Source organism: Streptacidiphilus albus JL83 (assembly GCF_000744705.1).
Taxonomy (GTDB): Bacteria; Actinomycetota; Actinomycetes; order Streptomycetales; family Streptomycetaceae; genus Streptacidiphilus; species Streptacidiphilus albus.
Genome location: NZ_JQML01000001.1, coordinates 5,374,922 through 5,603,793 on the forward strand (window position 1 = coordinate 5,374,922; position 228,872 = coordinate 5,603,793).

Sequence of the window (228,872 nt, forward strand, 5' to 3'; positions counted from 1 at the left end):
GCCGCCGTGGCTGACGAAGAACGGGGTGGCACCGCTCGCGCCGCTGACGTGGTGCATGGGGGCCTGCACCAGCGGGGCGGCGACGGCGGCGGGCACGGCAGTGCCCGCAGCCATGGGGATGGCGGTGATCGCCGTGATGGCGGCGAGCCGGAGGGAACGGCGGAACGGGGACATGAGTCTCCTCTTGGGCCAGTCCGTGGGTGTCCGGGGGCGCGGGCAGGCGGCCTCGCCGACCTCGTGAGCCGGTTCGCCGCAGTGCCAGCGGTCGAGCAGGTAGCGCTACCTGACACGGGAAGATATGAGGTGGACATGGCAAGCAACAAGAGGGTGGCGGGAACACGTCAGGGAGTTGACTGTGATTCATCCGTCGGCTGCTGTGCGATTGAATTCAAGCCTCCGCGCCCACCTGCTAATTCCCGCGCGGCCAGGGCCCGTTCACCACTGGCGCGCTGCTGTGCGGCGGTCCCGCCGGGGCGCAGCCCCGCCACCCCGGGTGGGGGTGGTTGACTCAGGGGAAGACGACGGTCTTGGCGTGGAGGGTGTCGAAGTACTCGCGAACCTCGGTGATCAGGCCGTCCCGGACGGTGAAGATCGCCAGGCAGTGCTGGTCGTACTGGCCGCCGGCGCGGGCGACGGCCCGGGTGTTCCACTCGGCGAGCACCCGGTCGCCCTCCGAGAGCAGCCCGTCGAAGCTGAACTCCAGTGTCTCCGGGTGCAAGTGGGAGATCATCCGGGGGATGAACACCTCCAGGATCTCGTCCGCCCCGGTCCAGGTCCCGGAGATCGGCAGCTCGCCGACCATCTTCCAGGTCACGTCGGGGGCGAAGAAGGGACGCAGGGCGCCGAGGTCGCCGGAGGTCAGCGTCCGCATGTAGGCGAGGACGACCGCGCGGCTGGCGTCGGTGAGTTCGGCGGTGGCGGCGTTGGCGGTGGCGGTGGCGGTGGCGTTCACGGTGCATCTCCCTGGTGTGACCGGCGGGTTGTTCCCGACAGCTGAAGCCTAGGAAGCCGGACCGGGTCGTGGGAAAGTCCGGCTGTTCATCGCTTCAGAGCGGATCGGCATCGGCACAGCTCAGCGCGGTCGTATGCTGGCCGGCATGGCAGAACTCAGGCGGCTCCGGTACTTCCTGGCCGTGGCCGAGGAACTGAACTTCACCCGCGCCGCCGAGCGGCTGCACATCGCCCAGCCCGCACTGAGCCGTCAGGTCAAGGAACTGGAGCGGGAGCTGGGGGTCAAGCTGCTCGACCGCACCACCCACGCGGTCGGGCTGACCGAGGCCGGGCTGGTGCTGCAGCAGCGCGGGACGGCGCTCTGCGCCGAGGAGGACCGGATGCTGCGCGAGGTGCGCGGCTTCGCCCAGGGCGCGCAGGGGACGCTGACCCTCGGCTTCAGCGCCAGCATCGGCTACGAGACCGCGCCCGCCCTGCTGGCGGCCCTGGTCGAGCGGCACCCCGGGATCGCGGTCGGCACCCGGCTGCTGCCGACCGCCGAGATCCTGGCCGGCGTCGCCGACGGGACCCTCGACGCGGGCCTGGTCCGGTGTCCGCCGCCCACCCCGGCCCTGGAACAGACCCTGGTGCGGTTGGAGGCGCAGGGGGTGCTGATGGCCAAGGACCACGCGCTGGCCGGCGCCGCCTCGGTGGAGGTGACCGCACTGGCCGGGCAGACCGTGCTGATCCACCCGCGCGAGCAGAACCCCGGCCACTACGACGCGGTCACCGCAGTCCTGGCCGGGGCCGGGGTCGAACCCCGGCTGCTGCTGCGGCAGATCTCCTTCGACGCCGCGAACACCCCCGTCTCCGACGGCTCGGCGGTCTCCGTCGTCGGCGAGTCGGCGGCCGTGAGCCTGCCCGGCGGACTGGTCTGGCGTCCGCTCTCACCGGCCGCGACCGTCGAGATCCACCTGCTGACCAGGGGCGGCCCGCGCCGGAACGCCGTCGGCCAGCTGCTGCGCACCGCCACCGACACCGCCCGCGCGGCCGGCTGGCTGACCGCGGGCTGAGCGACAGCCGGCCGGCCGCGATGGCCGTGGCCGGCGGCCGTCCCGGCATCCGGGACGGCCGGTGACGCCCCGGGCGCGGGCTCGCTAGGGTCGCGGCATGGACTACACCACGCCCCGGTGGGCGAGTTCGGCCCTGCTGGTGATCGACGTCCAGCAGGACTTCCTGGACGAAGGACCGGTGCCGATCCCCGGCACCACCGCCGTGCTGCCCCGACTCGCGGAGCTGGTCGCGGCCTATCGGGCGGCGGGACGGCCGATCGTCCACATCGTCCGGCTCTATGTGCCGGGCGGCAGCGACGCCGACCCGCCGCGCCGGGCCTCGGTCGAGGCCGGAGCGCGGATCGTCGCCCCGGGCACCCCCGGCAGCCGACTGGCGCCCGCCGTCCTCGGCGACCGCGACGCCGAGCTGGACGCGGAGGCCCTGCTGGCCGGAGATCCGCAGCGGCTCGGCGAGGCGGAGGTGGTGCTCTACAAGCCGCGCTGGGGTGCCTTCCACCGCACCGGACTGGAGCAGCTGCTGCGCGAGCAGGGCGTCGACACGGTGGTGGTGGCCGGCTGCAACCTGCCCAACTGCCCCCGGGCGACCCTGTTCGAGGCCAGCTCCCGCGACTTCCGCACGGTGCTGGTCACCGACGCGGTGTCGATGACCACCCCGGAGCGCCTCGCCGACCTGGCCGGAATCGGCGTCCACCTGGCCACCACGGCCGAGGTCGTCGACGCCGGACGGCGGGGCTGAGTTGCCGGCGCGGAGCCACCCGCTCGACCGCGCCTCGCACACGCTGCACACTGCGCCTCGCACACACTGCGCCTCGCACACACACTGCGCCTCGCACACGCTGCGCCTGATCGACGAAGTCGACCCGGCCGTCCGGGCGTTCGTCGCTGGGCCGGGGCCGACGAACCAACTGCTCGGCCGGGGAGCCGAACTGGCCGTGGCGTTGGATGCGATTGCGCCCAACGGGTGCTGACGGATCGATTCGGCATCCACGTTCGAGTGACTGCACGCATCCGCGAGCGGGAGCGGGGGAACCAGGACGAGACGTCGCTGTCCCCCCTCTCCGTACAAGGAACTCCCGCATGCGTCTCCGCAACTCCGTCGCCGCCGCCGTCGGCGCGCTCGTACTCGTCCTGGCCCTGCCGACCTCCGCCCAGGCGGCCGACGGCCGGTTCACCTACATCTCGCACGACGGGGGCTGGTCGCAGGGGCGTTACCTCTCCGACCCGCCGAGCGGAGTGTGCATCACCCTCCCCGGGGCCGAGGACCCGGTGGGCCGGCCGGCCGACAGCCCGCGCAACGACACGGACGCCTGGGCCAGGGTCTTCACCGGGACCGGCTGCGACGGGGACTACTTCGACCTCCGGCCCTCCGGCGGCCGCGCCTCCGACCGGCTGAAGCTGCGCTCGGTCGTCTTCTCCTGGCCTGACCTGGACTGACCTGGACTCACCTGACCTGACCTGATCCGATCTGCCGTCCGGGCGAGCGCTGCCGACCGTTGTCCCATCGGCAGCGCTCAACCGTGTCCGGCTGCGTCACAGCCAGCCGCGTCGGGCCGCCTGGATGCCGGCCTGGAACCGGGTCTGCGCGTCGAGCACGGTCAGGATGTGCCCCACCCGTCGGGTGACCGTCCGCTGGGTGATCCCCAGCGCCCGGACGATCGACGAGTCCTTCATCCCGCTGGCCAGCATCGCCAGCAGCTCGCGGTCGCGCTGGTCCAGCAGTTCGCCGGAGGCGACGGTCGCGCCCAGCGGGGTCGCCCGTTCCCACAACAGGTCGAAGCAGGTGGCCAGCGCGGTCAGCAGCGGCGAGGCGCGGACGAAGATGGCGGCGGTCGGCGGGTTGGGCCCCGGATCCATCGGGATCATCGCGCTGTGCCGGTCCGCGATCAGCATCTTCAGCTTGACCGAGGGCAGGGTCCTGGCCTCCTCGCCGGCGGCGATGCAGGCCATGGTGAAGGCCATCCGCTGCTTGTCGTCCAGTCCGGAGGAGTCGTAGATGACCCGGCAGGAGACACCCCGGCGCAGCAGTTGGAACTCGATCGGGTTGGCGATCGGGCTGTCGAAGTAGGGCGGGCAGTCCACCACCCGCATCTCCCGCTGCGCGCCCAGTTGCATCTGCTCCACCCGGTGCCGCATCTGCGCCTGGCCCTCGACCAGTTCCACCAGGTCGCCGCTGTCGCCGGGGCGCGCGCCCGGCAGCGCCGCGGCCAGAGCGGTGACCCGGGTCCGCAGTTGTTCCAGCTGTTGGCGACGGGCCTCGGCGAGGGCCTCGACCGCTACCTGCGGCGGGGCCGCGGTGTAGCGGGCCGGGGAGCCGGCCAGCCGGGTGACCAGCCCGGATTCCACCAGCCGCCGCAGGCAGGGACGCATCCGCGCCGGTGTCATACCGACCGATTCGGCGAGCTGGGCCGTGGTGCAGCGCGGGGTGGACAGGACATGCACGTACAGGGTGCTCTCGGCGGCGCCGAGACCAACGGGCTCCAGCAGGATGTCCGGCATGCCGTCCACTTTAGTGAGTGTGCGCAACACCGCCGGGGCGTTGGCGAGTTGTAGCCAATGTCCACCTTTCGGCATTGTGGCCCTTCAACACCGCCCCTACCTTCCTGACCACTGTCCGTCAATTCGGCGGCCGGGGGCCTGTGCGGAGGCGATCCCGGATTCTGCAGCCGTCCTGCACAGTTGAGGAGTCCCACCGTGCGCTCAGCCCGAATACTGCCTGTGGTCGCGATGACCCTGGGCCTCATGGGGGCCGCGATCGGCACCGCCCAGGCCGCCCCGGCCGCGGCCGCCGAGCATGTGGTCAGCCATCCGCGTACCGACGCGGTCACCGTGCCGGCCCAGATCGTCTCGCACTTCTCCCACCTGCTCAACGCCCGGCGCCAGGCCCTCGCCGCCACCCAGACCAGCACCAACTGGTCCGGCTACGCGGCCACCGGCAGTACGTACACCACGGTGACCTCCAGCTGGACCGAGCCCTCGGTCTCCTGCACCGCGGACGGCATCGTCGCCTTCTGGATAGGACTGGACGGCTGGGGCAGCACCAGCGTCGAGCAGGACGGCACCGGCGTCGACTGTTCCAGCGGCTCGCCGCAGGCCTTCGCCTGGTGGGAGACCTACCCGGCCAACTCGATCCAGGAGTACAACAAGCCGGTGGCCGCGGGCGACCGGCTGACCTCGACCGTGACCTCCGAGAGCGGCGGCCGGTACGACATGGTGCTGACCGACTCCACCGAGGGTTGGACCGAGAACAACGTGGTGGCCGGACCCTCGGGTGCCGCCAACGCCAGCGCCGAGGTCATCGCCGAGGCGGTCAGCTCCAACAGCGGCGTCACCCCGCTGCCGAACTTCGGCACCGTGCAGTTCACCGGGTCCACCATCGACAGCGGTTCGCTGCAGGCATCCGGGGCCCAGCCGATCGACATGACTGGCAGCGGCGGCGCCGTCATCGCCTCGACCAGTACGGCCGACAGCTCCGGGGACTTCAACGTCAGCTACGGCAGCGGTACCTCCAGCGGCAACACCGTCACCGTCAACTCGCCCGGGAGCCAGTCCTCGGCCCTCGGCGCCCAGGCCGACCTCCAGGTCAGCGGCACGGACTCGGGCGGCGCGGCGCTCACCTACAGCGCCACCGGGCTGCCGCCGAAGACGAGCATCAGCTCCTCCGGACTGATCACCGGGACGCTCAACACTGCCGGCAGCTACAACGTCACGGTGACCGCCACCGACTCCACCGGCGCGACCGGCAGTGCCTCGTTCACCTGGACCGTGGGCGGCAGCACCCCGCCGCCGCCCGGTTGCGGCGGACTCTCCGCCTGGAGCGCCACCAGCTCCTACGTGCCCGGCGACCAGGTCTCCTACAACGGCGACAAGTGGAACTCGACCTGGTACTCGACCGGCGCGGTGCCCGGCGCGGCCGGCTCCTGGGCCGTCTGGCAGGAGGTCGGCGCCTGCTGACCGGCTGATCCGAACCCACCCGCCCGCGCCGGCTCAGCCCCCGGCGCGGGCCCTCACGTGGTCGGCCGTGCCTCGGGCCGTGCCTCCAACCGTCCATCCGGCTGCTGTCCATCCGGCTGCCCCTCGGGCCGCGCCGGGCGGGGCGGGAGCAGCGCGGTCGACGGCAGCCCGAGCGCGGCGAGCACGGCCAGGACGAGCAGCGCACGGCCCATGGCCGGGGCGCCGGGCGACGCGGCGTGGGCGGAGGCGGCGACGGCGATGCCAAGGGTGGGACCGATGTTCATCGCGGTCTGCTTCAACCCGCCGACCACCCCGGCGTATCCGGCCGGGGCGTCACCGATGACGGTCCCGGTGGCGGTGACCATCACGAACGCGAATCCCGCGCCGAGCGCGGCGAAACTCGCCCCGGCCGCCGCCAACGTGTCGGCCGGACCCAGCCGCGACATCCCGGCTATGCCGAGGACGACGAGGACCGAGCCGACGACCGCGTTCCGGCGCGGTCCGTACCGGCTCAGCGCGGCACCGGCGACCGGTGCGCCGAGGACCATGAACACGGTCAGCGGCAGCACCCGCAGGCCGCAGTCGAGCGGGTCGAGGCGCAGCACGTTCTGGAGGTAGAACGTGGCCGTGAACAGTGCGCCGTACATGCCGGCGCCGGTGAACAGCAGGATCGCCATCGACGCGGTCACCGGTGCGGAGCGGGTCACGGCACGGGGCACGATCGGGTCGGCGGCACGGCGCTCGTGCCGAACGAGTACGGCGGTCAGGCCCGTGGTGGCGAACAGTCCGAGCAGCGTCCGCGGGTCGGCCCAGCCGTGGGCGGGTATCCCGGCCAGGGTGTCGACCAGCACCGCGAGCGCGGCGGCGAGCAGGGCCGCGCCGCCGAGGTCGAGCCGTCGGCCGCCGGTGCCGTCGGTGCTGCCCCCGCGCTCCGCCTCCGGCGGTCGGACCGCGAGGGTGAGTGCGGCGATCAGCACGGCGACCGGCGTGTTGAGCCAGAACACCGAGCGCCAGCCCAGGTGTGCCACCAGCACGCCGCCGAGCAGCGGGCCGACCCCGGCCGCCACCCCGATCGCACTGGTGCGCACGGCGACCACCCGGCCGAGCCGGTCCGCCGGGGCGGCCAGCCGCAGCAGGGCGAGGGTGGCCGGCTGGAGCAGCGCGCCGAACCCGCCCTGGACGGCGCGCAGACCGATGGCCCAGCCGACCGACGGGGCGAGCGCGATGCCGGCCGAAGCGGCCCCGAAGCCGAGGACGCCGACGAACAGCAGCCGCTGGTGCCCGTAACGGTCCCCGAGACGGCCGGAGACGACCAGCAGCGCCGCCACCGCGACCAGGTAGCCGGTGCTGGTCCACTGGACCTGGGCCACGCCGGCGCCGAGGTCCCGCCCCAGGCTGGGCTGCGCCACCAGCAGCACGGTGCCGTCCATGGCGACCAGCATCGCGCCGACCACGCTGACCACCAGCGCGAGCCGGCGGCGCACGGACGCGGTCACCCGGGCACCGGCCCCAGGTGGGCCTCCAGCACCGCCGCCAGCAGCCGATCGAGCGACTCCTCGCCGTCGACGCCGCCGCCGACGTCGACGCTGCCCCCGGCCGTCGCGCCCGTGATCAGCTGCAGGCTGCCCCACGCCCAGAGTTGGGCCAGTCCGTGCAGGTTCGCCCAGAGGGCGGCGGCGGTCACCGCAGCCGACGCCGGGTCGTCCTGCCCGGTCCGGCAACGGGCGACGAGCGCGACCACGCCTTCGAACAGCGGGACCGACGACTCCCGCAACTGCCGTTCGCCCGAGGCGTGCCGGTCGCTGTCGAGCAGATCGTGACGGAACATCAGCTCGAACATTCCACGGCACTCCAGCGCGTACCCGAGGTACGCCCGGGCGACGGCCCGCACCTGGGCCCGGGGTGACGCCGTACCGGCGATCGCCTGCTGGAAGCGGGCCCCGAGGTCCGCGAAGCCCCGCTGGGCGATGGCCGAAAGCAGGGCGTGGTGCGTCGGGAAGTACCGGCGCGGCGCCCCGTGCGAGACCCCCGCCCGGCGGGCGATCTCCCGCAGCCCCACCGAGGCAGAACCCTCGGCCAGCACCAGTTCCACCCCGGCATCGATCAGCCGCTCCCGGAGCGAACCCACGTCGTTCATGGACGCTGTAGTCATAGACACTGTCTACCAGTCTCGGTAGACAGTGTCTACGGCTGCTCGGCCTGCGGGCCGAAGGTCGTGGACCTGGCCGGCGGTCGACCGAGAGCGTCCGCCACGTCGCACAGGGCGCCGACCACCGCGCTGACGACGGGCTCCGGCCCGGCCGCCCCGGTCCGTTGGAACACCGACACCGCCCGGTGGCCGACCCCGGGCAGCGCCGCGACGGCGACCCGCCCCGGCGGGACGTCGGCAAGTGCCAGCCACGGGACGACGGCCGCGCCGAGCCCTGCCTCGACCAGGGCGAGCACGGCCGGGAACTCCATGCAGACGTGGTCGCGGCGAAGGGTCAGCGCGTGCTCGGCGGCGAGCCGGTCCAACGCCTGCCCGCAGGCCGACCCCGGCGGCGCGGCGATCCACGGCAGCTGCGCCAGGTCGGCCATGTTCCGCACCCGGGCGACCCAGCCCGGCGGCACCACGATGCGGTACTCGTCCTCCAGGACGGTCCGCACCGCGATCCCCGCGGTCCGGGTGCCCTCGGCGCCCGGAGCCACCCAGGCCGCCGTCATCGCCGCGTCCTGCTCGGTGATGACGGCGTCGACCGCTCCGGTCCGCAGCTCGCGAAGCGCCGCCGGGCCCTCGGTGTCGACCACCCGCAGCGCTATGTCCGGGTGGTCGGTGGCGAGTCGGGCGATGGCGGGGACCACCAGGTGCCGCACGGCGGTCGGGAACGCGGCGACCACGACCCGGCCCGCGGTGCGTCCGGCGAGCGCGGCCAGTTCCCGGCGCGCCTCGGCGAGCTCGCCCTCGATCCGCTCCGCGCGGTGCGCGAGCAGCCGTCCCGCCGCGGTGAGTTCGACGCGGCGATGGGTCCGGTCGAGGAGCCGGACCCCGGTCTCGCGTTCCAGCTGGGCGATCTGCTGCGAGACCGCCGAAGGGGTGAGGTGGAGCAACTTCGCCGCCTCCATCACGCCGCCGCGCACGGCCACCGCGTGCAGCACCCGCAGCCTGCGCGGGTCGATGTCCATCCGTGAGGCCTCCGATTCACCCGGACTGTCGCGTTGCTTAAGAAACAATCGATTGAACTTCAGTCTGCCTTCATCAATGGTGGACGCATGACATCCCGCAGCAACTCGTCCTCCGGACCGGTCCCCGACGCCCGGGTGCAGTTCGACGCGCAGGTCACCTTCCGCAACGGCGGCGGACTCCAGGTGCAGGGCTTCCGCCTGGACCTGGACCCGGCCCCGGGCTCGACCCCGGGCTCGACCCCGGACCCGGGCCACCAGGAGGTCGACGAGGCGGCCCTGGCCGCCCGCTTCGTGAGCGAGTTGGGCCTGCTGATGGTGGACACGGTGGCCTTGGACCGGGTCACCGTGATCAACGAACAGCACAAGGGCAGCGGCAGGGGGCGGCGGGCGCGCGGCTCGGCGGAGGGCGGCGTTCCCACCGCTCGGCGGCTGGTCGAGCTGAGCCACCGGATCCACGACGGCATGGTCACCTACCCGGGCCTGCCCGGCCCCCGGCTGAGCGACCACCTCTCCCGCGAGGCCTCGCACGGCCACTACGCGGAGGGCACCGAGTTCCAGATCGGCCACATCAGCATGGTCGCCAACACCGGCACCTACCTGGACACCCCGTTCCACCGCTTCGAGGACGGGGCCGACCTCTCCGGCATCGGGCTGGAGCGCCTGGCCGACCTGGACGGCGTCGTGGTCCGGGTCGGCCGCACGGGCGTGGACCCCGCCGATCCCGCTCGCGCGATCGGACCGCTGGTGCTCGCCCCCTACCAGGTCACCGGCCGCGCCGTGCTGGTCCACACCGGCTGGGACCGGCACTGGGGCACGGAGCAGTACGGCAGCGGACACCCGTACCTGACCCGGGCGGCGGCCGAATGGCTGGTGGCCCAGCGGCCGGCGCTGGTCGGCATCGACTCCCTCAACATCGACGACACCGCCGACGGCACGCGCCCCGCGCACACCCTCCTGCTGGAGGCCGGCATCCCCGTCGTCGAGCACCTGCGCGGCCTGGAGCAGCTCCCGGCCGAGGGCTTCCGCTTCCACGCCGCGCCTCCGCGCATCGCCGGCCTGGGCACCTTCCCGGTCCGCGCCTTCGCGGTGACCGACGCTGCGTCCGCGCCCGTGCCCGCGCCCGCGCCCGCGCCCGCGTCCGAGCCCGAGCCCGGTACGGACGACGTCCGATGAGCCTGGCGGTCGCCCTGGCCGGCTGGGCTGCGGCGGGCGCACTGCTCGCGGCCTACGCGCTGGTCTCGATCGGCCGCCTGTCCGGCGCCGGACGCCCGTTCCAGGCGCTCAACCTGCTCGGGGCGGCGGGCCTGATGCTCAACTCCGCCGAGCACCGGGCCTGGCCGTCAGTGGCGCTCAACGGGATCTGGATCCTCATCGGCCTGGCCACCCTGACCGGCCTGGCGTCCGCCCGACGCAGGAACACCACCGCGATGGCGTCGCTGCGGGGGGAAGGGCAGGGGGACGGTTCGGCGCGCCTGCGGAGCTAGGGCGCGCAGCAGGCGAGCAGCGGTGCAGAGACGGGCAGGCCCGGGCGTCCGCCCCGGCTGTCGCGGGCGGCGGCTGGCCAGGGAGCTCTCCAGCACTGCCATGTCCCTGGACCACCACGTCCGCGACAAGGACGAGTTGCTGCTGCTGCTGCTGGAGGAGCACGCCCGGCGCACTCCCCGCCCCGAACTGCCCGTGGCACCCTCCAGCAGGCAGGCGTCCGACGACGCAGCCGCGCCGCCCGGAGCGGTCGGTCACCCGGACGGCGCGTCACATCACAGCAGGGCAGGGCATATCCGTACCGCCCGTGTCCTTCGCCCCCGGCGGCCGGCCCTAGTCGCGGCGCGGCTCGCGGCGCGGCTCGCGAGGCAGGAGCAGGACCGCGAACACGGCCAGCAGCATGATGCCGGCATTGGAGAGGAACGCGACCTGGTAGCCGTGGACCGCGGCGGCGACCGGGTCGGCGGTCCGGTCCGAGCGCGCGGCGAAGTCGGCGATCGAGGTGAGCGCGGCGAGGCCGAGCGCACCGCCGATCTGACGTGAGGTGGTCATCAGTCCCGAGGCCACCCCGGCGTTCTTCGGGTCCACCCCGGCGGTCGCGGCGACGGTCACCGCCAGCAGCATGGAGCTGATGCCGAGGCCGGTGACCAGGGTCGGGCCGAGGACGTGCGGCAGGTAGGCGGAGTGCGTCGGTACGTAGGACATCCAGACCAGGCCGCCCGCCGCGATCAGGCCGCCGCCGGCGAGCAGTGGGTGCGGGCCGAGCCGGGAGAGCAGCGGGCGCGACAGCAGGGTCCCGACCACCAGCACGATCGTCATCGGCACCAGCGCCAGGCCGGACCGCAGCGCGCTGTAGCCGATGCACTGCTGCAGGTAGAGCGTGATCATCACGAGCGCGGCGGTCATGGTCGCGCCGAGGCAGAAGGTGATCGCGTTGCCGACGCCCAGCCGCCGGGAGCGGAAGAAGGACGGCGGCACCAGGGGACTGGCGCTGCCGGTCTCGACCAGGGCGAACAGGGCGAGCAGCACCGGAGCCGCGACGAGCGGTCCGAGCACCTGCGCCGAGCTCCAGCCGTCGATCGGCGCGCGGGTGAAGCCGAAGGTCAGGATGGCGGCGCCGAGTGTGGCCAGCAGGGCGCCGGGCAGGTCCAGCCGGCGTCCCCGCTCGGCATGCCGGGCGGTTCCGGGCAGGACCGGGCCGGAGGCGGCGAACAGCGCCGCGCCGATCGGCACGTTCACGAACAGCACCCAGCGCCAGTCGAGTTCGGCGGTGAGGACCCCGCCCAGGACGACGCCGACCGCGGCGGCCGCCCCGCCGGCCAGGCTCCACAACGCCAGGGCCTTGGTCCGCCGACCGCCCTCGGCGTGGGTGGTGGAGATCAGGCTGAGGCTGGACGGGGCCAGGGCGGCGGCGCCCACGCCCTGGACCGCGCGGGCGGCGATCAGCAGCGCCCCGCCGGAGGCCAGGCCCCCGGCCAGGCTGGCCAGGGTGAAGACGACCAGGCCGATGCGGAAGATCCGGCGGTGCCCGACCAGGTCGCCGACCCGGGCGGCGAACAGCAGCAGTCCGCCGAGTACGACCAGGTAGCTGTCGACCACCCACTGCTGCTGCTCGGCGGAGAGCCTCAGGCTCTCGCGCATGGCCGGAAGGGCCACGGTCACGATGGTCGAATCGAGAACGATCATGAACTGGGCCATGCAGGAGATGGCGACGATCGCGCCGAGGCGCAGCGCCCGGGCGGGCGGGGGAGCGGGATCGGGGGCGGTGACGGTGGTGCCGGGGACATCCCGGTTCTTGCGCATGGTGGCCCTCCCCAAAACGTGAACGACGTTCACAAGTGAACGGCGTTCACGTTAATGTTAGGATGGGGGCCTGTCAACCGAACTGGGCGGGCGAGAAGGAGCGGGTGCCGGATGGTGTTGCGGCGGGCTGACGTCCTGGCGGGCGCGTTGGATCTGCTGGATGCGGAAGGGCTGGACGGGCTGACCATGCGCAAGCTCGGCGCGGCCCTGAATGTCCAGGGCGGAGCGCTCTACCGGCACTTCCCGAGCAAGGAGGCGCTGCTCGACGCCATGGCCGAGCAGCTGGTGGCGGGCGTCGGCGCGCCGCTGTCGCCGGATCTGTCGTGGTCCGAACAGTGCCGTGAACTGGCCGAGCGGATGCGCGCCGCCCTGTTGAGCCGCCGCGACGGCGCGCGCGTGGTGGCCGGGACCTATGTGTCCGCCCCGAACTCGATGACCGCGGGCGCGCGGGCGATCGAGGCCCTCTGTGCCGTGGGCTTCCCGCCGGACCAGGCCGGCTGGATCACCTTCGCCTGCTTCTACTACGTGCTCGGCCACACCATCGAGGAACAGGGCCAGGCCCGGCTCGACCCGGAAGACGACTGGCCCACCCGCCTGGCCGGCGCCGAACCCACGCTGGCAGAGCCGGTGGCCTCGGCGATGCGCGCCCTCGTGACGGCGGACCCGGCCGAGCGGTTCCGCTTCGGTCTGAACATCTTCCTCGCGGGCGTGGTCCAGCAGTTGGCGGAGCTCGAAGCCTGCCGGACGGCGCAGGCGTAGCGCCGACCCGACCCGCCGGTGCGGCGGCCCGGCGGTGCCTTGACGCTCGGCGCAGAGAGTCATGCACTGGAAGGAGCACGAGAAAGAAAGGCGGGCACCTGATGAGCACCATGCAGAGAACGCCGATGTTCGACGTCGAAGCGTTGCGTCGCGGAATCGAGGAGCGCGACGCTTCCACCATGCGCGGCCTGTACACGGACAACGCACAGCTGACCGTCGTGGACCAACGCGACCAGCCGAGCCACCCGCACGAGATCGCCGGAACCACCGCGATCGGCGAGTTCCTCGACGAGCTGTGCGGCCGGGACATGGAGCACCACCTGGAGCAGGTCGTCGTCTCCGCCGACGGCAGCCATGCGGCGTACCTGGAGCGATGCCGCTACCCGGACGGCACGAGGGTGCTGTCCACCTCGATGCTGGACCTGCGTGACGGACGGATCACCGCGCAGACCAGCCTGCAGGCATGGGACGAGGAACCCGGTGCCGGGGAGGCGGCGGCAGCGCCGGCGGCCAGTACGGTCGAGCACCTGGACTTCGGCCGACCGGACGAGGTCCGTACCTTCCCGCACGGCCGGGCGGAGATCCTGAACCTGGGCGGCGGGGCGGTCGGCCGCCTGGTGCTCGAACCGGGCTGGCGCTGGTCCCAGGACGTGAAGCCGCTGGCGGGCACCGAGTGGTGCGAGGCGCCGCACTTCCAGTACCACGTGTCCGGAAGAATCCGCGTCCACATGGCCGACGGGACCGAGTTCGACGTGCAGCCCGGCGATGTGACCGTGCTGCCCTCGGGCCACGACGCCTGGGTGATCGGCGACGAGCAGGCCGTGGCCGTGGACTGGCAGGGTGCGGTCCACTACGGCGAGAAGGCCTGAGCGGCCCTTGGACGACGGGCAGTTGATCTTCACCTCGACACCGGGGGCGAGAGTTCCCGTGCGTTCGGCGCCGACAGATCAGCGGCATCGTCGAGATCTTCAGCGGTGTCGGCCACGTCGTGGGGGGCCGAGTTCAGCGTCTCCCGAACCTGACCGACGCCTACGGCGGGAGCCGACGACCAGGCCGTGTGGACAACTCCTTGAGAACTCCTCTGCGGTAGGGCGCGCAGAGATCCTCCCACTGCCTGGCCGGCTTCCCCCCATCGGGCGACCACGGGCGACGACGCCTGCGAGGGGACAGCAGGGTCAGGCCCGGGCGAAGGCCGGCGGATGTACTGCAAGGGCCGCCACCCGGGTCACGGGTGGCGGCCCTTGCTGGACGTACCGACGGCTGGTCAGTTCAGGCTGAGGAAAGCCGAATCGTCGCGCGGGTCGGTGTCGTACGGAGGACGCCGGTTGCCGATGCCCTCGCCCCACTGGATCTTGACGGATCCCTTGGCTCCGGCAATCACCGTGTTGACCCGGACGGTCAGGGTGAAGGTGTTGACCTCGCCCTTGACGAAGTAGGCGCCGGCCGAGCAGAGGTACGGACCGTGGGCGGTCACGGTCGGGTCGAAGCTACGGGACGGCTGGCAGTTGGCAGAGGAGCCGATGATGGTGGTGCCGGGTGGCGGTGTAACCAGGACGCCGGGGCTGCCCTCGCCGCCACTGTGGTCGTAGAGCGTCGCCGGGCCGTGGTCCACCAGGGAGAAGGTGAACTTGACCGTCTGCCCCTTCGCGGCCTTGGCCGTCCCCCCGGTCACGCCGAAGTCGTCCGTGTTGCGGGCCGAGATTGAGGCGACCTGGTAGTTGGCGCTGTCACCGTCGGCGGCCAGCAGCATGGCCGTGCCGGCCGGTGCGGTGGAAGGAACGCCTGCGGCCAGCACCTTGAGGCCGAGCTTGGCCCCGGTGCCCTGCTTCCAGGTGTGGCCGGGCAGGAGCCAGTAGTTGTCAGCGGTGTAGCCGAGCGGCTCCACCATGCTGTCGAGGTAGGTGTACAACGCCGTCTGGTCGACGTGCAGCCCGACCGGGACCGCCAGTTCGGCCGTCTCGCCCACCTTCACCCAGCTGCTGATGGAGCAGATGGCGAGGTCGGTCAGATGCGGATACGCAGTGCCGGTGCCGTAGCGGCAGTTGGAGTAGTGCGTCGTGAAGTCCAGTCCGGCCGAGGGCATCAGGACGACCTGGACTCCGGCCGAGGGCCGAGTGCCGGCGTTGGTGAACTTGATCGGCTCGGACAGGTTGGATCCGATGGCGACGTTGGTGTGGTTCACCATCGCGCCGAGGTCGAACTCCGGTCCACCGACGGTCACCGTCCCGCTTGAGCCGACGATGCGCACGCCGGCCGTGGCCCGGCCGCTGATCGTGTAGCTGCCGCTGGCGCCCTGCGGCGCGCCCTTGAGCGCGCTGAGGGTGATCTCACCCGAGGTGCCTATGCCGCCGCCGATCTGGGTCGGCTGGACTCCCTGGTCGCAGGTGGCGATCAGGCCCTTTGTGACGCAGCCGTCGCCGAAGGTCACATTGGCGACCTTCGCCAGCCCTCGCGCGTCGATGGTCAGCGTGACGTCGGTGTCGTTCGGCAGCTTGGTGACATTGGAGTTGAGCGTGATGTTGGGCTGCGCCGTCAGCGCCGCACCCTTGGCCGGTGCCGGGGTCAGCGCGGTCGGGGTGGGCGCCTGGACGGTGAGCACGGGCTGAACGGGGGCCGCTGTGGCGGTGCCGATCCCGGTCAGCATGGCCGCGGTGCTGGTGATCGCGGCGACGGCGACGCCGAGCGTCCGCCGTGCTGGGTTATGTCCCACTGAATGTCCTTCGGTCACAGGGATAGCACCGTGAACTCTAAGGACGTGTGCTGACATCCCCGTCATCATTTGGCCGGGACCTATCGGACAGACACCACCAGGGCCTTGCAAACGGCACGCTGCTCTCAGTCGACTCTTAACTTCAAGGGGACTTGGGCGGACGGCCGCGCCGCACGCGCTAGCCTCCCGGCTGAGGTGTCAACGCCTGGTGGAGGGCCGAGCTCGGCCCGAAGATGATCGCGGACATCATCATCGGCACATAGCTCTCGATCGGCACCTTGTCGGCGACGCCGAGGACGGAGACGCCCCAGCCCCATTGGAAGACCGCCACCACCACGCCGTAGGAGGCGCCGATCGAGAGCAGGTTGAGCACGGCCGCCTTGACCGCGACGAGCATGCCGCGGAACACCGTGAGGATGATCAGGAAGGCCAGCCCGACCACCACCGCGATGATCAGCGGCAGCCGGGCACGGATGATGTCGGTGAAGTCGAACTGGGCGGCGGTGACGCCGGTCAGGTAGGACCGACTCGGCGCGACGGGCCATGAACCAGGAGCACGTAGAGAGAAGAAGCGCAGAGCCGCCTAGGTAGCAAACTCGCGGGTCAGGGCCACATCAGGCAGTAGAGCTGGTGGCCGGCGTCGTGCAGCCGGTTGGCGAAGTCCTGCCACTCGTGCAGCTATTCGCGCGGGGAATGCGCTGATCTGCGACGATGCCGTGAACCCGCCGCCGGCCAGCGAGAATCGCCTTTCATGGCTTTCGCTGATCGGCGGCACTTTTCACGCCCAAGTGCCCTGAAAGTGCCCTGTGCGGTCAGGCGTTTCGCCGACGTGGCCGCCTAGGCTGACGCCATCCCAGCTACCGTATTACGGCGTGATACGATTTGCCCATGGCGAAGACGAGGATCTCCATCAGCCTGGATCCCGATCAGGCCGAACGCATCAGGCTGGCCGCGGAGGAAGGTGGTCAGGACGTATCCGCCTTCGTGGTTGCCGCCGCACTCACTGAAGCCGTCCGCCGGGAGCGCATCGCCGCGTCCTTCGCGGATATCGACGCAGCCATTGCTGCCGCTGAGGCCGAGGCGGAGTCCTTGGACTGGCCGCCTGCGAGCGATGCACCCGCAGACGAGGAGTCCGTTCGGATCAGGGAGCAGGTTGCGGCAGCCCGAACTCGGGCGGCAGCTATCCGTGCCCGTCGGAACGCGGCATGAATTGGGGCTGCCCGACGCGTCCTGACGCTGATTCGCTCGGTGACGTGGTGTACGACGCGGGGATGCTCATCGCGCTCGCCGACCCGCGTGATCGGCGAGCGCGAGTGCTTCACGCGGAGTACTGCCTGACTGGGCGTCCGGTCGTTCCTGCCCCGGTGGTCGCTCAGGCGTGGCGGGGAGGGGCTCGCACCGCCTACCTGGCGCGGGCCCTCAAGGACTGTGCGGTGGTGTGCTGCTACACCGAGGCGGAGTGGCGCAGGGTGGGCGAACTGATCGGCCGGGCGGATCTGAACCCGAAGAAGAAGCCGGATCCTGTGGACGGCTTGGTCGCCCTCACGGCCGTGGAGATCGATGCGACGATCGTCGCGACGTCGGACGGGGACGACATCCAGGCGTATCTGGACCAGATCCACGGCAGCCAGGCAATCACGGTTCTCGGCGTCTGACCCGGTCGCGTCTTCATGGGCCGAACCGGAAGTGATATGAAGTTCCGGCAGAGTGCCCTCAAGGTGCCCTGGGGAGATCTGGCAGGATCCTGGCCGGCTCCGGATCTCACTCACCCAGGACGGCTAACCCGCAGCTCAGGGCCACATCAGGCAGTACAGCTGGTGCCCCGCGTCGTGGAGCCGGTTGGCGAAGTCCTGCCACTCGTGCAGCAAATGATCACCCCAGGTCGCTGACCTGGGGTGATCCGCTCAAACGCCCGCTGACCTGGGATTTCAGTGTTCAGCACCTTGCACCGTTCATGGTCGTTTTCCGCCCCTATGTGCACGCGATGTGCACGCGCTAATTCGCCGCGACGAGGTGCTCCGCAGTAGATCGAACCCTGATCGCGCGAGAGCGATACCGTGGAGCGAGTCGAGACTGCCTGGGACAAAGGAGGTGACCCTATGAGCATCACAGCTGATCATCGCCCGCAGATGAGCGTCGAGGAGTTCGAGGAGATCGCGGCCCATACGCCCGAGACCGTCACCTTGGAGTTCATCAACGGGAAGATCGGAGTAAAGGCAGTGCCTGACGGTGACCACGGGGCGATCATCATGTGGCTGCTGCGGCGGTGCATGCAGAGCCGTCCAGAGCTGGACCTGCACATCGAGCAGGGCCTGCGTGTGGATGCCTACCGGTCCGGCCACGCCCGCCCGGACGGTGTCCTGGCTCCGATCGCCCACTTCGCCGGGCAGGGCGAATGGGCTGACCCGCAGGGTGCGCTGATGGCGGTCGAGGTCACGTCCTACGATCCCGACACGGACCGACGTGACCGAGTCGAGAAGCCGGCGGCCTATGCCGAGGCAGGCATCCCGGTGTACCTGCTGATCGACCGGGACAGCTGCGAGACGGTGGTGCACACCGAGCCCGAGGGTGGGAAATACCGCAGCATCCGATCCGATGCGTTCGGGGCGAACGTCGTGATCCCCGGCCTGGGGATCACTCTGGAGACCGAGATCCTCAAGCAGTACGTTCGCTGACCTCCGCCCGGCTCAGAGCCACGAGGCAGGAGAGCTGGCGGTCGGGGTCGTGGAGGCGGGTGGCGAAGTCCTGCCATTCGTCGAGCTATTCGCGCGGTCGCGGCGCTGACTGCGACGATGTGGCGAAAGTGCCCTGCCGGGAACGTGCGGGATGGTCGTCAGACGGCGACGAGGCGGACGTCCTGTGCGTTCAGCGCTGCCAGGTAGGCGCTGATGTCGTCTGGGTCGCTGGTGAAGACGACTGCGCTGCCGTGGCGGACTGCTGTGATGGCGACCAGGGCGTCCACCACGTCAGGCCGCTTCCTCGGCGGCAGATCCGCAGCGCCCAGGGCTCCGCCGATTCGGTGCCACTCGGCCAGGTCCAGGGCCGTGCTGCAGTGCAGGCATACGGGTTGTCCGGCGGCCGTCGGGCGCAGTGCACCGGGTGAGCTGCGCGCGTGCGGGATGGTGCAGTCCCGTAGGGCGGTTGCCAGTGCGTGGACGGTACTTGGGGCGGGACGCCAGACCTGCCCCAGGACTGGCCCCGGCACGATGGCGCGGTGCAGGGTCGCCTTCAGTCCTTCGTGCAGGCGGACAGCCTTGGCCTTGCGATCGGCGAGCGCGATCAGCATTCCGGTGTCGTAGATCGGGACGCGGGCGTTCACGCCGCGTGGTCAGGGCGCTGCTGCCGCCCTTGCGATCGTGCGGGTCGGTCGGAGCCGTAGACGAGTTCCATGGCCTCGTCGACCTCGCGTCGCTCTTGCTCGGTGAGGTCGTCCTCAGCAACGTCGGGCAGGGCCGGCAGTTCTGATGCTTCGGCTTCTGCTGCGGCGATGACCGCGTCGATGGAGGCAAACTGTGCCTCCAGCTCATCGGTCTCGGCCATCTGCCGGGTCGCAGCGTTGACGAGGTAGGCCGAGACGTCCATCCCGGCACGGTCGGCGTGCGCTCTGATCCGCTCGGCATGCTCTGCATCGAGGCTGATGCTGATCCTGGTCTTCGCCATAGCTTCAGTGTATGACGCGTATTACGGTAGGCCAAGCCGCTACTGCCCAGGCGCCGGGCAGTAGGGGTCGTGGTTGCCGAAGCTCTGGCGGCGTGCCCTCAAAGTGCCTTGGGGGACATCTGACAGGCCCCTTCGCCGACTCCGAATATGGCCCGAAGAGGCGGTAAACCCGCAGGTCACGGCCACATCAGGCAGTACAGCTGGTGCCCCGCGTCGTGCAGGCGGTTGGCGAAGTCCTGCCACTCGTGGAGCTATTCGCGCGGCCATGGCGCTGACCTGCGAAAACGTGCCAAAAGTGCCTCTGAGCTGCGAAAACTACCTTTCGTGGTTTTCGCTGTTCGGAGGCACTTTTCAGCGCCATGTGCCCTGAAAGTGCCCTCGTGGCGCCCTGCTGGCGGCTCAGCCCGCCGGTCCCTCCGGGGCTGCGGCGAGCCTCACTCGATGGCGGGGCAAGTCGACCTCCGCGACCCGGACCGTGATCAGTTCGCCCTCTGTGACGAGCTGCTCCGGGGAGTCGACAGGCCCGTCCGCCAGTTCCGAGACGTGGAGGAACCCCTCAACGCCGGGAGCGAGGTGCACGAAGACCCCGAAGGGGATGATCTTCGTGATTGGACCTCTGATGACCTTGCCGGCCTGCTTGGCGAAGCGAACGAGCGGATTCTCCTCCAGAGCCTTCAGCGAGATCGCAACCTGGCCCGAGCGCGTCTCGGAAATGAGCACCTCTGCGGTGATCCGCTGCCCGACCTGCACGACCTCGGAGGGATGGCTGATTCGCACCCACGACAGCTCCGGCACACGGATGAACCCGGTGCAGGTGCCCTCCGGCTCGCCGTCCAGGTGGACGAACACGCCGAAGTTATGAACCGCTGACACCGTCCCGGTCACGACCTGCCCGCGCTGGTTCGCCATGAGAAAGGCCCGGAGGGCCGGGTTCTCACAGGCCTTGGCAGAGAAGAGCAGCCGCCCGCTGCCCAAGCGTCCGATCTCCTCGGCTTCGATCTCCTGGCCCACGCTGAGGATCTCCGAGGATGCGGCGCGTCGCATGGACACCTCGTCCCCCGGGATCCGCCCGGTCCGGGCGTCCGGTTCGGTGGCGTCCACGACGCTCACAAGCACATCCGATCCGTCGAAGCCGATCACCCTCACCTTCCTCACCGGACCAGGGCCGAGCCGGTTGGCCAAGGAACGGAGGCGGGGATCGGAGGCGGAATCGGACATGAGCAGGAGCCTAACGAGACCGCACCATCCCGGTGAAGCCTTCAACGCAACCGCCACCAACCTGGCATGATCCGGGCTCGGGACGAGTGTGGGAGCAAGCATGGACGAACGGCTGGACCCGGTGCAGATCATCGCCCGACCGATCCGAGGGATGGAGCAGGATCGAGCCCAGGTCTTCGGCCTATGGATGCACTGCGCGCGCAAGGCAGGCTGGCAGGTCGAGCCGGTCGATGCACCCGTCGATTCGGCTAGCGGCGAGTGCGGCGTCGTCGATGTCGAGGGTCTCCGCTATCTGATTCGCGTGGGGCTGCGCGGTCGTGGCCGGGCGGTCACGGCTCCTGATGCCCATGTGGGCGCGTTCGTTGCGAACGCCGTCCTGGAGGGTCGTGGGCTTGTCTCGTACCCGGTCTTCTCCCTGACCGTCTGGGCTGAGCCCGTCCTGGGCTCGGACGAAAGGTGAATCGGTGAGTTCGCGCTCGACGCGGTTCGACTCGGTCGCCGTCGACTCGGTCGCCGTCGACTCGATTGTCGGTGGCTGTGAGTAGGGTCCACCCGAAAGCGTTGCTCTCGTCGTGGGAGGGATATTGGGCGCCAAGACTGGTCTGCTCGTGTACGCCGACGGGGACGTGCCTGTCCGACTGAAGGGGGTTGGCACCGCTGACCTGGAGCAGACGAGCGCCATGATGCTCCGCCTCTACCCCGGCTGGACCGTCGAACCGGCTGCTGCGGCCTCGAATCTGTGGGAGGGGGTCTACCCGCCGGACGGTCGAGCGTATGCAGCGAGCTGGCCGGGCGTGGAACTGCTCTGCGATCGACGGGTTATGGTCGATCGTCCGTCTCAACTCCCGGATGAGCTGGTCGCTGCGAGCGCGGGCCGACGGATGGTTATGCACGCCATGCACAGCGTGGTCGACTGGCTGGCGTTCGGCGTATGGGAGGACGGACGCCTCATTCGCTCGCTGAGCCTGTCCCCTGACAGTGGGATCGTCGAGGACATCGGCGAGCCGCTGCCCTTCGAAGCGCCCTTCTGGGCCGGGGAACGCCCAGCGGACGTTGTTTCCTGGCCCGACGCGGAAGAAGACGAGGAGCCCTACCCCCTGCCCTTCCATCCCCTGGCGATGGGGGAGGACGCGCTGCGCGCACTGTGCGGGTTCATCCTGGAGGGCCGCCCGGAGCCCGACGACGTGGACGCGGACGCCATCGGCCTCCATGGCTTCGTTGTACGGGACCCCGGGGCCCCGGATCCCGCCGTGAAGGAGGCTGCACTCAGAGCTGCGGTGGCGGCCATGGGACCGCCGCGCACCTACAGGTTCGGCCCCGATGGCAAGCTGATCAACGACGATGCCTCGTAGTGAAGGGATCTGGCTGTTCTGGTGAGAACAGGCGTGGGCGTGTCCTGAACCGGACTGTGACGATGGGGAGTTCAGGTGATCCGGGTGCAGCCCAGTCAGCAGATGCGCGATCTCGGCTGGTCCAGTACGGTGCCGAGATCCTGGACCGGCCCGCCCGACCGTTGAACCTTCCTGCTGAGCGGGCGGAGGCTGAAGCAGCGTCGATCGTCCGTTCACTTCGCTCGACCCGATTCGGGCCAGGGGCAGTTGGTGCCGGCGGCCCGCGGGCTGGCGGAGAGAGCCGACCACTTCCGACTAGAGGCTGACAGCTGAACCAAAATCGCAAGTTTGATGTAGATAACTGAACCACTGGGTGTATGGTGCTGGGGTTGGCGAAAGCTCTCACTCCAGGAGTGCTGCGTGAGTGATTCCATCCCTGCCTGGGCGCAGGACGACTTCGGCGAGCACGCGGCTGAGGTGCGCAATGCGGTGCTGTCGGCGCTGCGGACCACCGGTAAGACGATGCTGGAAGTGAAGGCGGTCGCCAACTCGCGGCGGAACTTCGCACCGGCTGGGGCTCGGATGACGAATCAGTTCGAGCGGCTCACGCAGCATCTAGAGGCGCTGGATCTCCCAGAAACCGAACTCGTCAAGACCGGCACGTGGTACGAGCTGGCGCTGGTAATGAATCGGCTGTTTTACCCGGTCTGGATCGAAGGGGTGGACCGGGAGCCGGGCGACCAGTGGCCGAAGAAGTCGTTGTCTGGCGTGGTGAGGGAGCTGTTCGCCGTTACAGACTCTGGCCGGCCGCGCTGGGTCGAGGACCCGCTCCTAGGACTGGACGTTCCAGAGCTCGTTGTGCGTCGTTCCCTGGCTGAGTTGGCTGGCCGCGATCCTCGACCCCGTCTCGTGCTCGTCATGTACGAGACCGACCACGGCGGCCTCCATCGAGCCTGGTGGGGGCAGGCGGAACTGGTGGATGAGAGCGGTGCCCTGCGATGGCTCGCCGAGCCTGAGCTGCTGTCTTCGGATGGCACGGCTACGCTGGCCTCCGTTCCCCAGCAGCGAGACGAAGATCGTTTCGATGCCGGAGCGCCGCCCGAGGTACCGATGGCCGAGCGAAGCGCTCACGAGCGTGGTCTGGACATCACCCCTCAGACCGAGAAGCCCGAGCCAACGGAAGACGACGCGACCGCAAGTGAAGAGGACTGAGCAGCCCACCATCCCCAACCTTGGCCTCGTCAACGACGTATCGCCGAGGGCAGTCTGGGATGCCTTCCATCCGCCCAGGCTCACTCAGGCACGCCATCTGGCGGGCATGACCAAGAAGGAAGTCGCTACTCGTATCGGTGTCTCTCCGGCAGCTGTGGGTCAGTATGAGACGGGAAGCAGCAAGCCCCGTCCGGAGCTGTTGCCCCGCCTTGCCGACGTGTTGGAAGTTCCGGTTGAGTTCTTCTTGGCTGGGCGTCCGATGGGCAAGCTCGACACCTCAATGGCGCACTTTCGGGCCCTTCGTTCGACGAGCAGTGCACAGCGGGACCGTGCTCTTGGCTTCGCCGCGCAGGTCTGGGAACTGACCCACGCTCTGGAAAAGCGCATTCAGCTACCGTGGGTCGACCTCCCAGGATTTGCTGGTGGCGAGGTCCATCCTGGAGTGGACCTGCCAGCGGAACCGGTTGCGGCTGCACGTGAACTGCGCCGACGCTGGAGCCTTGGGAAGGGGCCCGTCCGTCACCTTGTGCGTCAGATGGAGGCTCACGGAATCGTTTTGGTCGCGCCGTCGGACGCGGATCCGAGCGCTGCCAAGGTAGATGCCTTCGCCAGCGCCGGACTGCCCCGACCTCTCGTGATCCTGACAGCTAATCGTGCGGACGATGTGTACCGTCATCGCTTCAGCGCCGCGCACGAGCTCGGTCACTTGGTGCTGCACTCGGCCTCAACCGGAGATGCTGCCCAGGAGCATGAAGCAAACGCGTTTGCTGCGGCCTTCCTCACGCCCGCGGAGTACATCAAACCGCTCCTTCCGAGTCGGATGAATCTCGCGCACCTTGCCGACTTGTCTCGCGCATGGGGTGTCTCGGTCAAATCCCTCATCTACCGTTGCCGCGAGCTCGGCTTGACGTCGGAGGCCAGCGCGAGCCGGGCTTACCAACGGCTCGCGGCTCTTTCCAGGCAGCCAGGCTTCGCTCCTGAGCCTGTCGCTGGTTTTCCGGGGGAGCAGCCTGTGATGCTCAGCCAAGCGTTCGAGCTTGCTCGTCGAGAATCGGGCCTTACCGTCCAGGAGCTAGCCAGGGAACTGGCGTGGAAGCCTGAGAGGGTGCGTGTTCTTCTCGGAGTGGCTGACACACGTCCCGTTCTGCGTCTCGTGTGAAAGTCTCCCCATTCGTATGGATGCGGATGAGAAATGGGTGGGTCGCGCAATTTACGCGTAGTGCTGGTTCCCGCAGTGATTTGAATCCATCACGTCGAGGGGGCGCGTGATCGGGTTCTCCTTGACCGAATGGTCATCGAATGTGTCTTCGGTCCCCAGTTCTAGATGGCCTGTTCATCGGGAAGCGAAGTCAGGTACATGGGATCGATCTCATGACTACCTTGGATCATGTGAAGGTCGGTGAACTGAGTCGCAGTTCCTCCTGCCACGATCGATACAATGTTGGGCCAGATGCAGTTGCTCATGTAGTTAGACAGTGCCAGGAATTCTTCGCCGCCAGGGGTATCGCGGCCCAGGATTCGTGGGCGTAGGATGGATCCCTTGTGGTACTCGCCATTGCGGTACTTGTCGTCGTGTCTACGCACGACGCTCTCGTACGGCGCAAGGAATCGCCACTTAGGTTGTTCTGCGACCCATGTGAAGAACTTCGCCTTGTAGGAACGCTTGCCGGACGGCTCCAGGTCGGTGCCCGTCTCCAGGAAGTAAACTGCTCGCATCAGCTTCTCCCAGGCGATCCGTGAGCGCCCGATAAGCGACTGGTCGACTGCCATCAGCTTCAGCGTTTGTCGGGGAGAAGCCGAATGCAGCGAGGAGTGGTGCTGAGGAGCGTAGTAGTGTTCGTTGGCGATACCGAGGTCAAACTTGATATAGTGCAGTTGTAGGCGCACCTCGGTGAAGCGGTTGGCCAGCACCTCCAGTCTGTCTGACGGGTACAAGCCAGAACCTATGTAGGCGTCAACAAACTCAACCGCGCCAAAGCCTTCGCTGCGTTGCAGCGTCGCGTAGACCAATTCTGCGGCCTCTCCGTAGTTCGCGCTGTACTCCTTCGCTGCAGCGTCAAAGAAGTCATCTATTTGCGCGGCCAGTGCACGGGCGGCATCCAAGTCTTCATCCATGCTCGCAAATACTAGCGGCACAGCAGCGCATGGGCAGCCCGGTTCGGATATTCGCGGCGGCCTGCTGAGCTGGTCGCAGAAGCGGACTGTCGTCCGGCAGGCATTGCCTATGCATTGCGACTGAGTAAGCTACACCGTGCCTACATACAACGCTTAGGCTTACGACCATGGCTGACTACCTAGCAGTTCTCACGACGACTGACTCCGCTGACTCGGCTGCCGCACTTGCTCGTTCGGCGGTGACCGCCCGGCTGGCTGCGTGCGCCCAGGTCGACGGGCCGATCACTTCGACGTACTGGTGGCAGGGCGAGGTGGAGACCGCGCAGGAGTGGCGGGTGCTCTACAAGACCACAGCTGAGCGGTACCCGGCGTTGGAGGCCCACATCAAGGCCGAGCACTCCTACGACACCCCGGAGGTGATCGTCGGCGAGATCCCGACCGGCAGCCGCGAGTACCTCGCCTGGATAACCGAGGAGACCCAGCAGTCCTGAGCGGATGGACGCGGCCCGCGGTGCCGTCCGGGCAGCTGAGGCCCTGGCTCGGACGACCTCAACGGAGCACCGTCTGTAGCTCGTCGGCGAGGTTGCGGGCCTCGCTGCTGTCGTTGGCGGCCAGGAGTTGGTGCAGAGCGGTGAGGCGGTCGCGGCTGAGCTGGACTTCGCCGCGTTGGGCCTCGGTAGCTGCCCGGCGGGCGACTTCCGCGCCCTGGTCGATACGGCCGGCGCGGACGTACGCGGTGGCCACGTCCGCGAGGGCGACGGCGTTGGCCTTGTCCTGGCCGGTCAGGTGGCCGATGGTGCGCTCGGCGGCGTCCTGCACGTCGACGTGTCCGATACGGCCGTAGGCGTTGGCCTCCATGGAGGCGAGCCGGGCCGGGCCGAGGAACCGCACCCACGGCTGGGCCTGGTCCGGATCGGCGTAGTCGTAGGCGGTGACCGCTCGATCGAGCGAGCGTACAGTGCTGGACCGGTCTCCGACCGCCGCGGCCTCCTCCGCTTCGCGGGCGGCGGCCCATGCGCGAGCTGCCGCGTACGCGGGGCCCTTTACGTGGGTCTGGGCGGTGGACAGCAGGCTGCGGGCCTTGGCTGAGTCGCCCCGGTGGGCGGCGGCATACGAGGCGTAGATCAGGGCGAGGGCAGTCAGTGGCGGGTGGTTGGCTTCCGCTCCGGCGTCGGCCGCGACGCGGTAGTAGCGGGAGGCTCCGGCCTCGTCGCGCATGTCCCAGGTCATCCATCCGGCCAGTGCGGCGGTCTCCCCGGCCGCGACCAGCAGGGCCTGGCGATGCTTCCCCGCCTGGGGCAGGACGCTGATGATCGTGTCGAGATGTGCGTAGACCCTTGGTCGCATCAAGCGTGCGGGGATGCCGTGTTCGGCGAGGTAGAGCTGTTCGGTGGTGCGGGTCAGGGATCGGGCGGTGCGAGTGTCCACGGGAGCACCGGCGATGGCGGCGGCGAGGCGACCCCAGGGCTCGGTCACGGCGCCGGCCGCTATGGCGGTCGCGCCCAGGAAGGTCCGTCGGTACACGGTCTCGAACTCCTCATCCACGGGGGTAGCTGCCAGGCGGCGCTTCTGCCGGGCAGCGACGACCGCCCGCCGCAGATGCTCCTGCGGTACCCCGAACGACCGAGCGGTGTGGCTCTGCCAGAACGGGGACAGCAGTCGTTCCTCGCGCTCCCAGCGGGAAACCGTGTGACGATCCACGGGTAACCCGGACTTCTCGGACAGGTCGGCGGCCTGTTCCGACTGGGAGCGTCCGGACTCCTCGCGCAGAGCACGCAGCAGCGGTCCGATCGTCTCAATGCCCATGATGCGCGCCCCCATGGCCCGATGCGGAAGTGGATCAGATTTCTGGACCACAGAAGTGGCCCACAGTCAGGAACGGCCCCCTACGGGGTTCCTCCTGAGTTTGTACACCCGCAGTTGACTGAGCATCAGCCCGTTCGCGGTTCATCGCTCGCAATCTGCCAGGAGTCGATCGCATGTCCTACCCCGTACTTCCCCCAGGAGCTGGGTCCGCACCCGCCGATACAGCGGCAGTCACGGACTCGCGCCCGGCCGGAACCCAGGGACAGGACGTGACGAAGGCACCGACCGGGCCGCAGATCGGCGACCTCGTCAAGGACAACGACGGCCACGAGTTGGTCGTCACGGACGTCCACAGCGGCCAGCTGATCGTACGACCGCTCCACAGCAACCGCGAGCTGCCGGCCGACTCTCCGGAAGCCCTGACGGTTGTGGCCAGACGGGGTCAGTGGGGCGGTCGACCAGGCGAGGAGTGGGCCCGGTGAGCGGGCGTCACGCCGGACCCGACCCGGTGACGATCGCGTTAGGCACCGTCTGGGCCGGTGCCAGCGCCGTGCTTCTGACCCTCCTCGCGATCCTGGCCCACGAGCCGTGCTCATGCTCTCCCGGGGCATCCGCATCCGCTCCGGTGTCGGCACCGGACCTGTCACCGCCGGGCACCTGAGACCCGGCCCTGCCCGCGCACCCCTGAGCCGTGCGGGCGGGGTCGGCACCAACCTCCGTCCGGTGATCCGGGCGGACGGCGGCGGTCTTGCTGGGGCAGGGCCGCCGCACCATCCCCAACCAGTAGGAGGATCCGAAATGGCACCAACTGCACTGAGCATCCTGGACCGCGCCCCCGTGGTGGACAGCGACCCGCTCGACCTGGACGTGTCCGTGATCACCGAGGTCGGCGCGGACCGGATCCCGGTGGCCTGCGGCACCTCTGACGGGTGCGACCCGTCCTGTGCCAGCTCCTGCACCAGCGCCGTCTGACCTGCTGTCCAGCCCGCTCGACGTGGGGCCGGGATCTCCCTCGGCCCCACCCCACCCCTCTCAGGTACGGCGGAGGAACCGATGAGCGTCCCCGGCAAGCCGCTCTACCAGCACACCGGTACCGCACTGCTGCGGGCAGCCACGGTGCCGCTGACCCGTGGCACCGACTGGTGGCCGGACCCGGCCGACACTGCGGACTGCCGCCGCTGGCTTGGGCAGGTCTGGTCCCGGCCGGAAGTTGCCGACGCGATCCGTGATGCCAGCCCCGGACTGGCCGGGCGGGTCGACGCGATCCGCGCCGACCGCCCGGTCACGGACAAGCAGATCCTGCGCGCGACCGAGTCCACCGCCCGCTACCTGCTGCGGTCCACCGGCCGCCCAACGCCGTTCGGCCTGTTCGCAGGAGTGGCCCAAGCGAGGCTGGGGCCGACCGCCACAGTACGGTTCGGCACCGGCCATCGGCCGGTCGCCCGGGTCGATACCGAGTGGCTGGCCAGCGTTGTCGATCGTCTGGAAGCCGTCCCCGAACTGCTCGAGCGCTTGGACTTGGTGTTCAACAACCTCGCCGCTCAGCGTGGTGGCCGACTCCAGGTACCCCATGGCGGACCGAACCGCGTCAGCGTCCGCTACACCAGCGCGATCCGAGTGCTGCGGGACGCCGCCGCCAGTGCGGCCCCGTTCGCGGATCTGGCGGACAAGCTCACCGAGACCGTGCCCGGCGCCGACCGGTCCCGCGTCACCGCGGTGCTCGCCGAGCTTGTCCGGCAGGGCTTCCTGATCACCTGCCTGCGGGCCCCGCTCACGGTCACCGACCCCCTGTGCCACCTGCTCGACCGGCTTCGCGAGGCCGGAGCGGACACCGTGCCGGCCGTGGTGCCGGTCCTGCGGGAACTTGAGGCCGTCCGCGACGACCTCGCCCAGCACAACAGCCAGGGCGGTCCAGTTCAGGGGCGCGCGGAGATCGTCGGACGCCTGCGAGACCTGTCCTCGGCCGGACGCACCGCGCTGGCAGTGGATCTGCTGCTGGACTGCGATGTCCAGGTGCCCCGCGAGGTGGCCCGTGAGCTGGAGCGGGCCGCCGACGTCCTGCTGAGACTGACCCGCCAGCCGACCGGCGAGGCGGTGTGGCGCGAGTACCGTGCCGCGTTCTGGGAGCACTACGGCATCGGCACCCTGGTCCCCCTGACCGAGTTCCTGGACCCGGCCGCCGGACTCGGCTTCCCCGCGCAGTACCCCGGCAGCACAATGACCCCGCCGGTGGCCGCACCCACGGCACGCGATCAACGGCTGCTGGCCCTGGCCTGGCAGGCGATGGCCGACGGCAGCGGCGAGATCCTGCTGACCGACCGGATCATCGACGAGTTGACCGACGGCGCACGTCTCGACGAGCACCGCATCCCGCCGCACGTGGAGATCGCGGCCCGGATCCAAGCCGGAAGCACGACCGCGTTGGAGCGTGGGGACTTCACCGTGACCGTCACCCCGGCTCGCGCCGCTGGAACCCTCACCTCACGGTTCACCCCCGTCGCCACCGGCACCGGCCTGGCCGACATCTACCGGGGCCTGCCTGCCTCGACAGCCGGGGCCCTTGTCGCCCAGTTGTCGTTCCCGCCGCTCTACCCGCACACCGAGAACATCTGTCGCATCCCCGCCTATCTGCCCCACGTCATCGCCCTGGGCGAGCACCGCCACCCGAACGATGCGGCCACTGTCATCCCGCTGGATGACCTCGCGCTCACTGCTACCCGCGACCGCCTGCACCTGGTCAGCATTTCGCGCCGCCGGGTGGTCGAGCCGCAGGTGTTCCATGCCATGGCGTTGGAGAAGCAACCGCCCCCCTTGGCCAGGTTCCTGGCTCACCTCCCGCGCGCCTTCGCCGCCATCTGGACTGGCTTCGACTGGGGCCCGCACGCCGTCCACCTGCCCCGCCTGCCTCGGGTCCGCTACCGCCGCACCATCATCTCCCCGGCCCGCTGGACCCTTGCCGTCGGTGCCCTGACCGGTACCGGCATCATGGACCTGGAGCAGTGGCGCAAGCGCTGGGGCTGCCCGCGTACAGTCGAACTTCGAGACCAGGAGCGGACGTTACGGCTGACCCTGACCGAGCCGGTCCACGTGGCGATACTGCACACGCACCTCAAGCGTTACGGGACCGCCGTCTTGACCGAGGCCATCGGCGCCGACGAGCTGGGCTGGTTGGAGGGGCACGTCCACGAAGTCGCCGTTCCTCTGGTCGCCGCCCGTCCCCCTGCCCCCTCGCCGCTGGCCGGATCGCTGCCGACGACCACGAACAGCAGCCGCGGCCCCCTGCCCGGCTCACCGGCGAGCCGGTGGCTGAACGCGAAGCTTCGCACCCACCCCGAGCGCTACGACGAGATCCTGACCGAGCACCTGCCCCGGCTCCTGGCCAGCCTGCTTGGCGACCCTCAATTCTGGTTCGTCCGCTACCGCAGTCCGCACGAGAGTGACCATCTGCGGATGCGCTTCCGCACCCAGAGCCCGGACCAGTTCGGGCAGTTCGCCGATGTGATCGGCCGGTGGGCGGAAGGACTGAGGCACGACGGCCTCGCCTCCGGGCTGGCCTTCGACGTCTACGCGCCCGAGACCGGCCGCTACGGGTACGGTGCGGCCATGGAAGCGGCCGAGGCGGTGTTCTGCGCCGACTCGCAGGCGGTCACTGCCTCGCTCCGGCTCCTGCCGGCCCCTGCCGTCGACCCGAGGTCGCTGGTCGTCGCGGGCATGGTCGACATCGCCCGCGGCTTCCTCGGATCAGACGACGCCATGACGTGGCTGGCATCCCGGCCCGCGCCCACTGCCCCCGCTGCCGATCGGGTTATGGCCAACCGCTCGGTCCAGTTGGCTCTGCACGGCTCGGGCCCGTGGCCAGGCGAGATCGAGCGGGTCCGGCAGTCTCGCGCCGCCGCCCTCGCGGCCTACCGAGACCGGCTCCCCGTTGACGCCGATACGGACAGCGTCCTGGAATCCCTGCTGCACATGCACCACAACCGGGTCATCGGCCTGGACCGGGCAGGGGAAGCCGTCTGCCGCCGCTTGGCGCGGCAGGCAGCGCTGACCTGGCAGGCAACGAGAGGCGGCAGCCGGTGACCGCGACCGATCCGCCCGGCCCGGGGCAAAGTCTGGCGACCGGCGCCGCCGGGATCGCTCTGCTGGACGTCCAGCGCGGCGACTGGACTGCGCTGCGGAACCGGGCTGCCGAGATGACCCGAGAACCCTTGATCGCCGACCCGGAGGTCTGCGGCCTGTTCTACGGAGCCCCGGCCGTTGCCTTCACCCTCCACACCGCCCAGCAGCCGGCCTACACAGCCGTGCTGAACACCCTCGACGGGCACTTGGACGCCCTGACCCGGCGGCGTCTGGACAGAGCCCACCGGCGCATCGAGGACGGGGCTTTACCCCAACTACGGGAGTTCGACCTGATCAGCGGACTGACCGGCATCGGGACCTACCTCCTGAACCGACACGGCGGCGGTGATCTGCTGCGGGGCGTCCTGGCCTATCTGGTACGACTCACCGAGCCGTTGAAGGCCGGGACAGAGATGCTCCCCGGATGGTGGTCCGGTGACTCGCCCGCAGGCCAGCCGTCCGCGCAGTGGCCCGGCGGCCACGGGAACCTCGGCCTGGCCCACGGCATCTGCGGTCCTCTCGCACTGATGTCCGCCGCGATCAGGCGCGGTATCGAGGTGCCCGGCCAGCGCGAGGCCATCGACCGGATCTGTTCCCACCTGGACCGGTGGCGTACGGGTACCGGGACGCGGGCTTGGCGGCCGGGGACGGTCTCCCGGTCCGAGTGGCTCTCGCGCACGTCGAGGCAGCGCGGACCGGGACGCCCGAGCTGGTGCTACGGCACTCCGGGCCTTGCCCGCACCCAGCAGTTGGCCGCCCTCGCCCTCAGCGACCCACAGCGCCAGCAGCAAGCTGAGCAGGCGTTGGTCGGATGTGTCGCAGACGAGACCCAGCTCTCCCGGCTGGTCGACGCCTCGCTGTGTCATGGCTGGGCCGGGCTCATGCACACGACCCGGCGAATATCCGCCGACAGCGGCAGCGACGCCCTGACTGTCCTTCTACCTGGCCTGCGCGCGCGCCTGGACCAGCACCTGCACCAGCAAGGCCTACCGACCCGGCCCGGCCTCCTGGAAGGTCGGGCCGGCGTGCAGCTCGTCCAGTGCACCGGAGCCACGGACATGCCGCTGGAAAACCGATGGGACGCCTGCCTGCTTCTGAACGGCTGACATCAGCCGTGCCGACCCACCCGTACTGACCAGGGTCTGCCACTCACTCCCCGTCAGACCCCAACGGAAGGACCCTGCATGAACGCCATCACCAGCCCCGGCAGCGCAGAAGCGCTCCGCAATCACCTGGTCGACCAGCTCAAGGAGGCAGGTGGCGTCACCTCCCACGCCGTCGAAGACGCCATGCGGACCGTCCCGCGTGACCGCTTCCTGCCCGACGCCACTCTGGAGAAGGCCTACGCCAACGAGGCCGTCACGATCAAGCCCAACCCCGACGGCCCGCTTGCACTCAGCTGTGCCTCCAAGCCCACCATCGTGGCCATGATGCTCGACCAACTGGAGGTGAAGCCCGGCGACCGCATCCTGGAGATCGGTGCCGGCACTGGCTACAACGCCGCCCTCCTGGCCTACCTCACCGGACCTGACGGGGAGGTCACCACCGTCGACATCGATGCCGACGTCACCGCCCACGCCCGCAAGGCCCTGGACTCGACCGCCAACCAAGGTGTCCACGTCGTCACCCGCGACGGTGCGCTGGGCGACAGCGACCACGCCCCCTACGACAAGGCGATCGTCGCCGTCGGCGCGTGGGACATCCCCGCCGCATGGTGGGACCAGTTGCCCTCCGGAAGCCGCCTGGTGGTCCCGCTGAGGTGGCGTGGCACCACGTACAGCATCGCCTTCACCCGTGAGGCTGACCGCATGGTGTCCAGCGACGTCAAGCTGTGCGGCTTCGTCCCCATGCTCGGTCAGGACGGCGAACGCGAGGGCACCATCACCGGCGACGCCACCGTGAACCTGTACTGGGACATCGACCAGCCCATCGACCCCACTGCCCTGCACGGAGTCCTCGACCAGCCCAGGACCGAGGCCTGGTCCGGTACGACCGTCGGCGGCTACGAGTCCTTCGATGGAGTCTGGCTCCGGCTGAGTGCCACCGAACCGGGCACCTGCCGCATCGAAGCCAAGGCTGCGGCCGTCGAGTCCGGGCTCTGCAAGCCTGCCATCCCCTCCCGCAGCCCTGCCCTGGCCCAGGGCGAGTCCCTGGCCTACTTCGTCACCCGCCGCACGCAGACCGAAGAAGACACCCCGGCGCGGTCCGAACTCGGTGCGATCGGCCACGGCCCCGCCGGAGCCGAGCTTGCTGAACGCCTGTGCGCCCAGATCCGCGCCTGGGGCCAAGCTCGGACCGCCCGACCGGTCGTCACCGTCTATCCGGCCGGGACGCCGAACGATCAGGTGACGGACGGCTTCGTGATCAACAAGCAGGACAGTCGCCTGGTGATCTCCCTGGTCTGAGGACCAGCCGAATCAGCATGGGAGGGGCCGCAGACGGAGTCTGCGGCCCCTCCTGCGTCGTCTTCCAGGGCTCTACCACTCCAGATCCATCCCGGCAGCCGCCTCGGGCCCAGGTGTCCGTGGCGGATGGTCTCACCGGAGACGGTGCTGGGATTGGTGATCAGGCTGCGTAACGGGCGGTGTGGGCCGGTGGGTTGGCTGTGGCCGGGTGGGCGGTACCGCTATGGCGGGGGAGCGGAGGCGGGCTGCCTCTGCGCGGGGGTTGGGTGCCGGGTTGCGGGCGGTGTGTTGGATTCGGGAGAGGAGGACGCGGGCGGGTTGGCGGGCGGTGTCGAGTTCGCGGCGGGCGGCGGCTTCGTTGAGGAGGTGGCGGGGTTGGTGGCCTGCGGCTTCGGCGAGGACGGTGGCCAGGGCGGGCCAGTCGGGGTCGGCCAGGATGCGGGTGGCGTGCTCGGGGATGCCGTTCCTGACGTCGGCGGCGAGGGGCATGGCGGCGGCTTGGTCGTAGGCGATCTGGAGATGCTGGACGGCTTGGGGGCGGCGGCGGTCTGTTGGGCGTGGCCTCGGGCCTCGTGCCAGCGTCCGGCCAGGACGGCGGCCCACAGGAGGGCCGCGAGCAGGGTGGCGGCGGCGCTGCCGTCCTTGCCGTTGCCCGCGTGGATGAGGTCGCGGGCAGCGGCGCGCAGGTCGGCGGCGGCAGCGTGTTCGGCGCGGGTCTGGGAGCGCTGGGCGCAGGCGAACATCTTTGTCGCGGCTCGTAGTTCGGTCCGTAGTTCTTCGGGGGCGGCCTGGGCGGTGGCTTCGATGAGTTCGCCCAGGGCGGCGATCTGAGCCTGGGCCCGACTGCCGTACCCGGTGGTGCCGCTGCTGGCGGCGGGGTCATCGAGGTCTTCGGTGAGGGTGTCCAAGACTTGGATGGCCCGCTGCCACGGGCTGCTGGGGCGGTTGCGTCGGGCGGTGGGGCCTTCTGCGGGTGTCGTGGTGACCAGGCGGGCTTGGAGCCGGGGCAGCGAGAGGTCGGGGGCGATCTTCCCGCCGGGGTGGAAGACCTGTCGGCTGTCCTTGTTCAGGTCGCCGGGGCGGCCGGCGGAGTATCCGAGAAGATCGATTTCCGGGGCGGCTGGCTGAACGTCAATCAGCAGATACGTTTCGCCGGCAACACCATGGTCTTCGCGCCACCCAAGGGGAACAAGGTCCGCTCGGTGCCGCTGTCACCGCGAACGGCGGTGGCCCTCAAGACCCACATGAAGTCCTTTCCGTCGACCGAGGTGACCCTGCCGTGGGAGACCGAGGACGGAAAGCCCCGGACCCTGCGGTTGCTGTTCACGGACGCGAAGGGCAAGGCGTACAACCGCAGCGTCTTCAACCAGGGCGACTGGAAGCGAGCCCTGGTCCACGCGGGCGTGATCCCGCCGCGCACGTCCGGGTCGCAGTACTTCGAGGCGGCCCCGGACGACGGCATGCACGCGCTCCGCCACACCTACGCCTCCGCTCAGCTCGAAGGCGGCACGAACATCAAGGCACTGTCGGTGTTCCTGGGGCACTCCGAGCCCGGCTTCACTCTGCGCACGTACACCCACCTGATGCCCGGCAGCGAGGGCCGCAGCCGCTCCGCGACGGATGGCTTCCTGCTCGGCCAGGGCCACCCCGAGCAGGGCGCGTCCGGTGTGCCCTCTCCAGCCGTGTGCCCTGAGAAGCCGTTGTCTTACCGAACTTGATCCGCGTGTTTCCGCAGCTCAGGCATGATGTTGGTTTCGGCGAGGCAGGCTCGGACTGTCGGGTTGTCTCGTAGGTGGAGGTGCCGGGATGGCGTCGGTCGTGGGTCTGCTGGAGGAACGGGAGTTGGCGGCGCGGGAGCGCGTGGAGGGGCTGCGGGAGGAGGCGGACCGGGTCCTGGCCGAGCTCGCGGACGCGGAGACGGACTGGCAGGAGTGGCTGATCGCTCGGCAGCGGGTCGGCGAGGTCTTGTCCGTGCCGCAGCGCGAGGAGGCCGCGGTGGCCGATCCGCGACCGGTTGAGGAGCCTTCCCTGTCACCGCCGGAGCTCGTCCCGGACGCGTCCGCCGGGCTGCCGAAGGCACGGGCCGCGCGTTCTGGCTCGATCGTCCCGGTGTGGCGGCCCGCGCTGGCCGCGGACGTTCTGGCCGTGGACTACCAGCGCATCCTGTCCGCGCTGGCCGAGCGCCGCGCGGGCGGCGGCGCGGGGATGACGTGCCAGGAGATCGCCGCCGCGCTCGGGCTGGCACCGGTCCCGGCCAGCGTCGAGGGGGTGCGCTCGAAGATGAAGCGGCTGGCGGACCGGGGCTGGGCCGGCGAGCCGTCGCCGGGCCGGTTCACCCTCGCCGCCTCGCCAGCCGCCGTGTCATGAGCCGGGTCATCGACCACAGCACCATTGCCTCGTGGACCTCGGGCAGGGTCTCGTAGTCGCGCACCAGGCGACGCGAGCGCATCAGCCAGCTCAGGGTTCGCTCCACTACCCAGCGTCTCGGAAGAACCACGAAGCCCTTCGTGTCATCGGACCGTTTGATGATCTGCAGGGTGAGCTGCAGCTTCTCCTTCGCCCAGTCGACCAGGCGGCCCGTGTAGCCGCCATCGGCCCAGACCAGCACGATGCGGTGGAAGCGGGTCCGTACCCGTTCCAGCAGTGGCATTGCGGCATCGCGGTCGGTCACGTTCGCCGCGGTGACCATCACGGCCAGCAGCAGGCCCAGGCAGTCCACCACGATGTGCCGCTTGCGGCCGTTGATCTTCTTGCCCGCGTCGTAGCCGCGGCTTGCGGCCGGGACGGTGGCGTCGCCCTTGACCGACTGCGAGTCGATGATCGCGGCGGTCGGCTGCGGGTCGCGTCCGGCGTCCTCGCGGACCCAGCCGCGTAGCCGGTTATGCAGTTCGCTCAGCAGGCCCTTGATCCGCCAGCGCTTCGCGAAGGCGTAGACGCGGTCCCAGAGGGGGAAGTCCGCGGGCATCGCCCGCCAGGTGATGCCGCCCGCGACCAGGTAGCGCACGGCGTCGATCATCCAATGCCACGAAGTTAAGGCTTCGGTGGTGGCGTCAAGGTGTCAGGAAGGGTGATCTTGTACGTGTTCGGCGCGGTGCGGATGAGCCGGCCGTTGCGGGCCCAGTAGCAGAGTTGTGCGGTGAAGCCCTTGAGTCGGTGTCCTGTGGTCGCGAGGCCGAGGCGCTGTGCGATGTCGCGGGTGTGCATGGCTTGGTTGGCGTTCGCGGCCAGGATTTGGCAGACCTGGCCCCAGCGTCCGGAGAGGGTCGGGCTCAAGTCCTGCGCGCTTGGCAGGGTGGGTGGGTGCACGGTGATCTCGATAGCAGTGATCCGGGTGCTGTCGCGTGGGCGTCCGTCGCGGTTCCAGACGGCGTATCGGGAGGTTCCGCACTTGACGATGCGGGCGGACAGCCGCATCCGGCGTTTGGGAAGCAGTGCGCGCAGGACATGAGCGCCGATGTATCCGACCAGGTCGGGGCGGCTGCCGGGGCCTGCGGCCGCGGTCGTCCCGACGAGGCTGACGATCGTGTCGCGGGCGGCCTCCAGGGCGACGGTGAAGCCGGCCCGGTCGGGATCGCAGCCGGGCATCGTCTCCACTGCGGTCACCATCACCGAGCGCAGGGCCTGATAGAGGGTGAGTAGTCCCCACATCTCCTGGCTGAGGCCCACCGGGTCCTTCGACCGCAGAACCCGGCCCTTGAGCAGGGTATGACGTAGCGCCAGGTAGGTGATCTCGATCTCCCAGCGTTCGTGGTAGAGACGCACCAGGTGGTCGGCTGGATCGGTGCGGTGGTCTTTGAGCGTGGTCAGCAGGCGGTAGGTCCCGCCGAAGTCGCCGCTGTCGGCAGTCCGGGATCGGATCTCGGCTTCGATCACCCGCAGCCTGAGACCACCGATCCGGGTGAGATAGGAACCGTCGGGCAGCAGCGCCAGTACCGGTGGTCGCCGGGTGCTGGTCGCGCGAATCAGGAACTCCGCTCCCTGAGCCGTGATATCAGCGAGCAGTTCGTTGCTGTCGAAGGCGCGGTCCGCGAGCAAGAGCATGTCCGTGGTCAGGTGGCCGACGAGGTCGTGGGCGTAGTCGGTCTCGCCTTTCGAGGCGGAGCCGAAGACGGCGGCGATCAGGCCTCGAGTGCCGGTTTCGCACAGGGTCATGAGCATCAGCCGGGGGTAGCCCGCTGGGCCGTGGCGGCGCTGGGTGCGGCCGAGCCAGGACCGGTTGCGCTCGTGGTCGGGGACGTTCAGGCTTCCGCATCCGTCGAAGGCGACCGTGCGCCATCGGCGGTATCGCACTCCAGGCGTGGACGGCTGGGCCAGCGGGCCGGCCAGGACGTCGAACAGCCGCTTGAGCGGAGCCACGCCGACCCGCCGGCGCAGATCACGAAGCGCCTTCTCAGAGGGATGCGGCGTCCGGGCGTCCAGTCCGGACGTGAGTTTGCCCCACACCAGTCCGGTGCCCAGATGCTCGAACAGCCCAAGCGCGAGCACCAGGTACACCCCGACACGAGACGGGAGGCTCCGCAGCCGATGCTCGCGAGCCCCCGTCTCGTCCAGTACCGCGTCCACCAACTCGGGTGGGATGACCTGCGTCAACTCACCGATATGACCAGGCGCGAACACGTCGGTCCCGCCCGTGACAGACTTGGCCACTGGGCCTCTGCTCTCTTTGGAAGATCTTGGTCGATCCCCTGGATAGCAGAGGCTCCTCCCATGTCTCGTCCCCCCTTGACGCCACCACCGAAGCCTTAACTTCGTGGCATTGGTCGATCATCTGCCGGTGGCAGTAGCCCTCCGGCTGTCCGCCCCGGCCCTCCAGCCATGGCGGCACCGGCATGGCGTCGCGCACCACCGCCCACTCCGCGTCGGTCATGTCGGAGGGATACCTCGGCCTCCTGTGCGGATGATCCCCGGCGTTCCCGAACCGGTGCGCGAGGCAATCACACGTTGGAGCAGCCGAGTTGGACTTCGCCAGCGTGGAATCGGCAGACTGCAGCACAGGGCCTCCTGTGTGCTCGAAGGGCGTCAACAACCCTGAGCTGCGCAGGAGGCCCTGTCTTTATGCACACCACGGCAAAGGATCAGCCGACCGAGTGCAGCCACTCGAACCCATGCTCACCATGATCGATAGAGCAACGGCTTCTAAGCTCTCGATCATGTGGAGACAGGCAGCGCTGGAGATCTTTCCTGAGGCAGGGCTTCGAGAGCCGGTTCGGGCATCCGAACTCGCCGAAGCCGAGAGGCGACTGCGACGAACTCTGCCAACGGAGCTCAAGCAGTTGCTTCTGGAGAGCAACGGGGTGATCGGCCAGACCAGCGTGGACACGGTCTGGCCCGTCGACCAGATCGTCGAGCGGAACCTTCTCTTTTGGTCCGACGAGTCCTTCGCTCAGCTGTATATGTCGTTCGATGCTCTTCTGTTCTTCGGGGACAACGGAGGCGGTGATCAGTTCGCCTTCGTGCAGAAGCCCCACCGGCCAGACGTCTTCGTCTGGGAGCACGAAAGCGACAGCCGCAGGTGGGTGGCCAACAACCTTCGGGACTATCTCGGCCGCTCGCTGCGCGTCGGCGGAGACGACTGGTATCAGCTGTAAACCCTCGCTGAGCTGCATGGATGGGTCAACTTTCTGATATCGGATGACGCTGGGAGGGTGGGTCGCCGAGCAGGGGCATGCCGAGGTCGACCAGGCCGGGCCGCCCGTCGGGCCTGGCTCGTTTGAGGCTGCTGAGTTTGGCGAGCGCAGCGTCCATGCTCACTTGGAGGCCCTCGACTTCGCCGAGCCAGCCGTTGCTGCGGGCTTCGAAGATCCGGTCGCGCAGGTTCTGGATGATCTCGATGAGTCGGGGCCGCTGGCGCGGGTCCAGTTGCAGGACGGGGCAGCGGATGCAGGCTTATCCGGACTACGGGCTGGCCGCGTAGGTCGGTCTCCGAAGTTCGACCTGCAGTCGAACGAGATTGCTACTGTCTGGTCGTGACCTTGACTGACCTTCGAAGTGGCTTTCGTGACGATGATCAGCGGCGACGCGTCCAGGATGTCATCCATGATCGCCTTGCAGACGACCGCGAACCGCAGGAGTGTCGCTACCTCATGCGGTTCTGGTGGCAGCTAGTCATGTCGTATACAGAAGTGTCGATGGACGACCTCGTCCTGAACGTCGGCGAGTCGAAGCTGGACGTCATCGAGAAGCTGATCGGGGCCATCAGGTCATCCCACGACGCGATCGATGCATGGATTGAGGCGACGCAGCAGGCCTTCCCCATGATTCAAGACCGCGGCTGGACGGCCTTGGGGAACGACGGATAGCCAGTTTGGCTAGCTCGTAGGAGTCGTTCGCGGCTGTGACTGGGCAATGACGGGGATCCCGAAGTCGGTGACGCTGCCGCCTGTACGTTGCAGGCTGTGGTCAAGAGTGTCAATCCCCTGGTTTTTCTGAATATAGACAGACGTGTGCATTCACTTTCCCTGACGCGCCGAGCGCACAGTCGCACGGCCGCCGACCCGAAAAGCTGCTGGTCATCAAGCTGCAGATGGGGTTCACTACCGCGAGCCCAATCGCACTGGTCCCGTTGGAACGGCGGAGGTTGCATGACGCTTCGTGTCAGATTTGTGTCTTCTGTCACAGGTTGGCGGTCTTGACGGATCATCCGTTTCAGATGGAGTCTTTGGTCTCGAGTGAACAACTCGTACGCATGAGAACAGTGGTACAGATCATTCCATTTTCTGGTCGGTGATCCGTGGGGGGACCATGTTTGCTATCGCGTTCGACTCGACCTGTCCGGCTTGCTCCCAGGTGGGAAAGGCTGTCACAAGCCTCGGAGTCCCCGGCCTGACGGTCATGGCGTTGAACGACCATCGGCTGACGACCTGGTCGGGGTCGTCGGGTCGTACAACAGACGCTGCTCCCGCCTTGGTCGAGATCCACGACGGCGCGGTGGTGCAGGTCTGGCAGGGCTGGTCCATGCGTGTCCGTCTGGCCCGCGTGCTGGGACCGCGCCGCGCCCGCGCCGTCCTCGTATTGCTCGCCAGCGAGGCCCGGGCACGGGTCGCCCGTCGCGCCGAGGCGAAAGGCCGGCCCATGGGCCGACGAACCCTTCTGGGAGGCGCTGCAGCAATTGGCGCCGGTACCGCCCTCGCCACCGCGGCGCCTACCGCGTTCGCCGCCGAGCGCCCGGCCGGCGGACTGGTTCCCGCTACCCCGGGCATCCGCGGTCAGGCCCTGGCCACCACAGTTGCCGAAGAGGCGGTGACAAAGTGGGGTGCCGTGGGAACGGCCCACGTCTTCACCACGCGGGACGCCGCCGGGGACGACTTCATCCTGCTCTTCCACCAGGGAACGGGAGCGATGACGGTCTACCAGCAGACGGCCTCCGGTCCGGAGGGAGCGGTGACCGTGACCGTCGACGTGCAGAAACAGGCACTTCTCTACCATCTGCCGACCGGGGAGGAGCTCGCCGAGCTCACAGTCGCCGACGGCAGGGTCGTGGTGAAGCCGGCGTCAGCCAGCGACTTCGCCTACTGCTTCGCGGCCTGCCTGGGCGGCAACGTCGACGAGGGCTGCGTCGTCAACTGCGCCACCTGCGCGTTGGGAGGGCTCTCGTCCTTGGTCGACTGCGGGCTCTGCGCCTACTGCGCCGGCCCCAAAGCGGTCGGCTGCGCAAGGAAATGCATCTAGCGTTGTGTGAGCAGGACAGCTCCCAGGAGGTCGGCCATGGTTGGGCAGGATTCGGAACGCGGTCAGCGGGTCGTGCTGATCCACGACTTCCTGGGCGAGGCCGCCTGGGGCGGCCTCGCCGACGAGGTGAGCGCCTTCGCCGAGGTCACCGTCTTGGAGGTGCCGCCGGTCCGCTCGCTCAACGCGAACGCGTGGGCGCGGGCGGCGCACCGGCGACTGGAAGAGTTCCTCGCGACAACCGAAGTTCCGGTCGACCTGGTCGTCGGCACGGGGAATGCGGCGGGATCAGCAGCAGAAGCGGCAGCAGCGGGGCAGGCCCGCCACGCCCTGCTCGTCAACCCGGACCTCAGCCAACTGGTCGCCCGGGACCCGCAGGTGCGGCTGCCGGCGATTCCGGACAGCATCGCCGACATGCTCGAGGAGTTGGCCCCGTACATCACCGCGCTGGTCGAGCAGGGCACCTTGCCGCGGGAAGGGATCGAGATCATGGCCAGGCACGCCTTGGGCGACATGGACACGATCCCCGCAGAACTGCGCGCCACCCTGCGGGAACTGGCCGTGGACAAGTTCTCCGCCTGCTTCCCCAGCAACCCGGCCGGCTGGACCGCCCAACCGGACCCGCGAGGCCCCAACGACTGGCTGCACCACTTCGCAGCCTCCCCGCAACGCTGCACCCTGTGGACGGTCCCCAAACTGGGCCTCGGAGAGGAAACAGTCAAAGCACTCCACCGTGCCGTCCCCGACGCCGACGCCCACGTGATCGCGATGACAACAGACACACCCTGGCTCGAAGCCCCACGGGCGTTCGCCGAAGGAATCCGCCAACTCATCACCGCACGCGCGTAGGACCATCGTGGCAGGGCGGCCCGGGAACCGCAGACGCCGGGTGCACGGCTTTGTCCGCGCCCTGCGCCCGGCCGGTTGATCCGCCCCGGGTTTGATGGAGACATCGAAGGGTCAGGATGTCGGACAGCCATCCGGCGGACCGGCCGATCAGGCCCTGGAACGTGTCGGAGTCGGTGACGGTGCTGGTTGCCACCGGGGAGCTCCCTCGGTGGGGTCGCTGCGGGACAGCGGCCGGTTGGCGGGTGTCGGTTCGGTCAGCTGCTGGTGAGCCGGCGTCGGGCGTCGGCCAGGATCGTGGCGTGGTCGAACGCGAGGTCCTCGCCGGGGGAGTCGATCGGCGCCCAGCGCACGGCCGCGGCATCGTCCCCGGCGATGGCGGTGGTGCCGGCGGGCACCACCGCCAGGTAGGCCGCGCTGATGTACCGGCCCCGGGGGTCGCAGTCGGGGTCGTCGTAGATGCCCAGCAGGGTCAGTGCCCCGGGGTCGACTCGGACGCCGGTCTCTTCGAAGAGCTCGCGGGAGGCGGCGCCGCGGGAGGTTTCCCCCACGTCAACGTGGCCGCCCGGGGAAGCGAGCGGGTTCGCCGATTTCTGGGCGGGGAGTCGCAGGAACTCACGCGTCAGTGGTCCGTCGACGGCTTTCAGTATGCCGGGTTCGCGGTCAACCGGGACTGGAGGGCGACGGTTGAAGGGGAGTCACATTCGGCTTCACCAAAGCGCGGTGACGGGTGCGCCCCACGGGCTGCCGGGGTCGAGGTGGCGAAGCAGGCTGAATCGTGGGCGCGGCTAGGGTTGCGGACATGGCTGTCATGGATGTCCGCAACGATTCCAAGGGTTGGCTCGTCATGTGGCTTGAGCCGCTGGGTGAGGATCGATGGCTCAGGCCGGACGAGACGTTCCGGGTTCGATCCGACTACAACGGCGATGAGCTGGCCTTCTCCATAACCTTCTGGGTGGATGACAACGACCGGTCGGCGGGGATCGAGAACGTCGCCGTCTGGATCGAGAACGGTGACTGCTACGCGGAAGTCGTCGACCGGGCGGGCAACCTCATCGAGTGCGGCCACCAGAGACCTGCGGAAGTCGACAGGCGATGGCAGGCCGCGCTCGAAGAGGCGCAAAAGCGCGCGGCAGAGCGGAGAGCGGGTGGAGAGACGGTCGGATGACTGGGCGGTGTCCTGGCGATCAAGAGCGCTGGGGCCAGGTGCAGCCGGGCGTGGCGACGAACACGATCGCTGCCGCTACCGCTCGAACGGCGCTTTAACGCGCCGGCCCGATCCCCTCCGGCAGGACGGCGACCACGAAGGCGACGGCCTCCTCCGGCGTCTCGAAGCGCGCGAGCAACTCGCTCCGGTTCCGTACCCCGTAGCATCCCTCGTCGTGCGGCCAGATCATGTACCCGACCCGTGTCGTGTTGTATCGCGCCGTGGTACTGGTGGAGAACCAGAGGTTGTGGTGGCTGGTCACCGGCATCAGTTGGCGGAGCACTGGCTGGGCGTACGCGGCCGCCAACAGCGCATGCACGCGCTGGAACCGGTTCATCGGCGGCATGTGGATGCGGTCGAGCTTGAGGCACCACGCCAGCTCGACAGCACCGAGCGGCTCCCGCTCGTGCGCGAGGGCCCAAGGGCGGAACTCGATGCACTGGGCCTGCTCCTTGGTCTCCTTGAGCCCCGCTCCGCCGGTCCAGGCCACAGCCGCCCTGACCACCTCAGCTGGATCGGCGGTCCACCCGCAGGCCAGGCGCTGGCTGCTGCTCTGGAGGTACACCCAGAAGGTCCGACAATGCTCGCCGGCCGGATGCACCCTCACCCTGGACCCCGACAACAGCTTCCTGCAACTACAGGTCACCGAACCGGGCGACGCGGAACAGGCCGCCGACGAGCTGCACGAACTCGTTCAGACCTACGGCCTGCCGTTCGCCCGGCAACACGCGAGCACAGACACCCTGCTGACCACCCTTCGGGCAGGCGGCAACGTGCCCAACCCCGACCGGAGCAGGTTTCTCATCCCCGCCCTGCACTTCCTGCGCGGGGACACGAACGAGACCCGCTCAGACCTCGCACAAGGACTCGCTCACTACGGGCAGAACACGAGCATGGCGGTCGTCGCCGAGTACCACCGATTCGCAAACGCCCTGACCACACGCCTGCCGACGTGAACCAGCGGCGGCACAACCAACCTGCCCGATGCCCCTAGCCATGATCACGAAGTGCTGCTGGAGTACTAGGCGGCTAACCTGCAGGTCAGGGCCACATCAGGCAGTAGAGCTGGTGGCCCGCGTCATGCAGTCGGTTGGCGAAGTCCTGCCACTCGTGCAGCATTTGGTAGATCACGAAGGCATCGCGCGGGCCGCGGCGGTCGGGGACGGTGGACCAGATGAAGGCCGCGGTGCCGAGTTCGGCCTCATCGGCCTTGCGGAGGGGTTCGACGACCGAGTGGGGGAGTTGGACGACGGCGTAGTCCGGGTGGAGGACGACCAGTTCCAGCGGTGGGACGGAGGAGAGCGGGATTCCCTCGATGCCGGTGAGCACCATCGCGCTCATCGTCTCGGGCTTGATCTTGGTGGACAGGCTGCCGCTGATCGACTCCTCCGAGCCGTCCTGGCCGAAGAGCTCACCGAGGCGGCCGAGGGTGCCCAGGTCGCCCGCGTCGAGGCCGAGGCCGTCCCGGCCGAGTGCGGTGGGTACGCGGGCGGCGGTCGCGCGGTCGGGTGCTCCGAAGTACTTGTACGTCACCCCCACGCCGCCACCACCCCTGGTTCCACTGTTGCCCTCGCCGCTGCCGCTGCCACCGCTGCCGGCCCTGTTGCCACCGCCGGCTCTGCGCGCAGCCCGCGACGAACCGTCGGACTCATCGCGCATATCTGACACCGCTGACCATCCTTACTGGCAGTCACCCGTTTGCCAACAGTCTGCGGGCAGGCGGCTGCGCACTGCGGCCCGATCATCGTCCCAGATGATCGGCCGGGACATGCCGAGTGACAGGCAGCTAATTTTGAATGACGCGGATTTGAGACTATGGCGGGGTGACCTACCCGTACGAAGCACCCGAGTCCCAGAAGCTTTTCGAGCGCGCCTCCGCCGTGACCCCCGGCGGCGTGAACTCACCGGTCCGTGCCTTCCGCGCGGTCGGCGGAACGCCGCGGTTCATGGTGTCCGGCCAGGGCCCCTACCTCACGGACGTGGACGGTCGTGAGTATGTCGACCTGGTCTGTTCCTGGGGACCGATGATCCTCGGCCATGCCCACCCCGACGTCATCGAGGCCGTCCAGGCCGCCGTGGTGCGCGGCACCTCCTTCGGTACGCCCGGTCAGGGCGAGGTCGAACTGGCCGAGGAAATTGTGAGCAGAGTCACTCCGGTTGAGCAGGTCCGGCTGGTGTCCTCGGGCACCGAGGCGACGATGTCGGCCATCCGCCTGGCGCGGGGCTTCACCGGACGAGCCAAGATCGTGAAGTTCGCGGGCTGCTACCACGGACACGTCGACGCGCTGCTCGCCGCCGCCGGCTCCGGCCTCGCGACCTTCGCGCTTCCGGACACCCCCGGCGTGACCGGGGCGACCGCCGCCGACACCATCGTCCTCCCCTACAACGACCTGGAAGCGGTCCGCGCCGCCTTCGCCGCCCACCCGGGCGAGATCGCCTGCGTGATCACCGAGGCCTCCCCGGGCAACATGGGCGTCGTCCCGCCGCTGCCCGGCTTCAACGGCGGCCTGGCCCAACTGTGCCGGGACAACGGCGCGCTGTTCATCTCGGACGAGGTCATGACCGGCTTCCGGGTCTCCAAGGCCGGCTGGTACGGCCTGGAGGCCGCGCACGAGGGCTGGGCCCCCGACCTGCTGACCTTCGGCAAGGTCATGGGCGGCGGCTTCCCCGCCGCCGCCTTCGGCGGGCGCGCCGATGTCATGGGCCACCTCGCCCCGGCCGGTCCGGTCTACCAGGCCGGCACGCTCTCGGGTAACCCGATCGCGACCGCGGCCGGCCTCGCCCAGCTGCGCGGCTGCACCGACGAGGTGTACGCGACGGTCGACCGGGTCGCCGCCGAGGTCTCCGGCCTGGTCGACGCCGCGCTCACCAAGGAGGGCGTGGCGCACCGGGTGCAGACCGCCGGGAACATGTTCTCGGTCTTCTTCACCGACGAGGCCGTGACCAACTACGACGAGGCGCGGGCCCAGCAGTCCTTCCGCTTCACGGCGTTCTTCCACGCCATGCTTGAGCGCGGGGTCTACCTGCCGCCGTCCGCCTTCGAGTCCTGGTTCGTCTCGGCCTCGCACGACGCGCGGGCGATCGAGCGGATCGCGGAGGCGCTGCCGGCCGCCGCGCGGGCCGCCGCCGAGGCGAGCGCCTGAGCGTCGAGCGGCTGAGCAGGTGCTCAGGCACGTGCCTGGGCATGAGCGTGCCTGGGCATGTGCGTGCCTGGGCATGTGCGTGCCCGAGCACGATGCGTGCCTGAGCGCGTGCGTGCCTCGGCACGTGAGCGTCCGACGGTGTCGCCCGGCCCCCGGTTCGGGGGCTGGGCGATACTTGCTGGCGTCGCCGCCTCCCCGCGCGCGGCAGCCGTCTCCCCCGTGCAGTCCGAAGGAGCAGTCCAGGTGAGCAGCCGAACCGACTCAGCGAGCGACGTCACCGTCGTCCACCTCATGCGGCACGGCGAGGTGCACAACCCGGAGGGTGTGCTCTACGGGCGGCTGCCCGACTTCCACCTGTCCGAGCTGGGCAAGGAGATGGCCGAGCGGGTGGCGGACCATCTGAGCGGGCGTGACATCACCCATGTCGTGGCGTCACCGCTGGAGCGCGCCCAGGAGACGGCCGCGCCGATCTCCGCCTCGCACGGGCTGTCCACGGCGGTGGACGAGCGGCTGATCGAGGCCGAGAACATCTTCCAGGGCAAGACCTTCGGCGTCGGCGACGGCTCGCTGCGCAACCCGGCGTACTGGAAGTACCTGACCAACCCGTTCCGCCCGTCCTGGGGGGAGCCGTACATCGAGCAGGCCGTCCGGATGATGGGCGCGCTCAATGCGGCGCGGGACGCGGCGCGCGGGCACGAGGCCGTCTGCGTCAGCCACCAGCTGCCGGTCTGGGTGGCCCGGTCCTTCGTCGAGCGCCGCCGGCTCTGGCACGACCCGCGCAAGCGGCAGTGCTCCCTGGCCAGCCTGACCACTTTCACGTACCACGGGGACAAGATCGTATCGATCGGCTACAGCGAACCCGCGCGTGATCTGCTGCCCGCCCACCTGACCGGCAAGGGCCGGAAGGGCGACGCCCCGGTCGCCAAGAGCTTCGGCGCCTGACGGTCTGTTCGAATCCGTGTCGTGGCAGGTCAGCGTGGTTGCCGCGACACGGCGGCGGGGCCGGTGAAACCCCTCAAAACACCCATGCGAAACTCTTCACATGCGCCCCCGCCTGACCTCCCGCCCGGCAGAGCAGCTTGCCGAGCACCCGGTAGAACCCCCGGCCGAGCACTCGGCCCCCCGTCGCGCCGCCCGGCCGGGCGCACGTTCAGTGATCGCCGCCGTTGCCGTCGCGTCGGCGCTGGTGCTCTCCGGCTGCTCCTCGTCGGGCGGCGGCTCCAGCGACGGTGCCAACACCTCGTTCGTCCAGGGCACGGGAGAGATCTCCACTGCGGCGGTCGGCCACCGGGGCGATCCGATCGACCTGACCGGCAACGACCTCGACGGGAAGTCGCTCAGCCTCTCCTCGTACCGGGGCAAGGTCGTGGTCATCAACGTCTGGGGCTCCTGGTGCGCGCCCTGCCAGGCCGAGGCCGCGGACTTCGAGACGGTCTACAAGCAGTACCAGGGCAAGGGGGTGCAGTTCATCGGCATCGACACCCGTGACCTGCAGACCGCCGCCGCGCAGGCCTTCGTCACCAGCCACGGACTGACCTACCCGAGCCTGTACGACCCGGACGGCGAGCTGCTGCTCAAGTTCCCGGTCGGCAGCCTCAACCCGCAGGCCATCCCGTCCACGCTGGTGCTCGACCGCTCCGGCCGGATCGCGGTACGGGCCCTGGAGCCGCTGCTCGCGGACCAGCTCTCCAAGATCATCGCGCCGGTGCTCGCGGAGAAGTCGTGACCCCAGGCGCTGCCCCCGGCCTCGGCACCAGCACCCTGCTCGCTCTGAACGACAGCGGGACCGTGCTGCACGGTGCGCTGATACTGGCGGTCCCGGTGGCCCTGCTCGGCGGCCTGGCCTCTTTCTTCTCCCCCTGCGTCCTGCCGCTGGTACCCGGTTACCTCACCTATGTCACCGGCTTCTCCGCGGTGGACCTCGCCGACGCCGAGGGGCGGCGGCGCGGACGACTGCTCCTCGGCTCCCTGCTCTTCGTGCTCGGCTTCACCGCCGTCTTCGTCTCCGGCGGCGCCCTGTTCGGCTACTTCGGCAGCACCCTGCAGCAGCACCAGCGGGTGATCTCGGAGGTGTCCGGGGTGCTCACCATCGCCATGGGCCTGGCCTTCATGGGCTTCATGCCCGGCTTCACCCAGCGGGAGCTGCGCAGCCACCGCCGGCCCGTGGTCGGCCTGCTGGGCGCCCCGCTGCTCGGCGTGGTCTTCGGCATCGGCTGGACGCCGTGCATCGGACCGACGCTGGCCGCGGTCCAGTTCCTGGCCTGGAACCAGGCCAGCGCCGGCCGCGGCGCCTTCCTCACCGCGATGTACTGCCTGGGCCTGGGCGTGCCGTTCGTCATCGCCGCGCTGGCCTTCCGCCGCGCCCTCGGCGCCTTCGGCTGGGTCAAGCGGCACTACCAGCTGGTGACCCGGATCGGCGGCGGGATGCTGGTCCTGGTCGGCCTCTTGCTTCTTACGGGGTGGTGGGGCGAGCTGGTGTACCAGCTGAAGCTCTGGTTCCCCAACACCACGTTGGGAATCTGATTCATGAGTGACACGCCTGTGAGCGACGACCGCGAGGAGACCGCCGTGGCGGCCGCGCCGGACAGTGCCGACAGCGCGGAGCAGCACGAGCTCGCCGCCGCCGAGCGGCTGACCAGTGCCCCGCGCGAGGAGTCCGCCGACGGCGACGGCGCCGAGGTCGCCGGCATCGGCCTGGTCGGCTGGCTGCGCTGGGGCTGGCGGCAGCTGACCTCCATGCGCACCGCGCTGATGCTGCTGTTCCTGCTGTCGCTGGCGGCGGTGCCCGGCTCGCTGGTGCCGCAGACCTCGGCCAGCCAGCTCAACGTGGACAACTTCCACGCCAACCACAAGGTGCTGGCGCCGATCTTCGACAAGCTGCAGATGTTCGACGTCTACGGCTCGTTCTGGTTCTCCGCGATCTACCTGCTGCTCTTCATCTCGCTGGTGGGCTGCATCGTCCCGCGCACCTGGCAGTTCGTCGGCGTGCTGCGGGCGCAGCCGCCGACGGCGCCCCGGCACCTGGTCCGGCTCCCGGTCTACGCGACCTGGCGCACCAGCGCCGACGCCGACCGCGTCCTGGACGCCGCCGACGGCCTGCTGCGCAAGCGCCGCTTCCGCTCCTCCCGCTCCGGCGGCGGGAACTCGGTGGCCTCGGAGAAGGGCTACCTGCGCGAGGTCGGCAACCTGCTCTTCCACGTCTCGCTGATCGCGATGCTGATGGCCTTCGCCGCGACCAAGCTGTTCGGCGGCATGGGCACGGTCGTGGTGGTCGAGGGCTACGGCTTCTCCAACAACGTCACCCAGTACGACGACTTCATGCCGAGCGCCTTCTACACGGCGAACAGCCTGGACCCGTTCGGCTTCACCCTGGACAACTTCGACGCCACCTACCAGACCAGCGGCGACCAGAAGGGCACGGCGCGCACCTACGCCGCGCACATCTCCTACTGGACCGGCAGCAACGCGAACCGCAAGACCAACGGCACCATCGAGGTCAACCACCCGCTGAAGATCGGTGGCAGCAACGTCTACCTGACCGCGCACGGCTACGCACCGGTCATCCAGGTGACCAACGCCAAGGGCCAGGTCATCTTCAACGGTCCGACGCCCTGCCTGCCGCAGGACGCGAACATCACCTCGCTCTGCGCGATCAAGGTGACCGACGGCTACGCCGACAAGACCGGCAAGGCCACCCAGCTCGGGTTCTCCGGGATCTTCGCGCCCACCGCCGTGATCGACCCGGTCAACGGCCCCCACTCGTCCTTCCCGGCGATGGAGGACCCGGGCCTGTTCATCACCGGCTACGTGGGCGACCTCGGCATCAACTCCGGCATCCCGCAGAGCGTCTACTCGCTCGACCTGAGCCACATGACGCAGCTGAAGGTGGACGGTCAGCTCTGGAAGGCGTCGCTGCACCCGAGCCAGGGCATCAAGCTGCCCGACGGCGGCACGGTCACCTTCGCCGGGGTCAAGCAGTGGGCCAACTTCACCATCTCGCACAACCCCGGCACCGAGGCCGCGCTGGTCAGCTCGGTGCTCGCGATCCTCGGCCTGATCGGCTCGCTGTTCATCCAGCGCCGCCGGATCTGGGTCCGCGCGGTCACCAACCCGGACGGCACCACCACGATCGAGCTGGCCGGCCTCGCCCGCAGCGAGTCCGCCCGGGTCGCGGAGGAGCTGGCGGAGATCGCCCTGCTCCTCCAGGAAGCCGCACCGGCCGACGTGGCCGCCGACGACTCCGACGGTTCCGACGATGAAGTCGCCGCCGACGACCAGGAAGCCGACACGGCCGACGAAGACGACGCACGCACCGACGCCCCCCTCGCCGATCTCACCTCCAGCAAGGACTGACCGAGCGTGAACCTCGCAGCAGCGGCGATCAACACCAACCTCGCCCACATCTCCAACGTCCTGATCTACTCCTCGATGGCGGTCTACCTCCTCGCCTTCCTGGCCTTCACCGCCGAGTGGACCTTCGGCGGTCGCAGCCGGATCGGTCGGCAGGCCAACGAGCTGACGGCCACCCCCGGCGTCACCATGGCCGACTCGGTGGCCTCCGCGGTCGCCTCGGCCGAGCTGGTCACCACGACCGCCGCGCCCACGGTGGCGGTCACCGTGACCGGTGCGGGCGGCCGGACGTCGACGCTGACCCGGACCGTGGCGGCCAAGGCCGGCAATGTCGACATCGTCACCCGCAGCGACGCCGCTCCGCCGGTCGACGGCGTGGGCGCGGCCGGCGGCGACGACAAGGCCGACCGGATCGGCCGCATCGCCGTCGCGATGACCACCCTCGGCGGGCTGCTCCAGCTCGGCGGCGTGATCGCCCGCGGCGTCTCCGCGGGGCGGCCCCCGTGGGGCAACCTCTACGAGTTCACCTGCGCGCTGACCCTGGTCGCGGTGATCGTCTTCCTCGGTCTGCTGTTCTCCGGCAAGGACGTCCGCTGGCTCGGCCTGCTGCTCACCTTCGGCGTGCTGCTCGGCCTCGGCCTCGCGGTCACCGTCCTCTACACGGCCTCCGAACAGCTGGTTCCGGCGCTGCACTCGTACTGGCTGTGGATCCACGTCTCGGGCGCGATGATCTGCGGCGGCGCGCTCTACGCGGGCGCGATCGTCACGATCATGTACCTCTGCAAGGACTACTACGAGGCCGCCGTCCGCGAGGGCCGCGCCAAGGACGGCCGCTGGTCGGACATCTGCGCACGGATGCCCTCCGCGGCCAGCCTGGACAAGCTGTCCTACCGGATCAACGCGCTGACCTTCCCGCTGTGGACCTTCACCATCATCGCGGGCGCGATCTGGGCCGAGGCCGCGTGGGGCCACTACTGGCAGTGGGACCCCACCGAGACCTGGGCCTTCATCACCTGGGTCGGCTACGCCTGCTACCTCCACGCCCGCGCCACGGCTGGCTGGAAGGGCCGCAAGGCCGCCTGGCTGGTGCTGATCGCCTTCTCCTGCTTCCTGTTCAACTCGTACGGCGTCAGCATCTTCATCAACGGCGTCCACTCGTACGCGGGGCTGTAGCCGGGAGGGTGCGGCGGCCGGGGGTCCGGGGGGCGCCCCCCGGGGGGTTGGAGCATCAACGGCGTCCACTCGTACGCGGGGCTCTAGCCGGCGCCAGGGGCGCGCGGAAGCTCCGGGGGAGCGCGCGGATCAGGGGTCACTCCACCATTGGAGTGACCCCTGACGCATTGGGCCGTTGGAGAAGGTGTCCATCCGTCGTATCGCATGCCTATCGTGGGTGGTATGGCGGAGCGAACCGAGAACGACCGTGGAGAGGGGGACGCCATGGCGATTGCCGCGACCGAGCGCCCTGACAGCTCTCAGAGTCTTGCCGAGGATCGGGACGAGGTACTGTCCGCTTTCCTGGAGCTCGATGTGCCTGAGGGCTATCGCGCCGAACTGATCGAGGGTGAGATCGTCGTGACCCCGCCGCCCGATGGTAGCCACGAGGGATATGTCGGCAAAGTGGTGCGACAGCTGATCCGTGGAACTGCTGCCGAGATCTACACGGCTGGAAACAAAGGCCTGGTGACTCCACTTGGTCACTTCATCCCAGACTGCTCCGTTGGCATGGTCGGTGTCTTCGAGGCCATGGGCCCCTGGGCCCGGCCCGATGGCGTGCTGATGGTGGTCGAGGTGACCTCCAGCCGCCCGGAGAAGGACCGGGACGCCAAGCGTCGCGGCTACGCCGCCGCCGGCATCCCGCTCTACCTGCTGGTGGACCGCTCCCAGGGCACGGTCACCCTCTTCGCGGACCCCCGGAAGCCGGAGGAGCAGGACTACCTCACCGTCACCCGCGTTCCCTTCGGAAAGCCGCTCGACCTGCCGGAGCCCTTCGCCTTCGCGCTGGACACCGCCGTCTTCGACTGACCCGGACGGCCGCGTGGCGTCGGCTGTCAGTGCGGGCAGGGAGAATGTGCCCCGTACTACCTCGCCGCCCTCATCGGTGAGGTGACCGACTTGCGGGGAGACGACGGCCATGGATGCTCGGAACGTGGGCGACGCGGCGGGTGCCGCCGGAGCGACGGACCCGTTCGGAACGGCTGGTCTGCGACAGCGGGTCCTGGCGGCCTGGGCCGCCTCGCCGACCCGCTTCCGCGAGGACGCCAACGCCGAGGAGGAGCTCGCCCTCGGCGGCTACCGCGACCGGCTGGTGGTCGAGCTGGCGCAGAACGCCGCCGACGCCGCCGCCCGCGCGGGCGTCCCCGGGCGACTGCGGCTGACCCTGCGCGAGGGCGTGCTCTGCGCCGCCAACACCGGCTCGCCGCTGGACGCCGAAGGCGTCGAGTCGCTGTCCACGCTGCGCGCCTCCTCCAAGCGGGAGGAGGCCGGCGAGGGCGCGGTCGGCCGCTTCGGCGTCGGTTTCGCCGCCGTCCTGGCCGTCTCGGACGAGCCCGCCGTGATCGGCCTGCCCGGCGGCGTCCGCTGGTCGTTGGCCGAGGCCCGCGCCCTGGCCGCCGAACAGCCCGCGCTGGCGGAGGAACTGCGCCGCCGGGACGGCCATGTGCCGCTGCTCCGGCTGCCGCTGCCCGCCGAGGGCGCACCCCCGGCGGGCTACGACACCGTCGTCGTCCTGCCGCTGCGGGACGCCGCCGCCGAGGACCTGGCCCGTCGGCTGCTGGACGAGATCGACGACGCGCTGCTGCTCACCCTGCCCGGCCTGACCGAGGTCGTGGTCGAGCAGCAGAACGGCGCGCTGAGCCGCACCCTGACGCGCCGTGAGGAGGAGCCGGCGCACGACCTGGCCGGGCCCGCCACCGTGGTCGTCGCCGACGAGTCCGGCGAGCGCCGCTGGCAGGTCGCCTCGGCCGGCGGCGAGCTCGCCGCCGAGCTGCTGCGGGACCGCACGGTCGAGGAGCGGCACCGTCCGCACTGGTCGGTGACCTGGGCGGTGAACGAGTCCGGCGCCGCCGAGGCCTCCGGCGCGACCGCCGTCGTCCATGCGCCGACCCCCACCGACGAGCCGCTGGGCGTCCCCGCGCTGCTGGTCGCCTCCTTCCCGCTGGACTCGACGCGCCGTCACATCGCGCCGGGGCCGCTGACCGACTTCCTGGTCGAGCAGGCCGCCGACGTCTACGCCGCACTGCTGCGGCAGCGCGGCGGCGACCTCGCCAACCTGCGGCTGGTCCCCGGTCCGCTGGGCCGGGGCGAGCTGGACGGACAGCTGCGGCGGGCGATCCTGCAGCGGCTGCCCGACGTCCCGTTCCTGCCCGCCGCCGAGGGCGGGGCCGCGCTGCGCCCGCGCGACGCGGTGCTGCTGGAGGAGGCCGACCCGTCGATCGTCCGCGCCGTCGGCGAGGTGCTGCCCGGTCTGCTGCCGGCCGGTCTGGACCGCCGGACGGAGCTGCGCACCCTCGGCGTCCGTCGGCTGGCACTGGCCGAGACCGTCGACCAGCTCGCCAACCTCGACCGCGAGCCCGCCTGGTGGCGCGGCCTGTACCAGGCCCTGCTCGGCGCGGACCGGGACGCCCTGGGCGCCCTGCCGGTCCCGCTCGCCGACGGCCGCAAGGTCACCGGCCCGCGCCGGGTCCTGGTCCCCGGCGAGGCCTCCGGCGACGCCGCCGTGTCCGCAGAGGACTTGGCCCTGCTGGGCCTGCGGCTGGTCCACCCCGAGGCCGCCCACCCGCTGCTGGAGAAGCTCGGCGCGGGCGTCGCCACCCCGGCCGGCGTCCTGGAGACGCCGGAGCTGCGCGCCGCCGTGCTCCGCAGCGTCGACCTGGACGACCAGGACGAGGCCGAGGAGATCGCCGAGGCGGTGCTGCGCATCGTCCGGGCGGCCGGGGTCACGGCCGGACCCGGCGCGGGGGAGTACCCGTGGCTGGCCTGGCTCGCGCTGCCCGACGAGGAGGGCGAACTCGTCGCCGCCGGCGAGCTGGTGCTGCCCGGCAGCCCGCTGGCCGCCGTGGTCGACGAGGACGACGCCGTCTTCCTGGACGAGGACTGGGCCGAACGCTGGGGCCCGGAGGTGCTCCGCGCCGTCGGCGTCGGCAACAGCCTGGGACTGGTGCGGGCCGAGGAGGTCGTGCTCGACCCGGACGACCTGGAGCGGCTCGACCCCACCGCCGCACCCGACCGCGCCGCCGGCGGCGAGCCGCGCGGCCTGCTGGACGAGGCCCCGGAGGGCTTCGCTGACTGGGCCGAGGAGATCGCCGACCGGCTCAAGTCCGAGGCCGACGACCGCGAGGACGCCGGCGGCCACCGGGACGACCACCCCGACGTCCCGCCGGTCGCCGCCGAGCTGCTGGCCGTCCGCGACCTGGACCTGGTCGACGACGATGCCTGGGCCCGGGCGCTGGCCCTGCTGGCGGTGCCGCCGCTGCGCGAGGCCGTGGTCAACCCGGTCCGGCTGCTGCTGCCGGACGGCAGCTCAACCGAGGTCCCCTCCTACACCGCCTGGTGGCTGCGCGACCACCCGGTGCTGGACGGCCGCCGTCCGGCCGGGCTGCGTGCGGCCGGCGCCGACCCGCTGCTGCGCGGCCTGTACCCGGAGGCCCGGACCGGCTTGGACGAGGTCTTCCTGCACGCCCTCGGCGTCCGCACCACCCTGGCGGCGCTGCTCGCCGAGAGCGACGGACCGGACGAGCTGCTCTACCGGATGGGCGACCCGGACTGCGAGCTGTCGCACCGTCAGCTGCACGGCATCTACACCGCGCTGGCCGGAGTGGCGCTGGAGCGCGTCGCCCTGCCGGAGGAGGTCCGCGCGCTGCCCCCGATGGACCCGGAGACCCGCCGCCGTCCGGCGCACACCGTGGTCGTCGACGTCGCGGACGCGGTCGTCGCCGACGCGCCCGACCTGGTGCAGCTGCTGGACGACTACGCGCTGATCACGGTCGCCCCGGCGCTGGCCGCCGCCCTCGCCGAGCGGCTGCACGTCTCGCTCGCCAGCGAGGTGGCCGGCGGACGGGTGCTGAGCGAGGGCGCCGTCCACCGGGTCCCCGAGGCGGTGCGCGAACTGCTGCCCGGCTGCCCCGAGGTCTACGAGGAGCACGAGGAGCTGCTGGTCGTCGGACCGGACGGCGAGGAGGCCGCCGTGGACTGGCGCTGGGACGCGGACAGCCCCGCGCCCGAACCCGAACCCGAGGAGGGCGAGCCCGCCGAGCCGGACGAGTTCGCCCCGGTCGTCCCCCACGGCGCGCTCCACGCGGCCACGCCGGAGGGGCTGGCGGCCGGGCTGGCCTGGGCGGCCGGCCAGTGGCACCGCCGTTTCGAGGTCCTGGCGTTCCTCTCCGACCCCGAGCGCGCCTATGAACTGAGCGCGGCCCGCGACTTCGAGGGCTGACGGGGCGTCGGCGCCGCTACCGGGGGCCGCCGGGCTCGGTGGCCCCCTCGGCGTCGACCTCCACCTCGTCCCCGGCCTCGTCCCCGGCCTCGTCCCCGGCCTCGTCCCCGGTCCGGGTCGCCGCCGGGGTCCGGACCGGGGCGCGGCCCGCGTCTCGCCTCGCGCCCCGCGCGGCGACTCCGTCCGTCTCCTCCGCCGCCTCCGGGTGCCGGCGGAGGTACCGCCAGACCAGCTCCAGCAGCAGGCCGCCGACCACGGCGACGCCGACCGCCGTCCACGGGTCGCGCCAGCCCTGGAGGCTGAGCTGGAAGAAGGACTTCAGCCACGGCACGATCAGCACCAGGGCGAAGCCGCCCGCCATCGTCAGCACCAGCAGCACCCGCCACCAGTTGTAGGGGCGGGCGATGATCGCCAGCGCCCAGAGCGCGACGATGAACAGGGTCAGCGTGGTCACGCTGGTGTCGGGGACCTGGGCGGTCGCATGGTCCGCGCGGGCCAGCAGGTAGGTGGTGAACGCGGCGGTCCCCGCGATCACGCCGCCCGGGACGGCGAACCGCAGCACCCGTCGGACGAAGCCCGGCCTGGCCCGCTCGTTGTTGGGGGCGAGCGCGAGGAAGAACCCGGGGACGCCGATGGTGAGCGTGCTGAGCACGGTCGAGTGGCGCGGCAGGAACGGGTAGGGCACCTGACAGATGATCACCAGCAGCGCGATCAGCACGGAGTAGACGGTCTTCAGCAGGAACAGGTTGGCGACCCGCTCGATGTTGCCGATCACCCGTCGGCCTTCGGCGACGACCAGCGGCAGCGTCGCGAAGCTGTTGTCCAGCAGCACGATCTGCGCGACCGCCCGGGTGGCCTCGCTGCCCGCGCCCATGGCGACGCCGATGTCGGCGTCCTTCAGCGCGAGGACGTCGTTGACGCCGTCGCCGGTCATCGCGACATGGTGGCCCCGGGACTGGAGGCCCTGGACCAGGTCCCGCTTCTGTTGGGGCGTCACCCGGCCGAAGACCGAGTGCTGTTCGACCACCTCGGCGATGGCCTCGGAGCCGGTGGGCAGGGTCCGGGCGTCGATCGGGTCCTCGGCCCCGGGCAGCCCGAGCGAGCCGGCCACGGCGCCGACCGAGAGGGCGTTGTCCCCGGAGATGACCTTGGCGGCGACGCCCTGCCGCTCGAAGTAGCGCAGCGTCTGCCCTGCGTCGGGGCGCAGCCGCTGCTTCAGCACCAGCAGCGCGACCGGCTCCAGTCCGTCGGCCGGGTCCTCGGCGTCGAGCGGGGTGTCGGTCCGTCCGAGCAGCAGGACCCGCAGCCCCTGGGCGCCGAGCCGGTCGACGGTGACCAGGTCCGGATGGCCCTGGGGCAGCAGCACGTCGGGGGCGCCGAGCAGCCAGGTGCCGGGTCTGCCGTCCGGTTCCTGGACGGAGGCCCCGGACCACTTGCGGGCGGAGGAGAAGGGGGCGACCTGGAGCAGCCGCCAGCCCTGGCCCTCGTCCGGCACCGGGTAGGCGTCGATGATCGCCTGGAGGCTGGCGTTCGGCCGGGGGTCGGCGGTGCCGAGCAGGCCGAGCACCGCCTCGGCCCGCGCGGCGCCGGGGGCGGGAGAAGGGCTCGCCAGCGGGCGGAGCTCGGCGACGTCCATGCCGCCCTCGGTGAGGGTTCCGGTCTTGTCGAGGCAGACGGTGTCCACCCGGGCCAGGCCCTCGATCGCCGGCAGTTCCTGGACCAGGCACTGGTGCCGGCCGAGCCGGATCACGCCGACGGCGAAGGCCACGGAGGTGAGCAGCACCAGGCCCTCGGGAATCATTGGGACGATGCCCGCGACCATTCGCCGGATGGCCTCGCGGAGGTTGTGGCTCTCCACGTACAGCTGGCTCAGGATCAGCCCGATCGCGGTCGGGATCAGCAGCCAGGTGACGTAGCGCAGGATCGTGTCGATGCCGGTCCGGAGCTCCGACTTGACCAGGGTGAACCGGCTGGCCTCCTCGGCCAGCTGGGCGGCGTAGGCCTCGCGGCCGACCCGGGTGGTGGTGAACGCGCCCGAGCCGGCCACCACGAAGCTGCCGGACATCACCGGGTCGCCGGGGTGCTTGTGGACGGGGTCGGCCTCGCCGGTGAGCAGCGACTCGTCGATCTCCAGGCTGTCGGCCTCGGAGACCTGCCCGTCGACGGTGACCTTGTCGCCGGCCCCCAGCTCGACCAGGTCGCCGAGGACGATCTCGGCGTTGGTCAGCTCGGCGCTGCGCCCGTCGCGCCGGACCCTGGGGTGGGCCTCGCCGATGACGGCGAGGCTGTCGAGGGTGTGCTTGGCCCGTAGCTCCTGGATGATCCCGATGCCGGTGTTGGCGACGATGATGAAGCCGAACAGGCCGTCCTGGGGCGGTCCGACCACCATGATCACGGCGAACAGGGTGCCGATGATCGCGTTGAACCGGGTGAAGACGTTGGCCCGGACGATCTCGGCGGTGGACCGACTGGACCTGACCGGCACGTCGTTGACCTCGCCGCGCGCGACCCGCTCGGCGACCTCGGCGGTGCTGAGCCCCGGCAGCGGTGCAGTCATGCTGTTGACCCTAGGCGGGACCGGACGAGGTCGCCCCCGGGACTGGTCCGACCGGACGGGCCGGTGCGCTCGGGCCGCCGGGATCTACTCGGGTCGCCGGGATCCGCTGAGGGCCGCCGGGATCCGCTCAGGCCGAGGGGCCCTCGGCCCCGGTCGTCCCGGGCGCGCCCGCCCCCGCCGCCTCGGCGGCGCGCGAACGGGCGATGGCGTCCCGGCGGGCGCGGCAGTACCAGATGCCGACCAGGCCGAGGCCGAAGCCGGCCAGGCAGCACCACAGCCAGTCGGTCCTGCCGGTGCGCGACAGCCATCCGTGGAAGGGCAGCAGGGCGATGAAGGCGACCAGCCACAGCACGGTTCCGCCGGTGACGATGCCGACGTCGTTGGCCTCCATCGGAGGCGCGGAGGGGAGCTTGGTCGTCTTCACGGGGACCAGCGTACGGGGGCGGTGTGCCCGGAGGGGAGCCCGGCGCGGAGCGGGTCGACTCACCCGTTTGGAGGAACTCACAGTCTACGCGCGGAGATGGCCCATATCCTTTAGTCGATTCATACTGGCGGTTCCGGATCGAACGGCGCGTCGACTTGACCCTCCTTGCACAGAAGAGGCAAGGCAGTCAGGCAGGAAAGTGGACGGCGCCGTTCGCCGCATCCGCGGGAACCCCCACCGCTGAGGCATCAAATCTAAGGATCAGTGCACCATGTCTTCCGTGGCCGCCGCCAAGGCCGAGTCGCCCGACTCCGGGCCGACCCCGCCGCGCAATGCCGTCGACCGCTTCTTCAAGATCTCCGAGCGCGGCTCCTCCGTCGTCCGGGAGATCCGCGGCGGCGCCGCCACCTTCTTCACGATGGCCTACATCATCGTGCTGAACCCGATCATCCTGTCCTCCGGCGTGGACAAGTACGGCCACCACCTGAACAGCGGACAGCTGGTCACCGCCACGGTGATCACCGCCGCGTTCACCACCCTGCTGATGGGGGTCATCGGCAACGTCCCGCTGGCCCTCGCGGCCGGTCTGGGCACCAACAGCATCGTGGCGCTGCAGCTGGCGCCCAAGATGAGCTGGCCGGACGCGATGGGCATGGTGGTCCTGGCGGGCTTCGCGATCATGCTGCTGGTCGCCACCGGCCTGCGCGAACGGGTGATGAACGCGGTCCCGCTCGGCCTGCGCAAGGCCATCGCCATCGGCATCGGCCTCTTCATCGCCCTGATCGGCTTCGTCGACGGCGGCTTCGTCACCCGTATCCCGGACGCCGCGCAGACCACCGTCCCGCTCCAGCTCGGGGGCAACGGCCACCTGGACGGCTGGCCGGTGCTGGTGTTCATCGTCTGTGCGCTGCTGACCCTGATCCTGCTGGTGCGCAAGGTCCCCGGCGCGATCCTGATCAGCATCATCGCCACCACCATCCTGGCCGTGATCCTGGACAAGGCCGCGACCATTCCGGCCGGCGAGTGGGGCCTGACCGTCCCGGTCTTCCCGCACAGCATCGTGTCCACCCCGGACTTCGGCCTGATCGGCAAGGTCAGCCTGTTCGGCGGCTTCCACCAGGTCGGCCTGCTGACCGGCATCCTCTTCGTCTTCACCGTGCTGCTGTCCTGCTTCTTCGACGCGATGGGCACGATCCTCGGCGTCAGCGACGAGGCGCACCTGCTGGACAAGGAAGGCAACCTGCCGGGCATGAGCAAGGTGCTCATGGTCGACGGTTTCGCCACCGCGCTGGGCGGCGCCACCTCCAGCTCCGCCAACACCTGCTTCGTCGAGTCCACCTCGGGGGTCGGCGAGGGCGCCCGCACCGGTCTGGCCTCGGTCGTCACCGGCCTGTTCTTCGTGGTCGCGCTGTTCCTGACGCCGCTGGCGACCATGGTCCCGACCCAGGCGGCCACGCCGGCCCTGGTCGTGGTCGGCTTCCTGATCCTCTCCAGCGGGATCCGCGAGATCGACTGGTCGGACTTCACCATCGCCATCCCGGCCTTCCTGACCATGGTGATCATGCCGTTCACCTACAGCATCACCAACGGCATCGGCATTGGGTTCCTGGTCTTCTGCGTGCTGAAGATCGCCACCGGCCGGTTCCGCGAGGTTCCGATCGCGCTGTACGTCGTCGCCGCGATCTTCGCCTTCTACTACCTGATGCCCGCCTTCGGCCTGGTCCACTGAGCCCGGTCCACTGAGCCCGGTCCGCCGAGCCGCTGACGCGCAGCGCCGAAGCCGCCCCCGCCGATCCCGGCGCGGGCGGCTTCGTGCTGTCCGGGACGGTCGCAGTGTGACGCAGGCGACGTTTCTGGTCGGGTGGTGCAGCGGTGCAGAGACATCATTAGCCAGGGTAATGAGATAGACTAACGACTATGCCAGACCTCTCCCCGGGCGACGCAGCAGCCATCAGCACCCTGCGTTTTGCCGTGATGCGGCTCTCCCGTCGGCTGCGCAACCAGCGCGTCGAGGAGTCGCTGACCCCTACCGAGATGCAGGTCCTGGCGACGCTCGCCCGCTGCGGGCAGGCCACGCCGGGGGAGCTCGCGCGCAAGGAGCACGTCCAGCCGCCGTCGATGACCAGGATCATCGCGATGCTGGAGGAGAAGGGCCTGGTCCGGCGCGAGCCGCACCCGGACGACCGCCGGCAGGTGGTCGTCAGCAGTACCGAACAGGCCGAGAGCATTCTCGACCAGAGCCGTGCCAAGCGGGACGCCTGGCTCGCGGAACGGGCCTCCAGCCTCACTCCGGAGGAGTGGGCGATCCTGCGCGCCGCAGCCCCCGTCCTGGAACGGCTCGCACAACTCTGATCCACCGCTATGTACCAGGGGAACAAGCTATTGCCTGCAAAGACCGGAGCCACCACACAGCACGCACGACCCACTGACACCACCTGCCCTGGCAGCCCCGTCGGTCCCGCGACCGAGACCGACACCGCTTCCGCGCCGCTCGCCTCACCCCTCGTCGTCCCCGTCGACGACGACCCCGACGAACGCCCCGCGCCGTCCGTGGCCACCACGGCACCGGCGCACCGATCCGCCGCCGGCCCCGAGGGCAGGCGCGGCGGCAAGCGCGGCGGGATGTTCTCCGCCCTGCGGACGCGCAACTACCGCTACTTCTTCATCGGCCAGGTCGTCTCCAACTCCGGCACCTGGATCCAGCGGGTGGCGCAGGACTGGCTGGTCCTCAGCCTCACCGGCAGCGCCTTCGCGGTCGGCGTCACCACCGCCATGCAGTTCCTCCCGATGCTGCTCTTCGGGCTCTTCGGCGGAGTCCTCTCGGACCGCTTCCCCAAGCGGAAGCTGCTGATCTTCACCCAGGGCGCGATGGGCCTGCTGGCCCTCGGCCTCGCGGTGCTGACGCTCACCCATGTGATCCAGGTCTGGCACATCTACCTGTTCGCCTTCCTGCTGGGCATGATCACCGTCGTCGACAACCCCACCCGGCAGACCTTCGTGGTGGAGATGGTCGGCAAGAAGGACCTCGGCAACGCGGTCAGTCTGAACGCCGCCAACTTCCAGACCGCGCGGCTGATCGGCCCCGCCATCGCGGGTGGGCTGATGGCCTGGGTCGGCACCGGCTGGGCCTTCGCGGTCAACGCGATCTCCTTCGGGGCGGTGATCCTCGGGCTGCTCGCGATGCGTCGCTCCGAGCTGAACCCGACGCCGGTCCAGCCGCGCGAGAAGGGGCAGCTCCGCGCGGGGCTGCGGTACGTCGGCGGACGTCCCGACCTGATCTGGCCGATCGTCCTGGTCGGCTTCATCGGCACCTTCGGGTTCAACTTCGCGATCATCCTCTCGGCCTTCGCCTACTCGGTCTTCCACGTCGGCCCCGGGCTCTACGGCCTGCTCAACACGGCGATGGCGGTCGGCTCGCTGGCCGGCGCGCTGATCGCGGCCCGGCGCAGCAGGCCGCGGCTCCGGCTGTTGGTCGGCGCGGCGCTGGCCTTCGGCGTACTGGAGTCACTGGCCGGCTTCTCGCCGTCCTACTGGGTGTTCGCCGCGCTGCTGACCCTGGTGGGGATGTTCGGCCTGACGCTGAACACCGCCGCCAACTCGCTGATCCAGCTGCGTACCGACCCGGCCATGCGGGGACGGGTGATGAGCCTCTACATGATGGTCTTCGCCGGCGGGACGCCGCTGGGCGCGCCGCTGGTCGGCTGGCTCACCGAGCAGTACGGACCCAGGCTGGGGCTGGTGGTCTGCGGGCTGGTCTCGGCCGTCGCGGCCGGAGTCATCGGCCTGGTCCTGGCCCGGATCGGAAATCTGCGGCTCAGCGTGGACCTGCACCGGGGGCCGGAGCACCAGTTGCTCGCCTTCGTGCCGCGCCAGGCGCGGTCGCAGGAGCCGGTCGGAGCGCCGGTCGCGGCGCAGATGTCGGTCTCGGCCTGACGCCCTCGTCGGCGTGACGGCTCACGGGGCGGGGGTCCACGGACCCCCGCCCCTCCGTCGTACCCGATCCGGCCGTGTTGGTGCGGGCGTGCGGAACCGGGTGTCCGGCGGCGGCGGGCGTCCGGGAGAATGCCCCGGTGAGACTCTTCGCCGCAGTTCTGCCGCCCCAGTCCGCCGTCCAGGAACTGGCCGACGCGGTCCGCCCGTTGCACGCGCTGCCGCAGGCCGCGCCGCTGCGCTGGACCGCGCTGCCGACCTGGCACCTGACGCTCGCCTTCCTCGGCCAGGTCGAGGCCGAGGCCCTGCCCGAGCTGTCGGCCGGGCTGGACGCCGCCGTGGCCGAGCACTCCGCCTTCGAGCTGCGGCTGGCCGGCGCGGGCCGCTTCGGCGACCGGGCGCTCTGGGCCGGGGTCGACGGCGACACCCGCGCGCTGGGACGGCTGGCCGAGTCGGTCTCCGCCGCCGTCCGCCGGGTCGGCATCGACCTGGACGACCGCCCGTTCCAGGGGCACCTCACCCTCGCCCGCAGCAGCACGCCGCGTTCGGCCGAGTCGGCCCGCCGGCGTCCGGGCGGACCCGATCTGGCACCGCTCGCCGACGCGCTGGCCGGGTTCCGGGGCGAGCCGTGGCAGGTCGCGACCGTGCAGCTGATGCGCAGCCACCTCGGCGCCGGACCCTCGCACCACGAGCGGATCGACGGATGGCAGCTCGCCCGGGCGAGGGCGTAGCGGCAGCACCGGGGACCGGGCCGGTTCAGCGGTCGAGGGTGCCGAATCCGCCCCGGTAGAAGAGCAGCGGCCCGCTGTCGTCCCGGCCCGGCGCCAGTCCGCAGACCCGGCCGACGACGATCAGGTGGTCGCCGCCGGTGTGGACGGCGTGGATGGCGCAGTCGATCCAGGCCAGCGCCCCGGCCAGGCGCGGGGCGCCGGTGCCGGGGGCGGGGGACCAGTCGAGGCCGGCGAACTTGTCCGCGCCGGTGGAACCGCTGACCGCGAAGGCCCGGCAGAGCTCGCCCTGGTCGGCGGCGAGGACGCTGACGCTGAATGATCCGGCCCGGGCGATCTGCGGCCAGGAGGCCGAGGTCCGGGCCACGTTGAAGCTGATCAGCGGCGGGTCGAGGGAGAGCGAGGAGAAGGACTGGCAGGCGAAGCCGACCGGTCCGCCCTCCTCGGTGAGCGCGCCGACCACGGTGACCCCGGTGCAGAAGTGCCCCAGGACGCTGCGGAAGGCGCGGCTGTCGGTCACCGTGCCCGGCGCCCGTTCGTCGGGCCGGACCGAGCGCAGCGCGGCGCGCGGTCCGGGCGGTTCCTCGTCCCGGTACGGCTCCCCGGCTGCCGCCGGGCCGACCGCCCCGGTCGAGCGCAGGTAGCGGACGGCTGCCACCGCCATGCCTTCGTGGCCCATGGGTCGCCTCACAGCCTTCTCGCCGGATCCTGGACTCCAGTAAAGCTGACGGATCGTCAGATTGGAAGTGGGTGGGATTGTCCCTTGACGTGGGCGAACACCCCTTGCGTAGGGTGTGCGCACCGACCGGGGAGGGAACGTCCATGAAGGCGCAGGTCAGACGCTGGCTGGCGGCGGCGGGGATGGTCGCCGCGGCCCTGCTGCTGTTCAACTCGGCCAGCGTGATCATGTTTTGGGGCTCGGGTGGGCTGCTGACCGGCGGTGGCGGCGGCTTCGACTCACCGGCGCTCTCGCAGACGCTGTCCCTGCTCGGTACGGTCGGCATCGACTTCGGCGCCTGCCTGGCGATCCTGGCACTGTCGGTCCTGGTCAGCCGCCGGCTCCTGGGCGGACGCCGACCGGTCCTGGTGGGTGCACTGCTGACCTGCGCGGTCGGCGTGCTGCTGGAGTGGTTCACCTACAACGGCCCCGGCATGGGCATGTTGAGCCTCGTCTTCGGTATCGACCAGGTCCTCTACGCCATAGGCGTGCCGGTGATCGCCGGGGCCTGGATGCTCCGGCCGCGCCACTCGGTGGTGGCGCAGCAGCCGGTGGCGGACGGGTTCACCGGGCTCTGGGAGTCCCCCTCCGGCGTGCTGGAGCTGCACCAGGAGGGCCTGTTCACCCTGGTGCGCGCCGGCGGTGGGTCGGTCGACGGCGACTGGACGGTGCGGACCGAGCCGCGCTCCGGGCTGACCGAGCTCTCACTGTCGATCGGGGCCCCCACCGTGCTCGGCCCCGGCCGCCAGGTGACCGACCTGCTGCTGGACAGCGCCGAGGACGGCGCGATGCTGCTGGTCACCGGCGACGACGTGGTCTACAGCCGCAGGTCGGAGGAGCTGGCGGTGGAGTCGGCGGCCGGTTTCGTCGGCCGGCTGGAGGTCCTGGAGCACTGACGCGAACCGGTGCTGCGCCGCTAGCGCCCGGTGAACCCCGGGGGCCGGCGTTCGACGAAGGCCCGCACGCCCTCCCAGGCGTCCACCGTGGCCATGTTGATCTCCTGGGCGGTCGCCTCGGCCGCGAAGGCGGTGCTCCGGTCCGACTCCAGCGCGGCGTTGACCAGTTGCTTGGTCAGCGCCAGGGCGCGGGTCGGGCCCCCGGCCAGCCGCAGGGCCAGCTCCCTGGCGGTCTTCTCCAGCTCGGCCGCCGGGACCACCCGGTTGACCAGGCCCATCCGCTCCGCCGCCGCGGCCGGCACGCTGTCGCCGAGGAGCAGCAGCTCCTTGGCCCGCTGCGGGCCGACCAGCCGGGGCAGCAGGTAGGCCGCGCCGCCGTCGGGGACCAGGCCGCGCCGGACGAAGGCGGCGACGAAGGTGGCGGTGTCGGCCGCCAGCACCAGGTCGCAGGCGAGGGCCAGTGACAGCCCCACCCCCGCCGCCGTGCCGTTGACCGCCGCCAGCACCGGCTTCTCGCAGTCCAGCACCGCCGCGACCATCCGCTGGACGCCGCGCTTCAGCACCCGGGCGACGTCGCCGGCCACCCGCTCCCCGGCGGCCGCCGATCCGCGCAGGTCGGCGCCGGAGCAGAAGCCCCGTCCGGCACCGGTGAGCACCACCGCGCGGACGTCCGGGTCGGCCGAGGCCCGGTCCAGCAGGACGATCAGCTCCTCGCGCATGTCCGCGGTGACGGCGTTCAGCGTCTCCGGCCGGTTCAGGGTGATCCAGCAGACGCCGTCCTCGACCCGGTGCAGCAGCGGCTCGTTCACCGGCACACCGCCAGGGCGTCCAGGGCGACCACGCCCTTGCCGCGCTCCAGCACCATCAGCGGGTTGATGTCCAGCTCGGCCAGGTCCTCGCCGAGCTCCAGCGCCATCCGCTGGACCCGCATCACCACGTCCACCAGCGCGTCCACGTCCAGTGGCGGCCCGCCGCGCACGCCGTCCAGCAGTGGTCGGCCGCGCAGCTCGGCCAGCATGGCCCGGACGTCCGCGCAGCCGAAGGGCGGGACCCGGACCGCCGTGTCGTTGAGGACCTCGACGAACACCCCGCCGAGCCCGACGGTGACGGTCGGGCCGAAGGTGTCGTCCTGGCCGATGCCGAGCACCATCTCCACCCCGGCCTCGACCATCTGGCAGACCAGCACCCCGTCCATCCGCGCTATCCCGGCCGCGCGGGCGTTGTCCGTCAGCTCCCGGAAGGCGTCCCTGACCTGGCTGGCGGAGGTCAGCCCGACCTTCACCAGGCCGAGTTCGGTCTTGTGGGCGACCTCGGGGGCCGAGCCCTTCAGCACCACCGGGTAGCCGACCACGCTCGCCGCCCGGACCGCGCCGGCCGCGCTGGTCACCAGCTGTTCGCGCGGGACCCGGATGCCGTAGGCGCGCAGCAGCTGCTTGGCGCCGACCTCGCTGAGCTGCTGGCCCGGCCGCAGCACCCGCTGGGCCTTGGCCTTGCCGGCGCAGGCGGTGCGCGGCGCCTCGTCGAAGGGGCTGCGGTAGCCGGCGGTGAACCGGTGGTGGCCCAGGTAGGCGGCGACGGCGCGGACGCAGTTGCCGAAGGTGCGGAAGACCGCGATCCGGGAGGAGCCCAGCAGGGTCTCCCGGTAGGCGGCCTCGGTGCCGACCGGCGAGCCCCAGATCACGCAGACCAGCTTGTCGGTGCTCTCGGCCACCGCGACCAGGTCGGCCGCCAGCCGGTCGCTCATCGGTGGGAAGGGCCCGGTGATGGGGCAGATCAGCACGCCCACGGCGGGGTCGGCCAGGATCGCGTCCAGGATCTTCCGGCCGCGCCAGTCGCCCACCGGGTGGCCGCCGTTGTCGATCGGGTTGGCCACGCTCAGGTACTCCGGGATCCACTGGTGCAGTTCGTCCTGCTTGGCCCGGTCCAGCCGGGGGAGGGCCAGCCCGGCGGCGGAGGCCAGGTCGGCGAGGTGCGCCCCGGTACCGCCGGAGATCGAGTAGACCGCCACGCCCTCCGCCAGCGGCGGCCTGGCCCGGGCCAGCAGCGCCGCGGTGTCCTGGAGTTCGTCCAGTCCGTCGACCCGGATCACGCCGAACTGGCGGAAGGCGGCGTCCACCACGTCGTCCGCGCCGGTGAGCTTGCCGGTGTGGGAGGCGGCCATCCGGGCGCCCTCGCTGGTGCGGCCGACCTTGACCGCCACCACCGGCACCCCCCGGCGGGCGGCGTGGTCGGCGGCGAGCAGGAAGTTCCGCCCGTCCTTGAGCCCCTCGATATAGGCGGCGATCGCGCCGACCTCCGGCTGGTCGGCGAACCACCGGACGAAGTCGGCGACTTCGAGGTCGGCCTCGTTGCCGGTGGGGGCCCAGTGGCTGAGCCGGACGCCCAGCTCCTGGAGGGCGAAGAGCGGTCGGCCCTGGTGGCCGCTCTGGGTGATCAGCGCGATGGCGGGGCCGGTCAGGTCCTCGCGGAAGCGCTCGAAGGCATTGAGGTTGGTGTTCGGGCCGAGCAGCCGCAGCCCGGTCGGGGCCTCGGCGATCAGCCGCCCCAGCTCCCGCTGGGCCTCCGCGCCGGCCTCCCCGGTCTCGGCGAAGCCGGAGGCGAAGGCCACCGCGAACCGGACCTTGGCCTCCACCAGCTGCGGGACCACGGCGGCCGGGTCGGCCAGCAGCACCACTGCCAGGTCGATCGGCTCGCCCCCGGGCACCGGGACCGCGGCGAGGTCCGGGTAACAGGGGAGGCCGTCGACCTCGCTCCGGCCGGGGTTGACCGGGAACATCCGCGCGCCGACCCGCTCGGACCAGGCCCGGAGCTGGCGGGTGATGCCGGTGTTGGGCCGGTCGGGGGTGTCCGAGGCGCCGATGACCGCGACCGTCGCCGGCCGGAAGAAGGACTCCAGATCGACCGGGCGGGGGTGCAGTGGCCGCCCGCTGACATCGTTGTCGTCCTCCGCGTCCAGCATGGCGCAGCCTCCACTCCCACGTTATCTGACGTACCATCAGGTTACTTGCGAGGAGCTTCACTTGGAAAGAGGTCGGCGGGGCCGTGGTGGACCTCTTGCGCACGCCGTTCCGGTGCGGTCAACTGACGGGGCGTCAGGTCAGCTCCGGCCGGACGGGAGAGGGGAGGGCTCGGATGCAGGCCGTGCACAGCTACGGGCTCAGCGCCGCCCACTGGCTCGCGCTGCTCCGGATCGGCCTTGGCCTGTGGTGGCTGGAGAGCTGGCGGCACAAGGACAAGCGCGGCTGGCTGCAGCGCGGCACCGGCATCGACTGGGCCAAGGGCGTCGCCGCCAAGCACCGCTGGCCGCTGGTGCGCACCTCCTTCGACCGGGTGGTCGCCCCGCGGCCCCGGCCGATGGCGTACGTGGTGGTCTTCGCGGAGCTCGCCCTGGGCCTCGGACTGACCGTCGGGCTGCTGACCCCGGTCGCGTTGGTGGCCGGCCTGCTGCTGAACCTCCTCTACTTCGTCCTGATGATCCACGACTGGGCCGAGCAGGGACAGAACCTGATGATGGCTCTGGTCTCGCTGGTCGCCCTGCTGGCGATGAGCTGGCAGACCTGGTCGCTGGACGCCGCCTTCCACCTCTTCGGCGCCTGACGGGAGACCCGCATGCCCCCCGATCCGAACCGCCCCGCCGCACCGGCGCCGGCCGCCGTCGCCGCCGACCGTCCGGTGCCCGACGCCTTCACCCGCACCTACTGGGAGGCCGTCGCCGAGGGGCGGCTGCTGCTGCGCCGCTGTGCCGACTGCGGTGAGCCGCACCACTATCCGCGCGAGTTCTGCCCGCACTGCTGGAGCGAGGCGGTCGAGTGGGAGCAGGCCTCGGGCCGGGCCACCCTCTACGCCTGGTCCGAGGTGCGGCTGAACGACCTGGCGCCGTTCCGGGACCGGCTGCCCTACGTCGTCGCCGTGGTGGAGCTGGAGGAGGGGCCGCGGATGATGACGACGGTCGTCGACTGCCCGGTGGAGCAGCTGCGGATCGGCATGGCATTGCTTGTGAGCTTCCCCACACTTTCGAAGGACGTCCGGACGGACCTCCTTGACCCGGTCGCGCCGGTGTTCCGTCGGCCTGACCGCTGCTGATGGCCCGCCGGCCGGGAGGCCGGCCGGGCGCGGGCGTCCGGAACGCGTGACGCTTCGCCCGGGAACCACAGCGGACGTTCCTGGGCGAGGGCGGTTCCTGGGGGTAGCGTGACACGTGGTGACGGCCGTACCGAGGGGAACGGCCCGGGACGAGGCGGGAGGACCGCAGACCACGAATCCCGCCCGCGCCCGGCGGGCCCGTCCAGTCACGCGCCACCCCATTGCGAGGACCCGTACATGTCGAGCCACTCCCGTTCTGCCAGCTCCCGCCGTTCCGGACGGGAGCAGCAGCGGCAGCCCGACGCTGCCGCCGGGGGCTACGGCGCCCCCGCCGCCGAGAACGGCGAGGGGTACGGCGACGGATACGGAGCGGGCTACACCGACACGTACGGTGACCGCCGGCGACCGGCCGCGACGGCCACCGCGGTGCCGGGCCCCAGCCGCAGCCAGGCCCGGGCCGCCGCCCGTGCCCGCAGCCGCCGCAGGCGCCGGGTCCGCAACGGCTTCCTCGGCGTCGGCTCCGTCGCGGCGCTGACCGTGATGGCCGTGGCCGGTCTGCTGCCTGCGCACAGCGCCACCACCAGGCCGAGCGTCGACGCGGCCACCGTCCCCAGCACCCCGGTGAAGGCGGCCCCGACCGTCCGGGCGGCCGCGCCGGTCGCGGAGATCGAGCAGCTCCCCGGCCTCGGCCCCGCCTTCCTGGCCAAGGTCCCGGCCAATGCCGACCAGGTGCTGCTGGTGACCGGCAAGGCGAAGAACGCCAACACCGACACCGTCGTCCTCTACACCCGGGCCGCCGCGGGCGCCCCCTGGGTCGCGGGGGCCACCTGGGCCGCCCACAACGCCCTCGACGGGTGGACCACCGACCACCACGCGGGCGACCTGCACAGCCCGATCGGGGTCTTCAGCCTCACCGACGCGGGCGGCCTCAACAGCAACCCGGGCACCAGGCTCCCCTACGACCACTCCCAGGAGTTCAAGGCGCCGGGCACCGGCTTCGAGGGCGAGTCGCTGGCGGACGCGTTCAACTACGTGGTGGCGATCAACTACAACCACGTACCCGGGACTTCGCCGCTCTCGCCGCAGCGCCCGATGGGCGCCGGCAAGGGCGGCGGCATCTGGGTCCACGTCGACCACGGGGGCCCGACGCACGGCTGCATAAGCCTTCCGCAGGCGGACATGGTGACCCTGCTGAAGTCGCTCGATCCGACAAAGCACCCGGTCATCGTCATGGGCGACGCCGCGTCGCTCGCCGCCTGACCCCTGCCCGACCTGCTGCCCGGCCCGCGTCGAGGTGAGAATCTGCTGAGGGGAGGCCCGGCGCGCCGGGTAAGGCCCATGTCCGGACCGGCGGTTGTCCGGCCCCTACAGCAACACTCCCCGGAAACTGTCCCTGGTGGTGCCCCTGGACCGGCCGGTAACCGGCTTGAGTGGAGACATGACTGGTTCCCGCATCGTCGCGCTCGGCCACTACCAGCCGCCCAAGGTGCTCACCAACCACGACCTGGCGCAGCTGGTCGAGACCGACGACGAGTGGATCCGCAGCCGGGTCGGCATCCGTACCCGGCACATCGCCGAGGGCGAGAGCGTCGCCGACCTGGCCTTCCGCGCGGCCGAGAAGGCCGTCGCGGCCAGTGGCTTCGACGCGTCCTCGATCGACCTGGTCGTCGTCGCCACCTGCACCGCGATCGACCGGAGCCCCAACACCGCCGCGCAGGTCGCCGCGCGGCTCGGCATCGCCGCCCCGGCCGCCTACGACATCAACACCGTCTGCTCGGGCTTCTCCTACGCCCTGGCCACCGCCGACCACGCGATCCGCGCCGGTGCGGCGACCCGGGCCCTGGTCATCGGCGCGGAGAAGATGACCGACGTCCTGGACTGGACCGACCGCACCACCTGCGTGATCTTCGGCGACGGCGCCGGCGCGGCCGTGATCGAAGGGGTCGGCGAGGGCGAGGAGCCCGGTATCTACCCGGTGGTCTGGGGCTCGGATCCGTCCAAGGGCGACGCCGTCCGGATCGACGGCTGGGACCCGACCATCAGCCAGGCGGGCCAGACCGTCTTCCGCTGGGCCACCACCCAGATCGCCCCACTCGCGCTGCGGGCCTGCGAGAAGGCCGGGATCCAGCCCTCCGAGCTCGGCGGCTTCGTCCCGCACCAGGCCAATCTGCGCATCATCGACGCCATCGCGGCCAAGATCGGCGCCCCGAACGCGGTCGTCGCCCGCGACGTCGTGGACTCGGGCAACACCTCGGCCGCGTCCATCCCGCTGGCGCTCTCCAAGCTGGTGGAACGCGGTGAGCTGCGCTCCGGCGCGGCGGTACTGCTGCTCGGCTTCGGCGGCGGCCTCGCCTACGCCGGCCAGGTCGTCCGCTGCCCGTAGTCCGCTGCCCGTAGTCCGTAGCCCGTAGCCCGTAGCCGGTAGCCGGTAGTCCGTAGCCGGTAGGGTCAGCGCGGGGAGCGGGACAGGATCATCGTGCCGGACGAGCAGAACCAGCCGCCGACACCGCTGACCAGGGCGAGTTCCGGCAGGCTCGGAGCCGCGCTGCGGCGCGCGTCGCGACGGCGGACCTGGCGGGCCGGGGCGGAGCCGGCGTAGTCGCCCCGGAGCTGGCGGACCGCCTCGGTGATCAGGAAGAGTCCGCGCATCCCCGGATGGCAGGCGGAGAGGCCGCCGCCGTCGGTGTTCACCGGCAGTGCGCCGTCGCGCAGCAGTCGCCCGTACTTGGCGTCGACGAACGGCCCGCCCTCGCCCTTGGCGCAGAAGCCCAGGTCCTCCAGCAGGACCAGCGGCATGTAGCTGAAGGCGTCGTAGACCTGCGCCAGGTCGATGTCGGAGGGGGAGACGCCGGCCCGCCGGAAGGCCAGTCGGCCGGAGACCGCGGCGGGGGAGACGGTGAAGTCCTCCCACTCGGACATCAGGCTGTGGCTGAGGTACTCGCCGGTGCCGAGGACCCAGACCGGGTCGTGCCGGATGTCCGGGACGTAGTCCTCGGCGGCGAGCAGCACCGCGCAGCCGCCGTCGGAGCGGATGCAGCAGTGCAGCTTGGTGAAGGGCGAGGCGAGCACCGGTCCGCCGAGGACGTCGTCGACGGTGATCGGGTCCCGGTACATGGCCTCCGGGTTGGCGGCGGCGTTGGCCCGGGCCTGGACCGCGACGCCGGCCAGCTGCTCCGGCGTGGTGCCGTACTCGTGCATGTGGCGGCGGGCGGCCATGGCGTACTTGGCGATCAGGGTGGCCCCGTACGGGGCCTCGAACTGCTGCGGGCCGGTGGCGCCGAGGGCTATCCCGGCGCTGCGGCGGCCGGCCTTGAGGTCGGCGCGGGCGGTCGAGCCGTAGACCAGCAGCACGGCCTCGGCATGGCCGGCCGCGATCGCGTCGACGGCGTGGGCGGCCATCACCTCCCAGGTGGAGCCGCCGACCGAGGTCGAGTCGGCCCACCTGGGCCGCAGCCCCAGGTACTCGGCGACCTCGACCGGGGCCAGCAGGCCGAGTCCGGCCGAGGCGACGCCGTCCACGACCGAGCGCGGCAGTCCGGAGTCGGCGAGGGCGCGCCGGGCCGCCTGGGCGTGCAGCTGGAACGCGGTCAGGTCGTCGACGCGTCCGCAGTCGGAATGGGCGACGCCGACCACCGCCACCCGGCGGCGGCGCGCGGAGTCCTGCGGGACCGGTGCGTGGAGAGTCGGTGCGGGCACGGGGCTGCTCCCTCGGGACGGCGCGGGCGGCTCGGGTCGGCTGCGTCGGCGGCTGCGGCACAACAAATCTGACGGTACATCAGATTTGCCGGGCTGTGCCCCTGTGCCCGCGGCACTCCTGCTTCTAGGATGACGGTCCGTCAGGCCGTGTGCGACAGAGGACGACTGGAGGCGCTATGGATCCCGCGCTCACCCCGGAACAGGAGGCCGTCCGCCGCACTCTGCGCGAGGCGCTGGCCAAGGGCTGCGCCCCGGATGAGGTCCGGGCCGCTGCCGCGGGCGCGGCCGGGTACGACGCCGAGCTGTGGCACCGGCTCGCCGAGCAGCCGGGGCTGCCCGGCATCGCCCTGCCCGCCGAGTACGGCGGCGCCGGCCTCGGCCCGATCGAGCTCGCCCTGGCCTGCGCCGAGGCCGGCCGGGTGCTGCTGCCCTCGCCGCTGCTCGCCTCCTCGGTGCTGGCCGCCGAGGCGGTGCTGGCCCTGGGTAACCCGGCACAGCGCGAGGAACTGCTGCCCGCCCTCGCCGCCGGCCGCCGGACCGCCGCCCTGGTCCTGCCCGCGCCCTTCCCCGACGGACGCCCGGCCGGCGGCGGCCGGGCCGGCGGGATGCAGGCCGTGCCGAAGGCGGACGGCTGGCTGCTCTACGGCGGGGCCGAGCCGGTCCTGGACGGGGCCCGCGCCGACCTGTTGCTGGTCGCCGCCCACACCGGTGGCTTCCCGCGCAGCCGGACGGTGCTGTTCGCGGTCGACGGGGACGCGCCCGGGGTCACCCGCAGCCGCCGCGCCTCGCTCGACGAGACCCGGTCCCTGGCCCGGGTGGAACTGCGCGACGCGACCGGCGTCCCGCTGGGCGACCCCGCCCGCGACGCCGGTCCGGCGCTGGCCCGCACCGGGACGGCGGCGGCCCTCGCCGTCGCCGCCGAGGCGCTGGGCGCCGCCGAGCAGTGCCTGGCCAGGACGGTCGAGTACGTCCAGGTGCGGGAGCAGTTCGGTCGGCCGGTCGGTTCCTTCCAGGCCGTCAAGCACCTGCTGGCGGACGTCCACGTCGGCGTGGAGGCGGCCCGCTCGGCCGTGTACTACGCGGCCTGGGCGCTCGATGGCGTGGGCTTCGCCGCCGACGGGGCCGCCGCCGAGGTGCTGCTGGCCCTCGCCCAGGCGATGGAGAGCCTCCACTCGGCCGCCGCCGTGGCGATCCAGCTGCACGGCGGGATCGCCATCACCTGGGAGCACGACGCCCACCTCTACTACAAGCGAGGCGTCGCCGACGAGCTGCTCTTCGGCGCCCCGTACCTGCTGCGCGCCCGCGCGGCGGAGCACGCCGGGCTGTTCCCCCCGACCGCACGCCCGGCGTGAGGACCCCCGACCCCCTGGCCCCTGTCCGAACCCCTCGACCCGCCCGGAGCACCGACATGGAGACCGCCGCACCGCCCCCGTCCGGCCCCGAATCCGCTCCCGAACCCGCTCCTGGATCCGCTTCCGCCGCCCCGCCCGCCGCCCGCCCGCCGCCCCGCCCGCCGCCCCGCCCGCCGCCCCGCCCGCCGCCCCGCCCGCCGCTCCGCGTCGGCCGCGTTCGCGGCAGGAGGCCATGGTCCAGAAGCTCTCGTCCACGGCGACCTTCGCCCGGATCGCCCCGCGCCTGCTGCCCAGGGTCGACCGATTAGTCCATCGGCTGACCGGTGGCAAGGTGATGATCAGCCAATACATGCTGCCGTCGCTGTTCCTGACGACGACCGGACGCCGCAGCGGGGAGCCCCGGGTGACCCCGCTGGCCTGCCTGCCCGAGCCGGGCGGCGGCTTCCTGGTCATCGGCAGCAACTTCGGCCAGGTCAGCCATCCCGCCTGGACCGCCAATCTGCTGGCGGAGCCACGGGCCTCGGTCGAGCACCGGGGGCGGACGACAGCGGTCACGGCCCGGCTGCTGGAGGACCCGGTGGGTCCGGGCACCGGGGACGGGGCCGCCGACGGGAGCGCTGCCGGCGGTGGCGAGCGCGCGCAGGCGTGGGCGGCGCTGCTGCGGATGTGGCCGCCGTACGCCGCCTACCAGGCCCGGGTCGACCGCCGACTGCGGATCTTCCGCCTGGTGCCGACCGTGGAGGCGGCACCGGAGGAGGCGGCTGGCCCGGCGACCGCAGCGGGGACGTAGCGGGGGCTCGGCGGCGACTTGGCGGAGGGGGCGGGCGCAGCCGTCGGACGGCGCTCGGGTGGCCGAACGCGCCTGGCGCGCTGCTCCGAACGGGTGAGCTGGGCGCGGGCCGCCGAGGTGGCCGGGGCCGGCCGGGGTCGGCCGCAGCGGCCGCGGACATGGGAAGGGCGGCCCTCCCGGTAGGGAGAGCCGCCCTTGGCGGACGTGGGTGCGACAGTCGAACCGGCGTACCTCCCCCGAGGCGCAGCCGGTTCCTCGGCCCGGTCGGACAGGCGACCGGGGTCGCGGCCCAGGACGGTACCGCGGAGGACTGCTACTTCGGCGGCTTCTTGCCGGTCATGCCCAGGTAGACCAGGAGCGCCAGGCTCGGCTTGAGCTCCTTCGCCTTGACGCCCCAGGAGTCGAAGCCCTTCTGGTGCTCGGCGACGGCGGCCAGCATGGCCACCAGCGAACCGGCCACGGCCGCGGCGTTCACCGAGGCGTCAGCCTTGTTCGCGGCCTGGAGGGCCTTGAGGGAGTCGGTGAGTGAGTTGGTCACCGCATTGAGGATTTTCATGCGGATCTTGAAGAACCGCTTGTCTCCTTCTGCCGAGCCCAACGTCACCACGCGCAGGATGGCCTCGTTGTCGCGCCAGAACGTGAGGAAGCCGTCAACCAGCTCCTCTGCCGTCTGGTAGCCGGTCTTTCCGGCCCACGACTTGTCGGCGACCAGGTCCTTGAGACCGGCGCCTTCCCTGGCCATACTGTCCGCGATTTCGAGGACAGCGCCCTCGACGTCGGGGAAGTACTGGTAGAACGTTGCGGGGGAGGTACCCGCCATCCGGGCTACGTCGATGACCTTGACGTCCCGGTAGGGCGATGTGCTGAGCATCTCGCTAAGGCATTCGAGCAGCTTCTGCCGCGTCGCCTGCCCGCGTCGCCCGGCGACACGCCCGTCGACGGTGCGAACTTGTCCTGTCATGCCGTCAGTTTACCGTGGCAAGATCCGCGCGCTATCCGGCAGTGTGCCGAATAGTCCGTCAGGCTGACGGGGCGCCGGACGCCAGGCCTGCGGAACGGTCCGGCGCGGGGCCCTCAGGGGCATCGGATCCGAGCCATTCCGCCCGCGTCAGCGGCAGTCCGCTGCGCCCCCGCTGGGTCGGCCTGACCGCCAGCACCTGGTTCACGCCGATGCGGTTCTCCTCGAAGGCGAGGGCCGAGGCGGCCATGTAGAGGCGCCAGACCCGGGCCCGGCCGGGGGAGCTCAGGGTGACCGCCCGGTCCCACTCCGCCTGCAGGTTGGCGACCCAGGCCCGCAGCGTCAGGGCGTAGTGCTCACGCAGCGATTCGACGTCCCGGATCTCGAACCCGGACTGCTCCAGCAGGCCCACGGTCACGCTGACCGGCGCCAGATCACCGTCCGGGAAAACGTACGAGGTGATGAAGGGACTGGTCCGGTAGGGCTCGCCGGGAAGGTTGGGACGACGGGCGATCTGATGGTTCAGCAGCCGTCCGCCCGGGGCGAGCAGCCCGTGGAGGAGGGTGGCGTAGGTCCGGAACTGCTCGGAGCCGACGTGCTCGGCCATCCCGACGCTGGAGATCGCGTCGTACGGGCCGTCAGCGACGTCGCGGTAGTCCTGCAGTCGGATCGTCAGCTTCTCCGAGAGCCCGGCTTCGGCGATCCGCTCCCGGGCGCCGCGCGCCTGCTCCTCGGAGAGGGTGACCCCGGTCCCGGTGACCCCGTAGTGCTGCGCGGCGTGCAGCAGCAGCTGGCCCCAGCCGCAGCCCACGTCCAGCAGCCGCATCCCCGGCCGCAGGCCGAGCTTGCGGCAGATCAGGTCGATCTTGGCGGTCTGGGCCTGCTCCAGGGTGGCCGCGCCCGGTGTCCAGTAGGCGCAGGAGTAGACCATGGAGGGACCGAGGACCAGCCGGTAGAAGTCGTTGCCGACGTCGTAGTGGTGGCTGATGGCCCGGCGGTCCCGGCTCCGCGAGTGCCGGCTGCCCGAGAGCCGCTGGACCTCCTCCGGCGGCAGCGGCGGACGCGGGCCGAGCACGCCCAGGCCCAGGGCGGCGGCCAGCAGCCGTCGGCCCTGCGGGCCGAGCAGCTCCCGCGTGCTCGGGCGCAGCGACGGAGCCTGCGTTCGCTCGACCAGCCGGGCCAGGGTCTCCAGCAGGTCGTAGAGGTCGCTCTCGGGGTCCAGGTCGAGGTCGCCGGAGACGTAGGCGCGGGCCAGACCCAGCTCGTCCGGCCGCCACAGCAGGTGCCGCAGCGCCCGCCGGTTGCGCAGGACCAGCACCGGGGCGCCGGCCGGTCCCGACTCGGACCCGTCCCAGGCCCGGATCCGCAGCGGCAGCTCGGCGCCGACCAGCTCAGCGAGGACCGGGGACAGCCGCTCCGCCACGCCGACCATGTGCCGCCTCCGCTCCGCTCGCCACCGACAGTGCTCCGACCGTGCTGCTCAGTAGTGCTGGGACAGGCCGGAACCGTTGAGACATGCCAGAGCGTCAATCTAACGCTCCGGCACCGATTCGTGGATCAACGGCGCGGGATGGCCAAAACTCGGTCCCCCGCATGGCCTACTGGTGGACGGGCCTGTGCCGGGACACTTCGGTGGAACGATTCCGGAGGGCTGGTTGGCCCCGGCGAGGGTCGGCATTGGACAATCGACTCCGGAAGCGGCACGACGGGGAGCACTCACACGGGGAGGTGGCTGAGCACGTGGACCAGCTGACGGCACACGATCCAAGGCGGATCGGGCCTTTCGAGGTGCTCGGACGCCTTGGCGCGGGCGGTATGGGACTGGTCTACCTCGGCCGCTCCTCCTCCGGCCGCAGGGTCGCGATCAAGACCGTCCGCGGCGAACTGGCGGAGGACCAGCTCTTCCGGGTCCGTTTCGCCCGTGAGATCTCCGCCGCCCGCACCGTCAGCGGCTTCTACACCGCTGCCGTCGTGGACGCCGACGCCGACGCCCCCGTGCCCTGGCTCGCCACCGCCTACATCCCGGCGCCCTCGCTGGAGGACCTGGTCGCCGAGTGCGGCCCGCTGCCGCCCGGGGCCTCGCGCTGGCTGATCGCCGGCATCGCCGAGGCCCTCCAGTCGATCCACGCCGCCGGGCTGGTCCACCGCGACCTCAAGCCCTCCAATGTGCTGGTCACCGAGGACGGGCCGCGGGTGATCGACTTCGGTATCGCCGCCGGGGTCTCCCACACCCGGCTGACCATGACCAACGTCGCCGTCGGCACCCCCGCCTACATGTCGCCCGAGCAGGCCAGGGACAGCCGCAGCGTGACCGGGGCCAGCGACGTCTTCTCGCTCGGCTCGCTGCTGGTCTTCGCGGCGACCGGGCATGCGCCGTACCACGGGGTGAACCCGGTGGAGACGGTGTTCATGCTGCTCCGCGAGGCCCCCGACCTGTCCGGGCTGCCGCCGGAGCTGGCCCCGCTGGTCAAGGCGTGCATGCGACCCGCCGCGGAGCGGCGGCCGACCCCGGCCCAGATCCAGGAGGAGCTGGCGCCGCACCTGTACGCCAGCGGTGCGGGCGAGGACGACGACTCACGGGACTGGCTGCCACCGGTGGCCCTCGACCTGATCGACCGTCGGCGCGGCCGCCGCGGCGGATCCGTGTCGGCCGGTTCCGTGCAGGCCGGGGCCGTACCGGCCGGTGCGCCGGGGCCGCAGGCCGGTCCCGGGGTTCCGGCACTGCCGCAGGCCGCCCCGCAGCCGGTCCAGCCGCCGCTGCAGGGAGTCCAGCAGCAGGGCGCCCAGCAGGGCATCCCGCACCAGCACGGCGCGCCCCAGGTCTCGGGGACGGTCCCCACCCATGTCGCGGCCTCCGCCCCCTCGGGGCTGGATCCCCGCACCGGCGTCGGCCCGCTCCCCGCGCCGGCCGGACCGGTGGCGCCGCTGGTGGAGCGCGCCGTCGGCGGACGCCGGCACGCGGCCGGGCCGCAGCCGGAGCCGCCGCTGCCGACCGCGCCCACCCCGGTGGTCCAGCTGGTCGGCAACGCGGTCCCGATCGGCCCCGGGGTCCGGGCCGCCGACACGGTGGCCCCGACCCACGGCGCGGAGCAGGTGCCGCCGCCCGGCACGGACTGGGTGCGCCGCACCCCTCAGGCGCCGCAGCCCGCCGCCGCCACCTCCGCCCGCTGGCGTCCCTGGCGGTTCCGGATGTCCAACGACGTCTGGGGCACCCCGCAGGTCAGCGATGGCGTGCTGTTCATCACCAGCTTCGAGGTGCACGCGCTCGACATCGCCACCGGCCGCCGCCGCTTCAAGACCCGGGACGTCGCCTGGGCGGTCTCGGTCGCCGACGGCCGGGTCCACGCCGCCGACGGACCGCACCTGTTCACACTGAACTCGGCCGACGGCGCCGAGCGCTGGCGGACCACCCTGGACGGCTGGACCTACTCGCTGGACACCGGCGGCGGCGCGGTCGTGGCCGGCACCAGGGGCGGCGGGGTGCAGGTGCACTCCGCCATCGACGGCAGTGAGATGTGGCAGGTCAAGGACGCCCAGCAGGAGTACGAGAACCAGTTGGCCGGGCCGTGCGTGCTGGGCGACTCGGTCTACTACTACGGCGGCGGCCGGCTGCGGGCGCTCGACCTGACGACGGGTCTGCCGCGCTGGTCCTTCCCGGTCGGCGAGGACGTGCCCTCGCACCCGGTGCTGCGGCAGGGCGTGCTGCACCTCACCTCGGGCACCCGGGTGCTGGCGCTGGACGAGGCCAGCGGCGAGCAGCGCTGGCGCTACGACGCGCCGGTGGTGCTGTTCACCCCGCCGACCCCGGACGACCGGGGGACGCTCTTCGTCGCGGACTACGTGGGTACGGTCCTGGCGCTGGACGCAGCGAGCGGCGCGCTGCGCTGGCAGGCCCGCACCGGCGGCCGCCAGGGCGCGGACCCGGTGCTGGCGGTCGACGGGTCGGTGCTGGTGGGCAGCGGCGACACGGTCTACGCCTTCGACGCGGCCAACGGCGACGAGCGCTGGCGGTACACCGCCAGGGGCGAGCTGACCGGCGCCCCGGCGGCGGCCGACGGCCTGGTGCACCTGGGCAGCCGGGACCACTCGCTGCACACCCTGGACCTGGCCACCGGGCGGCTGCGCTGGAAGCTGGACACCGGCGGCGAGATCACCGGCTCGCCGGTGGCCTTCGAGGGCCGGGTCTTCGCCTGCAGCAAGGACCGCTGCGTCTACGCGCTGGACGCGGCCCGGGGCACGGCGACCTCCCGCGACTGACTCGTCCTCCCGCGCGGTTGGCCCGTCCTCCCGCCGCTGACTCGTTCCTCCCGCGGCTGACTCGTTCCTCCTGCGGCTGCGCGGGCCCGGGCGGGTCAGTCCGCGGGGTGGCGCAGCTGCCAGCCGGCCCAGGCGGAGGCGACCATGTCGTCGAGGCCGTAGCGCGCGGACCAGCCCAGCTCCTCGGCGATCAGCTCGGCGGAGGCGACGACCCGGGCCGGGTCGCCGGGACGCCGGGCGACCACCTCGCCGGTGGCGTCCAGGCCGGTGACGCGGCCGATGGCGTCCAGCATCTCGCGCACCGAGACGCCCTCGCCGCTGCCGATGTTGAGGACCAGTTCGGTCCGGTCGGGCCGGTCCCGCAGCCGGTGGACGGCGGCGACATGGGCGGTGGCGACGTCCGAGACATGGATGTAGTCGCGGACGCAGGTGCCGTCGGGGGTCGGGTAGTCCGCGCCGAAGACCAGCGGGGGCAGGCCGGCGCTGAGGCGCTCGAAGACCATCGGCACCAGGTTGAACGCCCCGGGGTCGGCCAGCTCGGGGCCGGCCGCGCCGGCCACGTTGAAGTAGCGCAGGGCGACGGTGCCCATGCCGTGGGCCCGTCCGGCGGCCCGGACCAGCCACTCGCCGACCAGCTTGGTCTCCCCGTAGGGGCTCATCGGGGCGCAGGGGGTGGACTCGGTGACGGTCAGGACGTCCGGCATCCCGTAGACGGCGGCCGAGGAGGAGAACAGGAAGCGGCGGATCCCGGCCGCCGCCGAGGCCTCCAGCACGACGCGCAGGCCCTCGACGTTCTCGTGGTAGTACCGGAGCGGCTCCGCGACGGACTCGGCCACCTGCTTCTTGGCGGCGATGTGCAGCACGCCCTCGATCCGGTGCTCCGCGAGGACCCGGTCCAGCAGGGCGCGGTCCAGCGTGGAGCCGGTGACCAGCGGTACACCGGCGGGCAGCCGGCCCGGGTCGCCGGTGCTGAGGTCGTCGAGGACGACCACCTCGGTGCCGTCCTCGACCAGGGCGCGGACGACATGGGCGCCGATGAAGCCTGCTCCGCCTGTGATCAGCCAGCTCATGCCCAGCATGCTAGCGCCGGGCCGGGCCGGGCCGGTGCGGGCCGGTGCGGTCCGGGCCCGACGGTGAGGTCCGGGCCGGGACCGTCGTCAGCCGCCGACCAGCGCCCAGCGGGGGAGGACCACGCCGGGGATCAGGCTCTGGAACACGACCTGGACCGGTGCCCCGATCCGTAGCCGCTGGACCGGCACGGCGTCGCGGGGGGCGTCCGGGCGCCGACTGGTCGGGGTGAGCGAGCCGACCAGCCGGATGGCCGGGACGTCGTCCAGCTCGACGACGGCGACCGGGTAGGGGGCGTGCTCGGCGTAGGCGGGAAGCAGTGGCGGATGGGCGATGACGAAGGACCAGATGTGTCCGCGCCCCGATGTCGGCTGCCAGCGGCTCTCGAAGCTGTGGCAGCCCGGGCAGCAGGGGCGCGGCGGGAAGCGGGGCTGACCGCAGGCCGTACAGGCCTGGACGCGGAGCTCGCCCTGGCGGGCGTACTCCCAGAAGGGCGCGCCGTCGTCGTCCGGCCAGGGCAGCAGCAGTCCGTCGGCCAGTCCGCCGGCGGCGCGGACGGCATCGGTGACACTTTCCGTCATCTGTCATCTCCCAGCTGTCTCGTTCATCGGGCGGCGCCGAGGTGGTGCCGAGCGGGCGGTGCCGCGCGGGTGGTGCTCGGCGGGCAGCGCTCAGCGGCGCAGCAGCAGGGCCGAGGTGGGGACGCCCTCCCCGGCCGTGACCAGGCAGGTGGCGGCGTCGACGACCTGTGCGGTGGAGCTGCCGCGCAACTGCTTCACGCCCTCGTTGATCAGGTTGAAGCCGTGGACGTAGCCCTCGGACAGCCCGCCGCCGCCGGTGTTGATCGGCAGCCGCCCGCCCAGTTCCAGCGCCCCGCCCTCGGTGAACGCCGCGCCCTCGCCGCGTCCGCAGAAGCCGTAGCCCTCCAGCGAGAGTGGGATCAGTGGGGTGAAGGCGTCGTAGATCTGGGCGACGTCCACGTCCTCCGGGCCGAGGTCGGCGTTCTTCCAGAGGTGCCGGCCGGCGGTCCAGGCGGGGCCGGTCAGCGGGTCGTCGTTCCAGTAGTTGACCATCCCGTGGTGCTGGGCCGGCAGCCCCTGCGCCGCCGCGTGGACGTAGACCGGCGCCCGGCGGCAGTCCCGGGCGCGCTCGGCGCTGACCACCACGCAGGCCAGTGCGCCGTCGGTCTCGAGGCAGTTGTCGTAGAGGCAGAGCGGTTCGGAGATCCAGCGCGCGTCCATGTACATCTCCCGGGTCAGCGGGCGCTCGTACATGACCGCCGCCGGATTCTGGTTGGCCCGGTTGCGGCAGGCCAGGGCCACATTGAAGAGGTGGTCCCGGGTCGCGCCGTACTCGTGCATGTAGCGGCGGGCGAGCATGGCGATCTCGTCGGCCGGGCGGAGCAGGCCGAAGGGCCTGGTCCACTGCGCTGGGGTGGGCAGTTGGACGCCGGTGCTGGTCCAGGGGCGGACGCCGGAGCCGCGCTTGCGCGAGCGCCAGGCGACGCCGACGGTGGCCTGGCCGGTGGCGACGGCCATGGCGAGGTGGGCGACGGTGGCGCAGGAGCCGCCGCCGCCGAAGCCGGTGCGGCTGAAGAAGGTGATGTCGCCGGCGCCGATGGACTTGGCGAGTTCGACCTCGTCGGTCTCCTCCATGGTGAAGGATGCGAGGCCGTCGACCTCGCCGGGATCGATCCCGGCATCGTCGAGGGCGGCCAGGACCGCCCGGCAGGCCAGGGTCTTCTCCGATTCGTCGAGGTGCTTGGCGAACCGGGTCTGGCCGATGCCGACGATGGCGGTGCGGTCCTTGAGGGGGTCCGTGAAGGAGTCCTTGAGCATCGCGCTCCCCGAAGCCGTAAAGGATCTGACGTAGCGTCAGAATAGGTGGCGGACCCCTTGGCCGGTAGGCCGCCGCCGATCTAATCTGACGAAGCATCAGCATTGCTGGCAGTGCTCGGCCGAGTGGAGGACGCGTGCGCGGAGACCTGGAATGGGGCACCGTCCCCCGGCTGGTGCAGGCTGCCGCCGAGCAGCACGGCGACCGCGAGGCCGTCGTCGGTCCACGCACCCGGATCAGCTACCGCGACCTCGGAGCCAGGGTCCGCCGCGCAGCCGCCGCGATGATGGCCGCCGGGATCCGTCCCGGCGAGCGGGTCGCCCTCTGGGCCCCCAACACCCCGGACTTCGTCGTGGCCGCCCTCGGCGCGGTCAGCGCCGGCGCCGTCCTGGTGCCGCTCGGCACCCGGCTGCGCGGGGGCGAGGTGGTCGACCTGCTGCGCCGTACCCGGGCCTCGGCGCTGTTCGTCACCGACACCTTCCTGGGCACCAGCTACGTCGCCGCCCTCCGCGCCGCCGCCGCTGCCGCCGAGCCCGCCGCTGCCGCCGAGCCCGCCCGCCGTCCCGGCGCGGATCGTCCCGGCGCGGATCGCCCAGCTGCGGACAGCCCACTGCCCGGGCTGCCGGACCTGCGGCTGGCCGTCGTGCTCGGCGACCGGCCGGAGAACCGCGAGGGATTCCAGCACTGGCGCGGCTTCCTGGCCGCCGGCGCCGACGTGCCCGAGCGGGCCGTCCGCAGCCGGATCGAGGCCGTCGACCCCGACGACCCCGCCGACCTGATGTTCACCTCCGGCACCACCGGCCTGCCCAGAGCCGCCGTCACCACCCACGCCCAGACCCTCCGCTCCTTCTCCACCTGGGCCGATCTCGCCGGACTGGTCCCGGGCGACCGCTACCTGGTGGTCAATCCGTTCACCCACACCTTCGGCTACAAGGCCGGCATCCTCGCCTGCCTGATGCGCGGCGCGACCATCCTGCCGCAGCCGCTGTTCGACCCCGAGGCCGTGCTCGCCAAGATCTCCGGCGAGCGGATCACCGTGCTGCCCGGCGCGCCCACCGTCTACCAGACCCTGCTCGACCACCCCGGACGGGCCGGTCACGACCTCGGTTCGCTGCGGCTCGCCGTCACCGGCGCCGCCGTGGTACCGCTCGAACTCGTCACCCGGATCCGCGAGGAGCTCGGCTTCAGCACCGTGCTCACCGCCTACGGGCTGACCGAGTCCTGCGGCCTGGTCACCATGTGCCGGGCCGGCGACGACCCGGGACTGATCGCCGCGACCTCCGGCCGGGCCGTCCCCGGCGTCTCGGTCCGGGTCGCCGACCAGGACGGCAAGGCGCAGAGCCCCGGCACGCCGGGCGAGGTCCAGGTGCGCGGCTACACCGTGATGCGCGAGTACTTCGAGGACCCGGACGCGACCGCCGCCGCCTTCACCGACGACGGCTGGCTGCGCACCGGCGACATCGGCGTGCTCGACGACGCGGGAAATCTCCGGGTCACCGACCGGCTGGGCGACATGTTCACCGTCGGCGGCTTCAACGCCTACCCCGCCGAGATCGAGCGGGTGCTCAGTCGGCATCCGCTGGTCGCGGACTGCGCCGTGGTCGGCGTTCCGGACCCGCGGCTCGGCGAGGTCGGCAAGGCGTTCGTGGTGCCGAGCGGTACCCCGGGTCCGGACGCGGCCGAGGAGATCATCTCCTGGGCGCGGCGCGAAATGGCCAACTACAAGGTGCCCCGCCAGGTCGCCTTCCGGACCGAACTTCCCCGGAACGCCTCCGGCAAGGTGCTCAAGGGGCAGCTCCGCCGGGAGCCCTGACCCCGCGCGGACCGACTCTCACGTCTGCCCTATCCACGCCACAGCCTCAGCACAGGACGGTGCCGAAGCCTGTCCGGCATGAGCAATTCGACAGCGCTGGCGGGACAACCCGCCCCCCGGACCCAGGCGGACGCGCAGGCCGAAACGCAGGCCCGGGCAGAACAGCAGCCGCAGCCGCTGCCGCAGCCGGGCGCCCGTGCCCGCCTCGTGGAGATCGTCGTCCCCGTCTACAACGAGGAGCACATCCTCGCCCTGAGCGTCAGACGGCTGCACGCCTACCTGGCCGAGAGCTTTCCGTTCCGGTTCCGGATCACCATCGCCGACAACGCCAGCACCGACGCGACCTGGCAGGTCGCCCGTGCGCTGGAGGCGGAGCTGCCCGAGGTCCGCGCGGTCCACCTCGACCAGAAGGGCCGCGGCCGGGCCCTGCGGCAGGTCTGGGGAGCCAGCGACGCCGATGTCGTGAGCTACATGGACGTCGACCTCTCCACCGGCCTCGAAGCCTTCCTGCCGCTGGTGGCCCCGCTGCTCTCCGGCCACAGCGACCTGGCCATCGGCAGCCGGCTGCACCGGGGTTCGGCCGTGGTGCGGGGGCCGAAACGCGAGTTCATCTCCCGGACCTACAACCTGATGCTGCGCACCACCATGGCGGCCCGGTTCTCCGACGCCCAGTGCGGGTTCAAGGCCGGGCGCACCGAGGTCGTCCAGGCCCTGCTGGGCTCGGTCGAGGACCAGACCTGGTTCTTCGACACCGAACTGCTGCTGCTCGCGGAGCGCAGCGGACTGCGGATCCACGAGGTGCCGGTCGACTGGGTCGACGACCCGGACAGCCGGGTCGACATCGTCCGCACGGTCAAGGACGACCTCAAGGGCATGTGGCGGGTGGCCCGCCGGACGGTCTCCGGCGCGACCCGGCTGCCCTTGCCGCCCCGCGTCCAGCAGACCGAACTGCCGTCCGGGATGCGCCGCCAGCTGTCCAGCTTCGCCGTCATCGGCGTCGCCAGCACCCTCGCCTACCTGGCCCTCTACCTGATCCTTCGGCAGCTCGCGCCGGCCGTCCTGGCCAATGCGGCCGCCCTGTTCGTTACCGCGGTCGCCAACACGGCCGCCAACCGCCGCTTCACCTTCGGCGTCACCGGCTCGCGGGACGCGCTCAAGCACCAGGTCGAGGGCGGGATCGCCTTCGTCATCGGGCTGGTCCTGAGCACCGTGACGCTCGCGGTCACCGACGCGGTCGCCCCGCACGCCTCGCACCTCGCCGAGCTCGGCGCGCTGGTCGGCGCCAATGCGCTGTCCACCGTCGTCCGCTTCCTGCTGATGCGGGTCTGGGTCTTCAACCCCGGGCGCCAGGCCCGACGCAATGCGCCGCAACCGCCCACCACCGGTCAGGGCACCACCGACCTTGCCACCCCCCAGGAGCTGAGCCACCGATGACCGCACCGACCGAGGCCCCGACGACGTCCGCGGAAGCGGAGACCGGCCCGGGCAGACGCAGGCCGACCCGGCGCGGCCGGTCGCGGCGCAGCCTGCCGCAGCGCATCCTGCTCGGCCACGAGAACGCCCCCCGCTGGGCCCGCCCCGCCCTGTGGGGCGTGCTGCTGCTGGCGACCGCCGTCTACTGCTACGGCCTCGGCCGGAACGGCGACGCCAACTCGTACTACGCGGCAGCCGTCCTCAGCGGCACCAAGAGCTGGTCGGCGGCGTTCTTCGGCTCGCTGGACACCGGCAACTTCATCACCGTCGACAAACCGCCGTTCGCGCTCTGGCTGATGGAGCTCTCCTGCCGGATCCTCGGCTTCGGCAGCTGGCAGATGCTGCTGCCGATCGCACTGTCCGGGGTCGCCGCCGTCGGCGTGCTCTACAGCGCGGTGCGGCGCAGCTTCGGCTACGCGGCGGCCACCGTGGCCGCACTGGTGCTGGCGATCACGCCGATCACCGTGGCGATCAACCGCGACAACAACCCCGACCCGGTGCTGGTCCTGCTCACCGTCGCCGCCGCCTGGTTCTGCCTGGAGGCGATCCGCAGCGGTCGCACCATGCCGCTGGTGTGGACGGCGGTCCTGGTCGGCTTCGCCTTCAACACCAAGATGCTGGCCGCCTACATGGTGCTGCCGGCCTTCTTCGTGGCCTACCTCTTCGCCGCGCGCGGCGCGCTCCGGTCCCGGATCCGCACCCTGCTGATCGCGGGGGTGGCCCTGGTGGTCTCCAGCGGCTGGTGGATGGTGACCGTGGACTCGATCCCCGCCGCCGACCGCCCCTTCGTCGGCAGCAGCACCAAGGACACCGTCTGGGACCTGGTCACCGGCTACAACGGCCTGGCCCGGATCACCGGCGGCAGCGGCGGTGCCGGCGGGGGCGGCGGTGGAGGCGGCGCCAACTTCGGTGGCACCGCGGGCGCCGGACGGCTTTTCAACGACATTCTCGGCGGCCAGATCTCCTGGTTGATCCCCTTCGCCGCGATCGCCTGCGTCGGCGCAGTGGTGCTGCGCGGACGCCGTCGGCGCACCGACGTCCAGCGGGCCGGGCTGGTCCTGTGGGGACTGTGGCTGCTGACGCACTACGTGACCTTCAGCTTCGCCGACGGGACCTTCCACCCGTACTACACGACCATGCTCGCCCCCTCGATCGCGGCGCTCACCGGTGCGGGCGGAGTGGCCCTGTTCCGGGCGTTCCGCAGCAGGTCGGTGGCGTGGGCCTGGGTACTGCCGCTGGCCGTCGCGGTCACCGCGCTGTGGGCGGTGGTGCTGCTGCGCCGCGACAGCGGCTTCGACGGCTGGCTCTGGCCGGTGATCGCGGTGCTCGCGGTGGCGGCCGTCGCCGTGCTGCTGGTCGCCCGAGTCGGCACGCCGTCGGCCGGGCGGGGCTCGCTCAACCGGGCCCGACTGCTGACGGTCGGCGCGGTCGCGGCCCTGGTCGCGCTGCTCGCCGGTCCCGCCGCCTATGCGGCGGACACCGTGACCGCGGGCAGCATCCAGGGTGTCAACCCGACCGGCGGTCCCGCCACGAGCGGCGGGATGGGCGGCATGGGCGGAGGCTTCCCGGGCGGCGGGGACTTCGCCGGCGGCCGGACCGGCGGCTTCGGCGGTGAACGCCCCTCCGGCGCCGGTGGCGGGTTCCCCGGCGGTGCCGGTGCCGAGCAGGGCGGTGGCACCTCGGCCCAGGGCGGCCCTTCCGGGGAGAGCGGTGAGATGCCCGGTGGCGGCGGGATGCCCGGGGGCACCGGTACGGCGGGCAATGCCGGTACGGCGGGCGGCACCGGTACGGCGGGCGGTGCTGCCGGTAGTGAGCTGCCCGGTCGGAGCTCCGGCGGCATGACCGGTGCACCGACCATGGGTGGGAGCGGCGGCGGTGGCGGTGCGCCCGGCGGCATGGGCGGTGTCTCCACGGCGCTGCTCAGCTACCTGGAGGCCCACCAGGGCAGCGCCACCTGGCTGGTGGCGACGGCCAGCGCCCAGTCCGCAGCGGAGATCATCCTCCAGAGCGGCGGCAAGGCGGCCATCGGCATGGGCGGCTTCACCGGCGACGACCCGGCGATGACGCTCGCCAAGCTGAAGGGCTACGTCGCCTCCGGCAAGCTGCACTACGTCCTGCTGGACGGCACCGGCACCGGCACCGGCGCGGCCGGCGGCGGTGCGCCGGGCGGGATGGGCGGCGGCCAGGCGAACGCCGCAGCCACTTCGTACGTGACGTCGACCTGCACCGTGGTCAAGGCCTCGGAGTACGGCGGCACCAGCACCAGCACCAGCACCGCTGCGGGCTCCGCTGCGAAGGCGACCACCGGTGCGACCGGCGGGAGCTCGGAGACGCTGTACTACTGTGAGTGATGGAGCGGCCACCACTGGTGGCCGCCGGGCCCGCCGTCCCCGAACTTCGGGGGCGGCGGGCCTCCTGGCGCGCGGGGAACCATCGCCAGGCGCAGACTCGTCATTGTCATTGGACGCATCGATCGATCGTCCCCGGTGCTCCGAGTCGCCCTTCGTGCCTCTCCGTGCATGCTCGGGTGGCCTTGGGTCACCGACCCCGGGGAAATCCGCCAGGATACTGCAACTGGCGAGAAAAAACGCCACCTTGGGAATGATGTCCGGATTCTGGTCGTTGCATCGTTACGAAAGGCAAGCCACGAAAGGGCCAGCCAGGCCCGTTCCGTCTTCGTGAAGGAGCCACGCATGGCCACCCGTGCCGTCGTCCGCGACAAGGCCGACCGGACCCGCAACGCGCGTCCGACCAGCGGCGAGGCCGACCGCGACCTCGTCGGCATGTACCTCGACGAGATCGCCAGGACCCCGCTGCTCGATGCCGCCCAGGAAGTCGAACTCTCGACCCGTATCGAGGCGGGTGTGTTCGCCGAGCACCTGCTGGAGAACGGCGAGACCGTAGGCGACGCGAGCGAGGAGGAGCTGAAAGCCGTCGTCGCGGACGGCCGTCACGCGAAGGACGTCTTCATCCGCTCCAACCTCCGACTCGTGGTTGCCGTGGCCCGACGCTACCCCCGGAGCGGTCTTCCCCTGCTCGACCTGATCCAGGAGGGCAACGCCGGCCTGGTCCGCGCTGTCGAGAAGTTCGACTTCGGCAAGGGCTTCAAGTTCTCCACCTACGCGACCTGGTGGATTCGGCAGGCGATCACCCGCTCCATCGCCGACCAGTCCCGCACGATCCGGCTCCCCGTCCACCTGGTCGAGGAACTCGGCCGGATCCGCCGGGTCCAGCGCGAGAAGTCCAAGGAACTCGGCCGGGATGCCGAGCACGAGGAGATCGCCGCCGAACTGGACACCACGGTCGCGCGGATCAAGGACGTCCTGGACTGGGCCCGGGACCCGGTCAGCCTCAACATGACCGTCGACGACTCCGGGGAGACCCAGTTCGGCGACCTGGTCGAGGACACCAGTGCCACCTCGCCCGAGGACGCGGTGATGGTCATGCTGCGCCGTGAGGAACTGGAGGGCCTGATAGGGCGGTTGGACGGCCGGACGGCCTCGATCATCCGGTCCCGCTACGGCATGGAGGACGGCCGCGAGCGGACTCTGACCGAGGTGGGCAAGCAGCACGGGCTCACCCGCGAGCGGATCCGGCAGATCGAGAAGCACGCGCTGGCCGAACTGCGCAAGATCGCCGATCACTCGGGATTCGAGGCGGCGTGAGCAGCCCGGAGGAGCCGGCGCCCGACACCGGGAGGACGGCGGGTATTCCCGCCTCCTACCCTGGTGCCATGGCAGACGACACGACGAACAACCGCCCGGCGCTGGTCTTCGATGACCCGCTGACCCGGCCCAGCCAGGACGACACCGACTCCGGCTGGGGCGGCGGCGAGGGCGAGTCGGGCCGCGACGAGGCGTGGTACCGCCGCGAGACCCCGCCGCACCACGGCGGTTGAGAGCAGCGCAGCAGTCGATAGCAGGGCAGGGGAGTAGCAGGGCAGTGCAGCGGTCGGGCACTGCCGAGGGGCGGGACGAAAGGGCCGGGGCCGGTGCCCCGGCCCTTCGCCGTGCCGGCCGGACCCGTGCGGACGGCCCGCCGCTGCAGCGGCGGCCTCAGCGCTGGTGCACCAGCAGGTCCCGGATCTCGCCGAGCAGTTGGACCTCGGTGATCTCGGCGGTGGCCACCGCGTCCTCCTGGGCCTTCTTCTTGGCCAGGTAGGTGGCCATGACCTTGTTGGCGGGCAGGACGATGCAGAAGTAGACCACCGCGGCGGTGATCACGAACTGCAGCACCGCGGCGAGCACGGATCCCCACAGGATGTAGATGCCGTGGGGATGGGCGCCGGTGGTGACGCAGGGCCCCTTGAGGCAGGACTGGTAGCTGTTCAGGGAGGAGGTGCCGAAGGCACCGACGATCGGATTGATCACTCCGTTGACGATGGAGTTGATGACGCTGGTGAACGCCGCACCGATGACGACCGCGACGGCCAGGTCGATGACGTTGCCACGCAGGAGGAATGCCTTGAAACCCTTCACGGAACTGCTGACTTCCTTTTGCTGCCGGGGGACGGTCGGATGGGGCCCTGGGCCTGGGAACCTACGGCAGCGCGGGGCAGCCGACCGCGCTCCGTAGCTCCCCCTCCGACCCGTCCCCGACCACCCCGGCGCCCGCCGTCCTCCCCGCCCGCCTGCGCCTTCGCGCGCCCGGCCCGGACGGCGCACCTGCCGGAGCGGACCCGGGACGGCGTTGCGTTTTCACTCGAACGAAGGACCCCGGTCATCAGGGCTGTGCACCGCCAGGGGGGCTCGCGCGGCGGCGTGGACGCCGCCGGTGGCGGTCAGCGGACCGCGCAGCGAACCGGCGGCGAGGGTCGTCGCCGCGACCATCAGCCCGGCCGCGATCGGACCCGGCCTTCGCCGGACCGGCGCGGGCAGTCGGTGCCGGCCGCCACCGGCGCGGATCGGCGGGAAGAGGGCAACGGTGCGCGTGGGCGGAACGGCTGGTCCGCCGCCGACCAGCGGCGTGGCCGGCGGGGCCGGGCGTGGCGCGGGCACCGGGGTCGGCTCGTCCTCGACCCAGTGGTCGCTCCAGGAGTCCGTCCACCGTTCCTCCCGCTCCTGCTGCTGGTCGGGCGGCGCCGCCGCGGTGGGCTCGTCGGCGGCCCAGTCATTGGTCCAGCCGTCGGTCCAGGCCGGAGCAGCCCCGTAGGACGGCCCGACGGGCTCCGCTGCGAGCGGCTCGGCTGCGTACGGCTCCGCCGCGAGCGGCTCCGGGGAGCCTGCGCCGGCTGTGAGCGCCCCTGCCGGGGCGGTCCCGGCCGCCGGGGCTTCCGCGTCCTGTTCCCACTCCGTGGCGGGCAGGGGGCCGGACAGCGGGTCGGAGAGGGCGTCCCGGGCCGGTCCGGGGGTCAGGGTGTGGACGCGGTGCCGCTGGAACGTGCGCGGGGAGGTGTCGATGGTCAGGGTCATGGGGAACCACCGCCTTTGCGAGGCTGTCCGGAGCTGGGTACCCCTCAACCTTGTCGCTCAGCGGTGGCCCAGGGCGGCGCGAAGACCTCTCCTGTGGATAAACCGGGGGGTGTGGATAACTCCGTCACCCGATCGAGCAGCGCGCTCGGCCCCGCACCGCCCGCCCGCCCTGCCCGCCCTCTCCCGCCCTCTCCCGCGCCCGCCCCGGCCCCGCTCACGGCCCGGCCCCGCTCACGGCCCGGCCCCGCTCACAGCCCGGCCCCGCTCACAGCCCCAGCCCGGTCTCCTGCCCGTCCAGGGCCTGCGCGCACACGCACGTGCGGTCCTCGGTCGCGGGCAGCCCGCCGACCGCCTGCAGCAGCACGCCGCGCAGCCGGTCGATGTTCTGCGCGAACACCTCCAGCACCTCCGCGTGGGTCACCCCCTGGCCGCTCTCGGCGCCCGCGTCCAGGTCGGTGACCAGGGCGATCGAGGTGTAGCAGAGGCTCAGTTCGCGGGCCAGGACCGCCTCCGGATGGCCGGTCATCCCCACCACCGACCAGCCCTGGTCGGCGTACCAGCGTGATTCGGCCCGGGTGGAGAAGCGTGGGCCCTCGATCACCACCAGCGTCCCGCCGTCGACCGGCTCCCAGTCCTGGTCCGCTGCGGCCCGCAGCACCGCCGTCCGGCCGCGCGGGCAGTACGGGTCGGCGGCGGAGACGTGCAGCACCGCCGGGGTGCGGCCGTCGAGGCGCTGCTCGCCGTCGTAGTAGGTCTGCACCCGGCCGGTCGTCCGGTCCACGAACTGGTCGGGCACCAGCAGCGTCCCGGGGCCGTAGGCGGCCCGCAGGCCGCCGGTGGCGCAGGGGGCCAGTACCTGGCGGACGCCCAGCGAGCGCAGCGCCCACAGGTTGGCGCGGTAGTTGATCCGGTGCGGCGGAACCCCGTGGCCGCGGCCGTGCCGCGGCAGGAAGGCGACCCTGCGTCCGCCGGTCTCGCCGACGAAGAGAGAGTCGCTGGGGCGTCCGTAGGGAGTGTCGACGATCACCTCGGTGAGGTCGTCGACCAGTGCGTACAGTCCGGTGCCGCCGATGACGCCGACCTCGGCGCCGGCGGTGCTGCTCGGGTTCGCCATGCGCAGCAGCATAGGCGGGCCCGGGCATGCCGAAGCCCCGCGGTCCCCTACCGGGAAGAGACAGCGCAGGGCTCGGCCGGAAGACTCCGGGTCAGGCAGCCGGGGAGGAGCTGCCCCCCGAGGACGAACCGCCCGAGGAGGACGTCGAGGCGGACGACGACGTCGAGGAGGCGCCCGAGGTGGTCGAGGGCGTGCTCGACGAGCTGGACGACGACGAGGAGTCGCCGGAGGACGACGTCGACTTCGACGCCCCCACCGTGCTGCTCGACGAGGAGCGGCTGTCGGTGCGGTAGAAGCCGCTGCCCTTGAAGACCACGCCCACGGCGGAGTAGATCTTCCGCAGTCGGCCGCTGCAGTCGGGGCAGACGGTCAGGGCGTCGTCCGTGAACTTCTGGACTGCCTCAAGACCGTTGCCGCACTCGGTGCACTGGTACTGGTACGTCGGCACTTGTATTCCTCCTGGCACTCTCGCCTGATGAGTGCTAACGACGGTCAATGATGCGGTATTCCCCGGAGATAGTCCACTGTGACCGGTGTGAGCTGCGGCTCCGTATACTCCGGGCGGTCGGCGGCAGCCGTCCGGAGGGCCGGGCGGTGACCTCGGGCGAGGTAGGAGACGGCTCCGAGAAGGGGCAGAAGCCGGGTACCAGTCCGCAGCGGTTCCGCTTCAGGTGTTAGCGTCGGCCCCGCCGCGTTAGCGTCGGCCCCGCCGCACTGCAGGGCGGCGGACGAGCCCCTGCCTCACAAGGACCCTGATGCCCCGCACCAAGAAGTTCCGCCGGTTCCGACTGCTGGTGATCCTGCTGGTGGTACTGCTGGTGGCGGGAGCCGCAGGCGGAGGCTGGTACGGCCTGCGCGAGGTCCGCGCCTCCTATCCGCAGACGACCGGCACGATCGAACTCCAGGGCCTGTCCGGCCCGGTGACGGTGCTCCGGGACGCCAACGGCATCCCGCAGATCTATGCCTCCTCCTCGGCCGACCTCTTCATGGCGCAGGGCTACGTCCAGGCCCAGGACCGGTTCTGGCAGATGGACGTCGACCGGCACATCACCTCGGGGACGCTGGCGTCGATGTTCGGCGCGGGCAAGAACAACGCCAACGTCCAGTCCGACGCCTTCATCCAGACCATGAACTGGCAGGGGGTGGCGCAGCAGGAGTACGACACCACCGTCGACGCCGCCACCAAGCAGTACCTCCAGGCGTACGCCGACGGGGTCAACGCCTGGCTGAAGCAGCACCCGGGCGGGGCGGGGGCCTCCGTCGAGTACGCGATGCTGGGGCTCTCCCACGGCGGCTACCGGCCGGCGCCGTGGACCCCGGTCGACTCGCTGTCCTGGCTGAAGGCGATGGCCTGGGACCTGAGCGGCAACATGCAGCAGGAGATCGACCGCTCGCTGCTGGCGCAGAACCTGAGCAGCACTCAGATCTCCCAGCTGTACCCGGAGTATCCCTACGGCACCAGTGCGACGATCGCGAACACCGGCACGGTCACCGACCCCGGGACCAAGAACGCGACCTATGTCCCCGGCAGCGGGGACGGCTCCTCGGGAACGACCCCCACCACCGCGACGACCACCTCGGACCGGTCCAAGGGCAAGGGCGCCGGTGGGAAGACGTCGAAGACCAGCGGCGCCGGCACGGCGGCCGAGGGCGGCACCGCCGTCCAGGGCCTCACCGGCGCGGCGACCCAGCTCGCGGCGAACATCGACAGCGTCCCGGCGCTGCTCGGCCTGCCGGGGCAGGGCATCGGCTCCAACTCCTGGGTGGTCTCCGGCAAGTACACGACCACGGGGCTGCCGCTGCTGGCCGACGACCCGCACCTCAGCCCGGGGGTGCCTTCGGTCTGGGAGCAGATGGGCCTGCACTGCAACACGGTCGGCCCGGCCTGCCCCTTCGACGTCACCGGGTTCACCTTCCCGGGGATGCCGGGCGTGGTGATCGGCCACAACGCGACGATCAGCTGGGGCTTCACCAACATGGGGGCCGACGTCCAGGACCTCTACCTGGAGCAGGTGACCGGCCCGAACACCTACGACGTCAACGGCAGCAACGTCGACTTCACGACCCGGCAGGTGACCATCAAGGTCGCCGGCGGCCCGAGCCAGACGATCACGGTACGCAGCACCCAGGACGGGATGCCGATCATCTCCGACCACGACACCACCGAGCAGGCGGTGGGTCAGAACGCCCCGGTGGCGGGCAACGCCCCGCCACGGGGCAGCGGCTACGCCATCGCCCTGAAGTGGACCGCGCTGCAGCCGGGCACGACCATGGACGCGGTGTTCGGGCTGGACAAGGCCACCGACTTCGCCCAGTTCCGGACCGCCGCCCAGGACTTCCAGGTCCCGGCGCAGAACATGATCTACGCCGACACCTCCGGCAACATCGGCTACCAGGCGCCCGGCCTGATCCCGATCCGGGCAGCCGGTGACGACGGCACCTACCCCTCGCCCGGCTGGGACCCCTCCTACGCCTGGAAGGGCTACATCCCGAGCGCCGCGCTGCCCTGGGAGGAGAACCCCAAGGAGGGCTACATCGTCGCGGCCAACCAGGCCGTGGTGAACGACAGCTACCCCTACGAGATCACCCAGGACTGGGACTACGGCATCCGGTCCGCGCAGATCACCAGCCTGATCAAGAGCCAGCTCGCGGCCGGCAGCAAGATCTCGCCGGACTCCATGCAGTCCATGCAGACCGACGACACCAGCGTGATGGCGAAGACCCTGGTGCCCTACCTGCTCAAGGTGCAGCTGGCCGGCGGCTCCTACTACACCGACGCCCAGCAGCTGCTCCAGGGCTGGAACTACGACCAGGACGCCGGCTCCGCCGCCGCCGCGTACTACAACGCGGTCTGGAGCAACCTGCTGCACCTGGTCTTCGACGAGCAGTTCCCGGCCTCGGTCCGGGCGACCACCGACTGCATCATGGTCAACCAGAGCAGCACCCTGCCTTCGGACAGCCTCAACGGCGCCCCCGACATGCAGCGGGTCTGCGGCACCCGGACGCCCGACCAGGCGATGCCGGACGGCGGCGACCAGTGGATGACCGTGGTGGCCGGGCTGCTCACCCAGCCGAACAGCCCCTGGTGGAGCTACACCTACGACAACGGGGTCCAGGTGAAGGGGATGGACAACGTCCTCGCGGAGGCCATGAAGGACGCCCGGCAGCAGCTCACCTCGCTGATGGGCAAGGACATGTCGACCTGGAGCTGGGGCCGGATCCACACGATGAACCTGGACGAGCAGAGCCTCGGCACGGACGACTCCTCGTTCTTCTCCGGCCTGGAGCACAGCCTGCTCGACCGCGGCCCCTACCAGCTGGACGGCGGTTCGTCGGCGGTGGACGCCACCGGTTGGAACGCCGCGGCGGGCTACCAGGTCGACTGGGCGCCGTCGATGCGGATGGTCGTCGACCTGAGCAACCTGGACGCCTCCCGCTGGATCACCATCGGCGGGGCCTCGGGCCACGCCGACGACCCGAACTACAACGACCAGACCGCGCTCTGGGCCGAGGGCAAGCTGCTGACCTGGGCCTACAGCAAGTCGGCGGTCCAGGCCGCGGCCAAGGGCACGCTGACGCTGAACCCGGCCGGCTCCTAGCCGCCGCGGTCCGCTCCGGTCCGGGGCCCCGGCGCCCCGGACCGGAGCGGTCGGTCAGGCCCCGGTCCGGAACCGGTGCAGCCCGGAGGGCGTCACTGCGGCGTCCACCGCACGGTCGTGCGGCTCGGCGGGGACGTCCGCCAGCAGCTCCGTGTCGTAGAGCAGCGTCGCCAGCCGGGCCGTCGACCCGGCGCGGTCCAGCCGGGCCAGCACCCGGTCGTAGCTGCCGCCGCCCCGGCCCAGCCGGATCCCCCGCCGGTCCACCGCCAGCCCCGGCAGCAGCACCAGCCCGGCCGTGCCGACCGCCTCCGGGCCCAGCCGCGGACCGCCGGGCTCCAACAGTCCGCGCCCGGCCCTGAGCAGGCTGTCCGCACCCTCGTAGACGCCCCAGTCGAGATCGTTGTCGGGCAGCAGCACCGGCAGCAGCACCCGCACGCCCCGCGCGCGGAGCGTGTCCAGCAGCGTGCGGGTGCCCGGCTCCGCGCCCACCGACACGTATCCGGCCACCACCGGTGCCGGCCCGGTCCCCGGCGCCACCGGGGGCAGCAGCTCCAGGGCGTGCCCGGCCAGCGCCAGCGCGGCCTGCTGCCGCTGCCCGGGTGACAGTGCGGCGCGTGCCGCGAGCAGCCGTGACCGCAGGGCGGTCTTGTCGTTCACCATCGGATGGGCGGCCTTTCGTGCCGGTGGACCGTCGGCCGTCCGCAGGGAGGGCGGACCGGGCGACCGGTGGTGGTCAGGGGAGAAGCAGACATGATGACCCAGCTCTACGACATCCTCGCTGCCCTCTGCCTGCCGGCGCTGCTGGCCGCCGCGCTGCTGCTGCGCGCACTGGGACGCGGGCGCCGCCGTGCCGCCGAGACGGAGACCCGGCTCCGGCAGGAGGTGGACCGGCTGCGGGCGGCCCGGTCCGAGCTTGAACGGACCTCCTGGACCGACCCGCTCACCGGCGTGTGGAACTACCGCTACCTGCAGACCGCCCTGGACCGCGAGGTCGCCCGCTGCGCCCGGCACCCGCACCGGCCCGGGGCCGGCACCGGCGCGGGCGGGCGCTTCGCGCTGCTGCTGCTGGAGGTCGACGGCTTCGACGCCATCCGCCGCGAGCACGGCCGACGGCGCGGCGGCGCGGCGCTGCGGGACCTGGCCCAGCGCCTGGCACTGGAGTTCCGGGAGGCGGACGTCTTCGGCCGCTACGGCGGCGAGGAGTTCCTGGTGCTGCTGCCGGACACGGACCGGGACGGCGCCGAGCACGCGGCCGAGCGGCTGCGCTGGACGGTCCGCCGGCACCCGCTGCCGCTGCCGGCCGGACCGGTCGCCGCGGGCAACGGCCTGACGGCCCACGTCGGCATCGCCTCGCTGCCGCAGGACGGCGTCCATGCCGCGCTGCTGCTGCGCGCTGCCGACCGCTCCCTCGCCGAGGCCAAGGAGCAGCGGGCCGGGGAGCGGGGAATGGAAACGGCGTACACGGATAATAGCGACAGAACGGTAGGGGCTGCCGCATATGTGGATCACAGCTCCCTGAGGACGGGCCATGAGCATCCGCAGAACTTTCGGGGCACGGTCTGACCTCGCCTTTGTGGCAAGTACAGTCGTCACCATGACGAATGCACGTTCGCGCCAGATCACCAAGGCCGTGATCCCTGCCGCCGGGCTCGGAACCCGCTTCCTTCCTGCGACCAAGGCAACTCCGAAGGAAATGCTTCCGGTTGTGGACAAGCCGGCGATTCAGTATGTCGTCGAGGAGGCCGCCTCGGCCGGTCTGACCGACGTGCTCATGATCACCGGTCGCAATAAGCGTCCGCTGGAGGACCACTTCGACCGCGCCTACGAGTTGGAGGAGCTGCTCATCCGCAAGGGTGACCAGGCCAAGCTCGACCGGGTGCGCGAGTCCAGCGACCTGGCCACCATGCACTACGTCCGCCAGGGCGACCCCAAGGGCCTGGGCCACGCCGTGCTCTGCGCCGAGCCGCACGTCGCCGACCAGCCCTTCGCCGTCCTGCTCGGCGACGACCTGATCGACCCGCGCGACCCGCTGCTGGCCAAGATGATCGAGGTCCAGCAGGAGCTCGGCGGCAGCGTCGTGGCGCTGATCGAGGTGGACCCCTCGCAGGCGCACCTGTACGGCTGCGCGGCCGTCAAGCCCGCCGAGTGGCACGGCACCCTCGGGGGCGACGACGAGATCGTCCGGATCACCGACCTGGTGGAGAAGCCGGCCCCGGGCGAGGCCCCCAGCAGCTACGCGGTCATCGGCCGCTACGTGCTGGACCCCTCGGTGTTCGAGGTGCTCCACGAGACCGAGCCCGGACTGCACGGCGAGATCCAGCTCACCGACGCCCTGCGGGTGCTCGCCCAGCGGACCCCGGGACGCGGCGGACCGGTCCACGGCGTGCTCTTCAAGGGCCGCCGCTACGACACGGGTGACCGGGGCGACTACCTGCGCGCGATTGTCCGGCTGGCGTGCGAGCGTGGGGATCTCGGCCCGGAGTTCCGGTCCTGGCTGAAGGAGTTCGTCGGCAGCGGCGAGATCGACGGCGACCAGGCCCTGGTGGCCGCGGTCGACGCCGTCTAGGGACGACACCGTCTAGGACGACACCGCACGGGTGCGCAGGCACCGGGCCGACCAGGGCAGGACGGGCGACATGGAGGGGGACGCAGTGGCCGACCAGGAACACACGGGCCAGGGACACGCCGGTCAGGGGCACGCCGGTCGGGGCGGAGCGCCCGGGGCCGACCCCTGCTCCACCGACCGGGGACCGGAGCGCAGTTGGTCCGTGGAGGAGCACCTGGAGTCGATCCTCGGCGCGGTCGGGCCGCTGCCCCCGCTGGAGCTGCAACTCCTGGAGGCCCAGGGCTGCCTGACGGTCGAGTCGATCGACTCGCCGGGGGCTCACCCGGCGTTCGACAACAGCGCGATGGACGGCTACGCGGTGCGGGTCGCCGACCTGGTCGGCGCCACCGAGGAGTACCCCTCGGTGCTCACCGTGGTCGGTGACATCGCGGCCGGCGCCTCGACGCTGCCCGTCGTCGGCCCCGGTCAGTGCGCGCGGATCATGACCGGCGCGCCGCTGCCCCCCGGCGCGGAGGCCGTGGTCCCGGTCGAGTGGACCGACGGCGGCAGCGGCGGCCGCGAGGCCGCAGTGACCATGGCCCCCAGCAGCAGCTCCCCCGAGGGCGCCTCGGGCGAGGTGCGGGTGTTCCAACCGGCCGAGGCCGGTGAGTTCGTCCGCCGGATGGGCGACGACATCGAGGCGGGGCAGAACGTGCTGCCGGCCGGGAGCCGGCTCGGCCCGGCGCAGATCGGTCTGCTCGCGGCCATCGGCCTGGAGAGCGTGGCGGTCCGGCCCCGGCCGCGGGTGGTGGTGCTGTCGACCGGCAGCGAGCTGGTCCAGCCGGGTGCGAAGCCGGGTCCCGGGCAGATCTCCGACTCCAACAGCTTCGCGCTGACCGCTGCCGCGCGGGAGGCCGGGGCCATCGCCTACCGGGTCGGCGGCGTGCCCGACGACGCCGAGCGGCTGCGCGAGGTGATCGAGGACCAGCTGATCCGCGCCGACATCATCGTCACCAGCGGCGGCGTCAGCGTCGGCGCCTACGACGTGGTCAAGGAGGCGCTGGCCCCGCAGGACGGTTCGGCGCCGCTGGGGGAGATCTCCTTCCGCAAGCTGCGGATGCAGCCGGGCAAGCCGCAGGGGTTCGGGCTGCTCGACGGGCGGGTGCCGCTGTTCGCGCTGCCCGGCAACCCGGTCAGCGCCTACCTGTCCTTCGAGTTGTTCGTCCGCCCCGCCATCCGTTCGATGATGGGCGTGGAACCGGTCCACCGGACGGTGGTGCGGGCCAGGTTGACCCAGGCGCTGACCTCCCCGGCCGGACGCCGGCAGTTCGCCCGCGCCCGCTACCTGGCAGGTCATACCGGTGAGGCCGGCAGCGTCAGCCCGGTCGGCGGCGCCGGATCGCACCTGGTCGGACCGCTCGCCCAGGCCAACGCGCTGGTCGTGGTGCCCGAGGACGACACCGCCCTGCCGGAGGGCACGCTGGTCGACGTCATGCTGCTGGACCGGCTCCCGGAGGACGGGACGATCTGACGCGCCGCCCGGGCAGCGATAACCTGTGCCCGCACCGGCACCGGCCACAGGAGACGACACGTTGAGTACCGCAGAGGGTGACCGGCTCACCCACGTCGACGCGACGGGGGCGGCCAGGATGGTCGACGTCTCCGAGAAGGCGACCACCGTCCGCACGGCCCGGGCCAGCGGACGGGTCCTGGTCTCAGCGCGCGTGGTGGAACTGCTGCGGGGGGAGGGCGTGCCCAAGGGCGACGCCCTCTCGGTCGCCCGCATCGCCGGGATCATGGGCGCCAAGCGGACGCCCGACCTGATCCCGCTCTGTCACCCGATCGGCATCTCCGGGGTGACCGTCGACCTGGTGGTCGGCGACGAGGCGGTGGAGATCAGCGCGACCGTCCGCACCGCCGACCGCACCGGGGTCGAGATGGAGGCGCTGACCGCCGTCGCCGTGGCCGGGCTCACCGTCATCGACATGGTCAAGGCGGTCGACAAGGGCGCGCGGATCGACGCCGTCCAGGTCGAGTCCAAGACCGGTGGCAAGAGCGGCGACTGGCTGCGCGGGGACCAGGCGTGACCGCCGCCGGGCAGCGCCGGGGGTTCGTGCTCACCGTCTCCAACCGCGCCTCCGCCGGGGTCTACGCCGACCGCGGCGGACCACTGCTGGCCGAGGGCCTGCGGGCGCTGGGCTTCGACGTCGACGGACCGGTGGTCGTCCCGGACGGGGAACCGGTCGCGGAGGCGCTGCACGCCGCCGTCGCCGAGGGCTACGACGTGGTGCTGACCACCGGGGGGACCGGGCTCACCCCGATGGACCTCACGCCGGAGATGACCGCCCGGGTGATCGACCGGCCGGCGCCCGGCATCGCCGAGGCGATCCGGGCCGAGGGCCGGGCGGGCGGGGTGCCCACCGCCGCGCTCTCCCGAGGGCTGTCCGGCCTGGCCGGGCGCACCCTGATCGTCAATCTGCCCGGCTCCACCGGTGGCGTCAGGGACGGCCTGGCCGTGCTCGCCCCGTTGCTGGGCCACGCCGTCGACCAGGTCCACGGTGGCGACCACGCTCGCCCCGGGCCGGGTGCCGAACCGTCAGGAGGAGCGCACTGAACGCCTTCTGGCCGGTCGCGCTGAGTGAGGGGCAGGTCGGCCTCCGTCCGATCAGGGTCCGCGACCGGGGCGAGTGGCAGCAGGTCAGCGCCCGCAACCGGGACTGGTTGCGGCGCTGGGAGGCCACCGTGCCCCCGGCCGCGCCGGGCCGTCCGTCCGGTCCGCGTCCGACCTACCGGCAGATGGTCCGCTTCCTGCGGTCGGAGGCGCGCGGCGGACGGATGCTGCCCTTCGTCGTCACCTACAACGGCCAACTGGTGGGCCAGCTCACCGTCGGCGGCATCACCTGGGGGTCGATGTGCTCGGCCAACATCGGCTACTGGGTGGACGAAGCGGTGGCCGGGCGCGGCATCATCCCGACCGCGATGGCGCTGGCGGTCGACCACTGCTTCCGTGAACTGGGGCTGCACCGGATCGAGGTGTGCATCCGTCCGGAGAACGGTCCGAGCCGCCGGGTCGTCGAGAAGCTCGGCTTCCGCGAGGAGGGCCTGCGTCCCCGGTACCTCCACATCGACGGGGGCTGGCGGGACCATCTGGTCTATGCGCTGACGGTGGACGAGGTGCCGGAGGGAATGCTGGGCCGCTGGCGCGGCATCAGGCAGCATCTGGGGCAGTGAATTCACAAAGTTGTTCGAATAGGTCGGGAAGCTGTCGTTCAAAGCGACAAAAATAGGGTGAGATGAGCATGATCGTGCGACACACCGGCCGGAATTGCCGCGAGGCGTTCCCTGACGCCCGTACGGTGTGAAGCGTGAGCAGTAGTGGCCTCATCTACGCGGTCATCGTGGGGGCCTGGGCTGCCTACCTGGTGCCGATGTGGCTCCGCAGGCAGGACGAGCTCAACGAGGCCCGCCCCACGGAGCGATTCAGCACGGCCATCCGGCTGTTGTCCGGGAGGGCCGCGCTGGAGCGGCGTGCCTCGCGCAGCCTGGAGGGCGAGCAGCCGTCCGAGGCCGGGCCGGCGCCGGAGCCGGGGTCCGATTCGGGGTCCGATTCGGGGCCGGACTTCGCCCCCTGGGCCGGTACCGGTCCTGGAACCGAGCCCGAGGCCGGGCTCGAACCCGAACCCGCGCCTGCTCCCGCACCGGTTCCGTTCGCGGTTCCGGGCCACCCGGTCGGCCCGGTCGGCCCCTCGGCGGACTCCCGGCGACGCGCGGCCCTGCTGGCGCGCCGCCGACGCATGGTCATCCTGCTGTTCGCGGTCTTCACGCTGGGCATGATCGCCGCCGCCGTCGGCGGGGTCTCGCTGCTCTGGCTCCCGGCCGTCCCGGCCGTCCTCTTCTCGCTCTACATCTCCCATCTGCGCCGCCAGGAGCGCCGCCGGTTCGAGGTGAAGCTCGACCGCCGCCGCGCCGCCGAGGCCGCCCAGCGGGTCCGCGAGCGGGAGCGGCAGCGCCGTCAGGCCGCCGTCGACCAGGAGACGCAGCCGGTCGCGCCCCGCCCTGCCGACCTGGCCTACCCGGCGGCCCGTACCGCGGCCGGGGCCGGGGCGCTGATCGAGGCGGCGGACACCGAGGAGTGGTCGGAGAGCCCGCACGGCCGCTCGCCCGAACCCGGTGCCGGCTCCTGGGACCCGGTCCCGGTTCCGCTGCCGACCTATGTCACCGCCCCGGTGGCCCCGCGCCGCACCAGCGGCCTGGACCTGGGCGGCTCCGACACCTGGAGCGCCGGCCGGGCCGTGGTCCCGCCGCCGCACGCTGCTCCGCGACCCCCGTCCACCCAGCTCTTCGACCAGTACGCCGAGGACGGGGACCGCCCGCGCGCGGTGAACGAGTAGCAGGCCCTGGACCTGCGGAGAATGCGTGCACGACCACCCCCGCGAACCTGATAGAGTTTCTTCTCGTTGGGGCTGTGGCGCAGTCCGGTAGCGCACCTCGTTCGCATCGAGGGGGTCAGGGGTTCGAATCCCCTCAGCTCCACCAACGAAGACCCTGTCTGACCAGCGGAAACGCCGGTCAGACAGGGTCTTTTCGTGCTTCAAGTGGGCACGGAGTGGGCATCGCTCCCCCTTTACGGTCTTAGACATGGCGTACATCGAAGACCGAGAGCACAAAGACGGGACCTGGTCCTACGTCGTCCGCTGGCGTGCCGGGGGTGCCCGGGCCGGCAAGCGAGCGTCGGGGGCGGACACCTCTCCCCGCCCCCGGCTACCCTCCGAGGAGACCCCCGTGCCCCTGCGGACTGGAGTCACGGACGAAGCCATCCCGGTAGTGCTTGAAGGGCTTGCTCACGTGACGGGTTGAGCCCGCTGTACTTCCAGCCCGACGACGCCGTGGTCCGCCAGGTACACGAGGGGCTCCAGGTTCTCGCGGCAGTACGCAAGGGGGAAGTCGGACCGGTTCGCGCCCGTGGCGCCGGCCCGCAGGGCCTTTCCGCCAATGCCCTGTCGATCATCAACGACCTCGTGGCAGAGAAGCAGCGAGACCCAAGCAGCGAGGAGTGGGCTGGGGACAGGGCGGGACATCCCTGATGCCCCTTCGACACCACCCCAGCCAGGCCTTCTTCGCGCCAATGGCGATGGCGTCCCCTGCTCTGGTGTAGTTGATCACGGCTAGGGAGTGCGCGAGGGGCGTGAGAGTGTGGCTTACGCCCCCGGTCACCGCACGGGCGTGGCGCCCGACTGTCAGGCCGAGGCGTCATCGCGGGGAGCGCACCGTACGGACCTTCGTCGCAACGTGCCCTTGCGGGCCGCGAATCGATCCGGGAAGCCATCAAGACCCCGATGACGATGCCAAGGCCGCAACAAGCGCACGATGCCTGTCGGTACCGTGCCATCCATGTCTCTAATCCTCAGCTATTCGACAGTCCGTGTCCGAGGAGTCATCGCACAGGCGAAGTTCTGGGCCGCCATCACCGGCGGTCATGTGATGGCGGCGCACGGGGGTGGCTCGGTCGTTCTCCCTGTCGGTGATGTGGAGATCCATCTCCTGGAGGATGCCAGTGCGCGTCCGGAGGACACGGGTCTGGTCTTCTCCCACGGGAGTGATTCGCTGCCGGCCGAGATCAGTCGGCTGACGGGTCTGGGCGCGCGGGTCGTCAAGAAGGTCAACCGGGGTTGGGGGATCGGCGAGGTGGTCCTTGCCGACCCTGAGGGGAACAGCTTCATCGTCAGTTCCTCAGATGCCGAGGTCCGTGCCTTCGAGGAGAGCGACGAGGCCGCCCCGCTCGACCCGTTCTGGGCCGATGCGGAGCAGCCGGAGTTGACCAGTGGCACTGGCACTACGGTCGCCGCGGAGGGCTAGTCGCACCAGGCGGTGTCTGCGCTAGTGCCGGCGGACATCCATACATACGCGCCGAACGGGCCCGGCTTGTAGACCTCGATCGTGGCGGTCAAGTGGCACTCGGTGCGGGCGACCGGGGTGAAGTGCGACTTCCCCCAAGAGGAACTCCTTGCGCAGTTCGGGCGCATTCTCTGACGATCCTGGAGACCAGCGGCCCAGCCGTCTCTGGATTTCTCCGTGTCGCCCACACGCTGACCCACGAGAGAGGTCGGGGACGACGAGGGATGACGTTGGGTGAGCTGACTGTCGCGGTTGACACCTCTGCGTTGCGTCCGCGTGGCTCGCGGAGGGTGACGGTTCCGTCGACGAGCAAGTCGGACGCAGCAGCGGAAAGCGACCAGAGCGCCTTCGCTGTCAGGAGTCCATGCCCGCAGAAACATCACTTCTCGTGCAACCAGGTGAACTCGGGGCGCCCCACGCCGGATATCCGGTGCAGATACGTTTCATCTTTTTGCCCTGAACTAAGGTGATTTCGCATCGAACGTTCAAGCCCGTGCGAGAAGGGAACAGAGTGAACAGTCTCAAGCCTTTGGGCGTGGTCCTGGGGGCTGCGCTGCTAGCTGTCGGCATGAGTGGTGGCCAGGCCTCGGCGGCCTTCGCTGTGGGCCGGGCGAACACGGCGGCCAGAGTGGCGACAGCCAAGTACACGGTCATCGACAACTACACCGGCCACCCCCGCAGCGGTACTGTCAAGGGGATTCCCCCGAACGGCCCCCTGCCGATGCCGGAGTCCTCCCTCAGCTGCGCGGACAAGTACCTGAAGGATGCACTGTTCACGATTTCGTGTACCGGCAAAAGCCGCTTCTACGTCGTGGTCGACTGTGACAACGGCTATCGGTACCCTTTGGAGCTGCGCGGCAGCCTCCGCGTCCGACTGACCTGCCCCACCGGCAGCCGTGCGCTGAGCGGTGGCGCGTACGGGAGCTGATGCCACAACGGCTGGGGCGTTCACCGGAAGCGTGTGCCGGGGGCGCCGAAGATGACCAGGCGTCGGTGGAGCTCACACATCGGGAGCCGGGGCGAGACCGGATCTTCGGGAGCCCACCGCAGTTGCGGGAGCGCTTCTATAGCGTCTTCGTCGCAGTAGCTGCAGAGGCCCAGTTCAGAACTGTCGGGGCGGTCATACTCCGAGGATCGCAGCCCCAGAGGCCTGGTGACAGCCTTTTGCTGGCTGACAGCTGAGGACCGCCGGAACCGGTCCCCGGCACCCACACGAGCGCCCCACAATCACCTGCCGCAAGAGCCGCTACGGTGGCTCCAGAAGGTGTGCCCACGTGTGGGCACACCTTCTCGGACGGAGTCGGATCGAGCGGGATCTGACACGATGGAATGAGGGTCGTTTGTCCGGTTTTTTAGGCAAGCCTGCAGCTCAGAACGGTAACGGTTGTGGGATCGAATCCCCTCAGCTCCACCCAACAACCGATCCCGGTCCAGGCCGGGAACGGTTGCCGAGATCCCGCCCGATCCAAGTGATCGGGCGGGGTCTCGTGGTTTCGGGGGGCGTCAGCAGTCCGTCACCACCAGTACAACGGGTAGGTCTGCTTGGCGAGGCGGTTCCCGGCGATGCCCACCAGGACGAGGGTCACTGTCGCGAGGGCCAGCAGCGCGAGGAACTTCCCGGTGGCTGGGTTGGTGAGCACGACGATGACGGCGGTGCCGGCGGCGGGCGAATGGCTGACGCGCAGCAGCAACATGGCCCCCAGGGCGAGTCCGCCTGCCACCGCAGCGGTCCACGGACCCTGTCCGCCCAGGTGGAGCGTCAGGAAGCCGGTGGCGGCCGCCACCAGTTGACCGCCGATCACATTGCGCGGCTGGCCGAGCGGGGTGGCGCTCGCGCCGGAGATCAGCGCCATGCTTGCGGCCAGGGAGGGGATCAGCACGGTCTCGTGCATCCAGGAGCCCAGGGCGACCAGGAGCACCAGCCCGAGCACACTGGTCGTCGTGGTGATCAGCAGCGGGCGCGGGGGGACGCGGGCCGGGGCCTTGCTGGCCAGCCGCTCCCGACGCAGCTGGGGGGCGGCCCGTTCGAGGGTGGTCGCTGTCGTCCGGGTCATGGGCAGGCCTTCCGATATCGCCGGCAGTGGGGGTATGCGCCCTTCAACTGCTGGGATGTGTGTTCGGTCATGGGCATGCACCTGAAGGAGCGACAGGACGGCGGGCTCAGCTCCGCCGCACGGTGAGGGCGTCGACCAGGGCGCCGTCCTCGGTGAGCGAGCGGACCTCCATCCGGGCCGCTCGGCCGGGCGCCGCCGGGGTGACCTCGACCGCCAGCAGGCAGTAGCCGGTGTACCGGACCCGGGACCAGGCGGTTTCGACGGTCTCCTCCTGGCCGTCCGGTCGGCAGATCACCATCGGCAGCGGCTCGTCGTTCGGGCTCTCGTGGCCGAGGTGGGAGTCGGTCGCGGCGAAGGCGTAGATCTCGTCGCCGCCCCCGCCCGCGACGATGTAGGTGGTGCCGTCGCGCACGGGATCGACGGTGTCCCCGGACGGGGCCGGGCGGGTGGCCAGGCCCGCGCGGATCGGGTCGGTGCGCTCGTAGACGTGGTTGTGCCCGCTGAGGACCAGGTCCACCTGGTACCGGTCGAACAGCGGGGCCCAGTGCTCCTGGGCGCCGAGCTCGGCCCCGTTGCCGGGGCAGGTGGAGTAGGTGCACTGGTGGAGGTAGACGACGACGAAGTCGATGGTCGGGTCCGCCCGGAAGCCGGACAGGCGGCGTTCGAGCCAGCGGTGCTGCCGGCCCTCGGTGTGGTCGAGGTTGGCCGGGGTGTTGTAGCAGACGTCGTTGCCGTCGAGGCAGATCAGGCCGACGTTCTGGTAGCGCCAGGAGTAGATGCCGGTCGACCCGGGCCAGGCGTTGTCCGGCATGGTGAAGCGGGCGCGGACACCCCCGTAGCCGTGCTCCCCGTGCCAGGGCTCCAGCTCGTGGTTGCCGACCGCGGGCATCCACGGGATCCGGGCGGCGATCGACTCGTTCTGGACGAAGAAGATGTCCCAGATGCGGGGGTCGTAGGCGTCGCTGGTCTCCCCGCTGCCGATGCTGTTGGCGTACGACAGGTCGCCCAGATGGAGGTGGAAGGCCGGGTCGAGCGCTGCGGCCAGGTTGGCCGTGGCCACGGCGTTGTGGCCGATGCCCTGGTCGCCGAAGGCGGTGAAGGAGAAGGCGCCGCCGCGCTCCGGGACCGGGGCCGTCCGGAAGGAGGCGAACTCGCCGGGCAGTCGCCCCGCCCCGGCCGGGTCGTGGCCCCGGTGGCCGACCACGTAGTAGTAGGTGGTGTCCGGCAGGAGCTGGTCCAGCACGGTGTGGAGGTAGTACTGCGTGGTGGTCCTCGGGCTGACCGGATCGTCGTCCGCACCCGGTTGCCGCCAGGCCGAACGGCTGACCAGCGGGCGCATCTCGGCAGGGATGCGGGCACCGAACTCGCCCGGCCGGGTGCCGATGCGGACGAAGGGGTCGGCCACCGCGTCCGGGACCTGCCAGGAGACCACCACCTGGCGCGAGGGGTCCGCGCCGTAGCCGAGGTGGCGGCCGAAGGGGCGGAGCAGCGACCTGGCCGGGACGCCGGCCTGGCGGGGGAGGCCGAGGGGACCGACGGGCAGGGTGAGGAGCGGTACGTACGACGGCGGTTCGGACATGCGGTGTAGTTAATTAGCCTTACCAGTCCCTGGTCAAGGGAGCCGGCTCCTGGTCAAGGGAGCTTGAGCAGGGCCTCCAAGCCCTCCCGGGTGACGACGCCGAGCGCGGTGCCGTCGTCGTCGACCACCGGCCAGACCTCGATCCCGCGTGCGCGCATCTCCTCGGCCGCTTCGGCGGCGGACAGGTCCGGTCGGGCGAACGGCCCCCGGGTGTAGGCGATGTCCCGGATCCGGACGTCCTGGCTGAACCAGGCCGGTGAGCGGTACTGCTCCAACTGGGCCAGGGTCACCACGCCCGCGCACAGCCCCTCGTCCGAACGGACGAGCAGCAGGTCGACATGGGCGCCGATGATGACGTCGAGCGCCCGGTCGACCGCGGTGTGGTCGCTGACCTGCAGTTCCGGCAGGGTCATGGCGTCGGCCGCGGTGGGCGGCCGGGCAGGCTGCGCGGGCTCGGCGGGTTCGCCGGTGGTGGCAGCGGTCATGGCGACCTCCCTGGTCGGGTCCGGTGGCGAGGGGCGCTGGGGCCGAGCGCTCCTCGACGGTCTGCTGGGCACCGGGTACGGCTCCATTCTCGGACCGTTCCGGCCACTCCGCCACGGCCGCGCCCCGCCCCGCCCTGTCCCCCGCCCCGCGCCGTCCCCTGCCTGACCCGCCCCGGGGGCGGGTCAGGCAGTACGGAGGTAGGGGGTGGTGGTGCCGAGGGCGGTGAAGCCCAGCCGCTGCAGGATCGGGCGGCTCTGGTCGGAGGCGTCCACCTGGAGGTACCGGTAGCCCCGGGCGGCGGCGATCCGGGCACGATGGGCGATCAGCGCGCGGTAGATGCCGCGCCCGCGCCACTCCGGCACGGTCCCTCCGCCCCAGAGGCCGGCGAAGTCGGTGCCCGGGACGAACTCCAGCCGCGCGGAACTGACCGGCCGGTCGCCGGCCATGGCGACGACCGCGACCACGCTGTCCGGGTCCGCCGCGAGCTGGGAGAGCATCCGTTCGCTGATTCGTGCGCCGTCGCTGCCGAAGGCCTGCCGGTGGACGTCGGCCATCAGCTCCGCCCCCTCCCGGTCGGCGGCATCCGACACCGGGCGCAGGGTGACCCCCTCGGGGAGGTCGCCGGCCTGGGCCGGCCCCTCGACCGGGGCGACCATCAGCGTCTCCGGATCACCGGCCGCGAACCCGGCCGCGAGCAGGCGGTCCGGGAGGTCCGCCGGTTGGTCGTGGGAGTAGAGCTTCCACTCGCAGTCGACCCCGAGCGCGGCGAAGTGTTGGGCCTGGGCGGTGATCGCCGCGTCGGCGGCGGCGCCCGCGAGCGCCTGGTCCCACCAGAGGATGCCGTTCCAGGCGTTGACCGGACCCACCTGGCGCACGACCCCGCCGCTGTGCTCGATGCGGGTCCCGGGGCCGTCCGGCCGGGCGTTCTGTCGGATCTGCTGGTCGAAGAGGGCGCGTACCGCTGTGGAGTCCATAGGGCCGAATCAAACCCCGCCCGGTGTGACCAGGCAATTCGATTTCCGTCCGCCGGATCGCCCGCCGGTTCGCCCCCTGGTGCGCGTCGGCGGGCCGGACGGGGGAGATGACGTCCGGCCCGCCGACGAAGGGGCGAAGGGATCAGCTCGCCAGCATCCGGTGCAGGGTGACGGTCGGAGCCTGGGCGGTCAGGGCGTTCACGCCGGGACCCTTGGGGGCGGTCGCGGCGGCCGCCTGCAGGATCGACTGGACCTGGGCGGCGAGCGCGTCCGCCTGCTGCTGGATGGTGGAAACCGGTGCGGCGGACCTGCCCAGCGCGTCCAGCGAGCGGTGGATGGCGGCCAGTCGGCTCTGCGCGGAGGCGCTGAGGGTGAACGGCTCCGGGGTGGAGACGATGAACTGCCAGGCCCCGGCCAGGGTCTGGCAGCCGGCGCAGTCGTGGTTGGCCGCGTGGCTGACATTCTGCGCGTTGAGGTGGATGTTGGTCCCGGCCATGGTGATGATCTGGAAGGACAGGGCGATCGACCGGCAGGGCGAGGCCGCGGTGCAGTCGTAGGAGTTGGCCCGGGCCGAGTTGCTGGCCGCCGCGGCGTACAGGGCGCCGTCCTGGTGCACCGTGAAGGTGTCCAGGAACTGGGTCGGGCGGCCCGGGTTGGCGAGGGTGCTGATGCTGTTGTCGGCCACGGCGACGCCGTGACTGACGTTGTTGGTGGTGACCGCTTCGGCGGTGGCTGCGGTGGCGACCACGGTGAGACCGGCGGTGGCGAGGATGCCCAGGCGGACGGCCCGGCGTCCGGGGCTGTTGTGCGCCTTCGCTCTGCGGTGCTGGTTGATGAGGTTCACGGTGCTGCTCCCCTGGAAGTGACGGCTGGAGGACATGGGTGACGCGGGTACCGCTGGGTGGAACGGCCGGTCGCCGTCGGCTACTTGGCCGATGCCGCGGTGACCGGCGTGGTGACGGGCGAGCCCTGGTTCGACGGTGCGGTCGACACCGGGGGAGACGAGGTGGGGCCCGAGGGGGACCCGCCGGCGGAACTGGAGGGCTTGGCGGTCGTCGAGGCCGTGGGCGAGGCGCTTCCGGTGGCGGTGGCGGTGGACGTGGCGCTCGGCGACGGGGTGCGCGTCGGCGCGGTGGGCGGGCTGCTCGACCGGGCCGACGGGATGACCCCGGGGAACGCCGGAGCCACGGCGGTCGGGACCGCCGGCGACGGCAGCTGCTGCGGGATGCTGGCTGGCTGGCTGGCCGAGGGCGTCGGCGCGGTCGGGTGCGAGACCGGGGCGGTCGACGGCTCGGTGGTCGGCACACCGGGCTGCAGCACCGGGACGATCGGCGGCTGGGTCGGCAGCGGCTTGGGGGTGATGCCGCCGACCCAGGCGCTGCCCAGGGCGGTGACCGCGCCGATGGCCAGCACGCAGAAGGAGAGCCGCAGCCGCGGACTGCCACTGGTGCTGCGCAGGGCGGCGCGCAGCAGCCGTCCGCCGAGCCGGATCGAGAGGTAGGCCATTCCGGCGAGCGGGCAGATCAGCATGAGGCTGCCGAGTACGCCCACCAGTCCGTCGGCCAGGTGGCCGGCGGCGAAGGCCGAGGCCGTGCCGGAGAGCTGGTCGCTCAGCGAGCGGATGCCGGTGGCCAGGATCCGCGGCAGGTTCCACAGGGCGTAGCCGAGATCGCCCAGCAGCAACGGAACCATCGTCAGCACCCAGACCGTGACGATGATCCGGGCCGAGCGCTTGAGGTCGGCCACCTCGGGCCGGACCGGGCGCCCCGGAATCGCGCTGAGCACGATCGGCTTGATCTTGCCGAAGAGGTCGGGGACGCCGGCGAGGTCGCCGAGGATGTAGTAGCCGTCCAGCCGGACGGCGGGCATCAGCTGCTCCAGGACCTCGAAGTGGCCCAGGTAGACGGCGCTGAGGAAGAACTGCTGACCGGTCAGGAAGTAGCAGGCGCCCATCCCGAGCATGAAGACGACATTGAAGTAGACCCCGCCCAGGTCCGTCCGGATCCGCCCGGCGCGTCCGATCCGGTAGACGTCGGTGACGTCGGTGTACATCGACGGCCAGATCAGGAAGAGCCCGCAGCCGATGCAGCCCGGTTTCGCCCCGCCGTAGCGGCAGGCCGAGGCGTGTCCGAACTCGTGGAAGACCACCGAGGCGACGGTCAGCGCGAAGACGGCCAGCAGCAGGACCGGCTGGTTTAGGACCTCCAGCACCGGGGTCATCGCCCCGTAGAAGCCGAACAGCCAGACGTCCATGGCGATCATGGCGCCCAGCACCAGGATGACCATCAGCGGCCGGTGCAGCCAGGCGAGCGCGCGACCGATGCTGTTGACCTGTCTCTGGTCGAACATCACCTTGTGGCCCTTGAGGGCGAGCAGCAGGTCGGAGCGCGGGGCCTCGACGGCCTCGTCGCCGACCTGGTCGTAGGGGACGGTGACGCCGAGCGGGGTGAGCTTCTGCTCGACCAGGTAGGCGACGTTCTCCTCACTGACCTCGCGTCCGAAGAGGCCGCTGACGCGGTGGGAGATCGCCTCGGTGTCGCTCCTGCCGTCGATGGCGCCCGCGACCAGGTGGAGCAGCCGGGAGAGTTGCACCACCTGGCCGTCCCCCCGCCGGGCGATGTACTTGGGCTCGGTGAACCCCGAGCCCTGGTACTCGCCGTGCAGCTGCAGGCCCGCGCTCAACCGGGGCACCGGGAAGACCGGGGCCGGCGCCGGATCGGGCGCGGTCGCGTGCTGCGTGCGTTGGAGGTGCGACGGGTCCTCTTCGGGACCCGGTCCTTGAGGGCCGATCAGGCCCTGGGTCCCGTGCGGGTCGTACTCGGTGAACTGGGTGTACTGCTGGTAGGAGGTGGCGAAGCCCCCCGGCCCGGGAACGAGCGCCCCCGGGTCCACGCTCACGGTCATCTGTGCTGCCCTTCCCCCCGTTGACACGGCCCCCCTGTTCCCCTGCCACCGAATTCCCCTCCCAGGAGCGGGCCGCCCCCTCCCCAGGCACGGCCCGCTCCTCTGCTGCGAGGGTGTGCGCGGTGCTACTGGGAGATGCTGATGGCCTGGTCCGCCTCGGACTGGGCGGTGGCGCCGACGGAGGCGACGTTGGTGGCGGTCGAGGTGTTGTGGGCCGAGACGTTGGCGACGTGCTTGGTCACGTTGACGGTCTTGGTGAAGCTGAACTTCAGCTTGCTCAGCGCCTCGCGGCCGGGGAGCAGCTCGGCGGACTCGGCGTCGAGCTCGTGGATGTCCATGCTCATGGCAGTGCCTTTCGGTGGTGTGCGGAACAGCGGGTTGTGAGTAGCGCTGCGGTGGTGCGGTGGTGCGGTGGTGCGGTGGTGCGGTACTGCGGCCGACTACTGGTGGATGCTGATGGCCTGGTCCGCCTCGGACTGGGCGGTGGCGCCGATGGAGGCGACGTTGGTGGCGGTCGAGGTGTTGTGGGCCGAGACGTTGGCGACGTGCTTGGTCACGTTGACGGTCTTGGTGAAGCTGAACTTCAGCTTGCTCAGCGCCTCGCGGCCGGGGAGCAGCTCGGCGGACTCGGCGTCGAGCTCGTGCATCTGCAGCATGATCGGTTCCCCCTCGGGGATGGCTCTCGACGGCTCGGACGGTGAAGGGATCCCCCCCGGTCGTCCAATCCGGTCGGACGTTCTGTCCGACGAGATTGGACAGTAGTCGCCCTCCTCGACCGCCCGCAAGCGGTTTGCCGACGACGTTCTGTCACGAGATGGCAACGGAGAGGAATCAGCAGGTGGGACCGGATGCGGCGGTGTCGAAAGCGGTGATCGCCGTAGAATCGAGACTTCGGAGCCCGCCGCCAGGGCGGTGACAGGAGGCGTCAGCCAGGTGTCCAACGCGCTGCAGCAACTGATGAGAGAGCGGTTGGATCGGCAGAGCTGGTCCTACGGCGACGTCGCCCGCCGCGGCGGCATCCCGCGGTCGACCGTGCACCACCTCGCCACCAGCGAACGGCTGGTCAGAATGCCCCAGCCGGGGACGCTGGAGGGGCTGGCCCGAGGGCTGGAGCTCCCGTTGGACGCCATCCGCCGGGCCGCCGCCGAGGCCTGCGGAATCCACCTCTACGCCTCGGGCCCGACCGTGGCCGAGGGCGGGCCGACCGCCGACCCCGAGGTGGACGTGCTCATCGCGAGCCTGCAGAAGCTCTCGATCGACGACCGCCGCCATGTGGCCGCGCTGGTCGAGTCCCTGCTGGACCGCGGCGGCTCGGACGCTCGTCCGAAAGCGTCCGAATAGGAGGCCCGCTCTGGCCGTTCGGGTTCCCGTTCCGTCCCGGAACGACCGGAACGAGCGAATTTACGCGCACGTCCCAACTGCCTCGGAACCGGACGGCTAGCGTCGTCCTCCTCAAGTGCATGGGGGCGGGTGAGCCGCACGACGCCCCGGAGGACCAGGGGGTCACGTGCTGGTCGTACAGGGAAGCCCCACCACCGCAGTCGTCCGGGGCAGCAGCGGCGAGTCCGTCGTCCTGCTGTCCGGGGAGCTCCCCGCGGAGCTGACCGACGCCAACCTCGCCGAGGTCCTCCATCTGGCCGCGGCGGTGCTGGACGGCGAGGAGATGCTGCTCTTCCGCCGCTGCCTGGCCGCGCTCCGCCGGGGCGACCTGGACGGGACCCGCCGGATCGAGATCGACGGAGCCGTCCTCACCGTCCACACCGGCTGAGGTCTGCCGTCAGCTGAGGTCCGCCGTCGGCCGAGGCACCCCCGCCGACCGGGGCGGAGTTCGAGCACAACACTTGTTCGGATCAGCAACAATGAGGGAGCGCTCTTACCGCACTCTCATTCACTCCGGAGAGAATCAGCAACGTGACGTCGACAGTACTGCTGGCCGAGGACGACCGGGCCATTCGTGATTCCCTGGTACGCCTGCTCACCCTGGAGGGCTACCAGGTGACCGCCGTCGCCGACGGCATCCAGGCGCTGGCGGTGATCCACCGGGAACGTCCTGACGCCATCGTGCTGGACGTGATGATGCCGGGCATCGACGGTCTCGCGGTGTGCAGCGTGCTGCGCGCCGAGAACGACCGCACCCCCATCCTGATGCTCACGGCGCGCGTCGAGACCTCCGACCGGGTCGCCGGGCTGGACGCCGGGGCCGACGACTACATGGTGAAGCCCTTCGAGACGGACGAGCTGCTGGCGCGGCTGCGCGCGCTGCTGCGGCGGGCGACGCCGGTGCCGGTGCCGGCCGACCCGCCGTCGACCCAGTCCGGTGACCCCGCCGACGGCGTCATCGAGGTGGGCGACCTGCGCATCGATCCGACCGCGCGCCGGGTGTGGCGGCAGAACACCGAGATCGCGCTGTCCCGGACCGAGTACGACCTGCTGGAACTGCTCGCCCGGAACGCCGGCATCGTGCTGGACCACAGCACCGTGTACGACCGCATCTGGGGCTACGACTTCGGCCCCGGGTCGAAAAACCTCGCTGTCTACATCGGCTACCTGCGTCGTAAGCTGGAACTTCCCGATGCGCCGGCCCTGATTCACACGGTCCGAGGCGTCGGCTACTCCCTGCGCGAGCCGTAGCAGCCGTGGGGGGCCGATGACAGCAGAGGCTGTGGCCCGTGCAGTGGTCCAGGCCTCGTGACCTTGAGTGGTGGGCCTGAGTGGTGACCGTGAGCTGTGCCGTGAGCGGTGGCCGGTGAATCGTTCCCGCCTGCTCACCCGCGTGTCCGACCGACTCCCGCTGGGGCTGCGGCTGCGGCTGCCCCGGCTCCTCCGCAGGCGTCCGACGGGGGGCTCCGGGTACGCTTCTCGGTGGCCTTCGCCGGAGTGGCCGCACTGGTGGCGATCCTGGTCGGCGGCCTGGGCTACGACGCCGCCGCCAGTCTGATCCGCCGCGACCGGGCGGCGGACTTCTCCCAGTCGCTGACCGCGCTCCGGTCCGCGGTCAAGCAGTCGCCGCTGGACCCCAAGAACTTCCTGCCGTCGAAGCAGAACACCGAGAACCAGATGGAGGACGAGTTCACTCAGTCCGGGGACATCGGCATCCAGATCCTCGGTCCGGGCGGCGACGTGCTCCAGGCGGGCAGTCCCGACCGGCTGCATGTCAGCACCGAGGACAAGGTGCTCACCCGGGAGCACGAGGCGGGGGCCATCCACGACGTCACCGAGCAGGCCGGCCAGGGCCACTACCGGGTGGTCACCGTCTCCCTCGGCGGCGGACGCGGCGCGGTGCAGCTGAGCCAGCTGCTGTCCACCACCGACCAGCTGCTGGGCAGCCTGCTGGTGCGGATCGAGCTGGTCGCCGCCGGTGTGGTGCTGGCGGCCGGCGCCTCCGGCTGGTGGCTGGCCGGACGGATCACCCAGCGGCTGGTGAGCCTCACCGGCGCGGCCGAGCATGTGGCTTCCACCGGTCAGCTGGACGTCGACGTGCCCCGCAGCGGGGTGGACGAGATCGGCCGCCTCGGGCGCGCCTTCGACGACATGCTGGGCCGGCTCGCCCGCTCCAAGGACGACCAGCGGCGCCTGGTCCAGGACGCCGGGCACGAGCTGCGCACCCCGCTGACCTCGCTGCGGACCAACATCGCCGCGCTGCCCAAGCTCGACCTGCTGCCCGAGGAGTCCAGGTACGCGCTGCTCGACGACCTGCAGACGGAGACCCGTGAGCTGACGGTGCTGGTCAACGAGCTGGTCGAGCTGGCGGCCGACCGCCGCGAGGCCGAGGAGCCGACCGAGGTCGACCTGGGCGCCCTGGCCGAGCGGGTCGCCGACCTGGCCCGCCGCCGCAGCGGCCGGGAGATCGTGGTGGCGGCCCGGCCGGCCTTCGTCAGCGGACGCCCGCAGGCGCTGCAGCGCGCGCTGACCAACCTGGTCGAGAACGCCGCCAAGTTCGCGACCGGGGACAGCCAGATCCTGGTCCGGGTCGAGTCCGGCCGGGTCGCCGTGCTGGACCGGGGGCCGGGGATCGACGAGGGCGACCTCGACCGGGTCTTCAACCGCTTCTACCGGGCCACCAGGGCCCGCAGTCTGCCCGGCTCCGGGCTCGGCCTGTCCATCGTCCGGGAGGTTGCCGAGAGCCACGGCGGCCGGGTGTTCGCCCGCAACCGCCCCGGCGGCGGGGCGGAGATCGGCTTCACCCTGCCCACGCTGCCGATGCTCCCGCTCCCGGCCGAGGCGGGCGAGTACGAGACGGGCAGCGGGCTTTCGGGGAAGCTTCCGACGACACGCCGCCCGACAAATCGGACAAGAACCTGATATCTGGCTAAATTGCCCAGTACGGCCTGGCGAGCGATCGGCAGCAGCTGCTCCGCACGACGCAGATCTGCCGGTCGTTCGGCGGGCCGTATGCGCGCCCGCCGCCGGGCCCCAGGGAAGGAACGCCCCCTTTGGCCGCTGTGACCGCCCCCGCCCCCGGACCGGCGAGCCCGCAGCGTGTCCCCACCCGGCGCACCACCGAGCTCGGCCTGGTCCTGCTCGCCGTCCTGATCGCGGCCTTCGGCTACGCGGACGTGGGCTGTGCCATCGACGGCCGGGTGCCCGCCGACACAGCCCGGTACGGGATCGGTCTGGGCGTGCTGGCGCTGCTCGCCCACGCTGCGGTGCGTTGGCGGGCCCGCTACGCCGACCCGCTGCTGCTGCCGCTGGCGGTGCTGCTGAACGGGCTCGGACTGGTGGTGATCTACCGGCTCGACCGGGCGACCGCGACCGCCTCCGCCCCCTCGCAGCTGGTCTGGTCGGCGATCGGGGTGGTGCTGTTCATCGGGGTGGTGCTGTTCCTCCGGGACTACCGGGTGCTCCAGCGCTACGCCTATGTCTTCGCCTTCTGCGCCATCGTCCTCATGGTCATCCCGGCCTTCCTGCCCGCCGTCTACGGCGCCAAGATCTGGATCAAGGTCGGGCCGCTCTCCTTCCAGCCAGGCGAGGTCGCCAAGATCGCACTGGCCGTCTTCTTCGCCGCCTACCTGGCCGCCAACCGCGACGCGCTGGCGCTGACCGGCCGCCGGATCTGGGTGGTCGAACTGCCGCGCGGCCGCGACCTCGGGCCGATCCTGGTGATCTGGCTGCTCAGCTCGGGGGTGCTGTTCCTGGAGCAGGACCTCGGCACCTGCCTGATCTTCTTCGGCATGTTCGTGATGATGCTCTACGTCGCCACCGGGCGGACCGGCTGGATCGCGGTCGGCCTGGTCCTGGTCGGCCTGGCGGTCGCGGTCGTCGGCCTGTTCGAGCCGCATGTGCACAGCCGCTTCGTGGACTGGCTGCACCCGCTGGCCTCGATCGAGGCGGGACAGGGGGCCGGTCAGCTGGCCCAGTCGCTGTTCGCCTTCGCGGCCGGCGGGCTGCTCGGCACCGGCCTCGGCCAGGGCCACTCCTACCTGATCGGCTTCGCGGTGAAGTCCGACTGGATCCTCGCCACCTTCGGGGAGGAGCTGGGCCTGGTCGGACTGGCGGCCCTGCTGCTGGTCTACGCGGTCCTGGTGGTGCGCGGCTACCGCAGCGGCATCATGCTGCAGGACCCCTTCGGGCGACTGCTGTCGATCGGACTCGCCTCGCTGCTGGCACTCCAGGTGTTCGTGGTCGCCGCAGGCGTCACCGACCTCATCCCGCTGACCGGGATGACCATGCCCTTCCTGGCCCAGGGCGGGTCCTCGCTGGTGACCAACTGGATCCTGGTCGCCCTGCTGATCCGCACCAGCCATGCCGCCCGACGGCCGGCTCTGCCGCCGGTCCCGCCCCCGCCGCCGGCCCCGCCGATCCGACCGGCCCGGCCGTCGCAGCCTCCAGAGCCCGAGCAATCCCACCAGGAACCTCAGAAATCGCAGCAATCACAAGAACCCCATTCGTCATCCGAGCCCCGGACATCCCCGGAGGACGACGGCGGCGAGCAGACCCAGGCGGTGCCGAAGGTATGAGTCCGTTCGGTCGTGGCAGCCGCAGGGAGAGCCGGGACGCCTCCGTCGCAGGCGCGGTGCGCCTCTCGCTGAGCCGTACCGCACGCCGGGCCGGGCTGTTCTGCCTGCTGCTGATTCTGCTGCTGCTGATCAACTGCAGCCGGGTCCAGGTCGTCCGGTCGAAGGGCTACGACGACAACCCCGCCAACCAGCGCGCGACCCTGGCCCGCTACGCCCAGCCGCGCGGGGACATCCTGGTCGGCGGCCGGGCGGTGACCGGCTCCAGGGCCACCGGCGGGACCTTCGACTACGTCCGCACCTACACCGCAGGGCCGCTCTACGCGCCGGTCACCGGCTTCTCCTCGCAGACCTACGGCAACACCCTGCTGGAGGGCGTCGAGGACGGCGTCCTCTCCGGCACGGACAGCCGACTCGCGGGCTTTGCGCTGCTCAACGCCATCACCCGGGACCCGGTGCCCGGCGGCAAGGTGCTGACCACCATCAACGCCAAGGCGCAGCAGGCCGCCTTCGCCGGCCTCGGCGGCAAGCGCGGCGCGGTCGCGGCGATCGAACCGGCGACCGGCCGGATCCTCGCGCTCGCCAGCACCCCCTCGTTCGACCCCGGCAGCATCGCCGGCACCGGTTCGGCGACGGTCGCCGCCTGGAGTGCGCTGAACGCCCGGGCGACCCAGCCGATGCTCAACCGGGCGCTGCGGCAGACCTATCCGCCGGGCTCCACCTTCAAGATCGTCACAGCCTCGGCGGCGCTCACCGACGGCGTCGTCGACGGCATCGACACCCCGACCGACAGCCCCGACCCGTACACCCCCTCCGACACCACCACCCCGATCACCAACGAGAGCGCCGCCGACGCCTGCCAGAACGCCACCCTGAGGTACGCCATGCAGGTCTCCTGCAACACCGTCTTCGCCAAGCTCGGCGACGATGTCGGCGAGGCCGGAATGGTGCGGATGGCACAGGCCTTCGGCTTCAACCAGAGCGCGCAGACCATTCCGGTCGGGGTGGTGCCGAGCGTCTTCGACACCTCGATGACCGGCCAGGCGTTCCTGGCGCTCTCCTCGATCGGCCAGTACAACACCGCGGCCACGCCGTTGCAGATGGCCGAGGTCGGTGCGGCGGTGGCGGACAACGGCACGCTGATGCAGCCGCAGCTGGTCGCCTCGGTGACCCGCTCGGACGGCAGGCAGGTGCAGGGGTTCACCCCGAGGACCTTCGGGCAGCCGATCAGCCCGACCGTCGCCGCCGAGCTCCAGCAGATGATGGTGAACGTGGTGACCAACGGCACCGGCACCAACGCGGCCATCCCCGGCGCGGTGGTCGGCGGCAAGACCGGCACCGCCCAGAACGGCGTCAACAACAGCGGAACGCCCTACGCCTGGTTCGTCGCCTACGCCAAACCCAGTCCCACGGCCGCCTCGCCGGTCGCGGTCGCGGTGGTGATCGAGGACAGCAACGCCACCCGCGCCGACGTCAGCGGCGGCGGCCTGGCCGCGCCCGTCGCCCGCGCCGTGATGCAGGCGGTCCTCAACGGCTGAACCGACCCGAACGCACCCGCCGACCGGAGGTGTACGCGGGGCCGACCATCGGCGAAGGTAGTGCCATGCCGAAGATCGCAGTCGTGGGCAGCCTCAACCTGGACCTGGTGGTACCGGTCCCGCACCACCCCCGGCCGGGGGAGACCGTGCTGGGCGGTGCCCTGGCCGAGCACCCGGGCGGCAAGGGCGCCAACCAGGCGGTCGCGGCGGCGCGGCTCGGAGCCCAGGTCGCGATGGTGGGGATGGTCGGTGCGGACGCGGTCGGCGGGCGGCTGCGGGCAGCGCTGGCCGCGGAGCGGGTCGATGTGGAGCGGGTGCTGGTGGCCGAGGGATCGGCCAGCGGACAGGCGCTGGTGGCGGTGAACACCGCCTCCGGCGAGAACTCGATCATCGTCAGCCCCGGCGCCAACGGCGCGCTCACGCCCGAGCACTGCGCGGCGGCGGGGGCGCTGCTCCGCGACGCCCAGGTCACCCTGCTCCAGCAGGAGGTCCCGGCCGCGACCGTGGAGGCGGCGGCCCGGCTGGCCGGCGGCCTGGTGCTGCTCAACCCCGCGCCCGCGCGGGAGCTGCCGCGCGGACTGCTGGAGATGGTCGACGTACTGGTGCCCAACCGCAGGGAACTGGCCGCCCTGGTCGGGAGCCCGCTGCCGGACCTGCACGCCGTCGCCGACGCGGCCCGCACCCTCGGCGGACCGGCGGCCGTGGTGGTCACCCTGGGCGCGGACGGCGCACTGCTGTGCGCCGAGGGCGCCGTGCACGTCGTCCCGCCGCTGCCGGTCGAGGCGGTGGACACCACCGCCGCCGGCGACGCCTTCTGCGGCGCGCTGGCCTGCGCACTGGCCGAGGGCCGAGCGCTGCACGAGGCGGTCCGGCTGGCCAACGCGGCGGCCGCGCTGGCGACCACCCGGGCCGGGGCCCAGCCGTCGCTGCCGACCCGGGACGAGGTCGAGGCGCTGCTGGGGCACCCGTTCTGACGGCCCTGCGTCCGGCCCGACCGATCCGTCCGGTGTCGGGCCGCTGACGCGTCGTAACGCCGGACGGTCGGGCGGACTAAGCTCGATCCGTCATGGACGGAGCCCTCCGGCGCGCGGTCGAGCGTGCCCTCGCCCGCACGGGCGACATCGCGAAACTGATCCGCAAGGCCGGGTGGGCCGCCCCCGACCAGCGGGTCTTCCTGCTCCCCTCGCTGTCCTCGCCCCGGTTGCGCTACGGCCTGGCGGTGCTCTGCGCCGGCTGCGTGGTCCTGCTCACCGAATCGGCCGACAACCAGCTCAACGAACTCGTCCCCGGCAGCCTCGCCTGGGCCCTCGCCGGACTCCAGGTGCTGCCGCTGCTGCTGGCCGCGACCCGGCCGCTGGCCGCCTGGCGGATCTGCGCCATCGGACTCACCCTCACCACCTTCGCCGAGGTCGGCCACGCCCCGACGCCGTTCTGGCCCTGGCCGGTCAGCGGCTGCATCGCCTATGTGGTCCTGCTCTTCGTCACCGCGCAGGTCTACGGCCGGGACGTGGCCGTCGGCGTGGACCTGCTCACGGCGGCGGCGGTGCTGCTCCCGGCCGTGCTGCTGGTCGGACTGCCGCCGGTGGTGCTGGCCGTCGCCGCCGTCGTCGCCACGCTGGTCCTGGTGCTCGGCGAGTCCATCCACTCCCGGCGCGAGGCCGAGCGGCACCTGGTCCGGGCCGAGGAGCAGCGCCGGGCCGGGCTGGCCCGGCAGGCCGTGCTGGAGGAGCGCTCGCGGATCGCCCGGGAGCTGCACGACGTCGTCGCGCACCATATGTCGATGATCGCCATCCAGGCCGAGGCCGCGCCGTACAAGGAGCCCGGCCTGCCCGAGCAGACGCTGCGGACCTTCGGCGCGATCCGGGAGGCGTCCACCACCGCGCTGACCGAGATGCGCCGCGTCATCGGGCTGCTGCGGGAGGACGACGAGAACGCCGAGCGCGCCCCGCAGCCGGGCATCGACCGGATCCCGGAGATGGTCCGCGCCGCCCGGCAGGCGGGGATGCAGGTCGACCTCACGCTCACGGCCGGGCCGGAGCGCCCGCCGGCCGTCGTCGACGTGTCGGTGTACCGGATCGTCCAGGAGGCGCTCAGCAACGCCGGGCGCCATGCGCCCGGAGCGCGGGTGGAGATCGAGATCCTGCGCACCCAGGACACGGTCCGGGTCCATGTCGCCGACGACGGCCGCACCAGCGGCGAGCCCGCCCCCGGCGGCCACGGCGGCCACGGCCTGACCGGGATGCGCGAGCGGGCCGCGATGCTCGGCGGCACGCTGCGGGCGCACCCGCGCGAGCACGGGGGCTTCGAGGTGAGCGCCGAACTGCCGCTGGACGGCGTACCCGAGCAACGCCGGGGAGACCACTTCCGGGCTGACGGCGAAGAGAACTGACGGGGGCACAGAAGACCATGGCTGACACCATCCGGGTCCTGCTGGTGGACGACCAGGAGATGGTCCGGGACGGGTTGGGCGCGCTGCTGTCCTCCGCTCCCGACATCGAGCTCGTCGGCGAGGCCGGTGACGGGCTGCTGGCCGTCCAGCTCGCGGCGGAGCTGCGTCCCGACGTCGTGGTGATGGACATCCGGATGCCCGGCATGGACGGGCTCACCGCCACCGCCCGGATCCTCGGCGAGCGCGGCAGCGGTGGCGGCAGTGGCAGTGGCAGTGGCGGCGGGCGCGCGGACGGCCGCAGCCCCGGGCCGCGCGTCCTCATCCTCACCACCTTCGACCTGGACGAGTACGTCTACGAGGCGCTGGCGCGCGGGGCCAGCGGCTTCCTGCTCAAGGACGCGCCGGCCCGGGACCTGATCAACGCGGTCCGGGTGATCGCCTCCGGCGAGGCCCTGCTCGCCCCCTCGGTCACCCGCCGGCTGATCGACGACGTCGCCCGCCGCCGCCGCTCCGGCAACCTCCGCCCGGAGGCCGCCGCGACGCTCACCGCCCGCGAGCTCGACGTGCTCCGGCAGGTCGCCCGGGGGCTGTCCAACGGCGAGATCGCCGAGGAGCTGTTCCTCTCCGAGCAGACGATCAAGACCCATGTCGGCCGGATACTGGCCAAACTGGAACTGCGGGACCGGACCCAGGCCGTGGTCTTCGCCTATGAGAACGGTCTGGTCGGCGGACTGGGCGAGACGGTCTGAGCCGGCGCCCCGCCGGCGGCCCCGAGCGGGGGGCGAGGCGGGGCCGTTCGGGGCCTTTGCGGGACCAGTCGGGTGCCATCCTGCAGGGGGATGTCCGCCCCACCCTCCAGCGTGACGACGAAATCGACAAGGCCTTCCTAAGGTTGGCATGGTGACGACGAATCATGCCCAGGAACCGGCCCGGCTGAGCTCCGCCATCACCGCCGCCGCCCGCCGCCTCGTCCCACGCCCCGACGATCCACGCCCCGACGGCCCTCGCCCCGAGGCCCCGCGCTGCGACGGCCGGGACCCCGGTCCACGCCGACTGCCGTGGGTCCTCGGCTGCCTGGCCTCGGCGGTCTGGGGCGGGATCTTCCCGCTGCTGTCCGACCTGGTCCCGCAGCGCCACTGGGGGTTCATCGCCACCGGCGGATACCTGCTGGCCGCCGGGATCGCCGCGTTCGCCCCGCGCCGCCGTGCCCCCGCCCTCGCCGTGGCCGTCGCCCTGGCCGGCGCGGTGGTGCTGCCGCTGGCGATCATGATGGCCAACGGTCAGGCCCAGTCCGAGGTCTACGTCGTCCAGAACTCGGCCACCCAGCTGCTGCACACCGGGAGCCCCTACCTGCCGACCGCGCACCGGGTGATCCAGTACAACCCGTACCTTCCGGCGATGGCGCTGTTCGGGCTGCCCCGCGCGCTGCTCGGGACCCAGGGCGCGCTGCCGCAGATCCTCGGCGACGCCCGGCTCTGGTTCCTGCTCGCCTTCCTCGGCTGCCTGGCCGCGACCTGGCGGCTGCTGCGGACCTCGGGACCCGCGCGCGGGTGGCTCGCGCTGGCCGCGGTCACCGCCTCGCCGTTGGTGGCGCTCCCGGCCTCGGTCAGCGGAGTGGACCTGCCGCTGATCGGCTGCTGCCTGCTCGGCCTGGCCTGCGCCGGACAGGGGCGGCTGTACCGGGCCGCCCTCTTCATCGCCCTGGCCTGCGCGCTGAAGTGGACCGCCTGGCCCGCCGTACCGGTCGCGCTGCTGCTGGTCCACCAGCGGTACGGACGCCGCCCGGCGCTGCGCTGCCTCGCGCTGACGCTGGCCGCCTCGGCGCTGCTGATCGTCCCGTGCGTGCTGGCCACCCCGGCGGCGGTGCTGGAGCAGGTGGTCCGCTTCCCGCTCGGGCTCTCCAGGCTGCGCACCCCGGCGAACAGCCCGCTCCCCGGCCACCTACTCGCCGAACTGGGCCCGGACGGCCGGGTCGCCTCGCTGGTGCTGCTGGGCGCGGGCGGTGCGGCCGTCGCGCTGTGGCTGCTGCTCCGCCCGCCGCTCACGGTCACCCAGGCGGCGGACCGGCTGGCCACCGGGGTCGCCGTCGCCTTCCTGCTGGCCCCGGCCGGCCGCTTCGGCTACCTGGAGCTCCCGATCCTGCTGGCGCTCTGGCCCCGGCTGGCCCTCGGCCGCGGCACCCCCGCAGCGGCCGAACCGGCCCCGGCCCCGCAGCCGGAGCGCCGGGCCGCGCCCGCGCCAGTGACGGCGGAGGCCCGGTTCGTGGCTGCCGAGACGCTGATGCGGCCGCTGTTCCAGCGGGCGGCAGCGGCAGCGGGGGCGGTGGCGGCGGACGCCGCGGTGGAGGCGGCGGTGGAGGCCGCAGTGGCGGAGGCGGCCGTGGAGGCGGCGGTGGACGCCGCCCTCGCCGCCGACCCGGCCCGGACCGGCTGAGCCGACCCGGCGCACCCGCCGCCCCGGGAATACTTTCCTGGGAAGGTAAGTTGCAGCAGGCAGCACCCGCCGATCCGTGAGCCCTCCGAGGAGCCCGTGATGTCCGTCCGCCGCCTCAACCACGCCGTCCTCTACATCCGCGACGTCGCCCGATCCGTCGAGTTCTACACCGACGTCCTCGGCTTCGAGATCGCCGCCGAGCGCGCCGGCCGGGCCGCCTTCCTGCGCGCCGCCGGCACGCTCAACGACCACGACCTGGGCCTGTTCGCGATCGGCGACCAGGCCGCCGGACCGGTCCCCGGGGAGGTCGGGCTCTACCACCTCGCCTGGGAGGCCGGGACGCTCGGCGAGCTGGCCGAGATAGGGGAGAAGCTCCGCCGGCGCGGCTCGCTGGTCGGCGCCAGCGACCACGGCGTCAGCAAGTCCTTCTACGCCAAGGACCCCGACGGCATCGAGTTCGAGGTGATGTGGCGGGTCCCGCGCGCGGAGTGGCCGACCGACGGCGGCGGGGTCGAGCGGCTCGACCTCGACGCCGCGCTCGCCCGCTGGGGCGCCGACCTGGCCACTGGGGCCGCGGCCGGCTCCGCCACCTGAGCGGAGCCGGGGCGCCCGGCTAGTGGTCGGCCTGCAGCAGCTGCTCGACCACGTAGCCGGCGGTGCCTGCTCCGCTGGAGCCGCCCTGCACCATCGACGCGACCGCGATCCGGTCGTCGAAGGCGGTGAACCAGCCGTTGGTGCTGTTGCTGTTGCCCACCTGCGCGGTGCCGGTCTTGCCGCCGGCGCCCGGGATGCCGCTGAGGCGCGGCGAGGCCGTGCCGATGCCGCTGGTCGCGTCGAAGTACATCATGTCCCGCAGCTCCTGGGCGGTCTGCCGGTTCATCGGGGTGGCGGCCCCGGGGGTGGAGAGCCCGGGCAGGATCACCGGCTGGTGGAACGCGCCCTCCTTGACGGTGGCCGCGACCGAGGCCATGTCCAACGGGCTCATCGTCACCTGGCCCTGGCCGATCAGGTCGGCCGCGTTGTTCGAGCCGGTCGGGTCGGTCGGGACCTCTGCGGAGCTGGTCGGGATGGAGCCGCCGATGTTCCACGATCCCAGCCCGAAGACCTGGGTGGCCTCGGTGCTCAGGTCGGTGGCGTCGGTACCGTGGTGCACCAGGTCGTTGTAGCCGTCGGTGATGAAGGCGGTATTGCAGGACTCGGCGAAGGACCATTCGACGGTGGCCTTCAGGTTCTGCGGCACATCGCTCTCATTGGTGAACGTCTGCTCGTTCGCCACCTGGGACAGCGGGCACGGGGCCGGGCTCTGCGGGTTCAGGCCGGCCATGTCGAACAGCGCCGCCGAGGTGATGATCTTCATCGTCGAGCCGGGCGGGCTGGCGTAGTTGAGCGCCATGTCGCCGTTGGAGCCGGTGTTGGCATTGGCCACCGCCAGGATGTGTCCGGTCGCCGGGTCCAGTACCACCACCGAGGTCGGCAGGCCGTGCAGCACCGGGTTCAGCACCGCCTGCTCGGCCACCGCCTGCAGCCGGGCATCGATCGTGGTCTTCACCGTCATGCCCGGGGGCGCGGTGAACGTCTTGGCGATGCTCTGCGGGCTGCCGTCGACGCTCAGCACCTCCACCCCGCTGCCGCCGGAAGCGCCGCTGCTCCCGGAGGCGGAGCCGCCCGTGCCGAGGACGCTGATGATGCCCGCCAGCGAGGGGTACTTCGCCGCCGTCAGCGGGCTGCCGTCGGCGGCCAGCACGGTCGCGGTCGAGCCCGCGCCGGAGCCGGTCACCGTGACCGGACCGGCCGCCAGGGTCTCACCGGCGGTCAGGCCGGAGTAGAGCACCGAGTTGGACCAGTCGATCGAGGCCAGCCCGCCATTGTTCTGGATCACGTTCAGCGAGCCCGGGTAGGTCCAGGTCCCGCCCGCGACCTTGGCGGTGACCGTGAAGTCCACCACTGTCGCGCCCGGGTCGGAGGTCGAGGGCCCGGCGGCGGTGATCCGGCTGAAGGAGACCGACGAGAGCTTCAGCCCGGACCGGTAGCCGGTCAGGTCGGACTGGGCGGTGGTGGGCGCGTTGGTGGAGTTCGACGCCACCGCGTAGTCGGCGGGGCCGGCCTGCCAGTTGCCCAGGAACGCCTGCGCGACCTTGACCGCCTGGGCCGCCGCCGGGGGCGCGGTGGCCTGCGCCTGGGCAGCCGGCCCGGCGCCGCCGCCCCCGCTGCCGCCGCCCGAGGTGCTGGTCAGCCCGTGGATGATGTTGTAGGCGCCCAGGCCACCCAGGCCGAGCAGGCCCAAACAGCACGTTCCTATGACTCCCGCTTTGGCCCCGCGATTCATGTGCTCCCCCTGTGTAGGACCTTGTCAGCCGATGGTAAGTGTGCATCCCGTGATTTCGGGCGCGGGTCCCGGGACTGGTGCGGAGATTGTGACCAGCAATCCGGATCCATCGGGCAAGTCGGATGCCGTGCCGAAAGCCGGTCGACTCCGGCAGGCGCCCCGATCGGCCCCGCCGCCATGACGAATCCCCACAGCGCCGACCGGCTGGAGCTGAGCCGGGCCCTGTGGGACGGGCGGGCGGCCGTGCACGCCCGGAGCGCGTGCTGCGCCGTGCCCGGCTTCGTCGCGGGGCCACCGCCATCGGGCTGGACTTCTCGGCCACGGCGGCGGCCACGGCCACGGCGGCGGCCGCCGCGCGCGAGCCGGCGCGCCCGGTCGGGGTCGGGGACGCGCGCCTCTTCACCGCCGACGTCGTCGCCGCGGCGCCGGTCGCGCCCCGCTCCGGGCCGGTCGGAGCGGTGCACCGGCTCCCGCAGGGGCAGCCGCGCGTCCCGATGATCTACTCGGTCCGCGCCGCCAGGCCTGCCCCCGCAGGCTGGGAGCCGTGCCTCAGATCCAGGTGTTCCACCACATCCGGGCCTGCCACTGGGCGTAGGAAGTGATCTCGGCGGTGTAGATCGGCAGGAAGTAGGCGAAGCAGGCCATGATCGAGACGACCAGCGTCCCGGCGGCGACCCCGCCCCACAGCCTTCGTTCCCGCGAGGCCGTCGCCCGGCCCAGCATTCCGCCGATCATCAGGGCGAGGGCCAGGCAGAGGAAGGGCTCGAAGTCGATGGAGTAGAAGATGAAGATGGTCCGCTGCTGCCACTGGAACCAGGGCAGGTAGCCGGCCGCGATGCCGCAGACGATCGCCGCCGCGCGCCAGTCCCGCAGCATGATCCAGCGGTAGAGGGCGTAGACGATCGCGAAGCAGGCCGCCCACCAGAGCAGCGGGGTTCCTATCGCCAGCACCTCGCTGGAGCACTGGGCCGCGCCGCCGCACTGCGAGGGCTTGAGGTTGTTCGGGTAGTAGAAGGACACCGGCCGCCCGTTGACCAGCCAGCTCCACGGGTTGGACATGTAGGTGTGCGGGGTGGTCAGCGTGGTGTTGAAGTTCCAGATCTCCGAGTGGTAGTGCCACAGGCTGCGCAGCCGTGCGGGCACCCAGCTCATGTCCACCTGCGGCAGCGGGATCGGGCCCCAGTTGGCGGCGGAGAGCCCGGCGCGGTGCTCGGCCCAGTGCCGGTCGTAGCCGCCGCTGGTGAACAGCCAGCCGGACCAGGACGCCAGGTAGGTGAAGAAGCCGACGACCACGGTGGACAGGAACGCGAACGGCACGTCGTGCTTCAGCGCGGTCCAGTACGGGTGGCGGGCGCCGGCCGTCTTGCGCGCGGCGGCGTCCCAGAGCACCGACATGATCGCGAAGGCGGCGAGGAAGTCGAGCCCGTTCCACTTGGTCGCGCAGCACAGCCCCAGGCACACCCCGGCCAGCAGCCGGAACGGGCGCCAGCCCAGCCGCGCCGCGGTCGCCAGTTCGTTGTCGGGCGCGGCGTTCGGGTGGTCGACGGTCGCGCCGACGGCGTCGGCGAGCCTGGCCCGGCTGCGGTCCCGGTCGATCAGCAGCAGACCGAAGGCGCTGAGCGCCCAGAACATCACCATCTGGTCGAGCAGGCCGGTGCGGCTCATCACCAGGTGCATGCCGTCGACGGCCATCATCAGACCGGCGACGCAGCCGAGCAGCGTCGAGCGGAACAGTCGGCGGCCGATCCGGGCGAGCATCAGCACGGCGAGGGTGCCGAGGACGGCCACGCTGAAGCGCCAGCCGAAAGGCGTCAGCCCGAAGATCATCTCGCCGATGCCGATCACCCACTTGCCGGCCGGCGGGTGCGCGATGAACTCGGGGCCGGTCGGTTTGGGGATGACCTGGTGGCTCTGCAGGATCAACTGGTTGGCGTTGTCCGGCCAGTTCACCTCGTAGCCGTAGTGCCACAGGGCCCAGGAGTCCTTGGCGTAGTACGTCTCGTCGAAGATGATGTCGTGCGGCGTGCTGAGGTGGGTGAAGATCAGGATGCCGCTGAAGAGCATCAGCGCCAGCGGGCCCAGCCAGCCGGACCAGCGGCACAGCCAGGTCCACAGCCGCTCCGGGAACCGCAGTCCCAGCCACTCCAGGATCGGCGAGGCGGCCCCCTTGGAGATGCCCCGGCCGTCCGGCATCGGTGGCACCAGGCGGTGGCGCAGGGGGGTACGGCTCCGTGCCTCGTAGCCCAGTCTGCCCAGCCGCCGCTGCCATGCGCTCAGCGGCCAGGCCGCGCGGGGGCTTGCCCCCGCCGGACCGTCCGGGGAGCCGCCCGCCGGGCCGTCCTCCGACGGAATTCCGGTCAGCGTCGACCCGCCGTGCAACTCGTCGTCGTTGGGCGCAGTCCCTGTCGCCTCGTTACCGCTCACGCGTGCATCGTAGGGGTGAACCCTGTATGCGGTACCAGTACCTCGCCAGACTGGGAGGATAAGCAGGTGACAGGTCTACTCATTCTTGCAGGAACCCCCATCGGCGACGTCGGGGACGCACCCCCGCGACTCGCCGCCGAACTCGCCGCCGCCGACGTCGTGGCGGCCGAGGACACCCGGCGGATGTGGCGCCTGGCCAATGCCCTGGGCGTCGCCCCGGGCGGGCGGGTCGTCTCCTACTTCGAGGGCAACGAGGTCGGCCGGACACCCGAGCTGGTCGAGGCGTTGCTGGGCGGGGCCCGGGTACTGCTGGTGACCGACGCCGGGATGCCGTCCGTCTCCGACCCCGGCTACCGGCTGGTCGCGGCGGCGGTGGAGCGCGGCATCCGGATCACCGCGGTGCCCGGCCCCTCGGCCGTGCTGACCGCGCTGGCGCTGTCCGGGCTGCCGGTGGACCGGTTCTGCTTCGAGGGCTTCCTGCCGCGCAAGGGCGGCGAGCGCTCCTCGCGGCTGCGCGAGCTGGCGGCCGAGCCGCGGACCATGGTCTTCTTCGAGTCCCCGCACCGGATCGAGGACTCACTGGCTGCCATGGCCGAGGCCTTCGGCGCGGCCCGGCCCGCAGCGGTCTGCCGGGAGCTGACCAAGACCTACGAGGAGGTCAAGCGCGGTCCGCTGGCCGAGCTGGCGGCCTGGGCGGCGGACGGCGTGCGCGGTGAGATCACCGTCGTCGTCCAGGGCGCGCCGCCGGCCGATCCGGGCGCACTGGACCCGGCCGAGCTGGCCCGCCGGGTCGCGGTGCGCGAGGACGCGGGGGAGCGGCGCAAGGAGGCCATCGCCGCCGTGGCGGCCGACACCGGCGTGCCCAAGCGCGAGGTGTTCGACGCCGTGGTGGCCGCCAAGAACGAGGCGAAGGCCGGGGCGGGCGCCGCGAAGGTGGTCGAGTAGCCGGCCCCCGCGGCGCCCCCGCGCCGCGCCGCGCGCCGACGGGCGCACGCGCGGCGCACGTCACTGAGAAATGCATAAAAAGCTTCCCAAGAAATACCCTCGCCCGGGTAGCGCGATTACCATGAAAGGCACAACTCTCGTCCAAGAATGCTCCGGGACCGAATCCGGAAGCGTTGGAGGGGGGATGCTCGGGGGTGAGCGAGAAATTCCCGCTCGGGTACCACGGGAGACCGGCATGAGCGAATACCTCGGTGACCCAGACCTCACGAGCACGACCGCGACGGCGGTCACGACCCCGGACACGAAGCGGGTCGCCAACTCGACCGTCACCGCGACCGTCCACGAGGCCTATGCCTTCGCCTGCCTCAACTGCGGCTTCGGTTGGGAACAGGCGTACGAGATCGAGCACCGCACCGACCACCAGGGCCAGCCCCTGGTGACGTACCGGGCGAACGGGGTCCCCGTTCCCTCGCCGCTGAGCAGGCCGAGCTGCCCCGGGTGCGGCGGTGCGCATGTGCGCATCCTGCGCGCCGGCCGGGTGTCCGAGGCCGCCGCCTACTGGCACGCCCCGTACCCCGCTCGACCGACGAAGGCCGCCGAGACCGCTCGACCCGCCGAGACCCCCGCCGCCCCGGCCCCGCCTCCGCCGCCGAGGCCCCCGCCGCGACCGCCGACGATGCCGGGACCAGCACGGAGACCGTCGCCGTACAGGCGGCGGCCGACCAGGCCGCGGCCGCGCAGGCCCACCCCCGGGCCAGGGGCCGCAGGCGGATCCATCTCCCGTTCCACTTCCTGCACCGTCGCCGGCACACCACGCCCGAGCCCTGAGCCTCCGGGCCCCGCACCCCGCCCGCCCGGTCCGAAACGGATTCGAGGCAGGCGGGGTGCGGCGGCTAGGATTCGGCACCATGGCGGCCAATTCAGACAGCACCGGGGCGAATGCACGTAGCAGCTACTACGTCACGACGCCGATCTACTACGTGAATGATCGTCCCCACCTCGGCCACGCCTACACGACCGTTGCTGGGGACGTGCTCACCCGCTGGCACCGCCAGCGCGGCGAGAAGGTGTGGTACCTCACAGGCACGGACGAGCACGGTCAGAAGATCATGCGCACCGCGGAGGCCCACGGGGTCAGTCCGCAGCAGTGGGCCGACCAGTTGGTCGAGGAGGCGTGGAAGCCCCTCTGGGAACACCTGGAAATCGCCAACGACGACTTCATCCGCACCACCGAGGACCGGCACACGGCCCGGGTCCAGGAGTTCGTGCAGGATCTGTACGACAAGGGCGAGATCTACCAGGGCGGTTACGAGGGCCCGTACTGCGTCGGCTGCGAGGAGTACAAGACCCCCGCCGACCTGATCGACGGCGAGGGCGAGTACGCCGGGCAGAAGCTCTGCCCCATCCACAAGAAGCCCGTGGAGATGCTGAAGGAGGAGAACTACTTCTTCAAGCTCTCCGCCTACGCCCCGCGACTGCTGGAGCTCTACGCCTCCGACCCCGGCTTCATCCAGCCCGAGTCGGCCCGCAACGAGGTCGTCCGCTTCGTCGAGCAGGGCCTGCAGGACCTGTCGATCTCGCGCTCGACCTTCGACTGGGGCGTGCAGATCCCCTGGGACCCGAAGCACGTCATCTACGTCTGGGTCGACGCACTGCTCAACTACGCCACCGCCGTCGGCTACGGGTCCGACCCGGCCAAGTTCGAGCAGACCTTCCCGGCCGACGTCCACCTGGTCGGCAAGGACATCCTCCGGTTCCACGCGGTCATCTGGCCGGCCATGCTGATGGCGAACGGGCTGCCGCTGCCGAAGAAGATCGCCGCCAACGGCTGGCTGATGGTCGGCGGCGAGAAGATGAGCAAGTCCAACCTGACCGGCATCTCGCCGCAGCAGCTCACCGACCACTTCGGCGTGGACGCGTACCGCTACTACTTCCTGCGCGCGATCCCCTTCGGCACGGACGGCTCCTTCTCCTGGGAGGACTTCTCCGCCCGCTACACCTCGGAGCTGGCCAACGACTTCGGCAACCTCGCCTCGCGCGTGGCCGCCATGGTCGGCAAGTACTTCGACGGCGTGCTCCCGGCCGCCACCGCCGCCGGACCCGCCGAGAAGGAGCTTGCGGACGGCCTGGCCAAGGCGGTCGCCGAGGCCGACGACCGGATCGGCGAGAAGCTCGACTTCGCCGGCGGGATCGCCGCGATCTTCGACTTCGTCAAGCAGGTCAACGGCTACCTCACCACCCAGGAGCCGTGGAAGGTCGCCAAGGACACCTCAGAGGCGGGCCAGGCCCGCCTGGCGACCATCCTCTACGCGGCGGCAGAGTCGCTGCGCGGCATCGCCGTGCTGCTCAACCCGGTCATGCCCCGGGTCTCCGGTCTGCTCTGGGAGTCCCTGGGCGCGGAGCCGGTCCTCGGCGCCCTCGCCGACCAGCAGGTCACCGAGGCGGCCCGCTGGGGGCTGCTGCCCGCCGGGGTGACCGTCACCAAGGGCGACATCCTCTTCCCCCGGCTGGAAGAGAAGAAGCAGGACGTCTGATCCGAGCGGGGGTGCCGGGCACGCTGCACAGCGTGCCCGGCACCCCCGTGTCGGCTTCGCGCCGACCCCGCCGGGCGGAACCGATCCGACGAGGCATCCAACGAGACGTCCGACGAGGCGTCGCACGAGGCGAAGGCGAGTGAGATGGCCCAGTCCAAGAAATCCCAGGCCGACCGCAGTGTCGCCCCGCCGCTGCCGGAGCCGCTGCGGGTCGCCGTGGCCGACTCCCACACCCATCTCGACATGCAGGACGGCACCCCCGAGGCGGGCCTGGCCAAGGCCGCGTCCGTCGGCGTGACCACGGTCGTCCAGGTCGGCTGCGACCTCCCCGGCTCGCGCTGGGCCGCCGACCTCGCGGCCCGGCACGGGAACGTCCACGCCACGGTGTCGCTGCACCCCAACGAGGCACCCCGGATCGTGCTCGGCGACCCGGACGGCTGGAGCGGGCAGAAGCGTGCCCCCGGCGGCCTCTCCGCGCTCGACGAGGCCCTGGCCGAGATCGACGCCCTCGCAGCCCTGCCGCAGGTCAGGGGCGTCGGCGAGACCGGGCTCGACTACTTCAGGACCGGCCCGGAGGGCGTGGAGATCCAGCAGGAGTCCTTCCGCCGGCATATCGCGCTCGCCAAGAAGCACGGCAAGGCCCTGGTCATCCACGACCGCGACGCGCACGAGGACGTGCTGCGGATCCTCCGCGAGGAGGGCGCGCCGGAGCGCACCGTCTTCCACTGCTACTCCGGCGACGCGGAGATGGCGAAGGTCTGCGCCGAGGCGGGCTACTACCTGTCCTTCGCCGGACCGGTCACCTTCCCGGCCAACCAGCACCTGCGGGAGGCCCTCGCGGTCGCGCCGTTGGACCGGGTCCTGATCGAGACCGACGCCCCCTTCCTCACCCCGGCCCCGTACCGGGGACGCCCCAACGCCCCCTATCTGATCCCGGTGACGCTGCGGGCGATGGCGGCCGTCCGGGGCCTGGACGAGGACGCGATGGCCACCGCCCTCGCCGCGAACACGGCCCGCGCCTTCGACTACCCGCTCCCGGCGCAGGACTGAACTCGCCCGGCCCGCGCTGCGGTGCGGGCGGGTGGTGGCGCCAGGGTGCGTGCGGGTGCCGGGTGCCGGGTGCCCAGGGGCCTGGGCGTGCCTGGGGGCCTGAGCGCGGCTGGGGGTGGCTGGGGGTGGCTGGGGTGCCGGAACGGTGAACGACGGTGACCGGGAATCAGGGTGATCGTTAGGACTTCCGCAGGGTCCAAGTCGGTCGGCGGAAGGGTCAGGTTGAACGTCTCAGCAGGAACGCAGCGGGCACTGCCACGCGCACTGGTACTCGCCCTCCTCCTGGGCGGGACGAGCGCGTTCGTCACCCAGGAACAGCAGGTCGGCAGCGGTCCGCAGGACCATCCAGGCGGGGGCGGGCGACCGGGGCACGAGCGGCCGGACCACGGGGCCGACCCGGACTGGGGGCCGCGGCAGTCGACGACCACCGGCACCTGGGGCACCTCCGGCAGCGGCGCGCGCCGAAGCACGCCGGTCGGTACGGTGACGGCGCTCCGCCCGGTCGCGATGACCCGGGCACTCCCGCCGCTGCCCACGCCGCCGGAGCTGGTGGCCCAGGCCGGGAACGACGCCCGGACCGCCGTCACGGACACGGTCGGCAGCAGCGCGGGCGGCGAGGTCACCGCGGTCGCCGGCGCGGCCCGGGTGCTGGTCCCCTTCCCCGTGCTCGTCCCCGCTCCCGCGGCGGCCCCGGCCCCTGCGCAGACCGGCCCCGGAGCCGCGACCGGCAGGGGCACGGGCGCCGGATCGGCCGCCGGTCAGGCCGCCGGACGCCACGCCTCGCACGTCCGCCCGGCGGACTCCGGGCGCTCCGCCCACCGGCGCCCGGGCGAGAGCCGGTCCCATTCGCACCGGCGCTCCGCGTCGGTCACCCTGCACACCACCGGCGGGATGAACTGGTCCGTGCTGGCCCGCTGCGAGGCGGGCGGGAATCCGCACGCGGTCGACCCCAGCGGACGCTACGGCGGCCTCTACCAGTTCGACTCCGGAACCTGGCACAGCCTCGGCGGCCGGGGCCGCCCCCAGGACGCCTCCTCCGGCGAGCAGACCACCCGCGCCCGCGAGCTGTACCAGCGCCGGGGCGCCGCGCCCTGGCCGAGCTGCGGCCCGCGCGCCGGCGGATAGCCGGGCCCGACCAGCATCGACCGTGCCGGCCCCGGATCCGCCTGCCCCGGACCCGCCTGCCCCGGACCCGCCGCCCCCGGACCCGCCGCCCCAGGTGGGGCCGGGCGCGGTGGGGCCGGGGCCGGAACCCGGAGTGTGGAACCGGGCCCGGGGCGGTCGCGCGCGACCGCGTCGCCCGGGCGGGGTGAGTAAGCTTGCGCGGTGAGCACCAGCACTGACGACACCCCGAGCGACAACCTGCCCTCCACGGACGGACCGCTCCTCGGGGCTGCCGACATCCGCAGCATCGCGGAGGCCCTCGGCGTTCGTCCGACCAAGCAGCGCGGGCAGAACTTCGTCATCGACGGCAACACCGTCCGCCGTATCGTCCGCGCCGCCGACGTCACCGCAGCGGATGTCGTGGTCGAGGTCGGCCCCGGTCTGGGCTCGCTCACGCTGGGTCTGCTGGAGGTCGCCGACCGGGTCACCGCGATCGAGATCGACCCGCTGCTCGCCCAGCACCTGCCGACCACCGTCGCCGCCCGGATGCCCGCCCGCGCGGACCGCTTCGCCCTGGTCCTCGGCGACGCCATGGAGGTCACCGAGCTCCCCGGCCCGCCGCCCACCGCGCTGGTCGCCAACCTGCCCTACAACGTCGCCGTACCGGTGCTGCTGCACATGCTGGAGCACTTCCCGACGATCGAGCGCACGCTCGTCATGGTGCAGTCCGAGGTCGCCGACCGGCTCGCCGCCGGACCCGGCAACAAGGTCTACGGAGTGCCCTCGGTCAAGGCCAACTGGTACGCCGAGGTGAAGCGCGCGGGCGCGATCGGCCGCAACGTCTTCTGGCCCGCGCCCAACGTCGACTCCGGCCTGGTGTCGCTGGTCCGCCGTGACCCGCCGGAGACCACGGCCACCCGGCAGGAGGTCTTCGCCGTCGTCGACGCCGCCTTCGCGCAGCGCCGCAAGACCCTCCGCGCCGCGCTGGCCGGCTGGGCTGGCTCCCCGGCCGCCGCCGAGGAGGCGCTGACCACGGCCGGCATCGACTACCGGCTGCGTGGCGAGACCCTGACGGTCGAACAGTTCGCGCGCATCGCCGAGGCGAAGCCCACCGCAGGGACCGCTGCGCAGCCTGCGGCAGAATAAGTCGTCCGCGTCGGTCCGGCGGTCCCACAGCCGGCCCGGCCGCAACCGGATCCACAGCCGGCTGCACAGTCAGACCCACAACCGGACCCACAGCCAAGGGGAGCAGCAGCTCGTGTCGTCGCAGTCTGTCACCGTACGGGTCCCGGCCAAGGTCAACGTCCAACTGGCCGTCGGTGGACGGCGGCCCGACGGATTCCACGGGCTCGCCTCGGTCTTCTTCGCGGTCGGGCTCTACGACCGGGTCACCGTCGCACCCGCCGAGCGGCTGTCGGTCGGCGTCACCGGGACCGACGCCGCCCACGTCCCCGCCGACGGCAGCAACCTCGCCGCCAAGGCCGTCCGGCTGCTCGCGGCGCACCACGGCATCGACTCCTCGGTCCGGCTGGACATCGCCAAGGACATCCCGGTCGCCGGCGGGATGGCCGGCGGCAGCGCCGACGCCGCCGCTGCCCTCGTGGCCTGCGACGCCCTCTGGTCCACCCGGACCAGCCCCGAGGCGCTCGGCCGAATCGCCGCCGAACTCGGCAGCGACGTGCCCTTCGCGCTGCTCGGCGGTGTGGCCCTGGGGGAGGGGCGTGGCGAACTGCTCACCCCCGTGCCCGTCGGCGGCACCTTCCACTGGGTGTTCGCGGTCGCCGACGGTGGACTGTCGACCCCTGCCGTCTACGGCGAGTGCGACCGACTGCGCGGACTCACCACCGGCGCGGCCGAGCACCAGGTCCCCGCCCCGGTCGCCGACCCGGCGCTGCTGGCGGCGCTCCGCGACGGCGACGCGGCGGCCCTCGGCGCCGCGCTCAGCAACGACCTCCAGCCGGCGGCGCTCTCGCTGCGCCCCGCGCTCGCCGCGACGCTGCGTGCGGGCAGTGAGGCGGGCGCCATAGGGTCGCTGGTCTCCGGCTCCGGACCGACCTGCGCCTTCCTGGCCAAGGACCCGCAGTCGGCGCAGACCGTCGCCGACGCCCTGACCGCCTCCGGCACCTGCCGGGAGGTCCGCAGCGCCGAGGGCCCGGTGGGCGGCGCCGCCGTCGTCTGACGGCCGATCCGCCCCGGGCCCGGCCTGCTCCGAACGGTCGTTCCGAACGGCTGCCCGGACCTGCGACCGGACCTGCGACCGGCCGCCCGTACGTCCGACCGCCGACGCCGACTAGGCTGGGAGGCCAGAGCAGGTCCCCCAGCCCCAGCAGGAGTACAGCACCCGTGGCCGTCAACCTCGTCACCGTCGAAGCCGTCACCAAGGTGTACGGCACGCGCGCCGTGCTCGACAGCGTGTCCGTCGGCGTCAGCGAGGGCGACCGCATCGGCGTCGTCGGCCGCAACGGCGACGGCAAGACCACCCTCACCCGGATCATGGCCAAGCTGGAGGACGCCGACACCGGCCGGGTCACCCACGTCGGGGGCCTCCGCGTCGGCGCGCTCACCCAGAGCGACTCGCTCGACCCCGCCGCGACCATCCGGCACGAGGTCATCCGCGACCAGGCCGACCACGAGTGGGCCGGCAACGCCCGCATCCGCGACGTGCTCACCGGCCTCTTCGGCGGCCTGGACCTGCCCGGCTTCGCCGAGGGCCTGGACACCGTCATCGGCCCGCTGTCCGGTGGCGAGCGCCGCCGGATCGCCCTGGCCAAGCTGCTGATCGCCGAGCCCGACCTGCTGGTGCTCGACGAGCCCACCAACCACCTCGACGTCGAGGGCATCGCCTGGCTGGCCGGACACCTCCGCACCCGGCGCTCCGCGCTGGTCGTCGTCACCCACGACCGCTGGTTCCTCGACCAGGTCTGCACCCGGATGTGGGACGTCCAGGCCGGCTCCGTCCACGAGTACGAGGGCGGCTACTCCGACTACGTCTTCGCCCGGGCCGAGCGCGAGCGCATCGCGAACACCGAGGAGACCAAGCGGCAGAACCTGGTCCGCAAGGAGCTCGCCTGGCTGCGGCGCGGCGCCCCCGCCCGCACCTCCAAGCCCCGGTTCCGGGTCGAGGCCGCCAACGAGCTGATCGCCGACGTCCCCGAGCCGCGCGACCGGGTCGAACTGATGAAGTTCGCCAACTCCCGCCTCGGCAAGACCGTGTTCGAGCTCAAGGACGTCACCGTCCAGGCCGGTACGAAGCTTCTGCTGGAACACCTCACCTGGAACCTCGGCCCCGGCGACCGGGTCGGCCTGGTCGGCGTCAACGGCGCGGGCAAGACCTCACTGATGCGGGCGATGCAGTCGGCCTGGGCCAGCGACGGCGATCTGCAGCCGGTGGCCGGACGGGTGATCGTCGGCAAGACCGTCCGGCTCGCCTACCTGTCCCAGGAGGTCGCCGAACTCCCGCCGACACTGCGGGTGCTGGAGTCCGTCGAGCAGATCCGCGGCCGGGTCGACCTCGGCAAGGGCCGGGAGATGTCGGCCAGCCAGCTCTGCGAGACCTTCGGCTTCACCAAGGAGAAGCAGTGGACGCCGGTCGGCGACCTCTCCGGCGGCGAGCGCCGCCGACTGCAGCTGCTGCGCCTGCTGATGGACGAGCCCAACGTCCTGTTCATGGACGAACCGACCAACGACCTCGACATCGAGACCCTCAGCCAGCTGGAGGACCTCCTCGACGGCTGGCCCGGCTCGCTGGTCATCGTCAGCCACGACCGCTACTTCATCGAGCGCACGACCGACGCCGTCTACGCGTTGCTGGGCGACCGCACCCTGCGGATGCTGCCCAAGGGCATCGACGAGTACCTGGAGCGCCGGCACGCGATGGAGGAGCAGAAGGCCGCCGCGTCGGGCGCCGCCGCTGCCGTCGCCGCCCCGAAGAAGGGCGGCGACACCCGCGCCGCGAAGAAGGAGCTCCAGCGGATCGAGCGTCAGATCGTCAAGCTCGACAAGGACGAGGCCAAGCTCCACGAACAGATGGCCGAACACGCTTCCGACTTCGGCAAGGTAGCCGAACTGGACGCCAAGCTAAGGGCGTTGAAGGAGGAGCGGGACGCGCTGGAGCTGGAGTGGCTGGAGCTCGCCGAGGACGTGTGACGCTTGCATTGTCGTGCCGTTGGGGTAACTTCTCCTGTGCGTAGAGTGACAACCGTGCACGGGGTGAGTCATGGTGGAGCGGGACATGGCGGGCGGCGGCAGCGTCGCCACGCCGAGCGCGGTCAGCGTCGAGATCGAGACGCTGACCGCCTTTCGGAATCGTGTCGACGGTATGCTCGTATCGCTGGACGCCAGTCCGGCCGCCGCCAAACAGATCAGCGCCCAGCAGCTGACCTCAGCCGATCTGGGTATCGGTTTCGCTGAGGCTGACGACCTGCTGGGGCGCTATCAGCAGGTGCATCAGCAACTGCAGACGTTGTCGACGACGTTGAGCAACCAGATCAATGCGATGAGCATCGCGCTTGAGGTCTCGCAGCTCGGCTACCAGAACGTCGAAGCCGCACAGGTCTCGACGCTGTGGACGATCCAGGCACAGACGACGGCGGCCATGCCGCCCGCGTCGCAGCAGAACCAGACGGTCGGTCAACAGGGCTCTACAAGGGCTTCGCAGATGGGAGCGGGTACTACTGCGACCTCGGCTTCTGGCAATGGCGCGCTGGCGCAGAGCACTGAATCGGCCTGAGGGGGAAGAAGTGCTTGCTCAAGGCGGCCACGGGGGATACCAGACCTTCGAATCCATGTCACACGCGGAGCTCCTGGACATCGTCAACAGCACGGACCCGAATACTGTGTTGTCAGTGGGAAACCAGCTGCTGATCGCAGGCGGGCAGATTCAGTCGCTCGCAGATGATCTGCATCAGAACATCGCTGGCCTGGAGTGGACCGGATCTGCGGCCGACTCTTTTCGTGGATGGGCCAGTCAGGTCGTGCAGGCCACGGACACCCTTGCCGACTTCACCAACACCACGGCCACCAACATTCAAATGGCCGGCGAGACCCTGACCAATGTGAAGTCATCGATGCCTCCCCTGCCGACGGCCGACATGGCGACGGTGGCGAGGTATCAGCAACAGCCGCCCGTGATTTCCGCCCTCAGGGTCCACGGTGAGCCGTTGTCGAGCTCGCCCGCGCCCGGGGCAATCACAGCGAACCAAGCGAAGGCCGCACAGGCGAATATCGACAGTCTCCATCAGGAGGCCGTCACACTGATGGAGAAGCTCGGCGGCTCGTACTCGACCGCCTACAGCACCATCGGCGCAACCGTTGTACCGACGTTTCCGCCGCCGCCGGTGGCGCTGATGCCCCCGAAGGGGAGCGGGAAACTCAATACGAGCGCGAACCTCCTGGTCCAGGGCGAGGCGAGCCCCGGGGCTGGGCTAGTGAAGCGTGGAGTCGGTGGCTCGCGATCGGCCTCAGGAGCGAAGAAGGAGTCGACTGCAGGATCAATCCAGAGGGGTTCGGGCGGAGGTAGCGCATTCGTGCCGGTACCGACACCTGTGGTGGGCAGTGGTCATCCCCCTGGAGGTGCCGCAACCACGCTTCAAGGCACGAACTCTCCCGTGACATCGCCCAACCTCCCCAATGCTGGCGGAGGCAACACTGCCGCAGTAGGAGGGGGAACAGGGGGTGTCACCGGAGGCGGTGGAGCCACCATTCCACCGCCTGGAATTGGCTCTGGTGGTGGCACAGGTGTGCTCTTCAGCGAAGGGGAGAGCGGTTGGCAGAGCCTCGGACGAGGTGGCGGCGTCGGCTCCCCAACTACGGGCGTCGGTGGGCTAGGGCTAGGCGGCGGTTCCTCGTGGACCGGCGCTGGATCTAGCGAAGGAATGGTTTCGGGGGCTCAGGGGGTCGAGGGCGGCTCGGTGATCGGTGGCTCGGCCGTGGATCGGGCGGCTAGCCGCAGCGGTTTCGGCTCGGAAGCCATCGGTGAGGACGTGGAGACAGGGCCCGGCGGTGGCACCTTTAGTGAGAGCGGCGGACCGAGTGGAGGGACTATCCGCGGCACCGATGCGGCCATGTTCGGATTATCAACTACTCGTGCAGGAATGGTCGGCGAGTCGGCTGCCAGCGGAGTGTCGGCGTCGGGTGAATCCTGACCGCTATTCGGCGGTACAAATCTGACCCACCTGATGGTCGTCCGGTCATCCTGATCTTGGTGTTCAAGGTCAGGAGGAGAGGGTGATATCCGTGGAGGACTGGGCTGAGATCCGTCGGCTCCATCGGGCCGAGGAGATGCCGATCCGGGCGATCGCGCGTCATCTGGGCATCTCGAAGAACACGGTCAAGCGGGCGATCGCGACCGATCGGGCACCGGTCTACGAGCGGGCGGCGAAGGGCTCGGCGGTGGACGCCTTCGAGCCTGCGATCCGCGAGCTCCTGAAGGCGACGCCGTCGATGCCGGCCACGGTGATCGCCGAGCGCATCGGCTGGGAGCGCGGGATAACGGTCCTCAAGGAGCGGGTCCGTGAGCTGCGCCCCGCCTACCTGCCCGCGGATCCCACCGGGCGGACCCAGTACCTGCCTGGCGAGCTGGCGCAGTGCGACCTGTGGTTCCCGCCGGTCCACATCCCGGTCGGCTACGGCCAGGTCGCCTGCCCGCCGGTGCTGGTCATGGTCTCGGGCTACTCGCGGATGATCACCGCGCGAATGATCCCGACCCGGCAGACCGGCGACCTGATCGCTGGCCATTGGCGGCTGCTGTCCGACTGGGGCACGGTCCCCAAGATGCTGGTCTGGGACAACGAGTCCGGCATCGGCCAAGGCAAGCTGACCACCGAGTTCGCCGCGTTCGCGGGCCTGCTCGCCGTCAAAGTGCATCTTTGCCGCCCTCGTGATCCAGAAGCGAAAGGGCTGGTCGAGCGGGCCAACGGCTATCTGGAGACCAGCTTCGTGCCCGGCCGCACCTTCACCGGCCCCGACGACTTCAACACCCAGCTCGGCGACTGGCTGCAGGGCGCGAACCGGCGCCTGCACCGCAGCATCCAGGCCCGCCCCGTGGACCGCTGGGAAGCCGACCGCGCCGCCATGCTGGCCCTGCCTCCGGTCGGCCCCCCGCAGTGGTACCTCTTCCACACCCGCATCGGCCGCGACCACTACCTGCGCATCGACCTCAACGACTACTCCGTGCACCCGCGCGCCATCGGCCGCCGCGTCCAGGTCACCTGCGACGCCGACCTGATCCGCGTCGTCACCGACGGCGGCGACCTGGTGGCCGAGCACCCGCGCTGCTGGGCCCGCCACCAGACCCTCACCGACCCCGACCACAAGAGTGCCGCCGACCAGATGCGCGGCGACTTCATCCACGCCAAAGCCGCCGCGGCCGCACGCTCGCGCACCGCCACCGCCCTGGCCCCCGACAACCTGGGCATCGAAGTCGAGGAACGACAACTCGACACCTACGACAGGATCTTCACCCTCATCCAGGGCGGCGCCGGCCAGGAGGAGAACCGATGACCAGCACCATCGAAACCGATCAGGACGCCACCGAACCTGCCTCCACCAAGGCCGCCAGCGGGCGTCGCACTGCCAAGCAGACCGCCTCCGACCTGGCGTTCTACGCCCGCGCGATGAAGGCCCCAGTGCTACTGGACGCCGCCGAACGCCTGGCCGAGCGGGCCCGGGCCGAAACGTGGACCCACGCCGAGTACCTGGTCGCCGTCCTGCAGCGCGAGGTCGCCGCCCGCGAGTCCCACGGCGGCGAGGGCCGCATCCGCGCCGCCCGCTTCCCCGCGGTCAAGACCTTGGAGGAGCTCGACGTCACCCATCTGCGCGGCCTGACGCGCCAACAGCTCGCCCACCTGGGAACATTGGACTTCATCACGGGCAAGGAGAACGCCATCTTCCTGGGCCCGCCCGGGACCGGGAAGACACACCTGGCCACCGGCCTCGCGGTCCGCGCCTGCCAGGCCGGACACCGCACCGCGTTCGCCACCGCCGCCCAGTGGGTCGACCGCCTCAAGGAAGCGCACGCCGCCGGACGGCTGCAGGACGAACTCGTCAAACTCGGCCGCTACCCGCTCATCGTGATCGACGAAGTCGGCTACATCCCCTTCGAGGCCGACGCCGCGAATCTCTTCTTCCAACTCATCTCCAACCGCTACGAACGCGCCAGTGTGATCGTCACCAGCAACAAGCCCTTCGGCCGCTGGGGCGAGGTCTTCGGCGACGAGACCGTGGCCGCCGCCATGATCGACCGCCTCGTCCACCACGCCGAGGTCCACTCCCTCAAAGGCGACTCCTACCGCATGCGCGGCCACGACCTGGGCCGCGTCCCCACCGCCGTCAACGAAACCAGCTAATGAAGATCAACTGACGACCCGAGGGTCAGCGTTCAACCGGCGAAACTGGGTCAGAGTTCAGCCGCCGCCGACACGGAGAAGCCATGGCCACTTCGGGTGCTGGGGGCAGCGCTGAGTCGATGCCCATGGGTGTGGGGGCTGGTACAGGAGGGCTGGGCGGCTCGGGCAGCAAGCGCCGAAGCCGCTGCTCCGGCCTGCTGCACGAGGACGAGGAAACTTGGGAAGCAGCCAGGCCAGCGGCCAATCCAGCCGTGATCGAGTAGTTTCGAGCTGACGGCAGGCTGTGAACACCAGGAGATTCAGAATGGAATGGTCCGCATGTTGGCTGCTGCGCGTTCTGGCTGCGGCCTCTGCTGCGGTTACTCTGGCGGTGGGCACCATTTCCCCCGCATCAGCAACCGCTCCGGTCACTTCCATTCGGGCCAATGAGTGGTGGCTCCCTGCTATGCACGCTTCGGATGCGATCTGGCCTCGGTCGACGGGCGTTGGCATCACTGTCGCGGTGATTGACAGCGGCGTGGATTCCAATCACCCCGATCTGGTCGGGCAGGTGCTGCCCGGTCAGAACTTCTCCGCCCTTCCCGGTGGTGCCGATAGCGATACGGACGGGCATGGTACGGGAATGGCGAGCTTCATCGCCGGGACGGGGAAAGGGCTAAACGGACAGGGGATGTATGGTCTGGCGCCCGCAGTAAAGATTCTCCCGCTGCGCGTGAGTGGGGTGGGGGATAATGAGCTCACCTTCTCGACATCCCTATCCGAGCAGTTGGTCGAGGCGATTCGATCTGCTGCCGACAGCAACGCCCAGATTATCAATATCTCGATGGGGCAGATCGAGGATGAATCCAACGTTCACGGCGCTATTGACTACGCGCTGGCCAAGGGAAAGCTGATCGTTTCTGCTGTCGGAAACGATGGCAGCGCTGGTAATCCGCTAGAATACCCCGCAGCCTTCCCCGGAGTTGTCGGCGTAGGGGAGACCACGCCGCAGTCCAACGTCGCTACCGAGTCGGAACACGGACCACAGGTGGCTTTGGTCGCCCCCGGTGGCGGAATGGTCCAAGACTGCGTAGGTCCCTCCGGGTACTGCACGAGCCATGGCACGAGTGACTCCACCGCTATCGTCTCCGCCTCAGCAGCCTTGATCTGGTCTGTTCACCCCACATGGACTGCCAACCAGATCATCCGTGTCATGATTAATACTGCGAACCATGCAAACGTCACTCCTGGCAATACAAATCCCTATACCGGATACGGCGTGGTTCGTCCTCGTATCGCCCTCGTGACGCCCGGCGATCCTGGGGCGGCTGATGTCAACCCGCTCATCCCGGTCGCTGCTACCCAGTCTGCTGCGTCGCAGGCGAGCGCTGCTGCGGCCACTTCTCCGAACGGATCCGCATTGAAGGCGGGTGCGAAGACGGGTGGTGATTCGACTTCTTGGATTGTTGTCGCCATCGCTGTCGTGGCGATTATTCTCATCGCGGTCGTCGTGGCCTTGATCCTCATTCGCCGTCGCAATCGTCCTGGGCCGCCTCCGTCATCGGATCCTAATCCGAACGACCCGTACGCCCATCTGCCTGGCTGATCGATGTGCGGGTTCGTGGAGTGGCATGGATCGTATTCCCGATTTCCGTCATTCTGATCGGACTGCTTTCCGGGGCATGAGGATCTTGGCCGATGGTTGAGGTCCTGGGGTACTTCGAGCGGAGGTCACTGTTCAGTTGTTGGATGTGCGGCTTGAAGACCGTCGCCTTCGTCGGCCGGGACAGGATCTTCTGCCGGGTGGATCGGTCGTCGGGTCGGCTCCGTGGGGTGGTGGAGGCCTGTCCGTCGTTCGTTCGGGTGAAGGCGGCTGGAAATCTGTTCCGGCTGCGCACAGTGACGATCTAGCCTCCGCTGTGACGGAACGTCAGCGGGGAGGTCGTCGTGGCTATGGGGTCGGGTGAGGGGCTGGCTGTTCGGCCGGAGGCGCTGGAGGGCGAGGCCCGGGTGCTGGGGGAGGCGGCGGAGGGGATCACCGCCGCGCTGGCCGTCGGCGCGGGCGGGCTGGCCGACGCGGTCGAGGCGTTGGGCGGATGGGAGAGCGGCGCAGCGTTGGAACGGTGCCGCGCGGCGTGGGTCGAGCGGCTGTCGGCGCTGGCAGCGGAGTTCGAGGATCGGGCCCGGCGGCTGCGGGAGACCGCAGGTAACTACCGCGAGGCCGAGCAGCGGGCGGTGGACGGGCTTCGCGAGCTGCCACGGGCGGGGTGGGGACGATGACGCCCACGGTCCGTCAGGTGGCCGCCGCCCCGGTGGAGCAGCTGTTTGCGGCCGGGGCTGCCGCCGGCGCGCTGTCCGACCGGCTCGGGGAGCAGGCCGAGCTCCTGGTGGGCGCACGCCGGTCCAGCGGTGCGGCCTGGGAGGGTCGGGTCGCGCTGCTTGCGGCGTTGGACCTCGGCGGTCGGCACCTGCGGCTGGAGGCGGCAAGGGACGAGCTCCGCTCGTTGGCGACGTTGCTGGGCCTGGCGGCGGAGGAACTGGTGCCGGTCAGGACGGCTGCCCGGGCGGCCCTGAACGCTGCCGACCCGGCTGCAGGCCCGGCCGCCGCCCGGGCCGCCTGCGCGGCGGCGCTGGACGCCGCGCAGGCGGCCGACCGGCGGACGGCTGACCGGTTGTCACCGGCCACGCGGGAGGCCCGGGACGGCAGCGCTCTGGATCCGGCCACGGCCCGGACCGCGCTCGACCGTGCCACGGCGCTCGCCGCCGCCCGACTGCCGCCCGCAGGCAGCAGTCCGAGGCAGGTTCACGACTGGTGGGAGGGCCTGGACGCCGGTGAACGGCAGTTGCTCGTCCAGGAACAGCCCGTGCTGGTCGGCAGTCTCGACGGCGTTCCCTGCGCCGCCCGTGACCTGGCCAACCGGCGACTGCTGGACCGGCTGATCGACGATGCCGAGGACAGCGGACGCCGGGACGGCCTGCTGGCCGTTCGCGACCGACTGGAGCGTGGCCCGACCGCCGGCGGTCCGCTGCTGCTGCTCGCCATCGGGACCGAGGGACAGGGGCGTGCCGTGCTCTCCTTCGGCGACCCCGACAGCGCCGACCACATCAGTGCCTACGTTCCCGGGATGGGCACCCGCGTCGCCGACGTCGCGGGCAAGGACGCGGACCGGGCGCTCGCCGTCCGCCAGGCTGCGGGCTCGCGTGCGGCCTCCGTGGTCTGGCTCGGCTACGACCCTCCGCTCGCCGCTCGGGACGCGCTGTCGGACGGCCGTGCCGCCGCCGGTGCTGCCGGCTACAACCGGTTCCTGGCCGGGCTGCGTGCCAGCCACGACGGCCGGCCGCCGCACATCACCGCACTCGGTCACAGCTACGGCTCGCTCCTCGTCGGCCGGGCCGCCGCCCAGGCCGCCGGCGCCGACGAGGTGGTTCTCGTCGGCAGCCCCGGTACGGGCGTGGGGCACGCCTCCGACCTGCAGGTGCCGCCCGGCCACGTCTGGGTCGGCGCGGCCCCGGACGACCCGGTGGCCCGGCTGCCTTCCCGACGCCGGGTGGCGGGCTCGCTGCTCGGCTCCCTGCCCGGGGTGCTGCCCACGGTGCTGCGCCTCACCGACCCCGGGCGGGAGACCTGGTTCGGCCGGAACCCCGTCGACCCCGGTTTCGGCGCCCGCCGCTTCCCCGTCGACGACGGCCCCGACACGGGCGGCATGGCCTCCGCGCACTCCCACTATCTCGACCCGGGCAGCCGCTCTCTCGCTGCCGTCGCACGCATCGTCACCGGCAGCGCCGGGGCACCCGTGTCGGCTGCGGAGTCACCCGTCCGTGCGATCGCCCTGGACCACCCGCAGGCGAAAGAATGACGACATGTCAGGAAATTCTCCGTTTCGTGTTCTTTCGGCCGTGGTCATCGGCACCACCACCGAGTACTACGACTTCTTCATCTACGGCACTGCCGCCGCCCTCGTCTTCGGTCGTACCTTCTTCCCCCACCTGACCCCGGTCGGCGGACTCCTCGCCGCCTTCTCCGTCTACGCCGTCGGCTTCATCGGCCGCCCCACCGGAGCCGCCTTCTTCGGACGCCTCGGCGACCGGCTCGGACGCAAGCCCGTGCTGATCTTCGCGCTGCTGCTCATGGGCCTGTCCACGGCCGCCGTCGGACTGCTTCCCGGCTACGCGGACTGGGGGGCCTGGTCGCCGGTGGCCCTCACCTGCCTGCGCTTCCTCCAGGGCGTCGGCCTCGGCGGCGAGTTCGGCGGGGCCTCGCTCTTCGCCACCGAACACGCACCGCCGGGCCGACGCGGCCGCTACGGAGCCTTCATCCACCTCGGCCCCTGTCTGGGCTTCGCGCTCGCCACCGGATTCTTCCTGGTCCTGTCCGCGAAGCTGCCCCCGGCCGACTTCGAGGCATGGGGCTGGCGGCTGCCGTTCCTCGCCTCGACCGGTCTCGTCGCCTTCGGTCTCGTCGCCCGGATCCGGGTGCAGGAGTCCCCGGCCTTCCTCGCGCTGGCGGCGGCCGCCGACGCCGCTGCGACCGCGCCCCCCGCCGCCGTATCCACCACCGTTGAAGGCACCGTCGCAGTCAGTGCTGAAGCCACCGCCGGAAACGACGTCGAAGCCGGTGCCGGTCGTGCTGCCGAAGTCGGTCCGCTCAGCACCGTGCTGCGCGTGCACACCCGGCCGCTGCTGCTCGGCGCGGGCACGGTGATGGCCGGGTCCATGTTCTTCTACACCACCACGACCTGGGCCCTGTCCCACGCCACCCGCGACCTCCACATCCCCAGCACCCGGATGCTGGTCCTGCTGCTCATCGCCAACTTCGTGCTCGGAGGCGCATCCTTCGTCGGCGCGCTGCTCTCCGACCGTCACGGGCGCCGACGCGTCATCCGATGGGGTGTTGTCGCCGCACTGGCGTGGTCACCGCTGCTGATCCCGCTGCTGGACACCGGCAGCAGCCCGCTGATGCTGCTCGGCCTCGTCGGGGCGATGGCCTCCCTCGGTCTGCTGCTCGGACCCGCGCCCGCCTTCCTGCCCGAACTCTTCCCGGCCGCCGTGCGCTGTTCCGGGGCGTCCCTCACCTACAACCTCGGCTCGCTCGTCGGCGGAGCCGTCGCACCGCTGCTGGCGACCCGGCTGACCGCGAGTTTCGGCTCCTTCGCGGTGTCCTGGTACCTGGCCGCGATGTGCTGTGTCTCGCTGCTCTGCCTGCGTGCCCTGGCGATCAACAGCGTTCCGGACGGGCTGCTCGGGGCCGCACCCGACGCGATTTCGTATTCGGGGCGGTGACCAGGTATTGTCTTCCTCGTTCGCCCCTATAGCTCAGTCGGTAGAGCGTCTCCATGGTAAGGAGAAGGTCTGCGGTTCGATTCCGCATGGGGGCTCAACAGGACCGCAGGCCCCCCGCCCACTGGGCGGGGGGCCTGCGGCGTTCCGGGTCCAGGCCCGGGCCCGAGCCCATCCGAGCCTGTCCGAGCCCAGTCGGGCTCAGCCGGTCGGAGGCACCAGTACGACGATCCGTCCGGCGCGCCCGCGCGAGGCCTTGATCAGCTCCCCGTTGGGCCGGTCGTTGACCTCGATCCGGCGGCGCGTTCGTTCCGTCGAGGAGCCGTTGCCGGAGTGGCGCTCCCGCAGTCGCGTTTCACGCAGCTCGTCCGGAGCGTCGACGTACCAGAGCTCGTCGAGCAGCGCCGCGGCCTCCCGCCAGCCCGGCGCGTCCAGGGCCAGGTAGTTGCCCTCGGTCACCACCAGCCGTACCCCCGGGGCCACCACGTGCCGCGCCGCGACCGGTTCGTGCAGCATCCGGTCGTAGTCCGGCAGGTAGACCGGGTGGCTCGGCAGCGGCTCACCGATCAGCCGGTTCAGCAGTGCCACGTACCCGTGCACGTCGAAGCTGGGCGGCGATCCCTTGCGGTGCGTCAGGCCGAGGCGTTCCAGCTGGATTTCGGACAGATGGAAGCCGTCCAGCGGCAGATAGGCGGCAGTGTCAGTGCCGAGGCGTAGGTTGATTTCGTCCACACATGCTCGGGCGAGCGTGGACTTCCCGGCGGCCGGGGGTCCGCACAGCCCGAGCAGACGTCGCCCGGGACGGTCGAGCAACCGGGCGACGTCGGACACCAGCGAGTCGAAAACGTCCATGGACGGCATGCTCCCAGCCTTCCGGGGCCCCGGGGTGGACCCTGTCCGCTCCAAGTAATTCAGACGGGCAGCGCGGAACAGTGGCGGCCGGTGCACGGTATGCGTTGTGATGGTGCGTCACAGCCGGAGACGGCCCGGCGAGAGGGGGCACCGTGGGCGTACGTCTCGTGGTGATGGACGACCACCGGTTGCTGGCCGAGGCATTGGCCGCAGCCCTGCAGTTACGCGGCCACCGAGTCCTGGCCGTCGGCACGCCGGTGGGCGTCGCCGCCGACCTGGTGGTGAACCGCCGACCCGAAGTGTGCCTGCTCGGCGTCGCCCACCCGGAGGACCCCACCGTCTTCGACGTGGTGCGCCGCATCCGCCGTGAGCGACCCGAGGTCTCGGTCGTGGTCATGGGCAATGTCACCCACCTCTCCGGGGTCGCCGCGGCCTTCGCCGCCGGCGCGGCCGGATACGTCCGCCAGGACGAGCGGATCGAAGTCGTCGAACGCGCCCTCACCCGGGTCCGCTCCGGCGAGGCCGCGGTCGCCCCGGATCTGCTCCAGCAGGTGTTCGAGCACCTGCTGCGCCCGGTGGCCGAGCCCGACGACGAGGCGGTCCGCCTGCTGCGTCTGCTGACCCGACGTGAGGTCCAGGTGCTGAAGCGGATCGCCGAGGGCGAGGACACCCGAGCCATCGCCGAGGGCATGGCCATCGCCCCCAGTACGGCCCGCACCCACGTCCAGCGCGTCCTGATGAAGCTCGGCGCCCGCACCCGCCTCGAAGCCGCCGCGCTCGCCGCCCGCACCGGTCTGCTGGAGCTGACCGACAACATGTGAGAGCGGGCCGCCGCCCCGGGCGCGGCCGGCCCGTACGGACGACGCCGTGCCGCGCGCCCGACCCGGACGCGCCACCCGCATGCCGCACCCGTATCCGCAGCCGCATGCGCCACCCGGGCACCGCACTGGGACGCGATCCGCCCCCTGCCGGCTCACCCCACGCCGTCGCTCACCACGCCGTCGCTCGCCGTACCGCCGGTCGGTTGCCCGTCCGCCGCCGGTTGCTCGCGCCTGCCCCGCACAGAATGCAGCCGCCCACATCTGTTGAGAAGTGAGCACTTGTGTTTGAATGTGTTGGCATGCGGTTCGAGTAGGTGTGAAGGTGGAGCCACGAGTGAAGAAGACCAGCACCCGCCTGGCCGACGGACGCGAGTTGATGTATTTCGACGCGCGTGACGACGTCGTGCGGGACGCCCCCGATCTGCGTCCCCTGGAGGCGACCACCACCGCCTCGGAGATCCGCTACGACCCGCTGCTCGACGAGTGGGTGGTCATCGCCTCGCACCGGCAGGGGCGGATCTACCACCCCCCGGCGAACGAGTGCCCCCTCTGTCCCTCGCGGGACGGGCGGCTCAGTGAGATTCCGGCGGCCGACTACGACGTGGCGGTCTTCGAGAACCGATTCCCCTCGCTGACCATGGCCGCGGCCGCGGCGACCGCCTCGACCGTCCTGCCGGGCGGGTCCGAGCGCCTCGGCGCCGACGGCCTCGCCCTGACCAGGCCGGGGGTCGGGCGCTGCGAGGTGGTCTGCTTCACCTCGAACCACGACGCGTCCTTCGCCGACCTGACGCCCCAGCAGGTCGGCCTGGTCCTGGACGCCTGGACCGACCGCACCGCCGAGCTCTCCGCCCTGCCCGGCGTCGAGCAGGTGTTCTGTTTTGAGAATCGCGGCGCGGAGATCGGCGTCACCCTCGGTCACCCGCACGGCCAGATCTACGCCTACCCCTTCGTCACCCCGCGCACCGAGCGGATGCTCGCCGCCGCCGCCGCGCACCGCCGGCGCACCGGCCGCAACCTCTTCGACGACCTGCTCGCCGCCGAGCGCGCGACCCAGGGCACGCCGGGCGACCGCGTGGTCATCGCGGGGGAGCACTGGACCGCCTTCGTGCCCCACGCGGCCCACTGGCCGTACGAGGTCCACCTCTACCCCAACCGCCGCGTCGGCGACCTGCTCGCCCTCAACGACGCCGAGCGCGCCGAGTTCTGCACCGTCTACCTGGACCTGCTGCGCCGGTTCGACCTGCTCTTCGACACCCCCGGCAACCGGACCCCGTACATCGCGGCCTGGCACCAGAGCCCGGTCGGTTCGGCCCCCGGAAGCGGCAGCGAGCTGGCACTGCACATGGAGCTCTTCACCATTCGTCGTACCGTGGGCAAGCTCAAGTTCCTGGCGGGCTCCGAATCCGGCATGGACGTGTTCATCAACGACGTGTCGCCGGAGACGGCGGCGCAGCGGCTACGAGAGGTCTCCCCATGAGCAAGTACCTGGTCACCGGTGGCGCCGGCTATGTCGGCGGGGTCGTCGGCGCGCACCTCGTCGAGGCCAGCCACGAGGTCGTCGTCCTCGACGACCTGTCCACCGGCCACCGCGTCTCGGTGCCGGTCGGCGCCGAGTTCGTACAGGGGCGGATCCAGGACGCGGCCGATGTGCTCGACGGCTCCTTCGACGGGGTCCTGCACTTCGCCGCCAGTTCCCAGGTCGGCGAGTCCGTCGCGGACCCCGAGAAGTACTGGCGCAACAACGTCGCCGGCTCGCTCGAACTGCTGGCCGCGATGCGCAAGGCGGGCGTCCGCAGGCTGGTGTTCTCCTCCACCGCCGCCGTGTACGGGGAGCCGGAGGTCACTCCGATCGAGGAGAGCGCCCGCACCGCGCCGACCAACCCCTACGGTGCCACCAAGCTCGCGGTCGACCACATGATCACCAGCGAGGCGGCGGCCCACGGGCTCGCGGCGGTGTCGCTGCGCTACTTCAACGTCGCCGGGGCCTACGGCGTCCAGGGCGAGCGCCACGACCCCGAGTCGCACCTCATCCCGCTGGTGCTGCAGGCCGCCCTCGGGCAGCGCCCGCACATCTCCGTCTACGGGGACGACTACCCCACGCCCGACGGCACCTGCATCCGCGACTACATCCACGTCGCCGACCTGGCCGAGGCCCACCTGCTCGCGGTCGCCGCCGCCCGGCCCGGGGAGCACCTGATCTGCAACCTCGGCAACGGCACCGGCTTCTCCGTCCGCCAGATCATCGACGCCGTGCGCCGGGTCACCGGCCGGGAGATCCCCGCCGTCACCGCCGAGCGGCGGCCCGGCGACCCCGCCGTCCTGGTCGCCTCCGCCCAGCGCGCCCGTACTGCCCTCGGCTGGCAGCCGAGCCGCACCGACCTCGACAGCATCGTCGCCGACGCCTGGGCCTTCGCCCTGGCACAGCAAGAAGCGCGCTGAGCCGGCAGTCCACCGGGCCGTACCGGCTCGGCAGCAGCGCCAGCCCCAGGCCCAGCCCTAGTCCCAGCCCCAGCCGCGGGCGCAGGAATCGGAGCAGCAGTGACCCAACTCGAAGCCGTGAGCAAGGGATTCACCACCCTCTACGGCACCGACCCCGACGGCGTCTGGCAGTCACCCGGACGGGTGAACCTGATCGGCGAGCACACCGACTACAACGACGGATTCGTGCTGCCGCTGGCCCTGCCGCACGCCGCCCGGGTGGCCGTGTCCCGTCGCGACGACGGGATCCTGCGACTCCACAGCAGTTGGGCCGACCGGGTCGCCGAGGTGGTCGTCGCCGACCTGGCCCCGGGGTCGGTGCAGGGCTGGGCCGCCTACCCCGCCGCCGTGGTCTGGGCGCTCCGCGAGGCCGGCCACGCCGTCGCCGGCGGGGACGTCCACCTGGACAGCGACGTTCCGGTGGGCGCGGGCCTGTCCTCCTCCGCCGCGCTGGAATGCGCGGTGGCGCTGGCCTGGAACGACCTGTACGGGCTGGGGCTGACGCACCAGCAGATCGCGCTGCTCGCCCAGCGCGCCGAGAACGACTTCGTCGGCGTCCCCTGCGGGGTCATGGACCAGATGGCGTCGAGCTGCTGCGTCGAGGGCGCCGCCCTGTTCCTCGACACCCGTGACCTCAGCTCCCGCCAGGTCCCGCTGGACCTCGCCGCCGAGGGCCTGGTGCTGCTGGTCGTCGACACCCAGGTCAAGCACGACCTCGCGGACGGCGCCTACGCCGAACGCCGGGCCGGCTGCGAGCGCGCCGCCGGTCTGCTGGGGCTGCCCGCCCTCCGCGACCTGCCGCTCAGCGGCCTGGACGCGGCCCTGGCGCAGCTCCCAGAACCCGGTCTGCGCGCACTCACCCGCCACGTGGTGACCGAGAACGCCCGGGTCGAGGAGGTCGTCGCCCTCCTCGACGCCGGCCGGACCCGGCAGATCGGACCGGTCCTGACGGCCGGGCACGCCTCGCTGCGGGACGACTTCGCGGTGTCCTGCGCCGAGACCGACCTGGTCGTGGCGACCGCGAACGCAGCCGGTGCGCTGGGTGCGCGGATGACCGGCGGCGGCTTCGGCGGCTCGGTCATCGTGCTCGCCGAGCAGGCGGACGCGGACCGGATCGCCGCCGAGGTCGCGGACGCGTTCGTCGAACAGGGCTGGCAGCGGCCCCGGTCCTTCGCCGCCGTCCCCTCCGCCGGCGCCCGCCGACTCGCCTGAGCCGAACCCGTCGGCGGGGACCACCCGCCGACGGGCTTCCGCGGGCTGCCGCACACCCGCGCGTACCGCACACGCCGTCTCCGCGCGCCGTGCGGCGCATCCGGCCGCCCCTGGCCGGTCCCGCGCTTCACCTGCTGAGAATGCCCTGGTGGCTCTACCCTGAAGAACGGCAACGGCGGGGGGCCGGTTGCCGGACTAAGGGGAGAGCTGTGGGGCGTATCCGGGTCCTGGTGGCCGACGGGCATCGCATTTTCGCCGAGGCGCTCGCAACCGCCCTCGCCGCCGAGCCCGACATAGAGGTGTCGGCGGCCGGAAGCACACACGCGGCCGAACGCGCCCTCGACCGCGCCGTCGCCGAGAACCGTCCCTACCAGGTGCTGCTCGTCGACGCCGACCTCGCCCCGGGCGGTCCCGTGCCGCCGGGCGACTCCCGCCCGCAGCCCGGCCAGCTCCAGGGCCCCGGTGCGGCCAACCTCCCGGCCCAGAACGGCTCCGCCGGCCCTGGGCCCGCAGGCGGCCACCCCTCCGGTCACTCCACCGGCCACCCCGGTACGCCGCTCCAGCCCGGCTTCGGCCCGCGGGCCAGTGTCCCGCTCCCCGCCCAGCGCCGGTCCGGCACCGGCGCCCGGATCGCCCCGCCCGTCGCGGCGCCCGCGACCGTCCCGAACCGCCCCCGGATCCCCGGCCAGCGCCCGGAGGGCCAGACCCCCGCCCCCGGACGCAGCGCAGGCGCACCCGACGGCATCGCGCTTGTCGGCCGGGCCCGCGCCGCCCACCCCGACCTGCGCGCCGTCGTCCTCGCCACCGACGACGACCCCCGCCGGACCGTCCGCGCGCTCCAGGCCGGTGCCAGCGGCTGGGTCGCCAAGGAGAGCTCGCTCGGCCGGCTCACCGCCATCGTCCGCGGCGTCCTCCGGGACGAGACCCACATCCCGCCGCTGCTGCTCACCGGCGTGGTCCGGGAGCTGACCGCCGCGCGCCGCGACCGCACCGAGAGCGAACGGCTGGTCGAGTCGCTCACCCCGCGCGAGAAGCAGGTCCTCCGCTGCATGGTGGCCGGGCTCGGCCGGCAGGCCGTCGCCGACCGGCTCTACCTCTCCCCGCACACCGTCCGCACCCATATGCAGAACGTCCTCGGCAAACTGAACGTCCACTCGACCCTCGCCGCCGTCGCCGTGGCCCGCCGGGCCGGCATCGGGCCCTCGACCGAGGGGCCGCAGTAGCGCGGCGCAGCCCCGGAACGGCCGCTCAGACCGCCGCCCGGGCGATCCGGCGGACCTTCTCCGCCTCCGGCCCCACCGACCAGGCGCTCCGCAGCGCGTCCGCCGTCCGGCCCACCCGGCGCTCCACCAGCCGGCTGTAGCCGGTCACCGCCAGCGCGCACAGGATCGCGGTCAGATGCTCGGCCCCCGCCATGTTCGGCAGCATCGCCTGCTCGGCCGCCATCCCCACCACCACCGCCGCACCGGTCACCCAGGCCCGGTACCGCCACGCCACGCAGACCGCGACCGCCACCACCGCCGCCGACGGGCCGGTGTCCCGCAGGAACGCGTCGTCGAACGGCAGCCCGAAGAGATGCCCGGACCCCAGCCGGACCGCGCTCCGGGCGTACAGCGTGCCGGCCAGCGACCCCAGGTACGCCACCGACAGTGTCCGCCAGCGCCCGATTGCCGTCTCCGCGATCCCGAAGACCAGGAAGACCTGGGCCGCCGCCCCCCACACCGGCAGATCCGGAGCCGGGACGAACAGCGACAGCGGCGTCCGCAGCAGCTCCAGCCCCAGCGGCAGCGACGCCTGGACCACGCCGATCCGCTCCACCGCCGCAGCTCCCGCAGCCGTGTGCTGCAGCAGCTGGAAGACCAGCACCGCGGCCGTGGCCACCAGGGTCATCGGGATCGCCGCCGGACCGTGCACCGCCAGCTGCCTGCGCACGGTCCGGAACAGCGGACCCCACTCGGCCTCGGCCCACGCCAGCAGCCCCGAACGCGCGCGCCGCAGGGCCCGCCGGAAGGCGGCCGCCGGAGCGCCGGCGGAGGTGGCCGAACGGATGTCGCGGGGGAGGGAGGTCATGGTCGCTGCTCCGTTCCGGACAGACGGGACGACGGATCACCGGGGTCTGCTTCAGCGCAAGCCAGCCACTCTCATATATATAGCAAAACCGGACAATGTGGGACAGGTGAGGGTGCTCGGGGTGCTCAGGTGCGCTCAGGCGCTCAGGGTGCGACCGCGCGGCTGTGCCGCCGCTTGAACAGGCTCGGCAGGCTCGGCGCGCTGAGGAAGCCCTCGGCCCGGGCCGAGGCCAGGCCGATCCGGGGGAGGTCGCTGCTGCGCTCGAACAACAGGTAGCGGGGCTCCCAGATCGGCCGGTACTTGGCGTTGGCCCGATAGAGGGACTCGATCTGCCACCAGCGGGAGAAGAACATCAGCACCGAGCGCCACACCCGGAGCACCGGCCCCGCGCCCAGCTTGGACCCGCGCTCGAACACGGAGCGGAACATCGCGAAGTTCAGCGACACCCGGACGATGCCGACGGTGTCGGACTGCCCGATCAACTCGATGACCATGAACTCCAGCAGACCGTTGTCGGAGTCCCGGTCGCGGCGCATCAGGTCCAGCGACAGTCCGTCCCGGCCCCAGGGCACGAAGCTCAGCAGGGCGCGCAGCTCGCCCTCGCCGTCGTGGCACTCCAGCATCACGCACTGGCCGTCGTCGGGGTCGCCGAGCCGCCCCAGCGCCATGGAGAAGCCGCGTTCGGTCTCCCCGTCTCGCCAGTGGTCGGCCCGCTGGAGCAGGGTGTCCATCTCGGCGTCCGGGATGTCCGCGTGGCGGCGCACCCGGACCGTGTAGCCGGCCCGGCCGACCTTCTTGTGGGCCTGGCGGACCCCGCGCATCGCCCGGCCCTCCAGGGTGAACTCCGGAATCTCGATGATCGCCTCGTCGCCCAGCTCCAGCGCGTTCAGTCCGTGCCGGGCGTAGACGGTGCCGCCCTCCTCGCTGGCGCCCATCACCGCCGGCACCCAGGCCTGCCGCTGCGCCTGCTCCCGCCAGAGCTCGATCGCCCCCGGCCAGGCCTCGACGTCCCCGATCGGGTCGCCGGAGGCCAGGGACACCCCGCCGACGACCCGGTAGGTGACCGCGGCCTTGCCCGAGGGCGAGAACACCACCGACTTGTCCCGGCGCAGCGCGAAGTAGCCGAGCGAGTCCCGTTCGCCGTGCCGCTCCAGCAGCTCGCGCAGCCGGGCCTCGTCCGCGGGCGCCAGGTACTCCTTGCCCTTGGGGGCGCGGAACAGCGCGTAGAGCACCAGCAGGAAGATCAGCACACTCATCACGTTGATCGCGACGTCCACCCAGCGCGGCGGCAGGATGCCCCGGTTCCGGTCGTCCGTGGGCGCCAGGGTGTAGACCCGCAGCAGGGTGTACGAGGTGCGGCCCCAGAGGGTGGAGCCGGTGGCGGTATTGGTGGCCGAGACCAGCGCCGTGCCGATCAGCACCCCCACCGCACCGCCGCCGACCAGCGCGGCCAGGGCCAGCCCCGGGTTGGAGCGGTCGCCCCTGGCGTGGAACTCGCGCCGGCCGACCAGCAGCGCCGCCAGCAGCAGCAGGGTGAAGGCCATCGAGATCCAGTTGAACCAGTGGTGCCTGACCTCCGGGAAGAAGGCCATCAGCAGCACCACCACGGCCGCGTACAGGCAGACCAGCACCACGTTGAACAGCCACGCGGCGCGCTTGCGGCGGCGCAGCATCACGGCCATGAACAGGGCCAGCGCGCCGGAGGTGAAGCCCGCGGTGAGCAGGTACGGGGTGAAGTAGTCGCCGGTGTTGTGCCGGGCGACCTGGCCGCGGAAGGGCGCCGACACCGCCCCCAGGAGGTTGAGCACGGCGGCGACCCGCATGTACCAGACCGCTGTCACGGCAGCGCGGGAACGCCAGGCGTCCATCCGCTTCGTACCGGTTTCGAGCGACATGGCCCTCCTCGTCCCGAATGATAAGGATCTTTATCGTTGCATACCCTTTTCTGATTGATGTCCCCCGAAAAACGGAGAGCCCGCCCCCGAACGGCGGGGGCGGGCTCGGCGCTACGGCCGACCGGGCGACCGGTGGAGCGCGGCGGAGCGTCTCAGCGGCGGTTCTCCAGGACCCGCTCGAAGACATTGGCGATCACGGCGTAGCCGAGGGTGTTGGCGTGGATGTTCTGGTACGGGGTGCACTCCCAGGTCCACTCGCAGATGTGCGCCACGTTGATCGGCAGCTTGCCGATCCCGGGCACCACCGCCTGCCGGACGAAGTCGTCGGTCGCGAACGTCCGCGACACGTCGGCCAGTCGGAAGCCGCCGGCCTTCAGACCGGCCTGCACGGTCGCGTTGAAGACGGTGGACAGCGCCACCGACGCCTTCGCCAGCGGCTGCTTGGTCGGGCCGCCCAGCCATGCCGCGAGGAACGGGTCGTAGTAGTTCATCCCGACATAGGCCGGCGTGCGGCCGCCGGCCGCCGCCAGGGCCTCGGTGATCTGCGGGAGCTCGGCGCCGACCGTGGCGATGCCCTCCTCGGCGCAGGTCATGTCCAGGGTGCCCCCCTGCACACAGCCGTCGATGTCGTTGGCGCCGATGTCCAGGGTCACGTACTTGACCGAGCCCTGATGGGCCTTCAGGAAGCCGACCGCCGCAGCCAGCTGCGAGTCGGCCCCGGGGTAGCTGCAGATCCCGCCGTTGATCATCGTCTGGGTGGTCTCGCCGCTGCAGCCGAGCTTGATGTGCACCAGGTTCGGATCGTGCTTCTTCAGCCGGGCGTACAGCTGGTCGGTGTAGGACTCGTTGGTGTTGCCCCCCACATTCGGCTGGTACCCCGCCGCAAGTGAGTCGCCCAGCGACACGTAGTAGTCCGGCTGGTGTCCGCCGGGCCGGTGGTGGGCGGGCTGGGCGGCGGCGTGTGCGGCGGTCGGGGCTGCCGCGCCGGTCAGAGCTGCTGCGGCCAGTGCTGCGGCGGCGACGCCGGTGAGACCGCGGGCGAGGCTGGATGTGCTGAGCACAGGTGGGACCCCCTTGGTGGGACGCCGCGTTCGGATACGGGTCCCGGTCCCCCGGAGTATGGCAACTCGTCAGTAGCCTTTGGCAATACCCGTGCCGGTAAAGCCTGATGCCGGTGCGCCCCCTGGGGCCAGGACGACAGGGGGCGCAGCCGGCGCGCAGGGCACGACTACTGCGCGAATCCTTATTAGGAAAGTTTCCTAACCAGATGTGATTACAGAGTGAACCCCTGCGGGCACCGCGTCAAGAGCCCTACTCGGGAACGTTGTCGAAGGGCGCGACCAGCTGCCGCAGCAGGCCCGCCAGGTCCGCGCGCTGAGTCGTCGACAACTCCGCGAGCAGTGCCCGTTCGTGGGCCAGTAGCCCGGCCAGGGCCTCGTCCGCGCGATCCCGTCCGGACTCGGTGAGCCGCACCAGCACGCCCCGTCGGTCGCCCGGGTCGGGCAGCCGCTGGACCAAGTCCTTGCCGGCCAGTCGGTCGATCCGGTTGGTCATCGTGCCCGAGGTCACCAGGGTCTGCGTCAGCAGCTGGCCCGGGGAGAGCTGGTAGGGGGAGCCGGCCCGGCGCAGCGCGGTCAGCACGTCGAACTCCCAGGGCTCCAGGCTGTGCTCCGCGAAGGCGGTCCGACGGGCCCGGTCCAGATGGCGCGCCAAGCGGCTGATGCGGCTGAGTACCTCGAGCGGTTCCACGTCGAGGTCCGGGCGCTCGCGGCGCCACGCGCTGACCAATCGGTCGACCTCGTCCTCCATGGCATCAGTGTAGTGGTGGATGTGTCGATGTGAAGTCTCTTGACATCAAGAAACTGCTGTGGGCAGACTCGAAGTATCTTGATGTCGAGATATCTCGGGGGGCGGCCCCGCCCCGAGGCACATCCCGATCGCACCGGACCAGCAGCCGACCAGCAGCACGACCTTGCGGAGCAGACCATGACCAGCACCACCTGGGACCCCGCCCAGTACCTCCGTCACGCCGACCACCGCAGCCGCCCCTTCCACGACCTCGTCAACCGCATCCCCACCACCCCCCGACGCGTGACCGACCTCGGCTGCGGACCCGGCAACACCACTGCCACCCTCACCGACCGCTGGCCCGACGCCACCATCACCGGCGTCGACAACTCCACCGCCATGGTCGAACGCGCCCGCCACGACCACCCCGGCATCCGGTTCACCCTCGGCGACATCGCCACCCACCGACCCGACACCGACCTGCTGCTCTCCAATGCCGCGCTCCAGTGGGTCCCCGACCACGCCGAGCTCTTCCCCCGCTGGATCGACGCCCTCCCGGCCGGCGGCACCTTCGCCTTCCAGGTCCCCGGGAACTTCGGCTCCCCGACCCACACCCTCCTCGCCGACCTCAGGAACACCCCCCGCTGGGCCGGCCGCCTCGCCGACACCGAGCGCCCCGGCGTCCTCGAACCCGCCGAGTACCTCCACCGCCTCGCCGACCTCCACTGCACCGTCGACGCCTGGGAGACCACCTACCTGCAGGTCCTCACCGGACCGCACGACACCCCCGGCGGCCCCGTCCTCGACTGGATGCTCGGCACCGGGCTGCGCCCCGCCCTCGACGCCCTCCCCGACCCGGAGGAGCGCGCGGCCTTCCTCGCCGAGTACGGCGAGCTGCTCGACCACGCCTACCCGGCCACCCCGCACGGCACCGTGCTGCCCTACCGCCGTATCTTCGTCATCGCCGTGAAGCAGTGATCGTGGTGAAGCAGTGAGTCCGCGCAGCAGTGAGTCCGCGCAGCAGTGATCCCGCGCAGCACTGAGCCCGCGCAGCAGTGACCCCGCGCGGCACTGAGCCCGCGCAGCCGGTCATCGCCATCGGGCGCGGCCGTCGGACGCCCGCCCGCACCCGCCATGTACAGGAGTGCAGAACATGATCATCGCCCTCGACCACGTCCAGCTCGCCGCACCGCCCGGCAGCGAGGACCTCCTCCGTGCCTACTACGCGGACATCCTCGGCCTCACCGAGATCCCCAAGCCCCCCGTCCTCGCCGCCCGCGGCGGCTGCTGGTTCCAGAGCGGGACCGTCCAGATCCACATCGGCGTCGAGGACCCCTTCATCCCCGCCCGCAAGGCCCACCCCGCACTCCGGATCCAGGGCATCCACGCCTACGCCGCCCGTATCGCCGAGCTCGGCGCAGCCGTCACCTGGGACGACAACCTCCCCGGACACGACCGCTTCTACTCGCACGACCCGGTCGGCAACCGCATCGAATTCCTCGAACCCCACCCCGCAGCGACCCCCGCCGCCACCCCCGCCACCCCCGACCAGCCCGGCGCCCCCGCCCAGGACTAGTTCTTCCGACGACCCACCAACTGCGGCCGCCGCTCCATCCCCTCCAGACCGTGCCAGGCCAGATTCACCAGATGCGCCACCACCTCGGCCTTCTTCGGCTTCCGCACATCGAGCCACCACTGACCGGTCAGCGCGACCATCCCCACCAGCATCTGCGCATACATCGGCGCCAGCTTCGCGTCGTACCCACGCGACTTGAACTCGTGCCCCAGGATGTCCTCGACCTGCGTCGCAATGTCGTTGATCAACGAAGCGAAGGTCCCCGTCGACTGCGCCACCGGCGAATCCCGCACCAGGATCCGGAAGCCGTCCGTCGACGTCTCGATGTAGTCCAGCAGCGCGAAGGCCGCCTCCTCGCACAACTCCCGCGGATGCCCCCCGGTCAACGACCCCGTGACCATGTCCATCAGCAGCTGCATCTCGCGGTCCACCACCACCGCGTACAGCCCCTCCTTCCCCCCGAAGTGCTCGTACACCACCGGCTTCGACACCCCGGCCTTCGCCGCGATCTCCTCCACCGACGTCGCCTCGTACCCCCGCTCCGCGAAAAGCGCCCGCCCCACGTCCAACAGCTGCTCACGCCGCTGCTTCCCGCTCATCCGCACACGGGCAGCCCGCCCGCCCGCAGCCGGGGCCCTGCGCGCACGGGCCGCCTTCGCGGGGACCGCTGGAACGCCTGCATCCCCTGAACCACCGCTGCTGTCACTCACAGGACCATCATGCCGCCCGCCGCGCCGCAACCCGCTCCGGGCTCGGCCAGCGGACGTCCCGGGCCCACCCCGCCAGCTCGAACCAGCGGATCAGCCGCGCCGACGAATCCACCTGCCCACGCAGCACCCCGTGCCGGGCCGAGGTGGGATCCGAGTGGTGCAGGTTGTGCCAGGACTCCCCGCAGGAGAGCACCGCCAGCCAGGCCACATTGCCCGACCGGTCCCGCGACTTGAACGGCCGCCGCCCCGTGGCATGGCAGATCGAGTTGATCGCCCAGGTCACGTGGTGCAGCAGCGACACCCGCACCAGCGAGCCCCAGAAGAACGCCGTCGCCGCCCCCTGCCACGACCAGCCCCACAGCCCGCCCACCAACGGCGGGATCAGCAGCGAGACCACCGTGAACAGCCCGAACTGCCGCGACACCCAGGACACGTCCCGGTCCTGCACCAGGTCCGGTGCGTAGGTCTGCTGCGGAGTCTGCTCCTCGTCGAACAGCCAGCCGAGGTGCGCCCAGTACAGGCCCTTCAGCAGGGCCGGCACCGTCTCCCCGTAGCGCCACGGCGAGTGCGGATCACCCTCCTTGTCGGAGAACTTGTGGTGCCGGCGGTGGTCGGCCACCCAGCGCACCACCGGGCCCTCGATCGCCAGACTCCCGGCCACCGCCAGCGCGATCTTCAGCGCGCGGTTCGCCTTGAAGGACCCATGGGTGAAGAAGCGGTGGAAGCCGACGGTGACCCCGTGGCAGGCGGTGAAGTACATCACCACCATGATCACGACATCGTGCCAGCCCAGCCCCCAGCCCCAGGCCACCGGCACGGCGGCCAGCAGCGCCAGGAACGGCACCAGGATGAACGAGCCCAGCGCGAACTGCTCCGCGAATCCCTTGGTCTCACCGCCCCGCGTCGCCGAAGGAACCGAATCGGGACGTCGCGGCGGAAGCACGGCAGTCGCCGCAGCGACCGGCTCTTCGGACGATGGACTGGTCATCTCGCACAACCTCGGCAGGTGAGAAGGGGAGAAGGGAAAGTCGGGCACGTCCCTACGGGTCCGTAACCTACGGCATCGTAGGTTGATTGCCCGGCCACGACGGCGCTCAATCGCCCCCGGGCGTGGCGAGGACGAAACCGCCGCGCGACGGTGGCGTGACCGACACGAGGACATGAGTCGTCGGGCCGGTCCGATGTTCCGCACCGTGGCCGGATTCACTCGATCGTGTGATCGGGATTGGTTCTCCCGATCTCACAGGGAACTCACAGGAAGAGTGGCCCCATGACCACTCACCTCCCGCCCCGGCCCACGCCCACCACCCCCGAGGACACCGAAGCGCAGCTCCGCGAACAGGCCATCGCGCTGCGCCGGGCCGGCTTGAGCCGACGTCAGATCCGTGACGAGCTCAAGCTCTGGAACAACGACAAGCTCAACCGCTTCCTCCGCAACGAGCCCCCACCCGAGTGGACCAGGCGCCCCAACGCCAAGGACGACCTGCGCGCGAAGGCCCGCGCGCTGCGGGCGGAGGGCAAGACCTACGACCAGATCCAGGAGGCGCTGGGGGTGTCGCGGAGCTCGGTCTCGCTCTGGGTCCGTGATCTTCCCCGGCCTCCGCGCCGCAAGCCACCGGGGGACCGGCAGGAGTACATGGAGCGGGAGTACTGGGCGCCTCGGCGCGAGCAGCGAGAACTGGAGCGGCAGGCGGTGAAGGAAGGGGCGACGGCGGAGGTCGGCCGGATGTCCGAGCGTGAGCTGTTCCTGATCGGGGTGGCGCTCTACTGGTCCGAGGGGGCCAAGGACAAGCCGTACTCGCGCAGGGAGTGCGTCACGCTGATCAACAGCGATCCGGGGCTGGTCCGGGTCTACCTGGCCTGGCTGGACCTGCTCGGCGTCGACCGCTCGGCGCTGCGCTTCCGGTTGTCGATCCACGAGTCGGCCGATGTGGCGACGGCGGAGCGGTTCTGGGTCGATCTCGTGGGAGTGCCGGTGGCCGATCTCCAGCGTCCGAGCCTCAAGAAGCACAATCCGAAGACCCGAAGGCTCAATACCTCGGCCCAGTACACGGGCTGCCTGGTGATTAAGGTGCTCGGCGGAGCTGATCTGTACCGTCGCATTGAGGGCTGGTGGTACGGCATAGTAGGAGGCACGCAGGCACGTAGCGGGCCGACAGGAAGTCCTTGATGTCCGCTTTGTAGCTGTAATTCCGCTGTGGTGTAACTTGGCAGCACACGGGGTTTTGGTCCCCTTAGTCCAGGTTCAAATCCTGGCAGCGGAGCTCTATGCCTTCTGGCAGGGGTCAGTGTCGGTTCGAGACCTGACCCCGCGGCTCGTTCGGCGGTTGTCCAACCCCCGCTATCCTCGAACCGTTCGGGCACGCCTGTGCGATACCCCTGCGGTAGTGGCGGCCCGGCGTCTGTGCACCCTCCCCCCTCCCGTGACGCCGAGGAGCCATCACCCGTGAGCCCGAACCCGCCGGCCGCCGTCATCGTTCTCGCCGCCGGCGAGGGCACCCGGATGAAGTCGGCCGCGCTGCCGAAGGTCCTGCACACCCTCTGCGGGCGCAGCCTGGTCGGCCACGCCGTCGCCGCCGCGCAGGAGCTGACGCCGGAGCACCTGGTCGTGGTGGTGGGCCATATGCGGGACAAGGTCGCCGCGCACCTCGCCGAGACCGACCCCTCGGTCCGGGCCGTGGTGCAGCAGGAGCAGCTCGGCACGGGCCATGCGGTGCGGGTGGCGCTGGAGGCGCTGGCGGCCGACGGGGTGGTGCTGGACGGCACGGTGGTCGTGAGCTACGGCGATGTCCCGCTGCTGACGGCGGCGACGCTGCGTCAGCTGACGGCCGCGCATCTGGCGGACGGCAACGCGGTGACGGTGCTGACGGCGGAGGTGCCGGACCCGGCCGGGTACGGGCGGATCCTCCGCGCCGCCGACGGCGCGGTGCAGGCGATCGTCGAGCACAAGGACGCGAGCGACGCGGAGCGGGCGATCGCGGAGATCAACTCCGGGGTCTACGCCTTCGACGGCAAGCTGCTGGCCGAGGGCCTGGGCGAGGTGCGGACCGACAACAGCCAGGGCGAGGAGTACCTCACCGATGTGCTGGGGATCCTCCGGGAGTCCGGGCACCGGGTCGGCGCCCTGGTGGCGGACGACTTCCGGGACATTCTGGGGATCAACGACCGGGTGCAGCTCGCGGAGACCCGTCGGATCATGAACGACCGGCTGCTGGACGCGGCGATGCGGGCCGGGGTGACGGTGGTGGACCCGGCGACGACCTGGCTGGACGTCCAGGTGACCTTCGAGCGGGACGCGGTCGTGCTGCCCAACACCCAGCTCCAGGGGTCGACCAGCCTGGGTGAGGGGTCCGAGGTGGGTCCGAACTGCACGCTGAAGGACACCCGGGTGGGCGCGGGCGCGCATGTGAGTAATGCCACAGCTGATCGCGCGGTCGTGGGTGCCGGCGCGGAGGTCGGTCCTTATGCCTACCTGCGTCCCGGAACGGTCCTCGGTGAGCGCTCGAAGGCGGGCACCTACGTCGAGATGAAGAACGCGGTCGTCGGCGCCGGCAGCAAGGTGCCGCACCTGTCGTACGTGGGCGACGCCACGATCGGTGAGGGGACGAACATCGGGGCGGCGTCCGTCTTCGTGAACTACGACGGCGTCAACAAGCACCACACGACCATCGGCAGCCACTGCCGCACCGGCTCGGACAACATGTTCGTCGCGCCGGTGACGGTCGGGGACGGGGTCTACACGGCGGCCGGCTCGGTGATCTACAAGGACGTTCCCGCAGGTGCGCTCGGGGTCACCCGGCCGCAGCAGCGCAACGTCGAGGGCTGGGTCGAGCGCAAGCGGCCGGGGACCGCGGCTGCCGCCGCGGCGGCTGCGGCGCGGGCCGGGCAGACCTCGACGGAGGACCCGGAGGCGACGGAAGCTGCTCCCGGCGCGTAACCTGGGGGACATCCAAGCGCCTCGGACGTGAGTCGTCCCCGGGTGCGCCAGCCAACCCCCACAGCAGCTAAGCCGCGCGCTGCGGCAGGTCCAGCGCGCGTCAGCAACGAGGAGACGGTGCAGTGACCGGGATCAAAACGTCCGGTGAGAAGAATTTGATGCTCTTCTCCGGCCGCGCACACCCCGAGTTGGCCCGGGAGGTGGCGGAGCAGCTGGGTGTGGACATTGTTCCGACCAAGGCTCTGGACTTCGCCAACGGTGAGATCTATGTCCGCTACGAGGAGTCCGTCCGCGGCGCCGACGCCTTTGTGCTGCAGAGCCACACGGCTCCGATCAACCAGTGGATCATGGAGCAGCTCATCATGATCGACGCCCTGAAGCGGGCGTCGGTGAAGAGCATCACCGTGATCATGCCGTTCTACGGCTACGCCCGTCAGGACAAGAAGCACCTGGGTCGGGAGCCGATCTCGGCGCGGCTGATAGCTGACCTCCTGAAGCAGGCGGGTGCGGACCGGCTGATGTCGGTGGACCTGCACACGGCGCAGATCCAGGGGTTCTTCGACGGCCCGGTGGACCACCTGTTCGCGCTGCCGCTGCTGGCGGACTACGTGGGCGGCAAGGTGGATCGGGACCGGCTGACGATCGTGTCGCCGGACGCGGGCCGGGTGCGGGTGGCGGACCAGTGGTCGGACCGGCTGGGTGCGCCGCTGGCGATCATCCACAAGCGGCGTGACCCGAACGTGGCGAACAAGGTGATGTCGGCCGAGGTCGTCGGTGATGTGCGGGACCGTGTCTGCGTGCTGGTCGACGACATGATCGACACTGGTGGCACCATCTGTGCGGCGGCGGATGCGCTGTTCGAGCAGGGTGCGGCCGACGTGATCGTGGCGGCGACGCACGGGGTGCTGTCGGGTGCGGCGACCGATCGTCTGAAGAACTCGCGGGCGAGCGAGTTCGTGTTCACCAACACCCTGCCGACGCCGGGTGAGCTGCAGCTGGACAAGGTGACGACGCTGTCGATCGCGCCGCTGATCGCGCGGGCGATCCGTGAGGTCTTCGACGACGGTTCGGTGACGAGCCTGTTCGAGGGCGTCTGACGGATATCGGGCGCGTGCGTGTGACGCTCGTCGCCCGGGTGGCGGTAGCCGCCTGATCGTTTTGGGTCCCTCGCCGGGTCTGGGCTATGCTCAGGAAACTGCCCGGCGAGGGAGTCCCGTTTGCGTGTGACTCCGTGATCGACGCGCTGCACCGCTGTTACAGCGGATTGTTGTGCGAGATGCCGCCGGGCGACTCATCCCAGTTCTTTCGGGTGAGGTTCTGCCGGTGGCTTTCTTCGTTTTCGGGGACGGTCGGTCCGGTCGGCGCCCGCCCCGTTTCCGAGGAGTGCCGTCATGGCCGAGATCCGTCTTGCAGCTGAGCCCCGCAACGAGTTCGGCAAGGGTGCGGCCCGTCGTGCCCGCCGCGCCGGCCTGGTGCCCGCCGTCGTCTACGGCCACGGTGTCGACCCGGTCCACGTCAACCTGCCGAGCCACGCGCTGATGCTGGCGCTGAAGACCCCGAACGTGCTGCTGTCGCTGCCGATCGACGGCAAGGACGAGTTCGTGCTGCCGAAGGCCGTGCAGCGGGACGCGATCAAGCGCAACATCAAGCACGTCGACCTGCTGCTGGTGAAGCGCGGCGAGAAGGTCACCGTCGAGATCCAGATCCTGACCGAGGGCGAGCTGGCCCCGGGCGGGAACCTGCTGGAGCACATCCTGAACACCCTGCCGCTGGAGGCCGAGGCCACCCACCTGCCCGAGTCGGTCACCGTGTCGGTGGCGGGCCTGGAGTCCGGCAACGCGATCCTGGCGAAGGACATCCAGCTGCCGAAGGGCGCGACCCTGGCCGTGGACCCGGAGACCGTGGTCCTGCAGGTCGTGTCGGCGCAGGTCGAGGCTCCGGCCGAGGGCACCGACGAGGCTGCCGCCGAGGCCTGATCCCTCCCGGTTCTCCTTCGCTGCCCCGGCCGTGTTCCCACCGGCCGGGGCAGCGGTGTCTTCGCAGGCGGCGGAGGCGGTGCGGCAGTGTCGTTGGTTGATGGGCTGGGATTCGAACGTGCCGAGTTCCGAGTGGGCCGGTGCTGAGGGAGGATGTCGCGGGTGAGCGAGGAACTGGACGGTCCGTGGCTGGTCGTGGGTCTGGGCAATCCCGGCCCCGAGTACGCGGGGAACCGGCACAACATCGGTTTCATGGTGGCTGATCTGCTGGCGGGGCGGATGGGTGCGCGGTTCAAGGCGCACAAGAGCCGCAACCAGGTCGCCGAGGGGCGGCTGGCGGGGCGGCGGGTGGTGCTGGCGAAGCCGCTGTCCTTCATGAACCTCTCGGGTGGACCGGTGACGGCGCTGCGGGATTTCTACAAGGTGCCGGTGGACCGGTTGGTGGTGGTCCACGACGAGCTGGACATCGACTATGCGGCGCTGCGGCTGAAGAAGGGCGGCGGCGACAACGGCCACAACGGGCTGAAGTCGCTGACGAAGTCGCTGGGGCCCGACTACTTCCGGGTCCGGGCCGGGGTGGGGCGTCCGCCGGGGCGGATGGAGGTCGCGGACTTCGTGCTGAAGGACTTCTCCTCGACCGAGCGCAAGGAGTTGGACTGGTTCGTGGACCGGGCGGCGGATGCCGTGGAGGCGCTGCTGACGGAGGGCCTGGAGCGGGCGCAGACGACGTACAACTCCTGACCGCGGGTCGGGGGGCCGACCGCGGCGGTCCGATCCGTACGGCCCGACTGTCGCCGTGGGACCGCCGCCGCGCGACTGCCGCCGCCCGACCGCCGCCGCGCGGCTGCCGCCGCCCGACCGCCGCCGCGCGGCTGCCGCCGCCCGACGGCCCGGCCCGATCCCGGGGGCTCCGGCGCCACCGTGATCGGGTCGGCGGTGGCGGCGGGGTCGCGGCGGGGTCGCGCCGGGGTCGCGGCGTGCGGGATTCGGCGGATTCTTACCTGCCGTGGACCTTCCCGGGGCGAGGGGGCGCGGGTTGCGACTCGGCTGTGGGCGGGCTGGACGGTCCGGGCGAGGGTCCTCCCTGACGCTGGTCAGGCTGCCAAATCGTATACATGCCACCGCAGTTGATCTGAAGGTCAGTGGTGCTCCGGTGAAGAACTTCGCGGCGCGGCCATGAAATTTTTGATGCTTGTCTGCTTTGGTGACAATTGACATCCCTTGACTGGCAATTGACGATGTGATGTGTCCCTGAGAGGTGTGTGTCTCCTGGGACTGTGCACATCGGAAGTAGTTCAGTGAGGGGAAACATGTCCATATCCCGGCGTGCCGTGACGGCGCGCTCCCTTGGTGTCACCGCTGCTGCGGCGGCGATCGCCTTGGGTGCTGCCGGCACCGCCTTCGCCTGCAACGCAGCGGACTTCACTCCGTCGGTCAGTTGCAACCAGGCGACGGGCCAGGCGCAGATCACGGTCACCGAGTCGGCGACCTACGGCGCCACGGTCTCGGTCTTCACCGACGCGGCCGAGCAGAACCAGGTGGGTACCACCCAGCAGATTGCCCCGGTCGACGAGGGCACGCCCAAGCCCGCGGTGGTTGACGTGCCGTGGCAGAAGACCGGTCCCTGGACCATCAAGGTCGTCGCCACCGACAACAACACCCCGCACACGTTCAAGCTGTCGCTGGCCGCGCCCAGCGGTGACTGCGCCGCGCCCGCGCCGTCGAAGAGCGCGACGCCCCCCGCCTCGCCCTCTCCGTCCGCGAGCGTGTCGGCCACGGCCACCAGCAAGGCCCCGGCTCCGTCCGCCTCGGCCAGCGCGTCGCCGAGCAAGTCGGCCACGGCCACTGCTTCGCCGAGCGCCTCGGCGTCGACCGGTGCGGCTCTCGCCGAGACCGGTGGCGGCAGCGACAGTGGGATGCTGCTGGGCATCGCCGCCGGTCTGGTCGTGCTGGGCGGTGGCGCGGTGTTCGTCGTGCGTCGCCGTGCGGCTGCGGGTCGCCACTGATCAGCACCCTGCTGACGGGCCGACGGCCCGCCTCCCCGGCCGGAAGTGGGCGGGGAGGCGGGCCGTCGGTGTGTCGGTCGGTACTGCCGGTCAGCCGGTGTTGCGGAGGCCGGCCGCGATGCCGTTGACGGTGAGCAGCAGCGCGCGGGCGCGGAGCGGGTCGTCCTCGACGCCGTTGGCGGCGTCCTCGCGCTGACGGCGGAGCAGGGCCACCTGGAGGTAGGAGATCGGGTCGAGGTAGGCGTCCCGGATGGCGAAGGTCTGCTTGAGCACCGGGGTGTGTTCGAGGAGGTCGTTCTCGCCGCTGACGCGGAGGACCTCCTTGAGGGTGAGCGCGTGTTCGGCCTCGATGAGGTCGAAGATGTGCTTGAGCTCGTCGGGGACGAGCTGGTCGACGTAGTGGCGGGCGATCCGCAGGTCGGTCTTGGCCAGCGTCATCGCGACGTTGGAGATGAAGTTGCGGAAGAAGTGCCACTCGCTGTGCATTTCTTCGAGGATGTCGCCGAGTCCGGCGTCGCGGGCGGCGGCGAGGCCGGAGCCGACGCCGTACCAGCCGGGGACGATCTGCCGGGACTGGGTCCAGCCGAAGACCCAGGGGATGGCGCGGAGCCCGTCGAGGCCGGCGCCGCTGTCGGGGCGGCGGCTGGGGCGGGAGCCGAGGTGGAGCGAGGCGAGCTGGTCGACCGGGGTGGCCGCGAAGAAGTAGGACGGGAGGTCGGGGTCCTCGACCAGCCGGCGGTAGGCGGTGTGGGCGCCGTCGGAGACGGTGTCCATGGTCGCGTCCCAGCGGGACAGGGCTTCCGCGGACTGCCGGGGGGCGGTGTGGAGGGCGCTGGCCTCCAGGGTCGCGGAGACGGTGAGTTCGAGGTTCTCCCGGGCCAGGGCCGGGATGAGGTACTTGTCGGAGATGACCTCGCCCTGCTCGGTGACCTTGATCTCGCCTTCGAGGGTGCCGTAGGGCTGGGCGAGGATGGCCTCGTGGGAGGGGCCGCCGCCGCGCCCGACGGTGCCGCCGCGGCCGTGGAAGAGCCGGAGCCGGATGCCGTAGCGGTGGGCGACGTCGCGGAGCCGGCGCTGGGCCCGGTGGATCTCCCACTGGCTGGTGGTGATGCCACCGAACTTGCTGGAGTCGGAGTAGCCGAGCATGACCTCCTGGACGTCGCCGCGCAGCGAGACCAGCAGCCGGTAGGAGGGGTCGCGCAGCATCTCGTCGAGGATGGTGTCGGCGGCGCGGAGCTCGTCGGTGGTCTCCAGCAGCGGGACGATGCCGATCTTGGCGATGCCGGCGTGGAGGTCGATCAGTCCGGCCTCGCGGGCGAGGACGGTGGCGGCGAAGACGTCGTCGGCGCCCTGGCACATGGAGATGATGTAGCTCTCGACGATCTCCGGGCCGAAGCGCTCGAAGGCGTCGCGGACGGTCTGGAAGACGCCGAGGGTCTTGGTGCCGAGGGCGTCGAGCGGGGCGGGGCTGGGCGCGAGCGGGCGGCGGGACTTGAGCTCCTTGGCGAGCAGCCGCTGCCGGTACTCGCGGGGCATGTCGGTGTAGCGCCAGGCCTCCTCGCCGAGGCGGTCGAAGAGCTGGCCCAGGGTGTGGTGGTGGGCGTCGGCGTGCTCGCGGACGTCCATGGTGGCGAGCTGGAGGCCGAAGGCGGCGACGGTGCGGATGGCGCGGTTGAGCCGTCCGTCGGCGACGAGCTGGCCGCGGTGCTCGCGCAGGGAGTCCTGGATGACCTGGAGGTCGGCGAGCAGCGGGGCGGTGCCGAGGTAGTCGCGGCCCTCGACGTGGGGGGTGCCGTTGGCGAGCCGGGCGCGGGTGTTCTCCAGCTTCTGCCGGATGCAGGTGGCCTTGAGCCGGTAGGGCTCCTCGGCGTTCATCCGCTTGTAGCGGGGGCTGATCTCGGGGAGCTGGTCGAGGTCCGCGTCGAGGCTGGCGAGCAGCGCGTCGCTGGCGCCGGAGAGCCTGACCGAGTTGGAGAGCGCGGCGCGGAGGTCGTCGACGACGTCGAGGGCGTCCTTGATGCCGTACTCGTGCTGGAGCACCAGGACGTCGAGGGTGACGGCGGGGGTGACGTTGGGGTTGCCGTCGCGGTCGCCGCCGATCCAGGTGCCGAAGGTCAGCGGGCGGACGCCGGGCGGGAGTTCGATGCCGACCCGGGCGAGTTCCTCGTTGAGCTCCTCAAGGACGTCGGGGACGGCGCGCTTGTAGAGCTCGTCGAGGTAGTAGATCGCGTTGCGGGCCTCGTCGGCGGGCTCGGGGCGGGCGATCCGGAGCTCGTCGGTCTGCCAGAGCAGGTCGATGACCTCGGCGAGGCGGCGGTCGGCCTGGCGGCGTCCGCTGGGCCGGGTGGGGGTGTCGGTCTGTTCGAGGAGTTCGGCGATCCGACGGAGCTTGGTGAGGACGCTGCGGCGGGCGGCCTCGGTGGGGTGGGCGGTGAAGACCGGCCGGACGGCGAGGTGCGCGAGGGTGTCGGCGAGCTGCTGCGGATCGGCGCCGGCGAGCTTGTCGGCGGTGCGGGCGAGCAGGGAGCCTTCCTGGGCGCGGAGGACGCCCACCTCGCGGCCGCGGTGGACCTGTTCGGTCACGTTGGCGAGGTGGAAGTAGGTGGAGAAGGCCCGGACGAGCTTGGCCGCGGTCTCGACGTCGGTCTCTTCGAGGAGCGCGGAGGCGGCGGCGCTGTCGCTGCGGGTGAGGGCGCGGACCTCCTCGACGAGGTCGAGCAGTTCCTGGCCCTCCTGGCGGACCAGGGTCTGGCCGAGGAGCTCGCCGAGGCGGCGGATGTCGGCGCGGAGGGCGGCGTTGTCGGCCTCGACGGGACTGCTGTCGACAGGTGCGGTGGCGGGGGTGGCGCTGCGGGCTTCGGCGGTGGTTGAGGCCGAGGTGACGGTCTCGTGGGCGCTGCTCACGCTGGTGCTCCCTTGCAGGTGGGTGGGGCATCGGCTCTGCGGACCGCGCTGTCCGACGCGACCAGCATAGGTGTGGGCATTGCCGGGGCCGAGGCGGCATTCGTATGCCGGACACGGGTCGTGGCGGGTCGGACCCGCTTGGGGGGCTAACCCCCACGACCGGCGGATGGTCCTTCCGTAGGCTGGGTCCATGAGCATGGCGACGCCCTTGACGGGCGCGGGGGAGTCGGCGGGGCTGTGGCCGCGTCGGCGGAGTATGTGGTTCGACCTGGTGGTCGCGGGTACGGCGGCGGTCGAGTGCGTGATCGGTGCGGCGGCGTTCGTCCGGAACCAGGGGTTCGGCGTGGGCTGGATGGTCGCGGTGGGGGTGTTCGGACTGTTCGCGAGTCTGACGCTGCTGCTGCGGCGGCGCTGGCCGCTGCTGCCGGTGGTGGCCGCGCTGTCGACGATTCCGCTGCAGTCGGGCTACGTACTGCTGATGGTGGGTCTGTACACGCTGGGCGCGTACCGGCCGGAGGGGGTGGCCGCGCGGTTCTCGGAGCGGCGGGCGATGTCGCTGCTGTGCGCGGTGGCGATCGCGGAGACGACGCTGGTGTCGGCGTTGACGATCGGCACCCAGCAGACGGAGGCGCTGCACAACGGCGTGCCGGAGTACGTGCTGCTGATCATGTCGGTGCTGGTGGCGGTGGGGATCACGGTCGCGCCGACGATGCTGGGCCTGTACGTGGGGGCGCGGCGGCGGTACTGGGAGGCGTTGAGCGAGCGCGCGGAGGGCCTGGAGACGGAGCTGGCGCTGCTGGCGGAGCAGGCGAGCGAGCGGGCGCAGCGCGCGCAGGTGGAGGAGCGGGCGCGGATCGCCCGGGAGATGCACGACGTGGTGGCGCACCGGGTGAGCCTGATGGTGGTGCACGCGGGGGCGCTGGAGCGGGTGGTGCACCGGGATCCGGACCGGGCGGCGGAGAGCGCGAAGCTGATGGGGGACATCGGCCGGCAGGCGCTGGACGAGTTGCGGCAGATCCTGGGAGTGCTGCGGACGGTGGAGTCCTCGCCGGTGAGCGGGCGGGAGGCGGCGGCGGTGCTGGCGGTGCCGACCTCGGACGGGCCGGGGCTCGGCGACATTCCGCGGCTGGTGGACGAGTCGCGGGCGACGGGGCTGCGGGTGCGGCTGACCGTGGGGGGCGCGCGTCGGGCGTTGAGCGCGGACACCGAGCGGACGGCGTACCGGGTGGTGCAGGAGGCGCTGACCAATGTGCTGAAGCATGCGCCGGGGGCGGATGCGGAGGTGGTGGTGGCGTACGTGCCGGGCGGTGTGGCGCTGGCGGTGTCCAACAGCTGCCCGCTGGGCGACGGTCCGCCGGCCGGCCGTTCGCTGCCGAGCGGGGGGAACGGGCTGGTCGGGATGGAGGAGCGGGTGACCGCGCTGGGCGGGGTGTTCTCGGCCGGGGCGACCGGTGAGGGCGGGTTCCGGGTGGAGGCGAAGCTGTCGGTGGCACGGTAGCGGGGCAGTCCAGCCGTGTGCCACAATGCCTGCGACAATGCATTGGCACAATGCATGGGACAAAGTGAGCGCGGGGGTGGCCGTCGATGAGCGGTGCGGTGGTGGTGGGACTGGTCGCCGGGGCGGGGATGGTCCTGGGGACGGTCGTCGGCTGGCTGCGGCTGCGCCGGGACGCCCCGGCGGCGCGCTTCCGGCGGGCGGACCGGTGGGCCAGGGAGGCCGACCTCGCCCTGCCGCCGGAACTGGTGGCGCCGCTGTCGGACCGGCTGCGCCGGCGGGCCATGGCGACGGCGGTCGGCATGGCGGTGCTGGTGGCCCCGGTCTGGGGGATCACCGCCTGGTACAACGTCTCGCGGAAGCTCTACGCCTCGCCGTCGCCGTTCACCGGGCCGGGGCTGGTGGTCGTGGTGTTCGTGCCGACGCTGCTGGTCGGCGTCCTGGCGCACCTGTGGGACGTCGGGCACCAGCAGCGGCGGCCCGGCCCACGGGTGGCCCGCCTGGAGCGGGTGCGGCTCGGGAACGTGCTGCCGCTGTGGGCGATCCGGCTGACCCGGGGTGCGGCCGTGCTGCCCCCGCTGGCCGGCGCCGGGACCCAGCTGTGGCTCCAGCACTGCGGCTACGCCCGTGGGGCGGAGCTCTACGGATACGGCGCGGTGCTGCTGCTGTGCGTCCTCGGCGTCAACCTGGTCGAGCGGCAGCAGACGGTGGTCCTCAACGGGCCGCAGCGGGCCGGTTCGCCGCAGGAGCTCGCCTTCGACGACGCCCTGCGGATCCAGACGGCGCTGATCCTCGGCGCGCTGCTGCCGGGCCTCTCCTGCCTGGCGTCCAGCCTGCTGCTGCAGTCGGTGTTCGACGCCGTTCCCTACGGCAGCACCGCGGGCCCGGACGCCCTGTACCCCTGGGTGCTGCTCAGCGTCGGCTGCACGGTGGGCCACCTGCTGATCGCGCGTCGGGCCGGCCGCCGGTACTACCGTGGTACGACGCCGGGGCTCCCTCCGGTCGAACCGCCGACCCCGGAGACCGTCCCGTGCTGATCGCCCTCGACCCCGCGTCGCCCGTGCCGCCGTTCGAGCAGATCCGGGCGCAGATCGCCGAGCTCGCCCGCAGCGGGGCGGCGCCGGTCGGGATGCGGCTGCCGACGGTGCGGCGGCTGGCGGAGGACCTGGGGCTGGCGGTGAACACCGTCGCCAAGGCGTACCGGGAGCTGGAGGCCGCCGGGGTGGTGGAGACCCGGGGCAGGCACGGCACCGTCGTGGCTGCCTCCGGCGACTCCTCGCGCCGGGCCGCCGCCCAGGGCGCGGCGGTGTACGCGGGGCTGGTGCGCGGCCTGGGCGTACCGCTCGACGAGGCCCGCGCGGTGGTGGACGCGGCGCTGCGGGACGCCTACGGCGAGGCCGGGGCCGTGGCGGGAGCCGGGCCGGCGGCGACCCGGCTGCCCTGACGGCCCGGTGCGCGGCCCGGCGAGCGGCCCGGAAGACGGATTCAGAGCGCGGCCCGGCGCGCGGATCAGAGCGCGTCGGCCAGGAACTGCAGCCGTTCCGGCGCGGTGCCGGTGATCAGCGCGGTCAGCGCCTGGTCCATGGTCCGGCCGAGGTACCACTCGCCGGTGTGGTCCAGGCTGTAGACCCGGCCCTCGGCGTCGATGACCAGCAGGGCCTGGCCGCCGCGCTCCTCGCCGAGCGGGGCCAGCGGCAGGTCCAGGGCCCGGCCGAGGTCGGCGAGGGTGCGCGGCTGGTGCAGGCCGGCCAGCGGGTTGATGGTGAACGGGGTGCGGGCGTGGTCCCGGCCGCCGCCCTCCAGGTCCACCGTCAGACCGCCGAACTCCGACCAGGCTTCGACGGCGGCCGGGAAGACCGAGTGCCGGGGGCCGTCCGGGGACTCGTGGTTGATCAGGGCGTCCGCCCACTGCTCGGCCCGGGGCAGCTGCCGACGGCCGGGGAACCAGCCCGCCTGGGTGAGCACGGAGGCGGCTTCGGCGGGAAATCGGACGTCCATGGCGGTGGTTCCGTTCTGAGCGGTTCTGGTCGGCCCGGTGGGGGCGCCGCCGGAGCGGTGCGGGCCGAGGAGGTGCGGTCAGGCTGTCGGGAGAGTCCGGGTGCCGGGCGGGTCAGGCGGCGGGCAGCACGACGGTCTGCACCCCGAAGTGGGCGAGCAGCGCCGTGCAGGAGCGGCAGGGCGGCTGGTGGGTGCCGTGCGCGGGGTCTCCCACCTCGCGTATCCGCACAGTCGTCATCCGGGCCCCGCGCAGGGACTTCCGGGCGTCCGACTCGGTGAAGGGCTTGCGGGAGGCCCGCTTGGAGCGGCTCGCCTCGGCGCCGCCGAAGAACTGGGAGAGCAGCACCGTTTCCGGGCAGCGGCCGGTGAAGCGCTCCCGCTGGGCCGACGGCAGGGCGTCCAGGAACTCGGCGACCAGGGGGTGCAGCGGCGGGGGCGTCCCGTTCTTCTCGCCCACGTGGGTGTGGGTGTCGCCGCGCACGGAGAGGGCGGCGGCCACTATGGGCATCAGACTGTCCCGGCGCTGCCGCAGGAGTGGTGCGGCGGTCGTCGGTTGGCGTGCTTCGGTGTCCACGTCGGTAGGTCCTCACTGTCCTCGCGCACGGCGGAGCAGGGACACTTGCCGCGCGGCAGCCCCCGTCGGTGAGGGCCGCCCACCGCTGCTGCAAGGGTCCAGCTTGCCAAATGCCCACTATGCGAGGGAAGTCGGGGTGCGGATCCGGGCGTGCGCGGGCAGCGCCCGGGCTTCCGGCACAGGCGGAGATCCGGAGGCTGGACGCAGCCCCTAGTCTTGGACCGGCAGCCAGTTCCAGCAGGGGGCAACTCGATGACGACAGGTCGGCCCAACGCGGCCTACGCCGGGCAGGTCGTGCACTTCCCCGATCCGTTGCGGTCCACCGCATACCCGAACGGGGTCCGGGTCGACGGCCGGGGTTTTCCGGACTTCGGTCCTTATGCGCGGGCGGTGGCCGAGGTCGCCGACCCGCCCGCCGGCTTCGGCGTGGACGAGTTGCGGCTGACCGACTACGTGTCGGCGAATGCCGCGCTCCACGCCTCCGGCCATGAATTGTGGGCTGACGCGGAGTCACCGGTGGTCACCCCGGCCGGGTGGACCTGGCACCACTCGGTCGGACCGGCCCAGCCGGGCAGCCGCCGGATGGAGCTGGTCCCGGTCGAGGTGAAATCGCTGCTCCGGCACCACGGCGGGCTGGTGCTGTCCACCGCCGACCATGCCAAGCGCGGCACCCGTCCGCTGCAGGAGCGGCGGCCGGTGCACTTCCCGTTGGCGCCGCTGCAGCCGCCGACCGGGGTCGCGGCCCCGGAGGGCGCGGAGTCGGCCGAGGGTGCGACCGCCGGCGGCGTCAGCGAGGCGCGGGTGCAGTCGGCCGAGGAGGGCCTCGGCTACAGCCTGCCGGGTGCGTTCCGGACGTTCCTGAAGGCGGCCGGCGGGCTGGCGCCCAAGGGCGTGGCGCTGAACACGGAGTTCGGCATCCTGGTCGACCAGCCGTTCCTCACGCTCGGTCAGGAGCGCTCCGTCAACGACCTGGTGTATGCCAACAAGTGCCTGCGCGACCATCTGACCAAGGACTACCTCGGCATCGGCTACGCCCAGGGCGGGCTGATCGCACTGAAGGTCAAGGGCGGCTCGATCGGCACGGTGTGGTTCCTGCCGCACGACGACGCCCGGGACGACGGCAGTCCGGAGCTGACGCCGGACCGGCGCTGCGAGCGGCTGCTGCTCCCCTGCGGCAACGACTTCGACGACTTCCTGCTGCGGCTCGCGGGCAGCCCGCCCGAGCTGCAGACAGTGGCACAGCTGATGGTGGACGGCGGCTTCGCCCGCGCCGTCCCGGTGGAGGGGTGAGCCGGGCGTGGTGACCTACGCGGACGCGCAGCAGCGCGCCGAGCAGTGGATCAATGAGGGTGTGCCCTCGTACCAGCGCCGCGAGGTGCGGGTGCGGGAGTTCGACCTGGGCTTCGTGGCCTGGGCGGTGGACCGCGCGGACGGTCCGGCGTCGGACGGCGGCGCGGTGCGGATGGTGATCTCCCGGGAGACCGGGGCGACCACGCTGTGGCCGGCCCTGCCGATCAACGACGTGGTGCGCCGCTACGAGGAGGCCTACGGCCGCCCGGTCGGCGCCACCCCGGCCCGGATGCCCTCGCCGCCGGACGCGGAGGCGGCGGAGGCGACGTCCTTCCTGCTGAGTCCGCCGCAGTGGCTGAAGGAGGCCGGGGAGGCGGCGATCGCCGCCGAGGCGGTCCGGCCGCCGGCCAACCTCTGGGGCCCGGGCGAGCGCACGCCCACCCCGTCGGTTGCGCCGGCCCCGAACGCGTCGGTCGCCCCGGAGGAGGAGCCGGCCCTGCTGGTGGCCCCGCCGGTGTCGCCGGGTCCGCCCGGCGAGGTGCCGACGATGCTGGCCCCGCCGTCCCCGCCGCAGGCCCAGTCGCAGCAGCAGTTCCGGCCGGAGTTCCGGCCGCCGCCGCAGCCCCCGGTGCAGCAGCAGCCCCCGGTGCAGCCGCCGCAGCCCGCGCCCTCGCTGGACTACGCGCCGACGATGCTGGCCGCCCCGCCGGTCGCGCCGCCGCAGGCACCGGACGGGCCGCGGCCCGCGCCCGACCGTCCGCTGCCCAACGGCCCCCTGTCCCACCAGGCGGCACCCGTCCAGGCCCCGTCGCACCAGGCCCCGTCGCACCAGGCGCCGCCGCACCAGGCGCCGCCGCACCAGGCGCCGCCGCCCCCGCCGCCGTCGCTGCGCCCGCAGACTCCTCCGCCCGCGGTGCCGCAGTCGCCCTCGGTGCCGCCGAACTCGCCGCCCCCGCCGCCGTCGGCGCCGCTGGGTGCCGACGAGGCGGACAGCTATGTCCCGACGCAGTTCGCCGCAGCCCTGGACCTGGGCCTGAACGCCCCCGACCGGCGCGGCGGGTCGGTGCCTCCGCCGCCGCCCCCGCCGGTGCCCTTCGGCCCGCAGTCGCCGCAGTCCGGCCGGGCCGTGCCGCCGCCCTCGACCGGGCCGGTGCAACTGCCTCCGGCGCCGACCGTGCCGACCGTCGGCCCGGGCTACATGGCGGTGCTCCGCTACCGCGGCCCGGACGGCTCCGAGCAGCAGATCATCCAGCGTTCGACGCCGGGGATGCCGCACCCGGAGTGGCAGATCCTGCAGGAGGTCCGGCGCCTGAACGTGCCGCCGGAGCAGGTGCTGGAGCTGCACACGGAGCTGGAGAGCTGCGACCTGCCGGCCGGCTACTGCCGCCGGATGGTGCAGGAGGCCTGGCCCAACGTCCGGGTGTCGAGCAACGCCGCCTACGGGCGGGACCGGGCGGCGCGGCAGCGCGGGATCCAGCTGCTGCTGGAGCACCATGCCGAGCTGCACACCCATGCGGCGGGTCCGGTGCCGCAGCGCTCGCTGCGGGCGCCGCTTCCCGCCCCGGGCTCGGTCCCGCCCCCGCCGCAGCTGCCGCCGCAGGCGCTCGCGGACGAGCTGGTGCAGGCCTTCGGCGCGCAGAACGTGTTCCGCTACGAGCCGCAGGCGGTGTCCCGCCAGGGCGTGCCCGAGGTGGTGTCGATGGCGCTGACCTGGGCCGGCCTGCCGATGGACTTCGGCCCGTTCTTCTGGGGGCAGGGCCAGCCGGGCCGTCCGGTGCCGACGTTGGCCGAGCTCGCGGCGGAGCGCGGGGTCATGGCGGGTCCGGACGCCGGCACCTACCTGGTGCTGGGCAACGACTACGGCCGCCAGCTCTGCGTCCAGTACGGGACTGCGGCGATCGTGGCGGTGGACCTGGGGACGCCGGCGCAGCCGGCGGGCCCGGAGGCCACGCAGCCGCGGTTCGTCAACAGCGGGCTGCCGGAGTTCATCCGCTCGCTGGCCGTGCTCGGCCGGCTGTGGCGCTACCGGTTCGGGCTGACGCCGGATCAGGCCGGCCGGTGGACGACCGACCTCCAGACCCAGTTGGCGGCGGTGGACCCGGCCGCCCTGGCCGACCCGGAGAGCTGGTGGGCGGTGCTGCTGGAGCAGTTGTGGGACGGCTTGTTCTGAGCTGAGGGTGTCGGTCCTCTCGGGCGCAGGATGGATCTGTGCAAAATGGATCAGATATTGATCATTTGCATCGATGATCCATTCAACGGACGAGAGGACCAGCCCAATGAGCGACGCCGTCTCTCCGCACGGCTTCACCGTCACCCGTCGTGGATACGAGGTTCGCCAGGTCGAGCAGGCCGTCGGCCAGGTCACCGCCGAGCGGGACCGGGCCTGGCAGCGGCTGTCCGACCTGGGTGAGGAGACGCGCAGGCTGGAGCGGGAGCTCGACGGCGTCGTCCGGGCCGTGGCCGAGGCGGCGCCGCCGGCCTTCGGCGAGCTGGGTGAGCGCGCCCAGCGGCTGCTCGCCCTGGCGGAGGACCAGGCGGCGGCGCTGGCCGACGAGGCGGCGCGGCTCGCCGAGGAGCTGCGGGACACCGCCCGGGCGGAGGCCGAGCGGGAGGAGAACGAGGCCGCGGCCTACGGGAGCGAGGTCCGGGCCGAGGCCGACCAGTACGCCGAGCGCGAGCTGGCGTGGGCCGAGGAACAGGCCCGGACCGGGATGGCGGAGGCGGTCCGGGAGGCCAGGGTGCTGCTGGACGCGGCCGAGGCGGACGTGGCCGCGACCCGGGCCCGCGCGGCGGGGGAGTCCCGCGAGGCCCACGCCGAGCTGGCCGCCAAGCAGCTGGCCGCCGACGAGGAGCAGGACGCGGTGGAGGCCGAGGTCACTGCCTGGGAGGATGCGGCCACGGCCAAGGTGGAGCGGCTGCTGGGCGAGGCGGAGCGGCACGGCCGGGCGATGCGCGCCCGCGCCGCCGACGTCGAGGCCGAGGCCGGGATGCAGGCGGAGCGCCTGGTCGAGGCCGCGCACCGGGAGGCGGAGCGGATCGGCGCGGCCTCGGCGCGTGAGGAGGAGGCCTTCGCCGAGCAGCGGAGCGAGGTCCGCGCCCATCTGGACCACATCCGGCAGACGCTGATGGTGCTGACCGGCGCGGTCGTGCCCGGGCCGGACGAGGACGAGGAAGAGACCAGGGGCGAGGTCAGGGGCGAGGTCGGGGTCGGGGTCGGGGCGGAGCTCGAACCGGCACCCGGGGCCGAGCCGGAGGACGGGCCTGAGGCCGAGCCCGAGGCCGAGCCGGGGGCCGAGGCAGGCGGGCCTGCGGGGGCGCAGGCCGGGTGACCCGGGCGGCCGTCGTCCCCAGGCTGTGGACAACTTCGCGGCCGGCGCGGGACCGGACGGCACGCGGACGGGTGGAAAACGGTCGGGCGGCCTGTCGGGCCGGGGGCGTACGCTGGAATCCCCCGGCTGCCTCGCAGACGGGGTGCTTCGCGTTGCCCCCCGGCTGAGAGAAGTCCATGAGCCTGACCGGCCTGCTTGACGTTGTCGCGTCCGACCCGGCCCTCGCTGAGGCGGCGCAGTCCGCGCTCGCCGGGGACCGCCGCCAGCTGGACCTGGTGGGTCCGCCCGCTGCCCGGCCGTTCGCGGTCGCGGCCCTCGCCCGTGCCCTCGCCGACGCTGCCAAGGGGCAGCGCGGCCGGCCGGTCCTGGCCGTCACCGCGACCGGCCGCGAGGCCGAGGACCTGGCGGCGGCGCTCGGCTCGCTGCTGCCGCCGGACACCGTGGCGGAGTTCCCGGCCTGGGAGACCCTGCCGCACGAGCGGCTGTCGCCGCGCTCCGACACGGTCGGCCGACGGCTCGCGGTGCTGCGCCGGATCGCCCACCCGCGCGCCGACGACCCGGCCGCCGGGCCGCTGCAGGTGATCGTGGCGCCGATCCGCAGCGTGTTGCAGCCGCAGGTCAAGGGCCTGGCGGAGCTGGAACCGGTCAGCCTGGCGGTGCGGCAGGAGGTGGACCTGGAGGACCTGGTCCGCCGACTGGCCGCAGCCGCCTACCAGCGGGTCGAACTGGTGGAGAAGCGCGGCGAGTTCGCCGTGCGCGGCGGCATCCTGGACGTCTTCCCGCCCACCGAGGAGCACCCGCTGCGGGTGGAGTTCTGGGGCGACGAGGTCGAGGAGATCCGCTACTTCAAGGTCGCCGACCAGCGCTCGCTGGAGGTCGCCCAGCACGGGCTGTGGGCCCCGCCCTGCCGTGAGCTGCTGCTCACCGACGCGGTGACGGCGCGCGCCGCCGAACTCGCGGCCGAGCACCCGGAGCTGGCGGACATCCTGGACCGGATCGCCCAGGGCATCGCCGTCGAGGGCATGGAGTCCCTGGCGCCGGTGCTGGTGGACGACATGGAGCTGCTGGTCGACGTGCTGCCGCAGGGCAGCGTCGCCGTGGTCTGCGACCCGGAGCGGGTGCGGACCCGGGCGGCGGACCTGGTGGCGACCAGCGAGGAGTTCCTGCACGCCTCCTGGGTCGCCGCGGCCTCCGGCGGCGACCGGCCGCTGGACGTGGGCGCGGCCTCGCTGTGGTCGATCGCGGACGTCCGCGAGCACGCGGCCGACATCGGCCTGCCCTGGTGGTCGGTCAGCCCCTTCGCCGCCGACGAGTCGGCGGCCACCGGTCCCGACGTGCTCCATCTCGCGATGCACCCGGCCGAGGCGTACCGGGGCGACACCGCCCGTGCCATCGCCGACGCCAAGGGCCGGCTGGCCGAGGGCTGGCGGGTGGTGCTGGTGACGGAGGGTCAGGGACCGGCGTCCCGGATCGCGGAGATGCTGTCCGGGGAGGGCATCGGCGCCCGGCTCACCCCCGACCTGACCACCGCGCCGGACCCCGACGTCGTCCATGTGGCCTGCGGTTCGATCGAGTTCGGCCTGGTCGCGGACGCGCTGAAGCTGATGGTGGTCACCGAGACCGACCTGGCCGGGCAGAAGTCCTCGACCAAGGACATGCGGCGGATGCCCTCGCGCCGCCGCAACGGCATCGACCCGCTGGCGCTGCAGTCCGGCGACTACGTGGTCCACGAGGCGCACGGCGTCGGCCGCTACGTGGAGATGGTGCAGCGCACCGTCCAGGGCGCGACCCGCGAGTACCTGGTGCTGGAGTACGCCCCGGCCAAGAAGGGGCAGCCGGGCGACCGGCTGTTCGTGCCGACCGACCAGCTGGAGCAGGTCACCAAGTACGTCGGCGGCGAGTCCCCCTCGCTGCACCGGCTCGGCGGCGCGGACTGGACCAAGACCAAGTCGCGGGCGAAGAAGGCGGTCAAGGAGATCGCCGGGGACCTGATCCGGCTCTACTCGGCCCGGATGGCCGCCCCCGGGCACGCCTTCGGCCCGGACACCCCCTGGCAGCGCGAGCTGGAGGACGCCTTCCCCTACGCGGAGACCCCGGACCAGCTGACCACCATCGCCGAGGTCAAGGAGGACATGGAGAAGTCGGTCCCGATGGACCGGCTGGTCTGCGGCGACGTCGGCTACGGCAAGACCGAGATCGCGGTTCGGGCGGCGTTCAAGGCGGTCCAGGACGGCAAGCAGGTCGCGGTGCTGGTGCCGACGACGCTGCTGGTCCAGCAGCACTTCTCGACCTTCGCCGAGCGCTACACCAACTTCCCGGTGGTGGTGAAGGCGCTCTCCCGGTTCCAGTCCGACAGCGAGGCCAAGGCCGTGCTGGAGGGGCTGCGCGAGGGCAGTGTCGACATCGTCATCGGCACCCACCGGCTGTTCTCGGCCGACACCCGGTTCAAGGACCTGGGCCTGGTCATCGTCGACGAGGAGCAGCGCTTCGGCGTCGAGCACAAGGAGCAGCTGAAGAAGCTCCGGGCCAATGTCGACGTGCTGACCATGTCGGCGACGCCGATCCCGCGCACCCTGGAGATGGCGGTCACCGGGATCCGCGAGATGTCGACCATCACCACCCCGCCGGAGGAGCGGCACCCGGTGCTGACCTTCGTCGGCGCCTACGACGAGAAGCAGATCTCGGCGGCGATCCGGCGCGAGCTGCTGCGCGAGGGCCAGGTCTTCTACATCCACAACCGGGTCGAGTCGATCGACAAGGCGGCGGCGAAGCTGAAGGAGCTGGTCCCGGAGGCACGGATCGCGACCGCGCACGGGCAGATGGGCGAGACGGCGCTGGAGAAGGTCGTGGTGGACTTCTGGGAGAAGGAGTTCGACGTCCTGGTGTCGACCACGATCGTGGAGTCCGGGATCGACATCTCCAACGCCAACACCCTGATCGTGGAGCGCGGCGACACCTTCGGCCTCTCGCAGCTGCACCAGCTGCGCGGCCGGGTCGGGCGCGGGCGCGAGCGCGGCTACGCCTACATGCTCTACCCGCCGGAGAAGCCGCTGACCGAGACCGCGCACGAGCGGCTGGCGACGATCGCCCAGCACACCGAGATGGGCGCGGGCATGTACGTGGCCATGAAGGACCTGGAGATCCGCGGCGCGGGCAACCTGCTCGGCGGCGAGCAGTCCGGGCACATCGCCGGCGTCGGCTTCGACCTCTACATCCGGATGGTCGGCGAGGCGGTGGCCGAGTACCGCGAGAGCGTCGACAACGGCGGGGCGGAGCCGGAGGAGGAGCCGCTGGACGTCAAGATCGAACTGCCGGTGGACGCCCACATCCCGCACGACTACGCGCCGGGCGAGCGGCTGCGGCTGCAGGCGTACCGGTCGATCGCGGCGGTGAACTCGGAGGAGGACATCGCGGCGGTGCGGGCCGAGCTGACCGACCGCTACGGCAAGCTGCCGGAGCCGGTGGAGAACCTGCTGCTGGTGGCGGGGCTGCGGCTGTTCGCGCGGCGCTGCGGGATCTCCGACATCACCCTCCAGGGGCAGAACATCCGCTTCGGCCCGGCGGAGCTGCGGGAGTCGCAGGAGCTGCGGCTGCAGCGGCTGTATCCGCGCACCCAGGTGAAGGCCGCGACCAAGCTGCTGCTGGTGCCCCGGCCCGGCAGCGGGAAGATCGGCGGCAAGCCGGTGGTCGGCCGGGAGCTGCTGGCCTGGTGCGCGGAGCTGCTGACCACCATCTTCGACGAGCTGGCCGCGGCCGCCGGCGCGGCGGCGCCGCGCCGGTAGCGGCGCCGGGCGGCGCGGGCCGCGGGGCCGCCGCTTCGAGGTTCGGCGCTCCGGCCGGATAAGGTCGGAGCATGCTCCTCGGACTCCTCATGGCGCTCGCCGCCGCCCTGTGCTTCGGCGTCGCCATGGTTCTGCAGGCCCTCGGCGCGCAGCGGCACTCGCCCTCCGCCGAAGGATCGGGCCTGCTCGGAACGGTCCGGGCGATGGTCAACCTGCCGTTCGCGGCGGGTCTGCTGCTGGACGCGCTGGGCTTCGTCGCCCAGCTGATCGCCCTGCGCTCGCTGCCGCTCTACGTCGTCCAGGCGGCGCTGGCGGGCGCGCTGGCGGTCACCGCCGTGCTCGGCGCGGCGCTGCTGCGGATCCGGCTGGGCCGGGCCGAGTGGGCCGGGGTCGCCGGGGTGTGCGTCGGACTCGCGGTCCTCGGCGCCACAGCCGGGGCGGAGGGCCACAAGCAGCCGGGCATGGCCTTCCACTGGATGCTGCTGGCGGCGGTGCTGGTGATCGCCGCGGTCGGCGGCTTCGTCTGGAAGCTCCGCGAGCCGGTCCGGGCGGCCGTCATGGGCACCCTGTGCGGCCTGGGCTTCGGCGTGGTCGGCCTGGCCGTGCGGGTGCTGCCGGCCATCCACGGTCTCGACCTGTGGCCGCTGCTGTCAGAACCGGCCACCTACGCGCTGCTCGCGGGCGGTGCGGTCTCCTTCGTCTTCATGACCGAGGGGGTGCGCGGGGGCAAGGTCACCACGGCGACGGCGGCGATGGTCCTCGGCGAGACGGCCCTGCCCGCCGTCCTCGGTGTGGTGCTGCTCGGCGACCGGACCCGGCCCGGGATGCTCCCGCTGGCCCTGGCCGGATTCGCCCTGGCCGTCGTGGGCGCCCTGGCCCTGGCCCGCTTCGGCGAGGTCTCCCCGGTCGAGGAGGCCCCCGCCGAGGTCGCCGAACCGAGCCACCCCACCCGGATAGGGTGACCGCCGGCCCGGTCAGTTCACGTTCCACTGGCCGGTCTGGTCCGCCATGCCGCTGTCCAGGCCGAACTGGATCTTGACGATTTTGGCACCGGTCGGCACCTGGAAGGTGATGAAGCCGAGCGCGCTGTCGCCGTCGGCGATGTTCAGCGCGGCCGGGAAGCTGCTGCCGGCCGTGGTGTCGTCGACGCCGTCGGCCTGGTACACCTGCCCCTGGCTGTCGACGACCGCCGCGCCGTTGGAGGGCGAGTCGCTGTAGCCGGCGCTGCCGGTGTCCTTGATCCGGAACTGCACGGCGTAGAAGCGCTTGCCGCTGTCCGGGGTGGTGTACTGGTCCGCCCCCTGCGGGTCGGCGACCAGCTTGACCACCGTGACGTCGGCCGACTCGCCCTCCATGCCCTTGAGCGAGATGGTGTCGCCGACCTGTGCGGCCTTCGCCTTGGCCTTGCCCCCCGTGCTCTTGCCGGTGCTCGAACCCGATCCGCCGGCGGACGTGGACTTGACCGAGGTCACCGTGGGCGTGCTGGGGAGCGAGCAGGCGGTGGCGCTGCCGAGTACCAGCGCACCTGTGAACAGGGCGAAGGTGCTCCGACGGGCTGTGAACATACGCTTTGACATGGTGAAACCCCCTGATTTGCGAGCCGTTCGGCGGTTGCCGTGCTGGCATGGCCAATCACACCACTGCTTGTGTACGTCGTCAACCAGAACTGTGGAAGTCATGACGTTCACGCTGTGAACGTTGCTGCGCCGATGCCTTGGGTATGCTCGCCGTCACAGCGCCGGTCTCTCCCCGCCCCGGGGCGACGCCGGCTCAGGCCCAGCAGCAGGAGGCGCAGATGTCCGACCCCGCCGGAGCGGCCCGGGTCAGCGCCGTCGAGATCGCCCGGCTGGCCGGTGTCGGCCGGGCGGCCGTCAGCAACTGGCGCCGTCGGCACCCGGACTTCCCGCGCCCGGTCGGCGGTAGCGAGACCAGCCCGGCCTTCTCGCTGACCGAGGTCGAGGCCTGGCTCCGGGCCCAGGGCAAGATCGCCGAGGTGCCGCTGCGGGAACGCGTCCGGCAGCAGTTGGAGCGGCTCCGCCACCCCGCCGACTCGCCGGCCGCGCCCCTGGTCCCGGCCCTGGCCCTGCTGCTCCTGCTGCAGCGCGACCCCGACCGCTGGCAGTCGCTGGCGCCGCGGCCGGACCAGGAGCTCGCCACCGACCTGCCCGCCGCCCTCGGCCTGCTGGCCGTCCGCACCCTCGGCCCTGACGGCGCCCGGCTGCTGCGGCTGCCCGCGCTCTACGGCAGCACCCAGCTCGGCCTGGCCCGGCTGCTCGCCGAGTACGCCGCCGACTTCCCCGGTGGCGACGGCCCGCAGGCCGCCGCCACCGAGCTGACCGGCGGACCGGCCGACTCCGCGCACCGACCGGGCGCCGCGCTGTCCGCCGAGGTCGCCGCACTGATGGGCCGACTGGCCCGGACCGACGCCCCCGACTCCCTCTACGACCCGGCCTGCGGCGGCGGCACCCTGCTGCTGGCCGCCGGGAGCGACGGCCGGGGCGACGTCCACTGCGGCAGCTGCCACGGCCAGGAGGCCGACCCCGACCTCGCGGCCGTCGCCCTGCTCCGGCTCGCCCTGCGCTGCCCGCTCGGCGTCCCGCTGCCGCTGCCGCTCCACCTCGCCGCCGGGGACGCGCTGCGCGCCGAGGCCGCCCTGCCCGGTGTGAACGCCGACGCCGTGCTCAGCCGCCCGCCCTACAACGAGCGCAACTGGGGCGCCGACGAACTCGCCTACGACCCGCGCTGGGAGTACGGGCTCCCGGCGCGGGCGGACTCCGAGCTCGCCTGGGCGCAGCACTGCCTCGCCCGGGTCCGCCCCGGCGGCCTGGTGGTACTGCTGCTGCCCGGAGCGGTCGCCGCCCGTCGCTCGGGCCGCCGGGTGCGCGCCGACCTGCTGCGGCGCGGGGCGCTGCGCGCGGTGCTCGCGCTGCCCACCGGCGTTGCCGCGCCCGCCGCCGTGCCGCTGCACCTCTGGCTGCTGCGCCGCCCGGTGTCGGGCGAGCCCGCACCGCTCCGGGTGCTGCTCGCGGACGTCTCGGGCTCCCCGGAGGACTATCCGGAGGCCGTGCTGGACGCCTGGCAGGGCTACGAGTCCGGACGACTGCCGGACCTGCCCGGCGTACACCGGGCGGTACCCGTCATCGACCTGCTGGACGACGCCGTCGACCTCACCCCGGCCCGGCACCTGCCGCAGCGCCCGGCCGACGCGCACGGCCTGCTGACGGCGCAGCAGCAGCGGCTGGCCGCGCTGCTGGCGCAGCTGGCACCGCCGGCCGCGGCGCTGCCCGGCCACCGTCCCGGCGACCGCTCCGACGGGGACGGGACCGCCGCCGGCGGGGAGCTGAACCGGTCCGCGTCGACCGTCGGCGAGCTGCTGCGCGGGGGCGGCCTGGAACTGCTGGGCGAGGGCGAACCGGTCCGGGCGGGGGACGTGGTGCTGCCCGCGCCGGGCGGCGCCGGTACCGGTGGCGGTGGCGGCGGGAGCGTGGTGGCCGAGGTGCACGCCGGTCCGCCGGTCCCCGCGCCCCGGGGGGCGCAGGTGCTGCGCCCCGATCCGGCGGTGCTCGACCCGTGGTTCCTGGCCGGTTTCCTGGGAGTGGCACTGCGCGCCGAGCGCTCCGGCGGCACCGGCTCCGGCACGACCCTCTCCCGACGGGACGTCAGACGTGCCCGGGTGCCCCGGCTGTCGCCGGCCGAGCAGCGCCGCTATGCCGCGCCCTTCCGACAACTGGCGCTGTTCGAGCACGGGCTGGCCGAGGCAGCGGCCCTCGGGGAGCAGCTGGCGCAGGGCATCGCGGCCGGCTTCGCCGACGGGAGCCTGCGGCCGGAAGAGTGATCGAACCGGTGCAGACGGACTGCGGGGACTACGGGTCGGCCGTCGGCCGGCGGCGGTACGGTGGCCTACGCAACGTCGCCCCCGTACCCGTCCGGAGCAACTCCTATGGCAGGTCAGCGCAGTAGTCATCCACTCGACTGGCGGGCCGGCACGGTCCTGCTCGCCCTGCTGCCGCTGCTCAGCCTGGGCTTCCTCGGTTTCGTCCCGGCGACCTGGCTGGCCGCGCACCGGCGGACGTCCGGTGCGTGGGCGGTGGTGGTGTTCTTCGTGGGCGCGCTGGCCGCCGAGGGCGTGGCGGACCTGAGCACGGCCAAGGGGCACAGTCCGAACGCGCTCTTCTGGCTGCTGGTGCTGGTGGTCACCCTCGGGGCGTGTGCGCACTTCGTGGCCTCGCTGCAGCTGCAGGTGCGCAAGCGGCAGCAGGCGTGGGCCGCCCAGCCGTGGCCGACGGCGGTTCCGGACGCCCGGGGCGCCTGGCCGCCGGCCTTCCAGCAGCCCGGGCCCTGGCCGGGGCCGTACCCGCCGCCGTCGGCACCGGCCCCGGCCTTCGCGCCGGCCCCCGTGCCGGCCCCGCCCCTGCACCGGCCCCGGTACCGGTTCGCGACCCGGCGACCGAGGACGTCGGCGCCGAACTGCGCCGACTGAGCGAGCGCCTGCGCGAGCCGGGCGGTCCGCGCGAGCCGGGCGCCGGCGGGGGCCGCCGGTGAGCGGGGCACAGCCCGCTGCGGCCGAGCGGGTCGTGGGCGGACGCTACCGGCTGGACTCGCTGATCGGCCGGGGCGGGATGGGCCAGGTCTGGCAGGGCACCGACCTGCGGCTCGGCCGCCAGGTCGCGGTGAAGCTGCTCCGGGACGACTTCGTCGCCGCCGCCACCGACGGGCAGCCGGTGACCGGCTCGCTCGACCTGGCCGACCAACAGGCCAGGTTCGCCCGGGAGTGCCGGGTGACGGCCCGGCTGGACCACCCCGGGCTGGTCACGGTCTTCGACGCGGGGACCGAGGGACGGCACCACTACCTGGTGATGCAGCTGGTCGAGGGCCTGCCGCTGGCGGACCTGATCGCCGAGAGCGACCGGCTGTCCGGCGAGACGGCGGTCGCGGTCGCGGCGCAGCTGTGCGCGGCGCTCGCGGTCGTCCACGCCGTACCGGTGGTCCACCGGGACCTCAAGCCCAGCAATGTGATGGTGCGTCCGGACGGGCGGGTGGTGCTGCTCGACCTGGGCATCGCCTCGGCCTTCGAGCCGGAGCTGAGCACCCTCACCCGCACCGGCCACCCGCTCGGCACGCCCGCCTACATGGCCCCCGAGCAGGCGCTCACCGGCGAGTCCGACGCCCGCAGCGACCTCTACTCGCTGGGCTGCACCCTGTACGCGGTGCTGACCGGCGAGGCGCCGTTCCGCGGGCCGACGCCGCTGGCGGTGATGGACCAGCATGTGCGGACCGCGCCGAGGCCGGTGCGGGAGCTGCGTCCGGACGTCCCGGTCGAGCTGGAGCGGTTGCTGGCGCTGCTGCTGGCGAAGGATCCGGCCGGGCGCCCGGGGTCCGCACAGGAGGTCTACCGGCTGCTGCTGCCGCTGCTGCCCCGGTCCAGCGACGACGCGGCGGCGGCGCTGCGACGGTCGGCGCTGCCGGACCCGGCGCGCCCGTTCCGGCACCCGTCCGCGCCGCCGCCGTCCCAGGCCCCGTCCCAGGCTCCGTCCCCGTCCCAGGCCCCGGCCCGGGACGCGGTTGCAGCGGCACGGGTCACCGGTCCGGATCCGGCGGAGGCGGCGGCGCTGGCCTCGGAGCTGTCGGTGTCCGGGCGCTTCGGCGAGGCGGCGGAGCTGCTGGCGTCCTCGCTGCCGAGGGCGGTGGCGGAACGCGGCGCTGCCGACCCGGAGGTGCACCAGCTGCAGCGCTTCCAGGCGCTGCTGCTGGTGCGGGACGGGCAGTTCCGCCGCGCGTACGAGGAGTACCGCTCGCTGGCCGAGGCCGAGGCCGAGGCCGGGTCGGGCGGCCGGACGGACGCGGCGGCGCTGGAGTGGTGGTTCCAGGCGGCGGAGTGCCTGGAACCGGCCGGGGAGCCGGTGTCCGCGCTGGCGGAGTACCGGGCGGTGCTGGCCGGCTACGAGCGACGCCGGGCCGAGGGGCTGCCGACCGATCCGGAGCGGGTGTTCCGGGTGCGGCGGCGGATCGGCGAACTGCTGGCCCGGACGGGGGATCCGGCGGCGGCGCAGCGGCTGCTGATCGACCTCTGGCTGGAGCTGGAGCGCGAGTACGGGCCGCACCACCCCCGGGTGGTCGAGCTGCGCCGGGTGCTGGACGGGCTGCGCTCCGCCGCGCCGGGGCAGCCGCCTGCGGGTTTCGGTCCGCCGCCGCCGACCTGGTGACAGTGGCGCTCCTGCGCGCCTATTCTCCCTCTCGGACAAGTGATCAGACGTATCGTCAGCAGCGTGCGTGCTCAGCAGCCGCAGCGCCGTCACTGCCAGGAGGCCTTGTGAACCGCCGTCGTCACAGCCGTAGCCACCGCCGGACCGCCGCTGCGGCCGTCACCTTCCTCGCGGCCGTCGCCCTGTCGGGCTGCGCGGCCGGGGCAGCGCACCCCGGCGCCGCGGCGGTGGTGGGCGATCAGCGGATCAACGTGGCCACACTGCAGTCGGAGGTCACGGCCTACCGGGCGGCGCTGGCGGGGAGCACCGGCGCGGCGGAGCCGGCCTCGGTGCCCGCGCAGACCCTGCAGTGGCTGGTGCTGGCGCAGGTCGTCCAGCAGACGGTGGCGGACCATGGGCTGACGGTGACCGAGGGCCAGGTCCAGCAGGCGGAGGCGTCCGATGCGGCGCAGGCCGGGGGAGTGCAGGCGCTGCAGGCAGCCTTCGTCTCGCAGCTGGCGCTGGCCCCGAGCAGCATGGACATGTTCTACCGGATGCGGGCGGGTGAGATCGGCCTGCTGACGCAGGCCGGGGTCGACCCCTCGTCCAGCCAGGCCGGCGCCGAGCTGCAGCAGATCCTGACCGCGTCGGCGGACCGGCTGGGCGTCCAGGTCAACCCCCGGTACGGGGTCTGGAACGCGGGCAAGCTGGCCCTGGGCGCCCCTGCGGAGCCGTGGCTGAAGGCGTGACCGCCGTCGAGGGGTAGTGCGGGTGAGTTCCGCGCGCCTGCCGGGGAATCAACTGGGCAAAATGGACAATTGGTTCATATTCCTCGGTTGATCCCGACAGGCGAAGGTCGTGCCCATGGAGTCCGCTGCTTTCCGCCGTCCGTTGCGCGCCCTGACGCTGCCCGTCCTGGCGGGCGTACTGCTCGCCGCGACGGCCGGCTGCAGCAGCGGCGGCTCCTCGGCCTCGGTCTCGTCCGCCTCGGCGACCGGCTCCGGGGCGACCCCGGCCCCGAGCGTCAGCAGCGACCTGCAGACCCAGTACGAGCAGACGGTCGCGGGGGTGCTGCCCTCGGTGGTGCAGATCACCGCAGGTGACAGCCTCGGCTCCGGCATCGTCTACGACAACAAGGGCGACATCGTCACCAATGCCCACGTCGTCGGCGGTGCGACCACCTTCCAGGTGACCCTGGCGGGCAGCTCCTCGCCGCTGGCCGCGACCCTGGTCTACTCCTACCCGGCCAACGACCTCGCGGTGATCAAGCTGACCAGCCCGCCCCCGGGGTTGCGCCCGGCGGTCTTCGCGGACAGCTCCAAGGTCGCGGTCGGGCAGATCGTGCTGGCCATGGGCAACCCGCTCGGGCTGTCCAGCAGTGTCACCCAGGGAATCGTGTCGGCCGTCGGCCGGACCGTCTCCGAGCCCAGGACGGCGGACTCCGCCGGGGCGACCATCCCCAACATGGTGCAGACCTCGGCCGCGATCAACCCGGGCAACAGCGGCGGGGCGCTGGTCAACCTGTCCAACCAGATCGTCGGCATCAACACCCTGGCGGCGACCGACTCCGGCGAGGGCGGCGGACAGGCTCCCGGCATCGGCTTCGCGATCCCCGCCTCGACGGTGACCAACCTGGCCGATCAGATGATCAAGGACGGCAAGGTGGTCGACTCCGGCCGCGCCGCCCTGGGCATCTCCACCCGCACCGTGCTGGCCGACAACTCGGGCTCCGGGGCGGAGACCGGGGCGGGCGTGGTCTCGGTCACCGCCGGGGGTCCGGCAGCGAAGGCCGGCATCCAGCCCGGGGACGTGATCACCAAGATCGGCAGTACCACCGTGACCAGCTCGGTGCAGCTCGGCGAGGTGCTGGCGACGCTGCGGCCGGGGCAGCAGGTCCCGGTCACCTACCACCAGGGCACGGTGACCACGGCCACCAACGTCACCCTCGGCACGCTCTGACCCCTCGGACTCCGCCGAGTCCGGGGCCAATGAACCACCTGCCCTCCCTCCGGCGACTTCGCTGCCTGTCGGCGCCGGACCGTCGACGCCCCGGCGCGCCCTCCTGGCGCGCCGGGGCGTCGCCCGTTCCCCGGCGCCGGGCCCCTGCGGATTCGGCGCTGCGCACACTCCTGACGGACCGTCAGATCGGCGGTAGCCTGACCGGCATGGAGAGCTTCCCCTGGATCATCTCGGTGGACGACCACACCGTCGAACCCGCTCATGTCTGGCAGGACCGCCTGCCCCAGAAGTTCCGCGCGTCCGGCCCCCGCATCGTCCGCGCCCCGCTCGCCGAGATGACCTTCGTCGGCGGCCGCTTCGCCCCGGTGATGGGCGCCCCCGGCACGGCCGGCACCGTCGCCGACTGGTGGGTCTACGAGGACCTGCACCGTCCGCTGACCCGGCTCGACACCGCCGTCGGCTATCCGCGCGAGGAGGTGCGGCTGGAGGCGATCACCTACGAGCAGATGCGCCCCGGCTCGTTCTCGATCCCCGAACGGCTGGCCGACATGGACCTCAACCACGTCCAGTCCGCCCTGTGCTTCCCGACCTTTCCGCGCTTCTGCGGCCAGACCTTCACCGAGGCCAAGGACCGCGAGCTGGGGCTGCTCTGCGTCCGCGCCTACAACGACTGGATGGTCGAGGAGTGGTGCGGCCCGCAGGCCCGGGGCCGGATGATCCCGCTGGCCATCGTCCCGCTCTGGGACGCCGAGCTGGCCGCCGCCGAGGTGCGCCGGACCGCCGCACTCGGCGTGCGCGCCGTCTGCTTCAGCGAGATACCCCCGCACCTCGGCCTGCCGAGCATCCACACCGACGCCTGGGACCCCTTCCTCCGCGCCTGCGAGGAGACCGGGACCGTGATCGCGATGCACATCGGCTCCTCCTCCCGGATGCCCTCGACCTCCGCCGACGCGCCCCCGGCCGTGGGCTCCACCATCACCTTCGCCAACTGCTGCTTCTCCATGGTCGACTGGCTGATGAGCGGCAAGTTCGACCGCTTCCCCGGACTGAAGATCATGTATGCCGAGGGCCAGATCGGCTGGATCCCGTACATCCTCACCCGTGCCGACGTGGTCTGGGAGGAGAACGCGGCCTGGGGCGGCGTCGCCGACAAGGTGCTGACCCGTCCCAGCGAGCTGTTCGCCGAGCACATCTACGGCTGCTTCTTCGACGACCCGCACGGCGTCCGCAACCTGGATGCGATCGGCGCGGCCAACGTCCTCTACGAGACCGACTACCCGCACTCCGACTCGACCTGGCCCCGGAGCCGCGAGGTCGCCGAGGAGCAGATGGGCCACCTGCAGCCGGAGGTCATCGAGCAGTTGGTGCGCGGCAACGCGATCAAGCTGCTCGACCTGACCCCGGAGGGGCTGTGGAAGGGGTACGCACATGGCTGAGGCAGGGCTCCGGTTCGGCATCCAGCTGCCGGTGCAGTCGCAGAGCACCATCTACTGCGAGCACTGGGAGACCGAGGCCGGGCCGGCCGAGCTGGCGCAGGCGGCGCAGGCCGCCGACCGGCTCGGCTACGCCTACGTCGCCTGCTGCGACCACGTCGCCATTCCGCGCCGGCTGGCCGGGGCGATGGGGGCGACCTGGTACGACCCGGTGTCCACCCTGGGCTGGCTGGCCGCGCTGACCACCCGCACCCGGCTGCTGTCGCACGTCGCGGTCGCCCCGCTGCGGCACCCGCTGCTCTCGGCCAAGCAGTACGCCACGCTGGACCTGCTCAGCGGCGGACGGCTGCTGCTGGGCGTGGGCGCGGGACATGTGCCGGAGGAGTTCGAGGCGCTGGGGGTGGACTTCCACCGGCGCGGGGCGATCCTCGACGAGACGGTGCAGGCGCTGGCGACGGCGCTGACGGACGAGTACCCCGAGCACCCCGGACCCCGGTTCCCCTTCTCCGGGCTCGCCGTCAGCCCGCGTCCGGTGCAGCGGCCTCGGCCGCCGATCTGGGTCGGCGGCTCCTCGCCCGCCGCCGTGCGCCGGGCGGCGCGGCTGGGAGAGGGGTGGCTCTCCCAGGGTGACAGAGTCGGTGATCTGTCAGCGCAACTCCGGCTGATCGCAGATGTCCGCGAGCAGTCGGGGCGCAGTGGGCCGTTCGCCGTCAACGCCATCCCGCCGGCGCTCTACGTCGGCGAGCCGGGCTGGGACACCGGTCGGCACGCGCTGACCGGCAAGCCCGAGCGGCTGGCGGAGGCGCTCAGCGCCTACGGCGCCCTCGGCGTCACCCATCTGCAACTGCGCCCGCGCAGCCGCAGCCTGGCCGAGTACCTGGAGCAGCTCGAAGCCGTCGCCACGGACGTACTGCCGCTGGTGCGCTCCTGAGCCGAGAGCCCGCAGGGCGGAGCACCGCAGAGCCGAGCACCGCAGAGCCGAGCACCGCAGAGCCGAACACCGCAGAGCCGAACACCTGAAGAGAGGGAGTCCCGACATGTCCAAGCTCGACGGTCGCACGTTCCTGGTCACCGGGGCCGCCCGGGGTCAGGGGGAGCAGGAGGCGCGGCTGTTCGCCGCCGAGGGCGCACAGGTGGTCATCGCCGATGTGCTGGACGACCAGGGCGAGGCGCTGGCCAAGGAGTTGGCCCGGGCCTTCGGGGACGGCCGGGTCCGCTACCAGCACCTCGACGTCGGCGACGAGGACGACTGGGCGGCGGCGGTCGAGGCGGCGGTCGGGGCCTACGGCAAGCTCGACGGGCTGGTGAACAACGCCGGGATCCTGCGCTTCAACGAGCTGGTGTCCACCCCGCTGGAGGAGTACCTGCTGGTGGTGCGGGTCAACCAGGTCGGCTGCTTCCTGGGGATGCGTGCCGCCGCCCCGGCCATCGAGGCCGCCGGCGGCGGCACCATCGTCAACACCGCCTCCTACACCGCGCAGTCGGGGATGGCGCTGCTGACCGCCTACGCGGCGAGCAAGGGTGCGATCCTCAGCATGACCCGGGTGGCGGCGCTGGAGCTGGCAGCCAAGGGGATCAGGGTGAACGCGATCTGCCCCGGCGCGGTGGACACCCCGATGACCGACCCGGTCACCGCCCGGAGCAGCGACGGGCGGCCCCGGACGATGCGGCCGGAGGCCGCGGCCGCGCTGTCGGCGGCGGTCGCCGAACTCTACGCACGGGTGGTGCCCCTGGGGCGGATCGGCCGGCCCGAGGAGATGGCTCGGCTGGCGCTGTTCCTCAGCAGCGAGGACTCCTCGTACATCACCGGCCAGTCGATCGTCGCGGACGGCGGCTGGACGGCCGGCGTCTCCACCGACTGATCTGACGCACCATCAACTATTGACTGCCCTGCGGGGCGGTGCGAGAGTCGGCCTATATCTGATGGACCGTCAGATTTGGTCGAAGTCACAGGCGGAACCCGACAGGCAGGACGGTGGAACGATGGAGTTCGGCATCTTCATTCAGGGCTATGTGCCCAAGAGTCGCTCCCGGATCGACCCGCAGGCCGAGCACCATGCCCTGATGGAGGAGATGGACTACGTCGTCCAGGCGGACAAGGCGGGCTTCAAGTACGCCTGGATCACCGAGCACCACTTCCTGGAGGAGTACTCGCACATCTCCGCCAACGACGTGGTGATCGGCTACCTCACCCACGCCACCGAGCGGATCCACCTCGGCTCCGGGATCTTCAACCCGCTGGCCAAGGTCAACCACCCGGTCAAGGTCGCCGAGCGGGTCGCCATGCTCGACCACCTCTCCGGCGGGCGCTTCGAGTTCGGCAGCGGGCGCGGCGCCGGCAGCCACGAGATCCTCGGCTTCATGCCGGAGCTCACCGACATGAACGGCACCAAGGAGATCTGGGAGGAGACCATCGGGGAGTTCCCCAAGATGTGGCTCCAGGAGGAGTACCAGGGCTTCCAGGGCAAGCACTGGTCGCTGCCGCCGCGCAAGATCCTGCCCAAGCCCTACGGCAAGGCCCACCCGGCCATGTGGTACGCGGCAGGCAGCCCGGCCTCCTACGAGATGGCGGCGCGCAAGGGCCTGGGCGTGCTCGGGTTCAGCGTCCAGAAGATCTCCGACATGGAGTGGGTGGTCAACTCCTACAAGAACGCCGTCCGCGAGGCCGAGCCGGTCGGCGCGTTCGTCAACGACAACGTGATGGTCACCTCGACCGCGATCTGCGCCGAGACCAGCCGCGAGGCGCGCCGGATCGCCGTCAACGGCGGGCTCAACTACCTCCAGTCGCTGCTCTTCCGCTACCACGACACCTTCCCGCGCCCCGAGGGCATCCCGGTCTGGCCGGAGCTGCTGCCGGAGTACAGCGAGGAGCTGATCGACCTGCTGATCCAGGAAGAGCTGATGATCTGCGGCGACCCCGACGAGGTGCTGCGGCAGTGCAAGCGCTGGGAGTCGGCCGGCGCCGACCAGCTGGTCTTCGGCCTGCCCATCGGCATCCCGCCGGAGGCCACCGCCGACACCATCCGGCTGATCGGTGAGCACGTCATCCCGAAGATCGACACCGACCCGGTGCACCGCACCACCCGTTTCCGCCAGGCCGTGCAGTAGCGGTCGCGGCGGCCGCGGCCGCAGCCGCCGGGGCGGGTACCCGGCTCCGCCTCCTGGTGGGGGTACGGGGCCGCGACCCGTACCCGCCCTGCTCCTGCCGACCTCTGCCCATTTCTGACCCACCACCGGAGGGACCGACCATGCTGGACCATGTCATCCGGGGCGCGACGCTGGTCGACGGCACCGGCGCCCCCTCCCGCCCGGCCGACGTCGGGCTGCGCGAGGGGCGGATCGCCGTGATCACCGAGGCGGGCGGCTGCACCGAGACCGCCCGCTCCACCGAGGACGCGGACGGCCTGGTGCTCACGCCGGGCTTCGTCGACCCGCACACCCACTACGACGCCCAGCTGTTCTGGGACCCCTTCGCCACGCCCTCGCTCGGCCACGGGGTCACCACCGTGGCCGGCGGCAACTGCGGCTTCACCCTCGCCCCGCTCAACCCGGACCGCCCGGCCGACGCCGACTACACCCGGCGGATGATGTGCCGGGTCGAGGGGATGTCGCTGGCGGCGCTGGAGGAGGGCGTCCCCTGGGGCTGGTCCTCCTTCGGCGATTACCTGGCCGCGCTGGAGGGCCGGACCGCCGTCAACGCCGGTTTCATGGTCGGCCACTGCGCCCTGCGCCGCCACGTCATGGGCCCGGAGGCCATCGGCGGCCGGGCCACGCCCGAGCAGTTGGCGGCGATGGTCGCGCTGCTCAAGCAGTCGATGGCGGAGGGCGCGTGGGGGCTCTCCACCACCCAGTCCTCCACCCACTCGGACGGCGACGGCCGGCCCGTCGCCTCCCGCCACGCCGACCGGAACGAGCTGGTCGCGCTCTGCCGCGCGGTCGGGGAGCACCCGGGGACGCAGATCGAGGCGATCGTGGCCGGCTGCCTGGACAAGTTCGCGGACGAGGAGATCGACCTGCTGGTCGACATGTCCGCCGCCGCCGGACGGGCCGTCAACTGGAACGTGCTGACCATCGACGCCTCGGTGCCGGACCGGGTGCCGCGCCAGCTGTCGGCGTCCGCGCGGGCGCGGGCGGCCGGGGGCCGGATCGTCGCGCTGACCATGCCGATCCTGACGCCGATGAACATGAGCCTGGGCACCTTCTGCGCGCTCAACCTGATCCCCGGCTGGGGCGAGGTGCTCGGCCTGCCGGTGCCGGAGCGGATCGCCAGGCTGGCCGACCCCGACGTCCGGGCGGAGATGCTGCGCCGGGCCGACAGCCCGGAGGCCGGCGTGTTCCGCCGGCTCGCCGACTTCGGCCGCTACGTCATCGGCGACACCTACTCGGCCGCCAACGAAGGGCTCTCCGGCCGGGTCGTCCGCGACATCGCCGCCGAGCGGGGACAGGACCCGTTCGCGACGCTGGTGGAGATCTGCTCCGCCGACGGGCTGCGGACCGTGCTCTGGCCGATGCCCCCCGACAACGACCCGGCCAGCTGGGAGCTGCGCCGCGAGACCTGGTCCCACCCGGACGTGATGCTCGGCGGCTCGGACGCCGGTGCCCACCTGGACCGGATGTGCGGCGCCCCGTACACCACCCGGTTCCTCGGCGACTGCCTGCGGCGGCGCCGGCTGGTGCCGCTGGAGCAGGCGGTCCGGATGCTGACCTCGGACCCGGCGGAGCTGTTCGGACTGCGCGGTCGGGGCACCGTCGCCGTCGGCAACCACGCCGACCTGGTGCTGTTCGACCCGGAGCGGATCGACGCCGGTCCGGCGGTGCTGGTCCACGACCTGCCCGGGGACAGCCCCCGGCTCGACTCCCGGGCCGAGGGCGTGGTCAGCGTCCGGGTCAACGGGGTGGAGACGGTCCGGGACGACAAGCTGAGCGGGGCGGTCGCGGGCACGATCCTGCGGTCGGGCCGCGACACCAGGACGGTCACCACCCGCTGAGCCGCCACCCGTTGAGCCGCCACCCGCTGAGCCGCCACCCGTTGAGCCGCCACCCGCTGAGCCGCGCGGCGGCGGGCGCGGGTCAGCGGGAGAGCAGCCCGCGCACCAGCGCCCGCTGGACGGTGGCCAGGCCGTGCGCCACCCACGGCGTCAGGAACACCAGCACGATGCCGAGGGCGCAGTATCCGGCGATCATGGGAGTGCCGGCGAGGTAGTGGGTGTGGTTGTCGTCGGTGTAGAGCTGCATCCCCGGTTGGCCGACGTAGGTGGGGAAGACCCACTGCCAGAGCGGGTAGCTGGCGGCCTGGAGGGCGAGCGCCCACAGCGTCGTCAGCAGGACGGCGGAGAAGATGCCGAACGGGAGCATCAGCAGCTGGTAGAGGGCGCTCCGCCAGGACGCGCCGTTCAGCAGTACGGCGCGGATCCAGGCCGAGATCCCGGGCCGGGCCGGGTGCAGCGGTGCCGGCGGCTCCACCTCCATGCCGAGCAGGGACGCCGCGCAGGCGCGCTCCGCCGCACCGAGCCCGCGGACGCCGCGCAGGGCGGCGGCCAGGACCGGGAACCCCAGGAAGGTGAACATCAGCGGCAGGCTCGCGGTGAACAGCGGGACGAAGAAGCAGAAGCCGATGACCCCGAGCGGCAGGTTGAGCAGCCCCTGCAGGGTCTCGCGCCAGGTGCGGGCGGAGAAGGGGGCGCTGAGGAAGCCGGGGGCGTGCTGCGGCCGGGCCGCAGGCCGCCGGGCCGGGTACTCCCAGCCCTCGTCGTCGTATCCCCGGTCGGTGCTGTCCATGACCTGGCCCCTCATCGTGGTCCCCCTCGTCGGCTCGTGCGTGGTCGGCCCCGGCAGCGGTCGCGGTCGCGGTCGCGCTTCGGTGCGGGGCGGTGGGCGGTGCTGGTCGGGCGGGGCTCGGTCGTCAGGCGCGGGCGCGCTCGCCCCGGGTGTGCCAGGGCAGTTCCACGGTCACCGTGGTCGGGCCGCCCACCGGGCTGTCGACGACGAACACCCCGTCGACCGAGCGGACGCGCTCGGCCAGTCCGGCCAGTCCGCCGCCGGGGCGCTCGGTCGCGCCGCCCTGGCCGTCGTCGCCGACCGTCAGCATCAGCCGGTCCTCGGAACGCCAGGCGTCCACCGTCGCGGTCCTGGCCCGGGAGTGCTTGGAGATATTGGTGAGCAGCTCGCTGACGGTGAAGTAGGCGATGCCCTCGACCGCCGGGTCCGGGCGCGAGGCCCGGTCCGAGCCGCCGGGCAGGTCCGCGTTGACCCTGACCCCGCCGGGGACGGTGCAGCGGGTCGCGACCGACGAGAGCGCGGCGTCCAGCCCACGGTCCGTCAACACGGCGGGGTGGATGCCCCGGGCGAGGTCGCGCAGTTCCTGGAGGGCGAGCTTCACCTCGCCGTGGGCGTCGGCGACCATCTTCGCCGCCGTCTCCGGGTCCTCGGTCAGCTTCTCCTTGGCCAGGCCGAGGTCCATCGCCAGGGCGACCAGCCGGGCCTGCGCCCCGTCGTGCAGATCCCGCTCGATCCGGCGCAGGTCGGCGGCGGCGGTGTCGACCACGGTGCCCCGGTCGTCCTCCAGTTCGCGGACCCGCTCGGTCAGCTCCGACGGGGCCAGCAGCGCGCCGATCAGCAGCCGGTCCACCGTCGCCAGCCCGCGCACGATCCACGGCAGCAGCGGCCACAGCACCGCCACCGAGACCACGGTGACCGTGAAGGTGAAGATGCCCCACGGCAGCTTCAGCACCATGTAGAGGGCGGAGCGCCAGGCCAGGCCGTCGGAGAGCACGCCCAGGGTCTTCCGCCAGAGCCCGGCGTCCGGGTCGCGGACCGGCACCACGGACTCCGGCTCGGCGATGTCCAGGCCGAGCAGCGACCGGGCCAGACCCCGTTCGAGGGAGCCGAGGGCGCTGACCGCCGCCAGCGAAACGGCCAGCACCCACAGCCCGGCGACGGTGACCAGCAGTCCGAGGCCCATCGACAGGCCGGTCACGGTGACCGTGAAACCGAGGATCCCCAGCGGTAGCGCCGTCAGCTGGAAGGCGACCTCGCGCCACATCTGACCGTTGTAGGCCGGTCGTCCCACGGGCAGAGCGCTGTCGTGTCGCATGGGATCCATCCTCGGGTAGTCGGGCCGTTCGCTGGTACGGGGGCCTCGGATCTGATGACACCAGCCTGCCGGTCGCGGCCCCGGGTGACGATGGGGTGCGTCGGTCGACCGGTAGGGGGGTTAACCCCACCCTCCCGCATCCCGCGGCGCCCGCACCGGCTCCGCGCCGGGTCGCCGCTCGGTGGACGCCGTGCGTCCGCTGTGCGGTTGCCGGGCGCCCGCCGTGCGGGTACGCACGGGCGGCGCGGCATCCCGGGGGACGGGTGCCGTGCACACCGCCGAGCCCCGTGGACCTAGACTCCCGTGCGTAAAGAACGTCAGGAACGGACAGAGGCACGGACCGGAGGCGCGGAGCATGGAGGCACTGGCGGCAGCGGCGGCCACCGCACCGCAGCAGTCCGGATACTTCCACGTCTACTCCGTCGTCGGACTGCTGGCCGTGGTCGGCGTCCTCTTCGTGACCGTGGCGTTCGCCTCGAACCGGCTGCTGCGCCCCTACGCGCCCACCCCGGAGAAGCTGCTCGCCTACGAGTGCGGGGTGGACCCGGTCGGCGAGGGCTGGGCACAGACCCAGATCCGCTACTACATCTACACGTTCCTGTATGTGATCTTCGCGGTGGACGCCATCTACCTCTTCCCCTGGGCCACCGTCTTCGCCGCTCCGGGGTTCGGCGCGGGGACGCTGATCGAGATGTTCGTCTTCATCGGCTTCCTCGCCGTCGGCCTGCTCTACGCCTGGAAGAAGGGCGTCCTGGAATGGACGTGACCCCCCGCCCGCAGTCGCCCTCCCACTCGCACGGCCACTCGCACGGCGACGCCGCCGCGCCCGGAGCACCCGTGCCGCTGGGGCTTCCCGACCCGGCCCGCCCCGGAGCCGGCTCCGGGGCACTGGAGCCGCGCCGCCTCGGCCCGCTGGCCCGGCTCGCGCCGGACCCGGTGAAGCTCGTCCTCAACTGGGGGCGGCGCTACAGCCTGTGGTGCTTCAACTTCGGACTGGCCTGCTGCGCCATCGAGTTCATCGCGGCGTCGATGGCCAAGCACGACTTCATCCGGATGGGTGTGATCCCGTTCGCGCCGGGCCCGCGCCAGGCCGACCTGATGATCGTCTCGGGCACGGTGACCGACAAGATGGCCCCGGCCGTCAAGCGCCTCTACGAGCAGATGCCCGAGCCCAAGTACGTCATCTCCTTCGGCGCCTGTTCCAACTCCGGCGGCCCGTACTGGGACTCCTACTCCGTCACCAAGGGCGTCGACCAGATCATCCCGGTGGACGTCTACGTCCCCGGCTGCCCGCCGCGGCCCGAGGCGCTGCTCCAGGGCATCCTCAAGCTCCAGGAGAAGATCGCCGGGGAGTCGCTGGCGGACCAGTACCCGGCCCGACCGGCAGTCGGCGCGCTCAAGCGCCCGCTGGTGGCGGGGCCCGGGGCGGCGGAAGGCACCGAGAAGTGAGCACTGCCGAGACCCCCGCCGGGACGCCTGTCGGCGACGGCCCCGGGGCCGAGTCGGGTGCGGCCCGCACCGCTGCCGCGATCGGGCCGTGGGCGACCGGATCGGAGGCGTTCGCGCTGCTCACCGTCGATGTCCCGGCGGAGCACTGGATCGACGCGCTGACCACGGCCAGGGACGGCCTCGGCCTCGCCTACTTCGACTGGCTCAGCGCCGTCGACGAACTGGCCGACGGCTTCTCGGTCTGCGCGCACCTGGCCGCGGTCGGGACCGGCGGCGAGCTGCGCCGCCTGCTGCTGCGCACCCGCGTCGCCCGCGACGCGGCGGCGCTGCCGACCGCGACCGGCGTGTACGCGGGCGCGGCCTGGCACGAGCGCGAGACCCACGAGATGTTCGGCATCGACTTCACCGGTCACCCGGGCCTGGACCTGCTGCTGCTGCCCGAGGGCTTCGAAGGACACCCGCTGCGCAAGGAGTTCGTGCTCGCGGCGCGGGTCGCCAAGGCCTGGCCGGGGGCGAAGGAGCCGGGGGAGAGCGACTACGGCGCCGACGCCGCGGCGACCACCGCGCGCCGACGGATGCTGCCGCCGGGGGTCCCCGACCCGAACGAGTGGGGACCGCTGGCCGGCACCCTCCCGCCGGTGCCCGAGCGCCCCGCGCGCGGGGCGGCCCGCGGCCCCGGGCGGCGACGGCCGCTGCGGCGACCCCCGGCGCGGCGCCCCCGCTCCGGCGGCTGCGGCGGGCGCGGGCGAGCGCCCGGTCCGTGCGGACCGGCCGCGCCGCAACCGGAGCGTCGACCAGGGCTCGGCCAGCCAGGCACCCACCGCTCCTGCCGAGACACCCGCGCCCCCGGCCACCCCCTCGGTCGACCGCCCCGCCCGGCCCACCCCCGACGCGCCCTGGCAGGTAGCCGCCACGCCCACGCCCACGCCGGACCCTGCGCCGGAGCCGGGCCCTGCGCCCGCACCGAAGCCCGAGCCCGCGCCCGCACCGAAGCCCGAGCGCGAGCCGAAGCCCGCGCCCGCACCGAAGCCCGCGCCCGAGCCGACACCGGACCCGGACCCCGCAGCCGAACCGCCGACAGGAGACGACGCATGACCACCGCGCTGGAAGCGCTGCTCCGCTGCGTGGTGATCCTGGTGGTCTTCCTGGTCGTCCCGCTGGTCATCGGTCAGACCGAGCACAAGGTCATGGCCCATATGCAGGGCCGGCTCGGCCCCATGTACGCGGGTGGCTTCCACGGCTGGGCGCAGCTCATCGCCGACGGGACGAAGTTCGCGCAGAAGGAGGACATCGTCCCCGAGGGCGCCGACCGCCGGGTCTTCCAGCTCGCACCCGCCGTCGCGCTGCTGCCCTACCTGGTGGTGCTGATCGCGATCCCGCTCGGTCCGGGCGGCCTCGTCGGCGAGTCGGTCGACGCCGGGCTGTTCTTCGTGCTGGCCGTGATGGGCATCGGCGTGCTCGGCTCGCTGATGGCCGGTTGGGCGTCCGCCAACAAGTTCTCCCTCCTCGGCGGCATCCGCACCGCCGCGCAGCTGCTGGCGTACGAGCTGCCGATGCTGCTCGCCGCCGCCTCGGTGGCCATGGCCGCCGGGACGGTGTCGCTGACCGGGATCATGGGCGCGTTCCACTGGTGGTGGGTGCCGTGGCAGATCGTCGGCGGGTTCGTGTTCTTCACCGCCGGGCTGGCCGAGTTGCAGCGTCCGCCCTTCGACATGCCGATCGCCGACTCCGAGATCATCTTCGGCGCCTACACCGAGTACACCGGCCTGCGGTTCGCCCTGTTCCTGCTGTCCGAGTACGCGGGCATCCTCGTCCTCTGCGCGCTCACCTCCGTGCTGTTCCTGGGCGGCTGGCACGGCCCGCTGTCGGCGGACCTGGGCTGGCTGTGGACGCTGGTGAAGACGTTCGCGCTCGCCTTCGTGGTGATCTGGCTGCGGGTCACCTACCCCCGGCTGCGCGAGGACCAGCTGATGCGCTTCGCCTGGACCGTGCTGGTCCCGCTGTCCCTCGCCCAGCTCGCCCTCACCGGCATCGTCAAGGTGGTGATCTCCTAGTGGCTCCCCTTCCCGGCGGATCCGCGCAGCACGACCACGGTCCCTCCCGGGCCGGCTTCCCCGGGCGTGGCCTGGCCAAGGGCCTCGCGGTGACCCTGCGGACCATGACCCGACGCGCCGTCACCCAGCAGTACCCCGAGGTCCAGCCCGAGCTGCCGCCGCGTTCACGGGGCGTCATCGGGCTGCTGGAGGAGAACTGCACGGTGTGCATGCTCTGTGCGCGCGAGTGCCCCGACTGGTGCATCTACATCGACTCGCACAAGGAGACCCTGCCGGCGGTCGACCCCAACGCCCGGGCCCGCACCCGCAATGTGCTGGACCGCTTCGCCATCGACTTCTCGCTTTGCATGTACTGCGGCATCTGCATCGAGGTCTGCCCCTTCGACGCGCTGTTCTGGTCCCCGGAGTTCGAGTACGCCGAGACGGACATCCTCGAACTCACCCACGAGCGGGACCGGCTCCGCGAGTGGATGTGGACGGTCCCGGCCCCGCCCGCGCTGGACCCGGCCGCCGAGCCCCCCAAGGAGATCGCCGCCGCCCGCAAGGCCGCCGACAAGCTGGCGGCGGCCGAGGCGGCGGCCGCGCCTGCGGCACCCGACGCCGCGACCGGAGAGGAGACCGGCCGGTGACCGGCACCCTCAGTTCCCAGGGGCACTCCTTCCTCACACCCGGCGGCGTCGAGATCGTCTTCGTCCTGGTCGGCCTCGCCGTCCTCGGCGCGGCCCTGCTCACGGTGACCACCCGGCAGCTGGTCCACGCCGCCCTGTGGCTGGTCGTCGCCCTCGGCGGACTCGCCATCGAATACCTCCTGCTCACCGCCGAGTTCATCGCCTGGGTGCAGGTCCTGATCTACCTCGGCTCGGTCGTCGTCCTGGTCCTCTTCGGGCTGATGCTCACCAAGGCGCCCATCGGGATCTCGGCCGACGCCGACTCGGGCAACCGCTGGGTCGCCCTCGGCGTGGCCGTCGCCGCCGCCGCGACCCTGGTCACCCTCGTCGTCGACGCCTTCCGCTGCACCTGGATCGACCTCGCCGTCGGTGACGGCAGCACCCGGGCCAACGGCTCCACCCTGTTCCGCTACTGGGTCCTGCCCTTCGAGGCGCTGTCCGTGCTGCTGCTCGCCGCGCTCGTCGGAGCCGTCGTCATCTCGCGCCGTCACCGAGAGGAGCGCTGACCGGGGTGCATCTCGTCTATCCCGCGGTCCTCGCCGCCCTGCTGTTCTGCGTCGGCCTCTACGGAGTACTCGCGCGCCGCAACGCCGTGCTGGTGCTGATGTCCGTCGAGCTGATGCTCAACGCCGTCAACCTCAACCTGGTGGCCTTCGACGTCTGGCTGCGCGACACCCTGCACGCCGGCCAGGCGCTCACCCTCTTCACCATCACCATCGCCGCCGCCGAGATCGGCCTCGGCCTGGCCATCGTCCTCATGGTCTTCCGCACCCACGGCACCGCCGACGTCGACCGGCTCCGCACCCTCGCCGAGGGTGCCGACAGCATCGCATCCGCCACTGACAGTCCCACGAAGAGCGGCGCCGCCGCCGCTCCCCAGGGGAAGGCCACCGCCGCATGACGCTCACGCTGGCGGTCCTCGTCCCGCTGCTCCCCTTCCTCGGCTCGCTGGCCGGGCTGGCCGCCGGGCACCGCGCCCCCGGCCTGGTCCGGCCGCTGGCCGTGCTGCCGACCCTCGCCGCCGCCGTGCTAGCGGTGGTGGTCGCCGCCGACCTCGGCACCGGCCGGCACCTCGACGCCGCCACCGAACTCACGCCCACCGGCAGCGTCCCGGTCGAGCTCTCGATCCACCTCGACGGCTTCGCCACCCTGCTCGCCGTGCTGGTCGGGGTGGTCGCGACCTGCGTGCAGATCTACTCGACCGCGTACCTGCGGAACGACCCCCGCTACCCCTCCTACGCCGCGCTGGTCTCGCTGTTCACCGCCGCGATGTTCCTGGTCCTCTACTCGGGCGACCTGGTGGTGCTGCTGGTCGGCTGGGAGATCATGGGCATCTGCTCCTACTTCCTGGTCGGCCACCACTGGGAGACGGCGGACGCGCGCTCCGCCTCGATCAAGGCGTTCCTGGTCACCAAGCTCGGCGACGTCCCCTTCCTGTTCGGCATCCTCGCCCTCGGCTCCGCCGCCGGGACGTTCCGGATCAGCGGCGTGCTCCAGGCCGCCGGCGAGGGGCGGATCCACCACCCGACCGTCGTCGCCCTGCTGCTGCTCTGCGGCGTGGCCGGCAAGTCCGCGCAGTTCCCGCTGCACACCTGGCTCCCGGACGCGATGGCCGGTCCCACCCCGGTCTCGGCGCTGATCCACGCCGCGACCATGGTCGCGGCCGGCATCTACCTGGTGGCCCGGCTGCTCCCGGTCTTCCTCCTCTCCTCGGCCGCCCTGGTCGTGCTCGGCGTCATGGCCGCGGTGACCATGGTCGGCTCGGCCCTGTGCGCCTTCGCCCAGGACGACATCAAGCGGGTCCTCGCCTACTCGACGGTCGGCCAGCTCGGCTACATGGCCGGCGCGCTCGCGGTCGGCGACCGCGACGCGGCCGTCTTCCACCTGCTCACCCACGGTGCGTTCAAGGCCCTGCTGTTCCTCGCCGCCGGCGTGGTGATCCACGCCGCCCACACCAACTCGCTCACCGCCATGTCCCGGATGAGCGACCTGCGCCGCCGGGTCCCCGACGCCTACTGGACGATGACGATCGGTCTGCTGGCACTCGCGGGCATCCCTCCCTTCTCCGGCTTCTTCAGCAAGGACGCGGTCCTCACCGCCGCCGAGGACGCCACCCACGGTGACGCCCTCACCGGCGGCCTCGGCCCGGCGAGCGCCGTGCCGCACGCCGTCGGCTGGATCGTCCTGGTCGCCGGACTCGTCACCGGACTGCTGACCGCCGCGTACGCGACCCGGCTGTGGCTGCTGACCTTCCACGCGCCGACGCCGCGCACCACCGCCGGCCGCCCGGCCCAGGTGGCGCTGCCGGGCGGCGACGAGCCGCACGCCATGCGCTGGCCGCTCTGGCTGCTGGCCGTCCCGGCCGTCGCCCTCGGCCTGGTCGGACTGCGCGGCAGCTGGCTGCCCTCCTTCCTCGACGGGACGTCACTCGTCCCCTCCGGCACCACCGCGATCCTCGGCGCCTGCGTCGCGCTGGCCGGGGTCCTGGTCGCCTACCTGGCCTGGCGCCGTGCCACCGCGCTGGTCGCGGACGCGCTGGCGGCACCCGCGCCCGCCGCGCCCGGCGGCGCGGCCCGAGCCGCCCGGGCCGCCCACGAACTGGCCGGGGCCACCCGCCCCGCCGCCACCGCGGCCCACCCCGACCAGGCCGCCGCCGACCTCGCCGACGTCCCCGGCCTCACGCTGGACCAGGCCCTGGCCGAGGCCGACGACGCCGCCCGAGCGGCCCACCTCGCCCCCGATCCGGCCCGGCTGCTGCTCGGGCCGCTGCTCGGTCCGGCCAGCGAAGGCTTCGGCGTCGACCGGCTCTACCGGGCGGTGTTCGTCCGTCCCGTCCTCGGCGCGGCGAGCCTGGTCCGGTTCCTCGACCGGGACGTCATCGAGACCTACCTGGCCGGGGCCGCCGGGGCGCCCCGGCTGCTGGGTCGGGCCGTCCGCCGGGCCCAGAACGGCAACGTCCAGAGCTACCTGAGCGCCATGCTCGCCGGGGCCGTCGTCCTCGCCGTCCTCGTGGAGGCCCTCCGATGAACGCCGTCCTGGCCGCCCTGATCCTGCTGCCGCTGCTCGGCTCCGCGCTCACCCTCGCCCCCGGCCTGTTCGGCCGCGAGCCCGAGCCTGCCGGACGGCGGGCCCTGTGGTTCGGCGCGGTCGTCACCGGACTCGACCTGCTCCTGGCGATCGTCCTCGGCGTCGGCTTCGACCGCGGACACTCCGCCCGGATGCAGGCCGTCACCGACATCGCCTGGATCCCGGCGATCGGCGTCCGACTGCACCTCGGCGTGGACGGGATCTCGCTTCCGCTGCTGCTGCTCACGGCTCTGCTCACCTTCCTCTGCGCGGTCCACTCCCTGCGCCGGCTCCCGGACGGACCGGGCACCCCCAGCCCCCGTGCCTACACCGGCCTGCTGCTGCTGCTCGAAACGGGCATGCTCGGCACCTTCGCCGTCCTCGACCTGATCCTGTTCTTCCTGGCCTTCGAGGTCGTGCTGATCCCCATGTACTTCCTGATCGCCCGCTGGGGCGGCGCGAACCGGGGACCGGCCGCGACCCGTTTCATCCTCTACACCCTGCTCGGCTCCGCGATCATGCTGCTGGGCCTGCTGCTGCTCGGCCTCAAGTCCGGCACCTTCGACATGACCGTGCTGGCCCACCGCCACGGCGCCGGGCTCTCGCACGGCACCCAGGTCCTGGTGGTCCTCGCGATCGGGCTCGGACTGGCCGTCAAGGCGCCGATGTGGCCCTTCCACAGCTGGCTGCCCGACGCCCACACGGCGGCGCCGACCACCGGCTCGGTGCTGCTGGCCGGGGTGCTGCTGAAGATGGGCACCTACGGTTTCGTCCGGGTCCTCCTCCCCTCCGCGCCCGGGGGCATGGCGACGCTCGCGCCGTACCTCGCGGCCTTCGCCGTGGCCGGCATCCTCTACGGCTCGCTGGCCTGCCTCGCCCTGGTCCGCCCCGGCGCCGGGGGCGACCTCAAGCGGCTCATCGCCTACTCCTCCGTCGGTCACATGGGCTTCGTCCTGCTGGGCATCGCGACCCTCACCGCGACCGGGGTCAACGGCGCGCTCTTCGCCAACGTCGCCCACGGCCTGGTCACCGGCCTGCTCTTCTTCCTGGTCGGCGCGGTCAAGGACCGCTACGGCACCGCCGACCTCGACCTCCTGGCCGGGGCCGGAAAGGGGGCGGACGCCGACAGCGGCGCGGCGCTGTACGGACGCGTCCCCCACCTCGGCGGGCTCCTCGCCTTCGCCGCCGTCGCCAGTCTCGGGCTGCCCGGACTGGCCGGCTTCTGGGGCGAACTGCTGGCCATGTTCGGCTCCTTCCATCCTGCGGCGGGGCTCTCCCGCCCCGCCTACCTGGTCTTCATGGCCCTCGCCGGACTCGGCACCCTGCTCACCGCCGGCTACCTGCTGAGCGTCGTCCGCCGGGTCTGCATGGGCGACCCGCGCAGCCGACACCTCGACGCGACCGCCCCGCGCCCCGCCGACGTCCAGACCTACGAGTTCGCAGCCTGGGCACCGCTGGTCGCCCTCATCGTCCTCGCCGGGCTCTGGCCGGCCGCGCTCCTCGGCCTCAGCAACCCCGCCGTCACGGCACTTCTCGGAGGCCACTGAGCCATGGCCATGACCAACCTCGCCGTCGCCGGGGCCGGATCGCTGATCCAGTCGGTCGACTGGCATGCGATCGCCCCGCCGGTCATCCCCGCCGTCGTCGCTCTCGCCGTCCTGGTCGGCGACCTGTTCCTGCCGCTGCCGCGCAAGCCGCTGCTCGGCTGGGTCTCGGTCGGCGGCCTGGTCGTCGCCCTGGCCTCACTGGCCTCACTGTGGTCCGGCCGCCATGCCGCCTTCTGCCTCAAGACCGTAGCGGGCACCACTGACAACGCCGACTGCTCCTATGTCGCCGACCACTTCGCCCTGCTGTTCCAGCTGCTGGTGCTCGGCGGCGCGCTGCTGGTCGCCCTGCTCTCGCTGTTCTCGGTCGAGCAGGACGAACTGCCGCGAGGGGAGTTCTGGTTCCTGCTGCTGAGCTCCGCCGCCGGGGCCGCGCTGCTGCCCGCCGCCCGCGACCTGGCCACGCTGGTCGTCGCGCTGGAGGTCGCCTCGCTGCCGGCCTTCGCGCTGGTCGCGCTGCGCCGGGACGGACGCGGCGGCGAGGCCGCGCTGAAGTTCTTCCTCTCCTCGGTCGCGGCGACCGCGGTGACGCTGCTCGGCGTCAGCTTCGTCTACGCCGCGACCGGCAGCATGTACCTGACCCGGATCGCCGCCGCGCTGCCGCACGTCCCCGGCCAGCTGAAGGCGCTGGCCATGGCCGGGGCGGTGCTCACCCTGGTGGGCTTCGCCTTCAAGACGGCGGCCGTGCCCTTCCACTTCTGGGTGCCCGACACCTACACCGGCGCCCCGGTCCCGGTGGCCGGATACCTCTCCGTGGTCGGCAAGGCCGCCGGGATCTCCGGCCTGGCCCTGATCGCCGTCCTCGGCTTCCACCCGTACGGCCGAACCTGGGGGCTGGGCCTGGCCGTGGTCGCGGCGGTCACCATGACCGTCGGCAACGCCGCCGCCCTGCGCCAGCGCCCGGACACCCCGCACAGCGCGGTCCGGCTGCTGGCCTGGTCGTCGATCGCCCAGGCCGGCTACCTGCTGGTGCCGATCGCCGCCGCCGGTTACGGGCACAGCACCCGCGACCCGCTCGGGGCGACGGTCGCGTACGCGCTGATCTACGGGGTGGTCAACCTCGGCGCCTTCGCCGTGGTGGCCTTCGTGGCGGGCCGGGTGGACGACTACCGGGGACTGTTCGCGGCCCGCCCGGCGACCGCGCTGGCCCTGGCCTTCTTCCTGCTCTGCCTGGCCGGGCTGCCGCCCGGCGTGATCGGGCTCTTCGGCAAGGTCGTGGTCTTCCGGGCCGCCGTCGACTCCGGACTCGGCTGGCTGGCCGTGGTGATGGCGGTGAACGTGGTCGTCGCCCTCTACTACTACCTGGCCTGGACCGCGAAGATCTTCCAGCCCGCCCCGGACGGAGCAGCGGCCGACGCCTCCGGCGCCGGGTCGCCGCTGCCGCTGCCGCTCGCCCTCTGCCTGGGCGTCGCCGCAGCCATCGGCGTGGTCCTCTCCGTCGCCCCGCAGCTGGTGCTCCAGGTGACGACGGCCTCGCTGTTCGGCTGACCTGCGGCGGGTACGGCTCCGCCCCGGCGCGCGCCGGGGCGGGCGCGACGGCGGGCGCCGGGGAACCAGGAGGTCCGCCCCGGCCGTTGGACGAGTCGAATGGGCTGTGAAAGACATCCCCCCATCGCTCGTTCTGGAGGGCTTCCGTGCACCGCCGGCACAACGGTCTGCAGACTGCCGCACTCCTGGGCGGCCTGTCTGCGCTGATCATCGTGATCGGCAGCTTCTGGGGGCGCACCGGGGTGCTGCTGGGCCTGGCGGTGGCGCTGGGGACCAACGGCTTCGCCTACTGGAACAGTGACAAGCTCGCGCTGCGGGCGATGCGGGCCCGTCCGGTGAGCGAGTTCGAGGCCCCCTGGCTGTACCGGATCGTCCGCGAGCTCTCCACCTCCGCCCGGCAGCCCATGCCCCGGCTCTACATCTCGCCCACGCTGGCCCCGAACGCCTTCGCCACCGGGCGCAACCCGCGGAACGCGGCCGTCTGCTGCACCCGTGGCATCTTCGACATCCTGGACGAGCGGGAGCTGCGCGCCGTCCTCGCCCACGAGCTCTCCCACGTCCACAACCGCGACATCCTGATCTCCTCGGTCGCCGGCTCGCTGGCCTCGGCGGTCATGTTCCTCGCCAACTTCGCCTGGCTGATCCCGGACGGCCGGAGCGAGGACGAGGACGGCCCCGGCCTGTTGGGCATCCTGCTGCTGATGGTGCTGGGCCCGTTCGCGGCGACCATGATCAAGCTGGCTGTCGGACGCTCCCGCGAGTACGCGGCCGACGCCTCCGCCGCCCGGCTCACCGGCGACCCGATGGCCCTGGCCGACGCGCTGCGCAAGCTCGACGCCGGGGCCCGACGGCTGCCGCTGCCGCCGGAGCCGCAGCTCCGGGCGACCTGCCACATGATGATCACGAACCCGTTCCGCCGGGGCGAGGCGGGCTCGCGGCTGTTCTCGACCCACCCCCCGATGGCCGAGCGGATCGCCCGGCTGGAGCGGCTGGCCGGATACCGGAACTGAGGTCGCGCCGACGTTCGTCCCCAGGAATACGGTGGCAGACTCGTCCGCAGGGGCCCGAATGCGGTGCACGGGAGGAAGACGAACATGAGTGTGGTCAACTTTGTCCTGAACGTCATCTGGCTGATCCTCTGCGGGCTGTGGATGGCGCTCGGCTATGTGGTCGCCGGGATCATCTGCTGCATCCTGATCGTCACCATCCCCTTCGGCATCGCCTCGTTCCGGATCGCCGGGTACGTGCTGTGGCCGTTCGGCCGCACCACCCGCGAGAGGCCGGACGCCGGGGCGCCCTCCTGCGTGGGCAACGTCATCTGGCTGGTCTTCGCCGGCTGGTGGCTGGCCCTGGGGCACCTCGTCACCAGCATCGCCCTCGCCGTGACGATCATCGGCATCCCGTTCGCCTGGGCCAACCTCAAGCTGATCCCGATCTCGCTGATGCCGCTCGGCCGCGAGGTGGTCCCGACCGACCAGCCCTTCGGCGTCCGCCTCTGAGGCTCCGCCCCGGCCCGGTGGAGCGGGGCCCGGTGGAGCGGGCCCGGGTGGAGCGGGCTCACTCCACCACCGGGCTGCGCCGCTCCACCAGGACCACGTCCCGCCACACCCCGTGGTGCCGGCCGACCCGGGACCGGACGCCGACCACCCGGAACCCGGCCCGCTCGTGCAGCGCCAGGCTGGCGGTGTTCTCCGGGAAGATGCCCGACTGCACGGTCCAGATCCCGGCCGCCTCGGTGGACCGGACCAGCTCGGCCAGCAGGGCCGAGCCGACACCCCGGCCCCGGGCCCGCGGGTGGACGTAGACGGAGTGCTCGACCACCCCGGCGTACACGCTGCGGGCGGACACCGCGGCGACCGCGGCCCAGCCCAGCACGGTGCCGTCCTCGTCCAGCGCGACCAGGCGGTGCCCGGGCAACCGGCCGGCGTCGAAGGCTGCCCAGGAGGGCGCGCAGGTCTCGAACGTCGCATTGCCCTCGTCGATGCCCGACTGGTAGACGGCGAGCACCTGCTCGGCGTGCTCGGCGGTCAGTTCGGTGATGCGGAAAGCCATCCACCGATGATGCCAGTGGGCCCCGGCGGATTCCGTCCGCCCGTGCCGAGGGGCACCATCCGGGCCCGTGCCCGGATGGTGCCCCTGGTCGCCGTACCCCCGTCCCCGCCGCGCGGGGCGCAGGGTCAGCGGTAGTTGACGAACTGGACGGCGAAGTCCAGGTCCTTGCCCTTGACCAGGGCCTGGATCGCCTGGAGGTCGTCCCGGCTCTTGGAGGTGACGCGCAGCTCGTCGCCCTGGACCTGGGCCTTGACACCCTTGGGGCCCTCATCGCGGATGATCTTGGCGACCTTCTTGGCGTTCTCCTGCGAGATGCCCTCCTCGATGGTCGCGAAGATCTTGTACTCCTTGCCGGAGAGCTGCGGCTCGCCGGCGTCCAGGGACTTCAGCGAGATGCCGCGCTTGACCAGCTTGGTCTGGAAGACATCGAGGATCGCGTTGACCCGGTCCTCCGAGTTGGCCCGCATCTCGATCTTCTCGCCGGACCACTCGATGGCGGCGCCGACGTTCTTGAAGTCGAAACGGGTGGTCAGCTCGCGAGCGGCCTGGTTGAGCGCGTTGTCGACCTCCTGCCGCTCGACCTTCGAGACGATGTCGAAACTGGAGTCGGCCATGATCAGTGAGTCTCCTTGACGGTGCTACGACACGGTGGATGCCGGCCGTCCCGGACAAGGGACAGCCACCGCCCCAGCCTATCCACCGCGACCCGCGGCCGCCCTCCTCCTCGCGCAGGGGCCGGCGATCCCGAGGAACCCGCCGATCAACCGAGTGGCGGAGCACCCCCTGCGATCGGGTATTGTTTACCTCGTCGAACGGGAGACCGCGAGACGATCCCTGGCGGGTTGCCCGAGTGGCCAAAGGGAGCAGACTGTAAATCTGCCGGCTCTGCCTTCGAAGGTTCGAACCCTTCACCCGCCACCAGGGAAAGCGGAGGCCCTCCGACTGCACTGCAGTCGGAGGGCCTTTCTGCATGAGGGCGACCGTTCGCCCGGGGGCGGGCGCCCGGCCGCAGCGTGGCCGCACTGCGGTAGGGCCGGACCGAGTGGCGGCCGGGAGCAGCGATGCCGCCGAACGAGGTTCCGCCACCCGGCTCCGGCACGGTTCCCTCCGGCACCCTCCGGTTCGTCCGCAACGGCCTCCACCGGCTCGGCGTCACCGCCGAGGCCCTGTCCCTGCAGGTCGGCTCCGGGCCGCCGACCGCCGCCGACGAGGACGAGGACGAGGACGGGGACGAGGACGCCCGGGAGTCCACGGACCTGCTGTCGAGGCTCTGGCGGCTCGGGCTGGCCGAGCTGGACGACCCGCTGCTCGGCCTCCACGTGTCCGAGCAGTGGAGCCGTGGCAGCCTCCAACTGCACGACTACCTCTTCGGCACGGCGGCCACCCTGGGCGACGGGCTCGCCCTCGCCGTCCGCTACGCCCACGTCGTCAGCGACAGCGCCGGGGCCAATGACGTCGACCTGGTCGAGGAGGCGGACGGGCCGGTCACCCTCCGCTACCAGGTGCGCACGTCCTTCCCCGAAGTCGACGCAGTGGCCAGCCAGTTCGCGCTCGCGACGCTGCTCCGCCGGGCCCGGTCCGACCTCGGCGCGGACCTCTCCCCGTTACGGGTCGGCTTCGCCGCCGCCCCGCCGCGCCACGGCCGGGAGCTGGCCGCGGCCTTCGGGACCGACCGGGTCGACTTCCGGCAGGAGCGGACCACGATGACCTTCGCCAGGGCCGACCTCGAACGCCCGCTGCCGGGAGCGGATCCGGCCCTCGCGCGGATCCTGCGGGCACATGCGGATTCGATCGCCGCGGCCGCTCCGTCCCCACGCGCTCCGCAGTGGCGCGACGGGTTCCGACAGCTCCTCGTCGAAGGACTGACGGACCGGGAGCTGTCGGTGGCCACCGTCGCCCGGCGCATGACGATGAGTCAGCGCACGCTCCAGCGAAGGCTGGAGGAGGAGGGCACCAGCTGGCGCGAGGAGCTGGACGCGGTGCGCCGCGAGCAGGCCGAGCGGCTGCTGCGGTCCGGGCTTGACCGGTCGGCGACGGCCGACCGGCTCGGCTACTCCGACGCCCGGGCCCTGCGCCGCGCGCTGCACCGCTGGGCGCACGCGGCCGGATGACGCCGGGCCAGCCGGCCCCGCCGGGCCGAGGGCGTGGCCGAGGGCGTGGCGCGTTCGGTCCGGACGACGGCGCGCCGGGTCCTCCCGCCGGGTGCGCCCCTCCGGCGAGACTTGCGGACGGCGAGAGGAGCCGACGATGTCCTACCAGTGGCTGATGGACCCGAAGGACCTGTTCGAGGAGCGCTACCCGCAGATGCTCACCCTGGGCCTGCCGGTGGCGGACGTGGACGCGGTCCGCGGCGCGGTGGCCGAGATGTGGCCGGACCAGCCCGGTGGCTGGGTGCACGAGTGGTCGGCCCTGGCCTCCCGGTACGCCGCCGGGGGGCGGCACGACCTGGCCGTCCTGGCCTACGGGTGGGCCAAGTTCCCGGTGCTGGCCGACTCGGCCAAGCGGACCGCGCTGACCAGGCAGACCGAGCAGTACCGGCTGGCTGCGCCCGGATTCCCGGTGCCCTTCGAGCGCCGGGTGCTGGAGGTGCCGTACCGGGGCGGGACCACTCCGGTCCCGGTGCACCTGCTGGGCGCGCCCGGCGGTCCGGTGCTGATCGCCAGCGGCGGGGTGGACACCTGGAAGATGGACCTCCACCCGCTGCTGGTGGAGCTGGTGCTGCGGACCGGGGTCCGGGTGATGGCCTTCGACCACGCCGGGACCGGGGAGTCGGCCGTGCCGATGACCGCCGACGGCGGAATCGAGATCGTCCGCGGCCTCATCGCCGAGGCCCGCGCCATCGGCGACGGCCGGGTCGGCCACTTCGGCTTCTCCATGGGCGGCTACTACGCCGCGCACTCCGGACTGGCGGGCGAGGTCGACGCCGCCGTGGTCCTGGGCGGGCCGGTGCGGTTCGGGTTCGCCGAGGAGAACGCCGGGCGGCTGACGTTCGGCATGGCCGACATCTTCGGCAACGCCCTCGGCCTGGACCGTCGGCCCACGACGGCCGAACTGGGCCGGGCGATGGCCGACTTCCCGCTCACCGCACTGCTGGAGCCGGAGGCCAACGCGCCGATGCTGGTGGTCAACGGGGCCGACGACATCCATGTCCCGCAGCAGGACACGCTGCTGTTCACCGGGCGTCGCGACACCGAGGTCCGGCTGGTGCCGGACACCGGCCACGTCGCGGCCTCCAAGCTGCCCGAGGTGATGCCGGTGATCACTGAGTGGCTCGGCAAGCACCTCTGAGCGCGCCGCCCCCGGGCGTCCTCGGAGACCGAGGTGCTGCCGCCCCGGGCGGTGACGGCGGAGGCGGCGGTCTGCCACCGCGTCAGAACGCGGTCGCCGGGGCGGATCGGGCCGTACCGGCTGTTGGCGGCGCGTGGTAGAAAGCGAAGCGATCCCGTGGCAGCGGGACGCGGTCGGACGAGCGGGGAGCGCAGAGGGCTTCGGGGCGACGCGCCGACGCGGTGGAGGAGATCGGGGACGCCGATGGGCGAAGCGGTGGAAGTGCGTGAGGCGGTACCGGCGGACGCCGAGGCGGCCGTGGACCTCTGGAAGTCGTCGCATGTGATCCGGCGCAACGGCAGGCCGCTGCCGGAAGCCCACATAGCCTCGGCGTACCAGCGGATGTCCGTCCCCGGGGCGCTGCTGCTGCTCGCCCACGACCCCTGTCCGGAAGGCGCGCCGGACGGCGCGCGCCCGCCCGTCGTCGGGACCATCCTCGGGGTCCAGGGCCTCGACCGGGACGGCCTGGGTCCGGCGGTGCCCGGGCTGGTGCACGTCTGCCTGCTCAGCGTCGCCCCCGATCGCTGGGGGCAGCACATCGGACGGCTGCTGGTCGAGCAGATGCTGCTCCGGGCGGCGGAGCACGGCTACCGGCGGGCCCAGCTCTGGACCCACGCCGACAACCTGCGGGCCAACCGCCTCTACAAGGCGATGGGCTTCCGCCGCAGCGGACGGGTCCGGGTGGACGACTGGGGTGAACTGCTCGTCCACTACTGGCGCACGCTGGAGGGCTGAACGCTCACCCCGGCCCGTTGGAGGGCCCGTTGGAGGGTCCGTTGGTGGGTCCGGTGGAAGGCCCGACAGGCGGCCCGGCGGGAGGCCCGGCGGGAGGCCCGGCGGGAGGCCCGGCGGGGCCGCTCCGGCCCTGGCGCGGCACGGCGGGGGCGATCGGGTCCGCGTACTCCCGGACCGCGCTGGTGCGGCTGACCACCCGGCCGGCATGCAGCACCACCCGGCTGTGACCGCCGGACAGCACCCCGGGCAGGTGCTCGCCGCGGACGGCGAGCAGGTCGGCGGGGGAGCCCGCCACCAGGCGGACCGGCGGCAGCCCGAGGACGGCCCTGGCCGCCGAGCTGACCGCGTCGTAGGCGTCGGCCGGGTCCAGTTCACCGGCGGCGGCCAGCAGGAACGCCGATTCCAGCGGGTCCGCCCGGCCGACCGGATTGGCCCGGTCCCGCAGCCCGCCGCTGCCGGCCGCCACCACCACCCCGGCCGCCCGGAGCAGCCGGACCGGCGGCAGCGGCGGGGACGGCGTCCGGGGGCCGCCCGCCGCCGGGGGCAGGCCGACGCAGCGGTTGCCCTGCGGGAGGCAGGTGACGGTGAGCCCGGAGCCGGCCAGGAGGTCGAGCGTCCGGAGCAGGTCGTCGTCGCGCAGCAGCCCGAGGGCGGCGCACGGGCCGAGGTTCACTCCGGAGCGCGGGAGCCCGTCCAGCGCCTCGACCAGGCGTGCGAGCCCGTGCGGAGTGGCGGCATCGGTGTGGAGGTCGAGCGCCAGTTCGCTCCCCTCGGCCACGGCTGCTGCCGTCCGCACGAATCCGACCGGGTCCGGGTCCAGCTCCGGGCAGCCGCCGATCGCGTGGGCGCCCATGGCGACGGCCTCGGCCAGCAGGGCCCGGCCCTCGGCCCCGGCCGCACCGGCCGCGCTGCTCAGCGGTCCGGCCCGGGCCACGACCTGGAGCTCGGCCAGTCCGCGCAGCGCCCTGGCCGCCTGCAGGGCGGCCTCCAGCCGACGCAGTCCGTAGCCCTCGCCGATGCGGACATGGGTCCGCTGGACGGTCGCCCCGTAGCCGAGCCCGCTGAGCGCGGCCTCGGTGATCCGCCGCTGTGCCGCCTCGACCGTCTCCGCCGCCCCGGAGTCCCCGCCCTCCGGCCCGGGCCGGGTGGTGGCGAAGGCCTCGTCCAGGTGGGCGTGCGGCTCGACCGGGGCCGGCAGCAGCAGATAGCCGCTGAGGTCCAGCCGCTCGGGGGCGCTGAGCCGGCCGGCCGGCCCGATCTCCTCGATCCGCCCGGCGCCGATCCGGATGTCCACGGCCCGGCCGTCCGGCAGCCGCCCGCCGTAGAGCAGCAGTGTCGGTCCGGCGGGTGGGTCCTGCTCGCTGCGGCGCGCGTCGCCAGACATGCGCCGCTCCTTCCCGCCGCAGGGCCGCTCCCCACGTGCAGGGGAGCCTAGGGCGGTCCCGGGGGTGGACCGGGGAGGCGCGTGGGGACGATGGGGAGGAGCCCAAAAGTCGTATCGGTTGGGGGGAGTCCGCAGCGGCGCTGAACTGGGGTCCTGGGCATCCGGGGTGACCCGGCGGCAGCTCCCGGCCGCGCTGCGGGTGCCGCCGGAATGGATTTCACGGATCGGCCAGGGACCGTGTAATGTCTTCCTCGGCCAGCCCCTATAGCTCAGTCGGTAGAGCGTCTCCATGGTAAGGAGAAGGTCTGCGGTTCGATTCCGCATGGGGGCTCGGATGAGAGGGTTCCCCGCTTCGGCGGGGAACTCGATCGTCGTGGCGGTGTAGCTCAGTTGGTAGAGCAAGCGGCTCATAATCGCTGTGTCACCGGTTCAAGTCCGGTCACCGCTACCACGTCCTGTAGCCGATTGTCGGGTAACCCGCCCAGTCGGCTACTCTTGTCTGTGTTCATAACGTTGTCTGTTCGAGGAAGGCACTCCTGTGGCCGCCACTGATGTCCGCCCGAAGATCACGCTGGCCTGCGTGGAGTGCAAGGAGCGGAACTACATCACCAAGAAGAACCGGCGTAACGACCCGGACCGTCTTGAGATGAAGAAGCACTGCCCGCGTTGCAACTCGCACACCGCGCACCGCGAGACTCGCTGACCACTGCGTTCCGACGCAGGGCCGGTGTTCGCGACCAGCTCATCGGCGAAGGCCGTCCCCATCCGTGGGGACGGCCTTCGTCGTTTTTCCCACGAGGATTCACGAGGAGCCAGTCCATGCCGCTCGACCCCTCCTTCATCGGGCGGACGTACCCGCCCACCGCGCCCTACGAGGTGGGGCGCGAGAAGATCCGCGAGTTCGCCGAGGCCGTCGGCGACGCCAACCCGGCGTACACGGACCCGGACGCCGCCAAGGCGCTCGGCCACTCCGACGTGATCGCCCCGCCGACCTTCCCGTTCCTGCTGACCTACCGGGCCGCCGCCCAGGTGGTCAACGACCCGGAGCTCGGCCTGGACTTCTCCCGGGTCGTCCACGGCGACCAGCGCTTCCGCTACACCCGCCCGGTCCGGTCCGGCGACCGGCTGACCGTCACCTGCGTCATCGACTCGATCAAGTCGCTGGCCGGCAACGACGTGCTGACCGTGCGCGGCGAGGTGCACGAGGAGAGCGGTGAGCATGTGGTCACCGCCCACATGATGCTGGTGGCCCGCGCCGCCGAGGGGGAGTGAGCATGTCCGCGAATGTGAACTACGACACGGTCGAGGTCGGCACCGAACTGCCGTCCCAGTCCTTTCCGGTGACCCGGGCGACCCTGGTCCAGTACGCCGGGGCCTCGGGGGACTTCAACCCGATCCACTGGAACGAGGCCTTCGCCACCTCGGTCGGCCTGCCGAACGTCATCGGCCACGGCATGTTCACCATGGCCGAGGCGATCCGGGTGGTCACCGACTGGCTCGGCGACCCGGGCGCGGTGGTCGAGTACGGCGTGCGCTTCACCAAGCCGGTCGTGGTCCCGAACGACGGCGTCGGCGCGGTCATCGAGGTCACCGCCAAGGTCGCGGCCAAGCTGGACGACCGCCGGGTGCGGGTGGACCTGCTGGCGACCAGCGGTGGCGAGAAGGTCCTGGGCATGTCCCGGGCCGTGGTCCAGCTGGCCTGACCGGTCCGGCCGGACCGAGCGGTCCACCGGCCCGAGCAGAGGCCGTCCGGGGTTCCCCCGGACGGCCCTTGACATGGTTAGTAATCAGTCACTAACTTTGAGGCATGGCAAAGGGCAGCATGAGGATGTCGGCGGAGGAACGCCGCGAGAGCGTCATCCGCGCCTCCATGATCGAATTTGCCGAGCGTGGCTACAACGGCACCACCACCCAGTCGATCGCCAATCGGGTCGGCGTCTCCCAGCCCTACCTCTTCCGGCTCTTCCCCAGCAAGCGGGCCCTGTTCGAGGCCGCCGCCCGGCGGTGCATGCAGGACGTCCGCGAGGCCTTCGTCGCCGCCGCCGACGGCCTGGAGGGCGAGCCGGCCCGTGAGGCCATGGGTCTGGCCTACATGGACCTGATCGCCGACCGCAGTCGGCTGATGATGCAGATGCAGATGTACGTGTCCACGGCCGCCGCCGAGGCTGCCGGGGACACCGAGGTCGGCGAGTCCGTACGGGCGATGTGGACCGAGCTCTGGGACGCCGTCACCGCCCAGGCGGGGATGACCCAGGAAGAGGCCCGGGACTTCTTCGCCCAGGGCATGTTGATCAACGCGCTGGTCGCGATGGGCTTCTCGCCGGAGCACCGGCTCTGGAAGACCTTCGACTTCGAGTCCGGCTGCTGACTCGGCGGGGCCGCCCCGGGGTCGGGGTGTTCTGCCGGGTGCTTTTCGGCCCGTCAAAGTTATTGATCAATTACTAACTCATAGGTTCCCCCCAGCCGGGGGGCTCATCCAAGGGAACCGATCATGCGCAAGGGAAACCCAACCGTCTGGGCCTTCGTGATCACCAGCACCGCCGGCTTCATGGCCGCGCTGGACAACCTGGTCGTCACCACCGCCCTGCCCTCCATCCGCGCCCATCTGGGCGGCGGCATCACCGACCTGGAATGGACGGTGAACGCCTACACCCTGACCTTCGCCGTGCTGCTGATGCTCGGCGCGGCCCTCGGCGACCGCTTCGGCCGTCGCCGGATCTTCACCCTCGGCCTCACCCTGTTCACCCTCTCCTCCCTCGCCGCCTCGCTCGCGCCGAACATCGACGCGCTGATCGCGGCCCGTGCCGCCCAGGGCGTCGGCGCGGCCCTGCTCACCCCGGTCAGCCTGACCCTGCTCACCGCCGCCGTCCCGGCCGCCAGGCGCGGCGCGGTCTTCGGCGCCTGGGGCGCGGTCAACGGCATGGCCGTCGCACTGGGCCCGCTGATCGGCGGCACCCTGGTCGAACACCTCTCCTGGCAGTGGATCTTCGCGGTGAACGTGCCGATCGGCCTGGCCCTGATCCCGCTCGCCCGGCTGCGGCTGACCGAGAGCCACGGCCCCAACAGCCGGCTCGACGTCCCCGGCACCGCCCTGGCCAGCGCCGGCCTCTTCGGCATCGTCTTCGCCCTGATCCGGGGCAACGCCGACGGCTGGAGCAGTCCGACGGTGCTCACCGGACTGGTGGCCGGTGGCGCCCTGCTGGTCGGCTTCGTCCTCTGGGAACTGCGCGCCCCCGCTCCGCTGCTGCCGCTGCGGCTGTTCCGCAACCGCACCTTCGCCGCCGTCAACAGCGCCTCGATGCTGATGTCGCTGGGCATGTTCGGCGCCATCTTCCTGCTCAGCCAGTTCCTCCAGAACGCCCAGGGCTACAGCCCGATGGAGGCCGGCGTCCGGATGCTGCCCTGGACGGCGATGCCGATGCTGGTGGCGCCGCTCGCCGGGCTGCTGATCAACCGGATCGGCGGACGGGTGATCATCGCCACCGGGCTCGCCCTCCAGGCCGGCGGGCTGGCCTGGTTCGCCCTGATCGTCTCGGCGCATGTGAGCTACGACGCGCAGATCCCGGCACTGATCATGTCGGGCGTGGGCATGGCGCTGTTCTTCTCGCCGGTCGCCACGGTGCTGATGGGCTCGGTCGCGCCGGAGGAGCAGGGCATCGCCTCCGGGGCCAACAACTCCCTCCGCGAGGTCGGCGGGGCGCTCGGGGTGGCGGTGCTGAGCGCGGTCTTCACCGCCCACGGCAGCTACGCCGACCCGAAGGCCTTCGCCGACGGCCTCACCCCGGCGCTCTGGGTGGGCACCGCCTCCATCGCCGCCGCGGCCGTCGCCGCCCTGGTCATCCCCCGCTACCGGCGTACCCGGGCCGCCGCCGGGAGTGCGGCGGAGCAGGCCCCCGTGCTCTCCCCGGTGGTCTGACCCGCGCCACGGCACCCGCGCCCGTCCCGTCCCGTCCCGCCCGCCCCGCCGCGCCCGTCCCGCCCCGCCCCGCCGCGTCCGTTCCGTCCCGCTCCCCGGGGACGGGCCGGGCGCGGCGGCGTCCTCCCTTAGTCTTGGCCCGTGCAGGAACTCCAGGACGCCCCCCTCGCCCCGCTGACCACCTTCCGCCTCGGCGGCCCCGCCCGGCGGCTGGTCACCGCGACCACCGACGCCGAGATCGTGGCCACGGTCCGGGCCGCCGACGCGGCCGGCGAACCGCTCTTGGTGATCGGCGGCGGCAGCAACCTGGTCATCGGCGACCAGGGCTTCGCCGGGACCGCCCTGCGGATCGCCACCACCGGCAGCAGCCTGGACGGCACGGTCCTGGACGTAGCGGCCGGCGAGGTCTGGACCGACCTGGTCGCCGAGACGGTGCTGAAGCACGGGCTCGCCGGGATCGAGTTCCTGGCCGGTATCCCCGGATCGGTCGGGGCGACCCCGGTGCAGAACGTCGGCGCCTACGGCCAGGAGGTGGCGACCAGCATCGCCGAGGTGGTCGCCTACGACCGCCGCGCGCGCGAGACGGTGACCCTGTCCAATGCCGACTGCGGCTTCTCCTACCGGCACAGCGCCTTCAAGGCCGACCCCGACCGCTACGTGGTGCTGCGGGTCCGCTTCGCGCTGGAGGACACGGACGGCCGCTCCACCCCGGTCCGGTACGCCGAGCTGGCCCGGAGCCTGGGTGCCGGCCAGGGCGAGCGGACCGAGCTGCGCGCCGCCCGGGAGGCGGTGCTGGAGCTGCGGGCCGGCAAGGGCATGGTGCTGGACCCGGAGGACCACGACACCTGGTCGGCGGGCTCCTTCTTCACCAACCCGGTCCTGGGGGCGGAGCAGTACGCGGCCTTCCTCGACCGGGTGCACGACCGGCTGGGCCCGGAGACCGCGCCCCCGGCCTACCCCGGTGCGGACGGGAGCACCAAGACCTCGGCCGCCTGGCTGATCGAGCGGGCCGGCTTCGGCAAGGGCTACGGCAGCGGCCCGGCCCGGCTCTCCGGCAAGCACACCCTGGCGCTGACCAACCGGGGCGGGGCGACCACCGCCGACCTGCTGGCGCTGGCCCGCGAGGTGCGCGACGGCGTCCACGCGGCCTTCGCGGTGACCCTGGTCAACGAGCCGGTGCTGGTCGGCGTCGAGCTCTGACCGGCCTGCGCGGCGCTCCGGGCTCCGGGAGCGCCGTCAGGACACCAGCCAGGCGTCCACCCCGGCCAGCATCCGCAGCCGGACGTCCTCCGGCGCGCAGGACCCGCGCACCGACTGCCGGGCCAGCTCGGCCACCTCGGCGTCGCTGAACCCGTGGACCTCGCGCGCCAGTTCGTACTGCGCGACCAGCCGCGAGCCGAACAGCAGCGGGTCGTCGGCGCCCAGCGCCAGCGGTACCCCGGCGTCGAACAGCTTCCGCAGCGGGACGTCCTCGGGCTTCTCGTAGACGCCCAGGGCGACATTGGAAGCCGGGCAGATCTCGCAGGTGATCTGACGGTCCGCCAGCCGCTGCATCAGCCGCGGGTCCTCCGCCGCCCGCACCCCGTGCCCGATCCGGCCGGCGCCCAGGTCGTCCAGGCAGTCCCGGACGCTGGACGGGCCGGCCAGCTCGCCGCCGTGCGGGGCGGCCAGCAGCCCGCCCTCCCTGGCGATGGCGAACGCCCGGTCGAAGTCCCGGGCCAGGCCCCGCCGTTCGTCGTTGGACAGGCCGAAGCCGACCACGCCCCGGTCCGCGTAGCGGACCGCCAGCCGGGCCAGGGTGCGGGCGTCCAGCGGATGCTTCATCCGGTTGGCCGCGACCAGCACCCGGATCCCGACGCCGGTCGCCCGGGAGGCGTCGTCGACCGCGCCGAGGATGATCTCCAGGGTGGGGATCAGACCGCCCAGCCGGGGGGCGTAGGAGGTGGGGTCGACCTGGATCTCCAGCCAGCCGCTGCCCTCGGACCGCTCGTCCTGCGCGGTCTCCAGCACCAGCCGGCGGATGTCCTCCTCGTCGCGCAGCACCGAGCGCGCCATGTCGTAGAGCCGCTGGAAGCGGAACCAGCCGCGTTCGTCGGTCGCCCGGAGCTTGGGCGGCTCGCCCGCTCCCAGGGCGTGCGCGCCCAGCGCCTCCGGCAGGTGCACTCCGTGCCTGTCGGCGAGCTCCAGCAGCGTCGCCGGACGCATGGAGCCGGTGAAGTGCAGGTGCAGGTGCGCCTTGGGCAGCAGGCGGACGTCACGGGGTTCGGGGTCGGCAGCGGCGGCAGATACCTGTTCCATCCGCAGATCTTCGCCTATTCGGCCTGACGGCGGAAAACATCCAGGTCGAGCCGCTCGATCGGGTGAAAGAACAGCCGGTTCGCGGACCGGGGGAGCGACCGGGAAGGCAGCGGACCCGCGGCCCGGCCGAAGCCGTGCCGCGGGTCCGCGCCCGCGCTCCGTCGGCGTCCGTGCCGCCGGGAGCGCGCTCAGTCCTGCGCCTCGCCCAGCAGCTTCTGCAGCCGGGTGACGCCCTCGACCAGGTCGTGGTCGCCCAGCGCGTAGGAGAGCCGCAGGTAACCCGGGGTGCCGAAGGCCTCGCCCGGCACCACCGCGACCTCGACCTCGTCCAGGATCAGACCGGCCAGCTCGGCCGAGGTCTGCGGACGGCGGCCGCGGATCTCCTTGCCCAGCAGCCCCTTCACCGAGGGGTAGACGTAGAACGCGCCCTCGGGCTCCGGGCAGAACACGCCGGGGATCTCGTTCAGCATCCGCACGATGGTCCGCCGACGGCGGTCGAAGGCCGCCTTCATCTCGTCCACCGCGGAGAGGTCGCCGGAGACCGCCGCCAGCGCCGCGATCTGGGCGACGTTGCTGACGTTCGAGGTGGCGTGGGACTGGAGGTTGGTCGCCGCCTTGATGACGTCCAGCGGGCCGATCACCCACCCGACCCGCCAGCCGGTCATGGCGTAGGTCTTGGCCACGCCGTTGACGACGATGCACTTGTCGGCCAGCTCCGGCACGACGACCGGGAGCGAGACGAACTGCGCGTCCCCGTAGACCAGGTGCTCGTAGATCTCGTCGGTGAGCACCCACAGCCCGTGCCCGGCGGCCCAGCGGCCGATCTCCTCGACCTCGGCGGCGGTGTACACCGAGCCGGTCGGGTTGGAGGGCGAGACGAACAGCAGCACCTTGGTGGACTCGGTGCGAGCGGCCTCCAGCTGCGCCACGGACACCTTGTAGCCGGTGGTCTCGTCGGCGACGACCTCGACCGGCACGCCGCCCGCGAGCCGGATCGACTCGGGGTAGGTGGTCCAGTACGGGGCCGGGACGATGACCTCGTCACCCGGGTCCAGGATCGCGGCGAAGGCCTCGTAGATGGCCTGCTTGCCACCGTTGGTCACCAGGACCTGCGCGGCGTCGACCGCCCAGCCGGAGTCCCGCAGCGTCTTCGCGGCGATGGCGGCCTTCAGCTCGGGCAGCCCGCCGGCCGGGGTGTACCGGTGGTTCTTCGGGTCGCGGCAGGCGTCCGCGGCCGCGTCCACGATGTAGCCGGGGGTGGGGAAGTCCGGCTCGCCGGCGCCGAAGCCGATCACCGGGCGGCCGGCCGCCTTGAGGGCCTTGGCCTTGGCGTCCACGGCGAGGGTCGCGGACTCCGCGATGGCGCCGATGCGGGCCGAGACCCGCCGGTCGGCCGGACGGATGCTGGAGTCGGGGGTGGCAGATGCAGGGGTGGGAGATGCAGCGCTCATGACCTCATCGTTCCAGACACCGCCACCGGCGGGCATCGGCGTTTCGCCATCCGGCCGCCGCGCCGAGACGGCCGTGGCGGGCCCCAGCAGCGGGGACCGCCACGCCGGGCCGAACCACTGATCGGCAACCCATTCGACCAATCCCCGTTCCACCCCCTACACTCAAGCCTCGATGGACCCGGGCTGCGGCCGCGGGGCGTCGCACTC

The 228,872-nt window shown here is 71.9% G+C and carries 205 protein-coding genes, 6 tRNA genes and 3 pseudogenes (1 of these 214 cut by a window edge); 150 read left to right on the forward strand and 64 right to left on the reverse strand.

Translation table 11 applies throughout. The annotated features are described in order from the left end of the window. Nucleotides 1-174, reverse strand: the beginning of a protein-coding gene (locus BS75_RS23485; RefSeq protein ID WP_052069643.1) for a G1 family glutamic endopeptidase. The gene continues 615 nt to the left of window position 1, outside the view; 174 of the gene's 789 nt are visible here — the first part of the coding sequence; the start codon lies at nt 172-174; its stop codon lies beyond the left edge, outside the window. Nucleotides 175-508: 334 nt separating this feature from the next. Beyond that, on the reverse strand, nt 509-952 hold the full coding sequence (locus BS75_RS23490) for a nuclear transport factor 2 family protein (RefSeq protein WP_034089664.1): 444 nt from the start codon (nt 950-952) through the stop codon (nt 509-511). A 145-nt stretch (nt 953-1,097) separates the two neighbouring features. Here BS75_RS23490 and BS75_RS23495 point away from each other — a divergent pair, with 145 nt between their 5' ends. The 3 genes from BS75_RS23495 (at nt 1,098) to BS75_RS23505 (ending at nt 3,437) form a co-directional block, all read left to right on the forward strand. Continuing rightward, nucleotides 1,098-2,003 carry a LysR family transcriptional regulator gene (locus BS75_RS23495; RefSeq protein ID WP_042439938.1) on the forward strand — a complete coding sequence of 302 codons (906 nt, stop codon included), beginning with the start codon at nt 1,098-1,100 and terminating at the stop codon, nt 2,001-2,003. Nucleotides 2,004-2,100: 97 nt separating this feature from the next. Further along, complete coding sequence (locus BS75_RS23500; protein WP_034089665.1) at nt 2,101-2,739, forward strand: cysteine hydrolase family protein; 639 nt, start codon at nt 2,101-2,103, stop codon at nt 2,737-2,739. Nucleotides 2,740-3,080: 341 nt separating this feature from the next. Next, entirely contained in the window at nt 3,081-3,437 is a 357-nt protein-coding gene (locus BS75_RS23505; protein ID WP_034089666.1) for a hypothetical protein, read from the forward strand. Between the two features lie 96 nt (nt 3,438-3,533). Here the strand turns inward: BS75_RS23505 and BS75_RS23510 are convergent, their stop codons facing one another. Further along, complete coding sequence (locus BS75_RS23510; protein ID WP_034089667.1) at nt 3,534-4,499, reverse strand: helix-turn-helix transcriptional regulator; 966 nt, start codon at nt 4,497-4,499, stop codon at nt 3,534-3,536. A gap of 195 nt (nt 4,500-4,694) precedes the next feature. Between BS75_RS23510 and BS75_RS44695 the strand changes: the two genes are divergently transcribed. Further along, nucleotides 4,695-5,954 (forward strand): G1 family glutamic endopeptidase, encoded by a 1,260-nt coding sequence (locus BS75_RS44695; RefSeq protein WP_156164283.1) that lies wholly within the window; start codon nt 4,695-4,697, stop codon nt 5,952-5,954. A 53-nt stretch (nt 5,955-6,007) separates the two neighbouring features. Here BS75_RS44695 and BS75_RS23520 read toward each other — a convergent pair whose 3' ends face one another. From BS75_RS23520 to BS75_RS23530, 3 genes are read right to left on the reverse strand one after another with little or no spacing between them, the layout of a single operon-like run. Further along, entirely contained in the window at nt 6,008-7,396 is a 1,389-nt protein-coding gene (locus BS75_RS23520; RefSeq protein ID WP_042439939.1) for an MFS transporter, read from the reverse strand. 50 nt (nt 7,397-7,446) lie between these two features. After that, the gene (locus BS75_RS23525; protein ID WP_034089669.1) at nt 7,447-8,091 is read right to left on the reverse strand and encodes a TetR/AcrR family transcriptional regulator; all 645 of its coding nucleotides are present in this window, start codon (nt 8,089-8,091) and stop codon (nt 7,447-7,449) included. Nucleotides 8,092-8,138: 47 nt separating this feature from the next. Continuing rightward, a complete protein-coding gene (locus tag BS75_RS23530; protein WP_042439928.1) occupies nt 8,139-9,116 on the reverse strand; it encodes a LysR family transcriptional regulator in 978 nt (325 codons plus the stop codon). Nucleotides 9,117-9,203: 87 nt separating this feature from the next. Here BS75_RS23530 and BS75_RS23535 point away from each other — a divergent pair, with 87 nt between their 5' ends. Together BS75_RS23535 and BS75_RS23540 are read left to right on the forward strand one after the other, a co-directional pair. Further along, nucleotides 9,204-10,289: a cyclase family protein gene (locus BS75_RS23535; protein ID WP_042439929.1), complete on the forward strand. Its 1,086-nt coding sequence runs from the start codon at nt 9,204-9,206 to the stop codon at nt 10,287-10,289. Beyond that, nucleotides 10,286-10,600: a CBU_0592 family membrane protein gene (locus BS75_RS23540; RefSeq protein ID WP_042439930.1), complete on the forward strand. Its 315-nt coding sequence runs from the start codon at nt 10,286-10,288 to the stop codon at nt 10,598-10,600. Before BS75_RS23535 ends, BS75_RS23540 begins: the two co-directional genes overlap by 4 nt. Nucleotides 10,601-10,931: 331 nt before the next feature. On the opposite strand, the gene BS75_RS23545 is transcribed toward BS75_RS23540, so the two are convergent. After that, nucleotides 10,932-12,401 carry a DHA2 family efflux MFS transporter permease subunit gene (locus tag BS75_RS23545; protein ID WP_034089670.1) on the reverse strand — a complete coding sequence of 490 codons (1,470 nt, stop codon included), beginning with the start codon at nt 12,399-12,401 and terminating at the stop codon, nt 10,932-10,934. 111 nt (nt 12,402-12,512) lie between these two features. Between BS75_RS23545 and BS75_RS23550 the strand changes: the two genes are divergently transcribed. After that, nucleotides 12,513-13,160 carry a TetR/AcrR family transcriptional regulator C-terminal domain-containing protein gene (locus tag BS75_RS23550; protein WP_034089671.1) on the forward strand — a complete coding sequence of 216 codons (648 nt, stop codon included), beginning with the start codon at nt 12,513-12,515 and terminating at the stop codon, nt 13,158-13,160. 101 nt (nt 13,161-13,261) lie between these two features. Then, nucleotides 13,262-14,029 carry a nuclear transport factor 2 family protein gene (locus BS75_RS51965; RefSeq protein WP_034089672.1) on the forward strand — a complete coding sequence of 256 codons (768 nt, stop codon included), beginning with the start codon at nt 13,262-13,264 and terminating at the stop codon, nt 14,027-14,029. Between the two features lie 395 nt (nt 14,030-14,424). Here BS75_RS51965 and BS75_RS23560 read toward each other — a convergent pair whose 3' ends face one another. Both BS75_RS23560 and BS75_RS23565 read right to left on the reverse strand, forming a co-directional pair. Further along, nucleotides 14,425-15,870, reverse strand: a complete 1,446-nt coding sequence (locus tag BS75_RS23560; protein WP_034089673.1) for a COG1361 family protein — start codon at nt 15,868-15,870, stop codon at nt 14,425-14,427. 220 nt (nt 15,871-16,090) lie between these two features. Next, nucleotides 16,091-16,399: pseudogene (locus BS75_RS23565) on the reverse strand (MMPL family transporter); the annotation flags it as partial. Between the two features lie 359 nt (nt 16,400-16,758). On the opposite strand from BS75_RS23565, the gene BS75_RS44700 reads away from it, so the two are divergent. The 3 genes from BS75_RS44700 (at nt 16,759) to BS75_RS23580 (ending at nt 18,545) form a co-directional block, all read left to right on the forward strand. Then, nucleotides 16,759-17,079, forward strand: a complete 321-nt coding sequence (locus tag BS75_RS44700; RefSeq protein ID WP_042439931.1) for a ribbon-helix-helix protein, CopG family — start codon at nt 16,759-16,761, stop codon at nt 17,077-17,079. A 44-nt stretch (nt 17,080-17,123) separates the two neighbouring features. Further along, a complete protein-coding gene (locus BS75_RS23575; protein ID WP_052069646.1) occupies nt 17,124-17,525 on the forward strand; it encodes a hypothetical protein in 402 nt (133 codons plus the stop codon). A 444-nt stretch (nt 17,526-17,969) separates the two neighbouring features. Beyond that, nucleotides 17,970-18,545, forward strand: coding sequence for a Uma2 family endonuclease (locus BS75_RS23580; protein ID WP_034089675.1), 576 nt, complete (start codon nt 17,970-17,972; stop codon nt 18,543-18,545). A gap of 158 nt (nt 18,546-18,703) precedes the next feature. Here the strand turns inward: BS75_RS23580 and BS75_RS23585 are convergent, their stop codons facing one another. From BS75_RS23585 to BS75_RS23595, 3 genes are all read right to left on the reverse strand, one after another. Continuing rightward, nucleotides 18,704-19,189 (reverse strand): hypothetical protein, encoded by a 486-nt coding sequence (locus tag BS75_RS23585; RefSeq protein WP_034089676.1) that lies wholly within the window; start codon nt 19,187-19,189, stop codon nt 18,704-18,706. Beyond that, on the reverse strand, nt 19,186-19,530 hold the full coding sequence (locus BS75_RS23590) for a hypothetical protein (RefSeq protein ID WP_034089677.1): 345 nt from the start codon (nt 19,528-19,530) through the stop codon (nt 19,186-19,188). Before BS75_RS23590 ends, BS75_RS23585 begins: the two co-directional genes overlap by 4 nt. Before the next feature lie 399 nt (nt 19,531-19,929). Further along, entirely contained in the window at nt 19,930-20,748 is an 819-nt protein-coding gene (locus BS75_RS23595) for a S1 RNA-binding domain-containing protein (RefSeq protein WP_231607874.1), read from the reverse strand. A gap of 100 nt (nt 20,749-20,848) precedes the next feature. Here BS75_RS23595 and BS75_RS23600 point away from each other — a divergent pair, with 100 nt between their 5' ends. The 4 genes from BS75_RS23600 to BS75_RS46860 all read left to right on the forward strand — a co-directional run bounded on the left by BS75_RS23600 (nt 20,849) and on the right by BS75_RS46860 (nt 24,450). Then, nucleotides 20,849-21,208, forward strand: coding sequence for a hypothetical protein (locus tag BS75_RS23600; protein WP_034089678.1), 360 nt, complete (start codon nt 20,849-20,851; stop codon nt 21,206-21,208). A gap of 124 nt (nt 21,209-21,332) precedes the next feature. Next, nucleotides 21,333-22,100 (forward strand): DUF6928 family protein, encoded by a 768-nt coding sequence (locus tag BS75_RS23605; RefSeq protein ID WP_034089679.1) that lies wholly within the window; start codon nt 21,333-21,335, stop codon nt 22,098-22,100. A gap of 399 nt (nt 22,101-22,499) precedes the next feature. After that, entirely contained in the window at nt 22,500-23,291 is a 792-nt protein-coding gene (locus BS75_RS50545; protein ID WP_034089680.1) for a hypothetical protein, read from the forward strand. Next, nucleotides 23,278-24,450 (forward strand): helix-turn-helix domain-containing protein, encoded by a 1,173-nt coding sequence (locus BS75_RS46860; RefSeq protein ID WP_034089681.1) that lies wholly within the window; start codon nt 23,278-23,280, stop codon nt 24,448-24,450. Before BS75_RS50545 ends, BS75_RS46860 begins: the two co-directional genes overlap by 14 nt. Before the next feature lie 161 nt (nt 24,451-24,611). On the opposite strand, the gene BS75_RS23620 is transcribed toward BS75_RS46860, so the two are convergent. Continuing rightward, the gene (locus BS75_RS23620; protein ID WP_152646138.1) at nt 24,612-25,406 is read right to left on the reverse strand and encodes a hypothetical protein; all 795 of its coding nucleotides are present in this window, start codon (nt 25,404-25,406) and stop codon (nt 24,612-24,614) included. A gap of 167 nt (nt 25,407-25,573) precedes the next feature. On the opposite strand from BS75_RS23620, the gene cutA reads away from it, so the two are divergent. Next, nucleotides 25,574-25,897: a divalent-cation tolerance protein CutA gene (gene cutA / locus BS75_RS23625; protein ID WP_034089683.1), complete on the forward strand. Its 324-nt coding sequence runs from the start codon at nt 25,574-25,576 to the stop codon at nt 25,895-25,897. Nucleotides 25,898-25,955: 58 nt separating this feature from the next. Here the strand turns inward: cutA and BS75_RS23630 are convergent, their stop codons facing one another. Further along, on the reverse strand, nt 25,956-27,212 hold the full coding sequence (locus tag BS75_RS23630) for a helix-turn-helix domain-containing protein (RefSeq protein WP_034089684.1): 1,257 nt from the start codon (nt 27,210-27,212) through the stop codon (nt 25,956-25,958). Between the two features lie 269 nt (nt 27,213-27,481). On the opposite strand from BS75_RS23630, the gene BS75_RS23635 reads away from it, so the two are divergent. The 5 genes from BS75_RS23635 to fxlM all read left to right on the forward strand — a co-directional run bounded on the left by BS75_RS23635 (nt 27,482) and on the right by fxlM (nt 33,733). Beyond that, nucleotides 27,482-27,694, forward strand: a complete 213-nt coding sequence (locus BS75_RS23635; protein WP_034089685.1) for a hypothetical protein — start codon at nt 27,482-27,484, stop codon at nt 27,692-27,694. A gap of 316 nt (nt 27,695-28,010) precedes the next feature. Then, nucleotides 28,011-28,184: an FxLD family lanthipeptide gene (locus BS75_RS48460; RefSeq protein WP_152646140.1), complete on the forward strand. Its 174-nt coding sequence runs from the start codon at nt 28,011-28,013 to the stop codon at nt 28,182-28,184. An 81-nt stretch (nt 28,185-28,265) separates the two neighbouring features. Next, nucleotides 28,266-31,289, forward strand: a complete 3,024-nt coding sequence (locus tag BS75_RS23640; RefSeq protein WP_034089686.1) for a lantibiotic dehydratase — start codon at nt 28,266-28,268, stop codon at nt 31,287-31,289. Next, nucleotides 31,286-32,434, forward strand: a complete 1,149-nt coding sequence (locus BS75_RS23645; protein WP_034089687.1) for a lanthionine synthetase C family protein — start codon at nt 31,286-31,288, stop codon at nt 32,432-32,434. The genes BS75_RS23640 and BS75_RS23645 overlap by 4 nt, the downstream gene beginning before the upstream one ends. A 78-nt stretch (nt 32,435-32,512) precedes the next feature. Then, nucleotides 32,513-33,733 carry a methyltransferase, FxLD system gene (gene fxlM / locus BS75_RS23650; protein WP_034089688.1) on the forward strand — a complete coding sequence of 407 codons (1,221 nt, stop codon included), beginning with the start codon at nt 32,513-32,515 and terminating at the stop codon, nt 33,731-33,733. A 221-nt stretch (nt 33,734-33,954) separates the two neighbouring features. On the opposite strand, the gene BS75_RS48465 is transcribed toward fxlM, so the two are convergent. Further along, entirely contained in the window at nt 33,955-34,641 is a 687-nt protein-coding gene (locus BS75_RS48465) for a hypothetical protein (protein ID WP_152646141.1), read from the reverse strand. A gap of 87 nt (nt 34,642-34,728) precedes the next feature. Between BS75_RS48465 and BS75_RS50550 the strand changes: the two genes are divergently transcribed. Beyond that, a complete protein-coding gene (locus BS75_RS50550) occupies nt 34,729-35,451 on the forward strand; it encodes a tyrosine-type recombinase/integrase (RefSeq protein ID WP_408022550.1) in 723 nt (240 codons plus the stop codon). An 88-nt stretch (nt 35,452-35,539) separates the two neighbouring features. Continuing rightward, a complete protein-coding gene (locus BS75_RS23665) occupies nt 35,540-36,100 on the forward strand; it encodes a hypothetical protein (protein WP_034089690.1) in 561 nt (186 codons plus the stop codon). On the opposite strand, the gene BS75_RS23670 is transcribed toward BS75_RS23665, so the two are convergent. Together BS75_RS23670 and BS75_RS23675 are read right to left on the reverse strand one after the other, a co-directional pair. Then, nucleotides 36,066-36,749 (reverse strand): IS5 family transposase, encoded by a 684-nt coding sequence (locus tag BS75_RS23670; RefSeq protein WP_034089691.1) that lies wholly within the window; start codon nt 36,747-36,749, stop codon nt 36,066-36,068. The genes BS75_RS23665 and BS75_RS23670 overlap by 35 nt on opposite strands. Before the next feature lie 14 nt (nt 36,750-36,763). Continuing rightward, nucleotides 36,764-38,380 (reverse strand): IS4 family transposase, encoded by a 1,617-nt coding sequence (locus BS75_RS23675; RefSeq protein WP_034088895.1) that lies wholly within the window; start codon nt 38,378-38,380, stop codon nt 36,764-36,766. 458 nt (nt 38,381-38,838) lie between these two features. Here BS75_RS23675 and BS75_RS23680 point away from each other — a divergent pair, with 458 nt between their 5' ends. The 5 genes from BS75_RS23680 to BS75_RS23700 all read left to right on the forward strand — a co-directional run bounded on the left by BS75_RS23680 (nt 38,839) and on the right by BS75_RS23700 (nt 42,247). Then, on the forward strand, nt 38,839-39,321 hold the full coding sequence (locus BS75_RS23680; protein WP_231607875.1) for an SMI1/KNR4 family protein: 483 nt from the start codon (nt 38,839-38,841) through the stop codon (nt 39,319-39,321). A 43-nt stretch (nt 39,322-39,364) separates the two neighbouring features. Beyond that, complete coding sequence (locus tag BS75_RS48480) at nt 39,365-39,703, forward strand: hypothetical protein (protein ID WP_034089692.1); 339 nt, start codon at nt 39,365-39,367, stop codon at nt 39,701-39,703. Further along, entirely contained in the window at nt 39,700-40,032 is a 333-nt protein-coding gene (locus tag BS75_RS48485) for a hypothetical protein (protein WP_152646308.1), read from the forward strand. The genes BS75_RS48480 and BS75_RS48485 overlap by 4 nt, the downstream gene beginning before the upstream one ends. A gap of 604 nt (nt 40,033-40,636) precedes the next feature. After that, a complete protein-coding gene (locus BS75_RS23695) occupies nt 40,637-41,401 on the forward strand; it encodes a hypothetical protein (RefSeq protein ID WP_152646309.1) in 765 nt (254 codons plus the stop codon). 72 nt (nt 41,402-41,473) lie between these two features. Continuing rightward, nucleotides 41,474-42,247 (forward strand): hypothetical protein, encoded by a 774-nt coding sequence (locus BS75_RS23700; RefSeq protein ID WP_152646310.1) that lies wholly within the window; start codon nt 41,474-41,476, stop codon nt 42,245-42,247. Nucleotides 42,248-42,501: 254 nt separating this feature from the next. On the opposite strand, the gene BS75_RS23705 is transcribed toward BS75_RS23700, so the two are convergent. Next, nucleotides 42,502-42,894 carry an NUDIX domain-containing protein gene (locus BS75_RS23705; RefSeq protein WP_081982539.1) on the reverse strand — a complete coding sequence of 131 codons (393 nt, stop codon included), beginning with the start codon at nt 42,892-42,894 and terminating at the stop codon, nt 42,502-42,504. A gap of 152 nt (nt 42,895-43,046) precedes the next feature. Here BS75_RS23705 and BS75_RS23710 point away from each other — a divergent pair, with 152 nt between their 5' ends. After that, nucleotides 43,047-43,412, forward strand: coding sequence for a hypothetical protein (locus BS75_RS23710; RefSeq protein ID WP_052440120.1), 366 nt, complete (start codon nt 43,047-43,049; stop codon nt 43,410-43,412). A 94-nt stretch (nt 43,413-43,506) separates the two neighbouring features. Here the strand turns inward: BS75_RS23710 and BS75_RS44710 are convergent, their stop codons facing one another. Beyond that, nucleotides 43,507-43,941: a DUF6193 family natural product biosynthesis protein gene (locus BS75_RS44710; RefSeq protein ID WP_052069651.1), complete on the reverse strand. Its 435-nt coding sequence runs from the start codon at nt 43,939-43,941 to the stop codon at nt 43,507-43,509. On the opposite strand from BS75_RS44710, the gene BS75_RS23720 reads away from it, so the two are divergent. After that, a complete protein-coding gene (locus BS75_RS23720; protein WP_034089696.1) occupies nt 43,913-44,407 on the forward strand; it encodes a hypothetical protein in 495 nt (164 codons plus the stop codon). The genes BS75_RS44710 and BS75_RS23720 overlap by 29 nt on opposite strands. Nucleotides 44,408-44,492: 85 nt before the next feature. Here BS75_RS23720 and BS75_RS23725 read toward each other — a convergent pair whose 3' ends face one another. After that, a complete protein-coding gene (locus BS75_RS23725; protein WP_034089697.1) occupies nt 44,493-44,990 on the reverse strand; it encodes a hypothetical protein in 498 nt (165 codons plus the stop codon). 284 nt (nt 44,991-45,274) lie between these two features. Here BS75_RS23725 and hemL point away from each other — a divergent pair, with 284 nt between their 5' ends. The 8 genes from hemL to BS75_RS23765 all read left to right on the forward strand — a co-directional run bounded on the left by hemL (nt 45,275) and on the right by BS75_RS23765 (nt 56,375). Then, entirely contained in the window at nt 45,275-46,594 is a 1,320-nt protein-coding gene (gene hemL / locus BS75_RS23730; RefSeq protein WP_034089698.1) for a glutamate-1-semialdehyde 2,1-aminomutase, read from the forward strand. A gap of 291 nt (nt 46,595-46,885) precedes the next feature. After that, the gene (locus tag BS75_RS23735) at nt 46,886-47,536 is read left to right on the forward strand and encodes a histidine phosphatase family protein (protein ID WP_042440674.1); all 651 of its coding nucleotides are present in this window, start codon (nt 46,886-46,888) and stop codon (nt 47,534-47,536) included. Nucleotides 47,537-47,636: 100 nt separating this feature from the next. Beyond that, complete coding sequence (locus BS75_RS23740; RefSeq protein ID WP_081982541.1) at nt 47,637-48,320, forward strand: TlpA disulfide reductase family protein; 684 nt, start codon at nt 47,637-47,639, stop codon at nt 48,318-48,320. Next, entirely contained in the window at nt 48,317-49,117 is an 801-nt protein-coding gene (locus BS75_RS23745; protein ID WP_042440667.1) for a cytochrome c biogenesis CcdA family protein, read from the forward strand. The genes BS75_RS23740 and BS75_RS23745 overlap by 4 nt, the downstream gene beginning before the upstream one ends. 3 nt (nt 49,118-49,120) lie before the next feature. Then, a complete protein-coding gene (gene resB, locus BS75_RS23750) occupies nt 49,121-50,947 on the forward strand; it encodes a cytochrome c biogenesis protein ResB (RefSeq protein WP_042440668.1) in 1,827 nt (608 codons plus the stop codon). Nucleotides 50,948-50,953: 6 nt separating this feature from the next. Then, on the forward strand, nt 50,954-52,117 hold the full coding sequence (gene ccsB, locus BS75_RS23755; protein ID WP_034089700.1) for a c-type cytochrome biogenesis protein CcsB: 1,164 nt from the start codon (nt 50,954-50,956) through the stop codon (nt 52,115-52,117). 222 nt (nt 52,118-52,339) lie between these two features. Further along, nucleotides 52,340-52,966 (forward strand): Uma2 family endonuclease, encoded by a 627-nt coding sequence (locus tag BS75_RS23760; RefSeq protein ID WP_034093645.1) that lies wholly within the window; start codon nt 52,340-52,342, stop codon nt 52,964-52,966. Nucleotides 52,967-53,075: 109 nt separating this feature from the next. Beyond that, complete coding sequence (locus BS75_RS23765) at nt 53,076-56,375, forward strand: sacsin N-terminal ATP-binding-like domain-containing protein (RefSeq protein ID WP_034089701.1); 3,300 nt, start codon at nt 53,076-53,078, stop codon at nt 56,373-56,375. Nucleotides 56,376-56,391: 16 nt separating this feature from the next. Here the strand turns inward: BS75_RS23765 and BS75_RS23770 are convergent, their stop codons facing one another. Both BS75_RS23770 and BS75_RS23775 read right to left on the reverse strand, forming a co-directional pair. Further along, nucleotides 56,392-58,932, reverse strand: a complete 2,541-nt coding sequence (locus tag BS75_RS23770) for an HAD-IC family P-type ATPase (protein WP_081982542.1) — start codon at nt 58,930-58,932, stop codon at nt 56,392-56,394. Nucleotides 58,933-59,059: 127 nt separating this feature from the next. Next, on the reverse strand, nt 59,060-59,356 hold the full coding sequence (locus tag BS75_RS23775) for a DUF2530 domain-containing protein (RefSeq protein ID WP_231607877.1): 297 nt from the start codon (nt 59,354-59,356) through the stop codon (nt 59,060-59,062). Nucleotides 59,357-59,627: 271 nt separating this feature from the next. Here BS75_RS23775 and BS75_RS23780 point away from each other — a divergent pair, with 271 nt between their 5' ends. The 4 genes from BS75_RS23780 (at nt 59,628) to thpR (ending at nt 64,017) form a co-directional block, all read left to right on the forward strand. Beyond that, a complete protein-coding gene (locus BS75_RS23780; protein ID WP_034089702.1) occupies nt 59,628-61,085 on the forward strand; it encodes an NCS2 family permease in 1,458 nt (485 codons plus the stop codon). Nucleotides 61,086-61,273: 188 nt separating this feature from the next. Continuing rightward, nucleotides 61,274-61,708, forward strand: a complete 435-nt coding sequence (locus BS75_RS23785) for a MarR family winged helix-turn-helix transcriptional regulator (protein WP_034089703.1) — start codon at nt 61,274-61,276, stop codon at nt 61,706-61,708. 270 nt (nt 61,709-61,978) lie between these two features. Further along, the gene (locus tag BS75_RS23790) at nt 61,979-63,289 is read left to right on the forward strand and encodes an MFS transporter (RefSeq protein WP_042440676.1); all 1,311 of its coding nucleotides are present in this window, start codon (nt 61,979-61,981) and stop codon (nt 63,287-63,289) included. 137 nt (nt 63,290-63,426) lie between these two features. After that, the gene (gene thpR, locus BS75_RS23795) at nt 63,427-64,017 is read left to right on the forward strand and encodes an RNA 2',3'-cyclic phosphodiesterase (RefSeq protein ID WP_034089704.1); all 591 of its coding nucleotides are present in this window, start codon (nt 63,427-63,429) and stop codon (nt 64,015-64,017) included. A gap of 25 nt (nt 64,018-64,042) precedes the next feature. Here thpR and BS75_RS23800 read toward each other — a convergent pair whose 3' ends face one another. Further along, complete coding sequence (locus BS75_RS23800; protein WP_231607878.1) at nt 64,043-64,693, reverse strand: flavin reductase family protein; 651 nt, start codon at nt 64,691-64,693, stop codon at nt 64,043-64,045. Between the two features lie 143 nt (nt 64,694-64,836). Here BS75_RS23800 and BS75_RS23805 point away from each other — a divergent pair, with 143 nt between their 5' ends. Further along, nucleotides 64,837-65,628: a hypothetical protein gene (locus BS75_RS23805; protein ID WP_034089705.1), complete on the forward strand. Its 792-nt coding sequence runs from the start codon at nt 64,837-64,839 to the stop codon at nt 65,626-65,628. A gap of 20 nt (nt 65,629-65,648) precedes the next feature. On the opposite strand, the gene BS75_RS50555 is transcribed toward BS75_RS23805, so the two are convergent. Together BS75_RS50555 and BS75_RS23815 are read right to left on the reverse strand one after the other, a co-directional pair. Continuing rightward, a complete protein-coding gene (locus BS75_RS50555; protein ID WP_034089706.1) occupies nt 65,649-66,443 on the reverse strand; it encodes an enoyl-CoA hydratase/isomerase family protein in 795 nt (264 codons plus the stop codon). Then, nucleotides 66,434-68,587: an acetate--CoA ligase family protein gene (locus BS75_RS23815; protein ID WP_034089707.1), complete on the reverse strand. Its 2,154-nt coding sequence runs from the start codon at nt 68,585-68,587 to the stop codon at nt 66,434-66,436. The genes BS75_RS50555 and BS75_RS23815 overlap by 10 nt, the downstream gene beginning before the upstream one ends. A 173-nt stretch (nt 68,588-68,760) precedes the next feature. Between BS75_RS23815 and BS75_RS23820 the strand changes: the two genes are divergently transcribed. The 4 genes from BS75_RS23820 to BS75_RS23835 all read left to right on the forward strand — a co-directional run bounded on the left by BS75_RS23820 (nt 68,761) and on the right by BS75_RS23835 (nt 72,094). Beyond that, nucleotides 68,761-69,225, forward strand: a complete 465-nt coding sequence (locus BS75_RS23820) for a DoxX family protein (RefSeq protein WP_408022551.1) — start codon at nt 68,761-68,763, stop codon at nt 69,223-69,225. A gap of 12 nt (nt 69,226-69,237) precedes the next feature. After that, nucleotides 69,238-69,711 (forward strand): Zn-ribbon domain-containing OB-fold protein, encoded by a 474-nt coding sequence (locus BS75_RS23825; protein WP_081982544.1) that lies wholly within the window; start codon nt 69,238-69,240, stop codon nt 69,709-69,711. 237 nt (nt 69,712-69,948) lie between these two features. Beyond that, the gene (locus tag BS75_RS23830) at nt 69,949-70,971 is read left to right on the forward strand and encodes a L,D-transpeptidase family protein (protein ID WP_408022552.1); all 1,023 of its coding nucleotides are present in this window, start codon (nt 69,949-69,951) and stop codon (nt 70,969-70,971) included. A gap of 178 nt (nt 70,972-71,149) precedes the next feature. Then, a complete protein-coding gene (locus BS75_RS23835; RefSeq protein ID WP_034089708.1) occupies nt 71,150-72,094 on the forward strand; it encodes a beta-ketoacyl-ACP synthase III in 945 nt (314 codons plus the stop codon). Nucleotides 72,095-72,159: 65 nt separating this feature from the next. Here the strand turns inward: BS75_RS23835 and BS75_RS23840 are convergent, their stop codons facing one another. Then, complete coding sequence (locus tag BS75_RS23840; protein WP_042440671.1) at nt 72,160-73,407, reverse strand: thiolase C-terminal domain-containing protein; 1,248 nt, start codon at nt 73,405-73,407, stop codon at nt 72,160-72,162. A gap of 176 nt (nt 73,408-73,583) precedes the next feature. Here BS75_RS23840 and BS75_RS23845 point away from each other — a divergent pair, with 176 nt between their 5' ends. After that, the gene (locus BS75_RS23845) at nt 73,584-74,759 is read left to right on the forward strand and encodes an acyl-CoA dehydrogenase family protein (protein WP_034089709.1); all 1,176 of its coding nucleotides are present in this window, start codon (nt 73,584-73,586) and stop codon (nt 74,757-74,759) included. Nucleotides 74,760-74,991: 232 nt separating this feature from the next. After that, the gene (locus BS75_RS23850) at nt 74,992-75,549 is read left to right on the forward strand and encodes a nitroreductase family deazaflavin-dependent oxidoreductase (RefSeq protein ID WP_042439956.1); all 558 of its coding nucleotides are present in this window, start codon (nt 74,992-74,994) and stop codon (nt 75,547-75,549) included. Nucleotides 75,550-75,862: 313 nt separating this feature from the next. Here BS75_RS23850 and BS75_RS23855 read toward each other — a convergent pair whose 3' ends face one another. Further along, the gene (locus BS75_RS23855) at nt 75,863-76,510 is read right to left on the reverse strand and encodes a TetR family transcriptional regulator (protein WP_034089710.1); all 648 of its coding nucleotides are present in this window, start codon (nt 76,508-76,510) and stop codon (nt 75,863-75,865) included. A 58-nt stretch (nt 76,511-76,568) separates the two neighbouring features. Next, on the reverse strand, nt 76,569-77,939 hold the full coding sequence (locus BS75_RS23860) for an SAM-dependent methyltransferase (RefSeq protein WP_042439957.1): 1,371 nt from the start codon (nt 77,937-77,939) through the stop codon (nt 76,569-76,571). A gap of 296 nt (nt 77,940-78,235) precedes the next feature. Here BS75_RS23860 and BS75_RS23865 point away from each other — a divergent pair, with 296 nt between their 5' ends. Then, nucleotides 78,236-80,764, forward strand: a complete 2,529-nt coding sequence (locus BS75_RS23865; protein WP_231607879.1) for an outer membrane protein assembly factor BamB family protein — start codon at nt 78,236-78,238, stop codon at nt 80,762-80,764. A gap of 95 nt (nt 80,765-80,859) precedes the next feature. Here the strand turns inward: BS75_RS23865 and galE (BS75_RS23870) are convergent, their stop codons facing one another. The 3 genes from galE (BS75_RS23870) to BS75_RS23880 all read right to left on the reverse strand — a co-directional run bounded on the left by galE (BS75_RS23870) (nt 80,860) and on the right by BS75_RS23880 (nt 83,670). Further along, complete coding sequence (gene galE / locus BS75_RS23870; RefSeq protein ID WP_034089712.1) at nt 80,860-81,834, reverse strand: UDP-glucose 4-epimerase GalE; 975 nt, start codon at nt 81,832-81,834, stop codon at nt 80,860-80,862. An 87-nt stretch (nt 81,835-81,921) separates the two neighbouring features. Beyond that, complete coding sequence (locus tag BS75_RS23875; protein ID WP_042439958.1) at nt 81,922-82,413, reverse strand: Zn-ribbon domain-containing OB-fold protein; 492 nt, start codon at nt 82,411-82,413, stop codon at nt 81,922-81,924. A 90-nt stretch (nt 82,414-82,503) separates the two neighbouring features. Next, nucleotides 82,504-83,670, reverse strand: coding sequence for a lipid-transfer protein (locus tag BS75_RS23880; RefSeq protein WP_034089713.1), 1,167 nt, complete (start codon nt 83,668-83,670; stop codon nt 82,504-82,506). Nucleotides 83,671-83,804: 134 nt separating this feature from the next. Between BS75_RS23880 and BS75_RS23885 the strand changes: the two genes are divergently transcribed. The 5 genes from BS75_RS23885 (at nt 83,805) to BS75_RS49450 (ending at nt 90,852) form a co-directional block, all read left to right on the forward strand. Further along, on the forward strand, nt 83,805-85,481 hold the full coding sequence (locus BS75_RS23885) for an AMP-binding protein (protein WP_034089714.1): 1,677 nt from the start codon (nt 83,805-83,807) through the stop codon (nt 85,479-85,481). Nucleotides 85,482-85,559: 78 nt separating this feature from the next. Next, nucleotides 85,560-86,915, forward strand: coding sequence for a glycosyltransferase (locus BS75_RS23890; RefSeq protein ID WP_081982545.1), 1,356 nt, complete (start codon nt 85,560-85,562; stop codon nt 86,913-86,915). Further along, complete coding sequence (locus BS75_RS23895) at nt 86,912-89,305, forward strand: glycosyltransferase family 39 protein (RefSeq protein WP_152646151.1); 2,394 nt, start codon at nt 86,912-86,914, stop codon at nt 89,303-89,305. Before BS75_RS23890 ends, BS75_RS23895 begins: the two co-directional genes overlap by 4 nt. 342 nt (nt 89,306-89,647) lie before the next feature. Continuing rightward, nucleotides 89,648-90,619 carry a sigma-70 family RNA polymerase sigma factor gene (locus BS75_RS23900; RefSeq protein WP_034089715.1) on the forward strand — a complete coding sequence of 324 codons (972 nt, stop codon included), beginning with the start codon at nt 89,648-89,650 and terminating at the stop codon, nt 90,617-90,619. 68 nt (nt 90,620-90,687) lie between these two features. Then, nucleotides 90,688-90,852 carry a hypothetical protein gene (locus tag BS75_RS49450; protein ID WP_169790803.1) on the forward strand — a complete coding sequence of 55 codons (165 nt, stop codon included), beginning with the start codon at nt 90,688-90,690 and terminating at the stop codon, nt 90,850-90,852. Nucleotides 90,853-91,009: 157 nt separating this feature from the next. Here the strand turns inward: BS75_RS49450 and mscL are convergent, their stop codons facing one another. From mscL to BS75_RS46875, 4 genes are all read right to left on the reverse strand, one after another. Then, nucleotides 91,010-91,432 (reverse strand): large conductance mechanosensitive channel protein MscL, encoded by a 423-nt coding sequence (gene mscL / locus BS75_RS23905; protein WP_034089716.1) that lies wholly within the window; start codon nt 91,430-91,432, stop codon nt 91,010-91,012. A 219-nt stretch (nt 91,433-91,651) separates the two neighbouring features. Next, nucleotides 91,652-92,365, reverse strand: coding sequence for a hypothetical protein (locus BS75_RS44715; protein ID WP_052069652.1), 714 nt, complete (start codon nt 92,363-92,365; stop codon nt 91,652-91,654). Between the two features lie 265 nt (nt 92,366-92,630). Beyond that, nucleotides 92,631-93,479, reverse strand: a complete 849-nt coding sequence (locus BS75_RS23915) for an S-methyl-5'-thioadenosine phosphorylase (protein WP_034093660.1) — start codon at nt 93,477-93,479, stop codon at nt 92,631-92,633. Nucleotides 93,480-93,570: 91 nt separating this feature from the next. Further along, nucleotides 93,571-93,927 carry an FmdB family zinc ribbon protein gene (locus BS75_RS46875; protein ID WP_081982546.1) on the reverse strand — a complete coding sequence of 119 codons (357 nt, stop codon included), beginning with the start codon at nt 93,925-93,927 and terminating at the stop codon, nt 93,571-93,573. Between the two features lie 307 nt (nt 93,928-94,234). On the opposite strand from BS75_RS46875, the gene BS75_RS23925 reads away from it, so the two are divergent. Further along, on the forward strand, nt 94,235-97,078 hold the full coding sequence (locus tag BS75_RS23925; RefSeq protein ID WP_034089718.1) for a penicillin acylase family protein: 2,844 nt from the start codon (nt 94,235-94,237) through the stop codon (nt 97,076-97,078). Nucleotides 97,079-97,132: 54 nt separating this feature from the next. On the opposite strand, the gene BS75_RS23930 is transcribed toward BS75_RS23925, so the two are convergent. Continuing rightward, nucleotides 97,133-97,738 (reverse strand): 5-formyltetrahydrofolate cyclo-ligase, encoded by a 606-nt coding sequence (locus BS75_RS23930; protein ID WP_034089719.1) that lies wholly within the window; start codon nt 97,736-97,738, stop codon nt 97,133-97,135. Between the two features lie 90 nt (nt 97,739-97,828). Between BS75_RS23930 and BS75_RS23935 the strand changes: the two genes are divergently transcribed. From BS75_RS23935 to BS75_RS44725, 10 genes are all read left to right on the forward strand, one after another. Continuing rightward, a complete protein-coding gene (locus BS75_RS23935; protein ID WP_052069653.1) occupies nt 97,829-98,641 on the forward strand; it encodes a GGDEF domain-containing protein in 813 nt (270 codons plus the stop codon). Between the two features lie 31 nt (nt 98,642-98,672). Continuing rightward, nucleotides 98,673-99,644: a UTP--glucose-1-phosphate uridylyltransferase gene (locus BS75_RS23940; protein WP_042439960.1), complete on the forward strand. Its 972-nt coding sequence runs from the start codon at nt 98,673-98,675 to the stop codon at nt 99,642-99,644. A 70-nt stretch (nt 99,645-99,714) separates the two neighbouring features. After that, nucleotides 99,715-101,154 (forward strand): molybdotransferase-like divisome protein Glp, encoded by a 1,440-nt coding sequence (gene glp, locus BS75_RS23945; protein ID WP_081982547.1) that lies wholly within the window; start codon nt 99,715-99,717, stop codon nt 101,152-101,154. 118 nt (nt 101,155-101,272) lie between these two features. Further along, nucleotides 101,273-101,710: a cyclic pyranopterin monophosphate synthase MoaC gene (gene moaC / locus BS75_RS23950; protein WP_174515082.1), complete on the forward strand. Its 438-nt coding sequence runs from the start codon at nt 101,273-101,275 to the stop codon at nt 101,708-101,710. Further along, a complete protein-coding gene (locus BS75_RS23955) occupies nt 101,707-102,237 on the forward strand; it encodes a MogA/MoaB family molybdenum cofactor biosynthesis protein (RefSeq protein ID WP_034089721.1) in 531 nt (176 codons plus the stop codon). The genes moaC and BS75_RS23955 overlap by 4 nt, the downstream gene beginning before the upstream one ends. Next, complete coding sequence (locus BS75_RS23960; RefSeq protein WP_034093664.1) at nt 102,234-102,854, forward strand: GNAT family N-acetyltransferase; 621 nt, start codon at nt 102,234-102,236, stop codon at nt 102,852-102,854. The genes BS75_RS23955 and BS75_RS23960 overlap by 4 nt, the downstream gene beginning before the upstream one ends. Before the next feature lie 134 nt (nt 102,855-102,988). Then, nucleotides 102,989-104,014, forward strand: a complete 1,026-nt coding sequence (gene sepX / locus BS75_RS23965; RefSeq protein ID WP_034089722.1) for a divisome protein SepX/GlpR — start codon at nt 102,989-102,991, stop codon at nt 104,012-104,014. Nucleotides 104,015-104,082: 68 nt separating this feature from the next. Further along, nucleotides 104,083-104,159: transfer RNA gene (locus BS75_RS23970), tRNA-Ala, on the forward strand. Between the two features lie 831 nt (nt 104,160-104,990). Beyond that, nucleotides 104,991-105,479 (forward strand): VOC family protein, encoded by a 489-nt coding sequence (locus tag BS75_RS44720; RefSeq protein WP_152646152.1) that lies wholly within the window; start codon nt 104,991-104,993, stop codon nt 105,477-105,479. Nucleotides 105,480-106,029: 550 nt separating this feature from the next. Continuing rightward, nucleotides 106,030-106,446, forward strand: a complete 417-nt coding sequence (locus BS75_RS44725; RefSeq protein WP_152646153.1) for a hypothetical protein — start codon at nt 106,030-106,032, stop codon at nt 106,444-106,446. 586 nt (nt 106,447-107,032) lie between these two features. Here the strand turns inward: BS75_RS44725 and BS75_RS23990 are convergent. From BS75_RS23990 to BS75_RS24025, 8 genes are all read right to left on the reverse strand, one after another. Continuing rightward, nucleotides 107,033-107,572, reverse strand: coding sequence for an HPP family protein (locus BS75_RS23990; RefSeq protein ID WP_034089724.1), 540 nt, complete (start codon nt 107,570-107,572; stop codon nt 107,033-107,035). Nucleotides 107,573-107,678: 106 nt separating this feature from the next. After that, nucleotides 107,679-109,151 (reverse strand): purple acid phosphatase family protein, encoded by a 1,473-nt coding sequence (locus BS75_RS23995; protein WP_052069656.1) that lies wholly within the window; start codon nt 109,149-109,151, stop codon nt 107,679-107,681. A gap of 53 nt (nt 109,152-109,204) precedes the next feature. Next, the gene (locus tag BS75_RS24000) at nt 109,205-109,636 is read right to left on the reverse strand and encodes a CBS domain-containing protein (RefSeq protein WP_042439961.1); all 432 of its coding nucleotides are present in this window, start codon (nt 109,634-109,636) and stop codon (nt 109,205-109,207) included. A gap of 183 nt (nt 109,637-109,819) precedes the next feature. Further along, entirely contained in the window at nt 109,820-110,611 is a 792-nt protein-coding gene (locus BS75_RS24005; protein ID WP_034089725.1) for a GNAT family N-acetyltransferase, read from the reverse strand. Nucleotides 110,612-110,753: 142 nt separating this feature from the next. Beyond that, nucleotides 110,754-111,455: a hypothetical protein gene (locus BS75_RS24010; RefSeq protein WP_052069657.1), complete on the reverse strand. Its 702-nt coding sequence runs from the start codon at nt 111,453-111,455 to the stop codon at nt 110,754-110,756. Between the two features lie 80 nt (nt 111,456-111,535). Beyond that, nucleotides 111,536-113,515 carry a zinc metalloprotease gene (locus BS75_RS24015; RefSeq protein WP_174515081.1) on the reverse strand — a complete coding sequence of 660 codons (1,980 nt, stop codon included), beginning with the start codon at nt 113,513-113,515 and terminating at the stop codon, nt 111,536-111,538. A 125-nt stretch (nt 113,516-113,640) separates the two neighbouring features. Then, the gene (locus tag BS75_RS24020) at nt 113,641-113,859 is read right to left on the reverse strand and encodes a hypothetical protein (protein ID WP_034089726.1); all 219 of its coding nucleotides are present in this window, start codon (nt 113,857-113,859) and stop codon (nt 113,641-113,643) included. A 96-nt stretch (nt 113,860-113,955) separates the two neighbouring features. Continuing rightward, complete coding sequence (locus BS75_RS24025; protein ID WP_034089727.1) at nt 113,956-114,171, reverse strand: hypothetical protein; 216 nt, start codon at nt 114,169-114,171, stop codon at nt 113,956-113,958. Between the two features lie 277 nt (nt 114,172-114,448). Here BS75_RS24025 and BS75_RS24030 point away from each other — a divergent pair, with 277 nt between their 5' ends. The 11 genes from BS75_RS24030 (at nt 114,449) to BS75_RS24080 (ending at nt 126,423) form a co-directional block, all read left to right on the forward strand. Beyond that, complete coding sequence (locus tag BS75_RS24030; protein ID WP_034089728.1) at nt 114,449-114,856, forward strand: helix-turn-helix domain-containing protein; 408 nt, start codon at nt 114,449-114,451, stop codon at nt 114,854-114,856. A 166-nt stretch (nt 114,857-115,022) separates the two neighbouring features. Beyond that, entirely contained in the window at nt 115,023-115,283 is a 261-nt protein-coding gene (locus tag BS75_RS24035; protein WP_152646154.1) for a hypothetical protein, read from the forward strand. 143 nt (nt 115,284-115,426) lie between these two features. Beyond that, the gene (locus BS75_RS24040) at nt 115,427-116,146 is read left to right on the forward strand and encodes a response regulator transcription factor (protein WP_034089729.1); all 720 of its coding nucleotides are present in this window, start codon (nt 115,427-115,429) and stop codon (nt 116,144-116,146) included. A gap of 231 nt (nt 116,147-116,377) precedes the next feature. Next, on the forward strand, nt 116,378-117,817 hold the full coding sequence (locus tag BS75_RS24045; protein WP_063776576.1) for a sensor histidine kinase: 1,440 nt from the start codon (nt 116,378-116,380) through the stop codon (nt 117,815-117,817). A gap of 131 nt (nt 117,818-117,948) precedes the next feature. Next, nucleotides 117,949-119,472, forward strand: a complete 1,524-nt coding sequence (locus tag BS75_RS24050; protein ID WP_081982548.1) for an FtsW/RodA/SpoVE family cell cycle protein — start codon at nt 117,949-117,951, stop codon at nt 119,470-119,472. Continuing rightward, nucleotides 119,469-121,007: a penicillin-binding transpeptidase domain-containing protein gene (locus BS75_RS24055; protein ID WP_081982549.1), complete on the forward strand. Its 1,539-nt coding sequence runs from the start codon at nt 119,469-119,471 to the stop codon at nt 121,005-121,007. The genes BS75_RS24050 and BS75_RS24055 overlap by 4 nt, the downstream gene beginning before the upstream one ends. Nucleotides 121,008-121,072: 65 nt before the next feature. Then, complete coding sequence (gene rbsK / locus BS75_RS24060) at nt 121,073-121,981, forward strand: ribokinase (protein ID WP_034089730.1); 909 nt, start codon at nt 121,073-121,075, stop codon at nt 121,979-121,981. 92 nt (nt 121,982-122,073) lie between these two features. After that, complete coding sequence (locus BS75_RS24065) at nt 122,074-123,396, forward strand: sensor histidine kinase (RefSeq protein WP_052069658.1); 1,323 nt, start codon at nt 122,074-122,076, stop codon at nt 123,394-123,396. Nucleotides 123,397-123,413: 17 nt separating this feature from the next. Next, nucleotides 123,414-124,145, forward strand: a complete 732-nt coding sequence (locus BS75_RS24070; protein WP_081982550.1) for a response regulator — start codon at nt 123,414-123,416, stop codon at nt 124,143-124,145. Between the two features lie 151 nt (nt 124,146-124,296). Further along, nucleotides 124,297-125,829 (forward strand): glycosyltransferase family 87 protein, encoded by a 1,533-nt coding sequence (locus tag BS75_RS24075; RefSeq protein ID WP_231607880.1) that lies wholly within the window; start codon nt 124,297-124,299, stop codon nt 125,827-125,829. Between the two features lie 99 nt (nt 125,830-125,928). Next, nucleotides 125,929-126,423 (forward strand): VOC family protein, encoded by a 495-nt coding sequence (locus BS75_RS24080; RefSeq protein WP_034089731.1) that lies wholly within the window; start codon nt 125,929-125,931, stop codon nt 126,421-126,423. A 19-nt stretch (nt 126,424-126,442) separates the two neighbouring features. Here BS75_RS24080 and BS75_RS24085 read toward each other — a convergent pair whose 3' ends face one another. Both BS75_RS24085 and BS75_RS24090 read right to left on the reverse strand, forming a co-directional pair. After that, the gene (locus BS75_RS24085) at nt 126,443-128,113 is read right to left on the reverse strand and encodes a penicillin-binding transpeptidase domain-containing protein (RefSeq protein WP_231607881.1); all 1,671 of its coding nucleotides are present in this window, start codon (nt 128,111-128,113) and stop codon (nt 126,443-126,445) included. Between the two features lie 591 nt (nt 128,114-128,704). Next, a complete protein-coding gene (locus tag BS75_RS24090) occupies nt 128,705-130,579 on the reverse strand; it encodes a dolichyl-phosphate-mannose--protein mannosyltransferase (protein WP_231607882.1) in 1,875 nt (624 codons plus the stop codon). Between the two features lie 66 nt (nt 130,580-130,645). Here BS75_RS24090 and rsmI point away from each other — a divergent pair, with 66 nt between their 5' ends. From rsmI to BS75_RS24165, 17 genes and pseudogenes are all read left to right on the forward strand, one after another. Then, nucleotides 130,646-131,524, forward strand: coding sequence for a 16S rRNA (cytidine(1402)-2'-O)-methyltransferase (gene rsmI / locus BS75_RS24095; protein WP_034089733.1), 879 nt, complete (start codon nt 130,646-130,648; stop codon nt 131,522-131,524). 908 nt (nt 131,525-132,432) lie between these two features. Continuing rightward, nucleotides 132,433-134,058, forward strand: a complete 1,626-nt coding sequence (metG, locus tag BS75_RS24100) for a methionine--tRNA ligase (RefSeq protein WP_034089734.1) — start codon at nt 132,433-132,435, stop codon at nt 134,056-134,058. A 144-nt stretch (nt 134,059-134,202) separates the two neighbouring features. Beyond that, nucleotides 134,203-135,108, forward strand: coding sequence for a TatD family hydrolase (locus tag BS75_RS24105; RefSeq protein WP_034089735.1), 906 nt, complete (start codon nt 134,203-134,205; stop codon nt 135,106-135,108). 888 nt (nt 135,109-135,996) lie between these two features. After that, nucleotides 135,997-136,233, forward strand: a pseudogene (locus BS75_RS49455) (transglycosylase family protein); the annotation flags it as partial. Between the two features lie 201 nt (nt 136,234-136,434). After that, nucleotides 136,435-137,358 carry a 16S rRNA (adenine(1518)-N(6)/adenine(1519)-N(6))-dimethyltransferase RsmA gene (gene rsmA / locus BS75_RS24115; RefSeq protein ID WP_408022553.1) on the forward strand — a complete coding sequence of 308 codons (924 nt, stop codon included), beginning with the start codon at nt 136,435-136,437 and terminating at the stop codon, nt 137,356-137,358. 112 nt (nt 137,359-137,470) lie between these two features. Beyond that, nucleotides 137,471-138,391 carry a 4-(cytidine 5'-diphospho)-2-C-methyl-D-erythritol kinase gene (locus tag BS75_RS24120; protein WP_034089737.1) on the forward strand — a complete coding sequence of 307 codons (921 nt, stop codon included), beginning with the start codon at nt 137,471-137,473 and terminating at the stop codon, nt 138,389-138,391. A 164-nt stretch (nt 138,392-138,555) separates the two neighbouring features. Then, nucleotides 138,556-140,358: an ABC-F family ATP-binding cassette domain-containing protein gene (locus BS75_RS24125; RefSeq protein WP_034089738.1), complete on the forward strand. Its 1,803-nt coding sequence runs from the start codon at nt 138,556-138,558 to the stop codon at nt 140,356-140,358. A 70-nt stretch (nt 140,359-140,428) separates the two neighbouring features. Further along, nucleotides 140,429-140,941 (forward strand): hypothetical protein, encoded by a 513-nt coding sequence (locus tag BS75_RS44730; protein WP_052069660.1) that lies wholly within the window; start codon nt 140,429-140,431, stop codon nt 140,939-140,941. 55 nt (nt 140,942-140,996) lie between these two features. After that, nucleotides 140,997-142,355 (forward strand): WXG100 family type VII secretion target, encoded by a 1,359-nt coding sequence (locus tag BS75_RS48495; protein WP_156164285.1) that lies wholly within the window; start codon nt 140,997-140,999, stop codon nt 142,353-142,355. Nucleotides 142,356-142,437: 82 nt separating this feature from the next. Continuing rightward, a complete protein-coding gene (gene istA / locus BS75_RS24135; protein ID WP_034088311.1) occupies nt 142,438-143,712 on the forward strand; it encodes an IS21 family transposase in 1,275 nt (424 codons plus the stop codon). Continuing rightward, nucleotides 143,709-144,557: an IS21-like element helper ATPase IstB gene (gene istB, locus BS75_RS24140; protein WP_034086704.1), complete on the forward strand. Its 849-nt coding sequence runs from the start codon at nt 143,709-143,711 to the stop codon at nt 144,555-144,557. The genes istA and istB overlap by 4 nt, the downstream gene beginning before the upstream one ends. A 304-nt stretch (nt 144,558-144,861) precedes the next feature. Next, nucleotides 144,862-146,142, forward strand: a complete 1,281-nt coding sequence (mycP, locus tag BS75_RS46885) for a type VII secretion-associated serine protease mycosin (RefSeq protein ID WP_081982551.1) — start codon at nt 144,862-144,864, stop codon at nt 146,140-146,142. 92 nt (nt 146,143-146,234) lie between these two features. Beyond that, a complete protein-coding gene (locus BS75_RS24145; protein WP_034089739.1) occupies nt 146,235-146,447 on the forward strand; it encodes a hypothetical protein in 213 nt (70 codons plus the stop codon). 42 nt (nt 146,448-146,489) lie between these two features. Next, entirely contained in the window at nt 146,490-146,816 is a 327-nt protein-coding gene (locus tag BS75_RS24150) for a type VII secretion target (RefSeq protein ID WP_034089740.1), read from the forward strand. Further along, nucleotides 146,813-148,393: an alpha/beta hydrolase gene (locus BS75_RS44735; protein ID WP_052440104.1), complete on the forward strand. Its 1,581-nt coding sequence runs from the start codon at nt 146,813-146,815 to the stop codon at nt 148,391-148,393. The genes BS75_RS24150 and BS75_RS44735 overlap by 4 nt, the downstream gene beginning before the upstream one ends. A 4-nt stretch (nt 148,394-148,397) precedes the next feature. Beyond that, entirely contained in the window at nt 148,398-149,816 is a 1,419-nt protein-coding gene (locus BS75_RS24160; protein ID WP_081982552.1) for an MFS transporter, read from the forward strand. 22 nt (nt 149,817-149,838) lie between these two features. Further along, nucleotides 149,839-149,911 (forward strand) — tRNA-Thr (locus tag BS75_RS24165). A 103-nt stretch (nt 149,912-150,014) separates the two neighbouring features. Here the strand turns inward: BS75_RS24165 and BS75_RS24170 are convergent. After that, nucleotides 150,015-150,665 (reverse strand): nucleoside/nucleotide kinase family protein, encoded by a 651-nt coding sequence (locus BS75_RS24170; protein ID WP_034093683.1) that lies wholly within the window; start codon nt 150,663-150,665, stop codon nt 150,015-150,017. A 152-nt stretch (nt 150,666-150,817) separates the two neighbouring features. Here BS75_RS24170 and BS75_RS24175 point away from each other — a divergent pair, with 152 nt between their 5' ends. From BS75_RS24175 to BS75_RS24195, 5 genes are all read left to right on the forward strand, one after another. Then, entirely contained in the window at nt 150,818-151,486 is a 669-nt protein-coding gene (locus BS75_RS24175; RefSeq protein ID WP_034089741.1) for a response regulator transcription factor, read from the forward strand. A 334-nt stretch (nt 151,487-151,820) separates the two neighbouring features. Continuing rightward, nucleotides 151,821-152,963, forward strand: coding sequence for a galactose-1-phosphate uridylyltransferase (galT, locus tag BS75_RS24180; RefSeq protein ID WP_034089742.1), 1,143 nt, complete (start codon nt 151,821-151,823; stop codon nt 152,961-152,963). Beyond that, nucleotides 152,960-153,925, forward strand: coding sequence for a UDP-glucose 4-epimerase GalE (gene galE / locus BS75_RS24185; RefSeq protein WP_034089743.1), 966 nt, complete (start codon nt 152,960-152,962; stop codon nt 153,923-153,925). Before galT ends, galE (BS75_RS24185) begins: the two co-directional genes overlap by 4 nt. 99 nt (nt 153,926-154,024) lie before the next feature. After that, nucleotides 154,025-155,176, forward strand: a complete 1,152-nt coding sequence (galK, locus tag BS75_RS24190; RefSeq protein ID WP_231607883.1) for a galactokinase — start codon at nt 154,025-154,027, stop codon at nt 155,174-155,176. 293 nt (nt 155,177-155,469) lie between these two features. Beyond that, entirely contained in the window at nt 155,470-156,399 is a 930-nt protein-coding gene (locus tag BS75_RS24195; protein WP_408022599.1) for a LuxR C-terminal-related transcriptional regulator, read from the forward strand. Nucleotides 156,400-156,424: 25 nt separating this feature from the next. On the opposite strand, the gene BS75_RS48500 is transcribed toward BS75_RS24195, so the two are convergent. The 4 genes from BS75_RS48500 to BS75_RS24215 all read right to left on the reverse strand — a co-directional run bounded on the left by BS75_RS48500 (nt 156,425) and on the right by BS75_RS24215 (nt 160,950). After that, nucleotides 156,425-157,246 (reverse strand): hypothetical protein, encoded by an 822-nt coding sequence (locus tag BS75_RS48500; RefSeq protein ID WP_052069662.1) that lies wholly within the window; start codon nt 157,244-157,246, stop codon nt 156,425-156,427. Nucleotides 157,247-157,389: 143 nt separating this feature from the next. After that, on the reverse strand, nt 157,390-159,141 hold the full coding sequence (locus BS75_RS24205; RefSeq protein WP_034089746.1) for a phosphatidylglycerol lysyltransferase domain-containing protein: 1,752 nt from the start codon (nt 159,139-159,141) through the stop codon (nt 157,390-157,392). Nucleotides 159,142-159,293: 152 nt separating this feature from the next. Then, entirely contained in the window at nt 159,294-160,202 is a 909-nt protein-coding gene (locus BS75_RS24210) for an SGNH/GDSL hydrolase family protein (RefSeq protein ID WP_052069663.1), read from the reverse strand. A 250-nt stretch (nt 160,203-160,452) separates the two neighbouring features. Beyond that, on the reverse strand, nt 160,453-160,950 hold the full coding sequence (locus BS75_RS24215) for a MarR family winged helix-turn-helix transcriptional regulator (protein WP_034089747.1): 498 nt from the start codon (nt 160,948-160,950) through the stop codon (nt 160,453-160,455). 177 nt (nt 160,951-161,127) lie between these two features. Between BS75_RS24215 and BS75_RS24220 the strand changes: the two genes are divergently transcribed. Next, a complete protein-coding gene (locus BS75_RS24220) occupies nt 161,128-161,907 on the forward strand; it encodes a methyltransferase domain-containing protein (protein WP_034089748.1) in 780 nt (259 codons plus the stop codon). 175 nt (nt 161,908-162,082) lie between these two features. Next, nucleotides 162,083-162,505 carry a VOC family protein gene (locus tag BS75_RS24225; RefSeq protein ID WP_042440049.1) on the forward strand — a complete coding sequence of 141 codons (423 nt, stop codon included), beginning with the start codon at nt 162,083-162,085 and terminating at the stop codon, nt 162,503-162,505. Here the strand turns inward: BS75_RS24225 and BS75_RS24230 are convergent. Both BS75_RS24230 and BS75_RS24235 read right to left on the reverse strand, forming a co-directional pair. Then, nucleotides 162,502-163,215 (reverse strand): TetR/AcrR family transcriptional regulator, encoded by a 714-nt coding sequence (locus BS75_RS24230; RefSeq protein WP_052069664.1) that lies wholly within the window; start codon nt 163,213-163,215, stop codon nt 162,502-162,504. The two genes, BS75_RS24225 and BS75_RS24230, sit on opposite strands and share 4 nt — an antisense overlap. Before the next feature lie 7 nt (nt 163,216-163,222). Beyond that, complete coding sequence (locus BS75_RS24235) at nt 163,223-164,203, reverse strand: acyl-CoA desaturase (RefSeq protein WP_034089750.1); 981 nt, start codon at nt 164,201-164,203, stop codon at nt 163,223-163,225. A gap of 282 nt (nt 164,204-164,485) precedes the next feature. Here BS75_RS24235 and BS75_RS24240 point away from each other — a divergent pair, with 282 nt between their 5' ends. The 7 genes from BS75_RS24240 to BS75_RS24270 all read left to right on the forward strand — a co-directional run bounded on the left by BS75_RS24240 (nt 164,486) and on the right by BS75_RS24270 (nt 171,134). Continuing rightward, a complete protein-coding gene (locus BS75_RS24240; RefSeq protein WP_042440054.1) occupies nt 164,486-165,385 on the forward strand; it encodes a helix-turn-helix domain-containing protein in 900 nt (299 codons plus the stop codon). Between the two features lie 21 nt (nt 165,386-165,406). Next, a tRNA-Gln gene (locus BS75_RS24245) sits at nt 165,407-165,479 on the forward strand. Nucleotides 165,480-165,661: 182 nt separating this feature from the next. Further along, the gene (gene glmU, locus BS75_RS24250; protein WP_034089751.1) at nt 165,662-167,152 is read left to right on the forward strand and encodes a bifunctional UDP-N-acetylglucosamine diphosphorylase/glucosamine-1-phosphate N-acetyltransferase GlmU; all 1,491 of its coding nucleotides are present in this window, start codon (nt 165,662-165,664) and stop codon (nt 167,150-167,152) included. Nucleotides 167,153-167,274: 122 nt separating this feature from the next. Next, nucleotides 167,275-168,249, forward strand: coding sequence for a ribose-phosphate diphosphokinase (locus tag BS75_RS24255; protein WP_034089752.1), 975 nt, complete (start codon nt 167,275-167,277; stop codon nt 168,247-168,249). 294 nt (nt 168,250-168,543) lie between these two features. Beyond that, complete coding sequence (locus BS75_RS24260; protein WP_034089753.1) at nt 168,544-169,128, forward strand: 50S ribosomal protein L25/general stress protein Ctc; 585 nt, start codon at nt 168,544-168,546, stop codon at nt 169,126-169,128. A 162-nt stretch (nt 169,129-169,290) separates the two neighbouring features. After that, nucleotides 169,291-169,869 carry an aminoacyl-tRNA hydrolase gene (gene pth, locus BS75_RS24265; protein ID WP_034089754.1) on the forward strand — a complete coding sequence of 193 codons (579 nt, stop codon included), beginning with the start codon at nt 169,291-169,293 and terminating at the stop codon, nt 169,867-169,869. A gap of 569 nt (nt 169,870-170,438) precedes the next feature. Beyond that, nucleotides 170,439-171,134 carry an LAETG motif-containing sortase-dependent surface protein gene (locus BS75_RS24270; protein WP_034089755.1) on the forward strand — a complete coding sequence of 232 codons (696 nt, stop codon included), beginning with the start codon at nt 170,439-170,441 and terminating at the stop codon, nt 171,132-171,134. A gap of 90 nt (nt 171,135-171,224) precedes the next feature. Here BS75_RS24270 and ppc read toward each other — a convergent pair whose 3' ends face one another. Further along, nucleotides 171,225-173,912, reverse strand: a complete 2,688-nt coding sequence (ppc, locus tag BS75_RS24275) for a phosphoenolpyruvate carboxylase (RefSeq protein WP_042440070.1) — start codon at nt 173,910-173,912, stop codon at nt 171,225-171,227. Between the two features lie 316 nt (nt 173,913-174,228). On the opposite strand from ppc, the gene BS75_RS24280 reads away from it, so the two are divergent. From BS75_RS24280 to BS75_RS50565, 3 genes are all read left to right on the forward strand, one after another. Continuing rightward, nucleotides 174,229-175,536, forward strand: coding sequence for a sensor histidine kinase (locus BS75_RS24280; protein ID WP_231607884.1), 1,308 nt, complete (start codon nt 174,229-174,231; stop codon nt 175,534-175,536). 86 nt (nt 175,537-175,622) lie between these two features. Further along, nucleotides 175,623-176,570 carry a hypothetical protein gene (locus tag BS75_RS24285; RefSeq protein ID WP_152646191.1) on the forward strand — a complete coding sequence of 316 codons (948 nt, stop codon included), beginning with the start codon at nt 175,623-175,625 and terminating at the stop codon, nt 176,568-176,570. Beyond that, nucleotides 176,564-176,977, forward strand: a complete 414-nt coding sequence (locus BS75_RS50565; RefSeq protein ID WP_063771575.1) for a GntR family transcriptional regulator — start codon at nt 176,564-176,566, stop codon at nt 176,975-176,977. Before BS75_RS24285 ends, BS75_RS50565 begins: the two co-directional genes overlap by 7 nt. A 65-nt stretch (nt 176,978-177,042) precedes the next feature. Here the strand turns inward: BS75_RS50565 and BS75_RS24295 are convergent, their stop codons facing one another. Then, on the reverse strand, nt 177,043-177,531 hold the full coding sequence (locus BS75_RS24295; RefSeq protein WP_034089759.1) for an SUKH-3 domain-containing protein: 489 nt from the start codon (nt 177,529-177,531) through the stop codon (nt 177,043-177,045). 112 nt (nt 177,532-177,643) lie between these two features. Next, the gene (locus BS75_RS24300) at nt 177,644-178,105 is read right to left on the reverse strand and encodes a YwqJ-related putative deaminase (protein ID WP_042440058.1); all 462 of its coding nucleotides are present in this window, start codon (nt 178,103-178,105) and stop codon (nt 177,644-177,646) included. A gap of 252 nt (nt 178,106-178,357) precedes the next feature. Between BS75_RS24300 and BS75_RS24305 the strand changes: the two genes are divergently transcribed. The 5 genes from BS75_RS24305 to BS75_RS24325 all read left to right on the forward strand — a co-directional run bounded on the left by BS75_RS24305 (nt 178,358) and on the right by BS75_RS24325 (nt 187,468). Then, nucleotides 178,358-179,395, forward strand: coding sequence for an SMI1/KNR4 family protein (locus BS75_RS24305; protein ID WP_034089760.1), 1,038 nt, complete (start codon nt 178,358-178,360; stop codon nt 179,393-179,395). A gap of 7 nt (nt 179,396-179,402) precedes the next feature. Continuing rightward, complete coding sequence (locus tag BS75_RS24310; protein ID WP_034089761.1) at nt 179,403-181,565, forward strand: SUKH-4 family immunity protein; 2,163 nt, start codon at nt 179,403-179,405, stop codon at nt 181,563-181,565. A gap of 106 nt (nt 181,566-181,671) precedes the next feature. Then, a complete protein-coding gene (locus BS75_RS44740) occupies nt 181,672-182,724 on the forward strand; it encodes a hypothetical protein (RefSeq protein ID WP_052069667.1) in 1,053 nt (350 codons plus the stop codon). Nucleotides 182,725-182,900: 176 nt separating this feature from the next. Then, a complete protein-coding gene (mfd, locus tag BS75_RS24320) occupies nt 182,901-186,506 on the forward strand; it encodes a transcription-repair coupling factor (RefSeq protein WP_042440060.1) in 3,606 nt (1,201 codons plus the stop codon). A 71-nt stretch (nt 186,507-186,577) separates the two neighbouring features. Then, a complete protein-coding gene (locus BS75_RS24325; protein ID WP_034089762.1) occupies nt 186,578-187,468 on the forward strand; it encodes a DMT family protein in 891 nt (296 codons plus the stop codon). A 12-nt stretch (nt 187,469-187,480) separates the two neighbouring features. On the opposite strand, the gene BS75_RS50570 is transcribed toward BS75_RS24325, so the two are convergent. Continuing rightward, entirely contained in the window at nt 187,481-188,071 is a 591-nt protein-coding gene (locus tag BS75_RS50570) for a DUF4352 domain-containing protein (RefSeq protein ID WP_034089763.1), read from the reverse strand. A 230-nt stretch (nt 188,072-188,301) separates the two neighbouring features. Here BS75_RS50570 and BS75_RS24335 point away from each other — a divergent pair, with 230 nt between their 5' ends. The 10 genes from BS75_RS24335 (at nt 188,302) to BS75_RS24380 (ending at nt 201,068) form a co-directional block, all read left to right on the forward strand. Beyond that, nucleotides 188,302-190,341, forward strand: a complete 2,040-nt coding sequence (locus BS75_RS24335; RefSeq protein ID WP_034089764.1) for an N-6 DNA methylase — start codon at nt 188,302-188,304, stop codon at nt 190,339-190,341. A gap of 105 nt (nt 190,342-190,446) precedes the next feature. Beyond that, the gene (locus BS75_RS24340; RefSeq protein ID WP_034089765.1) at nt 190,447-190,986 is read left to right on the forward strand and encodes a hypothetical protein; all 540 of its coding nucleotides are present in this window, start codon (nt 190,447-190,449) and stop codon (nt 190,984-190,986) included. Nucleotides 190,987-191,044: 58 nt separating this feature from the next. Next, complete coding sequence (locus tag BS75_RS24345) at nt 191,045-192,709, forward strand: serine/threonine-protein kinase (RefSeq protein WP_269330721.1); 1,665 nt, start codon at nt 191,045-191,047, stop codon at nt 192,707-192,709. 107 nt (nt 192,710-192,816) lie between these two features. Next, nucleotides 192,817-193,437, forward strand: coding sequence for a SurA N-terminal domain-containing protein (locus BS75_RS49460; protein WP_034093693.1), 621 nt, complete (start codon nt 192,817-192,819; stop codon nt 193,435-193,437). Nucleotides 193,438-193,552: 115 nt separating this feature from the next. After that, on the forward strand, nt 193,553-194,647 hold the full coding sequence (locus tag BS75_RS24355; protein WP_034089766.1) for a S1C family serine protease: 1,095 nt from the start codon (nt 193,553-193,555) through the stop codon (nt 194,645-194,647). A gap of 206 nt (nt 194,648-194,853) precedes the next feature. Then, nucleotides 194,854-196,083 (forward strand): amidohydrolase family protein, encoded by a 1,230-nt coding sequence (locus BS75_RS24360; protein WP_034089767.1) that lies wholly within the window; start codon nt 194,854-194,856, stop codon nt 196,081-196,083. Further along, entirely contained in the window at nt 196,076-197,011 is a 936-nt protein-coding gene (locus tag BS75_RS24365) for a TIGR03619 family F420-dependent LLM class oxidoreductase (protein ID WP_034089768.1), read from the forward strand. The genes BS75_RS24360 and BS75_RS24365 overlap by 8 nt, the downstream gene beginning before the upstream one ends. Nucleotides 197,012-197,117: 106 nt before the next feature. Further along, nucleotides 197,118-197,942, forward strand: coding sequence for an SDR family NAD(P)-dependent oxidoreductase (locus tag BS75_RS24370; RefSeq protein ID WP_034089769.1), 825 nt, complete (start codon nt 197,118-197,120; stop codon nt 197,940-197,942). Between the two features lie 121 nt (nt 197,943-198,063). Next, a complete protein-coding gene (locus BS75_RS24375; RefSeq protein WP_034089770.1) occupies nt 198,064-199,188 on the forward strand; it encodes an LLM class flavin-dependent oxidoreductase in 1,125 nt (374 codons plus the stop codon). Nucleotides 199,189-199,328: 140 nt separating this feature from the next. After that, complete coding sequence (locus BS75_RS24380) at nt 199,329-201,068, forward strand: N-acyl-D-amino-acid deacylase family protein (protein WP_034089771.1); 1,740 nt, start codon at nt 199,329-199,331, stop codon at nt 201,066-201,068. Between the two features lie 82 nt (nt 201,069-201,150). Here BS75_RS24380 and BS75_RS24385 read toward each other — a convergent pair whose 3' ends face one another. Together BS75_RS24385 and BS75_RS24390 are read right to left on the reverse strand one after the other, a co-directional pair. Beyond that, nucleotides 201,151-201,858 (reverse strand): sensor domain-containing protein, encoded by a 708-nt coding sequence (locus BS75_RS24385; RefSeq protein ID WP_034093694.1) that lies wholly within the window; start codon nt 201,856-201,858, stop codon nt 201,151-201,153. A gap of 124 nt (nt 201,859-201,982) precedes the next feature. Next, nucleotides 201,983-203,173: a sensor histidine kinase gene (locus BS75_RS24390; RefSeq protein ID WP_042440064.1), complete on the reverse strand. Its 1,191-nt coding sequence runs from the start codon at nt 203,171-203,173 to the stop codon at nt 201,983-201,985. 355 nt (nt 203,174-203,528) lie between these two features. On the opposite strand from BS75_RS24390, the gene BS75_RS24395 reads away from it, so the two are divergent. The 12 genes and pseudogenes from BS75_RS24395 to BS75_RS24445 all read left to right on the forward strand — a co-directional run bounded on the left by BS75_RS24395 (nt 203,529) and on the right by BS75_RS24445 (nt 215,001). Then, nucleotides 203,529-203,939 carry an NADH-quinone oxidoreductase subunit A gene (locus BS75_RS24395; protein ID WP_042440065.1) on the forward strand — a complete coding sequence of 137 codons (411 nt, stop codon included), beginning with the start codon at nt 203,529-203,531 and terminating at the stop codon, nt 203,937-203,939. Continuing rightward, a complete protein-coding gene (locus tag BS75_RS24400) occupies nt 203,930-204,622 on the forward strand; it encodes an NADH-quinone oxidoreductase subunit B (protein WP_034089773.1) in 693 nt (230 codons plus the stop codon). The genes BS75_RS24395 and BS75_RS24400 overlap by 10 nt, the downstream gene beginning before the upstream one ends. Continuing rightward, nucleotides 204,619-205,050: pseudogene (locus BS75_RS52295) on the forward strand (NADH-quinone oxidoreductase subunit C); the annotation flags it as partial. The gene BS75_RS24400 and the pseudogene BS75_RS52295, both read left to right, overlap by 4 nt. A 663-nt stretch (nt 205,051-205,713) precedes the next feature. Continuing rightward, on the forward strand, nt 205,714-206,676 hold the full coding sequence (locus BS75_RS50580) for a complex I subunit 1/NuoH family protein (protein ID WP_034093696.1): 963 nt from the start codon (nt 205,714-205,716) through the stop codon (nt 206,674-206,676). 104 nt (nt 206,677-206,780) lie between these two features. Beyond that, nucleotides 206,781-207,305 (forward strand): 4Fe-4S binding protein, encoded by a 525-nt coding sequence (locus tag BS75_RS24410; protein WP_042437273.1) that lies wholly within the window; start codon nt 206,781-206,783, stop codon nt 207,303-207,305. After that, a complete protein-coding gene (locus tag BS75_RS24415) occupies nt 207,302-207,850 on the forward strand; it encodes an NADH-quinone oxidoreductase subunit J family protein (protein ID WP_034089774.1) in 549 nt (182 codons plus the stop codon). Before BS75_RS24410 ends, BS75_RS24415 begins: the two co-directional genes overlap by 4 nt. 5 nt (nt 207,851-207,855) lie before the next feature. After that, the gene (gene nuoK / locus BS75_RS24420) at nt 207,856-208,245 is read left to right on the forward strand and encodes an NADH-quinone oxidoreductase subunit NuoK (RefSeq protein ID WP_034089775.1); all 390 of its coding nucleotides are present in this window, start codon (nt 207,856-207,858) and stop codon (nt 208,243-208,245) included. Next, nucleotides 208,242-210,371, forward strand: coding sequence for an NADH-quinone oxidoreductase subunit 5 family protein (locus BS75_RS24425; protein WP_034089776.1), 2,130 nt, complete (start codon nt 208,242-208,244; stop codon nt 210,369-210,371). The genes nuoK and BS75_RS24425 overlap by 4 nt, the downstream gene beginning before the upstream one ends. Beyond that, a complete protein-coding gene (locus BS75_RS24430) occupies nt 210,368-211,957 on the forward strand; it encodes a complex I subunit 4 family protein (RefSeq protein WP_034089777.1) in 1,590 nt (529 codons plus the stop codon). Before BS75_RS24425 ends, BS75_RS24430 begins: the two co-directional genes overlap by 4 nt. A gap of 9 nt (nt 211,958-211,966) precedes the next feature. Further along, nucleotides 211,967-213,502: an NADH-quinone oxidoreductase subunit N gene (locus BS75_RS24435; RefSeq protein WP_034089778.1), complete on the forward strand. Its 1,536-nt coding sequence runs from the start codon at nt 211,967-211,969 to the stop codon at nt 213,500-213,502. Nucleotides 213,503-213,648: 146 nt separating this feature from the next. Next, nucleotides 213,649-214,512 (forward strand): zinc metalloprotease HtpX, encoded by an 864-nt coding sequence (gene htpX, locus BS75_RS24440; RefSeq protein ID WP_034089779.1) that lies wholly within the window; start codon nt 213,649-213,651, stop codon nt 214,510-214,512. An 84-nt stretch (nt 214,513-214,596) separates the two neighbouring features. Continuing rightward, a complete protein-coding gene (locus tag BS75_RS24445; protein WP_034089780.1) occupies nt 214,597-215,001 on the forward strand; it encodes a YccF domain-containing protein in 405 nt (134 codons plus the stop codon). A 58-nt stretch (nt 215,002-215,059) separates the two neighbouring features. On the opposite strand, the gene BS75_RS24450 is transcribed toward BS75_RS24445, so the two are convergent. Both BS75_RS24450 and BS75_RS24455 read right to left on the reverse strand, forming a co-directional pair. Further along, nucleotides 215,060-215,554, reverse strand: coding sequence for a GNAT family N-acetyltransferase (locus BS75_RS24450; RefSeq protein WP_034089781.1), 495 nt, complete (start codon nt 215,552-215,554; stop codon nt 215,060-215,062). Between the two features lie 125 nt (nt 215,555-215,679). Continuing rightward, entirely contained in the window at nt 215,680-216,168 is a 489-nt protein-coding gene (locus BS75_RS24455; RefSeq protein WP_034089782.1) for a YajQ family cyclic di-GMP-binding protein, read from the reverse strand. 222 nt (nt 216,169-216,390) lie between these two features. Here BS75_RS24455 and BS75_RS24460 point away from each other — a divergent pair. The 4 genes from BS75_RS24460 (at nt 216,391) to BS75_RS24475 (ending at nt 219,616) form a co-directional block, all read left to right on the forward strand. Next, nucleotides 216,391-216,475 (forward strand) — tRNA-Tyr (locus tag BS75_RS24460). A gap of 140 nt (nt 216,476-216,615) precedes the next feature. Beyond that, nucleotides 216,616-217,665 (forward strand): AraC family transcriptional regulator, encoded by a 1,050-nt coding sequence (locus BS75_RS24465; RefSeq protein ID WP_052069668.1) that lies wholly within the window; start codon nt 216,616-216,618, stop codon nt 217,663-217,665. Between the two features lie 136 nt (nt 217,666-217,801). Continuing rightward, complete coding sequence (locus tag BS75_RS24470) at nt 217,802-218,842, forward strand: alpha/beta hydrolase family protein (RefSeq protein ID WP_034089783.1); 1,041 nt, start codon at nt 217,802-217,804, stop codon at nt 218,840-218,842. Between the two features lie 243 nt (nt 218,843-219,085). Continuing rightward, a complete protein-coding gene (locus BS75_RS24475; RefSeq protein ID WP_034089784.1) occupies nt 219,086-219,616 on the forward strand; it encodes a GNAT family N-acetyltransferase in 531 nt (176 codons plus the stop codon). 4 nt (nt 219,617-219,620) lie between these two features. On the opposite strand, the gene BS75_RS24480 is transcribed toward BS75_RS24475, so the two are convergent. Beyond that, on the reverse strand, nt 219,621-221,000 hold the full coding sequence (locus tag BS75_RS24480) for an amidohydrolase family protein (RefSeq protein ID WP_042437249.1): 1,380 nt from the start codon (nt 220,998-221,000) through the stop codon (nt 219,621-219,623). A 258-nt stretch (nt 221,001-221,258) separates the two neighbouring features. On the opposite strand from BS75_RS24480, the gene BS75_RS24485 reads away from it, so the two are divergent. From BS75_RS24485 to BS75_RS24520, 8 genes are all read left to right on the forward strand, one after another. Then, a tRNA-Thr gene (locus BS75_RS24485) sits at nt 221,259-221,331 on the forward strand. A gap of 44 nt (nt 221,332-221,375) precedes the next feature. Then, a tRNA-Met gene (locus BS75_RS24490) sits at nt 221,376-221,451 on the forward strand. 87 nt (nt 221,452-221,538) lie between these two features. Then, on the forward strand, nt 221,539-221,703 hold the full coding sequence (gene rpmG, locus BS75_RS24495) for a 50S ribosomal protein L33 (protein WP_006604855.1): 165 nt from the start codon (nt 221,539-221,541) through the stop codon (nt 221,701-221,703). Between the two features lie 116 nt (nt 221,704-221,819). After that, nucleotides 221,820-222,272: a MaoC family dehydratase N-terminal domain-containing protein gene (locus BS75_RS24500; RefSeq protein ID WP_034089785.1), complete on the forward strand. Its 453-nt coding sequence runs from the start codon at nt 221,820-221,822 to the stop codon at nt 222,270-222,272. Between the two features lie 2 nt (nt 222,273-222,274). After that, nucleotides 222,275-222,703, forward strand: a complete 429-nt coding sequence (locus BS75_RS24505) for a MaoC family dehydratase (protein WP_034089786.1) — start codon at nt 222,275-222,277, stop codon at nt 222,701-222,703. 104 nt (nt 222,704-222,807) lie between these two features. Next, on the forward strand, nt 222,808-223,368 hold the full coding sequence (locus BS75_RS24510) for a TetR/AcrR family transcriptional regulator (RefSeq protein ID WP_231607885.1): 561 nt from the start codon (nt 222,808-222,810) through the stop codon (nt 223,366-223,368). Nucleotides 223,369-223,491: 123 nt separating this feature from the next. Next, entirely contained in the window at nt 223,492-224,916 is a 1,425-nt protein-coding gene (locus BS75_RS24515; RefSeq protein WP_034089788.1) for a DHA2 family efflux MFS transporter permease subunit, read from the forward strand. Between the two features lie 141 nt (nt 224,917-225,057). Next, entirely contained in the window at nt 225,058-226,116 is a 1,059-nt protein-coding gene (locus tag BS75_RS24520; RefSeq protein ID WP_034089789.1) for a UDP-N-acetylmuramate dehydrogenase, read from the forward strand. A gap of 36 nt (nt 226,117-226,152) precedes the next feature. Here BS75_RS24520 and BS75_RS24525 read toward each other — a convergent pair whose 3' ends face one another. Beyond that, nucleotides 226,153-227,214 (reverse strand): adenosine deaminase, encoded by a 1,062-nt coding sequence (locus BS75_RS24525; protein WP_034089790.1) that lies wholly within the window; start codon nt 227,212-227,214, stop codon nt 226,153-226,155. A gap of 188 nt (nt 227,215-227,402) precedes the next feature. Next, nucleotides 227,403-228,665 carry a pyridoxal phosphate-dependent aminotransferase gene (locus BS75_RS24530; RefSeq protein ID WP_042437274.1) on the reverse strand — a complete coding sequence of 421 codons (1,263 nt, stop codon included), beginning with the start codon at nt 228,663-228,665 and terminating at the stop codon, nt 227,403-227,405. Between the last annotated feature and the right edge of the window lie 207 nt (nt 228,666-228,872).

Excerpts from the sequence above, each read along its gene's own strand:
- BS75_RS24225 (WP_042440049.1), top strand. The coding sequence starts at position 162,083 with ATGATCATCGCCCTCGACCACGTCCAGCTCGCCGCACCGCCCGGCAGC.
- BS75_RS48500 (WP_052069662.1), bottom strand. The coding sequence starts at position 157,246 with ATGACCTCCCTCCCCCGCGACATCCGTTCGGCCACCTCCGCCGGCGCT.
- BS75_RS24015 (WP_174515081.1), bottom strand. The coding sequence starts at position 113,515 with ATGACCGTGAGCGTGGACCCGGGGGCGCTCGTTCCCGGGCCGGGGGGC.
- BS75_RS23525 (WP_034089669.1), bottom strand. The coding sequence starts at position 8,091 with ATGAACGACGTGGGTTCGCTCCGGGAGCGGCTGATCGATGCCGGGGTG.
- BS75_RS23845 (WP_034089709.1), top strand. The coding sequence starts at position 73,584 with ATGGATCCCGCGCTCACCCCGGAACAGGAGGCCGTCCGCCGCACTCTG.
- BS75_RS23740 (WP_081982541.1), top strand. The coding sequence starts at position 47,637 with ATGCGCCCCCGCCTGACCTCCCGCCCGGCAGAGCAGCTTGCCGAGCAC.
- cutA (WP_034089683.1), top strand. The coding sequence starts at position 25,574 with ATGGCTGACTACCTAGCAGTTCTCACGACGACTGACTCCGCTGACTCG.
- BS75_RS23800 (WP_231607878.1), bottom strand. The coding sequence starts at position 64,693 with ATGGGCCACGAAGGCATGGCGGTGGCAGCCGTCCGCTACCTGCGCTCG.
- BS75_RS24220 (WP_034089748.1), top strand. The coding sequence starts at position 161,128 with ATGACCAGCACCACCTGGGACCCCGCCCAGTACCTCCGTCACGCCGAC.
- BS75_RS24105 (WP_034089735.1), top strand. The coding sequence starts at position 134,203 with ATGGCCCAGTCCAAGAAATCCCAGGCCGACCGCAGTGTCGCCCCGCCG.
- BS75_RS23550 (WP_034089671.1), top strand. The coding sequence starts at position 12,513 with ATGGTGTTGCGGCGGGCTGACGTCCTGGCGGGCGCGTTGGATCTGCTG.
- BS75_RS24150 (WP_034089740.1), top strand. The coding sequence starts at position 146,490 with ATGGGGTCGGGTGAGGGGCTGGCTGTTCGGCCGGAGGCGCTGGAGGGC.
- BS75_RS24235 (WP_034089750.1), bottom strand. The coding sequence starts at position 164,203 with ATGACCAGTCCATCGTCCGAAGAGCCGGTCGCTGCGGCGACTGCCGTG.
- BS75_RS24080 (WP_034089731.1), top strand. The coding sequence starts at position 125,929 with ATGTCCGTCCGCCGCCTCAACCACGCCGTCCTCTACATCCGCGACGTC.
- BS75_RS23820 (WP_408022551.1), top strand. The coding sequence starts at position 68,761 with ATGCAGGCCGTGCACAGCTACGGGCTCAGCGCCGCCCACTGGCTCGCG.
- BS75_RS24380 (WP_034089771.1), top strand. The coding sequence starts at position 199,329 with ATGCTGGACCATGTCATCCGGGGCGCGACGCTGGTCGACGGCACCGGC.
- BS75_RS24505 (WP_034089786.1), top strand. The coding sequence starts at position 222,275 with ATGTCCGCGAATGTGAACTACGACACGGTCGAGGTCGGCACCGAACTG.
- BS75_RS23535 (WP_042439929.1), top strand. The coding sequence starts at position 9,204 with ATGACATCCCGCAGCAACTCGTCCTCCGGACCGGTCCCCGACGCCCGG.
- BS75_RS23510 (WP_034089667.1), bottom strand. The coding sequence starts at position 4,499 with ATGCCGGACATCCTGCTGGAGCCCGTTGGTCTCGGCGCCGCCGAGAGC.
- BS75_RS24375 (WP_034089770.1), top strand. The coding sequence starts at position 198,064 with ATGGAGTTCGGCATCTTCATTCAGGGCTATGTGCCCAAGAGTCGCTCC.
- BS75_RS48480 (WP_034089692.1), top strand. The coding sequence starts at position 39,365 with ATGACGCTGGGAGGGTGGGTCGCCGAGCAGGGGCATGCCGAGGTCGAC.
- galE (WP_034089743.1), top strand. The coding sequence starts at position 152,960 with ATGAGCAAGTACCTGGTCACCGGTGGCGCCGGCTATGTCGGCGGGGTC.
- BS75_RS24055 (WP_081982549.1), top strand. The coding sequence starts at position 119,469 with ATGAGTCCGTTCGGTCGTGGCAGCCGCAGGGAGAGCCGGGACGCCTCC.
- BS75_RS24025 (WP_034089727.1), bottom strand. The coding sequence starts at position 114,171 with ATGCTGCAGATGCACGAGCTCGACGCCGAGTCCGCCGAGCTGCTCCCC.
- BS75_RS23880 (WP_034089713.1), bottom strand. The coding sequence starts at position 83,670 with ATGCTCAAGGACTCCTTCACGGACCCCCTCAAGGACCGCACCGCCATC.
- BS75_RS24355 (WP_034089766.1), top strand. The coding sequence starts at position 193,553 with ATGGAGTCCGCTGCTTTCCGCCGTCCGTTGCGCGCCCTGACGCTGCCC.
- mycP (WP_081982551.1), top strand. The coding sequence starts at position 144,862 with ATGGAATGGTCCGCATGTTGGCTGCTGCGCGTTCTGGCTGCGGCCTCT.
- BS75_RS24305 (WP_034089760.1), top strand. The coding sequence starts at position 178,358 with ATGACGACAGGTCGGCCCAACGCGGCCTACGCCGGGCAGGTCGTGCAC.
- BS75_RS44740 (WP_052069667.1), top strand. The coding sequence starts at position 181,672 with ATGAGCGACGCCGTCTCTCCGCACGGCTTCACCGTCACCCGTCGTGGA.
- BS75_RS24260 (WP_034089753.1), top strand. The coding sequence starts at position 168,544 with ATGGCCGAGATCCGTCTTGCAGCTGAGCCCCGCAACGAGTTCGGCAAG.
- BS75_RS24145 (WP_034089739.1), top strand. The coding sequence starts at position 146,235 with ATGGTTGAGGTCCTGGGGTACTTCGAGCGGAGGTCACTGTTCAGTTGT.
- BS75_RS48460 (WP_152646140.1), top strand. The coding sequence starts at position 28,011 with ATGGCACCAACTGCACTGAGCATCCTGGACCGCGCCCCCGTGGTGGAC.
- BS75_RS24500 (WP_034089785.1), top strand. The coding sequence starts at position 221,820 with ATGCCGCTCGACCCCTCCTTCATCGGGCGGACGTACCCGCCCACCGCG.
- BS75_RS23790 (WP_042440676.1), top strand. The coding sequence starts at position 61,979 with ATGTTCTCCGCCCTGCGGACGCGCAACTACCGCTACTTCTTCATCGGC.
- BS75_RS24365 (WP_034089768.1), top strand. The coding sequence starts at position 196,076 with ATGGCTGAGGCAGGGCTCCGGTTCGGCATCCAGCTGCCGGTGCAGTCG.
- BS75_RS24005 (WP_034089725.1), bottom strand. The coding sequence starts at position 110,611 with ATGGACTCCACAGCGGTACGCGCCCTCTTCGACCAGCAGATCCGACAG.
- BS75_RS24170 (WP_034093683.1), bottom strand. The coding sequence starts at position 150,665 with ATGGACGTTTTCGACTCGCTGGTGTCCGACGTCGCCCGGTTGCTCGAC.
- BS75_RS23530 (WP_042439928.1), bottom strand. The coding sequence starts at position 9,116 with ATGGACATCGACCCGCGCAGGCTGCGGGTGCTGCACGCGGTGGCCGTG.
- BS75_RS44735 (WP_052440104.1), top strand. The coding sequence starts at position 146,813 with ATGACGCCCACGGTCCGTCAGGTGGCCGCCGCCCCGGTGGAGCAGCTG.
- metG (WP_034089734.1), top strand. The coding sequence starts at position 132,433 with ATGGCGGCCAATTCAGACAGCACCGGGGCGAATGCACGTAGCAGCTAC.
- BS75_RS23760 (WP_034093645.1), top strand. The coding sequence starts at position 52,340 with ATGGCGGAGCGAACCGAGAACGACCGTGGAGAGGGGGACGCCATGGCG.
- BS75_RS24240 (WP_042440054.1), top strand. The coding sequence starts at position 164,486 with ATGACCACTCACCTCCCGCCCCGGCCCACGCCCACCACCCCCGAGGAC.
- BS75_RS24205 (WP_034089746.1), bottom strand. The coding sequence starts at position 159,141 with ATGTCGCTCGAAACCGGTACGAAGCGGATGGACGCCTGGCGTTCCCGC.
- BS75_RS23540 (WP_042439930.1), top strand. The coding sequence starts at position 10,286 with ATGAGCCTGGCGGTCGCCCTGGCCGGCTGGGCTGCGGCGGGCGCACTG.
- BS75_RS24525 (WP_034089790.1), bottom strand. The coding sequence starts at position 227,214 with ATGGAACAGGTATCTGCCGCCGCTGCCGACCCCGAACCCCGTGACGTC.
- BS75_RS23640 (WP_034089686.1), top strand. The coding sequence starts at position 28,266 with ATGAGCGTCCCCGGCAAGCCGCTCTACCAGCACACCGGTACCGCACTG.
- BS75_RS24445 (WP_034089780.1), top strand. The coding sequence starts at position 214,597 with ATGAGTGTGGTCAACTTTGTCCTGAACGTCATCTGGCTGATCCTCTGC.
- BS75_RS50580 (WP_034093696.1), top strand. The coding sequence starts at position 205,714 with ATGACCACCGCGCTGGAAGCGCTGCTCCGCTGCGTGGTGATCCTGGTG.
- BS75_RS24390 (WP_042440064.1), bottom strand. The coding sequence starts at position 203,173 with ATGCGACACGACAGCGCTCTGCCCGTGGGACGACCGGCCTACAACGGT.
- BS75_RS23505 (WP_034089666.1), top strand. The coding sequence starts at position 3,081 with ATGCGTCTCCGCAACTCCGTCGCCGCCGCCGTCGGCGCGCTCGTACTC.
- BS75_RS24370 (WP_034089769.1), top strand. The coding sequence starts at position 197,118 with ATGTCCAAGCTCGACGGTCGCACGTTCCTGGTCACCGGGGCCGCCCGG.
- BS75_RS24070 (WP_081982550.1), top strand. The coding sequence starts at position 123,414 with ATGGCTGACACCATCCGGGTCCTGCTGGTGGACGACCAGGAGATGGTC.
- istB (WP_034086704.1), top strand. The coding sequence starts at position 143,709 with ATGACCAGCACCATCGAAACCGATCAGGACGCCACCGAACCTGCCTCC.
- BS75_RS23495 (WP_042439938.1), top strand. The coding sequence starts at position 1,098 with ATGGCAGAACTCAGGCGGCTCCGGTACTTCCTGGCCGTGGCCGAGGAA.
- BS75_RS24215 (WP_034089747.1), bottom strand. The coding sequence starts at position 160,950 with ATGGAGGACGAGGTCGACCGATTGGTCAGCGCGTGGCGCCGCGAGCGC.
- BS75_RS23735 (WP_042440674.1), top strand. The coding sequence starts at position 46,886 with ATGCGGCACGGCGAGGTGCACAACCCGGAGGGTGTGCTCTACGGGCGG.
- BS75_RS24065 (WP_052069658.1), top strand. The coding sequence starts at position 122,074 with ATGGACGGAGCCCTCCGGCGCGCGGTCGAGCGTGCCCTCGCCCGCACG.
- BS75_RS44700 (WP_042439931.1), top strand. The coding sequence starts at position 16,759 with ATGGCGAAGACGAGGATCTCCATCAGCCTGGATCCCGATCAGGCCGAA.
- BS75_RS23835 (WP_034089708.1), top strand. The coding sequence starts at position 71,150 with ATGACTGGTTCCCGCATCGTCGCGCTCGGCCACTACCAGCCGCCCAAG.
- BS75_RS44720 (WP_152646152.1), top strand. The coding sequence starts at position 104,991 with ATGCCTGTCGGTACCGTGCCATCCATGTCTCTAATCCTCAGCTATTCG.
- BS75_RS24400 (WP_034089773.1), top strand. The coding sequence starts at position 203,930 with ATGGACGTGACCCCCCGCCCGCAGTCGCCCTCCCACTCGCACGGCCAC.
- BS75_RS23665 (WP_034089690.1), top strand. The coding sequence starts at position 35,540 with ATGGCGTCGGTCGTGGGTCTGCTGGAGGAACGGGAGTTGGCGGCGCGG.
- BS75_RS44715 (WP_052069652.1), bottom strand. The coding sequence starts at position 92,365 with ATGACCCTGACCATCGACACCTCCCCGCGCACGTTCCAGCGGCACCGC.
- BS75_RS51965 (WP_034089672.1), top strand. The coding sequence starts at position 13,262 with ATGAGCACCATGCAGAGAACGCCGATGTTCGACGTCGAAGCGTTGCGT.
- BS75_RS23925 (WP_034089718.1), top strand. The coding sequence starts at position 94,235 with ATGCCCCGCACCAAGAAGTTCCGCCGGTTCCGACTGCTGGTGATCCTG.
- BS75_RS48495 (WP_156164285.1), top strand. The coding sequence starts at position 140,997 with ATGTCACACGCGGAGCTCCTGGACATCGTCAACAGCACGGACCCGAAT.
- BS75_RS23935 (WP_052069653.1), top strand. The coding sequence starts at position 97,829 with ATGATGACCCAGCTCTACGACATCCTCGCTGCCCTCTGCCTGCCGGCG.
- BS75_RS24450 (WP_034089781.1), bottom strand. The coding sequence starts at position 215,554 with ATGGCTTTCCGCATCACCGAACTGACCGCCGAGCACGCCGAGCAGGTG.
- BS75_RS23895 (WP_152646151.1), top strand. The coding sequence starts at position 86,912 with ATGACCGCACCGACCGAGGCCCCGACGACGTCCGCGGAAGCGGAGACC.
- BS75_RS24295 (WP_034089759.1), bottom strand. The coding sequence starts at position 177,531 with ATGGACGTCCGATTTCCCGCCGAAGCCGCCTCCGTGCTCACCCAGGCG.
- BS75_RS24020 (WP_034089726.1), bottom strand. The coding sequence starts at position 113,859 with ATGAGCATGGACATCCACGAGCTCGACGCCGAGTCCGCCGAGCTGCTC.
- BS75_RS23500 (WP_034089665.1), top strand. The coding sequence starts at position 2,101 with ATGGACTACACCACGCCCCGGTGGGCGAGTTCGGCCCTGCTGGTGATC.
- BS75_RS24515 (WP_034089788.1), top strand. The coding sequence starts at position 223,492 with ATGCGCAAGGGAAACCCAACCGTCTGGGCCTTCGTGATCACCAGCACC.
- BS75_RS23520 (WP_042439939.1), bottom strand. The coding sequence starts at position 7,396 with ATGCTGGTCGCCATGGACGGCACCGTGCTGCTGGTGGCGCAGCCCAGC.
- BS75_RS23860 (WP_042439957.1), bottom strand. The coding sequence starts at position 77,939 with ATGGTCGGCGTGGCGGAGCGGCTGTCCCCGGTCCTCGCTGAGCTGGTC.
- BS75_RS23825 (WP_081982544.1), top strand. The coding sequence starts at position 69,238 with ATGCCCCCCGATCCGAACCGCCCCGCCGCACCGGCGCCGGCCGCCGTC.
- BS75_RS23545 (WP_034089670.1), bottom strand. The coding sequence starts at position 12,401 with ATGCGCAAGAACCGGGATGTCCCCGGCACCACCGTCACCGCCCCCGAT.
- BS75_RS24000 (WP_042439961.1), bottom strand. The coding sequence starts at position 109,636 with ATGACCGCTGCCACCACCGGCGAACCCGCCGAGCCCGCGCAGCCTGCC.
- fxlM (WP_034089688.1), top strand. The coding sequence starts at position 32,513 with ATGAACGCCATCACCAGCCCCGGCAGCGCAGAAGCGCTCCGCAATCAC.
- BS75_RS23590 (WP_034089677.1), bottom strand. The coding sequence starts at position 19,530 with ATGGCGAAGACCAGGATCAGCATCAGCCTCGATGCAGAGCATGCCGAG.
- BS75_RS24395 (WP_042440065.1), top strand. The coding sequence starts at position 203,529 with ATGGAGGCACTGGCGGCAGCGGCGGCCACCGCACCGCAGCAGTCCGGA.
- galE (WP_034089712.1), bottom strand. The coding sequence starts at position 81,834 with ATGAGCTGGCTGATCACAGGCGGAGCAGGCTTCATCGGCGCCCATGTC.
- BS75_RS23770 (WP_081982542.1), bottom strand. The coding sequence starts at position 58,932 with ATGACTGCACCGCTGCCGGGGCTCAGCACCGCCGAGGTCGCCGAGCGG.
- BS75_RS24360 (WP_034089767.1), top strand. The coding sequence starts at position 194,854 with ATGGAGAGCTTCCCCTGGATCATCTCGGTGGACGACCACACCGTCGAA.
- BS75_RS23915 (WP_034093660.1), bottom strand. The coding sequence starts at position 93,479 with ATGGCGAACCCGAGCAGCACCGCCGGCGCCGAGGTCGGCGTCATCGGC.
- BS75_RS23855 (WP_034089710.1), bottom strand. The coding sequence starts at position 76,510 with ATGACAGGACAAGTTCGCACCGTCGACGGGCGTGTCGCCGGGCGACGC.
- BS75_RS23830 (WP_408022552.1), top strand. The coding sequence starts at position 69,949 with ATGTCGAGCCACTCCCGTTCTGCCAGCTCCCGCCGTTCCGGACGGGAG.
- BS75_RS23805 (WP_034089705.1), top strand. The coding sequence starts at position 64,837 with ATGAAGGCGCAGGTCAGACGCTGGCTGGCGGCGGCGGGGATGGTCGCC.
- BS75_RS24270 (WP_034089755.1), top strand. The coding sequence starts at position 170,439 with ATGTCCATATCCCGGCGTGCCGTGACGGCGCGCTCCCTTGGTGTCACC.
- BS75_RS23995 (WP_052069656.1), bottom strand. The coding sequence starts at position 109,151 with ATGTCCGAACCGCCGTCGTACGTACCGCTCCTCACCCTGCCCGTCGGT.
- BS75_RS24425 (WP_034089776.1), top strand. The coding sequence starts at position 208,242 with ATGACGCTCACGCTGGCGGTCCTCGTCCCGCTGCTCCCCTTCCTCGGC.
- BS75_RS23990 (WP_034089724.1), bottom strand. The coding sequence starts at position 107,572 with ATGACCCGGACGACAGCGACCACCCTCGAACGGGCCGCCCCCCAGCTG.
- BS75_RS24430 (WP_034089777.1), top strand. The coding sequence starts at position 210,368 with ATGAACGCCGTCCTGGCCGCCCTGATCCTGCTGCCGCTGCTCGGCTCC.
- BS75_RS23580 (WP_034089675.1), top strand. The coding sequence starts at position 17,970 with ATGAGCATCACAGCTGATCATCGCCCGCAGATGAGCGTCGAGGAGTTC.
- BS75_RS24470 (WP_034089783.1), top strand. The coding sequence starts at position 217,802 with ATGTCCTACCAGTGGCTGATGGACCCGAAGGACCTGTTCGAGGAGCGC.
- BS75_RS24340 (WP_034089765.1), top strand. The coding sequence starts at position 190,447 with ATGGCAGGTCAGCGCAGTAGTCATCCACTCGACTGGCGGGCCGGCACG.
- BS75_RS44730 (WP_052069660.1), top strand. The coding sequence starts at position 140,429 with ATGGTGGAGCGGGACATGGCGGGCGGCGGCAGCGTCGCCACGCCGAGC.
- rbsK (WP_034089730.1), top strand. The coding sequence starts at position 121,073 with ATGCCGAAGATCGCAGTCGTGGGCAGCCTCAACCTGGACCTGGTGGTA.
- BS75_RS23780 (WP_034089702.1), top strand. The coding sequence starts at position 59,628 with ATGTCTTCCGTGGCCGCCGCCAAGGCCGAGTCGCCCGACTCCGGGCCG.
- BS75_RS23595 (WP_231607874.1), bottom strand. The coding sequence starts at position 20,748 with ATGTCCGATTCCGCCTCCGATCCCCGCCTCCGTTCCTTGGCCAACCGG.
- BS75_RS24410 (WP_042437273.1), top strand. The coding sequence starts at position 206,781 with ATGACCCGACGCGCCGTCACCCAGCAGTACCCCGAGGTCCAGCCCGAG.
- BS75_RS24475 (WP_034089784.1), top strand. The coding sequence starts at position 219,086 with ATGGGCGAAGCGGTGGAAGTGCGTGAGGCGGTACCGGCGGACGCCGAG.
- BS75_RS24455 (WP_034089782.1), bottom strand. The coding sequence starts at position 216,168 with ATGGCCGACTCCAGTTTCGACATCGTCTCGAAGGTCGAGCGGCAGGAG.
- BS75_RS23680 (WP_231607875.1), top strand. The coding sequence starts at position 38,839 with ATGCTCACCATGATCGATAGAGCAACGGCTTCTAAGCTCTCGATCATG.
- BS75_RS23670 (WP_034089691.1), bottom strand. The coding sequence starts at position 36,749 with ATGATCGACGCCGTGCGCTACCTGGTCGCGGGCGGCATCACCTGGCGG.
- BS75_RS49450 (WP_169790803.1), top strand. The coding sequence starts at position 90,688 with ATGGCAGACGACACGACGAACAACCGCCCGGCGCTGGTCTTCGATGAC.
- BS75_RS24335 (WP_034089764.1), top strand. The coding sequence starts at position 188,302 with ATGTCCGACCCCGCCGGAGCGGCCCGGGTCAGCGCCGTCGAGATCGCC.
- BS75_RS24285 (WP_152646191.1), top strand. The coding sequence starts at position 175,623 with ATGAGCGGTGCGGTGGTGGTGGGACTGGTCGCCGGGGCGGGGATGGTC.
- BS75_RS24280 (WP_231607884.1), top strand. The coding sequence starts at position 174,229 with ATGAGCATGGCGACGCCCTTGACGGGCGCGGGGGAGTCGGCGGGGCTG.
- BS75_RS24160 (WP_081982552.1), top strand. The coding sequence starts at position 148,398 with ATGTCAGGAAATTCTCCGTTTCGTGTTCTTTCGGCCGTGGTCATCGGC.
- glp (WP_081982547.1), top strand. The coding sequence starts at position 99,715 with ATGGAGGGGGACGCAGTGGCCGACCAGGAACACACGGGCCAGGGACAC.
- moaC (WP_174515082.1), top strand. The coding sequence starts at position 101,273 with ATGGTCGACGTCTCCGAGAAGGCGACCACCGTCCGCACGGCCCGGGCC.
- BS75_RS24480 (WP_042437249.1), bottom strand. The coding sequence starts at position 221,000 with ATGTCTGGCGACGCGCGCCGCAGCGAGCAGGACCCACCCGCCGGACCG.
- BS75_RS23785 (WP_034089703.1), top strand. The coding sequence starts at position 61,274 with ATGCCAGACCTCTCCCCGGGCGACGCAGCAGCCATCAGCACCCTGCGT.
- BS75_RS24465 (WP_052069668.1), top strand. The coding sequence starts at position 216,616 with ATGCCGCCGAACGAGGTTCCGCCACCCGGCTCCGGCACGGTTCCCTCC.
- BS75_RS23765 (WP_034089701.1), top strand. The coding sequence starts at position 53,076 with ATGGATGCTCGGAACGTGGGCGACGCGGCGGGTGCCGCCGGAGCGACG.
- BS75_RS23815 (WP_034089707.1), bottom strand. The coding sequence starts at position 68,587 with ATGCTGGACGCGGAGGACGACAACGATGTCAGCGGGCGGCCACTGCAC.
- BS75_RS24385 (WP_034093694.1), bottom strand. The coding sequence starts at position 201,858 with ATGGACAGCACCGACCGGGGATACGACGACGAGGGCTGGGAGTACCCG.
- BS75_RS24325 (WP_034089762.1), top strand. The coding sequence starts at position 186,578 with ATGCTCCTCGGACTCCTCATGGCGCTCGCCGCCGCCCTGTGCTTCGGC.
- BS75_RS24530 (WP_042437274.1), bottom strand. The coding sequence starts at position 228,665 with ATGAGCGCTGCATCTCCCACCCCTGCATCTGCCACCCCCGACTCCAGC.
- BS75_RS23620 (WP_152646138.1), bottom strand. The coding sequence starts at position 25,406 with ATGGATGAAGACTTGGATGCCGCCCGTGCACTGGCCGCGCAAATAGAT.
- resB (WP_042440668.1), top strand. The coding sequence starts at position 49,121 with ATGAGTGACACGCCTGTGAGCGACGACCGCGAGGAGACCGCCGTGGCG.
- BS75_RS23630 (WP_034089684.1), bottom strand. The coding sequence starts at position 27,212 with ATGGGCATTGAGACGATCGGACCGCTGCTGCGTGCTCTGCGCGAGGAG.
- BS75_RS24435 (WP_034089778.1), top strand. The coding sequence starts at position 211,967 with ATGACCAACCTCGCCGTCGCCGGGGCCGGATCGCTGATCCAGTCGGTC.
- BS75_RS23710 (WP_052440120.1), top strand. The coding sequence starts at position 43,047 with ATGGCTGTCATGGATGTCCGCAACGATTCCAAGGGTTGGCTCGTCATG.
- BS75_RS23940 (WP_042439960.1), top strand. The coding sequence starts at position 98,673 with ATGACGAATGCACGTTCGCGCCAGATCACCAAGGCCGTGATCCCTGCC.
- BS75_RS24510 (WP_231607885.1), top strand. The coding sequence starts at position 222,808 with ATGGCAAAGGGCAGCATGAGGATGTCGGCGGAGGAACGCCGCGAGAGC.
- mfd (WP_042440060.1), top strand. The coding sequence starts at position 182,901 with ATGAGCCTGACCGGCCTGCTTGACGTTGTCGCGTCCGACCCGGCCCTC.
- BS75_RS23930 (WP_034089719.1), bottom strand. The coding sequence starts at position 97,738 with ATGGTGAACGACAAGACCGCCCTGCGGTCACGGCTGCTCGCGGCACGC.
- BS75_RS23600 (WP_034089678.1), top strand. The coding sequence starts at position 20,849 with ATGGACGAACGGCTGGACCCGGTGCAGATCATCGCCCGACCGATCCGA.
- BS75_RS23890 (WP_081982545.1), top strand. The coding sequence starts at position 85,560 with ATGAGCAATTCGACAGCGCTGGCGGGACAACCCGCCCCCCGGACCCAG.
- BS75_RS23850 (WP_042439956.1), top strand. The coding sequence starts at position 74,992 with ATGGTCCAGAAGCTCTCGTCCACGGCGACCTTCGCCCGGATCGCCCCG.
- BS75_RS23875 (WP_042439958.1), bottom strand. The coding sequence starts at position 82,413 with ATGACGGAAAGTGTCACCGATGCCGTCCGCGCCGCCGGCGGACTGGCC.
- BS75_RS50570 (WP_034089763.1), bottom strand. The coding sequence starts at position 188,071 with ATGTTCACAGCCCGTCGGAGCACCTTCGCCCTGTTCACAGGTGCGCTG.
- BS75_RS23900 (WP_034089715.1), top strand. The coding sequence starts at position 89,648 with ATGGCCACCCGTGCCGTCGTCCGCGACAAGGCCGACCGGACCCGCAAC.